At 41.1% G+C, this 162202-nt stretch carries 135 protein-coding genes and 2 tRNA genes; 94 read left to right on the top strand and 43 right to left on the bottom strand.

Annotation, left to right across the window (positions count from 1 at the left end):
- Nucleotides 1-332: 332 nt before the first annotated feature.
- The 46 genes from JFU56_RS23200 (at nt 333) to JFU56_RS14295 (ending at nt 44474) form a co-directional block, all read left to right on the top strand.
- Nucleotides 333-896, top strand: a complete 564-nt coding sequence (locus JFU56_RS23200; protein ID WP_305798249.1) for a type IV pilin protein — start codon at nt 333-335, stop codon at nt 894-896.
- A gap of 132 nt (nt 897-1028) precedes the next feature.
- Nucleotides 1029-1114, top strand: a tRNA-Leu gene (locus JFU56_RS14075).
- 124 nt (nt 1115-1238) lie between these two features.
- Nucleotides 1239-1739 carry a hypothetical protein gene (locus JFU56_RS14080; protein WP_198437925.1) on the top strand — a complete coding sequence of 167 codons (501 nt, stop codon included), beginning with the start codon at nt 1239-1241 and terminating at the stop codon, nt 1737-1739.
- Nucleotides 1740-1967: 228 nt separating this feature from the next.
- Complete coding sequence (gene secD, locus JFU56_RS14085; protein WP_374221048.1) at nt 1968-3806, top strand: protein translocase subunit SecD; 1839 nt, start codon at nt 1968-1970, stop codon at nt 3804-3806.
- A gap of 2 nt (nt 3807-3808) precedes the next feature.
- Complete coding sequence (gene secF / locus JFU56_RS14090; RefSeq protein ID WP_198437927.1) at nt 3809-4738, top strand: protein translocase subunit SecF; 930 nt, start codon at nt 3809-3811, stop codon at nt 4736-4738.
- Nucleotides 4739-5062: 324 nt separating this feature from the next.
- The gene (locus JFU56_RS14095; RefSeq protein WP_198437928.1) at nt 5063-6532 is read left to right on the top strand and encodes a sigma-54 dependent transcriptional regulator; all 1470 of its coding nucleotides are present in this window, start codon (nt 5063-5065) and stop codon (nt 6530-6532) included.
- A gap of 166 nt (nt 6533-6698) precedes the next feature.
- Nucleotides 6699-7754, top strand: coding sequence for a PAS domain-containing sensor histidine kinase (locus JFU56_RS14100; protein WP_198437929.1), 1056 nt, complete (start codon nt 6699-6701; stop codon nt 7752-7754).
- Between the two features lie 4 nt (nt 7755-7758).
- On the top strand, nt 7759-9150 hold the full coding sequence (locus tag JFU56_RS14105; RefSeq protein ID WP_198437930.1) for a sigma-54 dependent transcriptional regulator: 1392 nt from the start codon (nt 7759-7761) through the stop codon (nt 9148-9150).
- 134 nt (nt 9151-9284) lie between these two features.
- Nucleotides 9285-9614 carry a flagellar hook-basal body complex protein FliE gene (gene fliE / locus JFU56_RS14110; protein WP_198437931.1) on the top strand — a complete coding sequence of 110 codons (330 nt, stop codon included), beginning with the start codon at nt 9285-9287 and terminating at the stop codon, nt 9612-9614.
- 22 nt (nt 9615-9636) lie between these two features.
- The gene (fliF, locus tag JFU56_RS14115; RefSeq protein ID WP_198437932.1) at nt 9637-11346 is read left to right on the top strand and encodes a flagellar basal-body MS-ring/collar protein FliF; all 1710 of its coding nucleotides are present in this window, start codon (nt 9637-9639) and stop codon (nt 11344-11346) included.
- Nucleotides 11339-12382: a flagellar motor switch protein FliG gene (gene fliG, locus JFU56_RS14120; RefSeq protein ID WP_198437933.1), complete on the top strand. Its 1044-nt coding sequence runs from the start codon at nt 11339-11341 to the stop codon at nt 12380-12382. Before fliF ends, fliG begins: the two co-directional genes overlap by 8 nt.
- 27 nt (nt 12383-12409) lie before the next feature.
- Nucleotides 12410-13210, top strand: a complete 801-nt coding sequence (locus JFU56_RS14125; protein WP_198437934.1) for a flagellar assembly protein FliH — start codon at nt 12410-12412, stop codon at nt 13208-13210.
- Nucleotides 13210-14547 (top strand): flagellar protein export ATPase FliI, encoded by a 1338-nt coding sequence (gene fliI / locus JFU56_RS14130; RefSeq protein WP_198437935.1) that lies wholly within the window; start codon nt 13210-13212, stop codon nt 14545-14547. Before JFU56_RS14125 ends, fliI begins: the two co-directional genes overlap by 1 nt.
- A gap of 18 nt (nt 14548-14565) precedes the next feature.
- Nucleotides 14566-15012, top strand: a complete 447-nt coding sequence (gene fliJ / locus JFU56_RS14135) for a flagellar export protein FliJ (protein WP_198437936.1) — start codon at nt 14566-14568, stop codon at nt 15010-15012.
- 81 nt (nt 15013-15093) lie between these two features.
- Entirely contained in the window at nt 15094-16656 is a 1563-nt protein-coding gene (locus tag JFU56_RS14140; RefSeq protein ID WP_198437937.1) for a flagellar hook-length control protein FliK, read from the top strand.
- Nucleotides 16657-16722: 66 nt separating this feature from the next.
- Complete coding sequence (gene fliL, locus JFU56_RS14145) at nt 16723-17229, top strand: flagellar basal body-associated protein FliL (RefSeq protein ID WP_198437938.1); 507 nt, start codon at nt 16723-16725, stop codon at nt 17227-17229.
- Between the two features lie 7 nt (nt 17230-17236).
- A complete protein-coding gene (gene fliM, locus JFU56_RS14150) occupies nt 17237-18283 on the top strand; it encodes a flagellar motor switch protein FliM (RefSeq protein ID WP_198437939.1) in 1047 nt (348 codons plus the stop codon).
- Between the two features lie 9 nt (nt 18284-18292).
- Nucleotides 18293-18676: a flagellar motor switch protein FliN gene (gene fliN, locus JFU56_RS14155; protein ID WP_019441900.1), complete on the top strand. Its 384-nt coding sequence runs from the start codon at nt 18293-18295 to the stop codon at nt 18674-18676.
- 1 nt (nt 18677) lies between these two features.
- Nucleotides 18678-19001 (top strand): flagellar biosynthetic protein FliO, encoded by a 324-nt coding sequence (gene fliO, locus JFU56_RS14160; RefSeq protein WP_198437940.1) that lies wholly within the window; start codon nt 18678-18680, stop codon nt 18999-19001.
- On the top strand, nt 18991-19737 hold the full coding sequence (fliP, locus tag JFU56_RS14165) for a flagellar type III secretion system pore protein FliP (RefSeq protein ID WP_198437941.1): 747 nt from the start codon (nt 18991-18993) through the stop codon (nt 19735-19737). The genes fliO and fliP overlap by 11 nt, the downstream gene beginning before the upstream one ends.
- A gap of 114 nt (nt 19738-19851) precedes the next feature.
- Nucleotides 19852-20121 (top strand): flagellar biosynthesis protein FliQ, encoded by a 270-nt coding sequence (gene fliQ, locus JFU56_RS14170; protein WP_019441903.1) that lies wholly within the window; start codon nt 19852-19854, stop codon nt 20119-20121.
- 2 nt (nt 20122-20123) lie between these two features.
- Nucleotides 20124-20909, top strand: a complete 786-nt coding sequence (gene fliR, locus JFU56_RS14175; RefSeq protein WP_198437942.1) for a flagellar biosynthetic protein FliR — start codon at nt 20124-20126, stop codon at nt 20907-20909.
- A gap of 35 nt (nt 20910-20944) precedes the next feature.
- Nucleotides 20945-22075: a flagellar biosynthesis protein FlhB gene (gene flhB, locus JFU56_RS14180; protein WP_198437943.1), complete on the top strand. Its 1131-nt coding sequence runs from the start codon at nt 20945-20947 to the stop codon at nt 22073-22075.
- An 89-nt stretch (nt 22076-22164) separates the two neighbouring features.
- On the top strand, nt 22165-24264 hold the full coding sequence (gene flhA / locus JFU56_RS14185) for a flagellar biosynthesis protein FlhA (protein ID WP_198437944.1): 2100 nt from the start codon (nt 22165-22167) through the stop codon (nt 24262-24264).
- Between the two features lie 44 nt (nt 24265-24308).
- The gene (flhF, locus tag JFU56_RS14190) at nt 24309-25805 is read left to right on the top strand and encodes a flagellar biosynthesis protein FlhF (RefSeq protein WP_198437945.1); all 1497 of its coding nucleotides are present in this window, start codon (nt 24309-24311) and stop codon (nt 25803-25805) included.
- A gap of 2 nt (nt 25806-25807) precedes the next feature.
- The gene (locus JFU56_RS14195) at nt 25808-26683 is read left to right on the top strand and encodes a MinD/ParA family protein (protein ID WP_198437946.1); all 876 of its coding nucleotides are present in this window, start codon (nt 25808-25810) and stop codon (nt 26681-26683) included.
- A 1-nt stretch (nt 26684) separates the two neighbouring features.
- On the top strand, nt 26685-27410 hold the full coding sequence (locus JFU56_RS14200; RefSeq protein WP_198437947.1) for an RNA polymerase sigma factor FliA: 726 nt from the start codon (nt 26685-26687) through the stop codon (nt 27408-27410).
- 100 nt (nt 27411-27510) lie between these two features.
- The gene (gene cheY, locus JFU56_RS14205) at nt 27511-27894 is read left to right on the top strand and encodes a chemotaxis response regulator CheY (RefSeq protein ID WP_019441910.1); all 384 of its coding nucleotides are present in this window, start codon (nt 27511-27513) and stop codon (nt 27892-27894) included.
- 12 nt (nt 27895-27906) lie between these two features.
- Complete coding sequence (locus JFU56_RS14210) at nt 27907-28656, top strand: protein phosphatase CheZ (RefSeq protein ID WP_198437948.1); 750 nt, start codon at nt 27907-27909, stop codon at nt 28654-28656.
- An 11-nt stretch (nt 28657-28667) separates the two neighbouring features.
- On the top strand, nt 28668-30806 hold the full coding sequence (locus tag JFU56_RS14215; protein WP_198437949.1) for a chemotaxis protein CheA: 2139 nt from the start codon (nt 28668-28670) through the stop codon (nt 30804-30806).
- Between the two features lie 70 nt (nt 30807-30876).
- A complete protein-coding gene (locus tag JFU56_RS14220) occupies nt 30877-32166 on the top strand; it encodes a chemotaxis response regulator protein-glutamate methylesterase (RefSeq protein WP_198437950.1) in 1290 nt (429 codons plus the stop codon).
- Nucleotides 32167-32192: 26 nt separating this feature from the next.
- The gene (locus JFU56_RS14225; protein ID WP_198437951.1) at nt 32193-32984 is read left to right on the top strand and encodes a ParA family protein; all 792 of its coding nucleotides are present in this window, start codon (nt 32193-32195) and stop codon (nt 32982-32984) included.
- Nucleotides 32977-34008, top strand: a complete 1032-nt coding sequence (locus JFU56_RS14230) for a chemotaxis protein CheW (RefSeq protein WP_198437952.1) — start codon at nt 32977-32979, stop codon at nt 34006-34008. Before JFU56_RS14225 ends, JFU56_RS14230 begins: the two co-directional genes overlap by 8 nt.
- A 16-nt stretch (nt 34009-34024) precedes the next feature.
- Nucleotides 34025-34513, top strand: coding sequence for a chemotaxis protein CheW (locus JFU56_RS14235; RefSeq protein ID WP_198437953.1), 489 nt, complete (start codon nt 34025-34027; stop codon nt 34511-34513).
- Between the two features lie 85 nt (nt 34514-34598).
- Nucleotides 34599-35012, top strand: a complete 414-nt coding sequence (locus tag JFU56_RS14240; protein WP_198437954.1) for a DUF2802 domain-containing protein — start codon at nt 34599-34601, stop codon at nt 35010-35012.
- A 104-nt stretch (nt 35013-35116) separates the two neighbouring features.
- A complete protein-coding gene (ccmA, locus tag JFU56_RS14245) occupies nt 35117-35749 on the top strand; it encodes a cytochrome c biogenesis heme-transporting ATPase CcmA (RefSeq protein ID WP_198437955.1) in 633 nt (210 codons plus the stop codon).
- 1 nt (nt 35750) lies between these two features.
- Nucleotides 35751-36419, top strand: a complete 669-nt coding sequence (gene ccmB, locus JFU56_RS14250) for a heme exporter protein CcmB (RefSeq protein WP_198437956.1) — start codon at nt 35751-35753, stop codon at nt 36417-36419.
- A gap of 98 nt (nt 36420-36517) precedes the next feature.
- Nucleotides 36518-37258, top strand: a complete 741-nt coding sequence (locus JFU56_RS14255; protein WP_198437957.1) for a heme ABC transporter permease — start codon at nt 36518-36520, stop codon at nt 37256-37258.
- A gap of 1 nt (nt 37259) precedes the next feature.
- Nucleotides 37260-37466, top strand: a complete 207-nt coding sequence (ccmD, locus tag JFU56_RS14260) for a heme exporter protein CcmD (RefSeq protein ID WP_198437958.1) — start codon at nt 37260-37262, stop codon at nt 37464-37466.
- Nucleotides 37463-37942, top strand: a complete 480-nt coding sequence (gene ccmE / locus JFU56_RS14265) for a cytochrome c maturation protein CcmE (protein ID WP_198437959.1) — start codon at nt 37463-37465, stop codon at nt 37940-37942. Before ccmD ends, ccmE begins: the two co-directional genes overlap by 4 nt.
- An 11-nt stretch (nt 37943-37953) precedes the next feature.
- Nucleotides 37954-39918, top strand: a complete 1965-nt coding sequence (locus JFU56_RS14270) for a heme lyase CcmF/NrfE family subunit (protein ID WP_198437960.1) — start codon at nt 37954-37956, stop codon at nt 39916-39918.
- Between the two features lie 14 nt (nt 39919-39932).
- Nucleotides 39933-40481 carry a DsbE family thiol:disulfide interchange protein gene (locus tag JFU56_RS14275; protein WP_198437961.1) on the top strand — a complete coding sequence of 183 codons (549 nt, stop codon included), beginning with the start codon at nt 39933-39935 and terminating at the stop codon, nt 40479-40481.
- A 9-nt stretch (nt 40482-40490) separates the two neighbouring features.
- On the top strand, nt 40491-40958 hold the full coding sequence (locus tag JFU56_RS14280) for a cytochrome c-type biogenesis protein (RefSeq protein WP_198437962.1): 468 nt from the start codon (nt 40491-40493) through the stop codon (nt 40956-40958).
- A gap of 1 nt (nt 40959) precedes the next feature.
- Complete coding sequence (gene ccmI / locus JFU56_RS14285; RefSeq protein ID WP_198437963.1) at nt 40960-42255, top strand: c-type cytochrome biogenesis protein CcmI; 1296 nt, start codon at nt 40960-40962, stop codon at nt 42253-42255.
- Between the two features lie 211 nt (nt 42256-42466).
- Entirely contained in the window at nt 42467-43210 is a 744-nt protein-coding gene (locus tag JFU56_RS14290; protein WP_198437964.1) for a hypothetical protein, read from the top strand.
- 124 nt (nt 43211-43334) lie between these two features.
- Nucleotides 43335-44474, top strand: a complete 1140-nt coding sequence (locus tag JFU56_RS14295; RefSeq protein WP_198437965.1) for a cupin domain-containing protein — start codon at nt 43335-43337, stop codon at nt 44472-44474.
- Between the two features lie 214 nt (nt 44475-44688).
- Here the strand turns inward: JFU56_RS14295 and fusA are convergent, their stop codons facing one another.
- From fusA to JFU56_RS14310, 3 genes are all read right to left on the bottom strand, one after another.
- Nucleotides 44689-46776: an elongation factor G gene (gene fusA, locus JFU56_RS14300; protein ID WP_198437966.1), complete on the bottom strand. Its 2088-nt coding sequence runs from the start codon at nt 46774-46776 to the stop codon at nt 44689-44691.
- A 237-nt stretch (nt 46777-47013) separates the two neighbouring features.
- Entirely contained in the window at nt 47014-47529 is a 516-nt protein-coding gene (locus JFU56_RS14305; protein WP_198437967.1) for a DUF3087 family protein, read from the bottom strand.
- A gap of 294 nt (nt 47530-47823) precedes the next feature.
- A complete protein-coding gene (locus JFU56_RS14310; RefSeq protein ID WP_198437968.1) occupies nt 47824-49188 on the bottom strand; it encodes a DEAD/DEAH box helicase in 1365 nt (454 codons plus the stop codon).
- A gap of 351 nt (nt 49189-49539) precedes the next feature.
- On the opposite strand from JFU56_RS14310, the gene JFU56_RS14315 reads away from it, so the two are divergent.
- On the top strand, nt 49540-49746 hold the full coding sequence (locus JFU56_RS14315; protein ID WP_019441932.1) for a cold-shock protein: 207 nt from the start codon (nt 49540-49542) through the stop codon (nt 49744-49746).
- A 135-nt stretch (nt 49747-49881) separates the two neighbouring features.
- Entirely contained in the window at nt 49882-51276 is a 1395-nt protein-coding gene (dbpA, locus tag JFU56_RS14320; RefSeq protein WP_198437969.1) for an ATP-dependent RNA helicase DbpA, read from the top strand.
- A 413-nt stretch (nt 51277-51689) separates the two neighbouring features.
- Here the strand turns inward: dbpA and glpC are convergent, their stop codons facing one another.
- The 4 genes from glpC to JFU56_RS14340 form a co-directional block, all read right to left on the bottom strand.
- Nucleotides 51690-52898 (bottom strand): anaerobic glycerol-3-phosphate dehydrogenase subunit GlpC, encoded by a 1209-nt coding sequence (gene glpC / locus JFU56_RS14325; RefSeq protein WP_198437970.1) that lies wholly within the window; start codon nt 52896-52898, stop codon nt 51690-51692.
- 12 nt (nt 52899-52910) lie between these two features.
- Nucleotides 52911-54260 carry a glycerol-3-phosphate dehydrogenase subunit GlpB gene (glpB, locus tag JFU56_RS14330; RefSeq protein ID WP_198437971.1) on the bottom strand — a complete coding sequence of 450 codons (1350 nt, stop codon included), beginning with the start codon at nt 54258-54260 and terminating at the stop codon, nt 52911-52913.
- A complete protein-coding gene (glpA, locus tag JFU56_RS14335) occupies nt 54250-55902 on the bottom strand; it encodes an anaerobic glycerol-3-phosphate dehydrogenase subunit A (RefSeq protein ID WP_198437972.1) in 1653 nt (550 codons plus the stop codon). The genes glpB and glpA overlap by 11 nt, the downstream gene beginning before the upstream one ends.
- Nucleotides 55903-56040: 138 nt before the next feature.
- Complete coding sequence (locus JFU56_RS14340) at nt 56041-56982, bottom strand: LysR family transcriptional regulator (RefSeq protein ID WP_198437973.1); 942 nt, start codon at nt 56980-56982, stop codon at nt 56041-56043.
- Between the two features lie 269 nt (nt 56983-57251).
- On the opposite strand from JFU56_RS14340, the gene JFU56_RS14345 reads away from it, so the two are divergent.
- The 8 genes from JFU56_RS14345 (at nt 57252) to JFU56_RS23215 (ending at nt 64687) form a co-directional block, all read left to right on the top strand.
- On the top strand, nt 57252-57971 hold the full coding sequence (locus JFU56_RS14345) for an SDR family oxidoreductase (protein WP_198437974.1): 720 nt from the start codon (nt 57252-57254) through the stop codon (nt 57969-57971).
- 260 nt (nt 57972-58231) lie between these two features.
- Complete coding sequence (locus JFU56_RS14350; protein ID WP_198437975.1) at nt 58232-58540, top strand: hypothetical protein; 309 nt, start codon at nt 58232-58234, stop codon at nt 58538-58540.
- Between the two features lie 624 nt (nt 58541-59164).
- Nucleotides 59165-60178 (top strand): amino acid ABC transporter substrate-binding protein, encoded by a 1014-nt coding sequence (locus JFU56_RS14355; protein ID WP_019441941.1) that lies wholly within the window; start codon nt 59165-59167, stop codon nt 60176-60178.
- 96 nt (nt 60179-60274) lie between these two features.
- Nucleotides 60275-61459, top strand: coding sequence for an amino acid ABC transporter permease (locus JFU56_RS14360; RefSeq protein ID WP_198437976.1), 1185 nt, complete (start codon nt 60275-60277; stop codon nt 61457-61459).
- 1 nt (nt 61460) lies between these two features.
- Entirely contained in the window at nt 61461-62540 is a 1080-nt protein-coding gene (locus tag JFU56_RS14365) for an amino acid ABC transporter permease (protein ID WP_198437977.1), read from the top strand.
- Between the two features lie 66 nt (nt 62541-62606).
- Nucleotides 62607-63353 carry an amino acid ABC transporter ATP-binding protein gene (locus tag JFU56_RS14370; protein ID WP_374221049.1) on the top strand — a complete coding sequence of 249 codons (747 nt, stop codon included), beginning with the start codon at nt 62607-62609 and terminating at the stop codon, nt 63351-63353.
- A 128-nt stretch (nt 63354-63481) separates the two neighbouring features.
- Nucleotides 63482-63847 (top strand): STAS/SEC14 domain-containing protein, encoded by a 366-nt coding sequence (locus JFU56_RS14375; protein ID WP_198437978.1) that lies wholly within the window; start codon nt 63482-63484, stop codon nt 63845-63847.
- 39 nt (nt 63848-63886) lie between these two features.
- Entirely contained in the window at nt 63887-64687 is an 801-nt protein-coding gene (locus JFU56_RS23215) for a GNAT family N-acetyltransferase (RefSeq protein ID WP_198437979.1), read from the top strand.
- 113 nt (nt 64688-64800) lie between these two features.
- Here the strand turns inward: JFU56_RS23215 and ahpF are convergent, their stop codons facing one another.
- Nucleotides 64801-66390, bottom strand: a complete 1590-nt coding sequence (ahpF, locus tag JFU56_RS14385; RefSeq protein ID WP_198437980.1) for an alkyl hydroperoxide reductase subunit F — start codon at nt 66388-66390, stop codon at nt 64801-64803.
- A 214-nt stretch (nt 66391-66604) separates the two neighbouring features.
- A complete protein-coding gene (gene ahpC / locus JFU56_RS14390; protein WP_198437981.1) occupies nt 66605-67162 on the bottom strand; it encodes an alkyl hydroperoxide reductase subunit C in 558 nt (185 codons plus the stop codon).
- 278 nt (nt 67163-67440) lie between these two features.
- Here ahpC and JFU56_RS14395 point away from each other — a divergent pair, with 278 nt between their 5' ends.
- Entirely contained in the window at nt 67441-67947 is a 507-nt protein-coding gene (locus tag JFU56_RS14395; RefSeq protein WP_242065964.1) for a GNAT family N-acetyltransferase, read from the top strand.
- Between the two features lie 59 nt (nt 67948-68006).
- On the opposite strand, the gene JFU56_RS14400 is transcribed toward JFU56_RS14395, so the two are convergent.
- The gene (locus JFU56_RS14400; protein ID WP_198437983.1) at nt 68007-68636 is read right to left on the bottom strand and encodes an outer membrane beta-barrel protein; all 630 of its coding nucleotides are present in this window, start codon (nt 68634-68636) and stop codon (nt 68007-68009) included.
- A gap of 231 nt (nt 68637-68867) precedes the next feature.
- Here JFU56_RS14400 and JFU56_RS14405 point away from each other — a divergent pair, with 231 nt between their 5' ends.
- Nucleotides 68868-69314, top strand: a complete 447-nt coding sequence (locus JFU56_RS14405; RefSeq protein WP_198437984.1) for an N-acetyltransferase — start codon at nt 68868-68870, stop codon at nt 69312-69314.
- Between the two features lie 39 nt (nt 69315-69353).
- Here the strand turns inward: JFU56_RS14405 and JFU56_RS14410 are convergent, their stop codons facing one another.
- The 9 genes from JFU56_RS14410 to JFU56_RS14450 form a co-directional block, all read right to left on the bottom strand.
- A complete protein-coding gene (locus tag JFU56_RS14410) occupies nt 69354-69833 on the bottom strand; it encodes a DUF962 domain-containing protein (protein WP_198437985.1) in 480 nt (159 codons plus the stop codon).
- Between the two features lie 231 nt (nt 69834-70064).
- Entirely contained in the window at nt 70065-71303 is a 1239-nt protein-coding gene (locus JFU56_RS14415; RefSeq protein WP_198437986.1) for a cysteine desulfurase-like protein, read from the bottom strand.
- A 124-nt stretch (nt 71304-71427) separates the two neighbouring features.
- A complete protein-coding gene (locus JFU56_RS14420; protein ID WP_198437987.1) occupies nt 71428-72060 on the bottom strand; it encodes a 2OG-Fe dioxygenase family protein in 633 nt (210 codons plus the stop codon).
- Between the two features lie 382 nt (nt 72061-72442).
- Nucleotides 72443-73810, bottom strand: a complete 1368-nt coding sequence (gene purB, locus JFU56_RS14425) for an adenylosuccinate lyase (RefSeq protein WP_198437988.1) — start codon at nt 73808-73810, stop codon at nt 72443-72445.
- A gap of 24 nt (nt 73811-73834) precedes the next feature.
- Complete coding sequence (hflD, locus tag JFU56_RS14430) at nt 73835-74458, bottom strand: high frequency lysogenization protein HflD (RefSeq protein ID WP_198437989.1); 624 nt, start codon at nt 74456-74458, stop codon at nt 73835-73837.
- A 2-nt stretch (nt 74459-74460) separates the two neighbouring features.
- Entirely contained in the window at nt 74461-75600 is a 1140-nt protein-coding gene (gene mnmA, locus JFU56_RS14435) for a tRNA 2-thiouridine(34) synthase MnmA (protein WP_198437990.1), read from the bottom strand.
- A 176-nt stretch (nt 75601-75776) separates the two neighbouring features.
- Entirely contained in the window at nt 75777-76484 is a 708-nt protein-coding gene (locus JFU56_RS14440; protein ID WP_198437991.1) for a pseudouridine synthase, read from the bottom strand.
- A 125-nt stretch (nt 76485-76609) separates the two neighbouring features.
- Entirely contained in the window at nt 76610-78484 is a 1875-nt protein-coding gene (locus JFU56_RS14445) for an acyltransferase (protein WP_198437992.1), read from the bottom strand.
- 301 nt (nt 78485-78785) lie between these two features.
- Entirely contained in the window at nt 78786-81023 is a 2238-nt protein-coding gene (locus tag JFU56_RS14450; RefSeq protein WP_198437993.1) for an NADP-dependent isocitrate dehydrogenase, read from the bottom strand.
- A 460-nt stretch (nt 81024-81483) separates the two neighbouring features.
- On the opposite strand from JFU56_RS14450, the gene JFU56_RS14455 reads away from it, so the two are divergent.
- A complete protein-coding gene (locus JFU56_RS14455) occupies nt 81484-81834 on the top strand; it encodes a putative quinol monooxygenase (protein WP_198437994.1) in 351 nt (116 codons plus the stop codon).
- A gap of 82 nt (nt 81835-81916) precedes the next feature.
- On the opposite strand, the gene JFU56_RS14460 is transcribed toward JFU56_RS14455, so the two are convergent.
- Complete coding sequence (locus JFU56_RS14460; protein WP_198437995.1) at nt 81917-82768, bottom strand: tetratricopeptide repeat protein; 852 nt, start codon at nt 82766-82768, stop codon at nt 81917-81919.
- 177 nt (nt 82769-82945) lie between these two features.
- Between JFU56_RS14460 and JFU56_RS14465 the strand changes: the two genes are divergently transcribed.
- From JFU56_RS14465 to JFU56_RS14505, 9 genes are all read left to right on the top strand, one after another.
- A complete protein-coding gene (locus tag JFU56_RS14465) occupies nt 82946-84742 on the top strand; it encodes a DUF1800 family protein (protein WP_198437996.1) in 1797 nt (598 codons plus the stop codon).
- 11 nt (nt 84743-84753) lie between these two features.
- Nucleotides 84754-86196 carry a DUF1501 domain-containing protein gene (locus tag JFU56_RS14470; RefSeq protein ID WP_198437997.1) on the top strand — a complete coding sequence of 481 codons (1443 nt, stop codon included), beginning with the start codon at nt 84754-84756 and terminating at the stop codon, nt 86194-86196.
- Nucleotides 86197-86401: 205 nt separating this feature from the next.
- On the top strand, nt 86402-88015 hold the full coding sequence (locus JFU56_RS14475; RefSeq protein WP_198437998.1) for a BCCT family transporter: 1614 nt from the start codon (nt 86402-86404) through the stop codon (nt 88013-88015).
- Between the two features lie 470 nt (nt 88016-88485).
- A complete protein-coding gene (locus JFU56_RS14480) occupies nt 88486-89217 on the top strand; it encodes a Crp/Fnr family transcriptional regulator (protein WP_198437999.1) in 732 nt (243 codons plus the stop codon).
- A 120-nt stretch (nt 89218-89337) separates the two neighbouring features.
- Complete coding sequence (locus JFU56_RS14485; RefSeq protein ID WP_242065965.1) at nt 89338-89811, top strand: hypothetical protein; 474 nt, start codon at nt 89338-89340, stop codon at nt 89809-89811.
- Nucleotides 89808-90917, top strand: a complete 1110-nt coding sequence (locus JFU56_RS14490; protein WP_198438001.1) for a GGDEF domain-containing protein — start codon at nt 89808-89810, stop codon at nt 90915-90917. Before JFU56_RS14485 ends, JFU56_RS14490 begins: the two co-directional genes overlap by 4 nt.
- A 295-nt stretch (nt 90918-91212) precedes the next feature.
- Nucleotides 91213-92829 carry a BCCT family transporter gene (locus JFU56_RS14495; RefSeq protein ID WP_198438002.1) on the top strand — a complete coding sequence of 539 codons (1617 nt, stop codon included), beginning with the start codon at nt 91213-91215 and terminating at the stop codon, nt 92827-92829.
- Nucleotides 92830-93011: 182 nt separating this feature from the next.
- Nucleotides 93012-93287 (top strand): putative quinol monooxygenase, encoded by a 276-nt coding sequence (locus tag JFU56_RS14500; RefSeq protein ID WP_198438003.1) that lies wholly within the window; start codon nt 93012-93014, stop codon nt 93285-93287.
- Between the two features lie 203 nt (nt 93288-93490).
- Entirely contained in the window at nt 93491-94120 is a 630-nt protein-coding gene (locus tag JFU56_RS14505; RefSeq protein ID WP_198438004.1) for a LysE family translocator, read from the top strand.
- A gap of 70 nt (nt 94121-94190) precedes the next feature.
- Here JFU56_RS14505 and JFU56_RS14510 read toward each other — a convergent pair whose 3' ends face one another.
- Together JFU56_RS14510 and JFU56_RS14515 are read right to left on the bottom strand one after the other, a co-directional pair.
- Nucleotides 94191-95291: an alkene reductase gene (locus JFU56_RS14510; RefSeq protein ID WP_198438005.1), complete on the bottom strand. Its 1101-nt coding sequence runs from the start codon at nt 95289-95291 to the stop codon at nt 94191-94193.
- Nucleotides 95292-95306: 15 nt separating this feature from the next.
- On the bottom strand, nt 95307-96470 hold the full coding sequence (locus JFU56_RS14515) for an MFS transporter (protein WP_198438006.1): 1164 nt from the start codon (nt 96468-96470) through the stop codon (nt 95307-95309).
- A gap of 111 nt (nt 96471-96581) precedes the next feature.
- On the opposite strand from JFU56_RS14515, the gene JFU56_RS14520 reads away from it, so the two are divergent.
- Complete coding sequence (locus tag JFU56_RS14520) at nt 96582-97505, top strand: LysR family transcriptional regulator (protein WP_198438007.1); 924 nt, start codon at nt 96582-96584, stop codon at nt 97503-97505.
- A 255-nt stretch (nt 97506-97760) separates the two neighbouring features.
- Nucleotides 97761-100433, top strand: coding sequence for a nitrate reductase (locus JFU56_RS14525; RefSeq protein WP_198438008.1), 2673 nt, complete (start codon nt 97761-97763; stop codon nt 100431-100433).
- Between the two features lie 51 nt (nt 100434-100484).
- Here the strand turns inward: JFU56_RS14525 and JFU56_RS14530 are convergent, their stop codons facing one another.
- Nucleotides 100485-101183 carry a hemolysin III family protein gene (locus tag JFU56_RS14530; protein WP_198438009.1) on the bottom strand — a complete coding sequence of 233 codons (699 nt, stop codon included), beginning with the start codon at nt 101181-101183 and terminating at the stop codon, nt 100485-100487.
- 223 nt (nt 101184-101406) lie between these two features.
- Between JFU56_RS14530 and JFU56_RS14535 the strand changes: the two genes are divergently transcribed.
- From JFU56_RS14535 to JFU56_RS14560, 6 genes are all read left to right on the top strand, one after another.
- Complete coding sequence (locus tag JFU56_RS14535; protein WP_198438010.1) at nt 101407-102363, top strand: hypothetical protein; 957 nt, start codon at nt 101407-101409, stop codon at nt 102361-102363.
- Nucleotides 102364-102499: 136 nt separating this feature from the next.
- A complete protein-coding gene (locus JFU56_RS14540; protein WP_242065966.1) occupies nt 102500-103147 on the top strand; it encodes an elongation factor P hydroxylase in 648 nt (215 codons plus the stop codon).
- Nucleotides 103128-104261 (top strand): ATP-NAD kinase family protein, encoded by a 1134-nt coding sequence (locus JFU56_RS14545; protein WP_198438011.1) that lies wholly within the window; start codon nt 103128-103130, stop codon nt 104259-104261. The genes JFU56_RS14540 and JFU56_RS14545 overlap by 20 nt, the downstream gene beginning before the upstream one ends.
- A gap of 3 nt (nt 104262-104264) precedes the next feature.
- Complete coding sequence (locus JFU56_RS14550) at nt 104265-104534, top strand: YfcL family protein (protein WP_198438012.1); 270 nt, start codon at nt 104265-104267, stop codon at nt 104532-104534.
- Between the two features lie 607 nt (nt 104535-105141).
- Nucleotides 105142-106131 (top strand): triacylglycerol lipase, encoded by a 990-nt coding sequence (locus JFU56_RS14555; RefSeq protein ID WP_198438013.1) that lies wholly within the window; start codon nt 105142-105144, stop codon nt 106129-106131.
- A gap of 133 nt (nt 106132-106264) precedes the next feature.
- Nucleotides 106265-107452: a lipase secretion chaperone gene (locus JFU56_RS14560; RefSeq protein ID WP_198438014.1), complete on the top strand. Its 1188-nt coding sequence runs from the start codon at nt 106265-106267 to the stop codon at nt 107450-107452.
- On the opposite strand, the gene glgX is transcribed toward JFU56_RS14560, so the two are convergent.
- The 6 genes from glgX to JFU56_RS14590 form a co-directional block, all read right to left on the bottom strand.
- The gene (glgX, locus tag JFU56_RS14565) at nt 107345-109390 is read right to left on the bottom strand and encodes a glycogen debranching protein GlgX (RefSeq protein WP_198438015.1); all 2046 of its coding nucleotides are present in this window, start codon (nt 109388-109390) and stop codon (nt 107345-107347) included. The genes JFU56_RS14560 and glgX overlap by 108 nt on opposite strands.
- Nucleotides 109391-109611: 221 nt before the next feature.
- On the bottom strand, nt 109612-110175 hold the full coding sequence (locus tag JFU56_RS14570) for an EF-hand domain-containing protein (RefSeq protein ID WP_198438016.1): 564 nt from the start codon (nt 110173-110175) through the stop codon (nt 109612-109614).
- Between the two features lie 148 nt (nt 110176-110323).
- A complete protein-coding gene (locus JFU56_RS14575; RefSeq protein ID WP_198438017.1) occupies nt 110324-111004 on the bottom strand; it encodes a response regulator in 681 nt (226 codons plus the stop codon).
- Nucleotides 111005-111007: 3 nt separating this feature from the next.
- Complete coding sequence (locus tag JFU56_RS14580; protein WP_198438018.1) at nt 111008-112423, bottom strand: ATP-binding protein; 1416 nt, start codon at nt 112421-112423, stop codon at nt 111008-111010.
- A gap of 151 nt (nt 112424-112574) precedes the next feature.
- The gene (locus tag JFU56_RS14585) at nt 112575-113078 is read right to left on the bottom strand and encodes a hypothetical protein (RefSeq protein ID WP_198438019.1); all 504 of its coding nucleotides are present in this window, start codon (nt 113076-113078) and stop codon (nt 112575-112577) included.
- Between the two features lie 8 nt (nt 113079-113086).
- Nucleotides 113087-115219, bottom strand: coding sequence for an LruC domain-containing protein (locus tag JFU56_RS14590; RefSeq protein ID WP_198438020.1), 2133 nt, complete (start codon nt 115217-115219; stop codon nt 113087-113089).
- Between the two features lie 565 nt (nt 115220-115784).
- Between JFU56_RS14590 and lamB the strand changes: the two genes are divergently transcribed.
- Complete coding sequence (lamB, locus tag JFU56_RS14595) at nt 115785-117062, top strand: maltoporin LamB (RefSeq protein ID WP_198438021.1); 1278 nt, start codon at nt 115785-115787, stop codon at nt 117060-117062.
- A 129-nt stretch (nt 117063-117191) separates the two neighbouring features.
- Here the strand turns inward: lamB and JFU56_RS14600 are convergent, their stop codons facing one another.
- Both JFU56_RS14600 and malK read right to left on the bottom strand, forming a co-directional pair.
- Nucleotides 117192-119183, bottom strand: coding sequence for an ATP-binding protein (locus JFU56_RS14600; RefSeq protein ID WP_198438022.1), 1992 nt, complete (start codon nt 119181-119183; stop codon nt 117192-117194).
- A gap of 483 nt (nt 119184-119666) precedes the next feature.
- The gene (malK, locus tag JFU56_RS14605; protein ID WP_198438023.1) at nt 119667-120776 is read right to left on the bottom strand and encodes a maltose/maltodextrin ABC transporter ATP-binding protein MalK; all 1110 of its coding nucleotides are present in this window, start codon (nt 120774-120776) and stop codon (nt 119667-119669) included.
- Nucleotides 120777-121173: 397 nt separating this feature from the next.
- Between malK and malE the strand changes: the two genes are divergently transcribed.
- The 5 genes from malE to JFU56_RS14630 all read left to right on the top strand — a co-directional run bounded on the left by malE (nt 121174) and on the right by JFU56_RS14630 (nt 127206).
- Nucleotides 121174-122349 carry a maltose/maltodextrin ABC transporter substrate-binding protein MalE gene (gene malE / locus JFU56_RS14610; RefSeq protein WP_198438064.1) on the top strand — a complete coding sequence of 392 codons (1176 nt, stop codon included), beginning with the start codon at nt 121174-121176 and terminating at the stop codon, nt 122347-122349.
- A 134-nt stretch (nt 122350-122483) separates the two neighbouring features.
- The gene (gene malF, locus JFU56_RS14615; RefSeq protein WP_198438024.1) at nt 122484-124085 is read left to right on the top strand and encodes a maltose ABC transporter permease MalF; all 1602 of its coding nucleotides are present in this window, start codon (nt 122484-122486) and stop codon (nt 124083-124085) included.
- A 38-nt stretch (nt 124086-124123) separates the two neighbouring features.
- Entirely contained in the window at nt 124124-125014 is an 891-nt protein-coding gene (malG, locus tag JFU56_RS14620) for a maltose ABC transporter permease MalG (RefSeq protein ID WP_198438025.1), read from the top strand.
- Nucleotides 125015-125620: 606 nt separating this feature from the next.
- A complete protein-coding gene (locus JFU56_RS14625; RefSeq protein ID WP_198438026.1) occupies nt 125621-126676 on the top strand; it encodes a sterol desaturase family protein in 1056 nt (351 codons plus the stop codon).
- 206 nt (nt 126677-126882) lie between these two features.
- Nucleotides 126883-127206, top strand: coding sequence for a hypothetical protein (locus JFU56_RS14630; protein ID WP_198438027.1), 324 nt, complete (start codon nt 126883-126885; stop codon nt 127204-127206).
- Nucleotides 127207-127294: 88 nt separating this feature from the next.
- Here JFU56_RS14630 and malT read toward each other — a convergent pair whose 3' ends face one another.
- The gene (gene malT, locus JFU56_RS14635) at nt 127295-130006 is read right to left on the bottom strand and encodes an HTH-type transcriptional regulator MalT (protein WP_198438028.1); all 2712 of its coding nucleotides are present in this window, start codon (nt 130004-130006) and stop codon (nt 127295-127297) included.
- A gap of 281 nt (nt 130007-130287) precedes the next feature.
- Between malT and JFU56_RS14640 the strand changes: the two genes are divergently transcribed.
- From JFU56_RS14640 to glgB, 4 genes are all read left to right on the top strand, one after another.
- The gene (locus JFU56_RS14640) at nt 130288-132033 is read left to right on the top strand and encodes a glycoside hydrolase family 36 protein (protein ID WP_198438029.1); all 1746 of its coding nucleotides are present in this window, start codon (nt 130288-130290) and stop codon (nt 132031-132033) included.
- A gap of 405 nt (nt 132034-132438) precedes the next feature.
- Entirely contained in the window at nt 132439-134895 is a 2457-nt protein-coding gene (locus JFU56_RS14645; RefSeq protein ID WP_198438030.1) for a glycogen/starch/alpha-glucan phosphorylase, read from the top strand.
- An 18-nt stretch (nt 134896-134913) separates the two neighbouring features.
- Entirely contained in the window at nt 134914-137109 is a 2196-nt protein-coding gene (gene malQ, locus JFU56_RS14650) for a 4-alpha-glucanotransferase (RefSeq protein WP_198438031.1), read from the top strand.
- Between the two features lie 96 nt (nt 137110-137205).
- Nucleotides 137206-139143 carry a 1,4-alpha-glucan branching protein GlgB gene (gene glgB, locus JFU56_RS14655; protein ID WP_198438032.1) on the top strand — a complete coding sequence of 646 codons (1938 nt, stop codon included), beginning with the start codon at nt 137206-137208 and terminating at the stop codon, nt 139141-139143.
- Nucleotides 139144-139229: 86 nt separating this feature from the next.
- Here the strand turns inward: glgB and JFU56_RS14660 are convergent, their stop codons facing one another.
- Genes JFU56_RS14660 through JFU56_RS14670 form a run of 3 tightly spaced genes read right to left on the bottom strand, consistent with a single transcriptional unit; the run spans nt 139230 to nt 143148 of the window.
- Complete coding sequence (locus JFU56_RS14660; protein ID WP_198438033.1) at nt 139230-140273, bottom strand: HupE/UreJ family protein; 1044 nt, start codon at nt 140271-140273, stop codon at nt 139230-139232.
- Complete coding sequence (locus JFU56_RS14665) at nt 140270-141169, bottom strand: peptidyl-prolyl cis-trans isomerase (protein ID WP_198438034.1); 900 nt, start codon at nt 141167-141169, stop codon at nt 140270-140272. Before JFU56_RS14665 ends, JFU56_RS14660 begins: the two co-directional genes overlap by 4 nt.
- A 20-nt stretch (nt 141170-141189) precedes the next feature.
- On the bottom strand, nt 141190-143148 hold the full coding sequence (locus tag JFU56_RS14670) for a DUF3604 domain-containing protein (protein ID WP_198438035.1): 1959 nt from the start codon (nt 143146-143148) through the stop codon (nt 141190-141192).
- A gap of 235 nt (nt 143149-143383) precedes the next feature.
- Here JFU56_RS14670 and JFU56_RS14675 point away from each other — a divergent pair, with 235 nt between their 5' ends.
- The 4 genes from JFU56_RS14675 (at nt 143384) to JFU56_RS14690 (ending at nt 148720) form a co-directional block, all read left to right on the top strand.
- On the top strand, nt 143384-144853 hold the full coding sequence (locus JFU56_RS14675; protein WP_198438036.1) for a carbon starvation protein A: 1470 nt from the start codon (nt 143384-143386) through the stop codon (nt 144851-144853).
- Between the two features lie 78 nt (nt 144854-144931).
- Nucleotides 144932-145147, top strand: coding sequence for a hypothetical protein (locus tag JFU56_RS14680; RefSeq protein WP_198438037.1), 216 nt, complete (start codon nt 144932-144934; stop codon nt 145145-145147).
- Nucleotides 145148-145671: 524 nt separating this feature from the next.
- Complete coding sequence (locus JFU56_RS14685; protein WP_198438038.1) at nt 145672-146781, top strand: OmpA family protein; 1110 nt, start codon at nt 145672-145674, stop codon at nt 146779-146781.
- A 289-nt stretch (nt 146782-147070) separates the two neighbouring features.
- The gene (locus tag JFU56_RS14690; RefSeq protein WP_242065967.1) at nt 147071-148720 is read left to right on the top strand and encodes a response regulator; all 1650 of its coding nucleotides are present in this window, start codon (nt 147071-147073) and stop codon (nt 148718-148720) included.
- Between the two features lie 97 nt (nt 148721-148817).
- Here the strand turns inward: JFU56_RS14690 and JFU56_RS14695 are convergent, their stop codons facing one another.
- Nucleotides 148818-151118, bottom strand: a complete 2301-nt coding sequence (locus JFU56_RS14695; RefSeq protein WP_198438040.1) for an ABC transporter substrate-binding protein — start codon at nt 151116-151118, stop codon at nt 148818-148820.
- A 226-nt stretch (nt 151119-151344) separates the two neighbouring features.
- Here JFU56_RS14695 and JFU56_RS14700 point away from each other — a divergent pair.
- A tRNA-Arg gene (locus tag JFU56_RS14700) sits at nt 151345-151421 on the top strand.
- A 3-nt stretch (nt 151422-151424) separates the two neighbouring features.
- Here JFU56_RS14700 and JFU56_RS14705 read toward each other — a convergent pair.
- Complete coding sequence (locus JFU56_RS14705) at nt 151425-153038, bottom strand: SulP family inorganic anion transporter (protein WP_198438065.1); 1614 nt, start codon at nt 153036-153038, stop codon at nt 151425-151427.
- Nucleotides 153039-153259: 221 nt separating this feature from the next.
- Between JFU56_RS14705 and JFU56_RS14710 the strand changes: the two genes are divergently transcribed.
- Nucleotides 153260-154204 (top strand): LysR family transcriptional regulator, encoded by a 945-nt coding sequence (locus JFU56_RS14710; RefSeq protein WP_198438041.1) that lies wholly within the window; start codon nt 153260-153262, stop codon nt 154202-154204.
- Between the two features lie 90 nt (nt 154205-154294).
- Here the strand turns inward: JFU56_RS14710 and JFU56_RS14715 are convergent, their stop codons facing one another.
- A complete protein-coding gene (locus tag JFU56_RS14715) occupies nt 154295-154951 on the bottom strand; it encodes an NAD(P)H-dependent oxidoreductase (RefSeq protein WP_198438042.1) in 657 nt (218 codons plus the stop codon).
- A gap of 62 nt (nt 154952-155013) precedes the next feature.
- Complete coding sequence (locus tag JFU56_RS14720) at nt 155014-155307, bottom strand: putative quinol monooxygenase (protein ID WP_198438043.1); 294 nt, start codon at nt 155305-155307, stop codon at nt 155014-155016.
- A gap of 108 nt (nt 155308-155415) precedes the next feature.
- Between JFU56_RS14720 and JFU56_RS14725 the strand changes: the two genes are divergently transcribed.
- A complete protein-coding gene (locus JFU56_RS14725) occupies nt 155416-156309 on the top strand; it encodes a LysR family transcriptional regulator (RefSeq protein WP_198438044.1) in 894 nt (297 codons plus the stop codon).
- Nucleotides 156310-156397: 88 nt separating this feature from the next.
- Nucleotides 156398-157615, top strand: coding sequence for a Xaa-Pro peptidase family protein (locus tag JFU56_RS14730; RefSeq protein ID WP_198438045.1), 1218 nt, complete (start codon nt 156398-156400; stop codon nt 157613-157615).
- 92 nt (nt 157616-157707) lie between these two features.
- Here the strand turns inward: JFU56_RS14730 and JFU56_RS14735 are convergent, their stop codons facing one another.
- The 4 genes from JFU56_RS14735 to JFU56_RS14750 all read right to left on the bottom strand — a co-directional run.
- On the bottom strand, nt 157708-158985 hold the full coding sequence (locus JFU56_RS14735; protein WP_198438046.1) for a diguanylate cyclase: 1278 nt from the start codon (nt 158983-158985) through the stop codon (nt 157708-157710).
- Between the two features lie 346 nt (nt 158986-159331).
- Nucleotides 159332-159937: an S-(hydroxymethyl)glutathione synthase gene (gfa, locus tag JFU56_RS14740; RefSeq protein WP_198438047.1), complete on the bottom strand. Its 606-nt coding sequence runs from the start codon at nt 159935-159937 to the stop codon at nt 159332-159334.
- Nucleotides 159938-159949: 12 nt separating this feature from the next.
- Nucleotides 159950-160345 (bottom strand): hypothetical protein, encoded by a 396-nt coding sequence (locus JFU56_RS14745; protein ID WP_198438048.1) that lies wholly within the window; start codon nt 160343-160345, stop codon nt 159950-159952.
- Between the two features lie 292 nt (nt 160346-160637).
- Nucleotides 160638-162202: methyl-accepting chemotaxis protein (locus JFU56_RS14750; protein ID WP_198438049.1), on the bottom strand; the 1565-nt coding region annotated here is incomplete at its 5' end.

A 162202-nucleotide genomic window follows, 5' to 3' on the forward strand; every position in this document is an offset into this window, starting at 1 on the left:
TGAAATCGGTAGACACAAGGGATTTAAAATCCCTCGCTTAATAGGCGTGCCGGTTCAATTCCGGCCTCGGGCACCAACTAATAATAAAAAAACCAGCTTATAGCTGGTTTTTTTATGTCTGTAATTTAGTAAATGTTAATCATATGACTTCTTCGTATCTAACTGTTACCTCATCCATTCAATGATTTATATTTAGGTATTAATTGAAACGCCATCCTGTCTATTATTCTTTACACACATACGTTGATTATATTGTTAGCGGTTATTTAATTTTATTAAACCACACGTATAATAGGGCTATTATTTAATATAAAATACTTTATGGATGGTGAGTGAAGAATCAAATACAAAGTAAATCTACAGGGTTTACATTAATCGAGTTGGTCATTGTTATTATTGTATTAGCTATTTTAGCTAGTGTTGCGATCCCTCAATTTATCAATTTACAACGTGATGCTAAGATTGCAACCTTATCGGGTATTGCTGCGCAACTAGAAGAGCAGAGTAAGATCGCTTTTTTAAGAGCTCAGCTGGATAATATTCCCATTAGTAAGGACTGTTTTGCAGACTGTAATGGTCATCCTCATTGGGATATTGAGCTGGGACATTATTTTATTAATACTGCGGATGGTACAAGACTGTATATGGAGTGGGGATATCCACTTTATAGCCCTGTTGAAAATGATGTTGTCACAAACCTTAACTTTAAATCCGCGATGGGGTTAATTGATAGCCAGTTTGTGTTTGTCGATGGTTACTTTTTGAAGATCATTCCTGTGCAATGGGCTAATAAGCAACAAGAAATAGAGCAGGGTAATTATAAGTGTCACGTTGAATACGCTTCAGCCTATTCTCTTGATGGTTATGATATTAGGATTGTTTCTGATGATTGCTAGATGATAAATGAACAATTAGGGCGCATTTTCAACCATTTAACTTATGTTTAATATTTTATATTGACTCGATATGATAATCAGGTAAAGTAAGCGCATATCCGGTTAGGCAGCAGCTTAACAGTTTATCACTCAGCCCGAGTGGTGAAATCGGTAGACACAAGGGATTTAAAATCCCTCGCTTAATAGGCGTGCCGGTTCAATTCCGGCCTCGGGCACCAAATTTAGAAAAAGGCTTACCTAACGGTAAGCCTTTTTTGCTTTCTGACGTTTAAAATAATCCTTGTCTCTTTAAACAATAGTGATATATGATATGTCATTATCTTTTATGATTGATTATGTTCTATGTTAGCTCGGTTTGTACGATGCTTTACTCTGCTTTTTATTATAGTTGTGGGCTTTAATGCTCAGGCTAATACGCAGCTAGCAGTATCGAAAACGGCACCGGTAACACTATCAGCAACATTACTGTCATCATTCTCGCCTACATCCCTATTTGTGTATGCGAACGAAGATACTGGCGTTAACCAAGATCTTGGTGAATCAGAACAACCGCCAATTTCATCGAAAACACGCCATAATTATGAATTTGCTTTAACGGAAACGACCCGTTACAGCAGTGCCGGCCGTTTACTGCTAAACAACCCTGAACCGGACTATCAAGTCGAGATTGAATTATCGATTCCGCCATCACCTTCTTTTGTGATCGGCTATGCGGTTAACTTCAATTTTGAGCAATACTGGTTAACGAATACGTCCTCTTCTAAATCGCGTATATCTGGTTGGAAAGATTGTAATTTATTATATTCTCACCGCCAATACCCCACTGTGATGACATCTGTTTAAACAGAAATGTAAGTATTAAACATACTGCCTTTTTGTTGCTTTATCTGCCTATTTATTCCTGCCATGCTAGCGCGTTACATTACGTTATTGTCAGGAACTATACGCAAGTTAATCACCAGTATGCCAGCATTGTATAAACGCTTTATGTAACTACATTATGTAGCAGTCTATATAAATCTTTATACATCAATTTCCTATATCTGTTTCTGATATAGCGAGAAGGCATTGATGGACAGTTATCAAATGACAAAAAAATCAAATACAAAAGTACAACGTAAGTTACTTAACCACTATGCGGGTTGGAAATATGTGGTCTTAATCTGCACTCTTTTAGTTATGTTGCTCAGCGCTATTCCGACTTTATATGGTGAATCCCCTGCGTTGCAAATTAATCATCAGCAAGCACAAAAAACAGCAATCCATACACTTAAGCAAACCCTTGAAAATAATGATATTACGGTGACGCGTATCGATCAAGAAGGCGATAAAACCACCATTGTATTGGCAGAAAACAGCAGTCAAACACGGGCAAAGGCAATACTGGAAAGCATTTTACCTGCGGATGATGATATTACCTTATCCTTGGTATCTGCTGCGCCATCCTGGTTGCAAAACATGGGGTTGAAGCCGATCAAGTTAGGCTTAGATTTACGTGGTGGTGTGCAGTTCTTGCTCGATGTTGATATGGAACCGGTATTCAATATCAGAGCTCAACAGTTACTTGATAATTTGCGTATTGATTTTCGTGAACAGGGTCTGCGTGGCGTTAGGATCAATATCAACGATGAAAACCGCCTGCAACTAAACTTACCAACAGATGAAGCTAAAGTAGCCTTACTAAAACAGATTGAAACGACCTATCCGCAATGGAAAGTAATGCAAAGCTCGGGGTTATTCGTTGAAGTGGGTATGCCGCAATCTGAAAAAACCGATATTGTAAATCTCACCGTGCAGCAGAACTTACAAACAATGCGCAGCCGTATTGCAGAGTTAGGTATTACCGAGGCGATGGTGCAACGCCAAGGTGAGCACCGTATTCGTATTGAATTACCTGGTGTACAAGACCCTGCTACCGCTAAAAATGTTATTGGCGCGACAGCCAGTCTTGCATTCCATGAACTTAAATCAATCAGCAGTGGCAGCATGGTTGTCAGTAATAATGATGGTGCACCAATACGCATTGCCCGTGACGCCATATTGGGCGGTGAGCATATTATCGATGCGCGAGCTAATGTGGGCGAAATGGGCGCAGCCCAAGTAAATATCACGTTAGACAATGCTGGCGGCAAGAAAATGTCTGACTTCACCAAGCATAACATTGGTAATCCAATGGCCACGCTTTACAGTGAGTACAGCCGTAATACCGATGGTTCAACTAAAAAAACCAATAACGTGATTAGCGTGGCGACTATCCAAGCACAACTTGGTAGTCAGTTCAGGATCACTGGTGCTGGAAGTATGGCTGATGCGCAAGAATTGGCATTATTACTTCGTGCGGGTTCGTTGACTGCACCTGTCACTATTGTTGAAGAAAGAACGATTGGCCCTTCGTTGGGTGCCGAAAACATTCAAAATGGCTTTTCTGCACTGGCACTTGGCTTAGGATTAACTTTGGTATTTATGGCGCTGTGGTATCGCCGTTTAGGCTGGGTGGCGAATGTTGCTTTAGTGGCTAATATCGTCATGCTGTTTGGCTTATTGGCCTTGATCCCTGGCGCGGTATTAACGCTACCAGGTATTGCAGGGTTAGTGCTAACAGTGGGTATGGCTGTCGATACCAATGTACTGGTGTTTGAACGTATTCGAGACAAGTTACGCGAAGGGCGCAGCTTTGCACAAGCGATTAATAGTGGTTTTGATAGTGCCTTTAGTACCATTATTGATGCCAACATTACGACGTTAATTATTGCTGTTGTGTTGTATTCAATTGGCCAAGGGCCTGTACAAGGTTTTGCGTTAACACTTGGGCTAGGTATCTTGACCAGTATGTTTACTGGGATCATCGTATCACGCGCTTTAATTAATAAAATATGGGGTCGTGATACTCGTCATGACTTGAAGGTATAAGTATGATGACTATCAACATGAGAAAATTTAACAATAGCAATAAATACAGTAGATTACGTTATTTCAGCAGCGCTATCTCAGTTGTTTTTATGCTGATTTCGATGGCCTTCATTAGTATTAATGGCTTGAATTGGGGGCTTGATTTTACTGGTGGTGTGATCACTGAAGTACAACTTGATCCGAGTATCACCATGAGTGAAATATCCCCGTTACTACAATCGGCATTAGATCAAAATGTCAGTGTGATTGAAGGCGGGGAAGTGGGACGTTGGATATTACGCTATGCAGAGCCTGCAGCAGGTGTGAGTATTGCCAATATGAGCGATGTACTGGCACCATTAGGGACGAATATTGAGGTACTAAATACCAGTATCGTTGGTTCTCAAGTTGGCGCAGAGTTAGCGGAGCAAGGTGGCTTAGCACTGTTAGTATCGATGCTTTGTATCATGGCATATCTCAGTTATCGTTTTGAGTGGCGTTTGGCGTCGGGTGCGCTATTTGCTTTGGTACACGATGTGCTGTTTGTGCTTGGTGTATTTGCGGCATTACAACTTGAGTTTAACTTGACGGTATTTGCGGCGATATTAGCGATTATCGGCTATTCATTAAATGATTCGATTATTATCGGTGATCGTATTCGCGAGTTACTTATTTTAAAACCGACATTAGCGATAGCTGATGCGAATAACCAAGCTATTGCGGCGACGATATCACGTACTATGGTGACATCAGGTACGACACTCATGACGGTTTCTGCTTTATGGTTATTGGGTGGCGGTCCTTTAGATGGTTTCTCTACGGCAATGTTCATTGGTTTGATTGTGGGAACTTGGTCTTCGATAGCGGTGGCTACGACATTACCTGAATTTTGGGGGCTTAATGGCAGTCATTACCAAATCGTAGAGCTGACAGAGGAGTTTGGTGAAGGTTAAGTATATGACTAAGTGCATGAGGCCGGCTAAGCCTTATGCGCTTGTTACTCATACTTAGTTATCACGTGCTTACTTATAATACTGATTTGTTATAATCTGCGGCTCAGTCTGCCGATATTGTGATATAGCACTGACTATTTTTATCCTACCTTCTAATTAATTCTTGTGACTGTTTCATCTTGTTTTAGGAATGTGTACTATAGCCATGTCAATTAATTGGCGGATGTTGGTTTTTGACACACTTTGACGATTAGCTATTATCTAGTTAACAGTTAAAGTGGTTAACTCTTTTAAGTTTAAGTAAGGTTTAGCACAGGCTGTAATATGGATACTACTAAGTCAGTTTTTGTAATTGATGAGAATATTGAACGCAGACAAAATTTAGAAACGATCTTGTCTTTTCTTGGCGAAGGCTGGCAGAGTTACGATTCTCATTTCGACATTAGTGCGAAGATCGATCTTGCTGCAAACAGCGTTATTGTTTCTTCAGACAGTTACTCAGAAAAGGACTTCTCTGCGTTACTTGATGCCAATCCAATGAATCCGTTTTTAACTTTTGGCACAGAAGGTAAATCATCAGAGCAAGGTAACTTAATTGGTCATATCGAATTGCCTTTATCTTACCAACAATTGACACTGCTACTTGGACGTTGCCAATCTTATCGTCAATGCGTATCGAGTAAGTTGGGTCAATCACCAGCGGCCTCAAAAGCACTTATTAAGCAATTAGTGGGCCGTGGCGATGCAATTCAAAGTGTGCGTCACTTAATCACACAAGTCGCGACCAAGGGCGCTAATGTATTAGTGCTAGGTGAGTCGGGGACGGGTAAAGAAGTCATTGCGCGTTCCATCCATGATGCATCATCACGCAACGACGGTCCTTTTGTACCCGTTAACTGTGGTGCTATTCCGGCTGAATTGTTAGAAAGTGAATTATTTGGCCACGAAAAAGGCGCATTTACCGGCGCTTTTTCTGCACGTAAAGGTCGTTTTGAGCTAGCGAGCGGTGGCACACTATTTCTCGATGAAATTGGTGATATGCCGCAACCAATGCAAGTAAAACTATTACGCGTATTACAAGAGCGTGTTTTCGAGCGCGTGGGCGGCAGTAAAGCAATTAAAGCCGATGTGCGTGTGATTGCAGCAACACACCGAAATTTAGAAAAAATGATCACTGACGGAGAATTCCGTGAAGATCTATTTTATCGTTTGAATGTATTCCCAATTGAAAGTCCGGCACTGCGTGAGCGTCCCGATGATATTCCATTATTGATTCAAGAATTATTACGTCGTCACGAAGTAGAACATGATGCCACGATCTTATTTACCCAGCGGGCGATGGAATCGTTAATGCAGCATTCATGGCCTGGTAATGTACGTGAATTATCGAATCTGATTGAGCGTTTACTTATCATGACATCGGGCAGTATCGTTGATCTTGGTGATTTACCCGCGAAATACCGCTATAACGATGCGGGTGAAAGTCAGGTGAATAGTCATGATGTGCCAAGTGAGTTGGCCGAGCGTGATGCTATCTCTGCGATGTTCAGCGATGAAATCTTTGCTAATGTTGAAGAAGAGCCACAAGAAGATGGCTTTTTCTCTATGCCAAGTAGCTTGCCTGAAGCGGGGGTTAACCTGAAAGAGATGTTGGCTGAATTTGAAATCGATATGATCAAGCAAGCGCTAGATCAACAGACCCATGTAGTCGCGCGAGCTGCAGATCAACTGGGTATGCGCCGTACCACTTTGGTTGAAAAAATGCGTAAGTATGGATTACAAAAAGAAGCTTAAATAAAAGGCTCAGGCAGAATATCTAAGTAAAAAGCTCAACATTATGTTGGGCTTTTTTCGTTTTAAATTTAATATTGTAAATTAAAACAAGGTATTACAAAGTTTAATTTATTGGCACACTAAATGCATTATTACGCATGAGTCAATTTTTTAGCGGAGTACTACCATGGTACAAGAATCTTATCCCGGCGAATTAGCAGCATTACGAGCACACAAAGATCGTAGCGAAAAGTTAGTAGAAGCACTGCCGTCTGGGTTAGTTATTCTTGATGGCAACGGTATTGTCATTGAAGTCAATAAAGTTGCCGTGCAGTTACTTGGTGAGCCGCTAATGGATTCCCGCTGGATGGATGTTATTCAACGTGCGTTTACCCCGAAAGAAGACGATGGTCATGAAGTCTCGTTGAAGAATGGCTGTAAAGTGCAGCTTTCAATTACCACGCTTGGTTCCCAGCCTGGGCAATTAATCATGCTGACAGACTTAACCTATACCCGCCATTTACAAGAACGTGTTAGTCACATGAAGCAATTGTCGTCATTGGGTCGTATGGTCGCGTCATTAGCACATCAAATTCGTACGCCATTATCGGCAGCATTATTATATGGTTCTAATCTGGCTAACCCCAATCTACCACCGGCATCAAGACAGCGTTTTCAAAGCAAACTTATTCAACGTCTTAATGATCTGGAAAACCAGGTGAATGACATGCTCTTGTTTGCGCGAACTGGTAAAGATTTAGTGGTTGAAGAGATTTCGCTACAAAATCTATTAGTCCAGGTGCAAGCGGGCAGTGAAGCGATGATGTTGCAGACGAGCAGCAAGATGCAAGTGACGCTACCGGAACCAGATCTACTCATTTTAGCTAATCGCAATGCACTTTCTAGCGCGATTGGTAACTTAATACAAAATGCGCTGCACGCTTGTGGTCAAGGCGCTAGTTTAGCGATATCTGCAATCCGTTCAGGTGATGATGACGTGGCTATTGTTGTGACCGATGATGGCCCCGGTATTGCCAAGCATATGCAAGCACAAATCTTAGAACCGTTCTTTACCACTAAATCACAAGGTACAGGTCTTGGCCTTGCAGTGGTGCAAAGTGTCGTTAAAGCCCACCAAGGTCGTTTGAAGTTAGATTCAACTGAAGGTGAAGGCAGTAGTTTTAGTATAATCGTACCGCTACATCGCGTAGCAGAACCGCAACCAATGGTAATAGGTGGATAATAGTATGTCCCATTCTCAAATTCTTGTTGTTGAAGATGATTTAGGTCTTCGTGAAGCCTTGGTTGATACCTTATTAATGGCTGGTTACGAATGTGATGAAGTTGATAGCGGCGAAGGCGCACTGATTGCATTGGGTAAAAAAACCTATGATATGGTCGTGAGCGATGTCCAAATGGGCGGTATGAGCGGGTTAACATTACTACACAATATTAAACAAAAGCATCCTGATTTACCTGTGTTGTTGATGACAGCGTATGCCAAAGTAGATGACGCTGTAACAGCAATGCGTAGTGGTGCTGTGGATTACATCGGTAAGCCGTTCTCACCTGAAGTATTGATTAATCAGGTTGGTCGTTATGTACCGCCACAAAAAGAAGTTAAACGTACACCTTGCTATGGCGATGTAAAAACCGAGCAGTTGTTGAATTTGGCGCGTAAAGTGGCTAAATCAGATGCGACTGTGATGGTGACTGGCCCAAGTGGTACAGGTAAAGAAGTATTATCACGTTATATCCATGATAATTCGATGCGGTTCGATGGCCCATATGTTGCAATTAACTGTGCTGCGATCCCTGATAATATGCTTGAAGCGACGTTGTTCGGCTACGAGAAAGGCGCATTTACAGGGGCTATCCAGGCGTGTCCTGGTAAGTTTGAGCAAGCGCAGAACGGTACTATCTTGCTTGATGAAATATCAGAGATGAATTTAGCCCTGCAAGTTAAATTATTACGGGTATTACAAGAACGTGAAGTGGAACGACTCGGTAGCCGTAAAACGATTAAATTAAATGTGCGCGTTATTGCCACCAGTAACCGTAACATGAAGCAAGCTGTGGCGAACGGTGAGTTCAGAGAAGATTTATATTATCGCTTAAATGTATTTCCATTAGCTTGGTTACCACTAACTGAACGTAAAGGCGATATTCTGCCGATTGCCGAGCACTTATTAAAACTACACTGTAAGCAAAATAATATGCCAACATTGGAATTACTTGAATGTGCAAAAGCGAAATTACAGATTTATCACTGGCCAGGTAATGTCCGTGAATTAGACAATGTTATTCAACGAGCGATGATTTTAGCGGTTGATGGGCAAGTTAAGACTGAAGATTTGATTTTAGAAGATTTTACTGCTGCCGATTTCACCTTATCAATGGATGATTGCGTGGCACCACAACTGGAGGTTAAGACTGAAACTCCAGTTCGCAGAGTGACAATGCCAACTGAACCTTTAGGTAATGAATTACGTCAGCAAGAATATCAAATTATTCTGGAAACCTTGATTGGTTGTCACGGCGTGCGCAAGGACGTATCAGAAAAACTCGGTATTAGTCCACGTACTTTACGCTATAAATTAGCAAAAATGCGTGAGCAAGGAATTGAAATCCCCGCTTAATTAATGTTAGATGTTATTTAAAGGCCGCAATTCATTGAAATTGCGGCCTTTTTTTGTTGGCATAACAATTGCTTTACTTGATTAGCGACAAAATTAGTCGAGTAGGTCAAAAATATGACAACCAAGGATAATCCATGAATATCGCAGCCAACAACCTTTACTCTGAAATGCAAAGCATGTCGTTACAAGCGACTAAATTTGAAACAGATCCAACCGCGGTAAAAGCACCGAGCACGACATCGGCTAATTTTGGTGATATGTTGCAGCAAGCAATGGATAATGTGAACGGATTACAACAGAATACGGGCGATTTGCGCACTCGATTTGATCAAGGGGATCGCAGTGTATCCCTAAGTGATGTTATGATAGCATCGCAAAAATCTGGGGTGGCTTTCGATGCTACGGTGCAGGTTCGCAATAAACTGATCGAATCTTATAAAGAAATAATGAGCATGCCTGTTTAATCTCGGGTAAAGGAGTACTGCTGTGGCTGATACAGCTTCAAATACAGGTATCGCAAACAATAGCGATATGAGTAACGATTTAGCGCAATTAGATGAAAACGAACAAAAAAGCTCTGCATTTGGCTTTTTTTCTAACTCTGATGTCTTACGCCAAATTATTCTCATCTTAGCATTAGCTATCTCGCTAACTTTAGTGGTCTTTATTTTACTTTGGGGTAAAGAGCCTGAAATGCGTCCGTTAGGCACGTATCAAACAGCAGAGCTTATTGAAACACTCGAATTTTTAGATCAACAGAAAGTAGAATATAAAATTAATGGTGATACTGTGTCTGTGCCAGCAGAACAATATCAAGACATTAAACTTAACTTACGCCGTTCTGGATTAGCCACTGCAGAATTACAAGGTGACGATATCTTAATGAAAGATATGGGCTTTGGTGTCAGTCAGCGGGTTGAACGTGAGCGTTTAAAACTCGGCCGTGAACGTCAAATATCGCGTGCATTAGAAGAATTTAAGCACGTGTCTAAAGCACAAGTACTACTCGCTATCCCGAAAGAAAATGTATTTGCTAAACGCGAAAAGAAACCCAGTGCAACGGTTGTATTAACAGTACGTAATAGCAGTGCTATTTCTCAAGAAAATATTGATTCTATGGTGCAGTTAGTTGCTTCTGCCGTCCAAGGCTTAGAACCGACACGTGTGACATTAACAGATCAAAATGGTCGCCTGTTGAATTCGGGTAGTCAAGACATGTTAGCTGCGAAAGGTCGCCGCGAATTTGAGATGGTCAAAAATCATGAGCGTGAGTACCGTGAAAAAATAGATTCAATTCTGATCCCAATATTAGGGGTGAGTAACTATACCGCTGAAGTTGATGTGTCGATGGACTTTAGCGTAACAGAGCAAACTCAAAAACGTTTTAATCCTGATTTACCGGCAGTACGCAGTGAAATGTTACTTGAGCGCCAATCGATCGGTAATGGTAATCAAGGTATCCCTGGCGCATTAACCAATCAACCGCCATTAGATGCCGACATTCCTGAAGAGGCTGGCGAAGCTAATGCGGCCGCCCGTCCTATTGGTCAGTCACAAAAAGAATCAACGCGAAATTATGAACTCGATACGACGATCAGCCATACCAAATCACAAAGCGGTGTTATCCAGCGCTTAAGTGTCTCGGTTGCGGTCGACTACATCAACAGTACTGGTGCCGATGGTACCTTAGTAAGAGAACCGCGTAGCCAAGCAGAAATTGCTAATATTCGCCGCGTATTACAAGGTGGTGTTGGTTTCAATGTTAATCGTGGTGATAGCTTAGAAGTTGTTGCGATACCGTTTAATCGTCCGGAATTAGCGGCGATGGCTGATTTACCTATCTGGGAAGAAGAATGGTTTTGGCGCGCCGTGCGTATCGTCGCAAGTCTGATTGTGATCGTGGTATTAATTATGGCGATTATTCGTCCTATGATTAAGCGTTTAATTAACAACGAACCAGAAGAAAGCACAGAAGATCTAGATTTAGGTATTAGCGCGATTGAAAATGATGAAGATATGCAGTTGCTTACCGCGGATACCGATGGTGATACTGACTTTGCGATGCGCAGTGGTCATTTACAATTACCGAACTTACATAAAGATGAAGATTTACTAGAAGCCGTTCGCGCATTGGTTGCCAACGAACCTGACTTAACTGCATTAGTAATAAAAGAATGGATGATAGAAGATGCCTAATTCGAATAAACAAGTAGCAACGGTCGAGAAGTTTGATGCGAGTACCTTAACGGGCATTGAGCGTTCTGCGATCTTAATGTTGAGTTTGAATGAAGATGATGCGGCGACTATTTTTCGTCAGTTAGAGCCAAAACAAGTACAGCGCTTGGGTATGGCGATGGCATCGATGAAAGATTTTTCTCAGGTTAAAGTGGCGGGTGTACATCGCGCGTTTATTGATGATATCCAAAAGTTCACTAATATTGGTGTGGGCAGTGAAGACTTCGTTCGTAACGCCTTAACAGCCGCGCTCGGCGCAGACAAAGCTGGTAACCTTGTTGACCAAATCATCATGGGCAGTGGCGCGAAAGGACTTGATTCATTGAAATGGATGGATGCACGTCAGGTAGCGAATATCATTCATAATGAGCATCCGCAGATCCAAACTATTGTACTGTCTTATTTAGAGCCTGAGCAATCAGCTGAGATCTTATCGCAATTCCAAGACAAGGTGCGTATCGACTTAATGATGCGTATTGCTAATCTAGAAGAAGTACAACCTGCGGCACTACATGAATTAAACGAGATCATGGAGAAACAGTTTGCTGGTCAATCTGGCGCACAAGCCGCGAAGATGGGCGGCCTGAAAGCTGCTGCCAATATTATGAATTACCTTGATACCAATATCGAAGGTCAGTTAATGGATGCAATTCGTGAGTCAGATGAAGAGATCAGTCAGCAGATCCAAGACCTTATGTTTGTATTCGAAAACCTTATCGATGTTGATGACCGTGGTATTCAAGCTTTACTACGTGAAGTATCACAAGAACAGTTACAAAAAGCACTGAAAGGTGCGGATGATCAGCTGAAAGATAAGATCTTCAAAAACATGTCGAAACGTCAAGTTGAAATGCTTGAAGACGATCTTGAAGCGATGGGACCTATCCGCGTTAGTGAAGTTGAATCGGCTCAGAAAGAGATCTTGTCTATTGCTCGTCGCTTAGCTGACAGTGGTGAAATAATGCTCGGTGGAGGCGGTGGTGATGACTTCTTGTAAGCACATGACCGTTGATGGAATATCCCGATGACTGAGAGCTTAAAACACAATATGCCTGCTTTTGAAGGTTCTGATGAACACCAAATCGAAGATTGGTATTTACCGGAATTTGAGAATACCCAAGCGGCTGCACTTAATACCAATGCACTCGGTATGAAGCATGACTGGTATGAAGGCAAACAGAGTCACGAGTCTGTTGAAGAGATTGAGCCTCAACCGATGACGGCTGAGGAGCTTGACGAAATACGTCAAGCGGCTTACGACGATGGTTTTGCTGAAGGAAAAGAGCAAGGTTATCAAGATGGTTTAGCCAGTGGTACAGCGGAAGGACTTAGCCAAGGCGAAACTGAAGGGCTTGCGCAAGGTCTCGCGCAAGGACTGGCAGAAGGTCAGCATCAAATTCTAGAAAAAGCGACAGCTTGGGAACAATTGCAAACGCAAATGCATACCCCTTTAGCTGCCGTTAATAGTGAAGTCGAAAGTGAATTAATTCGTGTCGCTACTGGTTTAGCGGAAGAGTTAATTAAAACCGAAGTCACTTTTAATCACGATATCTTGCTACAAACATTAAAACTCGCACTAGCGGCGTTACCTGTGCTTGAACAAAAAATTACCATTACATTACACCCTGATGATTTAGCCGTGATTAATGAATACTATGCCGCAGAAGAATGTGCGAAACGTGGTTGGGTATTAATCTCAGAGCCGATGATGAAGCAAGGTGATTTGGTTATTAATAACGAAGTATCGTCGGTAGAACTATTAATGGAACAGCGTATCAAGCAGATGATGCGTCAATTCCTTATTGCCAATAAACCGGGTGCATAATGACCGAGCTCCTTAGTCGATTACAACAATTAAAAACTGATTCGTTGGCGAATAAGCCCACTGTTGCAGGCAAGCTGACGCGCGTGGTCGGTTTAACGCTCGAAGCTGTCGGTTGCCGCGCAGCCATTGGCAGCTTGTGTTCCGTTGAAACCGATAATGGCTTGATGGATGCAGAGGTTGTTGGGTTTGATGGTGATAAATTATTTCTAATGCCCAGCGAACAAGTCACGGGCATTATTCCTGGTGCAAAAGTAACTCCCCTCAATGAAACCCAAGGTATTCCGGTTGGCATGGAATTACTTGGACGAGTATTAGATGGCGTAGGTAAACCGATTGACGGTAAAGGCGAGATTGTTACCGGAGAAACCACCTCTTTTACTGCGAAACGTATTAATCCACTGGCACGTAAACAAATATCAAAACCTCTTGATGTCGGTGTTAAAGCGATTAACGCCATGCTAACCGTTGGCCAAGGTCAGCGTATGGGCCTCTTTGCTGGTTCAGGTGTCGGTAAAAGTGTCTTGTTAGGCATGATGACGCGAGGTTCTACGGCCGATGTCGTTGTGGTTGGATTGATTGGTGAGCGTGGCCGAGAAGTAAAAGAATTTATTGAAGAGATCTTGGGCGACGAAGGACGTGCGCGTTCAGTGGTTGTTGCAGCCCCAGCGGATGCATCACCTTTAATGCGCCTGAAAGGCTGTGAAACAGCATTAGCCATTGCGGAATACTTCCGTGACCAAGGTTTAAATGTCTTATTGTTAATGGATTCATTGACGCGTTTTGCGCAAGCACAACGTGAAATAGCCTTAGCCGTCGGTGAGCCACCGGCAACCAAAGGTTATCCGCCATCGGTATTTGCAAAATTACCGCAGCTGGTGGAGCGTGCTGGTAACGGCAGTGATGAACAAGGTTCAATTACCGCTTTCTTTACCGTACTGACCGAAGGTGATGATTTACAAGATCCGATTGCTGATGCATCTCGTGCTATCCTGGATGGCCATATCGTACTATCGCGAGACTTAACCGATGCCGGGCATTATCCTGCGATTGATATTGAGAAATCGATTAGTCGTGTGATGCCGATGGTCACGACAGACTTTCATCAAGCCGCTGCTCGTGGTTTCAAGCAAGCCTACTCGTTATATCAGCAAAATAAAGATCTGGTGGCGATTGGTGCTTATAGCCAAGGTGCTGATGCTAAAATTGATCGTGCTATTCGTTTAAAGCCAGCCATGGATCAATTTTTACAACAGGGCATGAAGGAAGTGATTCCATTTTCACAATGTGAAGAAATGCTGACCGCAATCGCCCCACATTTAGGTGTCGCCCTGCCATAATGAAACAGTGTCAATAATATGTCTAATACCGCATTAGAGCGTGTTTACCAGCAGCTTGAAGAACAAGAAAAAAATGCCTCAAGAGTCTATGCCATGATTCAGCAAGATGCTGTGCGTTACCATACTCAAATGCAGCAGCTAAGTGACTATCGTAAGCAATACCTGCAGAAGTTCACTGACAAAGGTGCCGAGGGTATCTCGGGTGATAGCTACGCGCATTATCATAACTTCATGAAAAAACTAGAACTCGCAGAATTTGAGCAAAAGCAGGCACTGGATAATATTCAACAAACAGTCAAGAACAAACATCTAGATTGGATGGAGATCCGTAAAAAACGTGATGCGCTTGGTTTGTTATTGGATAAGCGTAAAACAGCTGCTCAACTGGTCGAACACCGCCGTGAGCAAAAAGATCTGGATGAGTTTTCTAACTTCCAATATTTCAAACGTAAAAATAACCGTTGAACGTATGAATTAGCATAATCTGGCGTGAATTTTGCAGTTATATTCGCTATAACTTCTTATTAATGACATTTAGGCTTGACTATGACTTTCTCTCTACAAAAATCAACAGCAATGGCAGACACGCAGGCGGCGAATAATAAATCGTCTACGCTAAATGTCAAAGGTGATGCTGCTGCCGATATAGCGAGTGATGCGGAGTCGAATTCAGCTGAAAGTAGCTTTTCTAAACTATTCTCGCTGTTTAGCAGTGGCAAACAAAGTCCTGTGGATAAAAGTGCTATTGATAAGAGCGCGCTTGCCCAGAATAGCGTTGATAGCAGTACTAATCAGGTATCTGAGACTGGTGCGCGAGGTTCTATGGAGAGCTTAGAGGCAGGTATTAACGCTAGCTTAATGGGGGATTCTGATGTGAATGTTGATGATGAACCAAGTGTCATTAATCAAGCGGACAGTGCTTTAAAAAATGAAAGTAATGATGACTTCTTAGCACGTCTTGGCCAATCATCGATGTTGTTGCAAGATGATGCCGCCCGCGTATCGGGACAAGGTGAAAATAACGGTAATGAATTGCCTTTAGCGAAGCAGGGGGCGAATATTGCCTCAGTTTCAGAAGGCATGGCAGACTTATCTATGTTAAATAGTGGGGAACTAGATAGTAAAGGGCTAAATAATGCAGGGCTAGCCGCAGCAGCGTTAGAGACTGCTGGATTAGATAGTACTGAATTAAATAGTGCTCAATTAGATGGCCCTGAGTTAGATATTGCGACTGCAACGACAGACCCAATCGCGATGCTAACAGCCTCAACGTTAGCTGGCATGTCGACTGGTACGAGTCTAACTGATAATAATGGCGCAGCTTCGAAAGATGATTTATTGGCGACAAACGATGGCTCGGCTGATGGCTTATTGGATAGTTCAGGTAAAGCTAGCTTCACTGCTGCGTTGGGCGAAGCTGGTGGAGCAAAAAATACTCCGTTTGGTCAGACTAGTGCAATGGCTGCTGGTATTAGCGGTGCCGCCGCTGAGAGTAGCAACGCCGCAAACTCCACACTCGAACAGCAGAATACAGCGCCAACAGACGCTATTGAACAACTCGACTTTGCGCAAATTATGGAGTCAGCTCGTAAACCAGAGCCGTTAGAACAAGCCGCTAGAACAGCTGTAAAGCATCCGGTATTGACGGATGCAGAACAACAAGTACTTGATAAACGCGTTAATCTAAATAATAACCTAGCGAGTTCGGAATTAAATGAAAAAATTGCCATTATGGCGGGTAAAGAATTACAAACCGCAACAATTCGTTTAGACCCTGCAGAATTAGGCAGTATGAATATTAAATTGGTTGTGCAAAACGATCAGATAAATGTGACAATTCAAGCGCAGAATAATCAAAGTAGAGATCTACTTGAACAACAAATGCCGCGATTAAGAGAAATGCTTCAACAGCAAGGCATAACACTGGGTGATACACAGGTACAAGCTGACAGTGGCCAGCAGCAATCTGGTTTTCAGCAATCAGGACAAGAAAACGGACAAAAAAATAGCAATAACGAAACGAATTACGCGATAGAATCACAGAGTGAAGCCCCTGTGACTACTCAGTATTGGCAAGACTCGGCGAAAGGCGTAGACTTTTACGCCTAAACTGTTTAACCAGTAACTGTATCAGCATTCATATAGCGTAATAGACTATTCGATTTAAGGACGACAATGGCCGACGATAAAGATTTGAAAATAGAAGAGAAAGGTAAAGGTAATAAGAAAATTATTATTATCGCGGTGATTTTAGTATTAGCACTTGCGGGTGGCGCTGCGGCATTCTTTTTGTTAAGCGATGACAGTGCTGTAGCAGATAGTGCGGAAGTCGCCACTGAAACCGTCGATAAGTCAGCTAATCAGACCGCTTATTATGTTGCGATGCCGCGTCCTTTTGTATTTAATATTATTGGATTGAAGCGTGAACGTCTGGTGCAGATTAAAGTACAGCTAATGGTACGCGGCAGTGATAATCAAGAATTAGCGAAAGCCAATATTCCCTTGATTGAAAGTACATTGCTGCAAGTGTTTAGTGCCACAACCGAGCAGCAATTAGCGACCTATGAAGGCAAAGAATTATTACGTTCGGATTCGTTAACGAATGTGAATGACATTTTGACAAAATATACCGGAGTTGCAGCGATTGAAAAGATCCTGTTTTCCGGTTTTGTAATGCAGTAGGTTAAGTGTGAGTGATTTATTAAGCCAAGACGAGATTGATGCGCTATTACATGGCGTCGATGATGTTGAAGAAGATGAGTTTGACACCGTCGAAGACAGTTCCAGTATTGTTGACTTTGACTTTTCATCGCAAGATCGTATTGTCCGTGGTCGTATGCCAACGCTGGAGTTGGTTAATGAGCGTTTTGCTCGTCATATGCGGATCAGCCTTTTTAATATGATGCGTCGTACTGCAGAAGTATCCATTAATGGTGTACAGATGCTCAAGTTCGGCGAGTACGTGCATACCTTATTTGTACCGACAAGTTTAAACATGGTGCGCTTCAGACCTTTAAAAGGTACAGCGTTAGTCACCATGGAAGCACGTTTAGTGTTTATTTTGGTTGAAAACTTCTTTGGTGGTGATGGCCGTTATCATGCCAAAATTGAAGGTCGAGAGTTTACCCCTACCGAGCGTCGTATTATTCAAATGTTATTAAAAATAGTATTTGAAGATTATCACGAGGCATGGGCGCCAGTCATGGATTCAGAATTTGAATACCTTGATTCGGAAGTAAACCCGGCGATGGCTAATATTGTTAGCCCAACTGAAGTTGTCGTGGTGAGTTCATTCCATATCGAGCTTGATGGTGGCGGTGGTGACTTCCATATTACGATGCCGTATTCGATGCTAGAGCCAATTCGTGAATTACTCGACGCCGGTGTACAAAGTGATAAAGAAGATACCGATGAACGTTGGAGCTCAGCACTGCAAGAAGAGATCTTAGATGTACCTGTAGGACTTAGCACGCGGTTACTTGAAACTGAGTTAACACTTGGGCAAATCATGGAACTAAAAGTCGGTGATATTATTCCTGTTGATATGCCTGAAGAGCTCACTGTATTTATTGAAGATTTGCCAAGTTATAAAGCCAAGCTTGGTCGTAACAAAGATAATGTTGCGGTTAAAATAAGTAAAAAATTAAAAGTAAGCAACTTAGCGAAATCAGATATCGATCATGTGTCACTACGTGGTGGATTATTGACCTTAGACGATGAAAATGACGATAAATAGGGTATTTAAATGAGTACAGATCAAGATCAGATGGCAAATGACTGGGCGGCTGCAATGGCAGAGCAAAGTCATGTTGAAGCGACTGAGTTAGAAGATTTTAACAATGATGACAATGCATTTTCAGCGGAACATCAGCAAAAGCTAGATAGCATTCTTGATATCCCCGTCGTGATCTCGATGGAAGTTGGTCGTAGTAAAATTAGTATTCGTAATTTATTACAGCTAAACCAGGGCTCGGTTGTTGAGCTTGATCGTATCGCGGGTGAACCACTTGATGTGATGGTTAACGGCACGCTTATCGCACACGGTGAAGTGGTTGTTGTTAATGATAAATTTGGTATTCGTTTAACTGACGTAATCAGCCAAACTGAACGTATTAAGAAACTTAAATAATATGAACGATCTCGATATGCTGCAATGGCTATTATCATTGCTGGTAGTTCTTGCGGTTATCTTGATGTTAGCTTGGATTGCCAAAAAATCGCGTGTTTTTGGGAGTAATCATCAGCAGTTACAAGTTGTTGCTACATTACCACTCGGACCAAAAGAACGTATTATGGTGATAAAAGTAGGTGAGGAGCAAGTGCTTGTTGGCGTCACTGGACAGCAAATTAGTTTGCTTAAAGAATTATCGCAGCCACTGGAAAATAATCAGCCAGAGCTCAACCCATTTGCTACTAAATTAGCCCAAATGATGAAACAGCATAATGAAAAGTAAGTTTACGATCTTAGTCGCTTTGCTATTGGTATTATTTACCTCGACAGCATGGGCTGATAACTCGGTGATGTCGGCGGTAAAACTCATTACCAACGATGATGGCTCGCAAGAATACTCGGTGTCATTGCAAATTTTAGCCATGATGACTGCGCTCAGCTTCATCCCCGCTGCATTGATCATGATGACCTCGTTTACCCGTATCATCATTGTCCTGTCTATTTTACGTCAAGCGTTGGGCTTACAGCAAAGTCCGTCTAACCAAGTGTTAGTCGGTATTACCTTATTCCTGTCTTTTTTCATCATGTCACCGGTATTTGAGCGCATTAATGATAATGCCGTACAGCCTTATTTAAATGAAGAACTGACCTCGATGCAAGCTTTTGAGCAGGCAAAACTGCCGATGCAACAATTTATGTTAGCGCAGACCCGTGTGACCGACATTGATACTTTTATGCGTATTGCTAAGGTTGAAGCTAATTCACCTGAAGAAGTGCCTTTTCGGGTATTAATTCCGGCCTTTGTAACCAGTGAATTAAAAACGGCATTTCAAATTGGCTTTATGGTTTTCGTGCCTTTTTTGATTATTGATTTAGTTGTTGCGAGTATTTTGATGGCCATGGGTATGATGATGCTATCACCTATGATCGTTTCTTTACCCTTTAAGTTGATGCTGTTTGTGCTTGTCGATGGTTGGAGCCTGATTATGGGGACGCTGGCCGGTAGTTTTGGTTTATGACGACGTTCTACAGTGATTCATTTTTAAACCTGGGCTCAAATACATTCAGTAGCCCGTTCATCAATAAGCTGAGTAATCTGTTCATCAGTGAGTTTATAAATAGTTGGGAACAACATGGCACCTGAAGTCTTTGTAGATATATTTAGACAAGCATTATGGACGGTATTACTGTTGGTATGTGCCGTTGTTGTGCCTGGGCTATTGGTTGGTTTAGTTGTTTCTGTATTTCAGGCTGCTACATCGATTAATGAACAAACGCTGAGTTTCTTACCACGTTTAATAGCGACGTTATTAGCGCTTATTTATGGTGCGCATTGGGGCTTTGGCCGATTAATGGAATTCTTCACTAATATGATGCTACAAGTGCCACAAGTTATAGGGTAAAAGTGGAAATTTTATCGGCTGACATTATGACATTCCTGGCCAGTTATATTTGGCCGTTTGCCCGACTCTCGGGGATGGTAATGGTGATGATCGTCAGTGGTGCTAAAACCACACCGACTATGATCAGGCTGTTCTATTGCCTGGCGCTAACAGCGATGGTAGCCCCTGTATTACCGCCGATGCCTAATGTTGACTTATTTTCCTTAAGCAGCTTTATGATTATCCTGCAGCAAAGTCTGATTGGTATCGCCGTTGGTTTTGTGACGGTTATGTTGATTCAAACCTTTGTTGTAGCGGGTCAAATTATTGCAATGCAAACCAGTTTAGGTTTTGCTTCTATGGCTGATCCCGCCTCAGGACAGACTTCTCCAGTGATCGGTCAGATCTATATTTTATTAGGTACTTTGGTTTACTTATCGGTTAATGGTCATTTGTTTATGATCGAAACCGTGGTTAAATCGTTTGATACCCTACCGGTTTCTGCATCTGGTTTAGTGGCAATACAATACTATGAAATCGCCGGTTGGGTGTCGGTGATGATGGCTGCAGCGTTGAGTATGTCATTATCGGCGGTTGTTGCGATGCTAGTGATTAACTTTTCATTTGGTGTGATGACCAAAGCGGCTCCGCAGCTAAATGTATTCAGTTTAGGTTTTGCTGTGGGTATGGTCGCGGGTTTATTCATTATTTATTTATCATTAAAGAGCTTCATGTTTCATTTTGATGCGCAATGGCAAAGATCCGCTGAGCTAATTTGTTCATTACTCAATAATGCTTGCGCGTATTAGCGTTACTTATCACTTCAGGATAAAGGTATTTCCTCATGGCTGAAAAAGACGGTCAAGAACAAACCGAAGACGCCACCGAGAAAAAGCTCACCCAAGCCAAGGAAAAAGGCCAGGTCGTTCGTTCAAAAGAACTCGCTACCACCTTAGTTCTGACCGCGACAGGTGCTGCTTTTTTAGCTTTTGGTGATGCATTAGCGCGTGCACTTGTTACCAATATGACCCGTCTATTTCAACTTACCCGTGAAGAAGTGTTTAATCCGGAAGTCTTGATTGAAATTGTAAAAGTGAGTATGAAACCGTTATTTTGGCCTTTATTCGGCATTATGATTATCGGTTTCTTTGCGGGTATTATCGGTAATATAATGATGGGAGGAATGGTATTTAGTGGGGAATCTATTCGTCCCAAAGCCTCTAAAATGTCGCCTAAAGCCGGTCTTAAAAGAATGATGGGTGCGCAAGCCATGGTGGAGTTGATAAAATCAATTGCCAAGGTTGCGGTCGTAGTTACCATTGCCTTAATGGTGCTAAAAAATGAATTTTTACAGATCATGGAGTTTAGTCTTCAGCCATTACATATCTCAATTATTGAATCATTAAGTTTCTTAACTGATGTGTTCATTTGGCTTTGTGCCTCTTTAATTGTCATTGTTGCCATCGACGTACCGTATCAATATTGGAAACATGCTAAAGAACTGCGGATGACCAAGCAAGAAGTCAAAGACGAAATGAAAGATGTGAATGGTAATCCACAGTTAAAAGGTAAGATAAGACAGATGCAGATGGAGGTATCACAGCGCCGTATGATGGGTAATGTGCCCGATGCTGATGTAATTATCACCAACCCGACCCATTATTCTGTCGCATTAAAATATGATAAATCAGGGAGTTCTGCGCCGACAGTTGTAGCTAAAGGTGTCGACCAAACAGCATTTCGTATTCGAGAAATGGCCAAGGCAAATCAAGTACCTATTTTAGAATCAGCGGCTTTAACACGTGCGATTTATCACACAACTGAGGTTGACGATCCTATTCCCGAAGGCTTGTTTATTGCGGTGGCTCAGATCCTCGCTTATGTTTACCAACTTGAACAATTTAAGCAGCGCAAAGGTAATCGACCAAAACCCCTACCAAAATCCATGGATATACCTGACGATTTGAAATATTAAGGTCATTTGTGTACTAAGACCGTTAATGCTTTTGCCTTAGGTATGATTATTGCTTTATACTAGCGAGCATAAATTTTAGAGGTCTAGTAATGCAAGTAGCAAGTAATCTATCCAAAATCTGGGGTAAAAGAGCGGTCGCGCTAGAAAATGTCGGCACCCCGATAGTTGTACTAGCTACATTGGGCATGGTTGTATTACCTATGCCTGCATTTCTGTTGGATGTATTCTTTTCCTTTAATATCGCCTTATCGTTATTAGTGTTACTTGTTTCTATATACGTAAACAAACCCCTTGAATTTGCAGCCTTTCCAACCGTATTGTTAATCGCGACTTTATTGCGCTTAGCCCTGAATGTGGCTTCCACTCGAGTGGTATTATTAGAAGGCCATAATGGTGGCGATGCCGCTGGTAAGGTTATCGATGCTTTTGGTTCCGTTGTGATCGGCGGAAATTTGGCGGTCGGTTTGATCGTGTTCATGATCCTGATGATTATTAACTTTGCGGTAGTGACTAAAGGTGCGGGTCGTATCTCGGAAGTAAGCGCGCGGTTTACCTTGGATGCGATGCCAGGTAAACAGATGGCGATTGATGCGGATTTAAACGCGGGTATTATTGACCAAGAGCAAGCTAAATTACGCCGCGCAGAAGTGACTGAAGAAGCTGATTTCTACGGTTCAATGGACGGTGCGAGTAAGTTTGTAAAAGGTGATGCAGTCGCGGGTTTATTGATTCTATTTATCAATATAATCGGTGGTTTAATCATTGGTATTATGCAGCATGATCTGAGTTTCTCTGAAGCCAGTCGAATTTATACGTTGTTGACGATTGGTGATGGCTTGGTTGCACAGATACCTTCATTGTTATTGTCTATTGCTGCCGCGATTATTGTCACGCGTCAGAATAAAGATGAAAAGCTCGGTACACAGGTCAGCAGCCAAATGATTGCGAACCCGAAAGCATTAGCGGTTGTGGGCGTGATTATGACTGTAATGGGTATCGTACCGGGAATGCCGCATCTGGCATTTATTAGCTTTGGTTTGATCACGGGTGGTTGGGCTTGGTGGTTAATGAAAAAACAAGCTGAACGTGAAGCAAACCCAGATGTTATTCCAGACGATGCAGATGTCCAAGCGAATCTAAATGATCAGAAAGACCTTGATTGGGATGATGTGAAACCAGTTGATACTATCGGTTTAGAAGTTGGCTACCGCCTTATCCCTATGGTCGATAAGAGCCAAGGTGGTGAATTATTAAATCGTATTAAGGGTGTGCGTAAAAAGCTGTCACAAGAATTAGGCTTTTTGGTCCCCGCGGTGCATATTCGAGACAATCTAGATTTACCACCAAATTGTTATAGTATTAACATTATGGGGGTATCAAATGGCGAAATTGAAATCTTCCACGACAAGGAACTTGCGATTAACCCCGGTCAGGTTTACGGCAAGATAGATGGTATTTCAACCATAGATCCCGCTTTTGGTTTACCCGCTCTGTGGATCAACCCTCAACAGCGTGATCAAGCGCAAACCTTGGGTTATACAGCGGTTGACTCGGCTACGGTTGTTGCGACACACTTGAGCCAGTTATTATTAAATAATGCGGCGCAATTACTTGGCTACGAAGAAGTACAGAATTTATTGGACGTGTTAGCTAAAACGCATCCGAAGTTGGTCGAAAGTTTAGTGCCTGAGATTTTACCCCTTGGTGTCGTTGTAAAAGTACTGCAAGGGTTATTGAATGATAACGTGCCCATTCGAGATATACGTACCATCGTTGAAACGATGGCTGAATACGGCACTAAAACACAAGATCCAGAAGTATTAGTTTCCGCTTGTCGAGTCAGCTTACGCCGTATGATTGTGCAGGACATTAATGGCATCGACAGTGAATTACCTGTGGTGACATTGGCGCCGGAATTAGAGCAAATATTACATCAGTCTTTACAGGCTGCAGGTAGTGAAGGTGCAGGTATTGAACCTGGATTAGCAGAGCGAATGCAAACATCGTTAGCAGAAGTTGCACAGAATCAAGAATTAGCAGGGCAACCAGCGATCTTATTAACGTCTGGGGTATTAAGATCTACATTGGCTAAGTTTGTGAAACATTCGATACCATCATTACGGGTATTGTCTTACCAGGAAGTTCCCGATGATAAACAGATCCGAATTGTCAGTGTTGTCGGTCAATAACGCGTGAATAAATTAAAGTAGCGAACAGTACTAAGGATGATAAGTTGAAAATAAAGCGCTTTTTTGCCAAAGATATGCGAGCGGCATTGGCTGAAGTCAAAGAGGTTCTTGGCCCTGACGCTGTCATTATGTCTAACAAAAAGGTCACCGGTGGCATCGAGATTGTTGCTGCTGTGGATTTCTCTGAAAGTAAACCCGCGGCTCCGGAACCTACTGCGGAAAAAACACCTGCAAAAAATAAGACGAATCGTCAACTTTCTGAAGACTCCGTCAATTTATCGGCATCTAAATTTAGTTTCAAAAATTTAATGACGAATGAAATGTCACAGCAAGCTGAACCCGAGAAAGTGACCGGGCCTACGGATTCATTAGCAAGTTTATTGGCACGTCAGCAAGAACATAAACAGCAGATGTCTCAAGCCATTAGTAATGAAGACCGCGGCGGTGAAGAAAGTAGTTGGGATACCAGTTTTTTAAAGAAACCCGTCCCTCGACGTTTCGCTGAAGCGCCAAAGTCTGCGCCTGGCACACTCGCAGAGCAGAATGAAATGCGTGATGGTATGGCGAAGAAGCCACAGCAAAATGGTTATAAACAGTTTGAGCCAAGTGCGCCGAAAGTTGATAACCAACAAGACATTAGCGCAATGAAAGCAGAACTTGCTTCCATACGTCAATTGCTTGAACATCAAGTCTCAGGCTTGCAGTGGCAGGAAGTTGAACGTAACGAACCTATTCGTGCTATGTTGATCAAGCATTTGGTTAAAATTGGTTTTGCAGAAGAAATTGCAGACCAGTTGGCAAATTGTGTCGCTGAAAATTGCTCAATAGAGTCTGCGTGGGATCAAATACAAGCGCTATTGATAGACAATGTTTTGATTGCACAAGATGATATTTTAAGTAAAGGTGGCGCTGTTGCTTTAGTGGGCCCCACGGGTGTCGGCAAAACGACAACAATCGCCAAACTAGCGGCAAAATTTGCCATGTTGCATGGTTCAGATAATGTTGCACTGATCACAACTGATACATATCGTATCGGCGCTCACGAACAATTAGCGACTTATGGCCGTATAATGGGCTGTACCGTCAAGGTTGCACGTGATGATGCGGAATTGGCACAATACTTGTATCAGTTACGTAGTAAGCGATTAGTTTTGATTGACACTGCTGGTATGGGTCAACGTGATACGCGTTTATCTGAACAGTTAAAGACATTAGTTAATAATGAAAAAGTCGTGATTCGTAACTATTTAGTTGTTCCTGCAACCGCACAGCGTAGGGTAGTACAAGAAACACTAGAGCATTTTCACCACATTCCATTATCGGGTTGTATTCTAAGTAAAGTGGATGAAAGTTTAAGCCTCGGTGAGATTTTAAGTGTGTTGATACAGCACCAACTACCGATTGCCTATATTACTAATGGGCAAAGAGTACCTGAAGATATAGATTCAGCGAATGCTCAGCAATTAGTTCGAACTGTACTCAATAGAGATACTCTCGAAGAGCAAAACGATACGCATTTTTGGTTAGGCGATGATAAATAGTAATGAATAAAAATATTTTTTTCGATCAAGCAAGTGGTCTAAGACAAATGAGTAATAACAAAAAAGTTAAAGTTATTGCCGTTTCAGGTGGTAAAGGTGGCGTAGGTAAAACCAACGTAACACTGAACATGGCAGTAGCACTCGCGGCCCAAGGCAAGCGAGTTATGGTTTTAGATGCCGATCTTGGATTGGCAAACGTCGATGTTTTACTCGGCTTACGTGTACATAAAAATATCTCTCATGTGATATCGGGAGAATGTACATTAGATGATATTTTGATTGAAGGGCCAAATGGCATTTTGATCGCACCTGCGACATCAGGTACACGTTCGATGGTTGAGTTATCGATGCAAGAGCATGCCGGTTTAATCCGCGCCTTTGGCGAACTCAAGACACCGATTGATGTGTTGTTAGTTGATACTGCTGCTGGTATCTCGGACATGGTATTAAGTTTTTGCCGTGCTTCACAAGATATTCTGATGGTGGTGTGTGATGAACCAACATCGATTACTGATGCGTACGCGTTAATTAAATTGTTATCTAAAGAACACGGTGTCCACAAATTTAAAATTGTCGCCAATATGGTGCGCAGTTTACGTGAAGGCCAAGAATTATTTACTAAGTTGACACGTGTTACCGACCGATTTTTAGATGCAACATTAGAACTTGTTGCTTGTATTCCGTTTGATAACAGTGTTCGTCAAGCTGTACGTAAACAAAAAGTGGTTGTCGAGGCGTTTCCAAAAGCACCTGCAGCACTCGCGTTTAGAGCGTTGGCAAGTAAAGCTGCTACTTGGCCTGTTCCGAATAAAGTCGGTGGTCATTTAGAGTTTTTCATTGAGAACCTGTTTGAGAACAAAGCCAGGGTAGAAGATTGAAGTGAATAAGGCATCCCCTTACACTAGCATCCAGTCGCAACAGAATCAGGCGGTTGAGCAATTCGGTTTCTTAGTTAAACGAATTGCCCATCACTTGCTACTTCGTTTGCCGCCGAGTGTTCAGTTAGATGATTTAATCCAATCAGGAATGATTGGGTTACTGGATGCTGCGCGCAATTTTGATGGCTCTAAAGGTGCTAGTTTTGAAACGTATGCGGGTATTCGTATTCGTGGCTCAATGATTGATGAAATGAGACGTGGAGACTGGGTTCCTCGATCTGTGCATAAAAATGGCCGCGATATTGCGTCGGCTATTGATCGTATCGAGAAGCAAACGGGAACGGATGCTAAAGATACCGATGTTGCTGTAGAATTAGGCATTAGCCTGACTGACTACCATAGTATGTTGATGGATGTTAACAGTGGGCATATATTGGCGGTCGAGGATCTGACTGCAAATAATGAAGACGCTTATTCGGCTTATGAAGGTAAATCAAGTAGCCCTTGTACAGACTTTTCTGACCAGCGTTTTCAACAAGCACTAGCGAATTGCATTAAAACATTACCGGAAAGAGAAAGCTTAGTTTTATCGCTTTATTACGATGAAGAGTTAAACCTAAGAGAGATCGGGGAAGTGTTGAGTGTCAGTGAATCTAGAGTAAGTCAAATTCACAGCCAAGCAATGCATCGTGTTAAAGCGCGAATGCACGCTTGGTTGGATGATTAAGTTTAATTGGTACTGTTTATTTAGTACCTCAGTATTGAAGTAATATATTTATAGGAATCAGGGCCTGTACATATTGTAATTACTTATTTTGGAGAGCAACTTGAAAAAGCAAATTAAAATTCTTATTGTCGACGATTTTTCTACGATGAGACGTATCATTAAGAACTTATTACGTGATCTTGGTTTTAACAACACCTATGAAGCTGATGATGGCAATACAGCCTTACCTATGCTGAAAAATGGCGACTATGACTTTGTTGTTACCGATTGGAACATGCCGGGCATGCAAGGTATTGATCTGCTTAAAGAGATCCGTAAAGATCAAGCACTTTGCCACATACCAGTATTAATGGTTACAGCTGAAGCGAAACGTGAGCAGATTATCGAAGCTGCACAATCAGGTGTGAACGGTTACATTATTAAACCATTTACAGCTGCGACGTTAAAAGAAAAGTTAGAGAAGATTTTCGAACGAATTCAATAGGCAAGGATGCGCATGAGTGAACAACAAGAATCATTGATTTCATTAGAAAAGGCTAAAGAATTGGTTGCGCTGTTAGAGTGTGACCAGATAGAAAAGGCCAATGAAATCATTATTGATATTCAGAATGAAAGTTCAGATGCACTATTTGAAAAAGTAGGTGTGCTAACTCGCCAATTGCATGATTCATTAGAAGACTTCCAATTAGATACGCGTATTGAAAGTTTCGCTAATGATGAATTTCCGGATGCTAGAGAGCGTTTAAATTACGTTATTGAGATGACGGATAAAGCGGCAAACCGCACGATGGATGCTGTGGAAGCTTGCTTACCGATTGCGGATAGTTTCAATGATCGTATCCAACAAGTGATGCCAAATTGGAAGAGCTTGATGAGTCGTGATTTGCAACTTGGTCAATTTAAAGAACTTTGTAAATTATTAGATGATTTTCTTCAAGTTTCAGTCTCTGATGCCGATAGTTTAAGACAGTACTTAACTGAAATTCTAATGGCACAAGATTTCCAAGACTTAACAGGTCAAATGATCCGTCGCGTGATTAATCTAGTGCAAGAAGTTGAAGTTAAATTAGTTGAAATGTTGACTATGTTTGGTGAAGCAGCAAAACCGCTAAACAAATCAACAGAGCAACCTAAAGAAATAAGTGGCATTGAGGCAGAAGGTCCGATCATGAACGCGAGTGAACGTGTTGATGTGGTAGACGGCCAAAATGATGTTGATGATTTATTGTCAAGTTTAGGATTTTAAGGGAGATATTGATGAGCTTTGATGTTGATGAAGATATTCTACAGGACTTCCTGATAGAAGCATCTGAAATTCTGGAGCTACTCTCTGAGCAACTCGTTGATTTAGAAAAAAGCCCAGAAGACTCAGAATTGCTGAATGCAATCTTTAGGGGTTTCCATACAGTTAAAGGTGGCGCTGGATTTTTAGCATTATCAGAACTTGTTGATATATGCCACGGTGCAGAAAACGTATTTGATAGCCTACGTAATGGCCTTCGAGCGGTAACACCTGAATTAATGGATGTGATTCTTAAATCATTGGATTGTGTAAACGAAATGTTTGTATTAATTCAACAGAGAGAACCTCTTACTGCAGCTGACCCTGCATTAATTCATCAACTCAATGTGCTTACTCAACCCGAATCTGCACCAAAAGCTGTTGTTGAACCTATGGTTCAAGCACCTGTTGTTGCACAAGTGTCGACGCCAATCACAGCGAGTAGCAGTGATATTGATGGTATGTCAGAACTCGAATTTGAACAATTACTTGATGAATTACATGGTCAAGGTGGGGCGCCTAGCGCTGTCAATGTAGAAGCAAGCAAACCAGCTCCTGCTGTGATGCCTATCAGTTCAAATTCAGACTTTACTGATGATGAATTTGAAAAACTACTTGATGACTTACACGGTGTTGGTCAGCATAGTATTGCAACGCCAACGCCAACGCCAACGCCAACGCCAACAGTAGCAAGTAATAGCACTGCAGATCTCAATGATGATGATTTCGAAAATCTTCTTGATGAGCTATACGGTAAAGGTAATGCGCCAAGTGCAGTTGCTGCGCCGGTGTCTGCACCTGCTGTTAAAGCTGAAATTGCAACATCTACGGCCGTAGCAACACCTGTTGCGCCCGTTGTAAAGACTGCTCCAGAAAAAGCACCTGTTGCGAAAGCAAGTGAGGCAGCGGCGAAAGCTGATAAAAAAGCGAAACCACAAGCGGATTCAACTGTCCGGGTTGATACTCGAACATTAGATGAAATCATGAATATGGTGGGCGAGCTAGTGCTTGTTCGTAACCGTTTAGTGAGCTTAGGTATTTCATCGAATGATGAAGACATGACAAAAGCTGTGTCTAATCTTGATGTCGTTACTGCCGATTTACAAGGCGCGGTAATGAAAACTCGGATGCAACCAATCAAAAAAGTGTTTGGTCGTTTCCCTCGAGTTGTACGTGATTTAGCACGTACTTTAGCGAAAGACATTAATCTTGAATTAATTGGTGAAGAAACAGATTTAGATAAGAATTTAGTGGAAGCACTTGCTGATCCCCTGGTTCACTTAGTGAGAAACTCGGTGGATCACGGTATTGAAATGCCGGACGTACGTGAAAAAAATGGTAAACCTCGACAAGGTAATATTACCTTGTCAGCCTCACAAGAAGGTGACCATATTAGTTTGAAAATCGTTGATGATGGCGCCGGTATGGATGCTGAACGATTAAAACAAATTGCAATTGACCGTGGTGTGCTTGACGCTGATTCTGCCGCACGTATTTCGGATAATGAAGCATACAACCTTATTTTTGCACCGGGTTTCTCAACTAAAGATCAGATTTCTGATATCTCTGGTCGTGGTGTGGGTATGGATGTTGTTAAGACTGGTATTAGTAAGCTTAATGGTACTATTTCGATTGATTCGAACCTGGGTACAGGTACGACAATCTTTATTAAAGTGCCGCTAACACTGGCTATTCTACCAACCTTGATGGTTGAAGTTGGTAAGCAGATCTTCGCGTTACCATTAACAAGTGTGAATGAAATATTCCATCTTGATCTAAATAAGACTCACGTTGTGGATAACCAACTGACGATTATCGTCAGAGAAAAAGCGATACCGTTATTCTATCTACATGATTGGTTAACTAAAATGGACCCACAAGCTGGGGCTCGTAATGAGCGTGGATTAGGTCATGTTGTTATTGTGCAATTAGGCCTGAAACAGGTTGGTTTCGTCGTTGATAGCCTGATCGGTCAAGAAGAAGTTGTGATTAAAGCGTTAGATAACTTATTACAAGGTACACCAGGCATGGCCGGGGCAACAATCACCAGTGATGGTGGTATTGCGTTGATTTTAGATATTCCAAGTCTCTTAAATCATTACGCAAAACGTTAATTTGTTGATGCAGGGGGCAACCCCTGTGTGCTTTTACATTGATGTAGACATATTGAAGTAGATAGATTAGATGAAAATAAAGGTTTTAGTCGTTGATGACTCTAGTTTTTTCAGACGTAGAGTAAGTGAAATCATTAATGCAGATCCAGAAATGGAAGTTATTGATACAGCTATAAATGGCGAAGAGGCTATTACTAAAGCAAAGTCGTTACGTCCGGATGTGATCACTATGGATATTGAAATGCCAGTACTTGATGGTATTTCTGCTGTAAAAGTGATCATGAAAGAGAATCCAACACCAATTTTAATGTTTTCGTCATTGACGCATCAAGGTGCTAAGTCAACGCTGGAAGCTTTAGAGGCTGGAGCCGCTAACTTTTTGCCGAAGAAATTTGAAGATATTGCCAAAGACAAAGCAGAAGCGGTTAAATTATTACAACAAAATATTAAAGAAATTAGTAAGCGACGCAGTGTATTAAGAACACCACGTGCAATAAATACGACGGCAACGCATGCAGCGCCTGTAAGAGGTTCAATCCCGACGTCAACGCGCAGTAACACTATTAATAGCAGTACTGCTAACAAGTCGATTATGCCGAGCAGCGCCACTAATCATAGCGCAACTGATAGCCGTATTAATAAGCCGACCCTTGCACGCCATGGTACGGATGCGAATCGTTTAAATACGTTAGATTCTCGTCATACGCATCATGTTGATAATAGCCCGTCTGAATCGCGAGCATTACCAACTGCAAGTCGCTTGGCCAAACGTGCATCAGGTAAAAAATACGCGTTGTTGGCAATCGGTTCTTCGACTGGTGGCCCCGTCGCACTACAAAACGTACTTACACCTTTACGTCAGAACTTCCCGCTCCCTATTTTATTGATACAACATATGCCGGCTACATTTACTTCGGCGTTTGCAGCGCGATTAAATACCTTATGCCAAATTAAGGTAAAAGAAGCGCAGCATGGTGACCGTTTACTGCCTGGCGTTGCTTATTTAGCACCTGGTGGCAAGCAAGTATTAATCGAAAGTAAAGCCGGTGGTTTAACGTTAAAAGTAATGGAAAGCCCAGAAGGCATTAATTATAAACCGAGTGTCGACATTACCTTTGGCTCTGCAGCTAAGTCATATCGCGATAAAGTGTTAGCGGTAGTACTAACTGGTATGGGGGCCGATGGTCGAGAAGGCGCTAAATTACTTAAACAACATGGCAGTACAATATGGGCGCAAGATGCACAATCTTGTGTTGTATATGGTATGCCGCAAGCAATTGTGAATGCCGGATTAGCCGATGAGCAAATTAACCTGCTACAAATAGCAGAGCGCATTAATATTGAAGTCGGTTGTCGATAAAGACACGCAGAGAAGGTAGGTTAAAGTTGAACGTTTGGACTGTTGCTAATCAAAAGGGTGGGGTTGGAAAAACAACCACTGCTATTACACTGGCCGGTTTACTGGCAGAGCAAGGACAGCGCGTATTATTAATTGATACGGATCCTCACGCATCATTAACCAGCTATCTTAATTATGACAGTGATGACTTAACGATTGGGCTATTTGATCTTTTTGTTGCGCCTACGCTTGATGCTGAATTAGTACATAACGCGACGATAGAAACGCCTTACAACGGTATTAACTTATTACCAGCGACAATGGCATTAGCGACGTTGGATAGAACACTCGGTCACCGTGATGGCATGGGACTGATACTTAAAAATATCATCAGCTTAGTCGTTGATGATTATGATTTTGTCCTGATTGATTGTCCACCCGTATTGGGCGTTATGATGGTTAATGCATTGGCAAGTAGTGATCGTATCTTAGTACCTGTGCAAACTGAATTTTTAGCATTAAAAGGCTTAGACCGTATGGTTAAAACTTTTGAAATCATGCAGCGCAGTTGTGCGAATACATTTCAGTATACAGTGATCCCGACTATGTTTGACCGCCGCACTAAAGCATCACTGGTATCGCTACAGACATTGCAACAAAACTACAGTCAGCATGTTTGGCGTGCTGTGATCCCTGTAGATACACAATTTAGAAATGCCAGCTTAAAACATATGCCGCCTTCTATGTACTCACGTAGTAGCCGCGGTGTTGCTGCCTATGGCGCATTATTGCAAGACTTGTTGGCAAGCGAGAAACAACAGGAACGATTGTATGGATAAGAAGCAAATACATGCTGCGTTAGATGATTATTTTACATCTATGTTATCTGTGCCTGTTGTGGAAGACGCACCAAAGGTAAGCCTTGAAACTGTACATGTTGATACAAAGCACGTTGATACAGGTCTCGTTGATATAGCGCAGCTTGATAGCACAATTGCTGACGTTGGCACACAATTACAACACGAATTACAGCCGGTATTGAGTGACGTTGCTGTTGCAGTCATGAGTGAGTTTAAAATACCGGAGCCTGATGGTTCTGGCAGTATTAGCGACTTAGACCAGTTGCTAGGCTCTGTGGTTGATATCGACTTAGCTGATATGGATTTATCCGTGCTAGATGCTCCACATAGTGGCGCAGACACTGACGCGATTATTGATACGACTGTCTCGGCAGATATTACGGTTGCTCGCACTGAAGAATCGTTAATACCAGAAATCAGGGAAGTTGAGCGTGAGGTCGTTGAAGATATCGCCGTGACTGATACCAGTATCAGTCACGCTGAAGATAACACGGTCCTTGATTCGGCATCAGAAACGGCATTAGAGGCTGACGAAGAGCCTGCGGTAGAATGGAAAAATATTGAATTAGAAGAACGCTTTCAAGCTTTGTTTTTTGAGGTCGCAGGGGTTACTTTTGCTGTACCACTAACAGAACTTGGCGGCATTCATCAAGCCGATACGGTGAACAGCTTATTTGGCAAACCGGATTGGTATTTAGGCATCATGCAACACCGAGAACAAAAATTGAGTGTTGTTGATACGGCTCAATGGGTTATGCCTGAACAAAACATGGGTGAGATAGATTATAAATATCAAATCCAACTTAGCGAATCAAATTGGGTACTAGGCTGTGAAAAGCTGCATGGTACTGAAACTTTAAATCGTATGGATATTAAATGGCGAAGTACAGCTGGTAGTCGACCTTGGTTAGCTGGCATGGTTAAGTCACGTATGTGCGTATTATTACACGTAACCGAAATGATTAAATTGCTGGATAATGGCATCAATATTCATGGGCAATAGTAGAAGGAAATAAAACATGAGTCAGTCTCGAAACCTAGTGGAAAATGTAGCTGAAGATGAAGTACTGCAATGGGTTACATTCAAGTTAGAGAATGAAGTCTACGGCGTTAACGTAATGCAAGTTCAAGAAGTATTACGTTATACCGAAATTGCTCCTGTACCGGGCGCGCCAAACTACGTGATCGGTATCATTAATTTACGCGGCAATGTCGTGACAGTGATTGATACACGTGTACGTTTTGGTTTAATGCCATCAGAAGTGAGTGAAAATTCACGTATCGTTATCATTGAAGCTGAAAAGCAAGTGATCGGTATTCTAGTTGATGGCGTTGCAGAAGTGGTATATCTACGTTCTTCAGAAATTGATATGGCACCAAATGTAGGCACTGATGAAAGCGCTAAGTTTATCCAAGGTGTATCAAACCGCGAAGGTGAGTTACTTATCCTTGTTGATTTGAATAAGTTTTTAAGTGATGATGAATGGGACGAATTAAGCGGTTTATAAGCTTAATCACTCTTTCTATCTAGAAAAGCACTGTAATGATTGTTACAGTGCTTTTTTTAATTGCTATTTTATTGAAGGATTCAATATGCTTGCTTTAATTTTGTCTGGTGCTGCGCTCACGGTCGCGATTGCTGCGGTGATTGGTTGCGCTGTATTATTTCGTAAGTTAACTAAATTACAGGCAACGCATAGTTTATTACTCAAAGATTTGTCCAAATCAAGAGACTCTCTGCAAAAGCGACTCATTGAACTGAGCACCTCTAATATTAACCTTGGGGGCGCAATCCAAGGTGTCGCATCGGAATTACAGCAAACTAAATTCCAACAAGACGAAATGAAAGAAGAGATGACGACACAAGATCAACAAGACCCTGATAGTCGATTTTATACTAGGGCGGTCAAGTTGGTTGAACTTGGCGCTACGCTAGAAGAGATTATGCGTGAGTGCGAACTACCACGTGCTGAAGCCGAATTATTACTTAATTTCCATAAAAAATAACATTTAATCCTAATAATTGACCGCTTAATTGATGTTGCTTAATTATGCTTAAAGCTGGAATATGTTAATATTCTTACAGGTTGATGCTGGAAGTATAAAAAAATATGTTAGAAGTCGTTAATTTAAGCTGTATACGCGAAGATACCGTGTTATTTTCTGATCTTAGTTTCACTGTATCGAAAGGTGAAATAATCCAAATTGAAGGCCCCAACGGCGTAGGTAAAACGAGCTTATTACGTTTATTAGCGGGACTCTCTTCACCTGCAGATGGCCATATTCTTTGGCAGAACATTGATACTTTAGACGATCGTGAAAGTTACCATCAAGATTTACTCTACCTTGGTCATTTACCTGGGGTAAAAGCAGAGTTGACCGCTTTCGAAAACCTATTTTTCTACCATGCCATGCACGCTCCCGTCGCTAAAGATAAAATTTGGGAAGCGCTTGCACAAGTTGGCCTCGCTGGTTATGAAGACCAACTTGCTTGTCATCTTTCTGCTGGCCAGCAACGTCGTATTGCCTTAGCACGCTTGTGGTTATCTGAACAGAAACTCTGGATCTTAGATGAGCCGTTTACTGCGATTGATAAAAATGGTGTGAAAGTATTAGAGAATTTATTCTTAGCACATGCTGACAATGGTGGCAGCGTAATATTAACGACGCATCAAGATCTACAGTTTTCAGCAGGGCGATTACGTAAGATCATATTAACCCGTCAACACTTAACTGAGTATTAATATGTTTGCTGTTTTTATGCAGGTGATTAAACGAGAACTCATTACCGCTTTTCGCCGTAAATCAGATATTTTAAACCCTCTGTGGTTTTTCATTATCGTCATCACGCTTTTCCCATTAGGTATTGGACCAGAGCCAAACCTGTTATTACGCATCGCTCCAGGGGTTATTTGGGTTGCGGCACTATTATCGGCGCTCTTATCTATGGAACGTTTGTTTCGCGATGATTTCCTTGATGGTTCATTAGAGCAACTGATGTTGACAACGACGCCATTGGGCGTAATTGTGACGGCGAAAGTCGTGGCGCATTGGCTATTAACGGGTGTACCAATTCTGCTTGTTTCGCCTTTATTAGCCGTGTTTCTATCATTAGATGCAAATACTTTTATGGCGACGTTTATTACTTTGTTACTTGGTACCCCAGTACTTAGCTTTGTCGGCGCTATTGGCGTAGCGCTAACAGTTGGCTTACGTAAGGGGGGAGTATTATTAAGTTTATTGATTTTACCGTTATTTATTCCCGTGTTGATTTTTGCGACGAGTGCGATTGATGCAGCAAGCTTTGGAGTGCCGTATGCAGGCCCTGTCGCTATACTTGGTGCTATGTTGGTTGCATCGGTTACTTTATCACCGTTTGCTATAGCTGCATCATTGCGAGTTAGTCTGAGTTAAATTGTTAGTTAAAGCTTTTAATTAAAGAAAAGTAAAGTTAGTTTCAATCACTGTTTAGGTTCATATAATTGAGCCGTTATTAATGTAGAGAGTTTACTATGTGGAAATGGCTGCATCCTTATGCAAAACCAGAAAAAAGTTATAACCTAGCCGGTAAAATGCTGCCTTGGTTTGCAATTTTTAGTGCTATCTCACTAACAATCGGCATGGTTTGGGGCTTTGTATTCGCGCCCGCTGATTATCAACAAGGCGATAGCTTCCGAATCATCTATCTACACGTACCTGCTGCATCACTCTCCATGGGGGCTTATTTAAGCATGGCAATTGCTGCGTTTATTGGTCTAGTATGGCAGTTAAAAATGGCTGATATGGCGGTTGCTGCCATCGCACCGATTGGCGCAGTCTTTACTGCAATTGCATTATTTACGGGTGCTGTATGGGGTAAGCCTATGTGGGGTGCTTGGTGGGTATGGGATGCACGTTTAACATCTGAACTTATCTTATTATTTTTATATCTTGGCGTTATTGCTATTTATGGCGCGTTTAGCGACAAACTGCTTGCTGGCCGTGCTGCTGGTATTCTTGCGTTAGTCGGTGTGATTAACTTACCAATTATTCATTACTCTGTGGAGTGGTGGAACACATTACATCAAAAAGCCACGATTAGTAAATTCGATAAACCGTCAATGGATACCGATATGCTGTGGCCTTTACTGATTAACTTATTAGGCTTCGGTTTACTGTTTGGTACCTTAACTTTGATGCGTTTTAGAAATGAATTAATTACCCGTGAGTCGCATAGACCTTGGGTGAAAAAATTATTTATCGAGGACAAGTAACATGCAATTTGATAGCTTTTCAGCTTTTCTAGCAATGGGTGGTTATGGTTTTTATGTCTGGCTAGCAGTGGCTTTCAGTCTGCTGACATTAGGCTCATTAACGATTACTACGATTGTCAAACGTCGCCAAATCATTCATGAAATTAAAAATAAGCATCAGCGTATTGAACGTATGCGTGCTGCTGAAAAAATGGAGAATACGCTGTGAATCCCAGACGTAAAAAACGCTTATCGATAGCGCTGGTTATTATTATTGGCTTAGGTAGCATGACAGGCCTTGTGCTTTATGCTTTAAAACAGAACATTGATTTATTTTACACACCAAGCCAACTTGTTGAAGGTTTAGGCGAAGATAAAATCAAACCAGAGGTTGGTCAGCGTTTACGTATTGGTGGCTTAGTTATGCCTGGTACCGTTAAGCGTAATATGGACGATCTTAAGGTTAGTTTTGTATTGAGCGATGACCAAGGCGGCTTAGTGACATTAGAATACGAAGGTATCTTGCCAGATCTATTCCGTGAAGGGCAAGGTATTGTGGCGCAGGGTGTATTAAAGTCAGCGAATGTGATTGCTGCATCTGAAGTACTTGCGAAACATGATGAAGAATATATGCCACCCGAAGTTGCTGAAGCAATTAAAGGTATTAAGCATATGAAACCAGAATACGGAAACGAAACCAAATAAGGTAGTTTACAATGATCCCTGAGATTGGACATTTTAGTTTAATTGTCGCAACGGCTTTGTCGTTCTTGCTGGCAATTTATCCACTGATAGGCGCAAAGATTAATCATCCAGGTATGATTAACAGCGCTAAACCATTAGCCATTATGCAATTCTTACTAATGACGTTGTCATTTGTAGTATTGGCTTACGCATTTGCGACGGATGACTTTTCTGTCGGTTATGTCGCGACTAATTCTAATTCATTATTACCATTGCGATATAAAATATCTGCAGTATGGGGTGGTCATGAAGGCTCTCTACTATTGTGGTCTTTAACCCTCGCGATTTGGACTGCTGCCGTTGCAGTATTCAGCCGTGGTATTCCTAAGGTTGCGCTCGCTCGCGTACTGTCAGTAATGGGGATGATCGCGATTGGTTTTAACTTGTTTATCTTGTTAACGTCGAATCCGTTTGATCGTACCTTACCTTATTTACCCCTTGACGGTAATGACTTAAATCCATTGCTGCAAGACGTTGGTTTGATTTTCCATCCGCCAATGCTGTACATGGGTTATGTTGGTTTCTCTGTCGCGTTTGCTTTTGCTATTGCTGCATTGATGGCTGGTCGTCTTGATTCGGCATGGGCGCGTTGGTCACGTCCTTGGACACTTGTTGCTTGGGTATTCTTAACTGCTGGTATCGCACTCGGTAGTTGGTGGGCTTATTATGAACTCGGCTGGGGCGGTTGGTGGTTCTGGGATCCAGTAGAGAACTCATCATTTATGCCTTGGCTTGCCGGTACGGCGTTGATTCACTCATTAGCGGTTAGTGAGAAACGTGGCGTATTCAAATCATGGACTGTGTTGCTTTCTATCTCAGCATTCAGTTTGAGTCTATTAGGTACCTTCTTAGTTCGTTCTGGCGTACTGGTATCTGTGCATGCGTTTGCCTCAGATCCTGCACGTGGTTTGTTTATTTTAGCCTTCTTAATTGCGGTTGTTGGTGGTTCATTACTACTTTATGCAGTGAAAGGTTCAGAGATTAAGAGTCGTGGCAAATACGGCCTATTTTCTCGTGAAACCTTCTTGTTAATTAATAATGTATTGTTAATTGCAGCATTACTCGTTGTATTAATTGGTACCTTGTTACCGCTAGTACATAAAGAGTTAGGCATGGGCTCGATTTCAATCGGTGTACCATTCTTTAATAATATCTTCTTCTACATCATGATCCCGTTTGCTATTGCCTTAGGCGTTGCACCGTTATTACGTTGGAAGAAACAAGAAGCTGACTTACGTCCGTTGTTTATCCAGTTAGCAGTAATTGCTGTAGCGAGTATCGTATTAGCGGTAGCACTACCTGCAATCTTTGCGGATAAAATTAAAATTGTTGCAGTTGTTGGTTTTGCATTAGCATTCTGGGTCATTATTACCAGCTTGTTAGAAGTGTATATTCGTGCCTCGCATCGTCATAGCTTTGCTACGGGTGTAACCAAATTAGGTCGTAGTCATTGGGCTATGGTACTTGGTCACATTGGTTTAGCAATGATGCTGATTGGTATCTCTGCAACCCAGAATTACAAAATCGAAAAAGACTTACGTATGCTACCGGGAGATGAAGTTGTCTTTGCAGATTACTTATTCGAATTCGAACGCATTGGTGAAGCTAATGGCTCGAACTACGAAGGTTATAAAGCGGTATTTAATATCAGTAAAGACGGTAAGTTTGAAACTGTTATGCATGCAGAAAAACGCAGCTACTTTGCACAACGTAGTATGCCAATGACTGAAGCCGCAATTGACTGGGGCGTAACGCGTGACCTTTACATTGCACTTGGCGAACAACTTGCTGATGACTCGTGGGCAGTTCGTATTTATTACGAACCCTTCATTCGTTTTATCTGGTGGGGTGGTTTAGTTATGTCGATTGGTGGTTTACTCGCTGTATCTGATCGCCGTTATCGTTTTGTGAATAAAGGTGCTGCGAAAGCGCAATAATTAGGATAAGCATAATGACTAATGATGTGAAAAAAAAGAAACAGCTTATGACACGACTAGTACCCTTAATTGTATTTTTATGCGTGTCTATTTTCCTTTACATCGGCTTATTTCGTGACGCTACCGTATTGGAGTCGACCTTTATCGGTCGACCAGTACCTGAGTTTGCATTAAACGATTTAGTTGAACCTGAACTACAACATGATAAAAGTGTGTTATCAGGCAAGCCTATGTTGTTAAATGTCTGGGCTACGTGGTGCCCAACATGTTACGCCGAGCATAAATACTTAAATGAACTTGCTGAAGACGGTGTTTACATTGTTGGCATGAATTACAAAGACGAGCGTACGAAAGCATTGCGCTGGCTAGAAGAGTTAGATAACCCATATAAGATCAGTCTTTATGATCCTGATGGTATGCTAGGGCTTGATCTCGGTGTTTACGGTGCACCTGAAACTTTCTTCATCGACAGCAAAGGCATTATTCAATATAAGCACGTGGGTGACATTAATCCGCGTAATTGGAATAGTGAATTAAAAGCTGTTTATGAGCAGCTTAAATAAGGACTTAACATGAGAAAATTATTCGTATTAATGACTTTTATGCTGAGTTTCAATGTCGCAGCTGTTATTGATGTTTATGACTTTGATAACGCTGAGCAAGAGGCATTGTTTAGAACATTAACGGCAGAGCTACGTTGCCCTAAATGTCAAAATAATAACCTTGCTGATTCAAATGCGTCACTGGCAAAAGATATGCGTACAAAAACATATCATATGGTTGTTGCAGGTAAAACAGAAGACCAAATTGTTGATTATTGGATTGATCGATTTGGTAACTTCGTACTTTATAAGCCGCCAGTAACCTTAGGCACTGCCATTTTATGGGTTGGCCCTGGTTTGTTTGTATTATTTGGTGGTCTTATCATTGTTCGTAACAGTCGTCGTAAAGTCAGCGTTGCCGCTGATGATCGCGATGAAGAGTTATCGAGTGCGGAAAAAGCCCGTTTGGCCAAAATTTTAAAGGATAGCGAGAAATAGCATGTTGTTATTTTGGATAGTAAGTATTGTATTGGTTATTGCTGCCGCGCTGGCATTTGTTATCCCGGTTACGGGTGACAACAAATTAACTGGTGCGACACGAGACCAGTTAAACAAAGACCTATATAAAAGTCGTATCAGTGAGTTAGCTGACGATGAAGATCAAGGTTTGTTAGATAAAAGCGCAGAGTTTATTGATGAAATGCAACGTGGTCTATTGGATGACGTTGTTGACGAGAAAGCGGCAAAAGTAAGTACTGCGAGCTCGCCATTCATCTGGCTTGCGGGTGTGGTATTCTTAGTTGTTTTCTCTGTGTCTGTTTATCTGACGTTGGGTGCACGTGACCAAGTAGCAAACTGGGAAGATGTGTATTCACGCTTACCAGAGCTCACTAATCGTGTGATGAATGATGGTGATAAAGTCACAGATCAAGAGATCTCTGACTTTAAACTGGCGTTGACGACTAAGATGGTCGCTGAACCAGATAATGAATTTGGTTGGTTATTACTGGGCCGCTTAAACGTTGCTTTGGGTGATTCAAATGCAGCATTCATTGCGATGGATCGTGCTTATAAACTAGCGCCGATGAATACATCAATCGTGACCGGTTATGCACAAGCATTAATGCTGAGTGATGATCCTGACAAGAATAATCTTGCACGTAAGATATTGATGGAGCTGAAACAAGAAAAACCAGGTGATATTGAAGTGCTTTCTACGTCTGCATTTATGGCGTTAGAGAATCAAGATTACCTTGGCGCAATTGAGCAATGGCAACGTATGTTACCGTTACTTGCTGGTCAGCCAGATCGTTTGCAAATGATTGAAGGTAGTATTGAATACGCTCGAAAACAGATTGCAGCGAAAAATGGTTCTGCACCTGTTGCCAATCATGCGGAATCATCAGTTGATAGTCGTCCTGTTGCAACAAGTACAGAAACGAGTACTGCGACAAGTGACGTAGTTACGGGTAATGAGCAAGTGACGATCACGATTACTGCTGACCAAGCTGAAATGAAAGGTTACTTGTATGTTTACGTGAAAGCCGCTGCCGGCCCTAAAGCGCCGCTTGCAGTTAAACGTATCATGGACCCAACGTTCCCATTAACGATCACTTTATCTGATAGTGATGCAATGATGGCGCAAATGAAGATGTCGCAATTCCCATCGATTAAAGTCAGCGCTAAGCTTTCTCAAGATTCAGATGTGACAACGAAAGAAGATGACATCAACTCTAATATTGTGACGCTTAATGAAGGCGATGCTCGTGCAGTGACGCTTAACTTGAGTCGTTAACTTGTTCAGGTAGTTGCCTATATAGCAATGCCTTATTAGTGTTTGTTAATCAGCCCCGCGGAAATTATTTATATAATATCCACGGGGTTTTTTAGTATCTGTTATCTGGTTTTTTAAATTAAACACAGACAAAAATGTTTATGATGAAATATCCAAAAATACCAAGCTGCACGTCGGTAAAAATACGTTAAGCAGCATTGAGGAGTTGTGAGTGTTAAAAGTAAGAGTGAACATTGCAGAGAAGCAAGCGAAGAAGCTAATTTTTGATCTGGTGAAGTACAGCGATCACTCAAATCGAGAGTTGACTGATGGCCTAAAAAATAAAATCATCGAGCAGTGGTTCGAGGAGAATAAATATCCCTTTAAGCGTTTAGTCTCAGACACCCGAAACTGGGGTTATACGGTGCCATTTGTCGAGAATACCATGGATAGCAAGGTCTACATCAGCGGGGAAGGCATTCTCAATGTGAACGATTACCAAGGTGAGTTTGACTCTGCGCTGGCATATCGTGACGTAACGATTAACAATGCCGACATCGCAGCGTGTTATGCAGCGTACTATGCGTGCATTACCAAGTTGTTCGACTCTTTAACGTCATATTTATCGGTTAAAGCCGAGTCTTATGACATTGATAATGCAAACAAGAGCGTATCTCTAGAAGACAAAATCAGCCAATGGGTACCTATATTCACAGCGGGTAAAGCGTTAGATATGAACAACAAGTCTTGGACGCTGTTTACTGCACAATTGGCTGAGTGTCATGCACTTGTTAGCAATCCGGCACTTGTAACGGATGGTTTATCAGCGACGCAACTTGCTGCTAAAGTGAATGACTTGCGTGGTGGCATTATTAGCATCATGTATGAATTGCATGTATTACTGAACGATGAAATCAAATCTCAGTTAATTAGGGCTGTCTACTTTCCTGATGCTTATGTATCCGCAGCTGCTTAGCTTTTGTTTCTAATCAAAAGTAATTTAAATAGCCTTGTAGCAATAATATCTATAGGGCTTTTTTTGTTGCTATTATTGCGAAAATACCTATGATACGCGCTCTATTCTTTAATTCGGGTTATATATGTATAAATTAAATCTTGATCTTGATGATTTCATGCAAAATTATTGGCAGAAAAAACCACTGTTGATTAAAGCGGGATTCAAGGATTTTGTCGATCCGATTAGCCCGGATGAAATTGCTGGTTTAGCAATGGAAGAAGAAATCACATCGCGCATGGTATGGCGTGAAGAAGACAAGTGGCAGGCTGCATGTGGTCCTTTCACTGAGTTTGAACGTATGGAACAAGATGGTTCTGCTATCTTAGTACAAGCGATCAACCATTGGCATGAACCTTCGGCTGAATTAGCCAATACCTTTAACTTCATTCCAAGCTGGCGCTTTGATGACTTAATGGTTTCTTATAGTACTGATACAGGTGGCGTAGGTCCGCATGTAGACCGTTATTGTGTATTCATTATTCAAGGCCTAGGCAAGCGTCATTGGCGTGTTGGTGCTCAGGATATGAATCCTCAAGAGTTCGCAGCGAACGGCGCATTGAAGCACTGTGAAGCGTTTGACGCGGTGATTGATACAGTATTAGAACCAGGTGATATCTTATATATTCCACCTTATGCACCGCATGAAGGTTATGCTGTTGGCGAAGCGATTAACTACTCTGTTGGTTTCCGCGCGCAAGATCAAAAAGAACTGTTAAACGATTTTGGTGATTACTTATTACAACAAGAAAAAGAGTTTGTTCGTTATAGCGACCCTAAATTACAACCACGTGCAGAACATGGCTCAATCGAAGCAAGCGAAGTGCAAGGTTTAACAGACATCATGACATCATTAATGGCTGATAAAAGCGTCATGCATGATTTCCTTGGCCGTCATTACAGTGAATCTGCACACGAGCTAGATTTAGTTGTACCAGAAGGTGGTTACATCGCCGATTACGCGATCGTTGTTGATGAAATCGGTATGGAATCTTATCTGCGTAAAGTGAATGGTCTAAAGACATTATACTTCCCTGAAATGCCAACGAGCTGCTTCATTGATGGCGAGCGTTATGACTTTGATGCGAGTATTGCGGCAAGCGTACAAACGCTATGTAACACGACGGAGCAGTCTGCTAAAGAACTTGAAGTATTAATGAAAGATAAAGCATTTGGTCAGCAATTGATTGAATGGGTTAACCTGGGTTACTGGCATTTTGAGTAACGGTTAATACGTTGTTAGTGTGAGTTAATAGCACAATAGATAGCACTAAGGCTTGATGGTCTTGGTGCTTTTTTTTGTCTGTAATTTAGAAGATGTACACTGAAGCTTTAGGGTTAAGTCTTAATAGAATCACGGAGTTTTGGGGTTTTTCAGGCAAAAAATAACCCCAGCTATTTGCATAACTGGGGTTAGAAGATTAACTAAAAATAATTACTTATTTTTTAGCGTTTTCTTCTTTAACTTTAGCGATAACGCCTTCAGCAACGTTAGCTGGACAAGGGTTGTAGTGTGAGAACTCCATAGAGAACTGACCACGACCAGATGTCATTGTACGTAATGAACCGATGTAACCAAACATTTCTGAAAGAGGTACGTCAGCTTTAATACGAACACCAGTGTTACCAGCGTCTTGACCAGCGATCATACCACGACGACGGTTAAGGTCACCAATAACGTCACCAACGTGATCGTCTGGCGTGAATACGTCAACTTTCATGATTGGTTCGATTAACTGTGCGCCAGCTTTCGGGATAGACTGACGGAATGCGCCACGACCAGCAAGTTCGAATGCAACTGCTGATGAATCCACTGCGTGGAAGCCACCATCGTATAATTCGATTTCAACGTCTAGTACTGGGAAGCCAGCTAGAACACCTGTTTCCATCAAGCTCTTGAAACCTTTCTCAACAGCAGGGAAGAATTCTTTAGGTACGTTACCACCAACAACAGTTGATGTGAATACGAAACCAGAACCTGGTTCGCCTGGCTTGATACGGTAATCGATCTTACCGAATTGACCACTACCACCAGATTGTTTCTTATGCGTGTAGCTATCTTCAATTGCTTGAGTAATAGTTTCACGGTAAGCAACCTGAGGAGCACCAACAACTAGATCAACGCCGTATGTACGCTTAAGGATATCAACCTTAATGTCTAGGTGAAGTTCACCCATACCAGAAAGGATTGTTTCGCCTGAATCTTGGTCAGTTTCAACTTTGAAAGTTGGATCTTCAGCAACCATTTTACCGATCGCAATACCCATTTTCTCAGTAGAACCTTTATCTTTTGGTGTTACAGAGATAGAGATTACTGGTTCTGGGAATACCATAGCTTCTAGGATGATTGGATCTTTCGGATCACATAAAGTGTGACCAGTTTGAACGTTACCTTTCATACCTACGATTGCAATGATGTCACCAGCTTGAGCGCTAGTTAATTCGTTACGATCATCAGCTTGCATTTCACACATACGACCAACACGCTCAGTTTTACCTGTAGCAGCGTTAAGAATAGTATCACCTTTCTTCAGTGTACCTGAGTAGATACGAACGAAAGTAAGTGCACCGAAACGGTCATCAGAGATTTTGAATGCTAGCGCTTTGAAAGTTTCTTCAGTTGAAACAAGTGCAAATTTACCAGTTGGTTCGCCTTCTTCATCCGTAAGCGGTTGAGGATCAACGTCCGTTGGGCTAGGTAGGTAATCTACTACAGCGTCAAGAATTAGTTGCATACCTTTATTCTTGAATGCTGAACCACAGTAAGTTGGGAAGAAGTCCATTGTACGTGTACCTTTACGGATACAACGTTTGATTTCTTCAATAGAAGGTTCGTTACCTTCCATGTAAGCTTCCATTAGGTCGTCGTCTTGCTCTACAGCAGTTTCAACTAGCATTTCACGGTATTCTTCTACTTTATCAGCCATGTCCGCAGGAACATCTGTGATTTCGTAGTTTTCTGGAAGACCAGTTTCATCCCAAACGTATGCTTTACGAGTTAGAAGGTCAACAACACCAACGAAATCGTCTTCGATACCGATTGGTAGAACCATAACTAGTGGGTTAGCATCTAGTACGTCTTGAGTTTGCTTAACAACACGGTAAAAATCAGCACCCATACGGTCTAATTTGTTTACGAAGATGATACGTGCAACTTCTGAGTCATTCGCATAACGCCAGTTAGTTTCTGATTGTGGTTCAACACCACCAGAACCACAAAATACACCGATACCGCCGTCAAGTACTTTAAGTGAACGGTAAACTTCAACTGTGAAATCAACGTGTCCAGGAGTATCAATAACGTTAAAACGGTGATTGTTCCAGAAGCAAGTTACAGCTGCTGATTGGATAGTAATACCGCGCTCAGCTTCCTGTTCCATGAAATCTGTTGTTGATTCGCCGTCATGTACTTCACCAGTTTTGTGAATTTGACCAGTAAGTTTTAGGATACGTTCAGTTGTTGTTGTTTTACCAGCATCAACGTGAGCGAAGATCCCGATATTTCTGTATTTTGATAAATCAGCCATTATGTTCTCTATAATTTATTTATTTAAAGATTCGCGCGGAGTATATCACGTTTTTTTGAGAACAAAAAAGAGCTAGCTGACTATAAGCTAGCATTTAAGCTGTTTTTTCTCATTTCTATTTAATTAATCTAGATTAAGGTGATGAAAATCGGATCTTCGGTGGATTTATCGAGGTTTTATTCTAAAAACAGGCGCAATTATAGCCGCGCCTGCTTTTTAATATTCATCAATATACGATTAAAATTGTTTTAAAAGGTCTGAATTGTAGTCGTCAACGGAAATTGTTAAGTTCTGTGCAGTGATTAGACTGTCTAGCTTGGCTATATCTGCCGTTAAAGCTTCCATTGTCAATGTGTTGTTATCTAGATTATATTGCTGTTTCGATGCGGCGTAATAGTAATGCAGGATAGTGATCGCGTCTATATTGGTATTATCGCTATTTGCTAACGCTGTTTTGATATGATGGAGCTTACGGTAAATCTTGTTATTCGCTTGTTTTAGCTCCCAAACATACATGACTTCAATTAAATAAGGGTGGCGACGTACAAGGTTAAATACGACGAGTAAGCTGATGACACCGAAGACTACACCCGCTAAATTGAGCTTAAAGTTATTGCCATCGGCAGCGGCAAAAAAGTGAATTAAAATTTGACCATAAACTAAGGCAAAAAAGATTAAAACGGCAGTCGCAACGACGCTCGCCATGTTTAAATGTTTACGGTAACGCACTTTGTCTATCTGTTGTAATTTCATTTACTCTTCGCTCTTTAATGATGAGTGAATATACTAACAAATAAGCGCATGAATAATAATGTTAACCACGGATAAAATGATTAAATAAATGTAAATTTATTGGCGATAACTTGAAGGGAATGTGTAATTTGGAGTGGTTGATGTAATGAATGATAACAGCGCAATAAGCGCATTGTCTTCATATGTAAAGACAATGCGCATAGGAGCATTTATAGACAAATGCTGATTTACTATAAACAAACACTTGGTTGTACTAAGAACTTAGTTACATTAGTGCTTGTTATAGAGAAATCCTTACGCGTTGCTGCTGCTCTTTGGTGTTGAACCAGCAGGGCGACGACGGTTGCCTTTATTCGCTGATGGGTTTGCTGCTGGAGCTGTTGCACTACGTTGGCCTGTGTGACGACGGTTTTTACTTGCCGGTTTGTGGCCACGTGAATTTTCAGCTGAACGTTGACCGTCTTGATGCTCTTTCTTTGGTTTTTTCGCTTTTGGTGGACGGATACCCGGTGTAGTCGGGAATGAATCCATTGGTGCAAAACCGTCAACAACAACACGCTCAAGGTGTTTTTGGGTTAACTGCTCAATTGCAACAAGTTCTTTCATTTCGTCCTGACAAACTAATGAGATTGCAGTACCTTCAGCGCCAGCACGACCTGTACGACCAATACGGTGAACATAATCTTCAGGTACGTTTGGTAATTCGAAGTTAACCACTTGTGGTAGTTGTTCGATATCGATACCACGAGCGGCAATATCAGTTGCAATAAGTGCTCTTACTTCACCCGATTTGAAGTTTGCTAGTGCTTTAGTACGTGCACTTTGGCTCTTGTTACCGTGAATTGCTGCAGCATTGATGCCTTGCTCTTCTAAGTGTTTAGTTAATTTGTTCGCACCGTGTTTAGTTTTGGTAAATACCAATACTTGCTTCCAGTTATTCTCTTTAATCAAATGTGTTAATAACAGTGGTTTTTTCTTCTTATCAACAGGGTGCATCCATTGTTCAACTGATTTAGCCGCTGCGTTACGTGGTGTTACTGAAATTTCAACGGGATCGTTGATCAAGCCTTTAGCAAGCTGGCGAATATCATCAGAGAACGTTGCTGAGAATAGTAAGTTTTGGCGTTTTCTTGGTAATACCGCAAGTACTTTACGAATATCACGCAAGAAACCCATATCTAACATGCGGTCAGCTTCATCTAATACCAATATTTCTAATTGGTGAAAGCGAATTGCGTTTTGGTTATATAGATCGAGTAAACGACCTGGAGTCGCAACTAAGATATCAACACCACGACGTAGACGCGCCATTTGTGGGTTAATTTTAACGCCACCAAATACCACTGTTGACGTTAAGTTCAAATGCTTACTATATACTTCAACGTTTTCTGCAATCTGTGCTGCAAGTTCACGCGTTGGCGTTAAGATCAACGTACGTGCTTGATTAGCACGTGGGCGTGGGCCTTGGCTTAGTTTTTCTAAAATAGGTAGAGTAAAACCAGCTGTTTTACCTGTCCCTGTTTGTGCCGCAGCCATTACATCCCTACCTGACAGTACAGCTGGAATCGCTTGCGCTTGAATTGCCGATGGTGTGTCGTAGCCTTTTTCTGCTACAGCTTTTAGGATTGGAGCGGATAAACCGAGGTCGGTAAAACTCATATAGTGTCTCTTTATTTATGTGATTGCTATTTATGTGCTACTACTATCTGCAACTACTCTGCGCGACGAGCATGCGCTAGTGCTAAGTATAACAGCGGTGCTGCAGGGTACATGATAGGTTGATGAAGTGCAAACTAGATAATTATAGCTAACTTATCTACTTTTATTAGAAATAACCTTGTTGACACTAAATTGGAAGTCTATATAATTAGCCGCAGCTTTAAGGTTAGTTTTATGAATGAATTCCATTTCGAAGTTTTTAGTACCTCGTCCTGTTTGATCATAAGTAAGTAGTAACACTTCCAGCAACACCCGGCATTTGCCACTTATAATTACAAATAGGATTCTATTATGTCTAAAATCATGGGTACAGTAAAATGGTTCAACGAAACTAAAGGTTTCGGTTTCATTCAACAAGAAAACGGCCCTGACGTGTTTGCTCACTTCAGCGCTATCGAAAGTGACGGTTTCCGTACACTTTTAGAAAACCAAAAAGTTGAATTCAACGTTACTGATGGCCAAAAAGGTCCTCAAGCGGAAAACATCGTAGTACTTTAATTCTTTGAATTAATAGTCACTAAGATTGTTTAACTTAAATGAATTGATGATAAATCGAAACGTTTAAGTATAAAGGGCATGTTCTTCGGAGCTTGCCCTTTTTGTTTTATCTCCTATTCATTAAAGGTATGTGCTGTGAGCCAAACTAACTTCTCTTCTCTAAATTTACGTCCAGAACTTGTTTCTAATCTGGATACTCTCGGTTATACCGAAATGACACCTATCCAAGCACAAAGCTTACCGAGTATTCTTGAAGGTAAAGATGTGATTGGTCAGGGTAAAACGGGTTCAGGTAAAACAGCTGCCTTTGGTTTAGGTTTACTGCAGCGTTTAAATGTAGAACGTTTCCGTATTCAAACATTAGTGCTTTGTCCTACACGTGAGCTTGCTGATCAAGTGGCGAAAGAAATTCGTAAACTTGCACGTGGTATTCACAACATTAAAGTATTAACACTGTGTGGTGGTATGCCATTTGGCCCACAAATCGGTTCATTAGAACACGGCGCACATATCATTGTTGGTACACCTGGTCGCGTATTAGATCATTTAACAAAAGGCACGTTACGATTAGATAATCTAACTACTTTTGTACTTGATGAAGCTGACCGTATGCTAGAAATGGGTTTCCAAGATGCACTTGATGCAATTGTTGAGAAAGCACCAAGCGATCGTCAAACACTATTATTCAGTGCAACGTTCCCGAAAAAGATAGAAGCAATTGCATCGAAGATAATGAAGAACCCAGAAATGGTTGAAGTCGCATCGACACATGACGATAGCTCTATCAAACAGCATTTCTATAAAGTAAAAAACTTTGGTGAACGTTTAGATACAGTACGTGGCTTATTACTACAGCACAAACCTGAATCAACGGTTATCTTTTGTAATACCAAGAAAGACGTGCAAGATGTTGCTGATGAATTAGGCCACTTTGGCTTTAGCATCATTGCATTGCATGGTGACTTAGAGCAACGTGATCGCGATCAAGCGTTAGTGCGTTTTGCAACGAAGAGTGTTTCTATTCTTGTTGCGACTGACGTTGCGTCTCGAGGTCTGGATATTGAGTCGTTAGATGCGGTAATTAATTTCAACGTTGCACACGACAGTGAGGTACATGTTCACCGTATTGGCCGTACTGGCCGTGCTGGTAGTAAAGGTTTTGCTTGTACTTTATTTGATGATAAAGAAGGCTACCAGGTTGCACAGCTAGAAGATCGTTTTGGTATGATCACGCCTGAAGCATTACCACCTGCAAGTGTGCTAAATGAATCACCAATGATGCCACCTATGGAGTGTATCCGTATTGATGGTGGTAAAAAGCAGAAAGTACGTGCTGGTGATATTCTTGGTGCATTAACGGGTAAAGACGGTATTGATGGTAAGCTAGTGGGTAAAATCCAACTGTTTGATAACTGTGCTTATGTTGCTGTTGATACTAAAGTGGCGAAAGCGGCTGTGCAGAAGATTGGTAAAGGTAAATTGAAAGGTCGTACATTCCGCGCTTGGATCGTACGTTCATTTAACGATTAATCGTTAGATGCATCTGTCAGTAGCGATCGAATAGACTCGTTACTGACAGATATTATCTTCATAACTTATTATCGCGGTTATACAGCTCTACGAATGAGCGGCCGTAAGATGCTACAACTTTTGTTAGCATAGTTGTGATGAAGTTGGTGACCAGTTGAGTTGTCATAATAATTACCTTTCTAATTAGTTTATCTAAGCACTGTTTAATTTATATAAGTATTAGTTTATATAAGTGCGATAAGAAAGAGATAATCTAATTTGTTCATCTCTAACCCTCCGTTTTAACTGCATTATAGCTATTATTATTTATCTTTATAGCGAAATAAATTTGTCATCAGGATTAGAAAATATAATGTATTATCATACTCAATTTTTCCGTTAATAACTGAGTGAATAAGGCAAATCTTACTCCATTAGTCAGTTAGACACTGGGCTAATAAACTGACCGGATGGATAGTTTCTAAGTCACTGTTCTCTTCAATTTGCCATTTACAGGTTTCACAATCGGTGATCGCAAAGTCAGCATCACTCTGTTTTATCTGTTCAAACAAGCCTTTACCTATCTTCATCGACACATCATAGTTTTCTTTCTTAAAGCCATAAGTACCAGCAGAACCACAACATTCACTGTTAAGTACAATGACATTTAACCCTGGGATAGTACGTAACAATTCAATGGTAAAAATAGCCAAGCCACTGCGCTCGAGATGGCACGGCGTATGGTACACAATGGTTTTATTCACCGGCTTTAATGCTGGCATATTACCGTTCATAAATTCACGTAATATAAATGAGGTAATGAACTCAAGCTTATTCGAAATCTTACTGTTATCTACTTTTAATACATGCGGGTATTCTTGCTTTAAAGTCAGTGAACAAGTTGATGATGTCGATAAAATCGGGGTATTAAATTGTTCTACCGCTTCAGTCATGTGTTGAACATTAAATTCGGCATTCTTACGGGCTTTATCGTGAAAGCCATTAGCGATCAGCGGTACGCCACAGCATTTTTCTTTCTTCAATAACTTTACGCCAATATTCATGGCATTGAGTACTTTTATTAAATCTTTGCCCAGTTGTGGGTTGTTATAGTTAACATAACAGCCATGAAAATAACTGATCTGGCGCTCGAACTGTAGTTGAGTATTAGCTTGTTTCTTATACCAATGACGAAACGAACCAAAAGCATATTTAGGTAATGATTTGTGCTTATCAATCGCTACCGTTTTATCCATGATGGTTTTGATGATTTTCGAATCTGTAATTTTATTTACTAAGGGGGCAACGGGTGTTGATAGTGAGCCGAATAAATCTGTGTGACTTAAAATATAATCACGCATTAATTTGGGGTTAAGTTTTTTCTTTTCAAATTTTCCCCGCGCAACCGCGATAATATCGCCGACATTAACGTTAGAAGGGCAGGCTGTTTCACAGCGTTTGCAGTTGGTGCACAGCTTTAAGGCTTCATCATAATACTCAGGACTTTTTATTCTGAGGCGCTCACCATCAGGGCCCGATTCTTTTGGTCCAGGGTAGTTGGGGTTAGCTTTGGCTACGGGGCAGTACACAGTGCAGATTGTACACTTAATGCATTTTTCAAAACGTGTTGATGCTAAATCCATGGTATTGCTCCTTTATGCCAAGCTGTCGCTGGTGATATTTTGAGAATGGCTATTCTTATTATGTTGTAGTAGCAAATTGACGGCATGATAAGCGGTACTAATTGCTACGCCACTGCCACTGCCTTCAGCCACGGGATCATAGCCACCTAAGTTAGAGCCAGCGCAAAATAGATTATTGATTACTTTGCCTTTGAGCATTGGATTAAAGGTTTGGTTCGTTTTAATGCCTAATGATAAAAATGGTTGTGAGTTAGGTGCAAAAAACTGTGGGTTATACCAAGTGTTACGTTGCTCAAGGCTATTCATGTCTAAGTCAAACACAGGTTCTTGTAACTTGTCATGATGGCCAATAAGGCCTTTACTAAAGAAGCTACCGGATGCAAAAATGAAATTGTCGGCGGATAATGGCATGCTTTCTAAGTTACGGGTATAAATGCGTTTAAGGCACAATTCATCATTGTTGTTACTGTCTTTTGTTATGTCACCACGGGTGACTTGGTCGCCTTTTAATAACATCCCTCCACCTTTGATAAACAAATCAATCATGGTTTCTTCGAGGCGAATGCCTAACATTGACGGTGGCATGGTCGGTACTTCGTGAAAGGTTAAATTGGTTAATTCATGTAGCTTGTTGAGCGTTTCAAGACCTAAACCATTACCTGTGATGGCTGGTAATATAACGACATCATTAACCGTTGCGATCGTGAGTAGCTTATCGGCGAGAGCTTTGATTTCACTGTCGTTCGTTAAGATACGAGCGATATCAATAGAGCGCAACTCGCAAGCGTTGCGTTTAAGCCCTGAGAAACCAGCAATAGCGACATTGGCGTGTGCTATTTCAACGCCTTCAAACTCTGGTATTTGAACTAAATTGTCGGTGACCATCTTAGCGTTAAAATCACGGAAGTCATCAATTTGGACCACGATAATACGCTTGATGGCATGTTCGCTCAGTCGCATTGGCAGTTGTTGCACATAAGGCTGTGACAGCCAAGTCGACTTTAACGTACCCAGCGGTGTGATACGCAGGTGGTTATCACCATTGTCTTGCTGTATTAATGGAATACCTGCGTTAGTGAGTAATTTTTTATACCATTGCACAGATTCAAATACGGTTTTTTTACCGACTTGACTGTATGGATGAGCTGGAAACTCGTTGGTGAATTTATTGAAAATAGCCGCCGGATTACGAATAGCCTTACCTGTTGGCGTATGCGAGAGCAGATCGATAGAGCCTGAAGAAAAGTGCAGCGCGCTTTGACCATTAGAAATAATAGCTGTTTTTAATCCAGCTTCAAGGCTGCGTAAGCCTGCTGTATAACCGGCTATGCCACCGCCAATAATGATGCTATCAAATTTCATAATAATCCTTATCTTCTTGCTTCTCACCGAGCTTGTTAATATCTGTTGCGCCAAATAGACCTTCATAGAGCCAATAGGTAAATTCTGCTTCTCGTAATGCGTCACCAAATAACACTGGCTTGATACCTTTCCAGCGTTCTTCAAAAAACTGCATTAATAACTGACTCGATTCATAACCACTGCAGTTGCCAAAGTCACAAAACAGGCTAGATGCGCGGTAGGTGCACAATTCCCCCTGGCATGACCCCATGCCGAGGCGGGTACGTCGGCGTAAATCAACCAAATTAGTCACATCTAACTGCTTAATCGCGTACTCAATTTCACCTACAGAAACCATCTCACATTCACAAACAATCGATTTGCCTTTAGTGCTTTGATCAAAGCTAGCAACTGCATTTTCACCGTGACGGTGAGTGGCAGCTGTGGTGGTAAATACCGCTTGTTTAGGTTTATGTTTGTTGTTTCCAGACTGAGTTACAGAGCCAGGTAGCGGCTGTAAATGGGTTGTACAGCTGCTGATATTACCGAGCTTGCTTGCTACAAGGTCGGTAGTCATTTCAGCCATTAACCTACTGGTCATTAATTTTCCGCCGAGAATACTGCTGAACCCAGCTAAGCCATCACGCTGCTGGTGATCAAGTAATACAATACCGCGGCTGATATTACGGCCATCACCGCCGCCGACATCAACTAATGGTCGTACGCCTGCATAAGCACGCAAAATACGTGTTTGAGCCAGTATCGGGGCTAGTTTGGCGCCTTCTTCAATTAAGATGTTGACTTCTTTTTCACTGATTTTGAGTGAATCGATATCTTTATAATCAATTTCTTCTGACGTTGTACCAATGAGTGAAATCGAGTCTCCAGGTACTAAAATATCGGCATCGGCAGGTTTACGGCAGCGATTGATAACGAGATCATTAATACGGTGTTCGAATACTAACAGTGACCCTTTAGCGGGGAGCATCTGTACATTTAGATCGGCATAGTGACAAATGTTCTTGCCCCAAATACCAGCTGCATTAATGACTTCTTGGGCATACACTTCAAACTGTTCATTGGTGCGGGTATTAATGCATTTTGCGCCAATGATACGATCGCCAATACGAATTAAAGATTGCACCATCGAGTAGGTAAGTAGCTGTGCGCCATGGTTTTTAGCATCTAATACATTCGATGCACATAAACGAAAAGGGTCGAGCGTGCCGTCAGGGACTTTGACTGCACCAAGTAGGCTGCGATTGACGTTGGGTTCAAGTTCGATGGCTTGTTGTGGGGTCAGTCTTTGCGTGTCGATACCGGCGGTTGCACAAGCTGCCATGAAGGTATGTTGAAAATCCAGATCATCTTCTGGCAAGGTAATAAATAACCCGTTGGTTTCTTCAATGCAGTGACTGGCGATATGCTTGAGGATTTTGTTTTCTTGGATACACTCTCGGGCCGATTCTGCATCGGTGACCGCATAACGCGCGCCGGAATGTAATAAGCCATGGTTACGGCCTGTCGTACCTGAAGCGATATCACCTTTATCAAGTAATATGCATGTGATGCCACGTAATGCGCAATCGCGCATAATACTGGTGCCTGTCGCGCCACCGCCAATTATCAATACTTCGGTATTGAAACGGGTTACCTTTCCCATAATTCATCCATATATGCAGCTCAATTAACTACTTATAAGTATGAACTAGATAGCTTCTGATGAATTGATCTTAATCATAAATGCTCGAAAGAACATTTTAACCACCATTCGAACATCGCAATTTCAATGAAAATATTATTATAATTGCTTAAATCGTTGGCATATAAAATCAATCAGTACTTTTAAGCGAGCTGGTTGATAGCGATTGCGGTGATAAAGTAGGAATAGTGGAACATCTGGTGAGTGCCATTTCTCTTGTGCTAAGTCTTGCGCTGAGTCTGACGTAAATGCAGATGATAAGGTATTGTCGTTAATTTCATCTTCACAATACAGCGCTGGTAAACGGACAATGCCATTACCACTTTTTGCGGCATTAATGAGTGCACGGCCACTCTTACAGCTAAAGTTACCTTTAACGTTAATGTCTAACTCGTGTATCGGTGCATTATTGTGTTGCACTGATTTTTGATGAAAACGCCAACGCTTGATACTGCCGGTTAAACAATTATGTTGCTCTAGATCTTTAGGGTGCTTAATGACTGGATGCTTGGCTAAATAATCAGGACTGGCTAGCACTTGCACCTTAATGTTGGTCAGCTTTCTGGCGACTAACCCCGAATCCTCTAATTCCCCCATACGCACGACTAAATCAAATGCTTCAGAAATCAAGTCAACACGTGGACTACTAAAGTCCAGCTCAACCTCGATATCGGGATACTGTAAATTAAACTCACTAATAATGTTCGCTAAAATATCCTCGCCAATCACACCACCAACACAGTTAATGTAGATACTACCCTGTAATTGTTCGGTATCGTCTTTAGCCGCTATCACGGCTTGGTTGATAGTTTGTAATGATGTCAGGCATTGCTGAAAAAACTGTTCGCCAATTGGCGTCAATCGTTGGGCTCGTGTCGTACGGATAATCAGTTGCACGCCGAGTTGTTGTTCGAGCTGAGCAAGTTGGCGAGATACGTGGGCGCGAGATGACTGCAATACTTCAGCTGCTTTGGTAAAGCTGCCTTGTTCTGCAATAGTAACAAACGCGCGGATGTCGGCAAGGGATGAGCCATTTTGCATTGCTGTGCCTATAGAGATTAAGTTGGGTAAGGATGATAGTAAAAGTTTATGAATTTAATTGTAGCTTAAAACGTAACAGTTATGTTCTTTATTGTGTATATATCAACAATGTCGATATCTATATACTCTCTTTCATCCACTCAGGAGTGCCTAGGTCTAACATTAATAGGCTCGACACATTCACTGAGCTGGCAGCTAACCGCTGTCGTTTAATCTTAATTGTTATTAAAAATCATCATCAAATATTAGTATAAAATAGAGAGTATATAATGAAAAAATTAGTTGTTATTACAGGCGCAAGTTCAGGTATTGGTGAAGCTACAGCGAAACGTTTAAGCGCAGCTGGTCACCCGTTATTATTAGTTGCTCGTCGTGTTGAAAAACTAGATGCACTAAACTTACCAAATTGCTTATGTGAAAAAGTTGATTTAACTATCCATGCTGAGTTCCACGCTGCACTTGCTAAAGCTGAGGCGTTATATGGTCCTGCTGATTTATTAATTAACAACGCAGGCATGATGTTATTAGGTCAAATTGATACACAGCCTGCTGAAGAATTCAAAACCATGTTCGACGTGAACGTGATTGCATTATTAAACGGTATGCAAGCAGTACTTGCGCCAATGAAAGCCCGTAACACAGGTACTATCATCAACATCAGTTCTGTTGCAGGCCGTAAAACATTCGGTGCGCACGCTGCTTATTGTGGTACTAAATTTGCTGTTCACGCAATCACTGAAAATGTACGTGAAGAAGTTGCTATGTCAGACGTACGTGTAATTACTATTGCACCAGGTGCTGTTGAAACTGAATTGTTGTCGCATACGACATCAGAAGACATTAAAGCGGGCTATGAAGCTTGGAAAGAAACGATGGGTAACATTCTGGCACCAGATGATGTTGCACGTGCCATTGAATTTGCTTATGCACAGCCGCAAGATGTATGTATTCGTGAAATCGTATTAGCAAGCACACGTCAAGAACCTTAGTTAGGATGGTGGTGACTTATTTAAGTCGTCATCGTTGTTAGGTGTCTATTTCTCTATTGATTTATTGATTGAGCAAATAAATAGAGATGACTATAAAAGTACTAATAACCGTTTAATTATGCATAAATGGATTATTAGTACTTTTTTCATGCTTGCTCATGACATTGCTTAGTTAAGATGGGCTATAACTTTACAAGCACGACATCTGGACTAAACAAGCACTAGACCAGCTATAAACTTTACATTAAGGATGATGTGAAATGAAATTATGGATATACAGACCAGCGCAATTACTCGATGCCGTGCGTGATTATAAATTATATGCCGACGGTGAATTCATAACTTACGTCAAACGTGGCCAACGCTTTGTTATTGATGTCCCTGACAATACTCAAATTCTGCAAGCCAAACTCAGTTGGTGCTCTAGCCAGCCAATTTATACCAAAGACCTCTCCCATGGTGCCGTCACCGTCAAAAATGCTTTTTCACACAACCCTCTATTAGTGCTTTTTGGTTCTACACTTTTCGCTACATTTGGGCGTAAGCATTATTTAAAGCTGGTTATTTAATCTTACCTGACAGTGTTTCTTAGCTGTAATTGATAAAGCTACTTATATAGTGATAATTACTCACTGACTTTCCTTCGATTAGTGATCTTGTTATGTGAACCCTGCAACAAAATATAACAGGCTCTCATCGGAGGAGTATTAACGGATATCGTCGATAAATTCCCCCTACATAAGCTGGAAAATGACGGCGAACTTTCTTAATGATCATTTAAACTTATCTTGGTTAAGTGTAATGATGGAAACTGATTTAATTTATAGCTTCTTTGTAAATCAGCGGATTAGACTCGCTTTACTCGTAAAGAATGAAATTAGAACAATGTCATACCTTATAGTTTATTAATTTATATTATAGAAGGGAATATGGATAAAAGCCTTAAAGTGAATAACCACAAAGTATTATTCACCTAAAATACCGCTATAATTGTTAATTAAGTGTTAAATTCGTGACGAATGTCTAATACTTACCAATGCTTTTGTTAATCAGTTGTTGCTTCATAGATGTTATATAAAAATTGCCTTATGCTTATTTTGTGTTTAGGAAACAGAGAAAACAACTCTTTTTAACAGGCGAGTTAGCCAACTAAAACCAACATTACAATAATAAAAATAGACAAGGAAATTAATATGAAGGTTACAAAAATAGCTTTAATACTAGGTCTAGCATCAACATTACCCAATTTAGTTAATGCTGCTACATTAGAGCAGGTGATGAAAAAAGGCGTATTGAACTGTGGTGTTTCTACAGGGATCCCGGGTTTCTCAGCAACAGATTCAAAAGGTGTTTGGAAAGGTATCGACGTTGACTTTTGTCGTTCCGTTGCGGCTGCTGTATTAGGTGATGCATCGAAAGTTAAATTCATTCCATTGACTGCAAAAGAACGTTTTACGGCATTACAAAGTGGTGAGATTGACCTGCTATCTCGCGCATCGACGTGGACAGCAACACGTGATACTTCACTGGGCTTAAACTTTGCTGGTGTTAACTATTATGATGGTCAAGGTTTCTTGGTTAATAAAGACCTCGGTGTTACGTCAGCGAAAGAATTAGATGGTGCATCTTTCTGTATTCAGGCGGGTACAACAACTGAACTTAACCTAACTGATTATTTCAAATCGAATAACATGGAGTATAAAGCCGTTACGTTTGATACATCAGGTCAAACAATTGATGCATTCAAAAAAGGTCGTTGTGACGCAGTTACCTCTGATGCATCGCAGCTATATGGTTTAAGAATTAAGTTGGACGATCCTAAATCAGCAGTTGTACTGCCTGATATTATTTCTAAAGAACCTCTCGGTCCTGTTGTACGTCAAGGTGATGATGAATGGTTTAACGTAGTCCGTTGGAGCTTATTCGCAACACTTGAAGCTGAAGAGCTAGGTGTAACGGCAAGCAATGTTGATAAGCAATTAAAATCAGCTAATCCATCTGTTAAACGTCTGTTAGGTGTATCTGGTAAAGCTGGTGAAAATTTAGGACTTAAATCAGATTGGGCTTACCAAATCGTAAAACAAGTTGGTAACTACGAAGAAATGTTTGAAAATAATGTAGGTAAAAATTCACCTCTTAACATTGACCGTGGCCTCAATAATTTATGGAATAAAGGCGGCTTAATGTACGCAATGCCAATTCGATAAATTAATACCTTAGTCACTTCACCTTATCATCGGGTATGTTGAAGTGACCTTGGTATATCGGGGGCTTTGCCCCCTTTTTTAAAAGGTTATTTTGTTATGAATAATTCAAAACTCCCCCCAACCTCCAGCGGTTTGTTTAATAGCCCCAAAAATCGCGCAATTATTTTCCAAGTGCTTTCTTTAGTGGTTGTGGTTTTATGCATTTTTTACTTCGTTAACAATATGTTTGATAATGTAGCAAAAAGGGGTATCACTACAGGTTTCTCATTTTTAGGCGAAACAGCTGGTTTTGGTGTCAGCCAAGCGCTTATTCCTTATGATGATACAAGCTCAACGTTTTTAGATGTATTTATTGTTGGTATATTAAATACCATGCTCGTGGGCGTGATTGGTATTGTACTCGCGTCGATTATTGGCCTAATGGTCGGTATTGGTCGCTTATCTTCTAATTATTTAATCGCTAAATTGTCACTGGTTTATATTGAAACATTCCGTAATATCCCTATTTTATTACAGATCTTGTTTTGGTATAACGTGGTACTTGCTGCACTGCCAAGTCCGCGCCAAAGTATTTCTTATTTTGATTCTATCTTTATTAATAACCGCGGTTTAATTGTACCGGATCCGATCTTTGAATCGGGCAGTAGCTTTATTCTTATCGCGTTTGTGCTGGCTTGTGTCAGTGTGGTCTTTCTGAGTAAATGGGCAATCAAACGTCATGATTTAACTGGCGAAGAATTTCCATTAGTGAAGGTCTCTCTGGCTATCGTTGTCGCAGCTCCTTTACTGGTCTTTTTCGTTACCGGTCAACCTATCAGTGCTGAATATCCAGCGTTAAAAGGGTTTAATTTTAAAGGTGGTATCACCATTATTCCGGAATTACTTGCGCTTATCTTTGCGTTAAGTATCTATACCGCTACCTATATTGCTGAAGCTGTACGTGCGGGGATTGAAGCTGTACCCCCAGGTCAAAAAGAAGCGGCAGAATCATTAGGGCTAAAAGATTATGTCATTTTGCGTAAAGTGGTTTTACCGCAAGCGTTACGCGTGATTATCCCGCCAGTGATTAACCAATATCTTAACCTAGTGAAAAACTCGTCACTGGCTACTGCAATTGGTTATCCAGAAATTGTTACCTTGTTCTCAGGTACGACGCTTAACCAAGTCGGTCAGGCTATTGAGATTATCCTAATGACGATGGCTGTGTATCTTGTATTCAGTATTGTTATTTCGATGTTACTGAACTGGGTTAATGCAAGAATGGAAATTAAAGGAAGATAATATGGCTGTTTATACGATGAAAGAGGCCAAACCTGCACCTTCGACGAGTAAGGGGTTGGTGTTCTGGTTACGAGAGAATCTATTTTCTACAATTCCTAATACGCTGCTAACACTGCTGGGTATTTACTTTATCTATACTACAATCCCACCGCTATTAGATTGGATGATCTTTGATGCGACATGGAGTGGTACTAAAGAAGAAGTGGTTAAAGAAGGTGCGCGCTGGATATTTATTATCGAGAAGTTCGATCAATTTATGTATGGGTTCTATCCTGAAGCCCTGCATTGGCGTCCGAATTTAGTCGCGATTATCAGTATTATTTTTGTATTTTTTATACCACGTCTGAGCAGTATTAAAATCAAATTTGTCAGCATGCTGTTGTATCCGGTTATATGCTTCATCTTGATCCGTGGTGGCTTAGGACTTGAAGTGGTTGGCACTGAAAAGTGGGGCGGTTTAATGCTGACTATTTTGGTGGCTGCCGTCGGTATTATCGCGTCATTCCCAATCGGTATTTTACTCGCACTGGGTCGTCAGTCTGACAATATGCCCATTGTTAAAACTTTATGTGTTGGTTTTATTGAGTTCATTCGTGGTGTGCCACTGATTACTATCCTATTTATGGCGTCGGTAGTACTACCATTATTCTTCAGTGATGGTATTGAATTTGATAAGTTATTACGTGCGTTAATTGGTATTACTTTGTTCCAAGCCGCATATATTGCCGAAGTTATTCGTGGTGGTTTGCAAGCTATTCCGAAAGGCCAGTATGAAGCGAGTGAATCATTAGGCTTAACCTATTGGCAGGGAATGATTTTAATTATTCTGCCACAAGCGTTAAAGATTTCGATCCCTAACTTGGTTGGTTCATTCATCTCGTTATTTAAAGATACGACCTTAGTATTAATCATTGGCTTGTTCGATATCCTAGCTATGGTGACACTTACAAACAGTGATACCAGTTGGCTTGGTTTTGAAATCGAAGGTTATGTGTTTGTTACTCTGATCTATTGGGTATTTTGTTTCAGCATGTCGCAATACTCGCGCGTGATAGAACGTCGATACAATACCGATCACTAGCAATTACCGTAAATTTACAGCTTAACACTGACCATTTACGTAAGGTAATTGGTATAAGGAAATATCATGTCAGAACAAGAAAATATGATTAGCATGCAAGACGTTAACAAATGGTATGGTGATTTTCACGTACTTAAAGACGTTAACTTAAATATCAAGAAAGGCGAAAAAGTGGTTATCTGTGGTCCATCAGGGTCAGGTAAGTCAACCACGATCCGTTGTCTGAATCATCTTGAAAAATTTCAAGAAGGTAAAATTAACATTAACGGCACAGACTTGATTGAAGACGTAAAAGTTGTGCGTCATATTCGATCGCAAGTAGGGATGGTATTCCAACACTTTAATTTGTTTCCGCATCTTTCAGTATTAGAAAACTTATTACTAGCGCCAACTTGGGTACATAAAAAGCCTCGTCATGAAGCGATTAAAACGGCGATGATGTATTTGGAACGCGTAAAAATTGCTGACCAAGCACATAAGTTCCCAAATCAGCTTTCTGGTGGACAGCAGCAGCGTGTGGCAATTGCTCGTTGTCTGTGTATTAACCCTGAAATCATGTTGTTTGATGAGCCTACATCGGCACTGGATCCAGAAATGGTATCGGAAGTGTTAGATGTGATGGTTGAGCTTGCTGATGAGGGGATCACGATGATCTGTGTAACCCACGAAATGGGTTTTGCTAAGAAAGTGGCTGATCGCGTTATCTTTATGGATGCAGGGCAGATTATTGAAGAGAATGAACCACATGAGTTCTTTGATAACCCGCAATCAGATCGTTTAAAATTATTCTTAGAGCAGATTTTATCGCACTAAGAACAGTACTTGCAAAAATATGATGTACTGCTGAAAAGCCTTACGCTTAATCCATTACTATAATGGGCTAGGGTAAGGCTTTTTTTATGAGCTTATTTATATGTAGAAAATGAGATGTAGGAAATGATATGTTGGAAATGATAGATATCGAAATTGACAACGCGGTTGCGTTTCAAATGTCGGGTAAAATAACGGAAGGTGACATGGCGCTGGTGCTGAATTTTGCCAAAGAGAAAATTGAGCATTATGGCAGTATTGTCCTGTTTGAAAAGATTAACTCTTTTAGCGGTGTTGAATTTGCAGCCCTAATCGAAGAGTTTAAATATCTGTTTGATGTCGGTATTAGCAATATAGATAAGGTTGCGATATTAACGGATAAAAAGTGGATAGAACATATTGTTAATATTGAAGATAAGATGTTTAAAAAAATTGATATGCAATGCTTTGCTTTGGAAGAACAGTCTCTGGCAATTGAATTCCTGAAAAGCGTATAATCAGCCTCAATTTTCGGTATTCGACACAGATTGGTGATCATGAAGACGATTAAAATTAAGCCGTACGCTATCCAATGGGCGACAGAGATTACTGATTTATTTTACCAATCCGTTCACGGTATAGATCCGTTGGTATATACAGTAGAACAGAAACAGGCTTGGGCTCCTACGCCACCTGACTATGAGGCCTGGTCGAAACGATTAAGTGTCAAAAGACCGTTCGTGGCGATAGTTGATGGTCGGATAGCGGGCTTTATTGAGTTGGATGTTGATGGTCATATTGATTGTACCTACGCACACCCTGACTTTCAGGGGATGGGCGTTGCATCGGCACTTTATAAACATTTGCTTACAGAAGCACGGGCCAGGAGCATCGCGCGTTTATATGTTGAGGCATCATTGATTGCCAAGCCGTTTTTCGAGCGTCGTGGTTTTTCTGTGGTAACGACAAATACAGTACAACGAAATGCCGTTACTTTAGTTAATTTTACAATGGAATTAAATATGACGACTCACTATCTTGATGTTAGCCCTGAATATAGCGAAGAAGCTCCGGCGTTTACAGATATAGAGCGTTGGACTGGTTATGCCATTTTAGAGTTTGGTGCGTCTTGGTGTGGTCACTGTCAAACGGCTGAACCTGCGATTAAAGACGTGCTAGTAGCTCATCCGCAATTACCCCACATAAAAATAGCTGATGGTCGAGGCAAAAAACTCGGACGGGTATTTAAAGTTAAGTTATGGCCGACGTTGGTATTACTTAAAGATGGGCAAGAAGTATCGCGACTTGTCAGACCGACTGCTATTACAGAGGTGCGAGATTTATTGGCTGGTATATAAATAAAAAAACCAGCAATCATTAGCGACTGCTGGTTTATAGAGGATAAGCCTTGCACGTGGGGACTTGCGCAAATTTTATCTTATTGCTGTTTGTTGCAATTTACTTTTTACAGTTAAGCGTTAACTGTATCGGTTGGTGCTGGTGTACGAATTAAATGATCAAAAGCACTTAAACTTGCTTTTGAGCCTTCGCCCATCGCAATGATGATTTGCTTGTAAGGTACAGTTGTTACGTCACCGGCAGCAAATATACCCGCCACAGATGTTTCACCTTTGGCATTCACTTCAATCTCACCACGTGGTGATAACGCAACGCCACTGCCTTTTAAGAAATCACTGTTTGGCATCAACCCAATTTGTACAAAGATACCGGCAAGTTCGAGCTGTTTTGCATCGCCAGTGGCGCGGTCAACATAATTAAGCGCTGTTACACGTGTTCCGTCACCAATCACTTCAGTGGTTTGCGCTTGTTTAATAATGGTAATGTTAGCAATACTGTCGGCTTTATTAACCAATACTTGATCGGCTCGTAAGGTATCTGCAAATTCAAGAACGGTCACATGTTCAACCAAACCGGCTAAGTCGATAGCTGCTTCGATACCGGAATTACCGCCACCGATCACGGCTACTTTTTTACCTTTAAACAATGGACCGTCACAGTGTGGGCAGTAAGCGACACCTTTGTTACGGTATTCTTGTTCGCCTGGCACATTCATTTCTCTCCAGCGTGCGCCTGTTGATAAGATCACACTGCGGCTTTTTAATGTTGCGCCGCTATCGAGTTCAACGTGAATATAACCATCGGTGGTTTTTTCTGCGCTGATAACACCGCTAGCTCTTTGCTCGTTCATGATATCCACGTCATATTCTTTTACGTGTTCTTCAAGTGCCGCTGCAAGTTTTGGTCCTTGGGTTTCTTTTACTGAAATGAAGTTTTCAATCGCCATGGTATCCATGACTTGACCACCAAAACGCTCAGCTACCACGCCTGTGCGAATACCTTTACGTGCTGCATAAATGGCTGCGGATGCGCCAGCAGGACCACCACCGACGACGAGTACTTCATAAGGTTCTTTTTCGTTTAATGCTAGCGCTTGTTTTTTTGCTGCGCCAGTATCCACTTTAGCTAAAATCTCAGTTAATGAAATTCTACCTTGGGTGAACACTTCACCGTTTAGGTAAACACTTGGTACCGCCATGATGTTACGCTCAGCGACTTCATCTTGGAATGCAGCACCGTCAATCATGGTGGTTTTAATATTTGGATTAGTCGCCGCCATCATATTTAATGCCTGCACAACATCCGGACAGTTCTGGCAGCTTAATGAGATGAATACTTCGAAATTCATTTCGCCTTCAAGGTTAGCTATTTGTTCAATAACGTCTGCCTCTAACTTCATCGGGTGACCACCACTGTGTAGTAGCGCTAATATCAATGAGGTAAATTCGTGACCCATCGGTAAACCTGCAAAACCAACGGCTGTTTTTTTGATCGGGTTGACCACTTGCATGATCGGTTTACGTGCGCTTGCACTTTGATCTTCAATAATACTTACCTTACTGCTTAATGACGCGATGTCGCTGGCTAAAGTATGTAATTTTTGTGCTGTCTCACTGTCATCAAGGCTAAGCACTAGCTGTACTTCAGTTTTTAAATTTTCTAAATACGCTTTTAATTGGGTTTTCATATTTTGGTCTAACATGGTGACACCTTTTATTCTGCTTATGGCTATATGAGATGCGTTTATGTAAACGCTATTAGCAATTTGGTTAATTTAAAAATCTATTTTCAATTTCTATTTGTGACGTTTTGTTTTTAGAATGCGTGTGAAAATGTATTTTTAAATGACCTCAGTTATTGTTAACTGAGGTCGATTTTATTACTTTAAACAATCAGTCTTTAAAGTTGCCTTTAAATTAGATTTTACCAACTAGGTCTAGTGAAGGCGCTAGTGTAGCTTCGCCTTCTTTCCATTTAGCTGGACAAACTTCACCTGGGTTAGCTGCTACATACTGTGCAGCTTTAACTTTACGCATTAAGTCTTCAGCGTCACGGCCAATACCTTCAGCAGTGATTTCCATTGCTTGGATAACACCTTGTGGGTCAACTAGGAACGTTGCACGGTCTGCAAGGCCTTGACCTGCACGCATAACATTGAAGTTGTTTGTGATGTTGCCTGATTGGTCGCCTACCATGAAGTAGTTGATTTTGCCGATAGTCTCTGAACTGTCGTGCCATGCTTTATGAGTGAAGTGAGTGTCAGTTGATACTGAGAAAACTTCAACGCCACGTTTTTGTAGTTCTTCGTAATGGTCTGCAACATCACCTAGTTCAGTAGGGCAAACAAATGTGAAGTCAGCAGGGTAGAAGAAGAATACAGCCCATTTACCATGTACGTCTTGTTCTGAGATTTCTACGAATTCGCCTTGTTTGAAAGCCGTTGCGTTGAATGGTTTAATTTGAGTGTTGATCATGTTGTTATCCTATTAATTAGTTAATTGTATGATGGGACTCTTGCTGCAATCTTGCTGCGAATCCATGAGAAGGATTATGGGGTAATTGACTAAATAGATAAAGCTGATTGAATCTATGAAAACGATAGTTTAAATCTATCGTGAATTTGGGGTGTAGTTAGCAGCCGTCGTGATGTGATTAAGCGTTGTGGTATAATTTGGTTTGGTTATATCGGTGTATGAGTGGTGCTATGAATAGTTTTATGAGTGATGTTATGAATAGTAATACGAGGCGAGATATGAAAATAGAACTGGCAGATGTGTCCCATCTAACGGCCTTCAAATCTTACGTCGATGAATGCGTGGCTGATGGCATAGTGCTTTATGAGTTTATCTTCAGTAATTACGCCAGTTATCTTAACAAGCGTATTGCTTATGCCCGTGGTGAGCAACTCCCGAAAGGCTGGACGCCTATCACGACTTACTTCTGTATCGAAAATGGCATTATTCTTGGTTCACTTCGTGTCAGGCTGGGGAGTAATGATTATATTAATAACGTGATAGGCCATGTGGGGTATGAAACGAGACCATCAGCAAGAGGTAAAGGCATTGCTCAGTTTATGTTGTCTCATATTCAGAAGACGGTACTGACTGATGATGTGATAATCACTTGTGAGCCCACTAATCTTGCGTCACGTAAGGTCATTGAAAATTGTGGGGGGGAATTTATTAATCAATTCTATAGTGAAGAATCAGCGCTGTATGTACTGAGGTATCGTTTATCGCCAGCATTAAGTAGGTGTTAACGATGACAGTGATTAAATTGGCTTAATGACTGTCATCAGTATCATCACGATATACATACTTAAAAATCAAACTGTAGACCGAAACCAAACCCTATATTTTCTTCATACATAATACCATTAGCGGTGAGCGCAAGGTTAGGTAGTACATGCGCGACCATTTCTGCACTGTACTCAATATCAGCGTGGTCGCCAATATCGATATAGGCGGCATCAATAATAAATTCTAGCTGATGACTAAAATGCATTGCTAAGCCAACCGCGGCATTAAATCCCACCTCATTGTCGTAATCATCATTAGTACTAGTGCCTGCACTTGACTTTACTTCAACTTCTTTAGCAAACTCATAAACCGCGCCACTTTCAATGGTCAGATCGACTCGAGGGTGTAGCACTAAGCGTGTGCCCATATTTAATATGGCTTGCATCGATGTTGTAGTGGTGGCATTACTCACATCGGTCTCGGTTTCTCTGCTTAAGTAATGAAGGCTCGTACGGCTAAACAGAAAAGGACTGAGTAGATTACTGATGTTTAATTGATACATGGATAGTGGATCATCAACGTCTTCGGCCGTGACTTTAGTGTAGTTGAGTTGGTAGTAGCGGTAGCTAACTGGAGTATAAAAAGCATTAGCAAACGTCGCGCTAGAAAACAGTGATGCGAGTGTGAGGCACAGAGGTATTAGTTTCATTTCACGTCCTTGTTAAATGATTTAAATAGCAAAAAGTATATTTATTTGTCGATATGAATAGCGCCAGTATATAACTAAAAACAATGCTTAAAGTATGAATAAATAAGGAGTTTTATGCTGTTGTAATTTAATCATAAGTTGCTACTCTGGATAGCTAACTTATTCACATAGATGTATGTAATAGACGTAATTATTACCTTTATCTATAGATTCATATTAAAAGGGAATTTTATGCTTATCAAGCAAGCCTCACTCGAAGAGTTAAACGATCTCGTTAGTTTATTTGATCAATATATGGTGTTTTATAAGCAGCCGTCAGCCCCAAAAAAATATCGTCCGTATTTAGGTGAGCGTTTACTTAACAACGATGCGACTGTTTTTATTGCTTATAACAAAGCGGGTGTTCCGATGGGGTTTGTACTTAATTATCACTCGTTTTCATCGGTGTCGTTGGGCAGGGTTATGGTGTTAAACGATTTATTTATTGCGCCTGAATATCGCAGACAGGGGCTCGCGAATGAATTGATTCATCGAGTCGTGAGGGAAGCGCGCAATACGGGGGCTATCCGTGTCGATTTGAATACCGCTCAGGATAACTTCTCGGCGCAAGCCTTGTATGAAAAATTAGGCTTTGTAAAAGATACCGCATATTTTTCGTATAACCTGGCTGTAAAGTAGCAGTTCATTTATTGATATTAAGTGACTCATACCAGTTTGTTAATAACGAATACCAGCACGTTGGTAGATAAACCCTAACAACCAAGCTGGACCGACTAATAAGAACTGTAGATCTTCAAAGAACGAGGGCTTCGCGCCTTCAATCTTATGGCCGATAAACTGAAATACCCAAGCAATTACAAACAGCACCGCACTAAAAATCCATAACGGTATGGCTAAGTATAACGTCAGCAGATAACACGCCACTAAACATAACCCGGTAAATAACAGCATGCCCAGTAAGATACGTTTTGATAAGGTGTAATAGAAATACATCGCCGGTAGTATGGCTATTGTTGCCCAGTTTAGCCATGGCGATACACCCATCCAAGCCACTTTGGGGATAGACCATAGTAAACCGACGATGGTAAAGAAAATAACTGGCACCATTATCCAATGAATGAGCTTATTGGTTTTGTTTTGGTGGCTAACCCCATATTCATCAAACCATTGCTGTACCGTTCTCGATTGATGTGACATATCTTGCTTCCTTGCTGTGTCGTAGATTAACGCGTGATGATTACTATTCTTGATGTGTTCATAGGCTAGCATAAGGAATAAAATGAAAGTGTTATCGAAGTGTTGTTTTTGCTATTTAAGCGGATATCAGTTGTGATGGGATTGAATCATGAGTTGATAAATGTAAGCCCAAGCGTCAGGAAACACTTGGGCTTATACGGTCTATTTACAGCTAATAGCGAGTATTAGTGGTTATTTTTCTAATACTGTCTCTAATATCGCAAATAATGCATCAATTTCGCTGGTGGTATTGTAGTGCATAAAGCCAATACGTATCACGCCGCCTTTATCCAAGATATCTAATTGCTTAAACAAGCCGATAGCATAGAAATGACCGTTCCAAACGCACATGTTATGTTGACCGAGTAAACCCGAAACGTCTTCAGGAGACGCATGGTCAATACGGATAGAGAAGGTTGGTGTACGCTCAGCCAGTCTTTCCATATCGTTGATGCCGTACAGTGTTACGTTGCTGTATTGCGTTAGCTTAGCAAGGAAGTGCTTACTTAACTGCTGTTCATGGGCTTGATATAGCTCGAAACTTTGTACCAGTCTTTCACGTAATGGTAGCGCCTGCTCGCCTGCATGGGCAAGGTATTCAACGGCTGCCGTGAAGCCTGCTAATGCTTCAAAACTTTGGGTGCCAGTTTCAAATCTACCTGGACCTTGATTTGTTGCTGGCTCTACTTTGTACGGCGATAAGCTATGTAGCCATTGCGGATCCACATAAGCGATACCCACATGCGGACCAAAGAACTTGTAAGCGGAACAGGCTAAGAAATCACAACCTAATGCTTGCACATCGACAAGTTTGTGTGGCGCGTAATGAACCGCATCAATATATACTTTCGCACCAACAGCATGTGCTGCTGAAATGATTGGCTTTACATCCACCAAAGAGCCTGTGGTGTTTGACGCAAAAGTTAAAGCCACTAATTTAGTCTTAGCTGAAATCAGTGAGAGCAAGTGTTCACTATCGAGTGTGCAATCATCTTCATTCACTCGCGCTTGATGTACTATTGCGCCCTTATCATCAGCGGCTTGTTGCCATGTTGAAACATTCGAATAATGATCCAGTGAAGTAACAATCACTTCATCTCCGGCTTGCCAATCACGGCTGATCGCTCGGCTTAATTTGAACGTCAGTGAGGTCATGTTCGCGCCAAAAACGATGTTATCTGGCGACTCAGTATTTAACAGTGCCTGGCCTGCTAGGCGGGCGTTACGCATGACATCAACGGTCTTTTCACTTGAGAAAAAACGGCCCCCAAGGTTCGAGTTATATTTACCTAAGTACGCTGTCATGGTATCGAGTACTGACTGTGGAACTTGTGAGCCACCAGGACCATCAAAAAAATACACTGACTCGCCATTTACTTTTTGTTGTAGTGCTGGAAATGCTTGGCGGATTGAATCAATACATAGGTTCATCGGGTATTCCTTTAATAAAATTATTATTTCGCTACATCTTTTATTCGTGCAACTGTTATTTGTAGAAAGTGTAATACTGTGCTTTAGAGTGTGGAATGCGTTCATTCGCTCACTTTATGGCAGATCAAGCGGTGAAAACAAATACGTCGCGTAGTCCGGTTTCATCTTGTAGCGCGGGTAGTGTTTCAGTCACGTAGTGGTAATAGCGACGGTCATTGAAAATGATGAATTGGTTTTCTTCTAGTGTCGTACTCATGTGTGGGTGCTGATCGACTGGTGATGAAAATATCTGTGTAAAGGCTCCAGCTATATTGTCTCTTTTCACACAAAAGATACCGACAAAATCAAAGCCGTCTTGATGAATACCTTCTGGAGCGGGTGATCCAGACTGATCTTTTGAGCAGACTACGCGGATCTGATGCACACCAATTGGTTGCTTTGTTGTATCGACGTTAGTGCGTTCAAGGAAGGTACTTAATAGATTTTGAAAATCAGGGTGCTGGTCAAGCGTTGGCGAAATGTCTTCAAATTTACGCTGAACGTTACCAATCAAGCGATTTACATCAGATGACTGCATAAATGTACTTGAACCTAATTTTTCAAATTGTGTTTCAGTTTTTTGATATTGTGAAAATGCACGGAATCGACAGTTACTTTCAAGGTAAGGATCTGCACCTAAGTCATTAAAGAAATTACCTAAGTTTTGCGCACAGCTAGAGGGTGCTTGAAATGCTTCAATAAGAAATGATCCGTTCATGGTGTAAATCCTTGGTTAACCAGATGTAAATGTAATGCTGATTATCCGTGTAAATGGAATAGTTACAAGGTGGGGAGCTAACTTCAAAAGGATGTTTTACAAAAGGCTGGCTTGGCGTTTCAGGTTGAAATTATAGTGTTGTTTTTACGTTTCGCTTTGAATTAATATATTGCATTTTGGTGTTTTTACGATATTCACTTTGTTGATATCAAAAGTGGGAATGATAACTAGCGCACAAAAAAGCCCAAGCAATTTGTTACTATTTCTAGTTAACGCGTTACTTGGGCTGTTTTATTATCTACTGTGTGCTTAACAGTCTATAGCATAATGAACAGTAGATAGCATGATTAGCTATCCACTGATTAGCTATTTACAACTTAAACTATAGCTCGTTAACGAACTCAACAGCACGACCGATGTAGTTAGCTGGCGTCATTAATTTTAATTCCGCTTTAACTGCATCAGTTAGGTCTAGTGTATCGATGAATTCTTGCATTGCAGGACCATCAACACGACGACCACGAGTAAGCTCTTTTAGCTTTTCGTATGGTTTTTCGATGCCGTAGCGACGCATCACTGTTTGGATTGGCTCAGCCAGAACTTCCCAGTTACGATCAAGATCAGCAAGTAGCGCTTCTTCGTTAAGTTGTAATTTACTTACCCCTTTTAACGTAGACTCGTAAGCAATAACAGAATAACCGATAGCAACACCTAGGTTACGTAATACAGTTGAATCTGTTAAATCACGCTGCCAGCGAGAAACCGGTAATTTTGCAGCAAGGTGATTGAATAATGCGTTAGCAATACCAATGTTACCTTCTGAGTTTTCAAAATCAATCGGGTTAACTTTATGCGGCATTGTTGAAGAGCCAATTTCACCAGCAATCGTTTTTTGCTTGAAGTGACCTAGGCAAATATAACCCCAGATGTCACGGTCAAAATCAAGAATGATGGTGTTGAAACGTGCAATTGCGTCATAAAGTTCTGCAATGTAATCATGCGGTTCGATTTGCGTAGTGTATGGGTTCCATACAACGCCAAGGCTAGATACGAACTCTTCAGAGAACTCGTTCCAATCAACATCAGGGTAAGCCGAGATGTGTGCGTTGTAGTTACCTACAGCACCGTTGATTTTACCTAAGATTTCAACATTAGCGATTTGTAACATTTGACGGCGTAAACGCACAACAACGTTAGCAAATTCTTTACCCATAGTACTTGGCGATGCAGGCTGGCCGTGAGTACGTGATAATAATGGTACAGCAGCATATTCTTTTGCTAATACTGTAAGGCTATCGATAAGCTTTTCACAGTAAGGTAAAAGAATAGTTTCACGCGCTTCAGTTAACATTAATGCGTGAGACAGGTTGTTGATGTCTTCTGAAGTACAAGCAAAGTGGATGAACTCAGAAACGGCATTCAGTTCTGCGTTATCAGCTACTTTCTCTTTCAAGAAGTATTCAACTGCTTTTACATCGTGGTTTGTAGTGCTTTCAATTGCTTTAATACGCGCAGCGTCAGCTTCAGAGAAGTTATCTGTGATGCTGTTTAATGCAGCGTTTGCATCAGCACTTAGTGCTGGTACTTCTGCAATCGCGTCACATTCAGCTAGTTTTTGTAACCAACGAACTTCTACTTGTACACGGTATTTGATTAGACCAAATTCACTAAAAATTGAACGCAGGGCTACTGTTTTACTACCGTAGCGACCATCGACCGGGGAAACAGCTGTTAACGCTGATAATTCCATTACATACTCCTGGGTGTGTTTAGGTTAAATTCGAGCTAATTGTTGCTTTGCTTGCTCTACCATGTGTTTACGATTGAAAACTACTTGGCGACGTTGACCGCCTGTTTGTCGCCATAACACTGCTGAACGAATACCGGCAAATAGTAATGCGCGGATCTTATCTCTCACCAGCGTTTGTTGTAGGAAACTTGCTGTTCCTGCAATTTGGATCTTGGTGCCAAGTGGACTAATTAAATCCACATAAATTGACGCCATGTTACTTAAAATTTGTGCTTCCGTTAACTCGTAATGATGAGTTTGACGTTTCACTTGTGAGATGCGCTCACCTAACATTCCAAGAATATCATTACGTTTAGCCAGTTTACGCTCTAGTGCAACTAAGCCGATCATGTAGCGTGTTAAGGCGCTATCAGGACCTTTAGAGGTATTACTTAACTGAGCAATGAGGGTTTTATACCCTAATTCTAGGTTTGCGTATTCGCCATAAACCTCGATAGTTTGGCTTGGGTCTGTCACGATCACACAGCGTAAAGTATTACTTAATTGTGTTTCGTCACAATTGCCTGTTGTTGCAAGTTGATGTACAAGCGCCGCGGCCTGACAAACACCTGCAAAGGCAATATTTGATTCTTGGAAGTTAGTTGACACTGTTAGCCCCTAATTTGAACATCAATGATTGCGCCACCTAGGCAAACGTCATCAAGGTAAAATACCGCTGATTGACCTGGTGTAACAGCAAGTTCGGGTTTATCAAAAGTTACTTCAATTTGGTCTTCGCCAATTGGTGTTACTAAACAAGGCACATCAGTCTGACGGTAACGTGTTTTTACAGTACAACGTAGCGGCTGTGTTAATGGTTCGCGGCTAACCCAATGGAGTTGCGACGCCATTAAACCTTCTGAAAATAAACGTGGGTGGTTGTGACCTTGTGCCACAAGCAATACGTTACGCTCCATATCTTTATCAACTACATACCAAGGTTCTTGGCTGCTGTTGTTTTTCATGCCACCGATATGTAGGCCTTTACGTTGACCTAGTGTGTGATACATCAGACCTTGGTGTTCACCAATTTCTTCGCCATCAACACTTTCAATTTTACCCGGTTGTGCAGGTAAGTATTTGCTTAAGAATTCAGTGAATTTACGTTCACCAATAAAGCAGATACCGGTACTGTCTTTTTTGTTTGCTGTGATTAAATCTTGTTCTTCAGCAATACGACGTACTTCAGGCTTTTCTAATTCACCGACTGGAAACAATGAGCGAGAAACTTGCACATGGTCTAGTGTGTAAAGGAAATAGCTTTGATCTTTATTGCTGTCTAAGCCACGTAGCATCTCAAATGTGCCATCGGCTTTTTCGCGACGGCTAACATAGTGACCCATAGCAATGTAGTCAGCAGAAAGTACTTCTGATGCAAACTGCAGGAATGCTTTAAATTTGATTTCTTTGTTACAAAGAATATCTGGATTTGGTGTACGACCTGCTTTGTATTCAGCAAGGAAGTATTCAAACACGTTATCCCAGTATTCAGCAGAGAAATTAATAGCGTGTAACTCGATACCTAATTTATCACATACTGCTTGTGCGTCTGCTAGGTCCTCAGCAGCGGCACAATATTCATCATTATCGTCATCTTCCCAGTTCTTCATGAACAGGCCTTCTACTTGATAACCTTGCTGTTGTAGCAGGTAAGCAGATACAGATGAGTCAACACCGCCGGACATGCCAACGATTACTTTTTTAGTACTGTTTAATGCTTTAGTACTTGCGTCAATTGTAGTATTTGTCATAGGACCTTTTAATTACTCTTGTAGTAATGCAAATAAAGTTAAAGGCTTTTTTGCTTATGTATTAAATATATTGTTGAAACCGATGTTCTTTGTCAGGTTATTTACCCTTCTTTGATGACCAAGTTTCAATGGCGCGAATTTTACCATGAAGACCAGCGCAAAAACAGGCTTTGGTCTTAATTCATCATGTTAATACTGCTTTCAACTAGCTCACCTGGTTGGATGTTATCCAGTGTCCAAGGACCAATGCGATAGCGGATTAAACGTAAGGTCGGATGGCCGATATGTGCGGTCATACGGCGTACTTGACGATTACGGCCTTCAACAATGGTAATTGCTAACCAGGTTGTTGGAATATTTTGACGTTCACGGATTGGTGGTACCCGTGGCCATACCGCTGGTTCGGTCATAATTTCAACTTTAGCGGGGAGTGTTGGGCCGTCTTTTAAGACAATACCGTAGCGTAAATCACTGAGTTTTTCAGGGCTAGGTTCACCTTCAACTTGAACCCAATAGGTTTTTTCTGTTTTCTCACCAGGTTGGGTTAATTTTGCTTGTAAGCGACCGTTGTTCGTTAGCAGCAATAAGCCTTCACTGTCACGATCTAAGCGACCTGCAGCATAAATATCAGGCACCTTGATATAGTCTTTTAATGTTTCACGATTATCAGCATCGGTAAACTGGGTTAACACCATATACGGTTTGTTGAATACATAAACTTGCGTTGGACCAGCTTCTTTTGGTTTGCTATGTTGCGGACGATTACTTTTTCCACGTGGCTTTACCGTGTTGGTATAGCTAATTTGGCTCTTTTTACCCTGTTCTGATGGGTTTTTCTTTCGACCTAGAGTTAATTTAGGTTTTGCTGGTGCTGGTTTTGACATGATATCGCTAATAATTAAGATGCTTATAAGACGATTGTAGCAAATTTTGAAGATCTATTTATAGGCTAATTGAATCGGCCGTTAAAATACTCAAGTATGATAACGGCTATTGTCTGTGTATCGATTTAGGGTTGATAAAACTCAGGTGGCAATAGCGGTTTGAGTCTGTCAGAGAGATACATAGCCCCTTGCTTGGTGGTATGCACTTCATCATAGAAAAACGGCAGACCATTTTTATCGATTACATTACACTTTTTAACAGGACAGAATGCGTAAGTCATGTTAATAAATTGGTAATCTGAGACCTGATTTTTACGGAAAAAAGTATTATTTTTCATATTAGTCGCAGGTAGTGAGTTAAAGACAACTTCGCTGACCTCTTGTTCATCATTAAAGGCGTTAACCATGAGCACTGGCAGGGGTTTGGCGATGCCTTTGTTACCGATAATATAAATTTTGGCCTGCGGGTTTCTTTGTTTGATTACTTTAATGGCTTGGATATTATAATTTAAAGACCAGTTACGCCAATTCATCGCAATGAAAATATAGTCAGCATTTAATAAGCGCGTATCAGCGGTTATTTTTCTGATCCTTTGACCACATTTAAGTAACTTTTTCTCGCCGATATTTTCAGAGAGGTTGATCCTGTCGTAGAGCGCATTTAATGGTTTAGGCAGGTGGTAAAACACACCACACTTGGCGGATACCTTTAGCGCCATAAAATTAATTTTGTCATTATTCATCACATTGATTTTCTCATTGACGACATTAACAAAATCAGCCGATTGAGAATCGCCAATAAACAGCACATTTAATTTATTGTTATCAATTTTATGTCTTTTTAGTTTGTCTATCATTTGCCAAGTAAAAAGCTCACCTTTATCAGATTGATTTAAATTGGCTTCAATAATATGTTTAGGCATCCCTGATACTTGGTGTAACAGAAAAGGCGTCGATTTATAAAAAACCACAAAAACTAAAGCTGATAGTAGTGTAAACACTATCGTATGCTTATTACGTTTAAACTGATTTTTTTCAATCAGGTAATAACTCATAGCACCAAAAACAACAGACAGTGTTATGCCAATTGGTACCCAGTTATCTAATTGATAATACGCGCCATAGACCGCAATTGGCCAGTGCCATAGATAGATAGAGTATGACCATTTGCCGAGTGTTTGAAATAACCTGTTATTAGTGAATATACTGGTTTCTCGGTTACTCAGTAGAATGAGATAGGTACCAAATACAGGCACGCAAGCTACGTAGCCCGGCCAAGGCGTCATTTTAGACGTGAAGGTAAATGATAATAGCATTAACGTAATGCCAATAATTTCGAGTAACTTTTTTTGATTTTCTTGTAATTTTATCGGGTAGAAATAAGCGACGCCGCCTAATAACATTTCCCAAGCACGAGTTGAGAGAGAAAAATAAGCGAAGGTTGGCCATTTATCTGTAGCCACAACGCAAAATATAAACCCTAGGATAGTGGCGACGATTAACAGGCGTTTTAAATTTTCTAGAGAGAAAAATTGTTTTAAAAACAGAAGTATAACAGGGTATATAATATAAAACTGCCATTCGACGGACAATGACCAGGTATGTAGCAACCATTTTTCGTAGGCGCTGTCATCAAAATAACCAGACTCATAATAATAAGTAATGTTTGATAGAAATGTGATGCTGCTAGCGACATGCTTACCTAGGTTAACATAGTCCATCGGTGGTAATAAAAACCAACCAAAGAGCAATAGGATAAGGCAAAGTACGGCGAGCGGGGGGATAATTCGATTAGCTCGGCATAAATAAAAGTCGACAATATTTAACGAGTCAGTATTTAGTCCTTTAAAGATAATGCCGGTCATTAAGAACCCTGAAATGACGAAGAAAATATCGACACCAGCAAAACCTCCGGGCGCAATGCTCGGATTAAAATGGAACAATACGACAGCAATCAATGCGATTGCTCTTAACCCATTTAAATCACATCTAAAATTCAACTTGTATACCTTATGACCTGAGTTCCACGATCTTTACTTTAAAGTGCATAGCAATACTTTATTTTACGTCATTTTATCAGAGTTGTTCTATTTTAAATCACGCTTTAAAAAATAAAACGCCAGTGATCATAGTATAAATAGGATATTGCAGACATTTAGATTAAAGATCACAGCATGTCGAGTCAGCAGTGAGAGGGGAAGTGGGGGAACTTTTAATAGGTAGCAGAAAACCCGTAACAGACTAATCTATTACGGGTTTTCTGCTAAATAACGATGCTCTGTTATTTGTGAAACACTGTTATTAGCTAAGCGCTACTTTCAGTAATGCGTTAAATGTTTCACTTGGGCGCATGATAGCTTCCATCTTCGCAGGATCTGCGTTGAAGTAACCACCGATATCAACTGCTTTGCCTTGAGCTGAATTTAGCTCTTCAACAATTTGTTGTTCATTTTCAGCAAGACTTGCAGCAAGTGGTGCAAACTGTGCTGCAAGTTCTGCATCATCTGTTTGCTCTGTGATGCATTTAGCCCAGAACAAAGATAAGTAGAAGTGGCTACCACGGTTGTCTAGTTCACCGGTACGGCGTGATGGCGACTTACCGTTATCAAGTAACATCTCTGTTGCTTGATCTAGCGTTGTTGCCAATACTTTGGCTTTAATGCTATTTGTCTTTTTAGCCACATCTTCTAAAGAAACCGTTAATGCTAAGAATTCACCTAGTGAGTCCCAACGTAAGTGGTTTTCTTCTACAAGTTGCTGTACGTGTTTCGGCGCTGAACCACCGGCACCCGTTTCAAATAAACCACCGCCAGCCATTAATGGCACGATAGATAACATTTTAGCACTAGTACCTAATTCCATAATTGGGAATAGATCAGTAAGGTAATCACGTAGAATGTTACCCGTCGCTGAAATAGTATCTAGACCACGAGCTACACGTTCTAGCGTGTAACGCATCGCACGAACTTGTGACATGATTTGGATGTCTAATCCTTCAGTATCATGATCTTTAAGATATTCATTTACCTTAATGATCAGTTCGTTTTCATGTGGACGGTAAGGGTCAAGCCAGAATACTACTGGTGTATCTGAATCTCTTGCACGTGCTACTGATAATTTAACCCAGTCGCGGATTGGTGCATCTTTAACTTGGCACATACGCCAGATGTCGTCTTTCTCTACATCTTGAGTCATCAGTACTTCGCCTGTATCGATATCAACGATACGTGCTTCACCTGTTACAGATGCTTCGAATGTTTTATCGTGCGAACCGTATTCTTCGGCTTTTTGTGCCATTAGGCCAACGTTTGGCACGCTACCCATAGTCACAGGATCAAATGCACCGTTGGTTTTACAAAAGGCAATGATTTCTTGGTAAATACGAGCAAATGTTGATTCAGGGATCACTGCTTTGGTGTCTTTAGGACGACCATCAGCCCCCCACATTTTACCGCCACTACGGATCATTGCTGGCATAGATGCATCAACAATCACGTCGTTTGGCGCGTGTAGGTTTGAGATACCTTTATCAGAATCTACCATCGCAAGTTCTGGACGGTGTGCATGACAAGCGTGTAAGTCACGACGGATTTCTTCGCGTTGTGAGCTTGGTAAACCTTCGATTTTTTCGTAAAGGTTAGACAAACCGTTATTTACATTAACGCCTAGTTTTTTGAATAGTTCATCATGTTTAGCAAATGCATCTTTGTAGAAAATTCTTACCGCGTGACCGAACACGATCGGATGAGATACTTTCATCATCGTTGCTTTTACGTGTAATGAGAACATCATGCCTGTTTCATAAGCATCTTGCATTTCTTGCTCATAAAATTCGCACAGTGCCGTTTTGCTCATAAACATGCTATCGATAATTTCGCCATCGAGTAATGCGATATTATCTTTAAGAATTGTCGTTTCACCATTTTCAGCAACGAGTTCCATTCTTACATTACGCGCACTGTCTAGTGTGATTGATTTCTCGCCGTGGTAGAAGTCGCCTTCACGCATGTGTGCTACGTGAGTTTGTGATGCTTGGCTCCATTTACCCATCGAATGTGGGTGTTTACGGGCGAAGTTTTTAACTGCTTTTGGTGCTCTGCGATCTGAATTACCTTCACGAAGTACTGGGTTTACAGCACTACCTAGGGCTTTGGAATAGCGCTGTAGCAGCTCTTTTTCTTCTTCAGACTCTGGATTTTCTGGCAGGTTTGGAATGTTGAAACCTTGAGATTGCAATTCACTAATCGCTGCTTGCAACTGTGGTACAGATGCACTGATATTTGGCAGTTTAATAATGTTAGTGCTTGCGTCTTGCGTCAGACGGCCTAGCTCACTGAGGTTATCTGGTAACTGTTGTTCTTCAGTTAAGTAATCTGGAAATTCGGCCAAGATTCTGGCTGCAACCGAGATATCACTTTTAACTACATCAATACCGGCAGCTGAAGTGAATTTTTCTACGATCGGTAGAAGTGAGTAAGTCGCCAATAACGGAGCTTCGTCCGTTAAAGTGTAAATAATCTTTGAATTTTCGTCAGACATATTATTCCCTGGATTACTAGCATATGGTCCCCCTGCTAAAATTAGGAACATCTGACCTAGTGTCTTAAAATAAGCGTAGATCCTAGGGGGATTGATAAATGTTATAGCTAGGTTGCAGAAATCGCAACAGCTGTTATCCTAGCAGATGCTCCGTATCTACTTTCTCCATAATACCATATAAACCAAACAAACAACGGTTCTTTACATCAAAACACCTGAAATCATACCACTTTGTCATTATTTGTGATGAGTATAACTATCATCTAATAATGATGCATTAGTACTTAATATTGCTATTGACAGAGTGTATAGTAACTATTCATTAACTAAATAACTACACTTTCAGTAGTTTGCACTGGTTTCAATTACATCGAACTATTAGTGCTAATGTGTCAATTTTATCTAATACCATTTAATTTATTCTAATATTACTTAACTTATAAAATAAAAGGGAACTGTTATGACAAGCCGAGTATACGTTTTAGCGCAATTTAAACCAAAGGAAGGTAAAGAAGACGCGTTATTTGAAATCTTAAAAGCATTAGAACCGGATTCATACCGAGAAGAAGGTTGTATTCAATATATGCTTACTCGTCAGATTAGCCATCCAAGTGCAACCAATAGTGAATATTCAATTGTATTTAACGAAATTTGGGAAAATGCAGAGGCTTGGACTGCACATGGAAATAGAAAACAGATCCAACATTTTTTCGAGACGCAAGTGCAAGCTGAGACTGGGTTAGTTGCTGATGTTGTGGTAACGGCGTATACAGATGAAGGCCATCATTACGATTATCCTGTTTATGCATAGCTAGAGTATTTGAATAAAAAAAACCTGAGCATGACACTCAGGTTTATGATCTACTTATTCATTGAAATGATTAAGCTGGAAGTTAATACATCAAGGTATACAGCTTACGACGGTAATCAGCCACAACGGCGGCATCTGTCATCACTGATAATAATTCTAAATAAATCTTTCTAGCCCCACCTTCTAAGAAATCATATTCGGTAGTTAAGATCTTGTATAACAGCGCCATCGCATCGTTATGCTTGTTTACTATTTGCAATTGGATAGCTAGGTCATAAGCTATTTGTAAGTCATCTGGATTTGCTTGATGCGCAGCTGTTAATGCAACGATCTCTGGCGTTTCCGCAGATTTTTTTGCCGTATCCAAATGCGAACGCAGTGTCTGATATTGATGACTTTGTTGCTCTTCTTCGGCGAAGGTATCTAGTAATGCTTCAGCCGCTTCAACTTGGTGTGAACCTAATAGCGCTTGCGCATAAGCAATTTTAATATCAGTATTATCCGGTGCGAGTTCGTAAGCTTGGCCTATTAATGGCACGGCTTCAGCAAACTTGCTATCCATTAATAGCATTTGTGCTTGCTGCAGTAATACCTGTTCTTGTTTTGGTAAATGGCGGCTGATGATTTCACGGATAGCCGCTTCTTCTTGCTCGCCCACAAAGCTATCAACTGGTTTACCATCTTTAAAAATAGCTACGGTGGGTAAACTTTTAATACCAAACTGCTGTGCTAATTCAGGATGACGATCGCAATTAAGTCGTGCAAGTACAATTTCGCCATTGAAGCTTTGAGCTATGTTTAATAGGCGCGCACTTACTTGGTTTTCTGGTGCACGTTCAGACCAGAAATCAATGACGATTGGTTGTGAGTATTTGCCTTGTAGCAAGATCTCTTGAAAATTTTCACTGGTAAGGTCAAGGATATAATTCTGCACTGATTGGCTCCATCAAATTGCGTATCGGTATAAATATTGTTTATGAAAGATATATGGGGGATAAAGTTAGCATAATCAAGTCTGCAAGATCTGCTTATCAGTGAGACATAGATCACTGTCGTGAAAACAAAATCAGCATATATTCAAAGGTCACCGTTTTTAAGGATGTGATCTAGGATGAGTAAATCTTTATTTGTGAACGGTATCAGCTGTACTTTATTAGCTTGTTTAAATTTAAGTCCTGCTGCGGCGAGTAACAGTACTGCAGTGGCACAAGCCAATAGTTACACGACACCACTGCTGACGAATCAATCACAGTCAGTCACCAATGCCGCAGTAAAATTATTATACCAAGGCAGTTTTGGGCCTACACCTGAAACTCTGCTAAATGCGCAACAAGTCACACGTCAGCAATGGATCGCGACGCAGATGCAATTAGCCCCAAGCTGGCATTATCCTTTAACGACACAATACTGTGATGGTTCGATTACCCCTACAACGAATATAGTCGATGGCTCAGACCGTGCTAATACGAGCAAGGTGGAAAATAAAAAATCGCCAAATCCTCGCGCCTGTTTAAAAGCACAAGAATCGGTTTGGTTAGAGCATGCATTAACGGCGCAAGATCAATTACGTCAGCGCGTGGCGTTTGCCTTATCACAGATATTAGTGGTATCAAGCAAAGAACCGCCACTGGCTAAATACGGTGATGGTTTAGCATGGTATTACGATTTATTAGTTAAACACAGCTTTGGTAATTATCGAGATTTGTTGCAAGATGTGACCTTATCACCTGCGATGGGCGTTTACCTTTCGATGCAAGGTAACCGTAAAGCCAATCTCAATAAGAACACTTTTCCCGATGAAAACTATGCTCGCGAAGTGATGCAATTATTTAGTATTGGTTTGTATCAATTAGATATTAGCGGACAAACTATTTTAGATAAGCAGGGCAATAAACTGCCGAGCTATCAACAAGCGGATGTTGAAAATTTAGCACGCGTATTTACCGGTTGGGATCTGGTTGAAAACAGGCGTTATGGTAATCGTCGTACGGGTCGTTATGATACTTTTATGGAATTGTCACCAAAGCAGCATGACTACAATGAAAAGCAATTATTTGGTCAATCAATAAAAGCGGGAATGAAAGCGGATAAAGAATTATCTGCAAGTTTAGACTTATTGTTTAACCATCCTAATGTGGGGCCTTTTATTAGTCGCCAATTGATCCAACGATTAGTGGCATCTAATCCTTCTCCTGAATATATTAAACGTATTGCTACAGTATTCAATGATAATGGTGCTGGTGTGCGCGGTGATTTAGGTGCCGTAGTACAAGCTATTTTATTGGATGATGATGCTCAAGCGCCATTAACGTCTCCAGCGTTAAAATTAAAAGAACCTTTGTTGAATTACATTGGCTTTTTACGCGCGTTTTCAGCAACGCCAAAGTCAGAACATTATCAATTACGTCAGCTGAGTAGCACATTTGGTCAGGGGGCAATGCGCGCTGATTCAGTGTTTAATTTCTATCAGCCAGACTTTGAAGCGAATTATCAAGTTGATTTAAAAACGAATGAACAACCCGATTTTAACGGCGACTTTAAAGAAAGTGGTCAGTCGCATTCTGGTTCATTGAGTGGCGTTCCTGCTAACCAACAAATGACTACGGTATCGCCTGAATCACAGATAATGGTTGATCCGCTTATCATCAAGCAGTTATCGTTAATGTTTAAACAAACAGTGTCAAACAAAGCGAATTTTGATTTAGATCTTAGTGAACCGCTAGCGCTTGCTGGTAACAGTATTGATATGTTGGAGTATCTTGATCAACTATTGTTAGCTGGAAAAATGACATCCGCATTTAAAGCGCAGTTACAATCACATTTAAGCCATATTAAAGGTCAGAAAAGACAGTTGAAAGAAGCCATTTACTTAATCGTGAGCTCTGCTGATTACGCAGTGCAGCCTTAGGAATTATGACTATGATACTACGCAGGGAAATCCTTAAGGCGTTTGGCTTATTAGGCGCATCTAGCGCATTACTGCAATCGAACCCGTTGCTGGCGCTACAAGTCACTGCAGATAAACAGCATGGGGCAAGTGATTACAAGGGCTTGGTTTGCATCATGCTCAATGGCGGTAATGATGCCTTCAATATGGTATTTCCTGATACCACTCACCCACAATATCAGAACTACATGAACAGCCGACAAGCACTGGCTGTGCCTAATTATGTTAATCAACCGCAGTACTTGGCGAATAAAGGGGATGATCGTTATAGCAAGCAGTTGTTACCTATCATGCTACGTGATCTGGTTGGTCAACAGCACGCTCTAAGCTTTCATCCCGGTATGGAAGGACTGCAATCGCTAGCGCGAGGTAACCAAGTCGCTGTGATTGCTAATACGGGGGTATTGATTGAACCGGGTAGTCGTGATGAATTTAAGAAAAACAAGAAACGTAAACCAGCCTTTTTATTTGCCCACAACCAACAACGTAAAGCGGTTTATTCCGGTGTTGGTGATAATAATGTGACGACAGGATGGGCAGGACATATGAATGAGCAGCTTAGCTTTAAATATGTTCAACCCAACGCCGTTTTGCCTATGGGCATTTCTTTCCGAGGGAGTAATCAGTGGTTACGTGGTCAACATTCAATAGGCGCTGTATTAGCTCCTGGCAAGCCTAGTAAAATAATAGGACTGGATGATAAGGGTAATAAAAGACAACAGGCTAGAGTCGAAACCGTACAAACTTTACAGTCTTTACCCAGTGATGATGTATTAATACGTGTCATGCGCGGAAAATTAACCTCAGCACAAGATCTAGCTACAGTATTAACACAGTTGTGGGCTGAAAATAGCAAAGCATTAGCCAAGATAGATGCTTTTTTTGATGACGGTAAATTGTCTCGGCAATTGGCTGGGGTAGCACAAACAATTTTGTTACGTGAAAGCTTAGGCATGCAACGCCAAGTCTTTATGGTCGAGCTAGGGGGCTTTGATACGCATGCCGGACAGATTGATAAGCAGCCGCTGTTATTGGCAGAGCTAAGCCGTGCAATAACCAGCTTTCAACAAGCCTTAGCGTCTTTATCGTTAACCAAACAAGTCACGACATTTACTGCATCTGACTTTGGCCGTACTTTAACCAGTAATGGTAGTGGCACCGATCATGGTTGGGGTTCACATCAGCTGGTTATTGGTAGCGCGGTGCAGGGAGGGTTATATGGTCAGTGGCCCATTATGTTACGTGGTGGTGCGGATGATTATCGTAGTGGTCGATTGTTACCCAGTACTTCACTGACCCAAATTAATGCCAGTTTAGCTGCTTGGTTTGGCGCGTCTAAAAATGACGTTAATGATTTATTTCCTAATTTAAAAGACTTTCCAACCGGATCCTTGCCACTGTTTAAAAGAATGTAACTTCTATTGTGCACTGGTTTTTGACTTATCGATCTTATTGGCCTCCGAGTTGATTTACTACTCTTAATGGTTGTTGAATTTTCATACAGTAGTTGCTATTCTGCGAAACGTTTTTACTTCGGGGTATCATCACCGCTTGTTGATGAGCCTTTCGTTTTTACTTTTCGATCAAAAGTATTTAAGAGTATATGCTTAAGCATAATTTATGGATAGTGCGTTAAAAATAAATAACCAGTTAAAAAACAGTAATTTAAACAAATACAGTATTGAGACCACGGACTACCAGGTTGGTCAAGATAACATTCAAAAATGGGGCTTCGATATACATAATACTGTATTCGGTATTAGCGCTAGTTTGATCTTCCTACTCATTTCAGCCCTCCTCTTTGTAGACCCATCCACAGCAAAAGAAGTTCTAACAAATGTTAGAAATAGCATCATGGCAGAATTTGATGTCGTCTTTATGTGGTCAACAAACTTCTTTGTTGCTTTCACTATGTTACTGATTATATCGCCGTTTGGTAAAATCCGAATCGGTGGTAAAGAAGCTAAAACAGATCACTCAACCTTATCTTGGTTGACGATGTTGTTTGCTGCTGGCATGGGCATTGGTCTGTTGTTTTGGGGGGTTGCTGAACCAACTGCTTATTTCACCAATTGGTGGGGAACGCCATTAAACGTTGACCCATTCACTGCTGAAGCAAGATCATTAGCGTTGGCTGCAACAGTTTATAACTGGGGTATCCACGGTTGGGCGGTTTATGGCGTAGTTGGACTTGCTCTGGCTTTCTTTTCTTTTAACAAAGGTTTACCACTATCCATTCGTTCGGTATTTTACCCGATCATTGGTGATCGTGCGTGGGGTTGGACTGGTCACATTGTTGATATCATGGCTGTACTTGCGACGTTATTCTCGTTAGCGACATCACTTGGTTTGGGTGCACAGCAAGCGGCGAGTGGTATCAATCATGTATTTGGTACTGAAGGCGGTCTTGGTTTACAGCTCGTTGTTATTGTACTTGTTACCTTAGTGGCTATTTTCTCTGTTATGCGTGGTATTAATGGCGGGGTTAAAATATTGAGTAACATCAATATGATATTTGCATTTGGACTATTAATCTTTGTATTGATTATTAGCTTTGATGTGATAATGGTGACGATTCCAGAAACCTTTACTGCTTACGCTGAAAACTTTGTTGCTTTAAGTAACCCGCATGACCGTGCTGATCTATCGTGGATGCAAGGTTGGACGGTATTCTACTTTGCATGGTGGATTTCATTAGGACCATTCGTAGGCATGTTCATTGCGCGTATCTCTAAAGGTCGTACAGTTCGTGAATTCTTGTGTGCTGTAATCTTTGTTCCAACGTTAGTGACGTTGATATGGATGGCGACGTTCGGTGGTATTGCTATCGATCAAGTTATGAATAAAGTCGGTGAGCTTGGTATCAATGGTTTGACTGATATTTCGTTATCATTATTCCACGTATACGATGTACTACCGTATGGTAAAGTGTTGTCAGTATTATCGATTGTATTGGTATTAATCTTCTTTATTACTTCATCAGATTCTGCATCGCTCGTTGTCGACAGTATCACGTCGGGCGGTAAAGTTGATGCACCTGTACCACAGCGTATTTTCTGGGCTGTAATACAAGGCTCAATTGCAGCGACCATGCTTTGGATTGGTGGTACCGATGCGCTACAAGCTCTACAAGCGGGTGTTGTAACGACCGGACTACCATTCGCCTTGTTAATGCTCGTGATGTGCGTGAGTATAATTAAAGGTTTGAATTCAGAGTATCATTTATATAAATAATGACTTTGGTTATCAGCCTTACTAATCTTGGCAATTAAAGAGTTTAAAATGTAAGTTTTAAAAACTGTATTTTATAATAATTAAAATTGTAAGTGTTAACGGCCTCAAATGTATGTTTGAGGCCGTTTTTATACCTGCTGCTTTAGCCTTCACTATTTTTTAATATTGTTAGCCGTGCTCTTACATAATTGCTTACTTGATTTTCTTATCTAATGTCGTTACCTACAATGACTCTAGCCTCTATTGCTCATCGTCACGCTTACCTCAATAGGAATGATATCGCCTTTATTCATGATTGTTTCGATTGTTGTCTAAACGCTGTGTCCGCCAACGGACAGAAGGATGTTACTTTCAATGTTAGTGTTAAACCAATTATTAATATCAATGTATTTGGTTTCAATCGTTTTAATAAAAACGTTATAAATTGAAGCTAGGTAGACATGCAACATTAACATTAAAGGTTATATAAATTGATCCAATTGGAGACCGCCAAAAAAATCATTTGGCCGACTACACTGTCAAATAATACCAAACGTAAATTAATTAAAATCGCACAGTGTAAAACTGATTTTACGGATAACCGTCAGATATTTTCTGATGGTGTTTGTTATATATACCAAGGTAATGCTGCTATTTGTATGCAATCTCGAAATTTAAAAACAGTGAACAGTATGGTGATGGGAAAGCAAGAGTGGTTTGGCGATTGCCAATCCGTAAAAAATGATTTGGTGTCGTTTTCATTATCAGAAATAGAGCCGCTGAATTTAATTTTATTCCCAAGAAATCAATTGAATATTTTAATGGATGATGATTTAGAGGTGGTGAAATGGTTATACCATGTCGTGAATGCTTCGCAGCAAAAATGGCGTCAATCACAACTGTTGTCATCAGAAAATAAACTAATAAAAATTAGTTATTTGCTGATTGAGTTAGCCATGTATCAAAAACAAATTAAAGGGGTTATCCCTAAGATTGCTATTTCACAGCAGCAGATCAGTATGATTATCGGAATTGCCCGCCAGCGGGTAAATGAAGCGCTAAAACAGTTAGAAAATTTAGGCTATATCGAACTCGAAAGAAGTAGCGTTTATATCACTGACTTTGCAGCCCTGTGTCGTATTTTAGATAATGTCGATTTAAGTGTTCGAGATCCGAGAGTTTCATTAAGTGCTATTTCGTGTGAACCAGTAACGTCAGCATAATAGCAGTCGTTCCATTAGTACTTTCTTTACCTGAAATTAAAGCTATTAGAAGCTTATACACTGACAATGATTAAGAAGATAAGAATGAAAAATAATGTTTTTATAATAAGGTTAACCAGTGTGTTGCTAACATTGACAGCGTTCTTTTCATATAGTGATGATAAAACAATGTTAACGATTGAAAACTGTAAAAATCAGCAAGATGTAAGCTTTACAATGCCTGCGCTCAAAGCCTTACGAAGTGCTGAAATAACGACATTATTACCTTGGAAAAAGCAGGAACATCGCTACTTAGGGGTCTACCTTGAAAATATCATCAAGCATGTTGATGGCAATGGTTTAGAAACGATACATGTACATGCAAAGAATGATTACAGTGTGCAGATATCTGGAGCAGAGTTACAGCAGCATAAGTACATGCTGGCTTATGCCATTAATGATGAAATGATAACTCGGCGACAGAAGGGGCCGTTAGTATTAATGCGTGATTTGAGTCGTATTAAAGTCGAGGATATTCATGAATTAGATATTGTGATTAATCTGGTTTGGTTTGTTGAAAGAATTGATATTAACTGTGGAATTAAGCACGGATGAAAAATAAATACACAGCAACAATATGGTTACCTTTGACTTTCATCATATTATTTGAATTGTGTTTAGCTGGTTTTATTACATTGAGATATGATCAGAGTAACAAAAATGTCATGCGCAATGTTGAGTCGATACGGGCATCATATTGGGGCTCTTGGTATTTTGGCAAGGAGCTGTCACGACTTGAAGCGCAAATAAAAAAGGCTATATATTTAAATAAAAACGATAACGAGGCAATCTTAGAAAAATTAGACTTTTTAATTGTTAGTTATGAATATTTAGCACTCGATGAAAAAATATCTCCTTTATTGCAAAGTTATGCGGTTAATATTTTGCAAGAAAACATTGTTAAATTAGATAAGGTCGCACTACCAGTTTTAGCAAGAGAAGATCCTATTAACCAATACCCTGATATTTTAACGATTGTTGAAAAATTGAAGCTAGGCCATGACAAGATTGTATTTTTTGAGTTGAAAGGGAGTGATCTTAATCTTTTTACAGATGAGGTTAATCGTAACCAGGAGAGGTTGTTATACATCATCTATAGTGCATTTTTGATTGGTACTCTATTAATTACAGTTTGGTCAGTGACATACTTGAATTTCAAACGAACCCAAAAACAGTCAAATATAGATGAGTTAACACTGCTCCCCAATAGAAAACATTGTGTTGAATTGATCACTTTAAAAATGCAAAAGAGCAAACCGTTATGCTGCTTTTTTATTGATCTGAATGGATTTAAGCAGATAAACGATACATTAGGCCATCACACTGGTGATGAAGTATTGAAAACGATTGCAAAAAGAGTGTCTTATAGTATTGGTGGTGAAGATATCTTCTCTCGTATTGGTGGTGACGAATTTATTCTTATTTTGTGTGATTATGGTGACCGTATAAATGTAGATACGATTGTTGAGCGGATCATGGAGCAAATACAGCAACCGATTAATATCGGGGGTAAGACTGTCACTGTCGGCTCTGCGATAGGTATTTCTTTTTCATCTGAGGAGGTTAATACGGTAAATAAATTATTTTTGACAGCCGATTCTGCAATGTATGTAGCGAAGGGATTAAAAGAGGGGAGTTCGAGTAATTATCAGTATTATTAACAGATCTGTGTAGTTACTTTTTTGATATAGTTTATTATTATCGATATAAATAATTCATCGTCAAATGCAATAATTCTCCTGCCAATTTAAACATATTTTTATACATATTTATATCTTGCGGCCTTGTTTTCGATTAAAATAAAGTTTAAACGGCGGTTGTTTGAGTTTTGCCACATTTTTTGCTACTCTTTTAACCGATTTTTTATCACTTGGTTCATTATGGCTTTAACTAATGACCCTTTCGTTTTTACTTTTCGATTAAAAAGTATTGCAGGATATATGCTCAGCATAATTTATGGATAGCTCGTTAAACAAAAATAGTTCGTTAAATAAAAATAGTTCGTTAAATAAATATAGTATTGAAACCACTGATTACCAAGTTGGTCAAGATAATGTACAAAAATGGGGTTTCGATATACACAACCCTGTGTTCGGCATTAGCGCCGGCCTTATTATCTTTTTCCTCTCAGCACTCCTCCTCGTAGACCCAGCTACCGCAAAAGAAACATTAAACACTATTAAAAATGGCATTTTAGCTGATTTCGATAGCTTCTTTATGTGGTCAACTAATTTCTTCGTCTTTTTTATTGCCGTATTAATCGTATCACCGCTTGGTAAGATCCGTATTGGTGGTAAAGAAGCAAAATCTGAACATTCAACGATCTCGTGGCTAGCAATGTTATTTGCTGGTGGTATGGGTATCGGTCTGCTGTTCTGGGGTGTTGCTGAACCAACGGCTTATTTCACTAATTGGTGGGGAACGCCATTTAATGTTGAACCGTTAACTGCTGAAGCAAAGTCATTAGCACTTGCTGCAACGATTTATAACTGGGGTATCCACGGTTGGGCTATCTACGGTATTGTCGCGCTTGCGTTGGCTTTCTTTGCTTATAATAAAGGTCTTCCTCTTTCAATCCGCTCTGTTTTCTACCCGATTATTGGTGATAGAGCTTGGGGCTGGGCTGGTCACGTTGTCGATATCTTAGCTGTACTTGCGACGCTATTTGGTCTTGCGACATCGCTAGGTCTTGGTGCACAGCAAGCGACGAGTGGTATCAACCATGTATTTGGCACCGATGGTGGCATTGGCATGCAACTGGTCGTGATTGCCTTTGTAACCTTAATTGCAATCTTCTCGGTTATCCGTGGTATCGATGGCGGCGTTAAAGTATTGAGTAATATCAATATGGTGTTTGCTTTTGCACTATTGATTTTTGTTCTGATCATTGGTTTTGATGTTGTTACTGTTGCAATCCCTGAAACTTTAATTGCTTATGGCCAAAACTTTATTGGTTTAAGTAATCCACATGGTCGTGATGACACTGCTTGGATGCAAGGTTGGACGGTATTTTACTGGGCTTGGTGGATTTCATGGTCACCATTCGTAGGCATGTTCATTGCGCGTATCTCTAAAGGTCGTACTGTACGTGAATTCTTGTCTGCTGTTGTCTTTGTTCCAACGTTAGTGACGTTAGTTTGGATGGCTACATTTGGTGGTATTGCTATCGATCAAGTCGTGAATAAAGTGGGTGAATTGGGCGCGAACGGCTTAACTGATTTATCATTATCTTTATTCCATGTGTACGATGCACTGCCGTATGGTGATGTGTTATCAATATTGTCGATTATCTTAGTATTAATCTTCTTCATTACATCATCAGATTCAGGTTCACTTGTAATCGACAGCATCACGTCTGGCGGTAAGATTGATGCGCCTGTACCACAGCGTATATTCTGGGCTGTAGTAGAGGGAACTATTGCTGGTGTTATGTTATGGATTGGTGGTTCTGAAGCACTGCAAGCGTTGCAAGCGGGTGTGACTATTACCGCATTACCGTTTACGTTTGTATTGCTGCTGATGTGTGTGAGCTTAATTAAAGGCTTGAACTCAGAGCGCCATTTATACAAGTAATGATTTAGCGTTAATTAAGCATAAAGCTTAATAGGATAAATGCCGACGGCCTCAAATGTATATTTGAGGCCGTTTTTTGTTTTAGGCAGATCGCAAAAATTAGACCTTGTAATGTAAACAGGCGCTATTACGTTATATTTTAGATTGAGGATTATTTATTTTAAGCGTATCAGGAGCTAAAGATGAAAAAAGTTATTCTAAAAGGATTTATTATAGTCCCAACTGCGGACTTGTCTGCAGTGAAGAAAGCACTTATTAGTCATAAAGAACTGACACGTAATGAACCGGGTTGTTTAATGTTTAATGTCACGCCGTCAGAGATTAATCTTAATCGTTTTGAAGTATATGAAGAATTTATTAATAAAGCGGCTTTTGAACAACACCAAGCCCGAGTTAAAGGCTCTGCTTGGGCTAAAGCGACAGTCAATGTACAAAGGCATTATGAAATTTTAGAGTAAGTCTAATGGACTGAAAATAGCTGATGTTAAAGTTGGTGGTGTTGTAATTAAAATAGGATTTGTGCACGTTTTTGAATATTAATTATGCTTAATCATAATTGATTCTTTGAGACTGTGGGAGTCGCTATGCTACAGTTCACTTATATACAATTCGTTATTAAACTTAGTTGTTAAGCTTGGTTATTATTTAGAGAGAGTTATTGATGTCCTTTGAGTCTGCTGTTACATTTTTTATCGCGATATTTATTTTTGGTATTACGCCAGGGCCAGGTGTATTTGCCATTTTGGCTCGTGCAATGGTTGAAGGTCCTAAAAAATGTATCATGTTGGCAATGGGCATGATTGGTAGTGACGTTATTTATTTGATTTTAGCGTGTTTTGGTCTTGCAACGATCGCAGAGAATTGGTCTGAAGTGTTCACGGTGATTCGTTATCTTGGTGCGGCTTATCTGATTTATCTTGGTTATAAAATGATTAAAGCCTTGCCGCAGATTAAGAGTGATATTCAAGCTGAAGCAGATGCGCAAAAAGAAGGTGCTATGTTGGCAAGTTTTACGCAAGGTTTTCTAATTTCAGCATCAAACCCAAAAGTGATCCTGTTTTATATTTCGTTTTTACCAACGTTCATCGACCTAACTGTTCTTAAAGCGCAAGATATTGCACTTGTATCCGTCTTGTCATCAATTGCGCTAATGTCGGGTTTAATGCTCATTGCTTTTGGTGCCAGCCGTATGGCGGGGATGTTAAAAACACCGGTAGCACATCAGCGATTAAACCGAGGTGCAGGCAGCATTATGATCGCCGCAGGTGCGTATTTGGCGGTGAGTAAATAGTATTTCATCTGTATTGAAAACAAAATAAAGGCTTACCTCGGTAAGCCTTTATTTTTATTATAGGTTTTGATTAATTTGATTTCGTATAAGTTGGATAGTCAATATAACCAGCGCCATTCCCGCCAAACAGCGTGGCGCCATCAAGATCTGCTAGTGCGTAACTGTGCTGCAAGCGTGATACTAAGTCTGGGTTTGAGACGAACGGGCGACCGAAAGCAATTAAATCAGCATAACCTTTCGTTAGTACTTCTTCAGCACGCGCTTGTGTGTAACTGCCCGCGACAATAATCGTATTAGTGAAGATGTTACGTAGTTCAATACGGAAGCTTTCTGGGATCTCTGGGGCATCATCCCAATCAGCTTCAGATAGATGCATGTAAGCGATGTCGCGTGCTTGTAGTTCTTTTGCCGCTTGAAGAATCGTGGGTACAATCTCTGGGCAGTTCATGTCTTTGAAGGTAATGAAGGGAGCAAGGCGCACGCCGACTTTATCAGCGCCAATTGCAGCTATCACAGCATCCACCACTTCTAATAGAAAGCGAATGCGGTTGCTACTTGTGCCACCATATTGATCTGTGCGTTTGTTTGAGTTTGTACGTAGGAACTGATCGATAAGGTAGCCATTGCCACCGTGGATCTCGATACCATCAAAGCCAGCTTCTATGGCTCGCGTCGCTGAATTAGCGAAGTCGTTAATAACGCGATCTATATCTGTTTGCGTCATTTCTCGCGGTTGAATGCAGTCAACCATATTGCCATTACCTTGCTCGTCAGATATCCATACTTGAGTTTCTACAGGAGCCAATGCTGACGGTGCAATCGGTAGTTCACCTTGTTGAAATGTTGGATGAGAAACGCGGCCAACATGCCACAATTGACAGAACATGGCTGCGTCTTGCTCATGGACTGCGCGGGTGATTGGTTGCCAGCCATTAACGTGTTCATCGGTATAAACGCCAGGCGTGAATGAGTAACCTTGTGAATCATCAGAAATTTGCGTGGCTTCAGAAATGATTAATCCGGCGTTAGCACGTTGCTTATAATAAGTCGCCATCAACTCATTTGGTACATTGCCAGGTTGGCTAGTGCGTGCTCGGGTCATTGGTGCCATTACGACACGATTTTTTAGGTCTAATTGTTTTAGTGTCGTGCTTTGGAATAATTTACTCATGATGCTTACCTTATTTTAGCCGTTTAATGTGGATTTGTTTACTTTAGTGATGAACAGTAAGCCAATCACGGGAACGATGATGGCAGCGTAAGGGATCATGCTCGCCCCCATACTGCTATCAAGCACGATACCGCCAAGGATGCCGCCGAATGCGTTGGCCAAATTGAATGCCGAGATATTTGCTGTGGCCGCTAACTCTTGACCTTCGCCGCCGTGATTCATGACTCGAAGTTGCATTGCAGGTACATTGGCAAACGATGCTATGCCGAATATAAATGCGGCGATGACAAAAAGTATTTCGTTATCAATAACTAAACCGACTAATACTAATGAAAGGATCATAGCTATGGCCCAGAATAGCGATGCTTTGTTGAGATTTTTGTCTGCTGAACGGCTACCTAGGGTGTTACCTATGATGAGACCGAGACCGACAATCACTAAGATCCAAGTAACCGCATCTTCGCCATAACCGGTAATGTGCATCGCGATAGGTGCAATATATCCGTATAGCGTCATGAAACCCGACCATGCAAAAGCAGTGATCGCTAAACTCATTAATAACATGGGATTTTTGAATGCCATAAGCTGGGCTTTAATATTCTTAGCTTCGCCATGACCAGTTGATTTGATCGACATTAGAATGAAAACCATGGCCACTGCACCGAATGCAGCAACTGTCAGAAACGTGTTGTGCCAGCCGAACTGCAAGCTGATCCAAGTACCTGCTGGCACGCCGAGTACATTGGCCAGCGTTAGACCTGCAAACATTTGACCTACAGCGCGACCAGCCATTTTTTCTGATACCAGGTTTGTTGCTACAACCGCACCAATGCCATAAAATGGACCCTGTACCAGTCCGGCAATGACACGGCTCACTAATAATAATTCGTAGGTTGGTGCCAAAGCAGACAGTATATTACCGAGGATAAACAGCACCATTAACCCAGTCAGTACCGCTTTTTTATTAAAACGCGCTAAATATATCGTTAAGATCGGCCCGCCAATGACAATGGCTAACGCATAAGCACTGATTAAGTAACCAGCCTGACCCTCTGTTATGGAAAGTGATACTGCTATTTGCGGTAGAATACCGGCGATAACAAACTCTGCGGTGCCAATCGCAAATGCGGCGAGTGTCAATATCCAAACCTGGAAAGGCATTTTTTCTTTTTCAATCATCGTGGTTATCTCTGTTTATAATATGCTGGTTATTATATTCATTCGATTTATTTTGATAATTGAGTAAAATACGAAATCATTATTCGGATAAGCCGAACAATAGGAGAGGGTATGGATAAATTTTCTGATATGACTATGTTTGTCAGCATTGTTAAACACCAAGGTTTAGCGGCTGCTGGGCGTGACATGGGGCTCTCTCCCGCGACAATGACCGCAAGATTACAAGCATTAGAAGAAAGATATGCAGTGAAGTTATTGAATCGAAGCACTCGACATATTGCATTAACCGATGCTGGCGAACTTTATTATCAGGCTGCGCTGGAAATAATCGCTAGTGTTCATGAGACTGAAAACCGCTTACAAAATGTGGTCGAAGACGTTAAGGGCTCACTCAAAGTGTCGGCGCCAAAGGATATAGGTAAGCAATATATTCAGCCTATATTATCCGACTTCTCTAACCGTTATCCCGATGTCGTGCCTTATTTATACCTCAATGATCGGATATCAAATATTGCTGAATCAGGGATTGATATCGTTATTCGTTATGGTGAATTGGCTGATAGTAGTCTTATATCAAGGCGGCTGTCATCAAGTTGGCGAGTATTGTGTGCATCACCGGAATATTTAGCAAAGCGTGGTGTGCCTTTAACACCTGAAGCGTTAGTTGATCATGATTGCTTAGTTATGTTACGTGGGAACGAAGAGTTAAAAACTTGGCATTTCCAACAACAAGAACATAAAACAACAATAACAGTGGCTGCAAAACGGTTGTCTGATGATGGTGAGGTTATTAGGCTGTGGACATTAGCAGGGGCGGGGATAGCACTTAAATCCATTGTTGATGTGCAAGATGATATTAATAGTGGGCGCCTTGTGACAGTGCTTGATGGCTATATGAAGAACTTTAATACATCAAGGTCCGTATCGAGTGCTGACTTAAATGTGATTTATACCAGCAAGCAGTATCAACCAAAACGCATTCGCTTGTTCCTGGATTTTTTGTTTGAGAAATTCAACAATATGACTCAGCAATGAAGTTAAATCTATTCATCTATTTGTGATAACAATAGGTCGCACCAATGTGGTGCGCTTTATTTGTTTTAGCACTGCTTTAGCACTATTCTTGCGCTTAAAGCCTTTCTATTTTGGCAATAAAGTCATTCGCTACCCTTGTATTCGAGTATCTGACCTTATTTTCCTGTGATTTTTAATTTGTTACCGCTAAACGTTAGACTTGGCTGATTTTTTGCTTTATTCCTTGGTATGAACATGCGCAACCAAGGATGATATATGCAAAAGCTAAAGCAACAACCCAAATGGGTTAAAACCACATGTCCTTATTGCGGCACCGGTTGCGGTGTCGAAGCGCAAGTAAATCAAGATAATTCAGTCACGATCCGTGGTGATGAATCTCACCCTACCAATTTAGGTAATCTTTGCTCAAAAGGATTAACGCTAGCCGATACCCTAGTCCCAGAAGGACGTCTTACCGAATGTTATATTCGTGGTCAAGCGCAGAGTATGGAAACCACATTAAGCTATGTCGCCTCTTCATTTAATAAGGTGATCGCTGAGCATGGCCCAGATGCCGTTGCCTTTTATGTATCAGGGCAGCTACTTACCGAAGACTATTATATTGCCAATAAATTGATGAAAGGCTTCATCGGCAGTAGCAATATCGATTCTAATTCTCGTTTGTGTATGTCTTCTGCCGTAGTTGCGCATAAGCGTGCCTTTGGTGAAGATGCTGTCCCCGCTTGCTATGCAGATATCGAAGCTGCCGAGCATATATGTTTAGTCGGTTCGAATTTAGCTTGGTGCCATCCCATTTTATTTCGCCGAATAAAACAGGCAAAAATGGCGAATCCAAACTTAAAAATTACCGTGATTGATCCACGTCGAACCGATACGTGTGATATTACCGATCTACATTTAGCCATTCGTCCGGGGACGGATGTGGCGTTGTATAATGGCTTGTTGGAGTTTTTGGACCAAGAGAATGCTTGCGATCTTACCTATATCGTCGAGCATACTGAAGGATTTGAAGAGGCTCTAAAATCTGCATACCAATCAACACCAAGCTGGGGAGAGTTAGCTGAATTTTGTAATCTTGAACTCGATACTATGTTGGATTTTTTCCGTCGTTTTACCGATATCGATAAAACCCTCACCTTATTTAGCCAAGGGGTGAACCAGTCAACCAGTGGTACCAACAAAGTAAACGCGATTATTAACTGCCATTTAGCGACAGGACGTGTCGGTAAACCGGGGGCAAGTCCATTTTCAGTGACCGGTCAACCAAATGCGATGGGCGGCCGCGAAGTTGGTGGTCTTGCAAGTATGTTAGCGGCGCACATGGATTTTACGCCAGAGAGTCATGCTGTGGTGAGTGAGTTCTGGCATACCGATAAGTTGGCTACCAAAAATGGTGCTAAAGCGATCGACATGTTTGATCAAGTGCATCAGGGGAAGATCAAAGCGATTTGGATCATGGGCACGAATCCAGTGGTAAGTTTGCCTGATTCAGACAAAATTCAGCAGGCGTTATTAAATTGTCCGCTGGTGGTTGTGTCTGATTGCATTGCTAAGTCAGATACGATTGCTTGTGCTGATGTACTGTTACCTGCACAAGGCTGGGGTGAAAAAACTGGTACAGTGACAAATTCAGAACGCTGTATATCACGCCAACGTGGCTTCCTATCAAGTGTTGGTGAAGCAAAAGCAGATTGGTGGTTATTAGCGGAAGTCGCTAAACGCATGGGCTTTACCAAGGACTTTAGCTTTGAGTCAGAGGCTGATGTGTTTACTGAATATGCGCAGATGACAGGCTTTAAACAAGATACTTTACCAAGGGGTTTAGATATTGCTGTATTAGCTGAACAAGATTATGACCAGCATAAACCGATGCAGTGGCCGATAAAAGGCAACAAGTCACAAGTGCGGTTATTCACCGATGGTCAGTTTTCGACGCCGTCAGGTAAAGCGAACTTTATTGCGCTTTACCACAAATCAGCAGCAAGTTCAGTTTGCCAAGATTATCCGATGATCTTAAATACCGGTCGTAATCGAGACCAATGGCACAGTATGAGTCGTACCGGTTTAGCCACCAAGCTTAATGGGCATATGCCTGAGCCGTTATTGTCGATTAACCCGCTAGATTTAACAGAACGTAGTATTGCTGATGGCAGCTTAGTTGCGGTTGAAAGTTTACAAGGTAAGTTATTAGTGCGTGCGCATGCGACAGTAAGTCAAAACTCAGGTGAATTATTTCTACCTATTCATTGGAGTCGTCAAAATGCCAGTGCAGGGGCTATATCAAGTCTCGTCGCGGGGCATACCGACCCATTATCGGGGCAACCAGAAAATAAATACACACCAGTGAGTGTCAGTACATGGTCACATGCATCGCGCGCTGCGTTGTGGAGTCAACGCCGCCTGCAAGTGGCTAAGATATTGCCTATGGTGGATTACTGGGTTGAACGTCGTTTAGAGCAGGGTTTTCTATATTATCTTGCTAGTGTTACTGCTCCTGCTGAATTCTTCCAACAATTAAAACTCGCTCTACATAACAGTTATATGACTAAGCAAGTTGATTACGAGAATGTGGCAGAGCAGAAATACCGTTTTGCCATGAGCTTTCAAGAGAACCTTGATATTAGCTTAATGGTGACACCTGCTAACGACATTGACGATGATACCTGGTTAGCTAGTTTAACCTTGTTGACGCCCGATATTGGTTTACGTGCCACGTTAAAGGGGGAAGCTAAAACACCGCCAAGCCGGATGATATGTGCGTGTCATCAAGTGACAGAATATGACATTATTGAAGCCGTAAAAGCAGGTGCTGATACGGTTGAAGCTGTTGGTGGTTGCAGTAAAGCTGGCACGGGTTGTGGTTCGTGTATTCCTGAGATTAAACGGGTAATGGCAAGTTGTGCGATTGACGTTACGCTAGTGGATTAAGAAGCATTAGATTAAAAGCGGCATTAAGAGTAGGTCTTAATGCCGTTTTTTCTAGTGATTAACGGGTAATACATAAAGGTAAATTGTCACAAAATGACAAGCACTACCGAGTAATACAAATATATGCCAAATAGCGTGGTTATATGGAATACGTTTATTGGCATAAAAGATCGCACCAATTGAATAAGCAAGTCCGCCAGCAAACAGCCAATACAGCGCACCAGTATCTAACTTACCTAATAGCTCATCACCAGCAAAGACAATTAACCAGCCCATAATAAGATAGAAGAATAACGATACTTTTTTAAAGCGTTCAGCCCAATAGAGCTTTGCGATGATGCCAATGATTGCCATTGACCAAACAACTGCAAAGATACTCCAACCGAGTGCCCCACGTAGTTCAATCAAGAGTAATGGTGTATAAGTCCCTGCAATGAGCAAGAAAATAGCACAATGGTCGAGTGTTTTTAATTTCGCTTTCGTCGCAGGGTTAGTCGCATAATGATAAACACTTGAAGCAAAAAACAATAAGAACATAGAAATGCCATAAATACTAAAGCTGGCAATACGCCAAGGATCTGCTTGTTCGATTGATGGTATTAATAGTGCAATAAGTGCGGCAATACTGAGTAAGGCACCAAAGAGATGCGACCAAGTGTTTGCGGCTTCTTCTTTGACGCCATAAGGTGCGGCAATGGTGTCTGCGGTTGCGATTATTGGTGTCGGACTTGTTATCGGTCTCGGTGACATACATGATCCTATCGTTAAGTTGTCATACCAGTTAGGCGTACAAGTGTACGCTTAAAATATTTCAATTTAAAGTGAATATATACATTGTATCGTTTTTTAGTATTAGGAAAGGGTTAAATTAGTAAAATTAAGTTTTATAATCAATACTATATAGTTAAAGTGTTATTTATACTTAAGTTACTTTTGATTGATAGCGTTGTAGTTCATATTGCAGAGGGTCGTAATGGCAAGATTTAGATGGGTACTTAAAAAAGTCATGTGGGGCTTATTGGTTGTCGGCATTTTTGCAGTGTTCGGGCATTTTTACTGGTCAAGACCGTTGAATAACTACCCGGTACTTGATATAAAAATACAAAGCACCCTGCAAGATAAGGTAAAAGAAAGCTCTGCGCTGGCACGGTTTAGTGGTCAAACATGGACAACGAATGACAGTGGTGATGGCGCTAATTTATATCAAATAGATGATAAAACTGGGCAAGTACTTAAGCAGGTACACATTGATGATGTCAGCAGTTATGACTGGGAAGAGTTAGCTCAAAACATGGATAGCCTCTTTGTGATGGATTGCGGTAACAATCATGGCACCCGAGAGAGTCGTAGCATTATCAATATTGATACTGATGTGTTAATAAACGCCGCAGATGGTGATACGGTGTCAGCCGTTAATACTACGCGTTTCTCAATGGCGGATAAACCCACTGAGCCACTGACACGATATATGCATGACTATGATTGTGAGGCGTCAACAGTTGTCGGAGAAGAGTTATGGGTGCTAAGTAAAAATTGGTCTAATTTACAAAGCCGCTTGTATAGAATGGACTTAGTCGATATCAACAACAGCGCAGCTAATAACAGTGTTATAGAGGTTATCCCCGCACAAACCTTGAATGTCGATGGTTTGATCACAGCGGCAGATTATAATGCTGCAACCGCGCAATTGGTATTACTTGGATATGATAGTAACTTAGTTTACAAACACCCTTTTATTTGGATTGTGCCTATTAACAACAATAACTTGAATTGGGATATGGCAAAACGCTTTAATCTCTCTCTCTATGGACAATGGGAAAGTATTCTCTGGCAAGGTGAACATCAGTTGTTACTCACTGCAGAAGCTAGTTTCGGAACTGCTGCACGTGTCGGTGTCGTGACATTAACTTCAGCAGCAGTATTAGATTAATATCGCGTAAAGGAGTATTCTACTAGCGAAAATTACCGATTTGAGCACGATATATTAGCGGACATACCACTACCATAGGGGTATAATCCTGCTCATTAAATAGTGCTCAGTAATTCAAAGATTAGCTAGGCGCAGTATGCAAGACGATTTAAAAGACTTATCAACAAGCGATTTATTAGCAAACTATTCATTAACAAATGATGGAAGCGATGAACAACAACACCAGTATCAAGATTTGATTGCTGTTTTCAACCACACATTTGCAAGTGAATTTAATACCCAATTAGTCAAAGGCGATGATGAGCCGATTTACATGCCGGCGAACACTGACTTTGAGCAATATGTAAGTTGTGACCATCACCGTATTATTTTTGCCCATGGTTTTTTTGCCAGCGGCATGCACGAAATTTCGCATTGGTTAGTGGCGGGGTTAGCACGTCATCAATTGGTTGATTTTGGTTACTGGTATATTGCTGATGGTCGTAATGCGCAGCAGCAAGCAGAATTTGAAAAAGTCGAAATTGTGCCACAGGCGATTGAATGGATTATTTGTGTTGCTGCGGGATTTCAATTTCGTGTGAGTGCGGACAATTTGGGTGATATTGTGATTGACCGATTAGCTTTTCAGCACAAGATACACGATCAAGTACGCTTATATTTAGAAAACGGTTTATCAGCGAGAACGCAAGCGTTAGTGACAGCACTACAAGCATTTTATAATACAAAACCGCTGGTATTTACAGATTTTGATTATCGAGGTATGTATGAACGTGAAGCCATTTAAGCTGGGTATTATTGTGAATCCCGTTGCCGGTGTTGGTGGCAGCGTGGCATTAAAAGGCAGCGATAATGTTGCCCAGCAAGCACTTAGTTTAGGTGCTATTCCGCAAGCGAATAATCGTATGTTACAAGCATTAGGTCAGTTTTCTGATCTTGCTCAGCGCTTTAGTGTGGTGACTGCGGGTGGCGAAATGGGCGAGCGTTGTAGTTTAGAGTTAGGCTTTGATGTTGACGTCGTTTATCGACCTGCAAGTGATATTACCACCGAGCAAGATACCTATGCGGCTGTTGATGCATTATTAACACAAGATATTGATTTGTTATTGTTTGCTGGTGGTGATGGTACAGCACGTAATATTTGTGCGACGATCAACGATGTCGTTCCAGTATTAGGTGTACCTGCAGGCTGTAAGATCCATTCAGGTGTCTATGGCGTAACGCCAAAAGCCGCCGGTTGTGTCGTTCGTCGATTGATTTTAGGCGAGCTGGTTACCTTGGCGGATGCTGATGTGATGGATATTGATGAAGTTGCATTTCGTCAAGGCACTGTAAAAGCGAAGCGCTATGGCGAGATGATGGTACCGACAGATTTACGTTATGTACAAAGCGTAAAAATGGGTGGTATTGAATCAGACGAATTAGTGCTTACCGACATAGCTGCTGATGTTATGGCAGATATGGAAGATGAATATTATATTATGGGTTCTGGGTCAACGGTGGCATTCACCATGGCTGAATTAGGACTGGATAATACGTTATTAGGTGTTGATGTTGTACATCAGCATGAATTGATTGCTTCAGACCAAACTGCTGCGCAGTTAATCGCGTTGACACAAGGTAAGCTCTGTAAATTGGTCATCACCTTAATCGGTGGCCAGGGGCATATTTTTGGTCGTGGTAATCAGCAACTGTCGCCGCAGTTGATTAAACAAATCGGTAAAGAAAATATTATTGTGTTGGCAACCAAAACGAAGTTGTCGGCATTAGCAGGACGTCCCTTAATCGTAGACACAGGGGATGTTGAATTAGACCAAGCATTATCAGGTTTTATTCGTGTAACCACAGGTTATCGTGATTACATCATGTATCGTGTCGCCAACCCAGAGTATGAGGAATAATCATTGTCTAAAGCTACTTATCAAAGCAAGCTAATGGAAAAGCTTGATGGATTTGTAGAACAAGGAACGTCGGATCAACTATTTGCGGCTGAGTATTTACACGGCCACGTTACTTTTGCTACGGCGAAGTGCGAAAATATAGGTAAAATTTATCCCCACGACATTAAATTTCAGGTCGTGAACAGTTTGCGAGATGCGCTTGTTGCGAATGAGTTAACCCCTCAGAAACAAGAACTTGTACTTAGTATGTGGGATGCTATCAATAAACATTGATATTCGATTAAATGATTATTAATAATCAAGCCATATTAATTATTATAGATTAATGCTGCTTGCCAGTTTAAACCAGTGATTATATTGCTGGTTTTTTTTCACTTGTTATTTGCCGATATAAGATTAACCCTTTCGATAAAGTGCCAACTTGATATCCACATAAATTCAATTTATTTGCTCTGTTTAACATTGAACCCATACCTTAGTATGATCTAGGTCTGATAAGTATAAATATTTTTATAAAAATGAAACTTAATTTAAATATTGATATTTGACTATAATCTTAATAATTAACAATAACTTATGTTAAGTGTGAAAATTAATGATACGAAATCATTAATGGCAGAGAATATTTCACATTTGGTTACTTATTTTGTTATTTTTTTATTATGTGATTATTAGTGCTAAATTTTTATTTTAAACTTCCCATTTAATTCTTATATACCGGCTAATTTGATGAATAACACTCCTTAACTCCATCTGGTTGTACCTGTTGTTTTTTTACGTTATAACTTTTCTGCACTCTAACGAGACAGGTTGTCATTATGGGTGCGCGACATTGCCGTCATAAATAAGTTGGCGATAACTTAACGATAAAGGATTAACTATGTTAAAAAAAACTCGGACTTTACTTCCTGTCTTAGCTGGAGCCTTGTGCTTCATGGTTACACCCGCTCAAGCGGATACCTCGGGGAAAACCAAATACCCTGTGGTATTAGTGCACGGCCTTGCTGGATTTGATAGTGTGCTCGCAGATTATTTTTATGGTGTGAAAGGAGCGTTAGCAGATGTGGGCGCAACGAATGTGTATACACCACAAGTCAGTGGTTATGATACCAGTGAAGTACGTGGCGAGCAGTTATTGAGCTATTTAGAGCAACTAAGTGCAGTTACGGGCGCTGAGAAGTTTAACTTAATTGGTCATTCTCAAGGTGGTATTGATTCTCGCTATGTGGCATCGGTACGACCTGAGTTGGTCGCATCTGTTACGTCAGTTGGTTCTCCGCATCGAGGTTCTGGTACCGCCGATGTTATTAAAGATTCGCCATTAGAAGGACCAGCGATGGCGATTGGTAATGCGGTTGCGAGTTTACTCGCTGTTGCTACTGGTAATAATGATAATGCTGTCAATGCGATGGGCTCTCTGGAGGCATTGAATTCTAAAGACGCGGCAATTTTTAATGCGAAATACCCTGAGGGTCTAAGACAGGGTGAATGTAAAGCGACGCCAAGTTATAACGCAGGCTCATGGTATTGGCCAAATTGGGTTTATGACTACTCAGTCAATGACGGTGCTCATAGTGTTAACGGTGTATCGTATTACTCATGGGGCGGCACATATAATCCAGTGTTCAATTCTAATGTACTCGATCTTGCTGATGGTTTATTAGCGGTGACGTATCTTACGATAGATGAAGCAAATGATGGTGTTGTTGGACGCTGCTCTACACATTTAGGCAAAGTCATCCGTGATGATTACACCATGAATCATGCCGATGAAATTAATGGTATGTTTGGTTTACGTGGTTTAGGCAGCACCAGTCCTTTACCTCTATATTCGGCACATGTGAAGCGTTTAACGAGCGCTGGGTTGTAATTCACTATTTTGAACACGAGGTAAGCACTGTGGATAAATGACAGTGCTTATTTTTCAAGTGCTTACTTATTTAAAGTATCTAGCTCGTTATCATGATGAGCTATTTACAGAACCGCGTACGATGGAGTCTATCATGTCATTTAAATTAACACCGCTTATCATGGTTACTGGATTATCCGTTGTTATTGCGGTAGCGGGCGGCGTACTATTATCGCCAGGCGATGAACAATCCATCTCAGTAAAATCTACACCGGCACTTTTACCGCAAGTAGTCGCTAAGCAAGCGAGCTATCCATTAGCCCCTGAAGTGGTTAATGCCTTGGTTCATTGGGATGGTGACGTGCTTGCTGAAAATACTGAAGTACCGTTGTTATTACCTAGCTCATTGTTAGGCTCTGTGTTGCCATTAACACTGGATGTGAATGAGTTTGGTGAATTGGTTATTAACAAAAAAATTCAGCATTTATTTGATTTTTATCTGTCGGCAATGGGCGAGGAAAGTTTAGATATTATTGTTACGCGTATTAAGCATAGCCTGATATCTCAGCTTACTGATCCTGCCTTGACTCAAGGCATGGATATATTCTCGGGTTATCTACAATATTTAAATGAAGTGAGTGCGATTAAGCAGCAATTTGAGCAGAGCGTTGACCCTGAAAGTAGTGCTGAATATGCGTTAGACAACGTGATTCAAGTGCGTGAAATGGTAGTCGATGCGCGCACTACTTATCTTGATGATGATGTTATTACAGCTTTTTTTGGTAAAGCGGATGAATACGAAGCGTATATGTTAAAGCTGGCGGCAATTAACCAGAGTAAGGTGTTAAGTGATGCAGAGAAGAAAACGGCACAAGCCGAACTTGATATCACTGCGCCTGAGTGGCTATTGACACAGCAGCATAACGCCAATCAGCTCAATGAATATCGGGAACAGTATCAGGATTTACAAGCCCAGGGAGCGAGTCAGAGCGAATTACAAGATTTCACCCAACACTCATTTTCACCTGAAGTGGCAGATCGCTTAGTTGCATTGGAGGTTAAGCGTGAGCAGTGGCAAAGTAAGTTAGCTGAATATCGAGAAGAGCTGGCTGTTATTACGCATAACGCGAATGATGGGAGTGATGGGAGTGGCGATGGTGAGCAACAACAGCTCGAAATTATGCAGTTACGGGAGGCTTATTTCACCCCCCAAGAAATTAAACGCGTCAGTGCTTTAGATAATATCGCCAGTGCTCGTCGCAGTAGTACTCTTAATAATACCACCACTCTTAACAGTAGCAGTGACACTAGCAACATTAGTACTAACACCACTGCGTTGTAATATCACCATAGAGCGGCCTGCAAGTTGGTAGTGATCGTTTACATTTAATGGTGCAAGGTGCATTGAACTTGTATCACAAACGCGATGCCAAATTGGCGGTACATTTGGCAAATTGAAATCGACAGGCGTATCTATTTGGTTGAATAACAAGAGTAGTTCATCGCCATCAGTACCGAGGCCGAGATGAAGTCCTAAACTACTTTGATGCTCCCAATCATGTTGTTGCATCACTTCGCCATTACTGCAGTACCAGCTAATGCGGTGATCATTACGTCCATCGCCAGTAAATGCGTCAATGAATGGCAGCATGTATTGTTTACGTGCTGCGATCATCTTACTTAACCAGTCTTGGAATTCTTGTTTTAATTCGTCCATCTGCCAGTTTAGCCAGCTTATTGCATTATCCTGACAATAAGCATTGTTGTTACCGCCTTGCGTATGCGACACGCTATCAGCTGCTAACAGGTGCGGTATGCCAAAACTAAACAGTAAAGTCGTGATCAAATTACGCTTTTGCTTTTCACGAAAGGCGATAATTTCGACATTATCAGTGACTCCTTCAATGCCGCAATTGTATGAGCGGTTATCACCATGGCCATCGCGATTATTTTCACCATTAGCACAATTGTGTTTATCGTTGTAAGACACTAAATCTTGCAGGGTGAACCCATCATGGTAAGCAATATAATTGACAGGCAATTTATGTGGCCAGCGCCCCCCACTAAAGAAGTGACGAGAGCCCATAATACGGGTCGCAAAATCTTTCAAATAGCCATGGTCACCACGCCAAAAGCTACGTACCGTATCACGGAATTTATCATTACATTCGTTCCAGCCATCGGGAAAATAACCTAGCTGATAGCCATCAGGGCCAATATCCCAAGGTTCCGCGATAAGTTTAGTTGGCAGTAAAATAGGGTCTTGCGCAACGGCGTGGAAAAAAGGGGCTTGTTGGTTGAAGCGATCGCCTTTACGGCCCAGCGTTGCAGCTAAATCAAAACGGAAGCCGTCAATATGATATTCACTTACCCAGTAACGCAAGCTGTCCATCACTAAATTAAGGCTCGCTTGGTGAGTCAAATCTAAACTGTTGCCACAACCGGTATAGTTGCGTAACCCATTTTTATCCCGTAAGTAATAACGGTGGTCGAGAGCTTTAAGATTGAATATAGGCCCATCTTGACCACCTTCTGCAGTATGATTAAAGACCACATCTAAGATCACTTCGATACCATTTCTGTGCAGTTCTCGGATCGCGGTTTTTAATTCAGTTACCGCATCGATGGTTGCATAACGGGGATCGGGAGCCATGAAGGCGAGGGTACTATAACCCCAAAAATTGACGCCTTGTTGTTTTAATAAATGCGGTTCATGCATGCACACGGCAACAGGCAGCAGCTGTACACTGGTAATACCTTGTTCTTTTAACAATTTAATATTTACAGGGTCTGCTAATGCTTGATAACTGCCTGGTGCAGCGGATGTTATCGCCGGGTTTAATTGGCTAAAACCTTTGGTGTGCGTCTCTAATAAAATTGTTTCAGCAAGTGGGATATCTGGTTGCGGCACACCTTGCCAATCAAATGTATTATCGGTAACGAGCGCTTTTGCCATATGCCAGCTTTTATCGGCGCTGTAGGGCGGCTCATAATAAGGAGCTTTGCTGACGGCTTTTGCGTAGGGGTCAAGCAACAGCCAGTCTTTACCGTCTATATTGCTTGAGAAACCATACTCTTGACCAGCACTAATATCACTAATGAAGATATGATGAATACCCGCATATTTGTTTTCGATAGTAAAACTGCGTTGGGCTTTGCCATTAAACAACACCAGTTGCAAATTGGCACAGTCTGGTGCATATATCGTAAAGTTACAGCCTTGTGGTTTTAAATTGCTGGCAGACAGCAAGTTTGCTCCAAGGGGATAAGGTTTCGACATAAATCACTCACACTCTGTTTGTTAGCTGGGTCACATTTATTGGTTATCTTCATCTTATGTAATTCAGATCGTTAAAAGGAGCATCTACACGAATAAACATGATCTAGTTAACACTAAAGTTATACTTTTTGATAAAAAAGCAGCTAACAAGGCAATAAAAATGCCTGTTAGCGATAACTAACAGGCATTTTTTAGTGTGGCGTAATTGATTGTTTTTCTGCTTAACGCTTGTTATGTTGCGCTTTCATGTCTTCTTTAGTGATAAAACCGTCTCCGTTTGAGTCTAATTTATCAAAGTATTGGTTCATTTCTTCTTTAGAGATTTTACCATCGTTGTTAGTGTCCATTTTTTTGAACATCATGCCTTTATGGTTTTTTCCTCGATGGTGTTTACCTTTATTTTTCATGTCATCTTTAGTGATGAAACCGTCGTTGTTTGTATCAAATTTATCAAAGTTTTCAGCTAGACGGCCAGTCGCCTCATCTTTTGAGATCTTACCATCATTGTTGGTGTCCATTTCGTCGAACATCTTGCCCTTATGATGCTTACCTTTGTTTGGTAAATCTTCTTTGCTAACGAAACCGTCGTTGTCTGTATCGAATTTATCAAAATGCTCAGCTAAACGACCCGTAGCTTCTTCTTTTGATACTTGGCCATCTTGGTTGGTGTCCATTTGTTCAAAAGATACATGCTTACCTTGCTTGTTATCGTTATCTGCATAAGCAAACGTAGTCGTTGTCATCGCTGTTAATAAGGCTGCGGTAATAAATAATGTCTTTTTCATAATGTACTCACTTATTGCTGGTTGTTAGTCTTAAACAAGGTTAACTCGTGTGGGTTAACCTGTTGATGGAGTAACTATAAGCAACAAATGCGCAGGAATTATGGAGGAAATGTGGAGATTCCACATAATATTAAAAAAACCAAAATAATTACAGTGTAAAACGATAACCAACCCCGTAAATGGATTTGATGTATTCATTGTCAGGTGCTGCGTCTTGTAATTTCTTGCGTAAGTTTTTAATGTGGCTATCGATGGTGCGGTCGGTGACTAAGCGATGGTCGGCATAAATCTTTTGCATTAGTTGATCACGATTAAAGACTTGGCCTGAATGTTGGTTAAAAAAGCTCAGTAGGCGAAATTCCGCGGGCGTTAAAGTGAGTTCTTTGCCATCAAATGTCGCTTTCATCTGCTCATCATTAATCATGAGGCCATGCTGTGCTGATGCTGTCGTGATCTCGACTGTGCGACGTAATACATTTTTGATACGAGCAACCACTTCACGCGGGCTATATGGCTTGCAGATATAATCATCAGCACCGAGTTCAAGGCCTAATAAGCGATCGATTTCATCGACACGTGCAGTGGCCATAACAACGGGAACTTGGCTAAAGGTGCGTAATTCACGATAGATATCAAGGCCGTCACGATTCGGCAGCATTAAATCTAGAATAAGTAGGTCAGGGTTATGTCTTTTTACCCAGCCAATCACTTCTAGGCCATTATCAATGATGTGAGTTTGAAACCCTGCTTGCGTGAGGTATTCACATAAAACGATAGCCAGTGATGGCTCATCTTCAACCACGAGTATTGTTTTTGCTGATTGTGTCATGGATTAATTATCCTTAATCGGAAGTGATATAGTTATTTTTAAGCCGCCAAGTTTAGAGTGCTGAGCACTGATATCGCCATGATGCATTTTGACGATGTTCTCACAAATCGATAAGCCTAAACCGGAACCGCCATTAGCACGGCTGCGAGATTTATCGACGCGATATAAGCGGTCAAATAGTTTGGGTAAGGCGCCATCGGGTACGGCAGGCGCACTGTCTTCAATCGTTAATACTATCGTGTCAGGTGTCTGCTGCAGGTTAATATGTATTTGCCCATTGGGGTTAGTATAGCGATAACTGTTTTCAAACAAATTACCAATTAACTGTGCGATTGATTTGGCATCTGCGTGTAATAGCGTGCACTGGTTATGATCGTATAAACGCTCTATCGCAATGTGTTTATCTGCTAAACGCACCTCATTTTGGTTGGCAATATTACTGATGATATTAGTGATATCGACTTTGTGAGTCGTATCGATAAGCACGCCACTATCAGAGAGAGACAGTGAATATAAGTCATCCACCAACCGAGTCAGGGTCATGACTTGATCGTGCAATGATCTGATGTATTTAGGCTCAGGTTTGCGGATACCGTCTTCAATGGCCTCTATTTCACTGAGTAAAACGGCAATTGGTGTACGTAGCTCGTGAGATATATCTGATAACCACTGTTCTCGAGAATGCTTTTGGGTCTTGAGTGTGGTGGTGAGCAGATTAAAGGCGAGTGATAATTCGGCCAATTCATCTTTGCCACGAACATCAATTTGATAATCAAAGTTACCGTTTGATAATGATTTTGCCGCGCTATCTAGGTTTTTCAATGGTTTTAAAAAATGGCGTACTAATAAGGCAGCAACAATAAATGAAAACAAAGCGGCCCAAGCGGCAATCCAATAAAAGTTGTCTAACTGTTGACGTAGAAAGCGCTCGGCAAGCCGGCCTTTGATACTTTCTCGTTGTATCACCGATAACCAACCGACGGTTCTGTTGTTATTAATCACCGGGATCTTGGTGATCTGAATATTATTATGTAAACGGCGTAAGTTCTTCGGGTTACCGATAATCGATTTACCGCTTTTATTGAGTAAGTTTAAACGCGCTTCAAGGCGATTAAAGCTGGGCTTGTAGTCTTTCCGTTCAGGGTGATTTTTAGACGGACTCGGGTGCTCGCCAATATTTTGTAGTAATTGTGCCCACAGCTTTGGCTCTCGCTGGATCTCTTTCCAGTCTTTTTGAGGTGAATAATAATCACTTATCCGCTCAGCTAGGGTTTCAATTTTTTCAATTTCACTTTGGTTTAAGTAACTTTGTAAGCCGTTTTGAAAGCTATTATTTATCAACAATGCCATACCAGCCATCATAATTAAGCTAATTAACATCAGAGAAATAAACAATTTATGGAAAATGGTTAAACGCATTTAAGTGACCTTTAAAGGAGGAATCAAGATTATTATATGCGTTAGTGGCTGGCTGTGGAAAGTAAAATGTCATTACCCTTACTCGTTCATGTTCAATAAATGAATAAAGCCCATGCAAGGATGGGCTTTAAGTTCGTGCAGATGAAGTGAGCTAATCAAGATTAAGTGTGATGGTATTACCGTTGAGAAGAACCTCACTGTAAGTGGTTGTCGCATTTTGTAATGATACAACTTCGGCAAGTAATTTTTGTTGTTGTTTTAAAATGTAAATTTGCCCTGAATAACTGCAAGTATCAGAATTTATTTGTATTACTTTACCACTGGGGGCTGGAGTAAAGGTAGGACCAGGTAATGTATCGTAGTCTTTATAAATATTAATGTTACAGGGCTGAGCACTATTGGAGGTTATCTGTAATTGCATCGTTGTTGATGCTCGATAATTTAACGTACTTGGTGCACTCACATTGAATAAACTATTGTCATTACTTGCTGTTGGAATAAAGCTGTCTTCATTCTCACTCAATACTTGTTTAGGCCCATCGATAGTTGGAGCAGCGGCCACTGGCGCGTTTCCTGATGGCGAATCACTGCCGCCACAACCTGTAATTGATATTGTCATCACAGTACAGATAAGTAATTGTTGTTTAAAATTCATCGCGATACCTACTGATATGTTTTATTTATAATGGGGTGATTAAACCAATCAAGATTTTGTTGCCCACCACTGAGAATGAAGTTAATAAAGTCTGGATAAGCAATAGAAATATCTGTGCCTTCATACGCTGGAGTCCATTGACTACCGACTTCTATCGCCCAAGGTAAATTACGTACATCTCTATAAGTTCGAGATGGGGTTTGTGAAGTATCATCATGTTGACCAAAAAGTTCGGTGCTACCAAGATCGGTAATGGGTTTATCAGCTAAATGCACTTCAAAAGCGCGACCAGGCATCGTGCTGCCGTAGAAGTCATTACGACTGCGATTTTCACTGCCAAAGATGAAAGGGTCTAATGGCATGTCTGGCATTGCAGATAGATCAAGCGGTGTCACTAGTGGAATGGTAATATCGAATGTGAACAGATCGCTATTTTCGCAGCCCAGCTCTGTACGATAGAAACTTAAGCCACAGTTACTTTTTAGAAAAGTATGCTTTAGATTTTTGGTAATAATCACCACCGCATTACTTTGGCCTTGCTCTAATGGTGCCTCATTTTGTAATTCAAGACCATTATGACGGAGTTTAATAAGTCCTTCATTTACTTGTGAACGTGCGATCCCGGGCAATTGTATGGCAAAGCCATTGGAATAATCGGCTCCATAGGCGGCGAGTTGTCCAGATACATCGATCCTGACCACTTTATTGTTTTGGATGACTTGTGATACGCGATAGTAAATTAATACATCATTAAAATCATAGTCACCGACTTCTGGCCACATATCTTCATAGGCAATAGTGACAAAATCATTTTGGCTTGGGTAATGTAAATAAGTTGTATTGGCTGCGCTGATATTGATTTGGTAATCTTCGACTTCGCCATACACATACCCGCCATTATTACTGGCATTTTCAACATTACCGACGCGGAAGCGTGACCAACTTGCGCCTGCACTCGCATCATCCGGTACTCGGAAAAGTACATCATGACTACCGGGTAATAGTTGTAATCCACTGATGGCATGTTCGTTAGCATCATTGAAATCACCATCACGGTTCCAATCAAACCACGCGTTGAGGTAACTTATTGCTTCACCACCGATGACAATATTGACTTGACCATCTAATCCCGGGATCAGACTGGTTTTAAATATCACCCCGTCTTCATCATTAATACTGACACTTTCATCTGAGCTTGGATAAATTCTGGCATCGGATTCGGCATCAACACTCGAGCCTAAAAAGTAATTGTGGTAGTTAATTAAATGACGCGCCCCATTATTCGCCAGTGTCGTGCCGTAAGAGTCTGGAGCATCTCCGTAATCGGTATTAGAAGATACCACTGGGGCACTTGCACAGCGAGCGCCATCATTGCTGTTGGTCGGTGCCGCTTTGGCAAAGTACACAGTAGCACCCGAAATATTATTCGGATCAGTAATATCGGTACGATAAACATTACCGTCATTGTTACGGACGAAATAAAAATTACCTGAAATATCGAAATAAGCTGCACCAAACGCACTGCCGGGCGCGGTGAATCCTGTGTTTGCGACAACGCTAGCTGAACCATCTGTTGGGTTTATACGATAGAGATCACCACTGGCACTTTCCACGGCATAAATGTTGCCATCGATGGGATGAAAGGCAAAGTCGGCAATCCCCATACTTTGGTTTGCACCATCGATTTTTTTGATCGTCAGGTATTCGGGATCGCTAGCATCTAAGGTTGTATAGAAAAGTCCGGTATTTTTACGGTAAAAATAATATTTATTATTACTAATATCACCGACATAAAAATTATTGGCTGGGGGATTTGTGAAAGGTAATACAGTGCCTTTAAAATCACGGTCGAATTGGACTAACGCAAGTTGTTGCTTATTAAAACCGTAAATAAAACGGTCAGCTTCGTTGAAGGCGATAGCATTAATTGTATCAGTACCTAGGCTGTCATCCACTTGTATTGTTTTTACTGCACCTGTTGATAAATCGACAGACTTATAATGAGTCGCATTATTGTTGTATTGAGATAAAAAAGCCTCGGTAGGGCAGAGATCAAAAGGCGCAGCGTAGAGTGAATTCGGTGCTGCTACATAGAATAATAACGAGACGAATATATAACGTACGTAGGAAAATTTAATCATATCTTCATTCCTCAGTCCTTGGAAGCGCATTTTGATGTGTGTCTTGTTTGTAATGCATATCTTAAGCCAATCATCTTTATCTTTAAAAACAGTCTGTTATGTTTTTGCTTTAGAGTTTGCTCGCAAATTGCAATGCATAATGCAAATCAATTTGTAGATATTGCAATGCCATAGGCGTCGCTATAGGTAAGGAAAGTTCACTGACAACGACATTATTAATACATTAATGCTGGAGTTTGCTAGCTAGATCACATTGGTCAATTAGCCTCATTGTTCCTGTTTAAGGTGGCTAAAATGGACTTTAATCGCGATAAACATGATCGAGATAACACTCTATTTTAGCTGTAGCTTTAACAATCCTTTAAATACGCCCTAGTTAAGTGATCTGACTCATAAAAAAAAGCACTTACGTTTTTCTCAGCCTTTTTAATCCTCCTCAAATTAAGTGGGGGTGGAGGAGGTCGGATATTTAAAAAATCCTTAGTATGAATTTGTCTTCAAGGCTGTAGCAATGTGATTACCGCCTTAAAAAATGAAACCAAACTCTTTCAAGGATTTAGAAAATATGAAAAATTTAAATCGTGTTGCTATTGCTGTTTCTGCAGCATTACTTACTTCTGCTGCTGGCGCTGTTGATTTTAACGGTTACATGCGAGCTGGTACTGGCCTTAGTGGTAATAATGGTGAAAATATCAGTTTTGAAAAAAATAAAATTGGCCGTTTAGGTAATGAGAATGATCTTTACGCAGAGTTTGGTTTCCGCCAAGAATTACCAAAAATAGAAGGTATGGAAGATCAGAAGTGGGTTGTTGATGCCATGATAGCGCAGGGTAATTCAGGTAATAATGGTTGGGAAGACGGCGACTTCAATGTTGCGCAATTTAATGTGCAAGCGACAGGTTTGATTGCTAGTGATAAAGAAGCGACGCTGTGGGCGGGTAAGCGTTATTACCAACGTAAAGATATTCACATTACCGATTTCTACTATCTAAATACGTCAGCGGGTGCTGGTGGTGGTATTGAAAATCTAAGTGTTGGTCCTGGTAAACTATCTGCTGCTTGGATGTTAGATGAAGGTACTCAAGAGACTGCCAATGGTATACCACAAGCTGGTGCACCTTCATGGGCTAACGATACTCAAGTAAACGGTAATATTTTTGATGTGCGTTATTCAGGTCTTAACTTATGGAACAATGCGACATTAGAGCTGGCTGGTGTATATAACTTTGCTAATGAAAAAGAAAAGCAAACGATCACCGCGGACGATGGTGTTATGTTAACCGCTATTTTACAACAAGGTTTAAGTAACGGCTTTAACCAAACCGTATTGCAATATGGTACTAGCTCTTATGGTGCACAAATGGCTGACTTAGGCAGTGGTGCTTGGTTTGACCGTTCTGGAGAACAAAATGATGCTAATGGTTATCGTGTGATTAACTGGGGTGTGATGAGCTTTGGCGATAAAATCGAAGTTGGTCATCAGCTAATGTATGCAGCATCAACGGATGCATCATACGGCGATGGTATTACTGGCAGTTCGGTTAAAGTTAAGGGGGATCATAGCTTGATGAGTGCTGTTGTTCGTCCTATGTACAAGTGGAATCAAAATATGAAAACCATCTTAGAATTGGGCGTGTTCTCTGAGTCATATGATGGCCGTGATGATAAAGGTGGTAGCAAAGCGACTATCGCGCAAGCATGGTCGATGGGTGATAGTTTCTGGGCTCGACCTGAGTTACGTGTATTTGCATCATATATAACTGATGATGAAGGAACGACTCTAGGATCAAGTAAAGGCGATAGCGACTACTCTATCGGTATGCAAGTTGAAGCTTGGTTCTAACCTCTCACAAATCGCTTCTATGCGTTATACTTAAAATGCAAGATAGTTAAAGGGGATAATTTTTGTTTGCAGCAAAAACCCTGAATAATAAAGATGCCTAACAGTGAAAGCTGTTAGGTATTTTTTTGGCTAAATTGACTGGCTAGTGCTATCGCTAGGTAACCATGTGTTAAGCGCCTTACTTAGTCGTTCTGGAGAAATAGGTTTAGTGATATAATCATCCATGCCAGCGGCAAGGCATTTCTCTCGGTCGCCCTGCATCGCATTGGCTGTCATGGCGATGATAGGAATTTTATGGTTCATCTTTGTCTGAAAACTGCGAATCAGTGTGACTGCCTCGTAACCATCCATTATCGGCATTTGGCAATCCATTAGCACTAAGTCGTAAGTTTTGCTTTCAAGCGCATGCACAGCTTCTTGGCCGTTATTGACGACATCTGCGAAAAAGCCTAATTTTTTCAGGACCCCCGTTGCAACCAGTTGGTTAGTAAGGCTATCTTCGGCAAGTAAAATACGAACATTTTTACGCGTAGTTGGTGGTATTGGATATTCGGTAACGGCTGTTGTTATCATGTTTAATTGTGTTTGTGATGGCGCTTGTGCTTTGGCAAAGCGAGCAGTAAACCAGAATTCAGCCCCTTTACCTTCTTCGCTGATAATTCCAATTTCCCCTCCCATCAATTCGGATAATTGTTTTGATATAGAAAGGCCCAAACCGGAACCGCCATATTTGCGAGTCGTCGATGAATCTACCTGGGTGAATTTATCGAACAGTCGCTTTTGTCGATCTTCAGGTATACCTATACCAGTATCTTTTATTGAAAATCGAAGTTCCATTTCATTTTCTGTTGCTGATAATAAGGTGACCAAAATAATAACTTTGCCCTTCGAGGTAAACTTAATCGCATTGCCTAGTAGATTCGTTAATACCTGTCTTAAGCGTTCAGGGTCACCTTGAGCGTATATCGGCACTTGGGAGGCTATCTCGCAGTTAAACTCTAAGCCTTCGGCTTGAACTTGCTGAGAGTGCAGAGTACATAAATTATGAATTATTGCGTGTAAATCAAAATCGATGATTTCTAAATCCAGCTGACCCGCTTCAATCTTGGAAAAGTCGAGAATATCGTTAATGAGGCTCAGTAATGATTCGCCGCTGGCGCGAGCTATTTGTGCATAGTGGCGCTGTTCGTCCTTGAGCTGTGTATCTAGCAGTAAATCGAGCATTCCGATAACACCATTCATAGGTGTGCGGATCTCGTGGCTCATATTAGCGAGAAACTCACTTTTGGCGCTGTTCGATTCCTCGGCTTTTTTCGCAAGTATGCTCGTGGTGACAATATTCTCGAGCAGTTCTTCATTCATACCGCTGATTTTCTTCGCCATTATGTTGGCACGGGTCTTCTCATTACTTGCCTGTAGTGCAGATTGCATAGCTTCATTTTTGCTGATGAGTAGTGATTCTTGGCTATTTAAAATATTGTTGCGCATGATATTAAAATTTTCGGTTAGCTGACCAATTTCATCCTTTGAAACGGGCGGTAAACTAATGTCAAAATTACCGTTGGCCAATTCCTTAGTCGCTTGTTTTAGTTTTAATATTGGCAATTGGATTAATTGGTTCTGCATAAACAATTCAATGCATATAATGAGCAGCATCATTAGGATTAAAAAAATTTTAAGTTCCAAAATACGCCGTTCGGTAAACTCGTGTTTGGCGGCCCAATCGATGTGTAGTGTAAGATATCCTACAGTAATATCTTCATTTACCAATGGATAATCAATCTTAATATGGTTGGCATGTTGTTCTGACAGGGCGACTTCATTTGATGAAAAAAGTGGATACTTTTGTTTTCTATCAGCGTCGTATAATGTTAGGTGTGCCCAGTTTTGTTGGTGTAATTGTTTTTGATAATCTAATGATGAAAACAAGGTTGCAAAGTCATTCGCGATTAAATATCTAATCACATCGTTTTCTATAGATTTGATTCCATTTTGCATTTGTTCTCTAAAATCAGCACGCGCATAATTAAATAATTTTGGCGCCCAATACCATTGAATTACACTCGTGAAAATACAAAAACCAACAATGACAGGGACCATTAGCTTTAATTTAATGCTCATTTAGGCCCTTACTTTGGTTGGATGTGAAATCTATCTAAGTTCATGTTTTTTTAAATGGTCCATAATCTATCATAGTGGCAATGGTTACTTGTTGCATAGGAACGCCTTGCAGTAATAAGCGTAACTGAAATGAGAACATGCAAACTTCCTTTTATCGATGACATGCCATTAATTGTAGTAATCGAATTTATAATCACCTCTATATTGTCGATGTGATAAAACTCATCGTCATAAGGTATTAGGGCGTAACAATGAAGTATTGTAGAGGTAAGTCAAAGTGACCAAAATTATGCACAATTAAATCTATATGGCAGCGGTCGTTACGTCTTATATTTCTTGTTCATCGAGGGCACTGAAAATAAGAGAGTAAATAGTGAGGATAATAATTAAGATGTCGAGATGACTTAATTAAATACAAGGGGTAATAGCCAATACCTTGCATATTGGCTAAGTTGATTGAAGCGTCTGAAACCCTATAAATAATTAACTGGTTGTTTCTTTATACAAACGCTGGCAGGCTTGACCATCTTTATGGAACAAGTGGCAGCGATGTGCAGGAATACCAATATCTAATTTCTCGCCAGCTTCAATTGATAGCGTATCAGCAACACGATAAATCACATCTTCATCACTGCCTTCAATGTGTAAATAAACTTGGGTTTCATTACCCAATTTTTCAACCACAATAGTTTCACCGGCAATCACGATATCAGCTTGTTCAACTGAGACTAAATGCTCAGGGCGAATACCTAGGGTCATTTCATCACCCGCGTTAACCGTTTTACCATCAACAGGGATCCAGGTACTCTGGCAATTCGGTAGCAGTACTTCGACACGGTCAGCTTCAGTCGCTTGAATATTGACGTTAATAAAATTCATTTTTGGTGAGCCAATAAAACCAGCGACAAAAATATTTTTCGGATAATGATAAATATCGAGCGGGGCGCCGACTTGCGCCACATTACCACCGTCGAGTACTACGATCTTATCGGCCATAGTCATCGCTTCAACTTGATCATGTGTTACGTAGATCATGGTGCAGCCTAATTGCTTGTGCAGCTTGGCTAATTCAATACGCATTTTTACCCGTAATGCAGCATCTAAATTTGATAATGGTTCATCTAACAAAAATACTTCTGGTTGTGATACTAACGTACGACCAATCGCCACACGTTGACGTTGTCCACCAGATAATGATTTTGGTTTACGATCTAATAATGGCGTTAATTGCAGAATATCTGCCGCATGTTTCACGCGATCTTTAATTAACTGTTTATCTGCTTTTGCTAATTTTAAGCCAAACGACATGTTATCGGTTAAATCTAAGTGTGGGTAAAGCGCATAAGATTGAAATACCATGCCGACACCACGTTTAGAGGGTTCGACATCGTTCATGCGTTTGCCACCAATAAATAAATCACCCGAGGTGATATCTTCAAGCCCAGCAATACAACGTAACAGAGTTGACTTACCGCAACCTGACGGACCAACGAAAACGACAAATTCACCATCGTTTATTTCTAGATCTACGTTTTTAGAAATCAGTACATCATCATAGGCTTTACATACATTGTTTAACGTGACAGTTGCCATCTCGCGAGTCCTTTTTATGACTAATTAGAATATCTTACACAGCATTCTTCGATGTTGATAGTGTGTTTTATACAGGTCTTAACTGCATCATCCTTGAGAAAGATTTTTAGGGGGGAGTAGATAGGAGGAGTGCATAGATCACATTTTATTGATGGTTGCTTTATTATCACTCTAAATAGGTAATTTATTGCGCATTAGTGTGCGAGTCATCGCATTTTTATCGCCTTTATTAATCAACTAAGTAAAATATATTGTTCAAGTTCACGCTTTTGGATTTGCGGGTGCTAGGCGTAGGGTAAAGGATGATGTTGGTAATGACTTTTTGTATGACTATACCATCCAACACAGACAGCTTGTCTGGTAAGTTTGAACGCTAATTTAATAAGGATATAAAGTGATGAGAAAAACCTTAACGGCAGTTGCACTACTAACTGCAATGAACTCTTTTTCTGCCTTTGCTGCTATTGAAGAAGGCCAGTTAACGATTTGGATTAACGGTGACAAAGGTTACAACGGTCTTGCTGAAGTTGGTAAACAGTTTGAAGCTGATACTGGCATCAAGGTGACTGTCGCACATCCAGATAGCTTACAAGACAAGTTTCCACAAGTCGCGGCTACAGGCGATGGTCCTGATATCGTATTTTGGGCACATGATCGTTTTGGTGGTTATGCGCAAGCCGGTTTATTAGCTGAAGTTAAACCATCGAAAGAATTAAAAGATAGCATGATCGACTTTACGTGGGATGCGGTTAAATACAATGGTAAATATATCGGTTACCCAGTCGCGGTTGAATCGTTATCACTTATCTATAATAAAGATTTAGTTAAAACGCCACCGAAGAATTGGGAAGATATCGCTGCATTAGATAAGCAGCTTAAAACCCAGGGTAAATCTGCGATCATGTGGAACTTAAAAGAACCGTACTTCACTTGGCCTCTGATGGCTGCTGACGGTGGTTATGCGTTTAAAACCAATGCGACGGGTTATGATGTTAAAGATGCTGGTGTGAATAACGCGGGCGTTAAAGGTAGCATGGCGTTAGTACAAAAACTATTAACGGATAACGTCATTTCTCCTGATATGGATTACTCGGTATCTGAGTCTGAATTTATCAAAGGCAATGTGGCGATGACGATCAATGGCCCGTGGGCATGGGGTAACGTTGATAAATCGGAAATAAACTATGGTGTTGCACAATTACCGAAGTTTAATGGTAGTCACTCTAAACCGTTTGTGGGTGTATTAACGGCGGGTATCAGCACGGCGTCGCCAAACAAAGATTTAGCCGTTGAGTTTATCGAAAACTACTTATTGACTGATGAAGGTCTGGCTAAAGTGAACAGTGACAAGCCATTAGGTGCTGTGGCATTGACATCATACCAAGAGCAGTTAGCGACAGATAGCCGTATTGCGGCAACAATGGACAATGCAATGAACGGTGAAGTAATGCCGAACATCCCACAGATGAATGCATTCTGGGGCGCAACTAAAAATGCCATCATTAACATTGTCGATGGTCGTCAATCGATTGATGCGGCATTAAGTGATGCAGAAAAGCAGATGACTAAATAGGCTTTAAGCCCTTTTTGTTTAAGTCTTCTTTGTTTTAATACTCTCTGTTTAGTACTTTTGTTTTAATCATCGGAAGTACTGAGATAAGAGGAGGGGTCATCTCTCCTCTTGCTGTTTATTAGGTAGGTTCTTCCATGCAGACTGTTAAAGTAGCTGAAATTCTGGGTGATGATACACCAGACTCTCAACAGACTCCCGACCAAGTCAATTCTCGATTTATTTCTCCGCATTTTATTAAATGGTGCACCCTGATCCTGATTGGGTTAATGAATGGTTATGCGTCAATATTGATGTACTCACGTGGTGAGACGTCATTTGCTGTATTAACCTTGATATTAACTTCGTTAGCCTTGTATATTTTTGGTAGTAAAAAGACTTATGCACACCGTTATATTTACCCTGGTGTCGCGGGCATGATCTTGTTTATTATTTTCCCTCTGGTCTACACGGTTGGTATCGCCTTTACCAATTACAGTGCTACTAATCAGCTGTCTTTTGAACGAGCTCAATCTGTCCTGCTTGATAATACCTATCAAAGTGGTGACAGCTATAAATTCGAGTTGTATCGCAGTGAAAATGGTTATCGTCTGGCAGTGAAAGACGGTGCGCAATTATTAGTGACTGATGAAATTAATTTAACCAAGCCAGAAAGCTTACGCTTAACGCTTAATGCCACTGATGCAGTTATCGGTAGCAAAGCGAAAATAAAAGACATTATCAAAAACCGTTCGACGTTAAATACGGTTGATTTGGTATTACCAAACGGTAACGAAATTCGCATGAGCGGGTTACGTAAATTTGCCGCAGTACAACCGCTTTATCGTGTTGAAAGCGATGGTACGACATTAGTTAATAATAAAGATAATACGGTATTGATTCCCAATATGGATACTGGTTTTTATCAGACTATCGATGCGGAAGGTAACTATATTGGCGATCCGTTAGCGCCTGGTTTTACTGTGGTGATCGGCACCGCTAACTTTGAACGTATTTGGCAAGATGATGGTATTAAAGAGCCTTTCATCAGTATTTTCTTTTGGACGATTATTTTCTCTGGTTTGTCAGTTATCGCAACTGTGGTCATCGGACTGGTATTGGCAAGTATCGTGCAGTGGGAAGCGTTACGCGGCCGTGCTGTCTACCGCATGCTGTTAATTTTACCTTACGCGGTACCGTCATTTATTTCTATCCTGATCTTTAAAGGTTTATTTAACCAAAGCTTTGGTGAAATTAATATGGTGTTAGAGGCGATGTTTGGGCTGTCACCAAGCTGGTTCTCGGATCCTATCTCTGCCAAGGCCATGGTATTGATGGTGAATATTTGGTTAGGTTTCCCGTACATGATGATCTTAAGCATGGGTATGTTGAAATCCATCCCAGATGATTTATATGAAGCATCGGCGCTTGATGGTGCTGGGCCGCTGCAGAACTTCAAAAACATTACTTTCCCAATGATGATGAAACCATTGTTACCGTTAATGATTGCCAGCTTCTCGTTTAACTTTAATAACTTTGTATTGATTCAGCTGTTAACACAAGGCGGACCAAACATGATTGGTACCAGTGAGCCTGCAGGTTATACCGACTTGTTAGTGAACTACACCTATCGCATCGCCTTTGAAGGTGCTGGTGGTCAAGACTTTGGTTTAGCCAGTGCAATTACGACGCTTATCTTCTTGTTAGTGGGTGGTTTAGCACTCTTTAACTTACGTTTTACCAAGTTGTCAGAGAAGTAACAGACAACAATAACAAACAGAATAGAAGGAATAACAGTATGGCTATGGTACAAGGGAAATCATTAAAATATCGTGTGTGGGCTGCCCATTTGGCGCTCTGTGCGTTACTGGTAGTGATTATATTCCCATTGGTTATGGTAGTGGCAATTTCGTTGCGTGAAGGTAACTTTGCCACGGGTGGTATTATCCCCACATCACCGACATTAGATCACTGGCGTTTAGCGTTAGGCTTCTCGGTAACGAATGCCGATGGCAGTATTACACCACCGCCATTCCCTGTGTTGTTGTGGTTGTGGAACTCGGTAAAAGTCGCGGCGATATCGTCGGTGATGATTGTAGCGCTATCAACTACATCGGCTTATGCGTTTGCACGTTTACGCTTCGGCGGTAAAGACACTATCTTAAAAGCGATGATGATCTTCCAAATGTTCCCTGCTGTATTAGCGCTGGTGGCTTTGTATGCTTTGTTCGATAAGTTAGGTCAGTATGTGCCGTTCTTGGGACTGAATACCCACGGCGGCCTGATCTTTGCGTATCTGGGTGGCATTGCACTGCATGTATGGACAATTAAAGGCTACTTCGAATCGATTGACGGTTCATTAGAAGAAGCGGCTGCACTGGATGGTGCGACGCCTTGGCAAGCATTCCGTTTGGTGCTGTTGCCATTGTCTGTGCCAATTCTGGCGGTGGTATTTATCCTCGCGTTCATTGCGGCGGTAACCGAAGTGCCAGTGGCCTCGTTACTATTGTCTGATGTGAATAACTATACATTAGCGGTTGGTATGCAGCAGTACTTGTATCCACAAAACTACCTGTGGGGTGACTTTGCAGCTGCTGCCGTGTTATCCGCATTACCTATCACTGCGGTGTTCCTAGTGGCACAGCGTTGGTTAGTTGGTGGTTTAACGTCAGGTGGTGTGAAAGGTTAGCTCGCTAATAACGTCATAAAGTAAGTAATTATAAGTGTCGTTACGAACCTGTATGGCAGGTACAGTTAGCTTGTAACGATACTTGTATAATTTAAGCCAGTAGATGATGTTTCTTTGTTGAAAGAAGCGTTGTCCGCTGGCTTTGTTGTTTGTGAAGTGAATTTGGAAATGAGACATGCTATTAACGTATTTCAGCGAGCTTTCTCTGGCAAAATCTGGAAGCAATTACTATTGGCTAGTTTAATCACTCTAACAAGGTTTTACACTGAAGTGGCTTTGCATACAGGTATAATGAAATCTAGTCTAATCTAATTATGTTTTTCTAAACATCGGTGGTTTATATTAGCAAACAGTCTCAATTTTATTTTTGTTAAATATAAGGTGTTGAAATATAAAGCTTCTATACTTTATCAAATTGACTTATAGAGAACCCTATAAATAAAAGTCTTAATTTTGCGGAACGGAATACTTAAATCCAGACTACCATTAACCTATTAATACATTGATTGTAAAAGCAACTTAAGATGTTTTTATTTGATTTTTACAGCATTTTAAGAAAGTACTTATAAAGACGTCTGTATAATAAGGCAATAGGGAGTTTTGCACATGTTGAATGCTTTTACTCAATTTATAGAGTCCTCTTTTGAGTTTATCTGGTCTCTGCTGCTCTTCGTGTTGGAATACCCATTGATGCCTAATCAGCGTATTTTCTGGCTGTATATGCTCAGTTCCAGCATTCTGGCCTTCTATGTCTTTTATGTAAGTATCCGGCTAGATCCATCACATAGATCATCTCTCAAGGCATTTATCCGTTTTCTACTCCCAAAGGATATTTGGCTCAATTCATCTGCTTGGCTCGATGTTAGATATTTCTTTTTTCACCAGATATTTCGCCTGATTATCTACGGTGCGTTTCTGGCCGGAGTGCTTAATCTGACCTTTCAGGTTATTACTGGTAGGGCAGACCTGATTGGGGGAAATGCGCTGAATTTTGATTCAAACATTACAACTGTTGTGATATCAGTGATATATATGTTTGTTCTTGTCGCCTTTGTGGATTTAGTGTCCTATGGTATCCATTATCTACAGCATAAAATACCGTTCTTATGGGCCTTCCATAAAGTGCACCATAGCCTGGAGGTTATGCATCCTTTGTCCAATTACCGTGAACATCCAATCGACAATATTGTCTATGCAATAGGTACCGGTGCGGCTCATGGGCTGCTTATGGGGTTAGCCAGTAATCTGTTTGGCTACGTGCCTAGTGCACCTCAGGTTCTGGGGGTTCCCCTGCTGATATTTGCCTTTAATATCTTGGGCTATAATTTGAGGCACTCTCATGTGTGGTTACGCTGGCCGGGACAGTGGTCGATGTTGTTTGCATCACCTGCGCATCATCATATCCACCACAGCTGCCACCCTGATCATATTGATAAGAACTTCGCTTTTATATTTCCTTTCTGGGATGTTCTGTTTCGCACTTATCACCTACCAGAAACAAACAAAGATGTCCGTTTCGGAATATCAATGCATTACGCGAGTGAATACAAAAGCTGTATGGGCATCTACTTTATTCCCTTTAGAGACGCTTTGGCACCGATTTCCAAAAGGCTAAAACGCATTTTCAAGAAAATCGTTATCATTTTTTACAGCCAAAGATAGCTATTTATAACTTCCGTCTTATCGACATCTCTCATAATATTTTTCATAATTATGTCCTCTAATTAAATAATGAGGCTATTAAATTACATATAAGTAACCTTATATATATGGTTACTTTATTTATTCCGCTAGATTGTTTACATTAACGCCCTTCAGCAAGCTCACGCATAACACGTCATAAGCACAGAGAATGGTTGTAATAAACAATGAATAGACAACAAGCACTACAACAGATTATAAGCTTTGGTGAAGAACGCGATGCTGCGGTTAGCGCATTGGCTAAATTTGGCTGGGATCCGAGTTTTGAAGTGATTAGTGTCGATAGTCACGCGCTGATGATCGTATTAACTAAGTATATGTCAGGTGATATCGACGCCGATGATTTAGAACTTTGGGCTAACTTTATAGAATGTCGAGATGAACTAGAATGCAGCGATATTGAAGGTTATATCTACGCGTTAGCAGACCCTGAACAGATGGGCGGCATTAGCCTAGATAATATAGAAAAGATGCTAACAGTACTTTGTTAAGAGCGCTTGTTAACAGTACTCGGGTTAAACCCGAGCTGATGGCGGTGTTCAAATAGCCTGCTAGCATCTAAGTTTTCACTGATTAGCGTTAATAACCAATCATCTTCAATAAGTTTTCAGCGGTTTCAATTGCCTCCCTACGGTTAGCAATATTCAATTTTTGATACAGATTGCGAATATGGGTTTTGATGGTCGTTGAGGCGACATCTAATTCTATCGAGATCTGTTCATTGCTGTAACGTGAGTAAATCAAGCCAAGTACTTGCCACTCTCGATGAGTCAGTGGACTGGTGCGGATCAACTCAGGCACATCTTGATTGTTCAATAGCTTATGCACAAAGTCCTTATCAAAAAAAATTGCTCGGTTGTGACGTTTTATCGACATTTCAGCGAGTAATTTCTCAGCACGATAGCGTTCTAATTCCGCCATATTACCTTGTTTTAATAGGCTGTTAAGTAATTCTGCAATCACTTTAGCATCAATCAAAAAGTCACAAATAGAGCTGGTGCTATTAGCCATAGTCAATGCGGTTTGTAATTTATCTAACGCTTGAGCTTGCTTGCCTGCTTGACTGTAAACTACGGCTTCTAACGTGGCGTTTTTTTGTTGTTCGAAGGCCAGTTTATGTTGCGTAGCAGCCTGCTGTAAATGCGCTAACGTTTGCAATGCTTGGCTGTAATTCTCTGTCAGCAAGTAAGCACGGGCGATATTACGACCGTGACTCTGGGTAAAGTGATTACAGGCGTTGTCAGCAACAGGTTGGCTTTGTTGTAACCATATTTCTACAGCGTTAGTCATTCCTTTCGCTTGCCAGTACAACAATTGAGAGAAGTTAACATTGGCGATCCAATCTGCATGGTAATCAGACTGGTCGATAAGCTCACCACACAAGTCGATGTAACGACCGGCTTTATCCAGTTCACCACGAGATATATGTACGCGCGCTAAGATAGCATACGATTGTAGGTATTTAGATTGGCAATATTTCGGTAATACATTTAAGCCTTTATGTGCATATTCTTCTGCTAGGTCTAAATGATTCCAGCGCCAGTAAATTTGGCTGCGGATACGTTGTAAAAATTCATACAAAGGCAATTGTTGTAAGTGCTGTTTGTCAGCCAGTTGATCGGCGCTATCGAGTAATTCAAACGCCGATTGGATATGACCTTGGGCAATTAAAATTTCGCTTTGTTGTAACAGCGACCATAACGCTTGCGGATAAACATGGTACTGACGAGCCATGCGCTCTGCTTGTTGCATCATAGATAACGCGCGATCTAAGTGACCGAGTACATGGTTAACTTCACCAATCACCGAGGTGGCGACAATGCGGCTACGGTAATTACTTGGGTCTAACTGTTCCAGCGCATTCTCTGCCAGTTGCAGTGCTAATTCTGGGTTGTTCTGGTTTATCGCGACTTGTGCGCGCAGGGCATTAAACTCGCCTTGTTGCGCTAAGGTAAGTTCGATATTACGTTGTGTTAATTCGATTAAGGCTTGCGCTAATAAATCACCCACTTGATCATAACTGTGCTGGCTTTGCGCTAACCAAGCGCGTAATAACGGCAGGCGCGGGCTTTGGTATAAGGTATCTGGTTGCAGCTTACTGATAGTCACTTCTAAGTTTTCTAATTCACCTTGGTTAAACATGTGCCAGCCGTGTGCTAATAAGATCTCTGCGGTTAGCGAACTGTCTTTAGCGCGTTGGGCATGAAACAGGGCTTGTTGAGGATTATCATGTTTTAACCAAGCACGCGCTGCATCTTTATGTAGCTGCTTACTGCTTTGGGCTAGCCTGGTATGGCGCTGGTGTTTTAAAAAATCAGCAAATAAATTATGGAAGCGATACCAGTTCTGTTCACCCTCAAGGGAATGCAGGAATAGCCCATGTTTATCTAATGATTCGAGTAAATTATTGGCTGCTTCATTATCAAAAAACTCAGTGATTAAGCTGGTATTGAAAATGGTAAAGACTGAGCACTGCATTAAAAATACTTGTAATGGTTCGTCTAATAAATCAAATACTTCTTCGGCTAAATAGTCCCATAAATGAGATTGTTTAATTTGTGATATCCACTCTGTCGATTCGGCGACACTGTGCTGCTTTTGTTTTACTTGCAGGGCGATTAGTTGTAATGCCGATGGCCAGCCTTCTATTTTTTCCTGTAATGTTTTAATCTCGGTATCGCCGAGGATAGAGCCAATACGCTGTTCAAAAAATTGCGCTATTTCTTGGTCATCAAATGCTAACAGTTCACTGTCTAGTTCAATGAGTAAGTCACGAATACGTAAATTCGCGGTGTTCAGCGGTGGTAGGGTACGGCTGGTCACAACTAGTGTGCAATTCGCGGGCATGTATTTTAGGAAAAAGCGTAAGCCTTCATGGATCTCATCATTATTAATGCAGTGATAATCATCTAATACCAGATAAAACTCACTTTGATAATTTGCTAGTTCGGCAAACAATTCACTGAATAAATTTGGCAGAGAACTGTATTGGCGACGCTCGGCCAATGCTTGTGAATTGAGGCAAGATTGTTCGGTGACTTTATTAATCGCTTGAATAAAATAATTCACAAAGCGAAAGGTATCGTTATCGGTTTCATCGATATTAAACCAACCGACCTGACTGTGGTCTTTTAACCACTGGGCAGCCATGGTGGTTTTACCGTAACCTGCAGGAGAGCGAAATAAGACTAACTTATTAAATGCCGCTTCTTGGAGATGATCTAAAACCCGTGTGCGGGTGATCGAGTTGTGCAGGCGAGTCGGGCGATTTAATTTTGAATTGATCCACATAAGCTGTTCTTATTTTCCGAAGCTGAAGGCGATGTAGCGGCTTACTACTTTTGATTTAGTTGTTTTATTTAACTGTTTATTACATTTTTATTAATAACGATTAAATAATAACTAAGTAATGAGTAGATAATACCTACATGTGATAGGAAAAACGGTGATAAGCCTATTGTTTGTTTCACTTTGTTACATTTATATGACACAAAAAAGACATTAAAATCCCCTAATTCTGGTGATTAGGAGTAACGTATTATTATTTCAACAATATTTATAAGGTTATTAACATGACTTCAATGATATTTGCTAATTCTCAAGCCGCTATTCCACTGCAACGCGATCTCAGTTATGCACTCATGAATGAGCAAATCATGCTGCAACTGAATGAGGTTAATAATCTGATCATTGATGATCACTTTGCCGTTCTCCAGTTTCCGACGCAGCTGGAACAGGATGCTAAAATCCTCGGAGATGGGTTTCAGATGCTGGCGCAAACTGGCGGTCAGCTGAATAATCCGCAAGAGATTGGCCGTTGCGCCGATAATAATGGCAGTTATCGTCTATACCCTGAGCATGCAGCGAAGCGCTGTTATAATTATTTAGTCATTGAACAAACAGATGGGTTTACCTTATTTGGTTTTACCTCGTGTCATCGCTTTGCTGGTTATTTTGAGATCCAGCCACAGCAAGCAGGTATTAACATCGTTGCCTTTATCGATGGTGAACATACTCAGACGCAAGATTGGCGCAGTAAACAGATGGAATCTATCACTGTCATTAAAGGCACTGTGTTAGCCGATGTTTATGCTGATTATAGTGCTAAGATCCAATTGCAGCATCCACGTCGTCTGGGAGTCGCTATGGATGCGCCTATCGGTTGGTGTTCTTGGTATGCTTATTATGCTGAGGTAACAGAGCAACATATTTTGGATAATGTCGAGGTGATGTGCCACGGCCAATCAGAGTTGGAGTGGGTGCTGCTAGATGATGGTTATCAGGCTTTTATGGGAGATTGGTTAACGCCATCAGATAAATTCCCTCACGGCATTAAAAGCTTATTACAATCGATTAAAGCAACAGGAAAGAAACCTGCTATTTGGTTAGCGCCGTTTATCGCTCAAGCTGAATCTGAAGTATTTAAACAGCATCCTGATTGGTTTATTCGTCATGTTAATGGTGACTTGTTAAAAGCCGAAGATATTACTTATGGCGGCTGGCGCTGCACACCCTGGTATATCCTTGATACTTCCAATGTTGCAGTGCAAACACATTTAACCGCCGTTGTCCGCACTATGCAGCACGAGTGGGGCGTTGAGCTATTTAAGTTAGATGCAAATTATTGGGGTAGTTTACGCGGACAGCGATTGCAAAAAGGCATTACGGGAGTTGAAGCGTATCGTTTAGGCATGCAGGCGATTATTGACGGCGCGGGTGAGGCGTTAGTGCTTGGTTGTAATGCGCCGATGTGGCCGTCACTGGGGTTAGTCGATGCGATGCGGGTTTCTGATGATGTTGAACGTCGACCTGAGCGTTTTGAGCAAATAGCGAAAGAAACATTTAATCGCAGTTGGCAACATCGCCAATTATGGCAAATCGATCCTGATTGCATCACCTTAACCTCGTTAGTTGACCAAAGTACCGAGCAAGCGAACTATGAATTTCATCGCAATGTGATTTTGGCCGCTGGTGGCTTAACCTTATCCGGCGATCCTTTACCGCTATTAACGGAATTTGCTCGGAAAACATGGAGTAAGCTACTTACTCGTCAGCGCTTAAGTCAAGAGTCGGCACAGTTCCAATCGTTATCCAATCGCCACTGTATTTTAAAATTAGCGCATCAGTATGAATTGCACTGCTTGTTTAATTACGCCGATAGTGAGGCGGTTGAGCACACCCTGCAGGCTAGTGCCCCGGTGATGTGGCGAGACCTCTGGACTGGTGAGGCGTTACATCCGCGGCCAATCGCCAGCTTAACGGTAAAGCTGGATGCAGGACTAAGTAGTCGCGCGGTCATTATGTCGGCTGTTTCATAACCATTTTATTCATACTTTAAATTAAGACCTTAAGTTCATACCTTAAATAATGCACTTTTAATCTCTGGCGCTTGCTTAATTATTTGCTAATTAGGCAATCGCCAGAGATGTAACCAAAATAATAACGCGACTTGAATCACTGTAATCCACTCATTCTCCCCCATAAACTGCGAGCGTAATCACGTTGTCTCGTCGCTAGCCTAGAGCTCGGGTTATCTACGCCTAGGCTAATCGAAAACTAGTCCTAAACTACACCTAAATGACTCCTCCTTTAATTTATCGGCCTAGGAGGATGTTGGCATTTACACATTAAGGCAAGATTCATTTCATTGAACATTTATCTAATTTTAACTATTTAACCTTTAATAAAAACTTTAAACCTGCAGCATTGCATTAGGATGTAAGATGAAATCGACAGTAAATAAAAGCTTTGATAAAACAGCATTTCAAGCCGCCGTTAATCGATACCTAACGACAAAATTAGTCACTGTACCAGCGCAAGCAGATGCCCACACGTGGCGCTTAGCAATGGAATATGCACTAGCAGAAACAACCACAATGAACTTGTTGGCTACTGAGCAAGATCCGAAAATTAAAAATGCCCGTAGCGTTAATTACCTCTCTTTAGAATTTTTGATTGGCCGCTTGACTGGTAATAACCTGATCAGCATGAGCTTGTATGAACAAGTAACTGCAGCGATGGCTGAATTCGGGCAAAGCCTGACTGACTTATTAGAAGAAGAACGTGATCCTGCATTAGGTAACGGCGGTTTAGGTCGTCTGGCTGCTTGTTTCATGGACTCATTAGCAGCGGAAGAATACCCTGCGGTGGGTTATGGTTTACATTATGAATATGGTTTGTTTAAGCAAAGCTTTGATGACGGACGTCAACAAGAAGCGCCGGATGTATGGCGTGATGAAACGGGTTACCCTTGGGAAGTTATTCGTCCTGAATTAGCTCAAAAAGTCGGTTTTTATGGTCATGTTGAAGAATACACTGATAGTGATTTAATTAACCACCGCCGTTGGGTACCCGGTTTACAAGTAGAAGGTATGGCGTGGGACTTACCGATCGTTGGTTATAACAATAATTCGGTATATCCACTGCGTTTATGGGAATGTCGTGCGCCTGCCCCGTTTAACCTTGACCGTTTTGACGAAGGTAATTATGTTGCAGCGCAAGCGGGCAATATTCAAGCCGGTAACCTAACCAAGGTATTATATCCGAATGATAACCATGACAAAGGTAAAGAGCTGCGCCTAATGCAGCAGTATTTCCATTGCGCTTGTTCGGTTGCGGATATTTTACGTCGCCATAAAGCAGCGGGTCATGCCATCACTGACTTAGCTAAGTTAGAGTCTATTCAACTAAATGATACCCATCCGACAATTGCTATCCCTGAGCTATTGCGAATATTGCTCGATGAACATAAGTTAAGTTGGGATGACGCGTGGGCGATTAGCTCAAAAACGTTTGCTTATACCAACCATACCTTGTTACCTGAAGCACTAGAGACTTGGGGAGAAAACTTGATGATGACGTTATTACCACGTCACATGGAGATCATCTTTGATATTAACTTGTGTCTAATGGGCGCAGTTGCAGACAAATGGCCAAACGATTTAGATAAATTACGCAAGCTGTCTATTATCCAAGAAGGCAGCGACCGCCGCGTACGTATGGCGAACTTATGTGTTGCGAGTACCTATGCCGTAAACGGTGTTGCAGCGATGCACTCAGAGTTAGTTAAGCGTGATTTATTCCCTGAGTTTAATGAACTCTTCCCTGGTCGATTACATAATGTCACGAATGGTGTTACGCCACGTCGTTGGTTGAAGTTCTGCAATCCATTATTGTCAGATTTAATTAGCAGTAAAATTGGTAATGGCTGGATAAAAGATCTCGACCAGTTAACAAAATTAGAAAAATTTGCCGATGATAGTCAATTCCAAATTGATTTTATGCAAGTGAAAAAAGCCAACAAACAGCGCTTAGCGGATTGGGTTGCTGAGCATATGGATATCACCTTAAATCCTGATGCTATTTTTGATGTGCAGATTAAACGTCTGCATGAATATAAGCGCCAGCACCTTAATTTATTGCATATTTTGTCGCTGTATCACCGTTTAATTAACGATGCTGATTTCAGCATGCAGCCGCGAGTGTTTATTTTTGCTTCAAAAGCAGCGCCAGGATATGAGCTAGCTAAAGAAATTATCTTTGCAATTAACAAGGTGGCAGAAAAGATTAACAACGATCCGCGAATAGGTGATACCTTAAAAGTAGTATTTATGCCGGATTATCGTGTTAGCCTTGCCGAGATCATTATCCCAGCTGCTGATGTGTCAGAACAGATCTCAACAGCGGGTAAAGAAGCCTCTGGTACAGGTAATATGAAGATGGCGCTTAATGGTGCGTTGACGATTGGCACGATGGATGGTGCTAACGTAGAGATCCGTGAAGAAGTCGGTGACGACAACATCTTTATTTTTGGTCTTAATGTTGATGAAGTGCAAGCATTGCAGGCGCAAGGTTATAACGCCAATGACTATTATAATTCAGACCGATTACTGCGTGCATCGTTAGATTTATTACAAGGTGATGAATTTACGCCGGGTCAACCTGGCTTATTGAATGCCACACACCATAGCCTATTAGAAGGCGGTGACCCGTACCTTGTATTAGCTGACTTTGCTGATTATGTGCAAGCGCAAGCACGCATTGATAAGCAATATTGTAACCAGCAAGACTGGGCAAAAATGGCAATTTTAAACACAGCACGTAATGGTAAGTTCAGCTCTGATCGCAGTATTCGTGATTATGCTAACAACATCTGGCAACTAAACGCGGTTAGCCGTTAAGTATTCATGGAGGATAGAATGGAACAAAGTAATGTGCTGAAACAGGTTGCTGAACAAGCGGGTATCGCAGATAGCTATACCAACGCTTGGGGCAACAATGAATTAGTTTCTGATGATACGTTAACCAGCTTATTAGCGGCGCTCGGTTATGACACACAATCTGAACAAACGCTGTTGGCCTCTGCCGATAAAAAACATCAAACACCGATTTTAGCGGCGGTAAAAGTCGTTAAAGCAGGCGAATCTATCCACATAGAGTTGAATTTGGGCAGCAGTGCTCGAATCAGTGATTTTAGTTGGCAGCTAACCACAGAACAAGGTGAAGTGATTGAAGGTTACTTACAATCACAAATCGTTAGCGATGCCCGTGATAAAGGCGGGGTGCTGACCTTTTCTTTACCGGGTGATTTGGCTTTGGGTTATCACCAATTACAGGTATTACGCCGTCGTCGTAAATCGCCGTATGAAATGACGCTTATTGTTGCGCCTAAAGCGTGTTACAAGCAACCTGCGATTGAACAGGGCAATAAGTCTTGGGGACCAAGCATTCAGCTGTATACCCTGAAAACCGACCATAACTGGGGTATCGGTGATTTTGGCGATTTGAAACAGCTGGTGGCTGATATTGCTGCCCGTGGTGGTGACTTTGTTGGCTTAAACCCAATTCATTCTTTATTCCCAGCTAACCCTGAAGGCGCGAGCCCGTACAGCCCATCGTCACGTCGCTGGTTAAACTTGTTATACATCGATGTATCTGCAGTACCTGAGTTTGCTTTATGCTCTGCTGCGCAACAGCGTGTTGGTAGCAATGAATTTCAACAAGATTTACATGCGGTACGTGCAACGGAGTGGGTCGATTACAGCGAAGTATCACGCTTAAAAATGAGTGTGTTACCGCTGCTATTTACGGAGTTTCAACAGCGTCACTTAGCGACAAATAGCGCTCGTGCGCAAGCGTTCACTGCGTTTGTAGTCAAAGGCGGTGATAGCTTATTGCATCAAGCAAGCTTCGATGCATTGCATCAACAACTGCATGATAAAGACGATAGCGTGTGGGGCTGGCAAGTATTTCCTGCTGAGCTACGTGATATTAACAGTGATGCAGTACAAACATTTATTAAACAAAACCAGCCTGCCATTCAGCAATATATGTACTTACAGTGGATTGCGAATGAGCAAATCGGCGATGTACAAAAGTTTGCGTTAGAGCAGGGCATGCACATGGGACTCTACCGCGATCTAGCGGTGGGTGTAGCTGATAGTGGCGCTGAAGTGTGGGCTGATGACGGTACCTTATGTCAAGACGTTAGCATTGGCGCGCCGCCGGATGTATTAGGGCCTTTAGGGCAGAACTGGGGCTTACCGCCGCTTAACCCTGCGCAGTTAAAAGCGACTGCTTACGATGCCTTTATTCAATTGTTACGTGCCAACATGCAGCATTGTGGTGCGCTGCGTATCGACCACGTATTAGGTCTATTACGTCTATGGTGGATACCTAAAGGTGAAAAAGCCACGTCTGGCGCTTACATGTATTATCCAGTGCAAGATATGCTGGCTATTTTGGCGCTAGAAAGCCAACGTCATCAGTGCGCTGTGATTGGTGAAGATCTGGGAACTGTGCCTGACGAGATTGTTAGCTTGTTAAGTGAAGCTGGTATTCATTCTTACAAAGTATTCTTTTTTGAAACTGCGGAAGATGGTGGCTATTTTTCACCTGCGCATTACCAACCGCAGTCAATGGCAACTTTGTGTACGCACGATATGCCCACATTACGTGGTTTCTGGCATTGTGAAGATCTTAAATTAGGTCAAACCATCGGATTATATCCAGATCAATCACAGCTTAATGGCCTGTTTGATGATCGTAGCAAGTCGAAACAAGAAATACTGAACAGTGTCTCTTGGCATGGTAAATTGGCAGAGTCTGTTGGTCGCAATGCCGATTATGTGCCGATGGATCAAGCGTTGAGTAACAGTCTGCAATTACATTTAGCCGCCGGTTCAAGCAGTTTGTTGAGCTTACAGCTTGAAGACTGGTTAGCGATGGATAAGCCTGTTAACGTCCCTGGTACGGTGGATGAATACCCGAACTGGCGTCGTAAACTATCTACCACATTGGATGACATGTTTAGCTGCCCGAATGTAAATTATCTAGCGTCAGAATTGACAGCTGCACGTGCTAAAGCCAGCGAATGTACAGATGAACTGGTTTAATTTGTGATAAATTAAACATCATATTAGTTTTAACTAAACAAGGAGTCTGGTTTGCCAGCCTCCTTGTTTTGCTTTAATGAGAAGAAGGATATTTCAATGCAGGCAACTTCAAAAGCAGCTGTGATCCACAACCTTGAAGCATATTCAGGCTTGATGCCGAGTATGGAAACATTACATACCCCAAAGTTCATGCACAAAGAGATGGGCGCGCAGTGTGTTAGCTTTATGCATAACGGCCTACGTGTATCCGGTGTACGCTTTTTAGTATTTGCACCACATGCCAGCAAAGTCAGTGTCGTGGGTGATTTTAATGACTGGAATACCAATGATCATGCGTTGCGCAAATTAGATGCGGGATTGTGGGGCGTATTTATTGCGGACTTACAGGTTGGCGAGCGTTATAAATTTGCTATCGTTGACCATGCTGGTAAGAGCTTACCCCATAAAGCCGATCCATGGGGAGCACATGCCGAGCAGTACCCTTCGTTTTCCTCATTAGTATATCAACAAGATAGTTATCAATGGCAAGATGACGCCTGGCAGCAGCGTGAAATTACCGAAAAGCACAAACAAGCATTATCATTTTATGAATTGCATGTGGGTTCGTGGTTGCGCAATGATGATGGTGAGTTCTTAACATACAGAGAGTTGGCTGGAAAACTGATCCCGTACTTGCAGAAAATGCATTATACCCATGTGGAATTGATGCCAATCTCAGAACATCCATTTTATGGTTCTTGGGGTTATCAACCCATCGGCATGTTTGCCCCGACCAGTCGTTTTGGTAATCCTGATGACTTTAAGTTTTTTGTCGACCAGTGTCACCAAGCTGGTATTGGCGTGATCATCGATTGGGTACCTGCGCATTTTCCTGAAGATGACCATGGTTTAGCTAATTTTGATGGCACCCCGTTATTTAACGATCCAGATCCAAAACGTGGTTGGCATCAAGATTGGCACAGTTATATTTATGATTGTGGCCGTGACCATGTACAGCGATTTTTAGTATCAAATAGTTTGTATTGGCTAGAGCAGTTTCATGTTGATGGGATCCGCGTTGATGCCGTGGCGTCGATGTTGTACCTAGATTATTCGCGTAATGATGGTGAGTGGATCCCAAATTGCGATGGCGGCAATCACAACTACGATACCATCAAGGTATTAAAGTGGATGAACGAAGAAGTGTATACCCACTTTCCTAATGCCATGACGATTGCAGAAGAATCGACAGCTTATCCGGGTGTCTCTAAACCGACGTTCTTGGGTGGATTAGGCTTTGGTTTTAAATGGAATATGGGCTGGATGCACGATAGCTTGAGCTATATGAAAGAAGAACCGATTAACCGTCAATACCATCACGATACCATCACATTTCCGCTCGTTTATGCGTTTAGTGAAAACTATGTATTGGCGTTATCACATGATGAAGTGGTGTATGGTAAAGGCTCATTACTGGGTAAAATGCCGGGTGATGAATGGCAGAAATTTGCTAATTTACGGGCTTATACCGGTTATATGTACGGCCAACCAGGTAAAAAGCTCAACTTTATGGGCGCTGAATTAGGTCAATTAGCAGAGTGGAACCATGATGCGCAACTTGATTGGGGTGTATTGGCGAATCCAAATAATGCTGGTGTTCAACGTTTAACGGCAGATTTAAATCACTTGTATCAGACGCAAACAGCCTTATATGAATTGGATTGTGATCCTGCTGGTTTTGAGTGGCGCTTACAAGACAATAAATCTGAAAGTGTTCTCGCGCATGAACGTATTAGTGATAATGGCGAACGTATCTTGGTGATCAGTAACTTCACGCCGATCCCAAGAGATAATTTCCGCCTAGGGATCCCGAATGCTGGTCGCTATGAGCTGTTATTAAACACTGATGCAGCATGTTATGCGGGCAGTAATTATCCACTGGTTAGCAGTGCTGATAGTGAGAAAGTACAGAGTCAGGGATTAACTGATTCAGTGCGATTAACACTACCACCGCTATCGACGGTATTTTATCGTTGGCTGCCAGCTAAACTATAAACTACTGAATCATTCTTATCGAATAAACCAGCCTAGTGCTGGTTTTTTTGTTGCTGAAGAGGCCTGCGTTATCATCGATATTATCTTTAACCCCAAAAAATCATCACCCGTTCAATCATCCAGAATGTCGTGATGCCACCAACCGCGTAAGCTATCGGTTTCTCTAACCAAGTGAATCTTTCCACTGAATGGGTTATAGCGCCTTGCGGATTTTGCCAATAAAATAAGTGCTGCATTGCTTTTAGCAACGAGGCCGCAATCCACACTATCGACATCACTACGCTCACAAATGCTATTTGGCCAACCTCAACACCGATATTGAATGCTAGCAGCGCCGCAGGGATTTCTGTTTGTGGTAGGCCGATATCGCCCAGCGCCGCAGCAAAGCCAAAACCGTGTAATAGGCCAAACGTAGCAGATACCAAAATGGGATAACGCCAAGTTAAAGTATCACGTCGTGGTTGTACTATCTCCCTAGCCAGGAATACGATTGAAAGGGCAATAACCGCCTCGACGGGTGGGACGGGAACCTGTATTAACGCCAGTGCAGCCAGTGTCAGAGTGATGGAGTGGGCAATGCTAAACCCTGTAATGGTGAGTAATATTCGCCGCCATGAACCAGCGATAAAAATAAGGCAAGCCACAAGTAATAGATGGTCAATACCTTGCCAGATATGCTCGGCACCGAAAACTAAATAGGTTTTAGCTACGTCCCAGCCGTCTGGCGTACTGGTTACTACAAATGTCGGGGCGGAGGGCGTTAACCGTACTACGTCAGTGGAACTATCAAGTCGGTGGATGCGTACGAGTACTTCGCTGGATATGGTTGTTAATCCGGCGATGGTAATGGCTGTTCCGGCCAGTCCGCCACGGCGACTAATAATCGAGCGTTCAATGAATGCGCCAGCAACAATAGTGCGACGGATCGGCTTGAGTCTTTTTATGTCATTGGCAAAAATTAGCTGCAGCGGCGATTTTTTATCCAAACCGCGGGTAGGCACTTTCCATAGTACGACGTAATCTTCGCTATTGCGTTGTTGCAGTTCAAGATAAGCGGGGCGGTATTCATCGGCATAGACAGTTACGATAGAAAGCAGTAATAACATGATACTGCAAAGGTATTTTTTCATAACGATAGCTTACTCATATAAAGTTGTATCGAACTCTGGCTATCACTCTTTACATCACTATCAGTGCTTACATAATCGGGTACTGTTACCTTATAGTTTTTACGTAGACGCTCATAAACAACCTTGTTAGCCAGTTGACGTTGTTGCGATGTCCAGTCGCGAACGACCTGTTTACGTACGGCATTAAGACTGAGAGGTTTTCCATCAATACGCTCGTCGATACGTACCAAGTGCCAACCAAAACCTGATGTTATTGGTCCTTGCCAATTGCCGATCGGCATCTCGCGTAGAGATTGCAAAAATGGATGGCCTAATGCGCGTTCAACCTCGGTTGCTGGCATGCGCTCAAATCGATGACTGAGCATTAACGGATCGCCCAAAGTATCGGCATTGCTATCGTTGCTGTTGAGTATGGTTAATAGTTTAAGCACTTCACTTTGTGCATTTTCACCTTGGTTGCTGGCGTTAATATAAACCTGGCGAAAGCTAAAGCGTGATGGCTGGCGATAGTTTTCTTGATGCGCAGCCAGATAGGTGAGTAGTTGCTGCTCCTCGGGTTTGTCCGCTGTGGCTATATCTTCGGATAAGAACTGCAACTTCTGCACCAAACGCCGTTTAATCATTGGATCGTCACGATCTAACCCGAGTGCTAATGCTTCTCGATAAAGCACTTCTTCGCGCACATAGTGTTGGATCAAGCCCTGCCGCTCACTATCATTTGGCGGACGTTGCCAACGCTTTTCAAAACCCATTGTTAGTACTTGGATATGACCTGCGGTGACGACTATCTCTGCATCTGCGGTTAACGGATCATCAGCTACCAGCTGAAATAGCGCGAATATCGCAGCTCCAATCAATAGAAATGCTAACAAGGGTTCTTTAAATACTTGCTTCATTATGCTGTTTACCGTCCTATTTAATTAACCGGCGTAAACCAGATCGGTGAGGTATAAGCGCGTTCTGTGGTGATCATCGGCACTTCCGCTGGCATTTTTAGGTTATAAAACTCAGCCTCGTAAGCGGTCCAGCGAGGGGTGGGGATCTCGATAACCCGAGCATAGTAAAATGCACTTTGTTTGGCATCAAAATTGGGATCTTGCCAAACAGTGATGAGTTCCGGTTCGCCGATTGAATTAGTCCAGGTTGCACTGGCGATATCGACCGTGTTACCAACCGCTGGCAGTTTACCTTTCGTATCCGCTTTGCGATCATCAGACCAAACTACATTATAAACTTGTTCGTGCAGCCCGCCTTTGTTATCCAGCCAGCCCTTGATAATTTGAATTCGATCAAGATTACCGCTGAGAGGATCTTTTAATGCCGCGACCAGAAACGTCGGTGCTTTTTTACCTTTCGGTTGCGAGGTCAGATTAGCGCCCATCGGCACCCCTTTGGCATAACCCACTCTGGCAGGTTGGCGGTCGCTAGCATCTTTTATATCAAAGTCCCAACCACCAAAGAAGCGCACCACCATGCGACTGCCGGTGGTCGCATAGGTTTCTTTGCGTTGCATGGCGTCGAAGATAGAGGCGCGGGTATTTTCATTAGCCCATACCGCCGCCCAGCCTGATGCTGCAGGCGCATAACCCTTGTATTCACCTTTAGCTACTTTGGCCATAGGGTGTAAGTAGCGGTCTTTGCTCGGTTCGCCACCGGAGTGTTTACCGAAAAAGTTATCTTCCTGAGCGGTGGCTAAACCAGTATGGCTGTCGGTGGATCCGATCAAACCAAATTTGTAAGGGTTAGTGCCGAATTTGTCCTCTAGTTGTAATCCGGTTTTCAATGCCGAACGCGCATATTCGCCTTTTAACATTGCTTTCTTTTTCAATGCACTGATATCGAGATTACCAATATCCCAAGTTTCATAGTCGGCGAACTCATCATTGGTTGACAGGTAGGGGTGGGTTTCACCGTCGCCTTTAATTTGGGTTACTTCATATAATCGTTCTCGTTTGGCTCGGGTTTCAACGTATTCTTTGTCGAGTTCAATGCCTTTAAATGTGGTGGTTTCTGGGAACATAATACCGTTACTCAGATTACCATTATGGGCAATGGCTAATACTTGACCCGCAGTTTTTTCTTCGTAACGATCCATCCAATGCCATAGGTCAACCGGGTTATTACTGCCAAGGGGTGGGGTAGCGGTAAACGGCTCTAACAGTTTGGCGCGATCGGCATTATCTCGATACATAATTACGCGGTGCAAGTTATTACCTTTATCCAGCGAGGTCCATTCGTAACCGATGAAAGCCGTAAAGTGACCGGGGTCGTTAGCATCCTCGGCTGCATCTATAATACCATCCCAGGTGTTACGATAGAGGCTGGTACCTGGTAATGACATTAGTTCTGCCGGGAATTTACCCTGAGAAAAAAGGCCAATAATATCTGCTGCTGCTTTAACCCCTTCCTGACCGCCAGCTTTAATCATGGCATTCCATTCACGGCCTTTTTCGCTTGCCATTACAAAGGGCGCTCCAGACTGTAATTCAGGGTACAGACCCATGTTGTCGGAGTGATCGGCAACCACTAAAAAATCCAACGGTCGCGATAATCTGACCGGCTGACCGGTTGATGAGATCACTTCTTTACCTTTGGCAAAGAGATAAGCATCAGCTGGCAGTAGCGAGGCGCCAAACGTGCCAGCGTCAAATGAAATTGCGGTATGTAAATGGGTGTCGCCCCACAGCGGTCTATCCGGAAAGTTACGTTGTGCATAGGGGGAGTAGGTTGCTTTTTTACCCGCAGAGAACATTGAGGAAGTGTCTTCACTAACAATACCGCCGCTGCCTGCTGAGTTAGCTATTGGGCTGAACGCAAGTGTGGTGATAGCAATGGATGCAATGGTGGATTTTTTAAAAGTTGTAGGGATTAGCATAGGTTGTCCTGTTTTTAACTTACTTATAGAGTGAGGTAAGTGCACAGCTTTGTCTGAGTGTAGTTGAGAATGTCATAATAATATTGTGGGCTAGACCTAAAATGGTCAAAAAATATAAAAACATGGCGCAGTGCACGGCCCTACCCATTAAGGGTTGATTACTTAGTGGGTAGGTGTAAGTTGATGACGTTAATAACAAAACCTATTAATTTCATAACATGGATGACTATTTAAAATGCTGATATTCTTCATTTGTATTGCACTACTGCTGCTCGCTTACAGGTTCTACAGTCCGTTTGTAGAACGTCAAGCGGGTATCGACCCACTTGCTAAAACTCCGCAAACACGCTTTGCAGATGGTGTGGATTATGTTCCCGTTCACCCAGTTAAAGCCTTCCTAATTCAATTTCTTAATATTGCTGGCGTAGGCCCCATTTTTGGACCTATCTTAGGTGCTTTATATGGTCCGATAGCATTAGTGTGGATCGTATTAGGTAATATTATTGGTGGTGCCGTACATGATTATTATTCTGGTGTACTGAGTATTAAAGAAGACGGTAAAAGTTTACCTGAGATCGCTGGGCATTATTTTAATATCTACTTCAAAGGGGTGATGCTGGTATTTACTGCCATGTTGTTATTCTTTGTTGGTGTGGTTTTTATTATGAGCCCTGCAGGTTTGCTAAGTAATTTAGAATATTTCGAAGGCACCTTTTTGGCGAATAATGTGTTTTGGGTATTAGTGATCTTAGGCTATTACTTCTTAGCAACTATGTTACCGATTGATAAAATTATTACTAAATTGTACCCAATATTTGGTTTGTTAATGATTGTGATGACAGTGTCTATGGCTGTGGCGTTAATATTTTCAGCACCGCAGTTACCTGAAATGGGTGATATATTTGCTTATTTTGATCACAGTCATTACAACAACGATTTGTTAGAGCCCAACCCAGATGGATTACCGGTTTGGCCGTTACTGTTTGTGACGATTACTTGTGGTGCCATTAGTGGTTTTCATTCAACGCAAGCCCCGATCATGGCGCGTTGTTTAACTAATGAAAAATATGTTCGCCCTGTTTATTATGGCGCGATGATGTGTGAAGGTATTGTGGCTTGTGTATGGGCGTTAGCCGGTATTGCGGCATTCCCTGGTGGATATGTTGAGCTAAAAGCGATTCTTGATGCGGGTGGTCCAGGTTTAGTGGTTAACCAAGTTGCGACCACTTACCTTGGCGCTGCTGGTGGCATTATGGCAATTATCGCCGTGGCTATTTTCCCAATTACATCTGGCGACACAGCCTTTCGTTCGCTGCGTTTAACCATTATTGATGCCTTTAAAATACCACAAAGTATGCGTAACCGTTTATTGGTGGCAATCCCAATCTTAGTGATTGCTTATTTCATGACTAAAATTGATTTCTCATTGATTTGGCGCTATTTCGCATTCTCAAACATGCTGCTTTCTACCAGCGTATTATGGTTAGCGACTAAGTACTTATTTGATCGCGGTGCGTTCCATTGGATCGTGAGTTTACCTGCGGTTATCGGTACCAGTATTACCGTATCTTACATTATGACGGCCGGTATTGGTCTTGGCTTACCGCAAGAAATGAGTCAGCCAGCGGGTGTGGCGGTTGGTGTCATGGGGCTAATCGCCTTGATCTTCGTGCATACTAAACGTAAAACGATACTAGCAAACTAAGTTATATTTTAGTTTTCATGATCATAAAGGCTACATTTTGTAGCCTTTTTTGTTTTTTAAATTTGGTGATTATGCTAAATGGCAATCGTCGATGACACTGAAAGTTTAATCAACAACGCAGCACGCTTTATTACTCAAGGTTATATTCAGGTTTTAATTTCCACAGATACGATTAGTGTCGTGGATACAGCTTGTGGCTTACAAGGTGGCAATGACAGCGACCATGGATTAGGCCTGTTAATCGTAAATCGGTTATGTACGAGTTACGTTTGGTCATTTTCGTTAGCGACTTGAAGGAAAGTACTTTCTTGCGTATTCAGCTGATTTAGCCAATAAAACGAATGATGGAATGACAATAATAAAACCGAAAGCAAAGATAAGCTCATGATTTTCTAACAGTTCATAGGTTGAATAAAAAACAATAAGCAACAACACAGAAATATGTAATTTGTGGAGTTTTGGGTTGTTTATTGAGAATTTGCAGTATTTTCTAATCATTAAAGTGCCATCTTCCAGAGTAAATAACTTTTATTGTAATGAAGTATACATATATTTATTTGATATAGATGGGGATTTAATCACATAAATGCTTAAATATGCATTTGGGAGTAGAGTTTATACGCTAATTTTATATAAGGTATTTTTCCGTTAGTTATGGCCTATTTGTGTTAACGGGGTATTTCATTTTATTGATCATATACTTATCTCATTCTATTGGATTTTGTGATTGGCATAATCACATTTGTAATACGCATTTATTAAATCAAGCATTTTTCATATTCGTCAACTAGCCTTGTTAAAAAACAAGGAGATAGTTGATGAACAATTTAAGTATAAAGCTAAGCGGAAAGCTAAGTTTAATCATGTGCGGTATGGTTGTATCTTTACAGCCCGTACTCGCTGAAACCGCAGGTAAAATCTATTTAAACCCAGCGGTTGGTTATCATATGTTTGGTTCTAAACTGGGTGTTGAAGATGGTGCTGCGCTGGTTATTGGTGGTGAATATGTCATTAGCCCTAAATTTGGTGCAGAAGTCAGCTATCTTTATGGCAATTCAGACATTGATGGTGCGTCTGGTGATGTCGATAACGCGCAATATACCCTTGATGGGTTGTACTACACTCCTGAAATGGGTAATTGGCAGCCGTTTTTGAATGCCGGTATTGGCCATGGTACGTTTGATGATGGCTCTAACGATACTAAAGAAACCCAACTTAATCTCGGTCTTGGTAGTCGCTATCATTTTAATGAAAAGTGGTCGGCACGCTTACAGGCTAAAGTGATCAATAGTTTAGATGACGAGCGCTGGGACTCATTAGTTACAGCGGGCATCAGTTATGCATTTGGTGGTAAGAGTAAGGCCGCGCCAGTCGTATTACTTGATGGTGATGGTGACGCCGTCCTTGATGAAAATGATCAATGTCTTAGCACGCCTAGTGGTGTTTATGTTGATACTTCGGGTTGTGCATTCGATCGTGATGGCGACGGTATTCCCGATTACCTTGATCAATGTCCGGATAGTCCGTCGTTGGATAATTTAGATGCTAATGGCTGTGCGATTGTTGTTGCTGCAATAGCGCAACCTGAATCGATCAAGTTAGAAGTACACTTTGCTAATAACTCGGCTGAAATTCCAGAAAGTGCGAAAGATGAGATTAAAGCCGTTGCTGATTTAATGACGCAGTTCCCTAATGCAAATGTTGAAATTGAAGGACATTCGGATAGTAGTGGTAATGCTGATTACAATAAGAAACTATCACAACGCCGGGCTGATGCGGTTCGCGATACTATCGTGAATGAATATGGTGTTGAAGATTCACGTGTTTCTGCTACAGGTTATGGGCAAGAAAACCCCATTGCCAGCAATAGCACAAAAGAAGGGCGTTTAGAGAATCGCCGAGTGATTGCTAATATGAGTTATAAATAACATAAATTAGTTTAGTCATGTTCTGTTAGAACAGGAATGAGTATCACGCCAGCGCAAGCTGGCTTTTTTATATTTGATGATTAATAGAGCTGACCCATTATCGATGTCGATTCTTTAATGGCACTATTTCACCTCAATATCACATATGACTGATGTTTTATTAGGTGTTAGCGGTAAAATTATGTTTAAAACACTTTAACCACTTTATTTACAAGGTAAATACGGGCGGACAGGTTTGCTTGTCCTATATTTATAAAGGGATATGTTTCAGATGGATTTGGAGTGTAGTGTGATTAATAAAAAACGATTTTTAGTTATTGATGACTCAGTCGTCACGATCTCTCTAATGCGATGGATTTTAAACGGTGCTGGAATTGCAAATGAACTCATTGATAGCACAACGGACAGTTTAAAAGCCATTCGTTTATTGTCTCAGCATCGTTATGATGTGGTTATTTGCGATTATAATATGAATCATCATATTGATGGCGCGCTTATTTTTGATGAAGCCAAGCAGCGTAAATTAATTGCATCTGAAACTGTCTTTATTTGCGTGACAGGGGACTGCACCCTTTCTGTTGTTACGCACTTTATTGAATTAGAACCGGATGATTATTTACTTAAGCCTTTCTGTGCAAAAGATTTTATTCATCGCATTGAACTTGTGTTAGCGCGTAAAGCGATCATAGCACCCTTATTATCAGGGATGGAAAATCAAGACTATCAGCCAGTTTTAAGCTTATGCGAGCAGTTCCGTCATAGTCATCCTGAGTATGTGACGTATATAAACCGTATTTATGGTGATTGTTTATTACGATTAAAGCGCCATGATGAGGCATTGTTCTTTTACCGAAAATCGTGTGCAGAAACTAACAGTGTTTGGTCTGAAATAGGACTGGGGCAAACTTACCAATCATTAGGGGATCTAGATAAAGCGGAAGATATTTTCAATAAGATATTATCGAAGCATCCTCGCCAACCAGTCGCCCGACAAAGTCTTGCAAATTGTATGATGGTCAGGGATAAATTACCGGATGCGATCCGAGAGTTTAATAAGGTGCATAAGATTAACCCTGCCAATCCTCATCGTGAGTTAATACTCGCTAATTTGTATACCGCACTGCAACAACACAGTAAGGCCGCTGCAGGCTTTCAACGCTTTATTACCAAAGTTGAGAGTACGAGTCGTTATAGTTATGGTGTTGCAATGAATACCTATGTATCGCTCTTGCTGGCAAGTTTATATACAGATTCGAGTAAAGAGCACGCTGAGCTGCTCAGTCAGGCGCAATATAAACTCCACGGCTATAGTGTAAATACTGAAGATGACAGTGCTGCGGAGTTCAATTTGTTAGTAGGGCTTGGCATCCTGGCCTATATTAATGGTGACATTAAGAATGCGTTGATTGTTATACATAAAATAAAAGAAAATAAACAAGTAACCGCAGACTTTTATACTGAGTTAAACATTGCGCGTTTGTTTGGACTATGTGGGATCCCCGAATTATATGAGAAATCGGTCGGACGAGCGCAGGGGCTATGTAAAGAGACTAATGATGATATCTTAATGTTGAGCCAAATAAAGATGCTAGAAGGTGCTAAAAGTGAAGTCCAACAACGTTTGCAAGAAGGGAGGGAATTGACCGATAAAGCACAAGAAAAAAGGCAAGAAAATGCAGCAAATCTTGCTATTAAGTATGCCTATAAAGCCTTTCAACGGGTCCCGTTTAATTATAATAATTGTCGTTTAATTATTGAACTTACGGCATTGGCTACACCTTCTGAATCACAGTCAGAAACGAGCATTCATGAGCGTGAAACTATCCTTAAATCTTGTGATTGGATTTACGAAAATGATAACCGTCCAACGACTGAAGAGAAGCGTTGTACCCATGAATTATTTCACCTTGCCCTTGGTAAGATAAGTGTTGGCGTTTGATTTAATACTCGCGTTAATACGAACTAATCATTTGTTAAAGCATTGGTAAAGCGGGGCAGGGTTCTGGTATTCTCTTACCGACTTTATCTAACATGCACTACTGCTGTTTATTTAATAACTGTTCGGCTAATACTTGATGCAAGTTATCTAATTCTATTGGCTTACCTAAATGCGCGTCAAAACCAGAGTTTAAATAATCTGTAATGTCTTTTTCCATGACATTAGCCGTTAACGCTATAATCGGTGGGCAATTCGTTATTTGTTTAATTATTTTACAAGCCGTGACGCCATCCATCACGGGCATTTGAATATCCATTAAAATTAAATCGATTTTTGTTTCTTTAGCTTTAGTAACCGCCATCAATCCATTGTCGGCTAATAGCAGATTCGCTTTAGTCTCATTGAGCATTTTTTTTACGATTAGTTGATTAATTTTATTATCCTCAACAATCATAATTGTATAGTCGGATAATTCAGGTACAAATTGTTGTGGTTTCGTCTCTTTAATTGTCGTCGTATCTTTAGCTGGCGCTTTAATTAAGGGTAAACTAAAACCAAAACAAGTGCCTTCTCCTTCAATGCTTCGAACATTAATAGCACCTTTCATCAAATCGATGAGCACCTGAGTAATCGCCATACCTAAACCTGTGCCGCCATATTTACGCGTGGTTGATGTATCGGCTTGTGTAAAGCGGTTAAATAGCTTATCTAGCGTATCTTCACTCATACCAATACCAGAATCTTTGACTTCGATATATACAGATTGGTCTTGCTTATTTTCGATAACGACTTCAATGGTTCCATTTTTAGTAAATTTGACAGCGTTTGACAATATATTGAGTAAAATTTGTCGTATACGTATCGGATCGCCAAACCAATTTTGCTCTTTGTTATGATAAACCAATGTAATTTTTGTTGTTTGTACGGTACTTTTTTGTGATAAGTCAGCAATAACAGACTGAGTAAGCTTAATTAAATCAAAGGGTATTATGTCAAGCTCTAACTTACCTTCTTCCATTTTTGATAAATCAAGAATATCGTTGATGATTGTTAGTAAACATTTTGCAGAATAAAGGGCCTGCTCAATAAGTTCTTTATCTTCTTCGATGACGGCTTTTTGATTTAGGATCTGTAAACTACCGTATATACCATTCATCGGCGTTCTGATTTCATGGCTCATATTTGCCAGAAAAAGTGATTTAACTTTATTCGCATTATCCGCTTCTAATTTAGCGACTTCTAACTGGTTATTTTTATGATTAATCTGCTCTATGTGCTTAGCCAATTCAATATTGTTTATTGATAATGCATTTGTTTTTTCTTTCACAACTTTTTTGAGCTTGTAATTAAAAATGATGACACTAATAAGAATGAGTACTAATAGTACGACGATGCCAAATATAACAAGCAGCGTTTTTGTGCTTAGTTGCTTTGTCGTATTTTCATAACTACTTATTGTTAAGCCATCTAAAGCGCTTGAGTTGGGTGCTAAAGCTAAGTCTTTATAGACATTGGCAATACGTATAAACCTTTGTTCATGCATAGTCCCCAACGGCACATAATTCGATTTTATAATACTTTTAGTCGCTTGAGCTTCGAGTAAAAGGAGTTTTTTCACTGCTTGTTTATTATATTTTTCAATGATTAAATCAACCGCTTCTTTTGGGTGATCTAAGGCATATTGCCATCCTTTTAAACTTGCTCTTACGAATGCTTTTACTCTTTCTGGCTTTTTTCTGACATTCGATTCACTGGTGAAAATCAAGTCACCATAAAAGTCGATACCATAGCTACTTGGATCGAGAATATTAATACCTACCCCCATATCTCTATAACTTAATATCTGGTCGGTTTTATAAGCAGACATCACATCAGCATCGCCTTTAATAAGCGACATGTTGTCAAAATTATGAGGGACATGGGTGTACTCACTATTACTCATTCCAGCAAGGGCGATTATGGCTATTAATGCCGCATCATCAACATTTCGTTGAAACATAATACGTTTATCGACTAGATCATAAATACTGGTAATATTTTTACTTTTTAATGACATGAATACCAATGGACTTTCTTGAAAAACAGTTGACGCAATAACGACAGGCAGACCTTTGAGTCGCTGTAAAACGATACTCGAGTCAGCAATACCATAATCAGCTCTGCCGCTGGTAACATCATCAAATGGTGATGATGTTAGGTCACGTTCTCTTATCTCAACATCAAAACCTTCATTGGCATAAAAGCCCTTTTCTTTCGCAATATAGTAACCAGCAAATTGGAATTGATGCATCCATTTTAATTGTAATGAGACTTCTTCAAGCGCAAATACTGGTGAGGCAGTGAATAACAATATACTCAAACTAATTGATTTTCTTAACTCGCTAAAGCGAAATGACATGTTGCAGCCCTTATATGGCTATCAGGTATAAATTTAATGAAGCTTTATAGAAATAAATTATAGTGTAGTTTTAAGTATTAACGAACAATATTAGTTATTTGAATGACTTTGTTCACGGCGGAGTGCTTGTTTATAAAGACCCTCTTTAAGAGGGGTTAATCGAAAAAGGATAATTAGATGGTTGCGATATGGTTACGTAACATAGTATAGTTATCAAATATTTAAAGTCTCCTTAGCTCAGCTGGATAGAGCGGCTCCCTCCTAAGGAGCAGGCCACAGGTTCGAATCCTGTAGGGGACACCATCTCTACAAATGCTCAAGCGCTGACTGTAATGCTTGCTCCCGCGATGTGCAGTGATTGTCATTTGGGATCAAACTTAATACGTTTAACTTATCTAATCGCTCACGTGTATCGGTATTAGGGCATAACAATAACACCTCACAGTTAGCATCTAACGCATCTTTTATGGCGTTCTCGAGTGCCAGACCCACTGTGACATCTATCATCGGCACATCACTTAAATCTAATATCATTACTTCATAATCGCCAATGCTGGCATGCTGGCGCGATATTGCTTTAGATACGCTAAATATCATCGGCCCTGATAAGTAGAAAAATAATACTTTGCCATTGGCTTTATCTAATATGGCGCGTTCAGTTTTGGTCAATGGCACATCGTTATCAGTATCGCTAATGCCTTTAACTTGGCGTGCTTGTGCTCGACTTAATTGCTCAATAATGATGATATTAGAAATAAAGACCCCTAGGCCGACAGCAACAATCAAATCAACAAATACGGTGAGTAGCATAACGCCGTACATGATCACCATACCTTGAATACTGACCTTGTGCGCCCGCTGAATGAAGCTCCAATCTAAAATGTTAAAACCGACATACACAGCGATCCCGGCCAATACCGCCATCGGGATCGGTTCTGTTAATCCGCCCGCGACTAATACCACTAGTGTTAACACAAGCGCTCGAACCATACCAGACAGTGGCGAACGTGCACCAACCTGTATGTTGGTTACTGTGCCCATGGTTGCCCCTGCACCTGGTAGCGCACCGAATAATCCAGAGAGCATATTCGCAATACCTTGACCGCGCAGTTCTTTATCTGAATCGTGTTCTTTACGTGTTAATGAGTCACCAATGACGGCAGTTAACAAGGTATCAATACAACCTAATGTACCAAGTACCAAGGCATCGATAACCATGGTCGTGAACATGTCGGCATTAAAATGCGGCATTACTAATGACGGTAACCCTGCTGGGATCTCTCCGATGCGGCGGATACTGTCGGTATCAAAAAATATGACTGATAACAGTGTGACGGCTACTAACGCGACCAGTTGTGCGGGCACATACTTGCGGTATTGTTTGGGAAAATAAAACAGTACGGCTAAAGTGAGTAAACCTAAAAATAGCTCACTGAAACTGACATTCTTAACGGTGTCTGGCAGTGCAGATAAAGTACCTACAACACCACCAGACGGCGCTGCATGGCCTAATAGTGGCGATAATTGTAAGATGATTAGAATAACGCCGATACCAGACATAAAACCAGAGATGACACTGTAAGGCATTAATGTGACATATTTTCCCAGCTTTAGGGTGCCGAGTAAAATTTGAAAGGCACCAGCCATCATGACGACAGTGAAGGACATCGCCATGCCAGTTTCTGGATATTTAGCCATCATACTGGTGAGTACGGCCGTCATGATCACTGTCATTGGCCCGGTTGGCTCTGAAATTAACGTCGTTGAACCACCAAAAAGTGCAGCGAAAAATCCGACCATAATCGCGCCCCAAAGGCCAGCCTCAGCACCTGCGCCAGAGGCCACACCAAAGGCAAGGGCTAATGGCAGCGAGATGATCGCGGTAGTGACACCGCCAAACATATCACCTTTTAAATTCATACTGTCAAAACGATGTCCAAACAAAGTTCAAATCTCCGTATCTAAACTGCAATTAAAGGGTCTACATCCCTACATAGCTAACGAGCCTTTAGTTAGGTGGATTATGACAATAAATAGATATAGATAAAAATAGATATTATCTATCTTTGCTATAGACTAATATCTATATTGGTTTGTTCTTCGTTAGCGTTAGTAAGCAATCATAGAGTAATGGAGTTGTTATGAAGTCACGTATTCACGCTCATGTTGGCACGATGAGACAGCTTGAGATCTTGTTGGCAGTGCATGATCAGGGCAGTATTAATGAGGCTGCTAAAGCGTTATTTTTAACCCAGCCGACAGTGTCAATTCAGATGCGTAAACTCAGTGATGCGATTGGCGAGCCCTTGTATAAATTTGTAAACCGCCAGCTCGTTTTTACCGATGTGGGCTTAGAATTAGTGAAAACAGCGGTCGAAGTACTCGATAGTTTTGCGCGTTTAGATATAACTCTGGGCAATATACGCAAGGTTAAACCAGGTACGCTAAGGTTGGCTGTGGTGACTACATCGAAGTATTTTATTCCGCATTTACTGGGGCCTTTCTGCGAGCAATTTCCTGATGTAGATATTCAATTAAACATTGGTAATCGGGAGAAAACCATTGAACGGATGAAGCAGGGCGTCGATGATTTTTATGTCTTTAGTCATCCTCCTCAGGATATCGATGCGCAAAGCCTCGAATTTCTAGACAATCCCTTGGTGGCGATTGCCCATCAAGAGCATCCGCTCGGCAAGCGTAAATCAATCAGTTTAGCTGACTTGTGTGATGAACCTTTTTTAATGCGAGAAAAAGGCTCGGGTACGCGATATGCGATTGAAGAATTGTTTAAAAAGCATGGTTTGAAACCGAATATAAAAATGACAATAGAAAGTAACGAAGCCATTAAACATGCTGTGATGTCTAAATTAGGCATCACTATTATTTCTGCTCATACGCTTACTTATGGTGGTCAAAGTGGTTTGGTGCGTTTACCGGTGAAAGAATTACCGATTGATTCTCATTGGTTCTTCTTGTGGTTAATATCGAAACGTCCGACATTGATCGCCTCTGCTTTTTTAAAGCATATCGAGACCAATGGTAGAGAGTTACTGCAGAATGAGTTGGATAGAAGTGCGCTGTATTAGTTATTGCTATTTCGATTTGATAGAGCCCCTTTGAAGCTCAATATGCTGCAAAGGGATAATACAGTGGTGCTTATTCTATAGTAGAAAAGATTATAGTTTTACGATCACATCTTCCATTGCTAAGCGTGACTTAGGTGGCGCAATATTGTAATCATTTTCGGCATCTCGGTAACCAATTGCAAGTGCAACATCAGTCACGTAACCATCTAACTCGACAGCAAATTCTTTGCTTACTAATTCAGAATCAATGCCTTCCATTGGCGTTGAATCAATATTCAAACGTGCCAATGTGTGCATCGTATTACCTAGTGCTAGATAGGTTTGTGCTTTAGTCCAAGCTGATGTATCGCCATCTTCACCTGTGTTTAATTCAACAAAAGCAAACGCGCCAAAAGCACTTTCTTTGTCTTCTGGTTTAGTACGTAAATCTTCGATACCTTTGTCGATTACGGCTTCGTAGTTTGCGCGTGTATAAGTTGGATTGTGCGCAAAGATAATAATGTGTGACGCCGTCATTACATGCGGTTGGTTAAACTGGAATTTATTAGCAAAGGTATTGTGCATACGCTGTTTTGCTGCATCGCTTTCGATAATGATAAATTTCCATGGCTGTGAATTAATTGACGATGCAGATAAGCGCATTGCTTCCATTATCACGGCAAGATCGTCTTGTGATACTTGTTTTGAAGCATCAAACTTTTTAGTTGTATAACGGTTGCTTAAATCTTTGATAATTTGGTGTGTCATAATAAAACCTTAATAAATTTGTACTTAAAAATAAGTGTTCGCAAGTGATCTCGTCTATCTGTCTATGCGATCTTAGTGATTTCGTTTAGCTTGAAATTGACTACAGCACCATCAGTTGCTTGCACATACATTGCTAAATGTGGGCTATTGAGGTGAGCTTGTAATAATGCCTTGCTTTCCCAAGTTTCAACAAAAGTAAACAATGCTGGATTACTATTATCTTGATGTAAATCATATTGGATGCAACCTGCTTCAAGTCGTGTTGGTTCAACTAACTTTAATAGTTCACTTTTGACCAATTCTACTTTATCTGCTTTTGCTTCGATATTGGCAACAAGGGTTAATGGCGTCGTCATATGTATTACCTTTCATGGCATGTATTGCGTGAGTGGCGACATTATTACTGATTATTGCTATTCTACAAAGATGGTAATGCAACTAACAGTTTCAAAAATTATTTGATAATGAATATTCAAGATCTCACTCTATTTGTGCGTACAGCACAAACATGTAATATCACCGCATCCGCATTACAGTTGGACATGAGCCCTGCTGCTGCGAGTGCTGCATTAAAACGCCTAGAGAAACAGCTTGGTGTACAACTCTTTATCCGCTCTACACGTAAACTGCGTATTACTGCTGAAGGCGAGCGTTATTTATTACATTGTACTGAAGCACTCGCTGCACTAGAGAAAGGTAAAGCGTCATTAAATCAGATGCAGGGTAAGATTGCGGGTGACATTCGCTTATCGACATCGTCTGATTTAGGGCGAAATATCGTACTACCTTGGCTGGATGAAGTGATGGATATTTACCCTGAGCTCTCTATACAGTTGAATGTTGGTGATAGCTTAGCTGATTTTTTTCATGACAAAGTTGATATGGCATTACGTTATGGTGAACCGGAAGATTCATCGCTGGTGGCATTTCTGATAGCTAAGATTGATCGGGTTGTATGTGCTTCTCCAGCTTATTTAGCGCAACACGGCGAGCCTAAACATCCGAGTGAATTAACACAGCATAACTGCTTGCTCTACCGTTTTGCCGAACGCGCTTATGATACCTGGCCGTTTGCAGATAACGCCGGAAAATATGCCGTGAAAGTATCGGGCAATCGTTTAAGTAATGACGCCGACGTCGTCCATCGCTGGGTGGTGGCAGGCAAGGGTATTACGATGAAATCGCGATTAGATATGGCGGCAGATTTACGTAAAGGTAATGTTGTTGAATTACTGTCTGATTTTACTTCACCGCCTATTAGTTTATGGCTAATTTGCCCTAATCGTACTCAAGTCTCACCGGCGATGCTGATGCTGCGCGACCTATTACGCAGTAAGTGTGAGGCCGAATTAGGTTAGCGCTGTTTGGTGCTACATCTCGTCATAAAGGTATGCTACAGTGATTTAATCTATATCTCGTTAATCAAGCTGTATAATAAGGATTTTTATGACTATTGGTATTGGTGGTTCAACTGCTGCATTAGAATTAGCTAAACTGGCAGACATGACTGCTGGCGTTAAAGCGGTCTCGTTACAAGAATTCAATGATCGTATCGTGCAAGCACAAGCGATTATGCAACGCGAAGGCATTAACGCTATTTATCTTAATGCAGGTACTAATTTGTATTATTTCACTGGTATGCGTTGGGGCGCGGGTGAAAGATTAGTTGGCGCTATATTGCCTGCTATCGGTGATGTACAGTTTATTGCACCGCGTTTTGAGCAAGATACCATTAATGAGTTTATGGTTGTAAAAGGCCCGTTACATTGCTGGCATGAACATGAAAACCCTGCGCAGTTATTTGGTGAAGTGCTTGCACAACTGAATGTAACCACGGGTGTTGTCGGTATTGATGAAGCAACCGCCTTCTTTATGTTTAATAACATTCGTCATGCCAATCCACAGTTTGAATATATCGATGCGAAAGCGGTAACTGCAGGTTGTCGTCAGCAAAAGTCAGATACTGAAATTGCATTATTACAACGTGCAAAAGACATGACGTTAGAAGTGCATAAAGCTGCTGCACGTATCTTGCGTTTAGATATTTGTACTACAGAAGTTGAAGAGTTCATTCATCAAGCACATAAAGTGGTTGGTGCGCCAAAAGGCTCTTATTTCTGTATCGTGCTATTTGGTAAAGCGAGCTCGTTCCCACATGGTGTGAAAGATCCACAATTCCTAAAACAAGATGACGTGGTATTAATTGATACGGGTTGCCAGTTACATGGTTATAACTCTGATATTACGCGTACTTATGTATTTGGTGAAGCAAGTGATGAAGTGCGATCTGCCTGGTTAAGTGAAAAAAATGCCCAGCAAGCCGCATTTGATGCTGCGCAGATTAATGTGGCTTGTCAGGATGTGGATGCTGCCGCGCGCGTATCTCTAGAAGCAGATGGTTTTGGACCGGGTTATGATTTACCGGGTCTGCCACACCGAACAGGTCATGGTATTGGCTTAGATATTCATGAATGGCCATATTTAGTTGGTAACGATACAACGCCACTCGCGAAAGGCATGTGTTTCAGTAATGAACCTATGTTGGTTATCCCGGGTAAATTTGGTATTCGTTTAGAAGATCATTTCTACATGACCGATGCGGGACCACAATGGTTTACCCAACCGTCATACTCGATTGACGACCCATTTGGTTATGAAGCCTAAGGTTTTATAGGTTGAGAGTGATAGGTTAAGAGTTATGAATCAAAAGAAGCCCGCTAGACGAATCTTGCGGGTTTTATTCTTCATCGTATGTATTATAAATACATAATTTGGTTACGGCCCTTGTTCTTGGCCTTATATAGCGCTTCATCAACCCGTAAAAGTAATTCATCAAAACAGCTGTCAGTCCCAGACAATACTGTTACACCGATACTCACAGTTACCTTTAAGTCATCGCAAGTCACCGAAAAGTCATGATTTTGGAGCTTTTTTTGAATGCGCTCTGCTAAAAATATACCTTTGTCTTGTGTTGTATTTGGCAATATGATCGCAAACTCTTCTCCGCCAATCCGTGCGACAACATCTTCTCGTCGTGTTCCTTGCAATAATAGCTCAGAAATATCTATTAATACTTTGTCACCAAACGGGTGTCCGTAATTGTCGTTAAGGTGTTTAAAATGGTCGATATCAATTGAAAGAAGTGCGAGGGGTAAAGCATGACGTTGAGAGCGTGTAAATTCACGTTCAGCTTGTTCGATAAAATAACGGCGATTATATAAATTGGTTAGATAGTCAGTGTTAGCTTGCTGCTGAAATTGCTCTTTTAGCTCGTATAATTCGGTTACGTCGGTGGAGAAACCGATCAATGCGCGTTTATTATTGATGGTTATAGGGGCTTTTATACTTAAATAATGAGAAGTTCTGCCAAGATGATCGCTAACTGTTTCTTCGATTCGTTGAATACTATTGGTTTTAAAAACCTCTGCATCACTTTTATGAAAGTGGGCGGCCATCTCTTGAGGTAAAATAGAGGTTTCAAACTTGCCAATGATCTCGGTGATAGGCAGTTCAAATAGCGTTGAAACTTTGGAGTTTGCATATAAAAAGCGGCGTTCTTCATCTTTTATATACACAGATGCTGGAATATTATTTAATACGGTATCGAGTAACTGTTTTTGCTCATTGTTTAAATCGCGTAGCTGTTTTTCGATGGTGATGTCTGTCGAGATCCCTGAAATTCCACATACTTGGCCATCATCGTCGAATAGTGGGCTCTTTATCGTCTGGTAAATTCGTTGCTCACCGCTTGATTTTATATAATTGGTTTCTTCTGTGTTGATGGCTGTGGCGGTTTGCATGACCTGATGGTCATTTTTTTTAATATGGTTAGAAATATCTAGATCGAAGAATTGGGTATCATCGAATCCGATGACTTCTTCTAAAGGCTTATTAAAAAGTTGGAGAACAGCTAGATTTACGTAGGTATAACGACCTTGCAGATCTTTGGTAAATATATAGGCGCCTAAAGTATTACAAACTTGCTTTAGTGCTGCTAATTGTTGTGCTGTTGAATCATTGTGATGTGATTGCACTTAAATTCTGTCTCCATTATGTTTTATCAAATTTGAGAATAATTAATGCTAAAACACTAATTAAAAACAAAGTGATACTAATTCCATTTTAGTAATTTTATTTTGTAATTAACATAGAACAAATTAAGTTTTGATTATATATCAGTTGCTTACAAAACGCCCCTTAAATTTAAGAGTTATATTATGATAAATAATAATATGTGAGGGTAATCTAGAATGGCTATCATAGGAGAGCGGGAATAAAGTACTGTATAGACCTGAATACATGAACAAAAATCAACCCCGTTATTTAACATTGTTACTTGTAATAACGAGGCTGAGCATACATTTTTCTTAGCTGTATGGGCTATTTACTGTTAGCAACGTGCGCTGCAATTACATCCATTAATGTCGGCGATAGACAGTCATAAGATTCAAGACCGAGTACGCTCAATTGTGCTCTGATTGCCGCCATGTCTTTTGGATTTGTGCCTGTTTCAATGATTGATGAAACAAATGCAGCGAACTCTGGTGCAGACCAACCTTTGTCGTTAGATAGTTCTGTATGAACGAAGTCTAAACCAAAGAATGGGTGTGTTTTATCTTCAATGCGACCATACATGTGAACGCCACAATCTTTACACGCAAAGCGCTGGATAGTCGCCGTTGCGTCAACGACATTTAGTTTATTCGCGTTGCTTGTTACGCTTAATTTGTCTTTTGATACGACAGCAACTTGCGAAAATAAGGCACCTTTAGGTTTCCAGCATTTTGAACAACCACATGCATGGTTATGTGCTGTTTGGCTGTCTATTTTTGCTGTTACTTTATTGCTGCTACATTGGCACTGTAGCGTGCCGCCGTTAAAGTTGCTTACTGTTGGTGCTATACCAGCGTCCATTGCTGGGTGGATCTTGATATTACTTGTTGTGCAAAATGTATTTTTACATTTGCTGATGATTTTATTTATCATGTTTAATTCCTATTAATTTGATGCAGGTGCGAATGATGCGTCAGCGTTTCTGTGTGCTGTGTAGATAGCTTCGCCATTACTTTCGGCATCAAAAATTACGACTGTATATGGTGAGAACAGTAGTACATCACCAACTTCGGCTACGTATTTGTTATTGTCAGCATCACGCACAACGATCTTGCCTTTAGTGATAACTTTGTATTCAACTGAATCGTAAGCGTATTCAAATTCAACACCTGGTTCCATTGTGAAGTGACCAATCGTTAATGCGTTGCTATTGTTGGTTACGGCAACTTCTGCCATGTCACTTTTAAGGCCTTCGACTTCAAGCAATTTGCTTAGGTCATTTAATTTGAATGAACCTGACTTTAAAAGAAAAATACCTGGTTTGTTCGTTAATGTAGACATTTAATATCCTTTATTTAATCAAGTCACAAGTGTGTTGATTATTGAGTTTGGAAAGTTGTTTCGGTTTCGATGGGGGCATTCTACATTTGGACGAGGACAAAACAATACACTGAAATGGTAAAACATTGTTACCTTAAAGGTAATAATCAATCAATAAGTCGCTGTTTAATTTTACATTGTTGTTTTTGTGGTGGTTATTATTTGAGTTGACGGTTATTATTGTTGAGTTCTGAGGGGGTTGTGATGGCTACTTGATTATACCAAGTGCCATCACTTTAGCGTTTTTTAGGAATTACGCGTAGGTTGCATTGAGTTTAAAGCGGGATAACATGGATTTTAGTAATTCAGCTTGTTGGGACAGTTGTTCGGCAGCTGCAGCACTTTCTTGTGCAGTGCTGTTGTTTTGTTTGGTAACGCCGTCTACTTCGCTAACGCCTTGGTTAATTTCTTCTGCACCGATTGCTTGTTCGTTACTTGCTAGTGCGATTTGTTCAACCAGGACGGTGGTTTGACTGACACTTTCAAAAATGCTTTTTAAACTTTCAGCTGTTTGGGTGGCAATCAAGCTACCATTTTTGGTTTTCTCGACAGAACTTGCGATCAGTTTTGAGGTTTCTTCGGCAGCCGTTGTACTTCTAGCGGCTAATTGGCGGACTTCATCTGCGACCACTGCGAAACCTCGACCTTGTTCACCTGCACGCGCCGCTTCGATAGCAGCATTCAAGGCGAGCAAATTGGTTTGATCGGCAATGTCATCAATGGTATTGATGAAGTCTGCGATACTTTCACTGGCATGCGATATTTCAGCCATTGCAGCAATCATGGTTTCCATTTTTTCGATACCTTGTTCTGCCGAGCCTTGGGCAAGCGTCGCTAATTCTTGTGCTTGGTTTGCGCTTTGTGCATTTTCGCCGATTTGAGTACTCAATTGGTTTAATGATGCGGAGATGTTCTCTAGACTTACTGCCTGAGCAGATGCTCCTTCAGATAAAGTTGCACTGGTTTCTGAGACGTGGTAACTGCCCTGTGATATCTCAACACTGGTTAGCTGAGTTTGGCCTAAGACTTCATTTAAGTTAGTGGTCATTTCTTGTAATGCTAAGCCTACTGAGTCTTGATCTGAGGCTAACATGACTTTATTATCGAGTTCGCCTGCCGCGATTGTTTGTGCGAGTGTCGCTTTCTCTTTCAGGTTGGCAATCATGCTTTTCATTTCAGCAAAAATACCACGGTCATTACCATCACTTTTTAATTCTATGCTTAAGTCGCCTTTAGCGACAGTCTTGGCTATTTCAGCAATGTACGCAGGTTCACCACCAAGCAAATTCATAATATGACGGGTGAGCCAGACCGCAATGATAATGCCTGTAATAATAGCGAGTATTGTACCTAAAATAGTGGTGTTAATTACGGTAGATTCAGTTTTTTCCAACTCGAGCATTCTAGCATTCATTAAGCTTGTTTCTCGTTGCTTAAAGGTTTTTATTTGTTCGCGGAATTTATCAAAATACACCTTACCTTTAGCTTCACCAACAAGGTCTGCCATATCATTCATCGTCTTGGCATCACCTATGCTACGGCGTAGGGCGATTTGTTTTTCAACGACTTTCGCTATCCATTCATCAATGGTTGATTTACTCGAATTTAATAATGCTACTTGAGCTGGGTTGTCAGACACAGTGCTGGATAATTGCGTGATCAAGCTATAAAATTGCTCTTTACCTTGGTTATAAGGTGATAAAAATTCGTCTTCTCCTGCAAGTAAGAAACCGCGCATACCTGTTTCCATATTAACCGCCGATGCGACGATGGCTTGTGCTGTGGCGATGACTCGATAAGTGTGTTCAACTCGTTGAC

Origin of the sequence: Moritella sp. F3 (assembly GCF_015082335.1) — a bacterium.
Classification (GTDB): Bacteria; Pseudomonadota; Gammaproteobacteria; order Enterobacterales; family Moritellaceae; genus Moritella.

Coding starts and splice junctions, on each gene's coding strand:
- JFU56_RS14080 (WP_198437925.1), top strand. CDS start 1,239: ATGTTAGCTCGGTTTGTACGATGCTTTACTCTGCTTTTTATTATAGTT.
- secD (WP_374221048.1), top strand. CDS start 1,968: ATGGACAGTTATCAAATGACAAAAAAATCAAATACAAAAGTACAACGT.
- secF (WP_198437927.1), top strand. CDS start 3,809: ATGATGACTATCAACATGAGAAAATTTAACAATAGCAATAAATACAGT.
- JFU56_RS14095 (WP_198437928.1), top strand. CDS start 5,063: ATGGATACTACTAAGTCAGTTTTTGTAATTGATGAGAATATTGAACGC.
- JFU56_RS14100 (WP_198437929.1), top strand. CDS start 6,699: ATGGTACAAGAATCTTATCCCGGCGAATTAGCAGCATTACGAGCACAC.
- JFU56_RS14105 (WP_198437930.1), top strand. CDS start 7,759: ATGTCCCATTCTCAAATTCTTGTTGTTGAAGATGATTTAGGTCTTCGT.
- fliE (WP_198437931.1), top strand. CDS start 9,285: ATGAATATCGCAGCCAACAACCTTTACTCTGAAATGCAAAGCATGTCG.
- fliG (WP_198437933.1), top strand. CDS start 11,339: ATGCCTAATTCGAATAAACAAGTAGCAACGGTCGAGAAGTTTGATGCG.
- JFU56_RS14125 (WP_198437934.1), top strand. CDS start 12,410: ATGACTGAGAGCTTAAAACACAATATGCCTGCTTTTGAAGGTTCTGAT.
- fliI (WP_198437935.1), top strand. CDS start 13,210: ATGACCGAGCTCCTTAGTCGATTACAACAATTAAAAACTGATTCGTTG.
- fliJ (WP_198437936.1), top strand. CDS start 14,566: ATGTCTAATACCGCATTAGAGCGTGTTTACCAGCAGCTTGAAGAACAA.
- JFU56_RS14140 (WP_198437937.1), top strand. CDS start 15,094: ATGACTTTCTCTCTACAAAAATCAACAGCAATGGCAGACACGCAGGCG.
- fliL (WP_198437938.1), top strand. CDS start 16,723: ATGGCCGACGATAAAGATTTGAAAATAGAAGAGAAAGGTAAAGGTAAT.
- fliN (WP_019441900.1), top strand. CDS start 18,293: ATGAGTACAGATCAAGATCAGATGGCAAATGACTGGGCGGCTGCAATG.
- fliO (WP_198437940.1), top strand. CDS start 18,678: ATGAACGATCTCGATATGCTGCAATGGCTATTATCATTGCTGGTAGTT.
- fliP (WP_198437941.1), top strand. CDS start 18,991: ATGAAAAGTAAGTTTACGATCTTAGTCGCTTTGCTATTGGTATTATTT.
- fliQ (WP_019441903.1), top strand. CDS start 19,852: ATGGCACCTGAAGTCTTTGTAGATATATTTAGACAAGCATTATGGACG.
- flhB (WP_198437943.1), top strand. CDS start 20,945: ATGGCTGAAAAAGACGGTCAAGAACAAACCGAAGACGCCACCGAGAAA.
- flhA (WP_198437944.1), top strand. CDS start 22,165: ATGCAAGTAGCAAGTAATCTATCCAAAATCTGGGGTAAAAGAGCGGTC.
- JFU56_RS14195 (WP_198437946.1), top strand. CDS start 25,808: ATGAATAAAAATATTTTTTTCGATCAAGCAAGTGGTCTAAGACAAATG.
- JFU56_RS14210 (WP_198437948.1), top strand. CDS start 27,907: ATGAGTGAACAACAAGAATCATTGATTTCATTAGAAAAGGCTAAAGAA.
- JFU56_RS14215 (WP_198437949.1), top strand. CDS start 28,668: ATGAGCTTTGATGTTGATGAAGATATTCTACAGGACTTCCTGATAGAA.
- JFU56_RS14220 (WP_198437950.1), top strand. CDS start 30,877: ATGAAAATAAAGGTTTTAGTCGTTGATGACTCTAGTTTTTTCAGACGT.
- JFU56_RS14230 (WP_198437952.1), top strand. CDS start 32,977: ATGGATAAGAAGCAAATACATGCTGCGTTAGATGATTATTTTACATCT.
- JFU56_RS14235 (WP_198437953.1), top strand. CDS start 34,025: ATGAGTCAGTCTCGAAACCTAGTGGAAAATGTAGCTGAAGATGAAGTA.
- JFU56_RS14240 (WP_198437954.1), top strand. CDS start 34,599: ATGCTTGCTTTAATTTTGTCTGGTGCTGCGCTCACGGTCGCGATTGCT.
- ccmA (WP_198437955.1), top strand. CDS start 35,117: ATGTTAGAAGTCGTTAATTTAAGCTGTATACGCGAAGATACCGTGTTA.
- ccmB (WP_198437956.1), top strand. CDS start 35,751: ATGTTTGCTGTTTTTATGCAGGTGATTAAACGAGAACTCATTACCGCT.
- JFU56_RS14255 (WP_198437957.1), top strand. CDS start 36,518: ATGTGGAAATGGCTGCATCCTTATGCAAAACCAGAAAAAAGTTATAAC.
- ccmD (WP_198437958.1), top strand. CDS start 37,260: ATGCAATTTGATAGCTTTTCAGCTTTTCTAGCAATGGGTGGTTATGGT.
- JFU56_RS14270 (WP_198437960.1), top strand. CDS start 37,954: ATGATCCCTGAGATTGGACATTTTAGTTTAATTGTCGCAACGGCTTTG.
- JFU56_RS14275 (WP_198437961.1), top strand. CDS start 39,933: ATGACTAATGATGTGAAAAAAAAGAAACAGCTTATGACACGACTAGTA.
- JFU56_RS14280 (WP_198437962.1), top strand. CDS start 40,491: ATGAGAAAATTATTCGTATTAATGACTTTTATGCTGAGTTTCAATGTC.
- ccmI (WP_198437963.1), top strand. CDS start 40,960: ATGTTGTTATTTTGGATAGTAAGTATTGTATTGGTTATTGCTGCCGCG.
- JFU56_RS14295 (WP_198437965.1), top strand. CDS start 43,335: ATGTATAAATTAAATCTTGATCTTGATGATTTCATGCAAAATTATTGG.
- fusA (WP_198437966.1), bottom strand. CDS start 46,776: ATGGCTGATTTATCAAAATACAGAAATATCGGGATCTTCGCTCACGTT.
- JFU56_RS14305 (WP_198437967.1), bottom strand. CDS start 47,529: ATGAAATTACAACAGATAGACAAAGTGCGTTACCGTAAACATTTAAAC.
- JFU56_RS14310 (WP_198437968.1), bottom strand. CDS start 49,188: ATGAGTTTTACCGACCTCGGTTTATCCGCTCCAATCCTAAAAGCTGTA.
- JFU56_RS14315 (WP_019441932.1), top strand. CDS start 49,540: ATGTCTAAAATCATGGGTACAGTAAAATGGTTCAACGAAACTAAAGGT.
- glpC (WP_198437970.1), bottom strand. CDS start 52,898: ATGGATTTAGCATCAACACGTTTTGAAAAATGCATTAAGTGTACAATC.
- glpB (WP_198437971.1), bottom strand. CDS start 54,260: ATGAAATTTGATAGCATCATTATTGGCGGTGGCATAGCCGGTTATACA.
- glpA (WP_198437972.1), bottom strand. CDS start 55,902: ATGGGAAAGGTAACCCGTTTCAATACCGAAGTATTGATAATTGGCGGT.
- JFU56_RS14340 (WP_198437973.1), bottom strand. CDS start 56,982: ATGCAAAATGGCTCATCCCTTGCCGACATCCGCGCGTTTGTTACTATT.
- JFU56_RS14345 (WP_198437974.1), top strand. CDS start 57,252: ATGAAAAAATTAGTTGTTATTACAGGCGCAAGTTCAGGTATTGGTGAA.
- JFU56_RS14350 (WP_198437975.1), top strand. CDS start 58,232: ATGAAATTATGGATATACAGACCAGCGCAATTACTCGATGCCGTGCGT.
- JFU56_RS14355 (WP_019441941.1), top strand. CDS start 59,165: ATGAAGGTTACAAAAATAGCTTTAATACTAGGTCTAGCATCAACATTA.
- JFU56_RS14360 (WP_198437976.1), top strand. CDS start 60,275: ATGAATAATTCAAAACTCCCCCCAACCTCCAGCGGTTTGTTTAATAGC.
- JFU56_RS14365 (WP_198437977.1), top strand. CDS start 61,461: ATGGCTGTTTATACGATGAAAGAGGCCAAACCTGCACCTTCGACGAGT.
- JFU56_RS14370 (WP_374221049.1), top strand. CDS start 62,607: ATGTCAGAACAAGAAAATATGATTAGCATGCAAGACGTTAACAAATGG.
- JFU56_RS14375 (WP_198437978.1), top strand. CDS start 63,482: ATGTTGGAAATGATAGATATCGAAATTGACAACGCGGTTGCGTTTCAA.
- JFU56_RS23215 (WP_198437979.1), top strand. CDS start 63,887: ATGAAGACGATTAAAATTAAGCCGTACGCTATCCAATGGGCGACAGAG.
- ahpF (WP_198437980.1), bottom strand. CDS start 66,390: ATGTTAGACCAAAATATGAAAACCCAATTAAAAGCGTATTTAGAAAAT.
- ahpC (WP_198437981.1), bottom strand. CDS start 67,162: ATGATCAACACTCAAATTAAACCATTCAACGCAACGGCTTTCAAACAA.
- JFU56_RS14395 (WP_242065964.1), top strand. CDS start 67,441: ATGAAAATAGAACTGGCAGATGTGTCCCATCTAACGGCCTTCAAATCT.
- JFU56_RS14400 (WP_198437983.1), bottom strand. CDS start 68,636: ATGAAACTAATACCTCTGTGCCTCACACTCGCATCACTGTTTTCTAGC.
- JFU56_RS14405 (WP_198437984.1), top strand. CDS start 68,868: ATGCTTATCAAGCAAGCCTCACTCGAAGAGTTAAACGATCTCGTTAGT.
- JFU56_RS14410 (WP_198437985.1), bottom strand. CDS start 69,833: ATGTCACATCAATCGAGAACGGTACAGCAATGGTTTGATGAATATGGG.
- JFU56_RS14415 (WP_198437986.1), bottom strand. CDS start 71,303: ATGAACCTATGTATTGATTCAATCCGCCAAGCATTTCCAGCACTACAA.
- JFU56_RS14420 (WP_198437987.1), bottom strand. CDS start 72,060: ATGAACGGATCATTTCTTATTGAAGCATTTCAAGCACCCTCTAGCTGT.
- purB (WP_198437988.1), bottom strand. CDS start 73,810: ATGGAATTATCAGCGTTAACAGCTGTTTCCCCGGTCGATGGTCGCTAC.
- mnmA (WP_198437990.1), bottom strand. CDS start 75,600: ATGACAAATACTACAATTGACGCAAGTACTAAAGCATTAAACAGTACT.
- JFU56_RS14440 (WP_198437991.1), bottom strand. CDS start 76,484: ATGTCAAAACCAGCACCAGCAAAACCTAAATTAACTCTAGGTCGAAAG.
- JFU56_RS14450 (WP_198437993.1), bottom strand. CDS start 81,023: ATGTCTGACGAAAATTCAAAGATTATTTACACTTTAACGGACGAAGCT.
- JFU56_RS14455 (WP_198437994.1), top strand. CDS start 81,484: ATGACAAGCCGAGTATACGTTTTAGCGCAATTTAAACCAAAGGAAGGT.
- JFU56_RS14465 (WP_198437996.1), top strand. CDS start 82,946: ATGAGTAAATCTTTATTTGTGAACGGTATCAGCTGTACTTTATTAGCT.
- JFU56_RS14470 (WP_198437997.1), top strand. CDS start 84,754: ATGATACTACGCAGGGAAATCCTTAAGGCGTTTGGCTTATTAGGCGCA.
- JFU56_RS14475 (WP_198437998.1), top strand. CDS start 86,402: ATGGATAGTGCGTTAAAAATAAATAACCAGTTAAAAAACAGTAATTTA.
- JFU56_RS14490 (WP_198438001.1), top strand. CDS start 89,808: ATGAAAAATAAATACACAGCAACAATATGGTTACCTTTGACTTTCATC.
- JFU56_RS14495 (WP_198438002.1), top strand. CDS start 91,213: ATGGATAGCTCGTTAAACAAAAATAGTTCGTTAAATAAAAATAGTTCG.
- JFU56_RS14500 (WP_198438003.1), top strand. CDS start 93,012: ATGAAAAAAGTTATTCTAAAAGGATTTATTATAGTCCCAACTGCGGAC.
- JFU56_RS14505 (WP_198438004.1), top strand. CDS start 93,491: ATGTCCTTTGAGTCTGCTGTTACATTTTTTATCGCGATATTTATTTTT.
- JFU56_RS14510 (WP_198438005.1), bottom strand. CDS start 95,291: ATGAGTAAATTATTCCAAAGCACGACACTAAAACAATTAGACCTAAAA.
- JFU56_RS14515 (WP_198438006.1), bottom strand. CDS start 96,470: ATGATTGAAAAAGAAAAAATGCCTTTCCAGGTTTGGATATTGACACTC.
- JFU56_RS14520 (WP_198438007.1), top strand. CDS start 96,582: ATGGATAAATTTTCTGATATGACTATGTTTGTCAGCATTGTTAAACAC.
- JFU56_RS14525 (WP_198438008.1), top strand. CDS start 97,761: ATGCAAAAGCTAAAGCAACAACCCAAATGGGTTAAAACCACATGTCCT.
- JFU56_RS14530 (WP_198438009.1), bottom strand. CDS start 101,183: ATGTCACCGAGACCGATAACAAGTCCGACACCAATAATCGCAACCGCA.
- JFU56_RS14535 (WP_198438010.1), top strand. CDS start 101,407: ATGGCAAGATTTAGATGGGTACTTAAAAAAGTCATGTGGGGCTTATTG.
- JFU56_RS14540 (WP_242065966.1), top strand. CDS start 102,500: ATGCAAGACGATTTAAAAGACTTATCAACAAGCGATTTATTAGCAAAC.
- JFU56_RS14545 (WP_198438011.1), top strand. CDS start 103,128: ATGAACGTGAAGCCATTTAAGCTGGGTATTATTGTGAATCCCGTTGCC.
- JFU56_RS14555 (WP_198438013.1), top strand. CDS start 105,142: ATGTTAAAAAAAACTCGGACTTTACTTCCTGTCTTAGCTGGAGCCTTG.
- JFU56_RS14560 (WP_198438014.1), top strand. CDS start 106,265: ATGTCATTTAAATTAACACCGCTTATCATGGTTACTGGATTATCCGTT.
- glgX (WP_198438015.1), bottom strand. CDS start 109,390: ATGTCGAAACCTTATCCCCTTGGAGCAAACTTGCTGTCTGCCAGCAAT.
- JFU56_RS14570 (WP_198438016.1), bottom strand. CDS start 110,175: ATGAAAAAGACATTATTTATTACCGCAGCCTTATTAACAGCGATGACA.
- JFU56_RS14575 (WP_198438017.1), bottom strand. CDS start 111,004: ATGACACAATCAGCAAAAACAATACTCGTGGTTGAAGATGAGCCATCA.
- JFU56_RS14580 (WP_198438018.1), bottom strand. CDS start 112,423: ATGCGTTTAACCATTTTCCATAAATTGTTTATTTCTCTGATGTTAATT.
- JFU56_RS14585 (WP_198438019.1), bottom strand. CDS start 113,078: ATGAATTTTAAACAACAATTACTTATCTGTACTGTGATGACAATATCA.
- JFU56_RS14590 (WP_198438020.1), bottom strand. CDS start 115,219: ATGATTAAATTTTCCTACGTACGTTATATATTCGTCTCGTTATTATTC.
- lamB (WP_198438021.1), top strand. CDS start 115,785: ATGAAAAATTTAAATCGTGTTGCTATTGCTGTTTCTGCAGCATTACTT.
- JFU56_RS14600 (WP_198438022.1), bottom strand. CDS start 119,183: ATGAGCATTAAATTAAAGCTAATGGTCCCTGTCATTGTTGGTTTTTGT.
- malK (WP_198438023.1), bottom strand. CDS start 120,776: ATGGCAACTGTCACGTTAAACAATGTATGTAAAGCCTATGATGATGTA.
- malE (WP_198438064.1), top strand. CDS start 121,174: ATGAGAAAAACCTTAACGGCAGTTGCACTACTAACTGCAATGAACTCT.
- malF (WP_198438024.1), top strand. CDS start 122,484: ATGCAGACTGTTAAAGTAGCTGAAATTCTGGGTGATGATACACCAGAC.
- malG (WP_198438025.1), top strand. CDS start 124,124: ATGGCTATGGTACAAGGGAAATCATTAAAATATCGTGTGTGGGCTGCC.
- JFU56_RS14625 (WP_198438026.1), top strand. CDS start 125,621: ATGTTGAATGCTTTTACTCAATTTATAGAGTCCTCTTTTGAGTTTATC.
- JFU56_RS14630 (WP_198438027.1), top strand. CDS start 126,883: ATGAATAGACAACAAGCACTACAACAGATTATAAGCTTTGGTGAAGAA.
- malT (WP_198438028.1), bottom strand. CDS start 130,006: ATGTGGATCAATTCAAAATTAAATCGCCCGACTCGCCTGCACAACTCG.
- JFU56_RS14640 (WP_198438029.1), top strand. CDS start 130,288: ATGACTTCAATGATATTTGCTAATTCTCAAGCCGCTATTCCACTGCAA.
- JFU56_RS14645 (WP_198438030.1), top strand. CDS start 132,439: ATGAAATCGACAGTAAATAAAAGCTTTGATAAAACAGCATTTCAAGCC.
- malQ (WP_198438031.1), top strand. CDS start 134,914: ATGGAACAAAGTAATGTGCTGAAACAGGTTGCTGAACAAGCGGGTATC.
- glgB (WP_198438032.1), top strand. CDS start 137,206: ATGCAGGCAACTTCAAAAGCAGCTGTGATCCACAACCTTGAAGCATAT.
- JFU56_RS14660 (WP_198438033.1), bottom strand. CDS start 140,273: ATGAAAAAATACCTTTGCAGTATCATGTTATTACTGCTTTCTATCGTA.
- JFU56_RS14665 (WP_198438034.1), bottom strand. CDS start 141,169: ATGAAGCAAGTATTTAAAGAACCCTTGTTAGCATTTCTATTGATTGGA.
- JFU56_RS14670 (WP_198438035.1), bottom strand. CDS start 143,148: ATGCTAATCCCTACAACTTTTAAAAAATCCACCATTGCATCCATTGCT.
- JFU56_RS14675 (WP_198438036.1), top strand. CDS start 143,384: ATGCTGATATTCTTCATTTGTATTGCACTACTGCTGCTCGCTTACAGG.
- JFU56_RS14680 (WP_198438037.1), top strand. CDS start 144,932: ATGGCAATCGTCGATGACACTGAAAGTTTAATCAACAACGCAGCACGC.
- JFU56_RS14685 (WP_198438038.1), top strand. CDS start 145,672: ATGAACAATTTAAGTATAAAGCTAAGCGGAAAGCTAAGTTTAATCATG.
- JFU56_RS14695 (WP_198438040.1), bottom strand. CDS start 151,118: ATGTCATTTCGCTTTAGCGAGTTAAGAAAATCAATTAGTTTGAGTATA.
- JFU56_RS14705 (WP_198438065.1), bottom strand. CDS start 153,038: ATGAATTTAAAAGGTGATATGTTTGGCGGTGTCACTACCGCGATCATC.
- JFU56_RS14710 (WP_198438041.1), top strand. CDS start 153,260: ATGAAGTCACGTATTCACGCTCATGTTGGCACGATGAGACAGCTTGAG.
- JFU56_RS14715 (WP_198438042.1), bottom strand. CDS start 154,951: ATGACACACCAAATTATCAAAGATTTAAGCAACCGTTATACAACTAAA.
- JFU56_RS14720 (WP_198438043.1), bottom strand. CDS start 155,307: ATGACGACGCCATTAACCCTTGTTGCCAATATCGAAGCAAAAGCAGAT.
- JFU56_RS14725 (WP_198438044.1), top strand. CDS start 155,416: ATGAATATTCAAGATCTCACTCTATTTGTGCGTACAGCACAAACATGT.
- JFU56_RS14730 (WP_198438045.1), top strand. CDS start 156,398: ATGACTATTGGTATTGGTGGTTCAACTGCTGCATTAGAATTAGCTAAA.
- gfa (WP_198438047.1), bottom strand. CDS start 159,937: ATGATAAATAAAATCATCAGCAAATGTAAAAATACATTTTGCACAACA.
- JFU56_RS14745 (WP_198438048.1), bottom strand. CDS start 160,345: ATGTCTACATTAACGAACAAACCAGGTATTTTTCTTTTAAAGTCAGGT.